The sequence below is a fragment of the Streptomyces sp. NBC_00005 genome (genome assembly GCF_045160215.1).
In the GTDB taxonomy this organism is placed as follows: domain Bacteria; phylum Actinomycetota; class Actinomycetes; order Streptomycetales; family Streptomycetaceae; genus Streptomyces.
In genome coordinates, this window is the sequence record NZ_CP108316.1 from 2,320,128 (window position 1) to 2,549,467 (window position 229,340).

A 229,340-nucleotide genomic window follows, 5' to 3' on the forward strand; every position below is an offset into this window, starting at 1 on the left:
GACGACCAGGAAGCCGTGGTGATGGGTCTGCGCCGCTCCGGCCGTGTGGTCACCTGCGCCGCTCTCCTCCTCGCCGTCGTCTTCGGCGCCTTCATGACGGGCGGCTTCTCCCCCATCCTGCAGATCGGCCTCGGCCTCACCCTCGCGGTGCTGATCGACGCGACGATCGTACGGATGCTGCTGGTCCCGGCGACGATGTCGCTGCTGGGCCGACGGGCGTGGTGGGCGCCGAAGCCGCTGCGGCGCGTGCACGACCGGTTCGGGGTGAGCGAAGAACCGCTAGAACAGGCGGAGTTGGCGAACCGCTGAGCAGGAACAGAGAACGGATACGGGACCGGCCGCGGTCGCCGATCACCTGTCCCGCCCCGCCGGCACGGCCCGCCCCCGCACCGCGGTGGGGACGGGCCGCGACGCGTGCCCTACGCGACCAGCCCCGCCCGCATCCGGCGGTCCCGCGGTGCCTCCTTGCGGTCCAGCCGGGCGTCCAGCAGCCGCCGGGCCGCGTCGCACCGGCCCGCCGACACCAGGGCGTAGAGCAACGTCTCCTCGACGACCTCCCGTTGGGCCGCGCTGCCGCCGACCCGGCGCAGTACCGGCAGCAGGGCGTCGAGGCCGCGGGCCGCCTCGTGGAAGCGTTCCTCGACGAGCGCGGCGAACGCCTCGCACAGCGGGACGATGACCTCTCGCTGCACCTCGTCGGCGCCCAGGGCGTGGTCGCGCAGCCGGTGCAGGGCGGGCAGGTCTCCCGCGGCGGCGAGGGCGACGGCGACATGCAGGGCGGTGAAGGCGGTCGCCGGACGCTCCAGGACATCCCGTGCGACCGTGTCCAGGACGTCCGAGGCGGGCAGTTCGCCCCGCCAGCTGTCGCTCAGCCGGGCCCGCCACAGCAGCGACCCCGAGTCGACCAGCGCGCGCACACCGGTCACCACCCGCCCCGGCGCGAGCTGCGCGAACCACCGCCTGCGCACCGCGGCCGGGTCGTCCAGGGCGAGTTCGTGCAGGGCGATGTGCCAGGAGAAGTGGGCCCGGTGCACGGCGCCCCGGCCCTGCCCGGACACCCAGCCGTCCAGCCAGTCGCGGCCCGCCTCGTGCGCCCCGGACTCGTAGTGGACGTGGGCGAGCGCGTGCACGGCGTGCCCGGAGGCCGGCTCCGACGCCAGTGCGCGGTGGGCGAGTTCGCCGGCCTCGTGCAGCCGCCCCTGTTCCTGCCGGAGGAAGGCGAGCAGCGAGGTGTGGAACCAGTGGCCGTCGTGGGCGGGGGACGTCCGCTCGACCAGCCGCAGCGCGTGGTCGCCGTCGAGGTCCGTGACACCGGAGAAGGCGATGGTGGGCACGGCGGCGGCGAGCGCGAGCGCGTCTGCGGGGTACGCGTCGAGGTGTCGTACGAGAGCGGTGTCCCCTTCGTCGCCGTGGACCCGGCGCGTGACCACGTCCACGAAGGAGCGCTCGCGGTCGTCGGCCCGTTCGCGGGCGCACCGCCCGGCCTCGGCGAGAGCCCTGGGTACGTCGACGGCGGCGCCGCACTCGTGGCCGAGCAGGGCGAGGGCCGCATGGCCGAGGGCGAACCCCGGGTCGAGGGCGACCGTCCGGGCGAAGGCGTCCTCCGCTCCGGCACGGACCTTGAGGACCCGTTCGAGGCCACCGCGGTAGGCGGCCGCCGCCTCGGCGTGGGTGGTCAGGGCCAGGCCGTGTCCGTCGACGGGACGGCGGGAGGGGCGGGGCGTGCGCGTCAGCGGGGTGAGCAACTCCCTTGCCAGAGCTGCGGCTTGGACCCGGATCTCGGGGATCGCGGTCGTCTCCCACAGCTCGCCGCGGCGCGGGGCGCCGAGCGTGAACAGCGGGCGGTCGGCGCGCCCTTCGGCATCCAGCAGCCGCCCCTCGCGGGTGGCCACGCCCATACCGAGCGGGCCGGGCACGACGGCACCGGACGCGAACAGGGAGCGCCACAGGGGATCGTCGAGGTGGCGCCCCGGTCCGGTGCAGTCGATGACCCAACCGACGTGCAGAGTACGGCCGTTGGAGAGGGTGACGAGGAGCGGGCCGTCCTGCTCGACCACGTCCGTCACCGTGCCCGTGTGGACGCCGAGCCGTCGTGCCGTTCGGGCCCGGGAGACCGACTCGGCGGTGGCGGGCGCCATGCGGTGGCGGTGGGTGTTCCACAGGGCGCCCTCGCGGGCGAGGAACTCGGCGCGGTCCTCGGGAGTGAGGCTGTGCCACAGCCGTGCGGTGTGCGGGCGCAGACTGTCGAGGGCGGGGCGCCAGTCGCCGTGGGTGCGTACGGAGCGGCTGATGTGGCGGTAGACGGCGCGGCGGAGGCGGCCGAGTGAGGTGTCGTCCAGGTCCGTGGGCGAGGCCATCGGGCCGGCGGGCGTGAGCGCGTGCGGCTGGGGCAGCAGACCGCTGCGGGAGAGGGCGTGCACCGTGCGGCCGGGGCGGTCGAGGGTGAGCGCGAGGTCCACGGCCGTCAGACCCGTGCCGACGAGGAGGACGTCGGCGGTGTCGGAACACGGGCCGTCCAGGGCGCCCGTGCGCCAGGGCTCGGCGACGAAGCGGTCCGAGGCGCGCAGGGCGGGCGGGGCCCAGCCGGCGGACGGGGCTGCCGGACCGGTGGCCAGGACCACGCTGTCGGCGGTCAGGTGTCCCCCGTCGGCGAGGTGGAGCTCCACCCGGCCGTCGGGGGTGTCGGTACAGGTCTCGGCACGGTTGCGCAGCCGTCGTACGGAGACCGTCCCCTGAGCCCGGACGATGGCCTGCGCGAGGGTGTCGGCGAGGTAGGCGCCGAAGCGGTAGCGGGTGGCGAAGTCGGCGCCGGTGACGGCCGGTTCGCCGTGCCGGCACAGCCAGCGGGTGAAGTGGCCCGGGTCGTCGGGGTAGCAACTCATGCCGCCCGCGGGCACATTGAGCCGATGGCGCGGGTCGCGCGTGGCGTACGCCGTGCCCCGTCCCGCCTCCGGGGCCGGATCGAGCAGGACCAGGTCGAGCGGTGTCCGGCGGCGCGTCGCCGTCTCGCAGAGCTGGACGGCGGTCAGTGTGCCCGCCGCGCCCGCTCCGACGACGGCCACGGTGTGCGGCTCGCGGACTTCGGTCACGTATACCTCCGGCGATGGTCGGTCGTTCTGTTTCCGAACTATTCCGACCGGGAAGGTGGGGAAGCCATGCCGTGACGGGGATCTCACCGGATACTCAGGGCCCCGGTCGGGCCGTTCATACTCTGTTCACAAACCCCGTGGGCCCGACAACCGTGGTTTCAGACCTTCTCAACGGGAGTCCTCACAGGAATCTCAGGAAGCGGCCCAGGGATTCAAAGGGGCAGCAAATCTACGCGGCGCAGGATGCACCCGGAAAAGGTGGACATCCCAGAAAGGCCTGCCGTGGGCGTCTCGCACATATCGAACCGGTCCGAGCAGCAGTCGCAGAGGTGGTCCCGGCGTGGGCTGCTCGCCGTGCTCGGCGCCGCACCGGCCGCCGCCGTACTGACCGGGTGCAGCGGCTCGGCCGACGCCTCGGAGGGGACGGCGAAGGCCGCCGCGTCCGCGAAGGCCGCGGCGAAGAAGCCCACCGTCTCGGTCACCCCCGCCGACGGCACCAAGAAGGCCGGCTTCGCCGACCCCGTCGAGGTCACCGTGGCCGACGGCACGCTCGCGTCGGTGAAGGTCACCGGCAACGACGGCTCCACGCTGGCCGGTTCGTTCAACGACGCCAAGACCAAGTGGACCTCGGCGAAGAACCCCTACTCGGGGACGAAGTACACCGTCACGGCCACCCCGGAGGGCTCGTCGGCGCAGACCGCGACCTTCACCACCAAGTCGCCCGGCGAGACCTTCGTCGGCTACTTCACGCCCGAGGCGAACTCCACCTCCGGCGTCGGCATGCCCGTGTCGATCAACTTCACGCACGCCGTGTCGGACCGGGCCGCCGTCCAGAAGGCGATCACCGTCACCGCCGAGCCCGCGGTCGAGGTGGTCGGCCACTGGTTCAGCGACACCCGGCTCGACTTCCGCCCGGAGACCTACTGGGCGGCCGGCACGAAGATCACCCTCAGTCTGCGTCTCAAGGACATCGAGGGCTCCGACGGCATCTACGGCACGCAGCAGAAGGACGTCACCTTCCACATCGGCCGCGAGCAGATCAGCACGGTCGACCTCTCCAGCAAGGAGATGGTGGTCAAGCGGGGCGGCGAGACGATCGCCACCTACCCCGTCTCCGGCGGCGACTCCAGCCACACCACCTGGTCCGGGATCATGGTGATCAGCGAGCGCTTCAAGCAGACCCGCATGGAGTCCTCCACGGTCGGACTCGGCGACGAGTACGACATCTCCGACGTCCCGCACGCCCAGCGCCTGACCACGTCCGGCACCTTCGTGCACGGCAACTACTGGGCGTCGACCTCGGTGTTCGGCAACCAGAACACCAGCCACGGCTGCGTCGGCCTGCACGACGCCAAGGGCGCGAACGACAGCTCGGTGGCGGGCTACAAGTTCTACAACAGCTCGATGCTCGGCGACGTCGTCATCGTCCGGAACTCGGGCGACAAGACCGTCGACCCGGCCAACGGCCTCAACGGCTGGAACCTGTCGTGGTCGCAGTGGAAGGCGGGGAGTGCGCTTTAGCACTTTTGAGCCCTTCACAGCCTGAACTTCCCCGCCCCGAAAGGACTTTCCTTGCTTTAACTCTTGACGACCCCGGTGACGGAGAGCACATTGGGCCCACTTTGAGAGCGCTCTCAAGGGCACCCCGCAGCCCATCACTCCGTACCCGAGAGGCACCCCCATGAGTGCAACCTCCGGCATACCCAGACGGCGACGCGCGCTCATCGCCGTACTCAGCACGCTCGGCCTGGCCGCCGCGGTCGCCATGGCGGCCACCCAGTCCGCCAACGCCTCGGCGCCCACGCCTCCGACGGGCTGGTCGCAGGTGTTCCTGGACGACTTCAACGGCTCGGCCGGGACCGGTGCCAACACCTCCAACTGGCAGTACGACACCGGGACTTCGTATCCGGGCGGCCCCGCCAACTGGGGCACCGGCGAGGTCGAGACGATGACAAACAGCACCAGCAACGTCGCGCTCGACGGCAGCGGCAACCTGAAGATCACTCCGATCCGCGACTCGGCCGGCAACTGGACCTCGGGCCGCATCGAGACCACCCGCACCGACTTCCAGCCCCCGGCGGGGGGCAAGTTGCGCGTCGAGGCCCGCATCCAGATGCCCAACGTCACCGGAGACGCGGCCGCAGGCTACTGGCCCGCCTTCTGGATGCTGGGCGCCCCCTACCGCGGCAACTACCAGAACTGGCCGAGCGTCGGCGAGCTGGACGTCATGGAGAACGTCAACGGCATCAACAAGGTCTGGGCGACCATGCACTGCGGCACCAGCTCGGGCGGCCCCTGCAACGAGACGACGGGCCTGGGCAATTCGACGGCGTGCCCCGGCACGACCTGCCAGTCGGGCTTCCACACGTACACCATGGAGTGGGACCGCTCTGTCAGCCCCGAGGCGATCCGCTTCTACGTCGACGGCGTCAACTACCAGACTGTGACGTCCAGTCAGGTGGACGCGACGACCTGGGCCAACGCCACCAACCACGGATTCTTCGTCATCCTGAACGTGGCGATGGGCGGCGCTTTCCCGGCCGCGTTCGGCGGCGGCCCGACCAGCGCCACGGAGTCCGGCCACCCGATGGTCGTCGACTACGTCCAGGTGCTCTCCGCGACCGGGAGCGGTTCAACGACCCCACCGACCGGCAACCGTGACGCCTACAGCGCCATCCAGGCGGAGTCGTACGACAGCCAGTCCGGCATCAGCACGGAGACCACCTCCGACACCGGCGGCGGCCAGGACATCGGCTACCTCGCCAACGGCGACTGGGCCCTCTACAAGGGCGTCAACTTCGGCTCCACCGCGGCCACACAGTTCAACGCACGCGTGGCCAGCGGCGCCGCCTCCGGCGTGAGCGGCCTGGTCCAGGTACGTCTGGACAGCGCCACCAGCACCCCCATCGGAAGCTTCTCCCTCGCCAACACGGGCGGCTGGCAGACCTGGAAGACGGTCCCGGCCAACATCAGCTCGGTGACCGGCACACACGACGTGTATCTCACCTTCAGCAGCGGCCAGTCGGCGGACTTCGTGAACGTGAACTGGTTCGCCTTCGGGCACTGACCCGGTGCCCGACGATGCCCCCGCGAGATCCGCCTCGCGGGGGCATCGTGCGCGGCGTCGCGGGGCGTCATGCCCGGCGGCGCAACTCCCGGACGATCTTGGGGAGCGAGCTGCCGGCGATGAGGACGACAACAGGGACGATCACATCGGTCCACGGATCCCGGATCGCTCTGTACGTCGCCCTGCTGTCCCGGATCTCGATGTAACCGAGCGGCTTGGCCTCGGCCTCCCCTCCGCCCGCCCCGCCCTCGCCGCGCGCCCCGCGGCCGAAGCGCCCGACTCCGGCGCCGATGCCGACCGCGACCTTGGCGACGGGAATCACGGTGACGCCGCCGACGGTGACGGGCTCCCCGTAGACGGCCGTCACGGAGGCACGGCCGCCGAGCTTCTCGGCGAGACGGTCGAGGAGGGTGACGGAGGCGTGGGCGGCCGTCAGCTGCGCATCGGTCGCGGACGCGGGCGCGGATTCGTGCTCGGGGACGGTCATGGAAGTCTCCCAGGTGCGCCCGCGCCGCGTGTCAAGAGCGGCCGCCCCTACCGCAGTTCCGCCCGGAACGCCGCCGGCGTCACCTCCGTGTGCTGCTGGAAGAACTTGGAGAAGTTCGCGGCGTCCGGGAAGCCGACCGCCGCGCCGACCCGGCCGATCGGCATGTCCGTGTGGGCCAGCAGGCGCTTGGCCTCCAGGACGACCCGCTTGTCGATGAAGCCCTTGGGGGTCTCACCGGTCGCGGCGCGGACCGCGCGGACCAGGGTGCGGCGGGAGTAGCCGAGCGCATCGGCGTAAGCGCTGACGCTGTGGTTAATGGCGAAGTCCTTCTCCACGGCGTCCCGGAAGAGGGTGAACGTCGTGTCCGACCGGCTGCGCGCGGCCTCCGCCGAACTGGCCGCCAAGTGCGCCAGCCGCAGCAGGAACGCCGTCAGGGAGTGCCGCAGCACCGCCGTGTGCAGGCTCAACGGCAGCGTCGCCGTGTCCTCGTACTCGCGTTGCAGCTGGGCGAGGGCGGACCGGAGGCCGGTCAGCTGTCGCCCGTCGGGGCGGAGCAGGGGCGGCAGGTCGTAGCGGTAGAGGCCGGTCGCCTCCACCGTGGCGCGGGGCAGGAAGCCGGGCTGCATGGTCAGGACGGTTCCGCGGTACTCGCTCGTGCGCGAGAAGCGGTGGACCTGGCCCGGGCGGATCCACAGCACATCGCCGGCCGACGCCTCGTACTCGGCGAAGTCGATCATGTGGCGGACGGGGCCGTCGTCGAAGAGCATCACGACGTGGAAGTCGATGCGGTGCACACGCTCCAGCGGCGCTTCGGCGTGCCAGGTGCGGCCGGTCCCCATCGGGCCGACCTGCATGCCGACTCCGCCCACACTCAGCTCGACCGGGAAAGGGAACGTTCGGATGCCGTCCATCCCGCCGTCACCGTCTCCACCTTGGATGGTTCTGCCCGCCATGTCCTACTCGTGCCGCCTAGGTCGCGCCGCCGGTGTCCCACTTTCACCACAGGCTGACACACGGCGACCTTCCCCCGTAAAAGTCAGACTTTTAAGTTTGAACGCATCAGAGCAGTTACGCAGAGTCGATCGAGGACTTCTTGAAGATGAGTACGCAGACACCGGACAGCTTCGAATGGACCGACCTCGACCGGCGTGCGGTGGATACGGCCCGGCTGCTCGCGGCCGATGCCGTGCAGAAGGTCGGCAACGGTCACCCGGGCACCGCGATGAGTCTCGCCCCGGCCGCGTACACGATCTTTCAGAAGGTGATGAGTCACGATCCCGCCGACCCCGAGTGGACCGGCCGGGATCGTTTCGTTCTGTCCCCCGGCCACACCTCGCTGACCCTCTACACCCAGCTCTTCCTCGCGGGCTATGAGGTCGAGCTCGACGATCTGAAGGCCTTCCGGACGCACGGCTCCAAGACGCCCGGCCACCCCGAGTACGGGCACACCGCCGGCGTCGAGACCACCACCGGGCCGCTCGGCCAGGGCGCTGCCAACGCCGTCGGCATGGCGATGGCCGCCCGCTACGAGCGCGGCCTCTTCGACCCCGAGGCCCCCGAGGGCACCTCCCCCTTCGACCACACCATCTGGGCGATCGTCTCCGACGGCGACCTGGAGGAGGGCGTCTCCGCCGAGGCCTCCTCCCTTGCCGGCCACCAGAAGCTCGGCAACCTGGTCTTCCTCTACGACGACAACCACATCTCCATCGAGGGCGACACCGCGACCGCGTTCTCCGAGGACGTGCTGAAGCGGTACGAGGCCTACGGCTGGCACGTCCAGCGCGTCGAGCCCTCGCTCGGCGGCGACATCGACGCTCCGGCGCTGTACGCGGCACTCAAGGCCGCGCAGGCCGAGACCGAGCGGCCGTCCATCATCGCCATGCGCACGATCATCGCCTGGCCCGCCCCGAACGCGCAGAACACCGAGGCCTCCCACGGCTCCGCGCTCGGCGCCGACGAGATCGCCGCCACCAAGCGCCTCCTCGGCTTCGACCCCGAGCAGTCCTTCCAGGTCGACGCCGACGTCCTCGCCCATGCCCGCGAGGCCCTCGACCGCGGTGCCGAGGCGCACGCAGCCTGGGACAAGCAGATCGACAAGTGGCGCGGTGCCAACCCCGAGCGCGCCGAGCTGTTCGACCGGATCGTGGCCGGTCAGCTGCCCGAGGGCTGGCAGGACGCCCTGCCCGTCTTCGACGAGGGCAAGGCGGTCGCCACCCGCGCCGCCTCCGGCAAGGTGCTGCAGGCGCTGGGCGCGGTCCTGCCCGAGCTGTGGGGCGGCTCCGCCGACCTGGCCGGCTCGAACAACACCACCATCGACAAGACGTCGTCCTTCCTCCCGAAGGGCAACCCGCTGCCCGAGGCCGACCCGTACGGCCGAACCGTCCACTTCGGCATCCGCGAGTTCTCGATGGCCGCCGAGATGAACGGCATCGCGCTGCACGGCAACACCCGCATCTACGGCGGCACCTTCCTGGTGTTCTCCGACTACATGCGCAACGCCGTACGGATGTCCGCTCTCATGCAGCTCCCGGTGACGTACGTCTGGACCCACGACTCCATCGGCCTCGGCGAGGACGGGCCGACCCACCAGCCGGTCGAGCACCTGGCCTCCCTGCGCGCCATCCCGGGCCTGAACATCGTCCGCCCCGCCGACGCCAACGAGACCTCGATCGCCTGGGCCGAGATCCTCAAGCGCCACGCCACCAACCCGGCCCCGCACGGCCTCGCGCTCACCCGCCAGGGCGTGCCGACCTACGCCCCCAACCCGGATGCGGCGAAGGGCGGTTACGTCCTCAAGGAGTCCTCGAAGCAGACCCCGGACGTCGTCCTGATCGCCACCGGTTCCGAGGTCCAGCTCGCCGTCGCCGCGCGCGAGCAGCTGGAGGCCGAGGGGATCGGCACGCGCGTGGTGTCGATGCCGTCCGTGGAGTGGTTCGAGGAGCAGCCGCGCGAGTACCGCGAGCAGGTCCTTCCGCCGTCCGTGCGGGCCCGCGTCGCAATCGAGGCCGGGATCGGTCTGACGTGGTACCGGTTCATTGGTGACGCAGGACGCATCGTCTCCCTCGAACACTTCGGCGCCTCCGCCGACGCCAAGACCCTGTTCGCCGAGTTCGGCTTCACCCCCGAGAACGTCGCCGCCGCAGCCAGGGCTGCATTTAATTCAACTACGGGCCTGGCCGCCGCGCGCGGTTGATCCGATCGCCAGAAAGAAGATGAGCACTGTGACCGAAGCATCCGCGACCGCGGGAGCCCTCAAGCGCCTCAGCGACGAAGGCGTCTCCATCTGGCTGGACGACCTGTCGCGCAGCCGGATCGAGTCCGGCAACCTCGCCGAACTCGTCGAGACCAAGCACGTGGTGGGCGTGACCACCAACCCGTCCATCTTCCAGGCCGCCATCGGCTCCGGCGAGGGCTACGAGGAGCAGCTCGCCGACCTGGCCGTCCGCGGCGTCACGGTCGACGAGGCCGTACGGATGATGACCACCGCCGACGTCCGCGCCGCCGCCGACGTCCTGCGGCCGGTGTACGACGCGACCGGCGGCCGCGACGGCCGGGTCTCCATCGAGGTCGACCCGCGCCTGGCCCACAACACGGCGGCCACCATCGCCGAGGCGAAGCAGCTCTTCTGGCTGGTCGACCGCCCCAACGTCATGATCAAGATCCCGGCGACGAAGGCGGGCCTCCCGGCCATCACCGAGGTCACCGGCCTCGGCATCAGCGTCAACGTCACGCTGATCTTCTCCCTGGAGCGCTACCGCGAGGTCATGGACGCCTACCTGGCCGGCCTGGAGAAGGCCGCCGCCAAGGGCCTCGACCTCTCCGTCATCCACTCCGTGGCCTCCTTCTTCGTCTCCCGCGTCGACTCCGAGATCGACAAGCGCCTGACGGTGCTGGGCACGGACGAGGCCCTCGCCCTCAAGGGCAGGGCCGCCCTCGCCAACGCGCGGCTCGCCTACGAGGCCTACGAGGAGGTCTTCAAGGGTGAGCGCTGGACCGCCCTCACCGGTGCCAGGGCCAACAAGCAGCGCCCGCTGTGGGCCTCCACCGGCGTGAAGGACCCGGCCTACAAGAGCACGCTGTACGTCGACGAGCTGGTCGCGCCCGGCACCGTCAACACGATGCCGGAGGCCACGCTCGACGCCACCGCCGACCACGGCGAGATCACCGGCGACACGGTCACCGGCGGCTACGCCCAGGCGCGCGCCGACCTGGCCGCCGTAGAAGGGCTCGGGATCTCGTACGACGAGGTCGTGGGACAGCTTGAGGACGAGGGCGTCGCCAAGTTCGAGGTGGCCTGGCAGGACCTGCTGAACGCCGTGACGAAGTCCTTGGACAGCAAGGGAGTTGACGCAGAATGACCGAGCAATTTGCGGTCGATTCGGCCCACGACTGGGCCAACCCCCTGCGCGACGAGCGCGACCGCCGTCTGCCCCGGATCGCCGGCCCGTCCGGACTCGTCCTCTTCGGCGTCACCGGCGACCTGTCCCGCAAGAAGCTGATGCCCGCCGTCTACGACCTCGCCAACCGCGGCATGCTGCCGCCGGGCTTCTCACTCGTCGGGTTCGCCCGCCGGGACTGGGAGGACCAGGACTTCGCACAGGTCGTGCACGACTCGGTCCGTGAGCACGCGCGCACCGAGTTCCGCGAGGAGGTCTGGCAGCAGCTCGCCGAGGGCATGCGGTTCATTCCGGGTGCCTTCGACGACGACACGGCCTTCGAGCAGCTGCGCAGCACCGTCGACGAGCTCGACAAGGCGCGCGGCACGAGCGGCAACTACGCCTTCTACCTCTCCGTACCGCCGAAGTTCTTCCCGAAGGTCGTCCAGCAGCTGAAGAAGCACGGTCTCGCGGACGCGCCCGAGGGCTCCTGGCGGCGCGCGGTCATCGAGAAGCCGTTCGGGCACGACCTGGGCAGCGCCCGTGAGCTGAACGCGCTCGTGCACGACGTGTTCGAGCCGGACCAGGTGTTCCGCATCGACCACTACCTCGGCAAGGAGACCGTCCAGAACATCCTGGCGCTCCGCTTCGCCAACCAGATGTACGAGCCCATCTGGAACCGGTCGTACGTCGACCACATCCAGATCACGATGGCCGAGGACATCGGCATCGGCGGCCGGGCCGGCTACTACGACGGCATCGGCGCCGCCCGTGACGTCATCCAGAACCACCTCCTCCAGCTGATGGCGCTCACCGCGATGGAGGAGCCGATCGCGTTCGACGCCGAGTCGCTGCTCACCGAGAAGCTCAAGGTCCTCAAGTCCGTGCGGCTGCCGGAGAAGCTGGGCGAGCACACGGTTCTGGCGCAGTACGCGGAGGGCTGGCAGGGCGGTGCGAAGGTGGCCGGCTACCTCCAGGAAGACGGCATCGACCCCCAGTCGAAGACCGACACCTACGCGGCCATCAAGCTGGAGGTGGACAACCGCCGCTGGGCGGGCATCCCCTTCTACCTGCGCACCGGCAAGCGCCTGGGCCGCCGCGTCACCGAGATCGCGGTCGTCTTCAAGCGGGCACCGCACTCCCCCTTCGACTCCTCCGCCACGGAGGAGCTCGGCCAGAACGCGATCGTCATCCGCGTCCAGCCCGACGAGGGCATGACCGTCCGGTTCGGCTCCAAGGTGCCGGGCACCTCGATGGAGATCCGGGACGTCTCGATGGACTTCGCCTACGGCGAGTCCTTCACCGAGTCCAGCCCGGAAGCGTACGAGCGCCTCATCCTGGACGTACTGCTCGGCGACGCCAACCTGTTCCCCCGTCACCAGGAAGTGGAAGAGTCCTGGAAGATCCTCGACCCGATCGAGGAGTACTGGGCGCGGAACGGCAAGCCCGCGCAGTACCCCTCGGGCAGCTGGGGACCCGAGGAAGCCGACGAGATGCTCGCACGAGACGGACGGAGCTGGCGCAGGCCATGAAGATCGACCTGACCGACACCACGGCAAGCAAGATCAACAAGGCGCTGGTGCAGGGCCGCCGCGCCATCGGCACCCCCGCCGTGGGCATGGTCCTGACGATGGTCATCGTCACGGACGAGGAGAACGCCTACGACGCGATCAAGGCGGCCGAGGAGGCCTCGCACGAGCACCCCTCGCGCACCCTGGTCGTCATCAAGCGGCACGCCCGCACCCCGCGCGACCGCATGGCGTCCAAGCTGGACGCCGAGGTCCGGGTGGGCGCCGACGCGGGCACCGGTGAGACGGTCGTGCTGCGCACCTACGGCGAGGTGTCCGACCACGCCGACTCCGTCGTCCTGCCGCTGCTGCTGCCGGACGCCCCGGTCGTCGTGTGGTGGCCGGTGGACGCGCCGGAGGTGCCGTCGAAGGACCCGCTGGGCGCCCTCGCGCAGCGCAGGATCACCGACCTGTACGCCGTCGAGAACCCCCTCGAGACGCTTCAGGCCCGCATCCGCTGCTACGCGCCCGGCGACACCGACCTGGCCTGGACCCGGCTGACCCCGTGGCGCTCGATGCTGGCGGCGGCCCTGGACCAGGCCCGGGCACAGATCATCTCGGGGGCCGTGGAGGCCGAGGCCGACAACCCGGCCGCCGAGCTGCTCGCGCGCTGGCTGGAGGCGCGGCTGAAGGTGACGATCGACCGCGTCGTCACGGCGGGACCGGTCGTCACCGCGGTACGCCTCGGCACCGCGGACGGCGAGGTCGTCATCGACCGCCCCGAGGGCCCCCTCGCGACGCTGTCCCTGCCCGGCCAGCCCTCGCGCACCCTCGCCCTCAAGGTCCGCACCACCTCCGAACTCATCGCCGAGGAGCTCCGCCGCCTCGACGCCGACGAGATGTACGCCGTCGCCCTGCGCGGCGAGGGCACCAAGGAGACCCCCTCACATGTCTGACTCCTCGTCCGACTCCCCCAGGCTCACCCGGCGCCCCCAGTGGACGGCCCTGGAGGACCACCGCGCGGACGTGCTGCAGCGCCCGCGGCTGCGTGAGCTGTTCGCGGCGGATCCCTCCCGCGCCGAGCGGTACGTCGTGCGCGTCGGTGACCTGCGCATCGACTACTCCAAGCACCTGATCAACGACGAGACGCTCGCCCTGCTGCAGGAACTGGCCGCCGCCACCGACGTGTTCGGACTGCGCGACGCCATGTTCCGCGGCGAGAAGATCAACGTCACCGAGGACCGGGCGGTCCTGCACACCGCGCTGCGCGCCCCGCGGGACGCCGTGATCGAGGTCGACGGCGAGAACGTCGTCCCCCAGGTGCACGCCGTGCTCGACAAGATGAGCGCCTTCGCCGAGCGGGTCCGCTCCGGCGCCTGGACGGGCCACACCGGAAAGCGCATCAAGAACGTCGTCAACATCGGCATCGGCGGCTCCGACCTCGGTCCGGCGATGGCGTACGAGGCACTGCGCACCTTCACGGCACGGGAGTTGACGTTCCGTTTCGTCTCGAACGTCGACGGCGCCGACCTCCACGAGGCGGTACGGGACCTGGACCCGGCTCAGACGCTGTTCATCGTCGCGTCCAAGACGTTCACCACGATCGAGACCATCACCAACGCCACGTCGGCCCGCTCCTGGCTGCTGAACGGCCCGGGCGGACTCGGCGAGGACAAGGCCGTCGCCAAGCACTTCGTCGCCCTGTCGACGAACGCCGGCAAGGTCACCGAGTTCGGCATCGACCCGGACAACATGTTCGAGTTCTGGGACTGGGTCGGCGGACGGTACTCCTTCGACTCGGCCATCGGCCTGTCCCTGATGATCGCGATCGGCCCGGACCACTTCCGCGAGCTGCTCGACGGCTTCCACATCGTCGACGAGCACTTCCGAAGCGCGCCCGCCGAGGCCAACGCCCCGCTGATCCTGGGCCTGTTGGGCGTCTGGTACGGCAACTTCTTCGACGCCGAGTCCCATGCGGTGCTGCCGTACAGCCACTACCTGTCGAAGTTCACCGCGTATCTGCAGCAGCTGGACATGGAGTCCAACGGCAAGTCGGTCGACCGCGACGGCCACGTGGTGGGCTGGGCGACCGGACCGGTGGTGTGGGGCACGCCCGGCACCAACGGGCAGCACGCCTACTACCAGTTGATCCATCAGGGCACCCGGCTCATCCCCGCGGACCTCATCGGCTTCGCGCGTCCGGCGGCCGAGCTGAGTGACGAACTCAAGGCGCAGCACGACCTGTTGATGGCCAACCTGTTCGCGCAGGGCCAGGCGCTCGCCTTCGGCAAGACCTCGGACGAGGTGCGTGCGGAGGGCGTGTCCGAGGCGCAGGTGCCGCACCGCACCTTCCAGGGCAACCACCCCACCACCACCATCCTGGCCAGGGAACTCACCCCCTCCGTCCTCGGCCAGCTGATCGCCCTCTACGAGCACAAGGTGTTCGTCCAGGGTGCCGTCTGGAACATCGACTCCTTCGACCAGTGGGGCGTCGAGCTCGGCAAGGTCCTCGCCAGGCGCGTCGAACCCGCCCTGACCGAGCCGTTCACATCAGCCGCTGCCGCGGCGGGCTCGGTGCCCGGTCTCGATCCCTCCACCACCGCTCTCGTGGCCGCGTACCGCGAGCTCAAGGAAGTGAACTGAACATGCAGCTCGGTCTCATCGGTCTCGGCAAGATGGGCGGCAACATGCGCGAGCGGATCCGCCGCGCCGGCCACACCGTCATCGGCTACGACCGCAACCCCGACCTCTCCGACGCGGCCAGCCTGGCCGAACTGGTCGACAAGCTCGAAGCCCCGCGCGTGGTCTGGGTGATGGTCCCGGCCGGCGTCGCGACCCAGTCCGTCGTCGACGAGCTGGGCGGGCTCCTCTCCGCCGGCGACACGGTCGTCGACGGCGGCAACTCCCGCTGGACGGACGACGAGAAGCACGCCGCGGAGCTGGCCGACAAGGGCATCGGCTTCGTCGACGCGGGCGTCTCCGGCGGTGTGTGGGGCCTGGAGAACGGCTACGCGCTGATGGTCGGCGGCGACAAGAAGGACGTCGAGCGGCTCCAGCCGATCTTCGAGGCGCTCAAGCCCGAGGGCCCGTACGGCTATGTCCACGCGGGCAAGGTCGGCGCCGGGCACTTCTCCAAGATGGTCCACAACGGCATCGAGTACGCCATGATGCAGGCCTACGCCGAGGGCTGGGAGCTGCTGGAGAAGATCGACTCCGTGGACAGCGTCCGCGAGGTCTTCCGGTCCTGGCAGGACGGCACCGTCATCCGCTCCTGGCTGCTGGACCTGGCGGTCAACGCGCTGGACGCCGATGAGCACCTCGACAAGCTCAAGGGCTTCGCGCAGGACTCCGGCGAGGGCCGCTGGACCGTCGAGGCGGCCATCGACAACGCGGTGCCGCTGCCCACGATCACCGCCTCCCTCTTCGCGCGGTTCGCGTCCCGCCAGGACGACTCGCCGCAGATGAAGATGATCGCCGCCCTGCGCAACCAGTTCGGCGGGCACGCCGTCGAGTCCAAGGAGTAGCGCGTCGTGGGGGACCTTCTCCTGGTCCGCCACGGCGAGACGGAGTGGAGCGTGTCGGGACAGCACACCAGCTGGACCGACCTGCCCCTCACCCAGCACGGTGAGGAGCAGGCCAAGTCCCTCGCTCCACTCCTCTGCCGGCGGACCTACGCACTCGCCCTGACCAGCCCGCTCGACCGCGCGATACGCACCGCCGAACTCGCGGGCATCCCCGCAGCCGTCGTCGAACCCGGCCTGCACGAGTGGGACTACGGCGCCTACGAGGGCATCACCACCGTCGAGATCCACCGCACCCGGCCCGACTGGGACCTGTGGACCGACGGGGTACCGCCCGACCCGGACGGGCACCCCGGCGAGTCGCCCGAGCAGATCGGCCTGCGCGCCGACCGCGTGCTGTCCCGGGCGGACGCGGCGCTCGCCGACGGCGACGTGATCCTCGTGGCCCACGCCCATTTCCTACGGGTCCTGACGGCCCGTCGGCTCGGTCTCGCACCGGCGGAGGGGCGGCTCTTCCAGCTGGCGACGGGCACCGTCAGCCGCCTGTCGACCGAGCACGACCGCCCGGTGATCGCCGAGTGGAACAGCAGGCCGTAGAACCACGGGACCGTACTCCGGCCCGGGCTACAGAACGTCTCCGAACTCGCTCAACACCCCTGGTGGAGCAAGCGCGTTGACGTAGTGGCCCGGGCCGTGGTCGTCGAAGGAGTACTTGAACGGGATCGTCCGGGTCAGTGCCAGCCGGGTCGCGAAGAACGCCAGCGGCGCCACGACGGCGAGACCCGCGAGGCTGTCCATCTGCGGGTAGTGCAGGCCCGGTTCCGTGACCTCGGTCCAGCCCTCCCCGCCGGCGCGCAGCAGGGGACGTACGGACCGCCGTACCCCTTCGGTGACACGGACCAGCAGGCCTCCCCAGTCCCGGTCGACGGCCGTGCGCAGGACGTCGCTCGGCAGGGTCAGGCCGTCGATCGCCGACTCGGCGGCGAAGGTGAGCGCGGCGTCGACGGGTCCGTGCCGCCTGCGGTAGTGGAACTCGCGGCCGAAGGGGGCGTAGGGGCCGACCGGCCGGGGCGGCAGGGAGGGGACGACGTCCCGGTCGAAGATGTAGCGGATCAGACGGTCGCGCAGCACGTACGTGTCGTGCGGGCCGGGTGTCTCCTCGCAGGCGCGGGCCAGGTCGGGGCCGCCGACCATGGGCTGGCCGAAGGTGTAGACGCCCTTGAGCTTCTCGGCGATGTGCCGGTAGCGGGGCTCGTGGACGAGGGTGACCGCCATGATCGCGGCCATGGCGGCGCCGAGGCTGTGCCCGGTGATGTAGAGGGCCTCCAGGCCGCCGCCGCGGGTGCCCTGCTCCTCGGGGTCGAGGGACTCGCCGCGCACGGCGCGTTCCAGGGCCTCGATGATCAGGTGGCGGGTGGCCCGGACGTTGCGGTAGAAGCCGGCGTGGACGTCGTACTTCCTGCCCTCCAGCTCGACGGCGAGCATCTCCGGTCGTACGTCGGCGTCGGTGAGGATGCTGATGATGTCCTCGGGCTGGGTGCCGCGGTAGCAGAGGATCGCGACCCTGCGGTCCTTGTCCTGGATCAGATAGGCGGCGGACGCGATGTACATGGCGTCGACGCGCTGCTCGAAGACCCGGCAGTCGTTCTCCTCCAGACCGAGCCGGGTCATGATCATGGAGAGGGTCTCCGGGTCGCTGTGCTGCTCGAATCCGGCGTACGAGTAGGCCGCACAGGTCGCCAGGACGTGCGGGACGACTCCGTCGGGGTCGGGCTGGTGCTTGTCCTCGACGAGCCGGTCGACCAGGTCGGGGTAGACCGGGAAGCTGCTCGGATCCGTGTCCGGCTTGCAGGGGCGCAACGCAGCGTAACTGGGCCCTTTGACGTAGGCGTCCCGCATGTGGGACCTCCCCCGGGTCGTCTGCGGGTGGTGAGCACACCACCGCGGCCGGGAGCCGTCAACCGGGAGGGAGTCGTTCCCCGGCCACCGCGGGGGCGGCGGACGGGGCTGCTGGGGAGCGGGCGCGCCCGTGGTACGGGCACAGCAGGTTACGGCTCCCTCACAGGCTCGACTGACGTGCCCAAATGCCGCTCGCCGCCCAATTGTTCGCATGAGGCGCAAGACGGAGCACATCGGCGCGAACCATCGCTGCGAGCGCCCTGGGGCGTAGGTAGCGTGCAGGGCCCTGTCCCGTACGTATCCGTACGTAAGGAAACGACCCATGGCCGAGACCGGGCGGCAAGAACCGCACTACGAGCGGTACGAAGGCGGTAGTCCCGAGGCGGAACGGCTGTTGTTCGAGCAGCTGGCCGGGGAACTGATGAAGGTGCAGGTCAAGAACCGGCGGGCGGGAGGCGGTGGGATCGCCCGGACCTTCCATGCCAAGGCGCCGGTGGCCGTGGAGAACGCGCGGCTGCGCTTCCACGACGATCTCCCCGCGGCGCTGCGCGTCGGGTTCGCCCGGCCGGGCGCCGAGTATCCGGCGGTGGTGCGGCTGTCCAACGCGAGCGGGATCCGGCAGGGCGACGGCTCGCCCGACCTGCGCGGGGCGGCCGTGCGGGTACAGGTGTCGGACGAGGAGAGCCACGACCTGCTGGCGACCAGTTATCCGGTCTCGCACGCCCGCAACGCACGGGAGTTCGTGGCCTTCGCGAAGGCCATGGCGGGCGCCCGCAGCCCCGTGCAAAAGGCGTTCGGGCTGCTGGTGAAGCTGCCGCTGGCCGTGGGACTCGGCACCGCGAACCGGATGCGCCGCAATGTGCGCGCGGCCACCCGGCACACCGTCGACTCCCTTGCCAACGAGACCTTCTGGAGCCGGGGCGCGATCCTGTGGGGTGAGGCGGGACCGGTGCGGTTCCTGCTGCGGCCCATACCGGGCAGCCCGCCCGCGTCCGCGACGGACCCCCGGGACCCCGACATTCTGCACCGGGAGTTCGCGCGCCGCCTGGCACAGCGGGACGTCAGCTACGACCTGTGCGTGCAGCGGTTCGTCGACGAACGGCGCACTCCGGTCGAGGACGCCTCGGTGGAGTGGCGGGACGGGGTGGCGCCCGCGATCGCGGTGGCCCGGCTCACGATCCCGCGCCAGGACCTGAACACGGCCGGGGCCCGTGAGACCGTACGCCGGATCGAGGACCTCGCCTTCAACCCCTGGTACACGACGGACGAGTTCCGTCCGCTGGGCAACCTCAACCGGGCCCGGAAGGCCGCGTACCAGGCGGCGAGCGCGCACCGGCTGGGGTTGAGGTTCGTCACCGAGGAGCCCTTGCGCAACCGTCTGATCGGCCGCCCGACGGAAGCGGCCTTCGTCCTGCTGAACCGGTATGTCCCCTGGCACCGGCTGCCGTTGCAGCTGAGCCTGCTGAACCTGGTGTTCCTGCGCAAGGTGCTGCGCCGCCGCAACCTGCTCGACACCGAGCCGCGCGAGGCGCCGCCGAAAGCCCAGCGGGTCCCGGCGCCGATCCCGGAGCGGCTGCGCGGCGAGCGGTCGTACGACGGGACGTACAACGATCTGTCGGCCCCGAAGATGGGCGCGGTCGGCGCGGCCTTCGGACGCAACCTGAAGCCGGACTACCGTCCCGACCTCTTCGACACCCCGAACCCGGTCACCGTCAGCCGCGAACTCCTGTACCGCGAGAGCTTCGTGCCCGCGACCTCGCTCAATGTCCTGGCCGCGGCCTGGATCCAGTTCCAGGTGCACGACTGGGTCAACCACCGCCGGTACAAGGCCGGTGAGCGCAGTGTCGAGGTGCCACTGCCGCCCGGCAGCGGGCCCTGGCACAACACGCCCGGCGGCCCCGGCGAGAACGTGATGAGGTTCGCGGAGAACGAGGGCATCGAGACACCGGGCGGCCCGCCCCTCCTCTTCGGCAACGTCGCCTCCCACTGGTGGGACGGCTCCGAGGTGTACGGCGAGAACGAGCAGACCGCCCGCTTCCTGCGCGAGGCCGACGGACGCGCCGAACTCCGCCTGGAGGACGGCCACTTGCCCTCCGGCACCAACGGCGGCGTACCGCTCACCGGCTTCAACGAGAGCTGGTGGATGGGCCTCAGCGCCATGCACACGCTGTTCGCCCGCGAGCACAACGCGGTGTGCGCCGCGCTGCGCGCCGAGTACCCCGCGATGAGCGAGGAGCGGATCTACCAGACCGGCCGGCTCGTCGTCTCGGCGCTGATCGCGAAGATCCACACGGTGGAGTGGACCCCGGCAATCCTCGCCACCGAGGCGATCGACATAGGGTTGAAGACCAACTGGCAGGGCCCGCCGAAGAACTGGCTCAACCAGCTGGGCCTGTGGCTGTTCGAGGCGCACTCGCTCACCGGCATCCCGAAGACCCTGCCCGACCACCACACGGCCCCGTACTCGCTCACCGAGGACTTCGTCACCGTCTACCGCATGCACCCGCTGGTCCCCGACGACTTCGAGCTGCGCGAGCACCACTTCGGGCAGCGTCTGGAGACGGTGGGCTTCCTGGACATCCAGGGCGGGGCGGCGGAGTCGCAGATCCGCAAGACGGGGCTGGCGAACAGCCTGTACTCCTTCGGCATCGCCCACCCGGGCGCGATCACCCTGCACAACTACCCGCGCTCGCTCCAGCACTTCGAGCGGGACGGCGAGATCATCGACCTGTCGGTGGTGGACCTCGTACGGACTCGGCGCCGTGGCGTGCCGCGCTACAACGACTTCCGCGAGGGCCTGCACAAGCCGCGCATCCGCTCCTTCGAGGAGCTCACGGAGAACGCGGAGACGCTCGCCCGGCTCAAGGAGGTCTACGGCTCGGTCGACGAGATCGACACGGTGGTAGGGCTGTTCGGGGAGAACCCGCCGACCGGCTTCGGCTTCAGCGACACGGCGTTCCGCATCTTCATCCTGATGGCGACCCGGCGCCTGCAGTCCGACCGCTTCCTCAACGTCGACTACCGGCCCGAGGTGTACACGCCGCTGGGCATCGACTGGGTGGAGCGGGGCGGCATGAACTCCGTGATCCTGCGGCACTGCCCGGAGCTGGCGGCGCTGCTGCCGCGCCGGGCGAGCGCGTTCGCGCCGTGGCGGACGGTGCGGCCCACGGGCGACGAAGGCGTCAACGGGGGCGTGAATGAGCACAGTTGACGGACACCCGGGGCTGGCCGACCTGTTCGGCCGGCCCCTGCTGGACACGGTCTGGCACCGGCGCACCCACCGCGTCAGCCGGGGCGCGTCGGTCCCGGCCGGTTCGATGAGCTACCGCTCCACGCACACCCGACAGCCGCTGTCGGAGCTGGAGGAGGCGGTGCTGATCGCGATCACCGGCTGCACGGGCCTCACCATGCCGGACCGCCCCTTCGAGGACCCCCGCGACGGCAAGCCCATCATGGCCAAGCCCAACCTGACCATGGCCGGCCGGACCGCGGGCAGCCCGGACAACGCGCAGGGCACGCACTTCTTCATGATCAACGACACGGGCACGTACTACCTGCGCAAGCTGTCGCCCGCGCCCCAAGAGCCGTTCGACGCCGAGACGTTGGTGTCGCGGGCAGCGCAGGCCAAGGTGAAGGTCCTCGACCACCGGCTCGACGTACCGCAGAACAAGCGGGACTTCCCGGCGTACCTCGACTCGAACCGCTTCCTGTCCAACCTGGCCGGAACGACGGTGTTCTTCCCGGTGGTGGACCTCTCCCACCAGTACATCAACGCGTTGATGTACCTGCTGACACAACCGGACGGCGCCCGCCCCACTCTCGTGGACGACCGCAACTTCTACCGCCCCGCCGGGGTGAAGAAGTGGGTCAGGAACGGTTTCCTGAACGGGGACCTGAAGCTCCCGCTCGGCGCGCTCGGCCCGATGCGCACGCAGATAGAGGCGGATCTGCTCCTCCAGAACCTGATGCTGACGACGGAGGCGATGGGACTCGGCGCCTGGATCCACGCGTCGATCAACCCCCAAATAGCCCTGGGCGACCCGAAGTTCTCGCGGGCGTACGGCAGGATGCTCGGCTTCACCTTCGTCACCCCGCGCTGGCGGCTCGCGGACGTGTGGCGCTGGCACGTCCCCCTCCCGACGTACGCGACCCTGCGCTCCCACCCGGTGGGGCTCACCTCGCGGGAGGGCGAATCCCTCATCGCGGCCGCGTGTCCGCCCGCGCACAAGTCGATGTCGGACGCGGTCGATTCGGTGATCGGCGCCAAGTTCGGCACCGGCGGGATCTACACCGACAAGGACGTCTTCACCCGCATCTACAAGGAGGACTACGGGCAGCGCTACGTCGCGGAGGCAAGCGAGTACGACGAGCGGGTCATCGACTGCGCGCGGGACATCTGCGAGTACGTCATCCGCACCCACCGCCGGTTCCCGGCGCACACGGACGCGATCCATGTGCCGGGCATCTGGTTGCAGGCCCATCACGTGGAACGGGAGTACTACGAGCGGTTCTTCGTGAACGGGCTGACGGACACGCACCGGCGGCATGCGGAGTTGTGGGATTAGAGTCCCGCTGTGTGGAGATCAATGATCTGACGCCGGCCGAGGAGCGGGTGTGGCGCGCCTTCGCGCGGGGCGAGCGGGTGGACTTCCGCACGACCCCGGACGAGGACGCGGCCGACGGGAACGGTTGGGGGCCCGAGCGCACACTGAGGGCGTCGGTGCTGAAGGCGCTCCTGGTCGGCGCGCCGCAGGAGGAGGGCGAGATCGCCGCCCTCAAGGTGGCGGGGGCCCGGATCACCGGGAAGCTGTCCCTGATGTACGCGGTGCTGGACCACGCCGTCAGCCTCACGCACTGCTCCTTCGACGACGAGCCCAATCTCTACGGCACACGACTGCGCCAGCTCAATCTGAGGGGTTCCGTACTGCCCGGCGTGAGCGTGGGCAGCACCCGGATCGACGGCGTGCTGCGCATGACGGAATGCCGGTTCCGGGGACCCGTGCGGCTCGGCGGGGCGCAGATCTCCGCGGCACTGTTCATGGACAGGGCCGAGTTCACGTCGCCGGACGCCGACGAGCCGGTCCTGCAGCTGAACCATGCCGAGATCGGCGACGACATGTGGGCGCCGGAGATGCGGGCATACGGCCAGACACGGTTCGACGGGGCTTCCGTGGCCGGCGCGGTGAATCTGGAGGGGGCAGAGTTCCACAACCCCGGAGCCACCGCGCTGAGTGCCCTGACCTTCGAAACGGGCGCCGACCTTCGCATGCGACACGTGCGGGCCCAAGGTCGCGTCGACTTCCGCGGCTCTCGCACACCGGGTCGCTTCGACCTGACCCGCGCGCACCTGTCGAACGCCGACGGCACGGCGTTGCGCGTGAGCAGTTGCACCGTCGGCGAGCTGTGGCTGCGCAAGGGCGGCGTCATCGAGGGGATCCTCAACCTGCGCCGCGCGCACATCGAAGTCCTGTATCTGGACCCGGAGATACTGCCGGACAAGGTCTTCCTCAGCGACCTCACCTACACCACGCTCACCCCGCACGAACCCGCCGAACGCCGGCTGCCGATGCTGGACCGGGACCTCGCCTACGAACCCCACGCCTATGAGCAGTTGACCGCGGCCTACCGCCGTATCGGCGACGACTACGCGGCCCGCCTGGTCCAACTTGCCAAGCAGCGCCGCCTGCGCTCCACCCGCGCCTGGTACGGCCGCGTCTGGGGCTACGTCCAGGACGCCACCGTCGGCTACGGCTTCCGCCCCCTGCGCGCCGCCGTCTGGCTGCTGTCGCTCCTGGCGATCGGCTCGATCTCGTACGCCCTGCACCACCCACGCCCGCTCAAGGCGGCCGAGGCTCCCCACTTCAGCCCGGTCTTCTACACCCTCGACCTGCTCCTCCCGGTGATCTCCTTCGGCCAGGAGGGCGCCTTCGCGCCGAAGGGCTGGTATCAGTACCTCTCCTACGCCCTGATCATCACCGGCTGGATCCTGGCCACGACGGTCGTCACCGGCGTGACCAGAACCGTCAGCCGCCAGTGAGCCGCCGCGCGGCGTGCTGCGCGGCCAGCCGCACGGGCGCGTTCTGGGCGCCGTAACCCCGGTATCCCCCATCACGCTGGACGAGTTCGAAGAACACCCGCCCGACGGTGTGCGTGTAGCAGTGCCGGAACTCCCCATGGGCGTCCCGGTCGTAGAGGATCCCGAGTTCGCGGTACGCCTCCAACTCGCCGTCGGCGAACTCGAATCGGGCGGCCAGGTCGTCGTAGTAGTTCGCGGGCATCGGCAACAGCAGGCCGCCCGCCTCACGGAAGCGACGCGCCACGGCCACCACGTCGTCCGTGGCGAGGGCGATGTGCTGGGCGTGGACCGTGTCGTCGGCCGGTGCCGCACCGACGGACAACGCGATACGGATGCCGCCGTCGGCGGAAGTGACGGCACGGCTGCGCAGCAGGCCGTACGGATCGGCGACGTCCACGCTCTCCTGGGCGGACAGGCCGAGGACGCTGCGGTGGAAGAGGGTGGCCTCGTCGAAGTGGTGCCAGGGCTGGACGAGAGCGAGATGATCGATGCGCCGCACGCCCGAGTCGTCCTCGGTGTGCTCGACGTCCTCGAAGTCTCCCCGCCAGTCGGGCAGTTCGGGTCGGCCCGTGGCGCAGAAGAACAGCTCCGTGCCGTCGGGAGCCGCCACGGCGTCCAGCGGGGCGTCGTCGGCCGCGCGGCGGCGTGGCAGAACGGGTGCCAACAGTGCCTCGGCACGGCGTGCGGCGCCCGTCGGGTCCGGTGACTCCAGGCCGATCGCGGCGAGCCCGGTGCCGTCGCGGCGGGCGGCCGGCCCGGTGTTGACCAGGACCCGGGCCTCTCCTGCCTGCCACAGTTCGACCGGCTTGGTGCGATGGCGTGCCGTACGGGCGAACCCCAGCGCGGACAGCACGGCCGAGACGGGCTCGGCATCGGGTGTGACCAACTCGGCGAAGGCGACGCCCGTGGGGACGACGGGGGCGGGCAGATCGGCCAGGCCCACCGTCTCCTGGAGGACCAGCAGGGAACGGTGCGCGTCGACCGCCGTGGGGCCTGCCTCGGCCTGCCGGAAGACGTCGTTGAAGACCTCGAGGGAGAGCGGGCCGGCGTATCCCGTACGCAGCACGTGCCGCACGAGCCCTGCGACGTCGAAGCCGCCCTGCCCCGGGAAGCAGCGGTAGTGGCGGCTCCACTGCAGGACGTCCATCGCGAGCAGCGGGGCGTCCGCGAGCTGCAGGAAGAAGATCTTCTCGCCGGGGATGTCCTCGATGCCCTTGGGATCCGAGCCGCGGGAAAGGATGTGGAAGCTGTCGAGACAGGTGCCGAGCGCCGGGTGGTCCGCACTCTCGACGATGCGCCAGGCGTGGTCGTACGTACTGACGTGCCGACCCCAGGCAAGCGCCTCATAGGCGATGCGGATGCCGAAGTCCTCTGCCAGATCGGCCAGTTGGCTCAACTGCTCGGCGGCGAGGGCGTCGTCGTCCACGGCGAGCGGCGAAACGCTGGAGCAGACGAGAACCGTGTCGGCTCCGAGCCGCCGCATGAGCTCGAACTTGTGCCGCGCCCGCCGCAGATTGCGCGCGAACTCCTCCTCGGGCACGGCCTCGATGTCCCGCATCGGCTGGTAGAGGTCGATGGTCAGACCGAGGTCGGCACAGCGGGCGCGGATCTCCTCCGGGGTGAGGGGACTCGCGAGCAGGTCGTTCTCGAAGATCTCGACCCCGTCGAACCCGGCCCGCGAGGCAGCCGCCAGCTTCTCGGTAAGAGAGCCACTGAGGGAGACGGTGGCGATGGACGTACGCATGGACCTGCTCCTTAGAACTGCCGTACTGCAACGCCCTCTGGCGGCGCGAGGAACTGCGTGAGCAACCACAGACAACCCGCAGCTTTCATACGGCCTTGCCCACCGGGCTCTCGACACCCCCGCCCAACTCCGCAAAGTCAGCCAGCATCCGACCACTGTCGGGCTCACACCCGGTGAACAGCCGAAAGGCGTCCGCCGCCTGGAACACAGCCATCCCACCCCCGTCCAGAGCGGCACACCCCAACGCCCGGGCGGCACGCACCAGTTCGGTCTCCAGAGGCCGATAGACGACCTCGGCGACCCACAGGCCGGGGTGGAGCAATTCCGCGGGGAAGGGCAGGCCCGGGTGGGCGGCCATGCCCGTCGGGGTGGCGTGCACGATGCCGTCGGCGGAGCCGAGCAGCCGGGCCAGCCGGTCAGGGCCGGCGGCAGCCGCGCGGCCCTCACCGAAGTGGCGGTTCAGGGAGGCGGCAAGATCCGCGGCCCGGTCCGCCAGCGCATCGACGACGGTGACCCGCCCGGCGCCAAGGGTGAGCGTCGCGTGAGCGACCGCCGCCCCCGCTCCGCCCGCACCCAACTGCACGACCCGCTCCAGCGGCACATCGGGCAGCCCGCGCGCGAACGAGGCGGCGAAACCGGTGACGTCGGTGTTGTGCCCGATCGCGCGTCCGCCCTCGAAGACGACGGTGTTGACCGCACCGAGCGCCTCGGCCTGCGGGGCGAGCGCGTCCAGGTGCTCGATGACGAGTTGCTTGCACGGGTGCGTGATGTTCAGCCCGTCGAAGCCCAGGTCGCGGGCGGCCCGCACCAGGTCGCCCACCGCCTCCGGGGGCACGCCGAGTGTGTCGATGTCGATGAGTCGGTACAGGTAGCGCAGGCCCTGCCGGTCCGCCTCCCGCTCGTGCAGCGCCGGGCTGAGGGACGGGCCGATGCCGGCGCCGATCAGTCCGACGAGAAACGAGTCCTTGGCCACGTGGACCTCCTGAGCTGAGCGCCAATGCCTGACTAATGTACGAACCAGTACGTTAGCTATACCAGCCCGTCGGCTCTCCGGGGAAGACCCCGACGGCGGCGCCCGGCCCGCCTTCTAGAATCTGCGGCACCGGCCGCACTCTCCTCGCACTCCCGAAGGAACCCGATGACCAGCGTCGACGAACCGGCACGACCGAACGGGCGGATCCGTGACGCCGCCCGCACCCAGGCCGAGATCCTCGACGTGGCCACGCAGGAGTTCGCACGGGCCGGCTACGACGGCGCCCGGGTCGACGAGATCGCCGCCCGCACCCGCACCACCAAGCGGATGATCTACTACTACTTCGGCGGCAAGGAGCAGCTGTTCACGGCCGTCCTCGAGCGCGCCTACGGCGTGATCCGCGAGGCCGAGCAGGATCTGGACGTCGAGCACCTGGACCCGGTCGCGGCGATCCGCCGGCTCGCCGAGGTGACCTTCGACCACCACGAGCAGCACCCCGACTTCATCCGCCTGGTCAGCATCGAGAACATCCACGGGGCCGAGCACATCGCCGGTTCCGAGAAGCTCGGGAAGATCGGTTCCCCCGCGCTCGACGTGATCCGTCGCATCCTGGCCTCCGGGCAGGAGTCCGGCCTGTTCACGGCCGATGTCGACGCCGTCGACCTGCACGCGATGATCAGCTCCTTCTGCTTCTTCCGGGTCGCCAACCGGCACACCTTCGGCGCCCTGTTCGGCCGCGACCTGGTGGACCCCGCCCAGCGCGAGCACTACCGCGCCATGCTCGGCGACATGGTGATCGCCTACCTGACGGCGGAGCGGACGGCCGGCTGAGGCCGCACGACGCCACCTCTTGACACCCGGGAAACCTGAGCGCAACATCCCTACCCACCGACACTAACTATCCAGTGGGTTAATTAGCCGAGACCCGGCAGGCACCTGCACCTCACCCCTCCGCTCACTCCACCTACGCTGGAGTTCCCCCGAAGGAGCACGCCTTGTCGCACTCCGTCGCACCCCGCGACCCTGCCGAAGCCGTCGGACAGCCGAAACAGGCGGCCGCCGCCGCCTGGATCGGCAGCGCCCTGGAGTACTACGACTTCTTCATCTACGGCAGCGCGGCCGCGCTGATCTTCCCGAAGGTCTTCTTCGACGATTCCGATCCGGCCACCGCGACCCTGCTGTCGCTGGCCACGTTCGGCGTCGCATACGCGGCCCGGCCCGTCGGCGCGCTGTTCCTCGGACACTTCGGCGACCGTGTCGGCCGTAAGAAGATCATGGTCTTCACGCTGATCCTGATGGGCCTGTCGACGTTCCTCATCGGCTGTCTGCCCACCCGCGACCAGGTCGGCACGCTCGCCCCGGTCCTGCTGGTCGCCTGCCGCGTCCTGCAGGGCATCTCGGCGGCGGGCGAGCAGGCCAGCGCCAACTCGATGACCCTGGAACACGCGCCACCGCACCGGCGCGGCTTCTTCACCAGCTTCACCCTGAGCGGCACCCAGGGCGGCCAGCTCATCGCCACCCTGGTCTTCATCCCGGTCGCCGCACTCCCCGAGGACCAGCTGCTGTCCTGGGGCTGGCGGGTCCCGTTCTGGGCGAGCGTCGCGGTCGCCGTCGTCGGCTACGTCATCCGCCGCAAGCTCCAGGAGACGCCGGCCTTCGCGAAGCAGGCGGCCACCGACGGCGTCGTGAAGCTGCCGCTGGCGGTACTGCTGCGCGAGCACTGGGTGGACGTGCTGCGGGTGATCGGCGGCGCGCTCATCGCCTCGGTCTCCACGATCTTCACGGTCTGGGCCCTCGCCTACGCCACCAGCGACTCGGTCGGCATGTCCCGCTCCTCCATGCTGTGGGTGGGCGCGCTCGCCAACCTCGTGGCGCTCGCCGCGATCCCCCTGTGGGCCTCCCTGTCGGACCGCATCGGCCGCCGCCCCGTGTTCCTGATCGGCGCCGTCGGCAGCGCGATCACGATGTTCCTGTACCTCTGGGCGATCTCCACCGGCAACTACGCGCTGACCCTGATCCTGGGCATCGTCACCTTCGGCATCGTCTACAGCGCCGCGAACGGCGTCTGGCCTTCCTTCTACGGCGAGATGTTCTCCACCCGAGTCCGCCTGTCCGGCATGGCGATCGGCACCCAGATCGGCTTCGCCGTGGCCGGCTTCGCGGTCACGTTCGCCGCGCAGATCGCGGGCCCCGACGGCGACGACTGGTCGTCGGTGGCCCTGTTCACCGCGGCCCTGTGCGTCCCACCGGTCATCGCCGCGCTCACGGCCCGCGAAACCCACAAGGTCCCGTCGGAGCACCTGGGCGAACGCGCACCGCAGGGAGCATCACAGCCGGAGACGGTGACGGCCTGACGGCCCGGCCCCGTATCAGGACTGCTATGTGACATACCACCTGTTACCACCTGCGCCATGTGACATGGCGCAGGTGGTAACAGGTGGTATGTCACATAGCACTGCCCCTAAGTCGCCCGCGGATGACGCGGCTCGTACAACCCGACCTCACCGCCCCCCGGCAGCCGGAAGCCGGTCACCCGACCCCAGCGCGCCTCCTCCAGCGGCCGCGTGAACTCCACGCCCTTCTCGGTGAGTTCGACGGTCGTGGCGTCGATGTCGTCGCACATCAGCATCAGTTCGTGCGACGGCTCGCCCTCGGCCGGATGGAAGGCGACCTCGGCGGGCGGCGCCTTGAAAATGAGCCAGCCGTGCCCGGCGTCGACGTGCGCCCAGCCGAGGACGTCCCGGAAGAAGGCGCGGTCCGCCTCGGCGTCGCGGGTGTAGATCACCACATGTGCCCCATTGATCACGCGCGGAGGCTATGCCCGTGACGAGGGGACGGCAAGCACCCGTGCGCTACGCGTTGGACCAGCCCCGCTCGCACAGCACCAGGCGGTAGTCGTCCGGATCCTCGATGGTGACGCCCCACCGGTTCCAGTACGGATTGGGCGACGGCACCCGCTTGCCGCCGTACTCCTCCAGCCGGGCCACCAGGTCCTCCGGTACCGGCCCGTCGACGTAGACGACCAGGAGGTCCTCCTCGGTGGGCCGGGGCTCGACGGGGCGGGCGGGTTCGTGGACGAGTTCCAGGTGCCAGCCGGCGTCCGGCCAACCGAGCATGAGCAGGTCGTGCTCGCCGGGTTCGGAGCCGCCCTCGGTCCGCCACACCACGCTCAGGCCGAGCCCCCGCACCCAGAACCGCTCGGCGGCGGCGAGGTCCCGGGACGGGCGGGCGATACGGATGTGGCTGCGGCCGTTGACGGGCATTGTGACCTCTTCCTGAGCTGCGGCGCCTCCCTCGCAGCCTAGGCAGTCCGTGATCGCCGGACCATCGGTCGTCCGCCCTGCGCCCAGGGTCCTAGGTCCTAGGTCCACGCCAACCCCGAGGCGAAGGCCTGGTACCAGGCCAACCTGAAGAAGCTGATGGACACCTACGACGTCGACGGCCTGAAGTTCGACACCCGCTTCTTCGACGACCACTGCGCCGGCCGCGACGGCAACACCCGTTCGCCGTTGAGGCATTGCACGCGCTGCGGTAATCATGGGGATCTCCGCGCACTCCGGCCGGTTTCAGGGACGGCCGGGGTGCGCGGACCGGCTGCCGGGAAGCCTGTTCCTGAAGTTCCCGAAAGCCGAGCGAGCGGCGCTCAGCCGCTGTTGGCCCCCTTGGGAATCCCGTACGCCCGCTCCACGTGCAGCCGCACCACCAGGCGCCGGTCGCGGACCATCGCGGCGCGGTAGTCGTCCCAGTCGGGGTGCTCGCCCAGGACCTCGCGGTACAGGCCGATCAGCTCCTCGACCGTGTCGTCGTGCGGGTCCTTCGCGACGGGCGAGAGGTCGGCGGTGCCCTCGGCGACGGTGTAGGCCCGGCGGTCGGGGGCGGACACGTGGTACGACGCCCGCGGGTCCCGGCGCAGGTTGCGGGTCTTGGCGCGGTCGTCCGTGACCGAGATCCGGATGACTCCCTCGTCCGGGTAGTAGTGGTGGCTGACGTTCGACAACTGGGGGCGGCCGTCCCGTTTGAGGGTGACCAGCACCCCGCCGCGGCCGTCGGAGAGCAACTCGAGCAGTGTGTCCTGAGTCATATCCGGAACAACTCGCCCGATGGACCCTCGCATTCCCGTGATCACGATTTCCGGTAGACACTGTCTACGCGCAGCTGGTAGACAGTGTCTATGTCTGAGTCGTCCACGCATGAATCGGCCACGCATGAATCGGAGACGCGCGAATCGGAGACAGGTCTGTGTGCCCGGCTGGTCGACGTCGGGGTGGAGCTGGTCGCCCGGGAAGGCGCGCAGGCGCTGACCCTGCGGGAGATCGCGCGCCGGGCCGGTGTCTCGCACGGGGCGCCCCGCCGCTACTTCCCCACCCACCTGGAGCTGCTGTCCGCCATCGCGCGCCGCGGGTTCGCCGAGCTGGCCCGGCGGGCGACGGCGGAGGTCGGCGACGATTCGGCGCCTGCGCGCGAGCAGCTGATGGCACTGGGCCGCGTCTATCTGGAGTTCGCTCTCGACAACCGCGGCATGTACGAGTTGATGTTCCGCCACGATCTGCTGGAGAGCGGCCACTTGGGTCTGCGCGACACCAGCCTTCCGTTGTTCGGGCGCCTGGTGGAGCTGGTCGGGCGGGCCCGGCCCGAAGCGGACGCCCGGCTCGTCGCGGGCGCGCTGTGGGCGAACCTGCACGGCATCGCCCAGCTGTGGGGCTGGGGCAGCCTCCAACTCGCCACGGGCGCCGACGACTTCGTACGCCTGCTGCGGTCGGCTCTCGACGCACACCTCGGGGACGAAGCATGAGCCCTCACCGCGCCCTGACGCTCGCGAGCAGTGTGGTCGGGGCCGTGATCGTCGCTCTGGACGGCACGGTCCTCACCGTCGCGCAGCCCACCCTGCAACGCGACCTGGGCGCGTCCTTCGCGCAGGTGCAGTGGACCAGCACCGGCTATCTGATCGCGGTGGCGGGCCTGTTGGTGTTCTCCGGGCGGCTCGGCGACCGGTACGGGCATCAACGGGTCTTCGCCTTGGGGATGTTGGGCTTCGGGGTGACGTCGGCGGGCATCGGCCTGGCGCCCGGCATCGGCTGGTTGATCGGTCTGCGGGTCGTGCAGGGCGTGTTCGGGGCTCTCTTGCAGCCGGCCACGCTCGGGATGCTGCGGGCCGCGTTCCCGCCCGACCGGCTGCGGATGCCGATCGCCGTGCGGACCAGTGCGATCGGACTGGCGGCCGCCGCGGGGCCCGTGCTGGGCGGGGCGCTGGTGTCCGGGCCGGGCTGGCGGGCGATGTTCTTCGTCAACGTCGTACCGGCGCTCGCCTTCGGCCTGCTCGCGCTCACGGTGCGCGGCCCTAGGGCGTGTTTCAGAAGTGGATCTTGATGTGGCAAGATCCACTTCATGGCGAGGCATGACCTGACGAGTGTGCAGTGGGCGAAACTGGAGCCGCTGCTCCCGCTCGGGAAGAAGCCTGGACGGCCACCGGTGCACACCAAGCGGCAGTTGATAGACGGCATACGCTGGCGCACTCGCGCTGGTGCTCCCTGGCGGGACGTGCCCGAGCGGTACGGCCCGTGGGAGACGGTCTACGGCCTCTTCCGGCGTTGGCAGCGCGACGGCACCTGGCACCGCATCTTCGAGCGACTGCAGGCCCGGGCCGACGCCGAGGGACTGATCACCTGGGACGTCTCGGTGGACTCGACCATCGCCCGCGCCCACCAGCACGCGGCCGGTGCCCGCAAAGGGGAGCTGCAGGTCGAGCCGCCAGGAGGCGTCTTCACCGAGCCCGACGACCACGGCCTCGGACGCTCCCGGGGCGGGCTGACGACCAAGCTCCATCTGGCGGTCGAGCAGGCCCAGAAGCCGATGTCGCTGGTCATCACGGCCGGGCAGCGCGGCGACTCCCCGCAGTTCCAGGTGGTCCTGGAGCGGATCCGGGTGCCCAGGCTCGGGCCGGGCCGCCCGCGCACCCGGCCGGCCAAGGTTCGCGCCGACAAGGCGTACGGCTCCCGCGCGAACCGCGCCTACCTGCGCAAGCGCGGTATCCGCTGCACGATCCCGGAGAAGCGCGACCAGATCGCCAACCGCAAGAAACGCGGTTCCCACGGTGGCCGGCCGCCGAAATTCGACACGGCCGACTACAAAGAGCGCCACGCGGTGGAGTGCGGCATCAATCGCCTGAAGCGCCACCGCGCAGTCGCCACGAGATACGACAAGCTCGCCGTCCGCTACGAAGCCACCGTGCTGGTCGCAGCCATCAACGAATGGTTGTGACGCACAGGTGACCGCCCGGCATCATGGATTCCATGGACACGCCGAGCGCAGACTGGATCACCATCGCAGCCTACGAAAACCTGCCCGGCTGCCTCCGGCCGATGGCGGCCGCGCGCGTTTGACTGCGCGACCGCAGTATCGACTGGATGCCCTTTGAACAGGACGAAATCCGCTGGGGACTTGCCTGCGGCATCGGTCCTGACGGCCACTGGCACGGCTGGTTCGACATCCGCACTCGGGCCGACGCACTACGGCGGCTCGGACTGCATCCCGACCAACCCACCGCCAAAGTCATCGGCCCATCCCCGCCCGGCTGGTGGCATGCCGCCGCCGAACGCAACACTCATTAGGACCTCAGAAGATCACTTCTGAAACGCACCCTAGGGCCGCGCCCTCCCCCGCCCGCCTCGACGTGCCCGGAGCGCTCCTGCTCGCGGTGACCCTGGCCTGTCTGGTCCAGAGCCTGGTCGCGCTGGCGGACAGCGGATGGACGGCGGCGAGTGCGGTCGGTCTGGCGCTGGTCGTGATCACGGGCGTCGCCTTCGTACGGCACGAGCGGCGGACCGCGAGCCCGCTGGTGCCGCGGGATGTCGTCGGCTCGGTGGCCGTCGGGTCCGCGCTCGGGATCCTGGTCGCCGCCTCGGCGGCCCTGAACGGCACGCTCTTCGTCGCGACCTTCCTGCTCCAGGACACGCTCGGTGTCGACCCGCTGCACATGGCCCTGCTCAGCCTGCCGCTCGCGGCGCTGATGATCCTCGCCGCGCCGGGGTGCGCGGTGCTGCTGCGCCGGGCCGGGGCCCGCCGTACGACCGTGACGGCGATGGCCGTCCTGGCCGCCGGGATCCTGGTGCTGGGCCGGGCCTCGGGCAGCGTCGCGTTCTGCACCGGATTCGCGCTGCTGGGGGCCGGTTTCGGCACGGTGATGGTGACGGCCACCCATGTCGTCGTACGACAGGCCGCCGCGGAGTCGGCGGGGGTGGCGGGCGGGTTGCAGCAGACGGCGATGAACGTCGGGCCGGTGCTGGGCGTGGCCGCCGCGACGACGCTCATGGGGCTGGGCCACGGGCACGGGCTGCCGCTGTTCGTCCTCGCCACCGTGGCCGTGGTCGGGGCGGTGGCGGGCCGTGCGTTGCCGAAACGTTCCTCCGCAACGATCAATCATGGTCAACAGGGGGACCGTGCCCGGATTCCTGCGCGACCATGAGTCTGAGGCCGTTCGGGCGGGGTATTTGCCGGAGCGCACCTCGACGAGCGCATTCGGAGGAGAGCGATGGCACAGCTGCGACAAGAGGTCGACCCGGGCGAGGCCGGGCTGGACGCGAAGGCGTTGGACCGCCTCGACCAGCACATCGCCCACTACGTCGACGAAGGACGCCTGCCCGGCTTTCTGGTCGCCGTGGCCCGCGGTGGACGCGTCGCCCACCTCACCACCCACGGCCGGCGGGACGTCGCGGCCGGGCTGCCCGTCGAGGCCGACACCCTGTGGCGGCTCTACTCCATGACCAAGCCGGTCACCTCGGTCGCCGCGCTGATACTCGTGGAGGAGGGCCGACTGTCGCTCGACGACCCGGTGGCCCGCCACCTTCCGGCCTTCGCCGAACCGCAGGTGTACGAGAGCGGTTCGGGCGCCGAGGTCAGGACCCGCCCTGCCGTCCAACCCCTGCTGATCCGGCACCTGTTGACCCACACCGCGGGCCTGACCTTCGCCTTCTACCACTCCCACCCCGTCGACGCCCTCTACCGCGCGGCCGGCCTCGAGTCGGCGGTGCTGCCGGGCTCGGACCTGGCCACGACCGTCGACGCGTACGCGCGCCTGCCGCTGCAGTTCGAGCCGGGCACGCAGTGGAACTACTCGGTCGCCACCAATGTGCTCGGCAGAGTGATCGAGGTCGCGTCCGGGCAGCCGCTCGACGCGTTCTTCGCCGAGCGCATCCTCGGCCCGCTCGGCATGACCGACGCCGGATTCTGCGTCCCGGACGAACAGGCGGTCAGGCTCTCGGAGTTGTACGGCGAGACGGCCGACGGCGGCATCGAGCCGATCGCCGGGCTGCCGCTGCGCGGGCGGCCCCGCTTCCTGTCCGGCAGCGGCGGAATGGTGGCCTCCGCGCACGACGTGCACCGCTTCATGGAGCTGCTGCGCCGCCGCGGCGAACTCGACGGCGTCCGCGTCCTCACCCCCGAGTCGGTGGACCTGATGTCCGCCAACCACCTTCCCGGCGGCGCCGACCTGCGCGCCTTCGGCAGCCGCCCGGCCCATGACGAGCCCGGCAACGACGGCGTCGGCTTCGGCCTCGGCGTCTCCGTCGTCATCGATCCCGAGCGCACCCTCGCGCCCTCGGGCCTTGGCTCGTACGGCTGGAGCGGCGTGGCGACGACGACCTTCTGGGTGGACCCGAGCCATGATCTGACCGTGCAGTTCATGACCCAGGTCCGCCCGAAGTCGTCGCTGAAGCTCTACCCGGACCTCAAGAGGCTCGTGTACGAGGCCGTCACCGGCTGAGCGGCGCCCCTGTGTCGACCGACCACCGGTCGGCTGTCGATCGACGACCGGTGTCGGCCGTCGGTCGGCCAACCGTCGGCCGCTGGTCGGCTATTGGTCGACGCGAAGGGTGAAGTCCACGCCCTCACCGGCCAGTTCACCCAACCACTCCTCGGACCGGGCCGCAGTCTCGGCGGCCCGGTTCAGGCCCGGTGGCAGGGAGCCGTCCAGGATGTGCCGGACGCCGAGGGCCAACGGCCGTGAGACGCAACGGGCCATCGCGCTTTCCTCCGCGTCGCCCACCAGGTCGAGGAGGTAGCTTCCCGACCACCGCCGGCCCGCCCCGCCCTGCACGTCCAGCGACACGGCGAGGACGACGCGGTCACGGTCGGCGTCCGTCGTCGGGTACCGGTCCGCCAACTCCCTTGCCAAGGCTGCGATTCGAGCATCGTCACCGGCCTTGAGCTCCTCGAACACGGCGTCCCAGGCCTGCAGCCAGCCCTCCAGGCGCAGGGTGCCGCGGACGAAGGACCGCGCCTGCCAGGCGGCCGGCAGCTCGTACTGCTCGACGAAGGGAACGCTGTCGCGGTTCGGGTAGACCTCGAAGGTCTCGCCGTCGAGGACGTGCGGCCTGGTGACCTCCCAGGGGCGGTCCGCCGTGGTCTCGGCGCCGTCCTCGACGTAACGGGCAGGCGAGCGCAGGGCGTTGAGCACACCGGCCGGCGCCCAGCTGAAGCGGTACTTGAAGTCGTTCGGGACGGCCGGAATGCCGCCGCAGTACGAGGTGAACCGGTACGAGGCCGCCGTACCGTCGCCGATCGCCTCCCTCGCGCGGGCGACGAGGCCGTGCGCGAAGAGGTGGTCGATGCCGGGGTCGAGCCCCGCCTCCGTGAGGACGACCAGCCCCGCCTTCGCGGCCTCGGGCACCTGCTCCAGTACGGCGTCCGACACATAGCTGGAGCAGGCGAAGTGGGCTCGCGCGCCCACGCAGGCGGCCAGGATCCCGGCGTGCTCCGGCGCGGGCAGCATCGATACGACGATGTCGCCGGGCGTCAGTTCGGCGGTGAGCGCGGGGAGCGTGTACGCGCGGGGCTCGGCGCGAGTGGTCAGGCCCAGGCTGTCGAGGGCGTCTGCGGCGCGCTCCTCGGTGCGGTGCCACAGCCGTACGCGCCCGGCCGCCTCGCACAACCGGGCAAGTCCGCTGCCCGTGGACAGTCCGGCGCCGATCCAGTGGACGGTGCCGCTCGCCGGAACGCCGTCAGACATGGCGGAACTCCCCTTCTGCGATGCCGAGTTCACGGCAGGCCTGGTGGAACCGGTCGAGGCAACGCCCCCACGGGCCGCCCACACCGAACTCCAGCAGCTGGAGCACGAGTGCCGCCGAGAAGTCGGTGCTGGACTCCTGCGGCAGCAGGGACGGCAGGTTGTCGATGGCGATCAGGTCCAGAGGGGGTTCCTTGCGCAGGCGGCGCACCGGATCCGTCCAGTCCGTCGTGCGGTCGTAGACCGGCAGGACGTTCAGCGGGGAGCCGACGTCGCAGGTGACGTCGCAGAGGGTGCGCAGGCGGCGGGCGGGGTCGGTCCCCTCCTGAACGTCCTGTTCCCGCAGGAAGGGCGGGACGGGGGTGGTGGCGAGGACCGCGTTCACCATGACGTCGTGACCGAGCAGGGCCGGGCGGTCCAGGGCGCGGGTCTCGGCAAGGTCCCAGCAGGTCGGCTCGATCCCGGCCGTGCGAAAGGCGACGCGCGCGCCCCGGCCGCTGCGGCCCAGGGCGCCGATCACCAGGGCGGTGAACTCCTCGTCCCCGTCGGCACGTTGGAGCGTCCTGTCCAGCTCTTCCTTCGACGTGGGCGTGAGGGGCGCGACGAGCCTGCCCCGCTGCTGGAGCACGGCCAGGGCGGCGCCCAGGTAACCGGCCCAGAATCCGAACGCGGCGAGCCGGCGGCCGTCGTCGTCCACCAGGTACTCCAGGTCGAGGAGCACCCCTCCCCCGGCGGCGAAGCGCCGCAGCAGGGCCTCGGCGCCCGGCTGCCGCTTGTAGGCGTGCCCGAAGAAGATGTGCCGGTGCGTCAGCTCACCTGGTCCGTCGGGGAGTTCCTTCAGTCCGATGACGACGGCGTCCTGCGGCGCCGACACCCACGAGCCCGCCGGCGCGACGCGGCAGCCCGCCGCCTCGTACTCCTCGATCGGGAAGATCCGCTGCGGGGACTCCTCCACGGTCAGCGTCACTCCGCCGTCGACGAGCCGCCGGGCGTCGGACGGCACGATCGGCGTGCGGCGTTCGGTGCTGCGGACCTCGTGGCGCAGCCACAGATGGAGCTCTGTCATACGAGGTGGGCCTCCGGGCGCGGGGCGTCGGCCGCGACCGGCCGGCGCTCAAGGGGCTGACGTCCACGAAGGGTACGCGGCCCGGGTGGAGGTCGCGGACCAGCGCGCCGACGGCCGTACCCCGCAGGACGCGGGCCGATGCCCGGGTGAACGGCGGCGGAGTGCTGGGCGCCGGTCTCGCCCACCACCGCGCCGCCGCCCGATCATGACAGGTGGGCCACCGCGTCCAGATGCGGCAGGACGTGGTCGAGCCGTTCCCGCTTGGTGCGCAGATAGGTGATGTTGCTCTCGCACGGCGGGATCAACAGCGGGACCGTCTCGGCCACTTGGATGCCGTGCCGCACCAACGCCTCGCGCTTGCGCGGGTTGTTGGACATCAGGCGCACCGAGTTCACACCCAGGTCCTGCAGGATATTGGCCGCGACGCCGTAGTCGCGGGAGTCAACCGGCAGGCCGAGCGCGAGGTTCGCCTCGACGGTGTCCAGGCCCTCCGCCTGCAGCGCCATCGCGCGCAGCTTGCCGAGTAGACCGATGCCGCGGCCCTCGTGGCCCCTCAAGTAGACGACGATGCCGCTGCCTTCGGCGACGACGGCCTTCAGCGCCGAGGCGAGCTGGTCGCCGCACTCGCAGTGCTGGGAGCCGAACGCGTCACCGGTCAGGCACTCGGAATGCAACCGCGTCAGGACGCCTTCGGCACCTATGTCACCGTGGACGAGGGCCACTTGCTCGTCGCCGCGATCGTGATCCATGTAGCCCACCGCCCGAAATTGCCCGTACACCGTGGGCAGCGGGGCATTCACGATTCGTTCCACGCCCGTGCGCTGTGGGGACTTCTTGCCGAGAACGCCAATTTTATCTGTCATGATCTGGTTCCTAAGCAGAGACGAAAGGCCGTGAAGAAATGAGTGTTTCGGGCGCGCGTACGGCGGCAGGCGGGCTGGTGCCGGCGGACACTACGGAAGAGGTACGGACCAGGGCGGCGGGTGTCTCAACGCAGGTCGCCGTCCTTCCGGTCGGAAGCTTCGAGCAGCACGGTCCGTACCTTCCGCTGGCGACCGACACCCTCGTCGCCTGTGCCGTGGCCCGCGAGATCGCCGCGGCATATCCCGTGCACCTCCTTCCCCCGGTGACGATCTCCTGCTCGCACGAGCACGCGGCCTGGCCGGGGACCGTCAGCATCTCGTCGGTGACCCTTCACGCGGTGGTACAGGACATCGCGGCTTCGCTCCGCCGCTCCGGCGTCGACGCCCTGGTGGTGGTCAACGGGCACGGCGGAAACTACGTACTGGGCAACGTCGTTCAGGAATCCTCCGCGCGCGGTGAGCGGATGGCACTGTTCCCTGCCGCGGAGGACTGGGAAGCGGCGCGGCAGCGGGCGGGGGTGACCACCTCGCTGCTGACCGACATGCACGCGGGGGAAATCGAGACCTCCATCCTTCTGCACGCTCATCCCGAATTGCTCCGACCCGGTTATGAGTCCTCCGATTTCGTCGCCGACGACCGACGTCATCTGCTCACCCTCGGTATGTCCGGCTATACCGATTCGGGCGTCATCGGGCGCCCTTCGCTGGGTTCCGCGGAAAAGGGGAAGGAACTCCTCGCGAGCTTCGCGGATTCCTTCGGCGCGTATTTCTCACTGCTCACCTCGGCAGACGATTCCGACCGGGAAACGGAGGACACGGAGGCAACGGAGGAAACGGGGAGCGCGCGAGGGTAGTCGCCGCCGGCGGGTTCCGGGGCCGGCTCGGCCGTCGGCCCGGAGCCCGCGCGCAGGCCCGTGTACCAGCGGGCGATGAGGACGACGACGCCCGGCAGCGCGGCCACGAAGCTGAGCACGCCGTAGACGACGGCGACGGCCACCCCGCTGCTCGCGCCGAGCCCCGCGGCTCCGAACGCCCAGGCGGCGACGCCCTCGCGGGGGCCGAAGCCGCCGACGTTCACCGGCAGTCCCATCGCGACGAGGGCGAGCACGGCGAGCGGCAGCAGCGCGGCGACGGAGGCGGCGGATCCCGCGACCCGCGCGGCGAGTACGAACATCGCGAGGTGACCGGCCAGGACGAGCACCGACGAGACGACGACGCCCGGCGCGTTGCGGCGCGAGAGCAGCCCCTCGCGGGCCTCGGCGAGCGTCGAGCGCAGCGCGCGGCCGCGGCGGGAGGGTGCCCGGTTCATCCGCAGGGCGAGGACGACGGCGAGCGCACCCACGGACGCCAGCGCGACCAGCGGTGTGAAGTGCCGGGTCTCGGCCAGCACCGGGGACGGCATCGTCAGCAGCACCGCACCGCCGATGACGGCCAGCGCGACCTGCCCGGCGACCCGTTCGAGGACGACCGAGCGGACACCGCGGCCCATGTCACCGGCGCTCTGCCCGTGCCGGACCGCCCGGTGCACGTCGCCGAGGACGCCGCCGGGCAGGGCAGCGTTCAGGAACAGCGCCCGGTAGTAGTCGGCGACGGCCGCGCCGAGCGGCAGCCGGATCCTGAGACCCCGGGCCACCAGCGCCCAGCGCCAGGCACTGAGCACGGTGGTGACCAGGCCGATGACGAGCGCCACCAGCAGCGTCGGCACGTCGATCCGCCGCAGCCCGTCCAGGAAGACGCCGGTGCCGAGGCGCCACAGCAGCACACCGAGGATGACGACGCCGGCGACGGTGCCGAAGTGGGTGCGTACGGCACGGGAGTTGAGGCGCGAGCCGACCCTGCGCCACCAGGACTTCCCCGCCGTGCTCGGCGCGGGCCTGGCCGAGGAGACGATCACGCCGATACGGGCCCGGGAGACGGCCGCACCGGTCGGCGCCGCGGAGGCCGGAGGGCCCGCCAACACGTCCACGGCCACGCCGGCCGAGGTCACGCTGTCGACCTGCGCCTCGACGGGCAGGCGCCGCTCAGTCCGGACCCCGCGTCCCCGCGGCTCGCGCCGCACCACGGGCGCCGTCACCGTCTCCACGCTCATGACGTCCCGCCCGTCGGACGCGACAGCGCCAGCAGGTCGCTGTGGTGGACGGTGACATGCAGCTCCCCGGCCTCGCACGCGGCCAGGCGCTCCTGCAGATACCGTTCTGCACGTGCCTTCAGCTCGGGGCGCTCCTCTACGGCCGCACCCACCCAGCCGCGCAGCCACTGGGCCGTCAGCGCAGCCTCGTCGGGGCCGAGCCGCCAGGGGCTCGGGTTGACCCGTACCGTCGCGCCCCGCTCCGAGAACTCCTCGCACGCCACCGTGATCGCGTCCGGGCCGAGCAGGCCGTCCCGGCGCTGGTGGGCGTTGAACGCCTCGGTGATCTCCTCGTCCATCGGGTCGGACGGGGTGAGGTCGACGCGTCCGGCCACCGACAGCGTCAGCAGGGCCGGGCAGCCGGCTCCGGTGCAGGCGTCGGCGAGGGTCGCGATCTCCTCGCGGGTGAGGACGTCGAGGAGCGCGGAGGCCGTCACCAGCGAGGCGCCGGCGAGGGCGTCCGGGGTGAGCCGGGCGACGTCACCGCGCCGCGTCTCCACGGTGACCCCGCTGCCGTCGGCGGCGGAGCGCGGGGAGGCGACCGCCGCGAAGTGCAGGAGGTAGGGGTCGCGGTCGTGCAGGATCCAGTGCTGGGCGCCGTCCAGGCGGGGCGCGAGCCAGCGGCCCATCGAGCCGGTGCCGCACCCGAGGTCGTGGATGGCGAGCCCGGCCTTGCCCGGCAGGTTGGCCAGCCGGATCCGCAGCGGGTCGAGCAGATCGTGTGCCCGCGCGGCGGCGTCGGCGGGTTCGCGCAGTTCGAGCCACTCGGGCGCGTAACGCGGCGGCTCCTCGGGCCCGGTGTCCCGCAGCCGTACGGTGGCGCGCTCGCCGGGGCGAGGGGCGGGGCCCGCGCCGGGAATCACGGAGTCCACGGGCACGGAGTCCTCCCTCGGCCCGGGCTGTGCCGGGATCTTCCCACCGATCTGTGCCGTCCTGTTCATGCCGCCCTCCTGGGCTCGATCGGGAGCCGGCCCAGTACTCCGGCAAGACTGCGGGCCGTGGTCGCCCAACCGTCCAGGGCGGCCCGTCGCCCCCGGGCGGCCGCCTTCAGGCGGCGTCGTACGTCGGCCTCGCCGAACCAGCCGCGCAGTTCCGCGGCGAGGGCGGCGGGGTCCTCCGGCGGGACGAGGATGCCGGGCACACCGCCGTCGGGGGCGCGTCCGACCGCCTCCGGGAGCCCTCCGACGTCCGTGGCCAGCACGGGGATGCCCCGCGCGAGGGCCTCGGTCACGGCCATGCCGTACGTCTCCGCGTAGGAGGTGAGGACCATGAGGTCGGCGGTGTTGTAGCTGGCGTCTAGCGCGGCGCCGGCCTGCGGGCCGGCCAGCTCGATGCGGTTCTCCAGACCGTGCTCCTCGATCAGCAGCCGCAGATGGGCGACGTACTCGGGGTCGTGACCGAGTCCGCCGACGCACACGCAGCTCCACCGCAGGTCGGCCGCCGCGGCCAGTGCCTGCACCAGCCGGTGCTGCCCCTTGCGCGGGGTCACCGCGGCCACGCACAGCAGCCGGGAGACGCCGTCGGTGCCGGAGGCGAGGGGCGCGATGTCGGCGCCGGGGGCGGCCACATGGACCCGCTCGGGGGCCAGGCCGTGGTGGGAGACGAGGCGGCGGACCGCCCAGTCGCTGGTGGCGATGACGGCGGGCACGGCCCGCAGTACGTCGCGCTCCTTGGCGTCCAACTCGGCGGCCACCGCGGGCTCGAGGCCCGTCTCGTCGCCGAGCGGGAGGTGCACGAGGACGGCGAGGCTCAGCCGCTCGGTCTCCGGGACGACGATCTCCGGGACCGCGCAGGCGACGATGCCGTCCAGCAGTACGGCCGTTCCGTCCGGGAACTCCCGCAGCGTACGGGCGAGTTCCGCACGGGCCGCCGTCCCCGGCCGGGGCCACTCGCCCGGCACGGCGTGCTTGTGGACCTGCCAGCCGAAGCCGGGCAGATCCAGGCTCACCCGCCGGTCGTAGGCGTTGCCGCCGCTCGGCGCGGTCGGGTCGTCGACGCCGCCCGGCATGACGAAGTGCACGGAGCGCAGGGACATGGGGATGATCTCGGCGTTCTTCAGGGCGGAGTGCTGGACCGGCACATAGCCGAGCGTCGCCTTCTCCACCTTCTCCAGGGTCACGTCGGTCACAGGGCACGCTCGTAACTCGCCCAGGCGACGTGCGACTCGTGCAGGGTCACGGAGAGTGCCGCGATGCCCTGGGCGCCCTCGCCCAGCGCGCCCTTGTGGATGCGCTCGGCGAGCCGGTCGGCGATGACCTTGGCCAGGAACTCCGTGGAGGTGTTGATTCCGGCGAAGTCGGGCTCGTTGTCGAGGTTTCTGTAGTTCAGCTCGCTGACCACAGCGCCCAGTTCCTGCGTGGCCAGACCGATGTCGACGACGATGTTGTCGTCGTCCAGCTGCTCGCGCCGGAAGGTGGCGTCCACCAGGAACGTCGCTCCGTGCAGGCGCTGCGCGGGTCCGAAGACCTCGCCGCGGAAGCTGTGGGCGATCATGATGTGATCGCGGACGGTGACACTGAACAACGGACGACCCTCCAGGTGCGGCGCCTCTGGTCCCCCGGCCGTTGGCCGCCGGGGGATGCCCTAGTAATACGGCTCTTGGCTCCTGCGCGTTCAGTCGAGTCTCACTCTTTTCTCAGGTCAGGCGCTCTTGCCCTCCCCGAAGTGGTCCCAAATTGAACGACTCCGTCAGTCTGTGTCCGCGTACCGGACCCGGTGGCACAGCGCCGGAATTTCCCCGGAGGCCAGTCGCGGCATGACGTCCGGCAGTTCCTCGAAGGCGCACTCTCCGGTGACGAGCGCGTCGAGCGCCGGGTCGGCGAGCAGATCGAGGGCGATGGCGAGCCGGTCGGCGTAGCTGCGGTTCGCGCGGGCCGGGGAGACGGTGCCGACCTGGCTGCTGCGGATCGTCAGCCGCCGGGAGTGGAAGGCCTCGCCGAGCGGGAGGCTCACCTTCCGGTCGCCGTACCAGCTCAGTTCCACCACGGTGCCCTCTGCGGCCAGGAGTTCCAGTGCGCGGGCGAGGCCCTGTTCGGTGGCGCTGGCGTGCACGACGAGGTCGCGTTCGCCGAGCGCGTCCTCGGGGAGCGCGAAGTCGACGCCGAGGGCCTCGGCGGTCTTGGCGCGTGCCGGGTCGGCGTCGACGAGTTGCACGTGTACGCCCGGGAAGCGGGCCAGCAGGGCGGCCACCGAGCAGCCGACCATGCCGCCGCCGACCACGGCGATCCGGTCGCCGACCAGCGGCGCCGCGTCCCACAGGGCGTTCACGGCGGTCTCCACGGTGCCGGCGAGGACGGCCCGCTCGGCGGGGATGTTCTCCGGTACGACCGTCACGGCGGCGGCCGGAACGACGTACCGCGTCTGGTGCGGATACAGGCAGAAGACGGTACGGCCGACCAGCTCGTCCGGCCCCTCCTCCACAAGGCCCACGTTGAGGTAGCCGTACTTCACGGGTGCCGGGAAGTCGCCCTCCTGGAACGGCGCCCGCATGGCCGCGTGCTGGCTCTGAGGGACGCCACCGCGGAAGACGAGCGTCTCCGTGCCACGGCTGACCCCGGAGAACAGCGAGCGCACCAGCACCTCGCCCTCCTTGGGTCCCGGCAGTTCGGTGCTCCGTATCTCGCCGAGACCGGGACGACCGAGCCAGAACGCGCGTGCGATGTAGTTCATCTGGCCTCCTCCTGAACCATCTGGAAGTTGTTCACGTACCGAGGTGTGCACAGGCCGCGCACAGAGCGCGCGGCGTTGATCGACTCTGTCATACGGCCGGAGGGTGTGCGGTGGCCCTGAACAACACTTACGACGCAAGGCTGGTCCAGCAGGAGACCGCTGTGGGAGCGGGCGTTCAGATCCTGTTGCTGGCCCTGCTCGGCACGGCGATCGGCATGGGGCCGGCGGGCTGGTTGACCGGCCTCGCCTTCGCCGTCGCCAGCTGGGCGGTGCTCTCCCGGGCACTGCACCGGTCCCGGCTGCGCTCCTTCGGCCCGGCCAACCGGGTCACCCTCGGCCGGGCGACCCTGGTCGGCGGTGTCACGGCGCTGGTCGCGGACTCCTTCGAGAGCTCCCCGCCGGTCACGCTCTTCGTCGGCCTGACGGCCGTGGCCCTGATACTCGACGGCGTCGACGGCAAGGTCGCCCGCCGCACCGGCACGTCGACCGCGCTGGGCGCCCGCTTCGACATGGAGGTCGACGCGTTCCTGATCCTGGTGCTCAGCGTGTACGTGTCGATGGAGCTCGGCCCGTGGGTCATGCTCATCGGCGGCATGCGCTACGCCTTCGTCGCCGCGGCCCGCGTCTGGCCGTGGCTGAACGCCTCGCTGCCGCCGAGCACGGCCCGCAAGACGGTCGCCGCGCTCCAGGGGATCTTCCTGCTGCTGGCCGCCTCGGGGCTGCTGCCCTACGCGGCGACGTTCGCGGTCGTCGCCACGGCACTGAGCACGCTGGTCTGGTCGTTCGGCCGGGACGTCCTGTGGCTGTGGCGGACCTCGCGGGTCCAGGAGGGCGAGGTCGAGGAGATGCTGGAGCTGGCGGCGGAACGGGAGACGGTGGCGTCCTGAACGCCCACCGCCCGGTAGTCACCCGCCCGTCGGCCGTCCGTCACGCGTCGAGCGGGAGCCGGTACACCGTGGACTCCCGCACCTGGAACCCGAGCCGTTCGTAGAGGCGGTTCGCCGCCTCCCGGTCCGGCCGGGAGGTGAGGTCGACGGTCCGCGCCCCGGCCTCCCGGGCGATGCGCAGGGCCTCCTGCATCAGCAGCCCGGCCACTCCGTGCCCCCGCGCCGCCCCGTCCACGACGACGTCCTCGACGCGGGCCCGCAGCCCGGACGGCACGGGAAACATGACGAGGGTCAGGGTGCCGACGATCACTCGGTCGGCCCGGGCGATCAGCACCGTGTTCGCGTCGCAGGTCAGGATGCGGTCGACGGCCTCGGCGTCGAGCGGCTCGGCGGACCGCGACAACTGCGGCAGCAGCCGGCCGAAGGCGTCGACGAGTTCCTGGTCCGCCTGCCCGGCGATCTCCACCTCGATCTTCATGGCGGCGACCCTATCGGCGCGGCAACAGCCCGATCGCCGCGGCTGGTACGGCGGCCAGCACCAGCCAGGGCACCGCGGGCGGCAGCCCGGTGTCGAGCAGCGTCCCCGTCGCCGAGCTGCCGGCCAGGACGATGAGCCCGGACACCGAGGACAAGGCCCCCGTGTACAGACCCAGCCGTCCTTCCTCCGCGAGGTCGGGCACCCAGGCGCGGGCGACCGGCGCGACGAGCATCTGACCGAGGGTGAGCAGGACGACGAATCCGGCGGCGGGCAGCAGTCCGGCCGTGCCGGTCGGGGCGGCGGGCCGGGCGGCGGCCACGACGGCGAAGCCGGCCGAGATCAGCAGCAGGCCGACGACCATGGAGCGGCGCAACGTGAGGCGGACTGCCGCCCAGCGGGTGACGGGCAGTTGGGCGGTGACGACCAGCAGCGACGACAGCGCGAACAGCCAGGCCAACGGCGCCTGTGAGCCCGCCGCGCGCTCCACCTCCGCGGGCAGCGCGAGGTAGAGCTGGTTGTAGGCGAGCAGGTAGGCGCCGTACGCGCAACACAGCGCCAGGAAGCGGCGGTTGCGCAGCAGTGCGCGCATCCCGCCCTTGCCCCGGGTGCGCGCCCGCCCGGGGATGTGCTGGGGCAGCAGCCAGGCGTGCCCGGCCAGGACGAGGACGAAGATGCCGGCGCCCGCCAGGCACACCGTGCGGAAGTCCATCGCCAGCAGCAGCGCGCCCAGCAGGGGTCCGACGAACGCGCCCGCCTGCCCGGCCACGGTGAACAGCGCGAGGACACGGGTGCGCGAACCGCCACCCGCCTCCTCCGACACGACCGCCTGCCGGGCGACTTCGGACTCCACGGCCAGCGAGAACAGGGCGGCGGCGAACCCGATCAGCAGCACCGCCCCGACGACCGTCCAGGTCTCACGGGCGTACCCGAGCCAGACGAACCCGGCGATGCGCAGCGCGCAACCGGCCAGCACGACGGGCCGGATGCCGTACCGGTCGGCCAGCGCCCCGCCCACCACGAACAGCCCCTGCTGGCTGAAGGTCCGCAGCCCCAGCACGAACCCGACGAGCCAGCCCGCCATCCCCATCGCCTGCCCCAGATGCTCGGACAGGAAGGGCAGCACGGCGAAGAAGCCGATGTTGAAGGCAAGTTGGGTGAGGATCAGCAGCCTCAACAGGGGCGTGAGCCGAGTACCGTCTTCCGCCTGCCGCGGACCGACCGCCAGTGAAGTCACCTGACGCCCACCAACTCCCTTGTACGCGAAGGCTGTTCGACGGCGGCGATCTCGGGGCTACGACGCCGGGGTCGCCGCACGAGGTAGGCGGCGGTCAGGGCGATGATGTCGCCGTGCCAACGGGGCACGTAGCCGCTGCCGAAGTCTCGGTAGACGGTGTCGAGCATCACGGCTCGCGCACCGTCGAGGTCGTCGGGGCTCGCCGCCCTGATGCATTAGTCATGCACTTGCACATCATATGCATTAGCTGATCCGCCTTGATCACCCGTCGGGCAACCCTTGATCACCTCACGATTTGACAGACCGTCGGAAGCTGCCTAAAACCTAGCGACATGACATTCATTTTCAAAATGAGGTCGGCCCGGTAATGCGGGTCGCGTTCGTCGGCAAGGGCGGCAGCGGCAAGACCACCCTGTCAGCGCTCTTCTCCCGTCACCTGGCCCGCTCCGGCGCGCCGGTACTCGCCATCGACGGCGACATCAACCAGCACCTGGCCGAGGCGCTGGGTCTCGACGAGGACCACCTGGACGCTCCACCGCTGGGCGCCCATCTGCCCGAGATCAAGGACTACCTGCGGGGCAGCAACCCGCGCATCGCCTCCCGCGAGGCGATGATCAAGACCACCCCACCGGGCCGCGGCTCCCGCCTCCTGCAACCGCTCGGCGACGACGAACTGCACGCACGCCACGTCCGGCGCGTGGGCGACGTCCCGCTGATGGTGACGGGAGAGTTCGACGAGAGCGACCTGGGGGTGGCCTGCTACCACTCCAAGCTCGGCGGGGTCGAGCTCTACCTGAACCACCTGGTGGACGGCCCCGGCGAGTACGTCGTGGTCGACATGACGGCGGGCGCGGACGCCTTCGCGTCGGGCCTGTTCACGCGGTTCGACCTCACGTTCCTGGTGGCGGAGCCCACGCGCAAGGGGGTTTCCGTCTACCGCCAGTACCGCGACCACGCCCGCGAGTTCGGGATCCGCATCGCGGTCATCGGCAACAAGGTGACGGGCGAGGACGACCTGCTGTTCCTGAAGGAACACGTCGGCGACGACCTCCTCACCCACCTGGTCCACTCCCCGTGGGTGCGGGCGGCCGAACAGGGCCGTACGGAGGGCGAGTTGGACACCCTGGAGCCGCACAACCGGCACGCCCTGAACGTCCTGCGCGAGACGGTCGACGCCCACCCCAAGGACTGGCCCACCCTCCACCGCCACGCCGTCGAGTTCCACCTGCGCAACGCCCGCGCATGGGCGGACGAGGCGACGGGCCTGGACCTGGCCGCGCAGGTGGACCCGGGGTTCGTACCCGGGCCGGCGTCACTCGACTGACCGACCACACCCCTCAACTCCATCCACCAACTCAACGCTCAGAACGGACACCCTTTCATGTCTCTCGACGTCTCCCCGAAGCTCCTCGCCGAAGCCGAGTCCGGTGCCGTCCGCGAGGAGGACTTCGTGGACACGGTCCGCACATCCCTCCCGTACGCCTACGACCTGATCGCCTCCCTCGCCGGGGAACTCAAGGACGGCACGGCCGAGTTCACCGACAACCAGACCCCTCCCCCGTCCGAGCAGGAACGCGGCCAGCTGCTGCGCGCCCTCGCCAGCGACGCCATCCGCGGCAGCCTGGAACGCCACTTCGACGTGGAACTGGCCTTCCAGAACTGCCACCGAGTGGCTACGTTCCGGCCCGGGGCACGGGGTGGTGAGACATATGGGCGGTTCACCTCGCTGCGGTCGCAGGTGCTGAACCAGTCGCCGGAGTTCAGGGACTGCTGACGGCCAAGGCGACCGTGGCCTGCACGGTCCCCTCACCTCCGTCCTCCTGATGACCACGAGCGTGCGCAGCGAGTACTGAGGGCGGCTGAAGGCCCTCAGTACTCGCCGCATGGCAGATCAGCGCTCATTCAGTGCTCGTCGGCTGCGCGCATGACTGTCCGGCGGAGCAGATCCTCCACGTGCGGTGGGCGCAAGCTCCCCTTGAATCCGCCCACCGCGGGCCCACGTCAGGCCGCCCGGCGTGCCCGGCTGCGGTGCGCGCGGACGATGTCCGCATACCGATGTCCACTGCCCTTGATCGTCCGCACCTGCGTCCCATAGTCCACATGCACCAACCCGAACCGCTTGTCATAGCCATACGCCCACTCGAAGTTGTCGAGCAGCGACCAGGCGAAGTAGCCGGCCAGCGGAGCCCCCTTGCGGGCCGCCGAGGCGCAGGCGGCGAGGTGGCGCTCCAGGTAGTCCTGGCGTTCCGGGTCGTCCACCGTCCCGTCCGGGCGTACGACGTCCGGGTAGGCGGAGCCGTTCTCGGTGACGTACAGCTTGCGGGCGCCGTACTCGTCGGTGAGGCGGAGCAGGAGTGTCTCGATGCCGCTCGCGTCGATCTCCCAGTCCATGCCGGTGCGCGGGACGCCGAGGCGGCGGACCGAGCGGACGTGGGGTGCGGGGGCGGACGGGTCGTCGGCGACGGTGGCCGGCATGTAGTAGTTCAGGCCGAGCCAGTCGAGCGGGGCGGCGATGGTCGCCAAGTCGCCTTCCCGCTCAGGGAGTTCGACGCCGTACACCTCGCGCATGTCGGCCGGGAAGCCGCGGCCGTGCACCGGGTCCAGCCACCAGCGGTTGACGTGCCCGTCCATCCGGAGCGCGGCCTGGATGTCCTCGTCGCGGTCGGTGGCCGCGTGCACCGTGGAGAGGTTGGTGACGAGGCCGACCTGTGCGGACGGGGCCGCGGCGCGGATCGCCCGGGCGGCGAGGCCGTGGCCCAGCAGCAGGTGGTACGAAGCGCGGACGGCGGCGGTCAGGTCGGTGAGGCCGGGTGCCATCCTGCCTTCCAGGTGGCCGATCCAGGCCGAGCAGAGGGGCTCGTTGAGGGTGGCCCAGTGGGCGACGCGGTCGCCGAGGCGTTCGGCCACGACCGAGGCGTACTCGGCGAACGCGAAGGCGGTCTCCCGCTCCGGCCAGCCGCCCCGGTCCTGCAGGGCCTGGGGGAGGTCCCAGTGGTAGAGGGTGACGGAGGGGGTGATGCCCGCCTCCAGCAGGCCGTCGATCAACTCGTCGTAGAAGGCCAGGCCCTTGGGGTTCACCGGTCCGTCGCCGCCCGGCACCACCCTCGGCCAGGCGATCGACAACCGGTAGGCGTTCGTGCCCAGTTGGCGCATGAGCCCGATGTCCTCGCTCCAGCGGTGGTAGTGGTCGCAGGCGACGTCGCCGTTGTCGTTGCCCGCGACCTTGCCGGGGGTGTGCGAGAAGGTGTCCCAGATCGACGGTGAACGGCCGTCCTCGGCGACCGCCCCCTCGATCTGGTACGCCGCTGTGGCCGTACCCCACAGGAAGTCGTGCGGGAAGGCGGCGAGGTCGATGCGGTCGGACACGTAAGTCCCTTCCGGATGGGGGGTGTTGTCGGGAGACTGATGGTGCGTCACTTCACGGCTCCCGCCGTCAGGCCGGCGACCAGGTAGCGCTGCAGCAGCAGGAAGCCGGCGACCACGGGCACGCTGACGACCAGCGAGGCGGCCATGATCTGGTTCCAGTAGACGTCGTTGAGCGTGGAGTAGCCCTGGAGGCCGACGGCGAGCGTGCGGGTGGTGTCGTTGGTCATGACGGAGGCGAAGAGAACCTCGCCCCAGGCGGTCATGAAGGCGTAGACGGCGACCGCGACGATGCCGGGGATCGCAGCCGGTACGACGATCCGGAACAGCGCGCCCAGCGGCCCGCAGCCGTCCACCAACGCCGCCTCGTCCAGGTCCCGCGGCACCGAGTCGAAGTACCCGATCAGCATCCAGATCGAGAACGGGAGGGAGAAGGTGAGGTAGGTGAGGATCAGACCGCCGCGCGAGCCGAACAGGGCGATGCCGGTGGCGTTGCCGATGTTGACGTAGATGAGGAACAGCGGCAGCAGGAACAGGATGCCCGGGAACATCTGCGTGGACAGGACGGTGACCGTGAAGACGCGCTTGCCGCGGAAGTCGTAGCGGCTGACGGCGTACGCGGCGAACACCGCGATCACCACCGAGCAGACGGTCGCCGCGCCCGCCACGATCAGCGAGTTCACGAAGTAGCGTGCCAGCGGGACCGTCGACCAGATGTCGATGTACGGGCGGAACGTCAGGCTGCTGGGCAGCCAGCGGAACTCACCCGTCACGTCGGCGAGGGGCTTCAGCGAGCTGGAGACCATGACGTACACCGGCACCAGCACGAAGCCGGTGAGCAGGGTGAGGAAGACCCGCCGGGACCAGAGGAACGAACTCGGCGGCGCCATGGGGGACTTGGAGATCGACGGGGACCTATGCATTCGCGGACCTCCGTCCACGCGAGGTGAGCACCAGGTACACGCCGGTCACGACCAGCAGGAACAGCAGCAGGAGCACGGACATCGCGGAGCCGGTGCCGAAGTTCCAGGTGACGAAGGACGCTTGGTAGATGTGGACCGAGATGAGATCCGCGGCCTCGGGCGCGGCCTTGCCGAACAGGACGTACGGCGTGTTGAAGTCGTTGAACGTCCACAGGAACAGCACCAGGACCAGGACTTGGTTGACCGGGCGCAGTGACGGCAGGGTGATGCGGCGGATCTGCTGCCACATGCCGGCGCCGTCCAGGGCGGCGGCCTCGTACAACTCCCTTGGAATGTTCTGGAGTCCGGCCATGACGATCAGGAAGGCGAACGGCCAGCCCTTCCACACGGACACGGTGAGCAGGGCGTAGAAGCTGTTGTCGCCGATCAGCCAGAAGGACCGCTTGTCGGTGAGGTGCAGTTGGTCGTGCAGGACGTGGTTCACCAGGCCGTTGTCGTGCTGGAACATGAACACCCAGGTGATGACGGCCGCGTAGACCGGCAGGGCGTACGGCACCAGGAACAGTGCCCGCAGCAGCCCGCGGCCGCGGAAGGTGTCCTGCATGTACATCGCCGCCGCCGTGCCGATCAACCAGCACAGGCCGACCGACAGCAGCGTGAAGCCGACGGTGACGAGGAACGAGTGCAGCAGTGCCTCGCCGACCGGGGCGTCGAAGTCCACCGACACCTTGTAGTTGTCGAGGCCCGACCAGGGCGCGGTGCCCCAGTCGCGGATGTAGAACTGCGTGAGTTCCTTGAAGCTCATCACGATGCCGATGACCATCGGCACCAGGTGGACCAGGAGTTCGAGGAGCAGGGCGGGCAGGAGGAGCAGGTACGGGAGCCCGATGCGGCGGATCCGCCCGGGGCGGCGGCGACGCGGTTCGCGTGCCGCCGCACCGGGGGAACTCCCCCTCAGTGGCTCCTTCAGAGCGGTGGTCGTCATCGGGCTCACTTCGCCGGCATCTGCTGCTGGGCCTTCTCCAGCTTCGCCTTCACCGATGCGGTGGTGACCGCGCGTCCGGCGGCCACGTCGGCGAACAGGTCCTTCACCGCCGTACCGACCGCGGTCTCGAACTGCGACTCGTCGGCGACCTGCGGCAGCGCGGCGGCGCTCGTGGCGAGGGTGGTCTTGAGTACGGCGTTGGAGGGGGAATTGAACGCGGCCTCCCCCTGCGCTGCCTTGACCGGCGGAATCGAGCTGTACGCCGTGTTGAGGATCTTCTGCTCCGCGTCGCCGGTCATGAACTTCACGAACTTCGTGGCGCCGTCGAGGTTGTGGGTGTTCTTGAACACGGCGAGGTTGATGCCGGCGACCATCGAGTTGACCTGGGTGCCGGTGCCGGGGGTGCCGGACTGCACGGGCACGGGCGCGATGCCGTACGAACTCTCGCTCATACCCTGCGACTTGAGGTTTGCGGACGCGGACTGCCACAGCAGCATCGCCTGCTTGCCCTTGGCGAAGTCGCTCACCGACTGGTTCTGCGCGTACTCGGCGTCGCCGGTCGGTATGACCTTGTCCTTGGCCATCAGGTCGACGTACTGCTTGACCGCCGTGACCACGCCGTCGCTGGTGAAGTCGGGCTTGCCGTCCGCGGTGAAGAAGTCGGCGCCGTGCTGCTTGGCGAAGACGAAGACGTGGTGGATGTTCTCCGACAGGTTCGAACCCTCGGCGCCCAGCGGCGACTTGCCCTTCGCCTTGATCTTCTTGCCGTCGGCGATCAGCTCGTCCCAGGTGGCCGGGGGCTTGCTGATGCCGGCGTCGGCGAAGATCTCCTTGTTGTAGTAGAGGGCGTAGGCCATCGAGTACAGCGGGACCGCGGCCGGGTCCTTGCCCTCGGCGCCGGTGGAACCGAGCGCCGAGTCGACGAAGCGGTCCTTGCCGCCGATCTTGGCGAGGTTCTTCGCGTCCCACGGCAGCAGCGCGCCCGTCGCCTGCAGGGAGGCGCTCCAGGTGTTGCCGATGTTGAGGACGTCGGGACCCTGGCCCGAGGTGGTCGCGGTGAGGATGCGGTTCAACAGGTCCGACCAGGGCACGACCTCCAGCTTCACCTTGATGCCGGTCTGCTTCTCGAACTTGTCGAGCTCGGGCTGCAGGACCTTCTTGTCCACGGCGATGCTCGCGCCCTGGTTGGAGGCCCAGTACGTGAGTGTCTTCGGCGAGTCGTTGGACCCGCCGCCCGTCGACGAACCGCCTCCGCAGGCCGAGGCGGCAAGGGCGAGTGACATGGTGACGGCGCCTACGGCCGCGGCTCGGATGCTGCGCATGGCTCCCGGTGTCCCTTCAGGGATTGCACTCATGGCTTAATTTAGGACGTGAGTTAAACCTCAAGGGATGGCCTCGTCAAGGGGTACGGCAACGCTTGTGGAACTCCGGTCGCACCCCTTGACGCGCGTGTTCGGGTAGTTGAAGCATTCACCGGCGAGAGAGCGCTCCCAGACCCCACCCGGTTCACTTCCTGAACAGGAGAGCCGCCCCATGCCCCTGCCTGACATCGGCCGCAGAACCGTCCTAGGTGCCGTGGCCGCCGCGGCCCCCGCCGCTCTCGGCCTGTCCGCCCCCGCCTCCGCGTCCCCCTCCGCGAAGAAGCCGCGCCGCCTTCCCGGCGGCGGCGACCTCGGCCCGAACGTCCTGGTCTTCGACCCGTCCGCGCCGGGCATCCAGGCCAAGCTGGACGAGGTGTTCCAGCAGCAGGAGTCCGCCCAGTTCGGCACCGGCCGCTACGCGCTGCTGTTCAAGCCGGGCACCTACAACGGCCTCAACGCCCAACTCGGCTTCTACACCTCGATCATGGGCCTGGGCCTCTCCCCCGACGACACGACCATCAACGGCGATGTCACGGTCGACGCGGGCTGGTTCAACGGCAACGCCACCCAGAACTTCTGGCGTTCCGCGGAGAACCTGGCCCTCGTCCCGGTGAACGGCACCAACCGCTGGGCGGTCGCGCAGGCGGCCCCCTTCCGCCGTATGCACGTCCGCGGCGGCCTCAACCTCTCGCCCACGGGCTACGGTTGGGCGAGCGGCGGCTACATCGCCGACAGCCGCATCGACGGCCAGGTCGGCCCGTACTCCCAGCAGCAGTGGTACACGCGGGACAGCACGATCGGCAGCTGGCTCAACGGCGTCTGGAACATGGTGTTCTCGGGCGTCGAGGGCGCCCCCGCGCAGAGCTTCCCGAACCCGCCGTACACCACGCTCGACACCACACCCGTCTCCCGCGAGAAGCCGTTCCTGTACGTCGGCGGCAGCGAGTTCCGCGTGTTCCTGCCGGAGAAGCGGACGAACGCCCGCGGGGTGACCTGGGGCAACGGCACCCCGCGCGGCACATCGTTGCCCCTCTCACAGTTCTACGTCGCCAAGCCGGGTGTCTCGGCGGCGACTCTCAACCAGGCGCTGGCACAAGGACTTCACCTGTTGCTGACGCCGGGGATCTACCACCTCGACCAGCCGATCCAGGTGAACCGCGCCAACACGGTCGTCCTGGGCCTGGGTTACGCAACTCTCGTACCCGACAACGGAGTTACCGCCCTGCGCGTGGCCGACGTCGACGGCGTGCGCCTGGCGGGATTCCTGATCGACGCCGGACCGGTCAACTCCCCCACGCTGCTGGAGATCGGCCCGTCCGGCGCCTCCCGGGACCACTCCGCCAACCCCACCACCGTCCAGGACGTGTTCGTCCGCATCGGCGGCGCGGGCGCCGGCAAGGCCACCACCAGCATCGTCGTCAACAGCCGTCACACCATCGTCGACCACACCTGGGTCTGGCGCGCCGACCACGGCACCGGCGTCGGCTGGGAGACCAACCGGGCCGACTACGGGGTGGTCGTCAACGGCGACGACGTCCTGTGCACCGGCCTGTTCGTGGAGCACTTCAACAAGTACGACGTGCAGTGGAACGGCCAGCGGGGCCGCACGATCTTCTTCCAGAACGAGAAGGCCTACGACGCCCCGAACCAGGCCGCGATCCAGAACGGGTCGGTCAAGGGCTACGCCGCCTACAAGGTCGGCGACGGCGTCACCGCGCACGAGGGCTGGGGACTGGGCAGTTACTGCTACTACAACGTGGACCCGACGATCGTGCAGCACAGTGGCTTCGCCGCCCCGAACCGATCCGGAGTGCGCTTCCACGACCTGCTGGTCGTCTCCCTGGGCGGCCAGGGCCAGTACGAACACGTCATCAACGAGACCGGCGCGCCGACCTCGGGGACGTCGACGGTGCCGTCCACCGTGGTGTCCTATCCCTGAGCCGGGAGCGGATGCGTGGGATCCCTGATCCGGGGGCGGCCCTGTCGTGTCCCTGAGCAGGGGGCGGCCCCGCCCGCGTACGGGTGGGGCCGCCCTGTCGGTCACCGGACCGGTGCCACCGCAGGTGCCGGTGCGTAGCCGGTGGGGCGGGCCGTGAACGTGCCGCGGCCCTGCGTCCGGCTGCGCAACCGGGTTGCGTAGCCGAAGAGTTCGGCCAGTGGCACGGTGGCCGTGACGACCGCCGCGCCGCCGCGCGTGGTCGAGCCCGAGACCCTGCCGCGCCGTGCGGCGAGGTCGCCGAGCACTCCGCCGACGGCGTCCTCGGGCACGGTGACCGTGACCTCGACGACCGGTTCCAGGAGGACCATCGCGCAGGCACGCAGGGCCTCCCGGAGCCCGAGCCTGCCCGCCGTGCGGAAGGCGGAGTCCGAGGAGTCCTTCACGTGCGTCGCCCCGTCGGTGAGCGTGACGCGCAGCCCGGTCACCGGGTGACCGCCGAGCGGCCCCTCGGTGAGGGCGTCCCGGCAGCCGGCCTCGACCGCGCGGACGTACTCCTGCGGCACCCGCCCGCCGACTACCGCCGAGCGGAACTCGAAGCCCGCCTCCAGCGGCTCGACATCGAGGACGACATGGGCGAACTGCCCTGCTCCGCCGTCCTGTTTGACGTGCCGGAAGACCAGCCCGGACACCCCGCGCCCGACCGTCTCGCGGTAACTCACCCTGGGGCGGCCGACGTTGACCTCGAGTCCGTGGGCGCGCCGGAGCTTCTCCGCCGCGACCTCGAGGTGCAGTTCACCCATCCCGGACAGCACCGTCTGGCCGGTCTCGGAGTCCGTGCGCACGACCAGCGAGGGGTCCTCCTCGGTCAGCCGCGCGAGTGCCGAGGCCAGCTTGTCGGCATCCGTGGACCTGCGGGCCTCGACCGCGACGGAGACCACCGGCTCGGTGACACCCGGCGGTTCGAGCACGAGCGGGGCGCCCGGTGCGCACAGGGTCGAGCCGGCGCGGGCGGACTTCAGCCCGACCACGGCGACGATGTCCCCGGCGACCGCCCGGTCCACCTGGGCATGCCGGTCGGCCTGGACCCGCAGGATCCGCCCGATCCGCTCGGTGCGGCGTGCGCCCGTGTCCCACACGGCGTCTCCCTTCTCGATGGTTCCCGAATACACCCGCAGGTACGTCAGCCGCCCCGTCGAGGTGGCGTTCACCTTGAACGCCAGCGCCGCGAACGGTGCCGCCGGATCGGCCGCCCGCTCCTGCTCCGTACCGTCGAACGTGCCGCGCACGGCGGGCACGTCGAGCGGCGAGGGCAGATAGGCGACCACGGCGTCGAGCAGCGGTTCGATCCCGCGGTTGCGGTAGGCCGAGCCGCACAGCACGACCACGCCGTCGCCGCTGCCGGTCAGGTCGCGCAGGGCGGCGACGAGTGTCGGCGGGGACACGGCGGACCGCATACAGAACTCCTCCAGTGCGCCGGTGTGCAGTTCGGCCAACGCCTCCTCCAGGAGCCGCCGACGCCGGTGCGCCTCCTCGCGCAGTTCCTCCGGCACCGGCCCCTCCACGACCGAGTCGTCGCCCTCGCCCCAGACCAGCGACCGCATGTGGACGAGGTCGACGACACCGCTGAACCCGTCCTCCGCACCGATCGGCAACTGCACGACCAGCGGCGCCGGATGCAGGCGTTCGCGGATCGACGCGACGGCCGCGTCGAGGTCGGCGCCCGCGCGGTCCAGCTTGTTGACGAACGCGATCCTCGGCACACCGTGCCGATCGGCCTGCCGCCACACGGACTCACTCTGCGGCTCGACCCCGGCGACGGCGTCGAACACCGCGACCGCGCCGTCGAGCACCCGCAAGGAGCGCTCCACCTCGTCGGCGAAGTCCACGTGCCCGGGGGTGTCGATGAGGTTGATCCGGTGACCGTCCCAGGCGCAGCTCACCGCCGCGGCGAAGATGGTGATCCCGCGATCGCGCTCCTGCGGGTCGAAGTCGGTGATGGTGGTGCCGTCGTGGACCTCGCCGCGCCGGTGCGTGGTGCCGGTGGCGTACAGGATCCGTTCGGTGACGGTGGTCTTGCCGGCGTCGACGTGGGCGAGGATGCCGAGGTTGCGGACGACGGCGAGGGTGCTGAGGTTGGTGCGCACGGCCCGTTGGCCTTTCTGGTGATGCCGGTCCGGTGATGCCGGTCCGGTGATTCCGGCGATCGGAACAGGGCAGCGCGATTCCCGGGCGAGGACTTGAGACGCACGCGGGACAATGGCCGCGAGCATGACCTGTCGGCACGTCAAAAGACGGGCGTACAACGGGTGTTGGCGTGCTCAGATGCTCGTCACGGGCATCCGGTGCCGGCCGCGCAGCGGGCACCGGGCGGACGAGGACACGAGGATCACCTCGTACTGCGAACGGGGAACGACGACAGCGGTGCGGTACTGCACGGCCGGTCTCCCCTCGTCACTCGTCCCGCACGCCAGGGCGACGCACGATGCGTGGCGAGTGTAGGGAACGCGGGAGCGCCGGGGCACCACATTTTTTTTCGCGCCGCCGCCGGGCGATCACGCGCAAGGCGTCCCGGCGGCCTGCGTGAACTTTCCGGGAACGGCCGGAACTTATCCGCCGGGCCGTGAGTTTCTACGTTGCTGTAGACACCGATGGGGCATCGGGCCGCCATTCCGGCGGACCGGGCCTCCGACCCGAAAGTGTGGAGTTCTCATGGCCCTGTGGGACCGCATCAAGGAATCCGCGTCGACGATGCAGACCCAGCTCGTGGCGAAGAAGAACGACCTGAAGAGCGGCGCCTTCCGCGATGCCAGCATGGCGATGTGCGCCCTGGTCGCCGCCGCCGACGGCACCATCGACCCGGCCGAGCGCCAGCGCGTGGCCCAGCTGATCGCCACCAACGAGGTCCTGCAGAACTTCGACGCCGACGACCTGCGCCGCCGCTTCGACGAGAACCTGAACAAGCTGACGGCCGACTTCGCGTTCGGCAAGGTCAGCGTCCTGCAGGAGATCGCCAAGGCGAAGAAGAAGCCCGCCGAGGCCCGTGCCGTCATCCAGATCGGCATCGTCATCGGCGGCGCCGACGGCGACTTCGACAAGACGGAACAGGCCATCGTGCGGGAGGCCTGCTTCACCCTCGACCTGCCGCCGCACGAGTTCGACCTCTGACCACCCCGGGGCGCCGGGGGTTTACGTCGTGGAGAACTGGTGAGGCGGCTGGGATGTCCCATCCCCACACCACAGCTGTGACTCCGGTAAGACGCGCACCCGAGAGCGAGGGTTCCCCACGCGCCACGCAACAAGGGCGGGCAAAACAGCGTGACGCCTACTTCGACAACGCGAAGTACCTGGCGATCGTGCTGGTGGCGATGGGCCACGCGTGGGAGCCCTTGCGAGACGGCAGCCGGACCGTCACCGCGCTCTACAACCTCGTCTACGCCTTCCACATGCCGGCGTTCATCGTCATCTCCGGCTATTTCTCGCGCGGCTTCGACGCGAGCCCCGCGAAGATCAGGCGGCTGGTGACCGGCGTCGCCGTTCCGTACGTCGTCTTCGAGACGGCGTACACGCTCTTCACACGCTGGACCGACGGCGTCCCGGACCGGCCGGTCACTGTCCTGGACCCCTTGTACCTGACGTGGTTCCTGGTCGCGCTGTTCGTCTGGCGGCTGACGACCCCGCTGTGGCGCGGCGTGCGGTGGCCGCTGCCGACTGCGCTGGTCGTCGCGATGCTGGCGACCGTCTCCCCGTCCATCGGCAACGACCTCGATCTGCAGCGTGTGCTGCAGTTCCTGCCGTACTTCGTGTTCGGCCTGTGCCTGCGGCCGGAGCACTTCCGGCTGGTGCGCCGCTGGAAGGTGCGGGTGCTGGCCGTGCCGGTGTTCGCCGGTGCGCTCGCCGTCTCCTACTGGGCGGCGCCGCGGATGACCGGCGCCTGGTTCTTCCACCGCGACAGCGCCGAGGAACTGGGCGCGCCCGCCTGGTACGGGCCTGTGATGACGCTGGCCGCCTTCGGCTGCTCGGTGATCCTGGTCGCCTGTTTCCTCGCCTGGGTACCGGGGCGCCGTATGTGGTTCACCGCTCTGGGCACGGGCACGCTGTACGGCTACCTGCTGCACGGGTTCGTCGCCCAGGGGTCCAAGTCCTGGGGTTGGTACACCCCCGACTGGATCCACGGGCCGCTCGGCGAGATCACCGTCACGATCGGCGCCGCTGCGATCGTGACCGTGCTGTGCACACCGCCCGTCCGGCGGATCTTCCGCTTCGCCGTCGAGCCGAAAATGGAGTGGGCGTTTCGACGAGACACACGCGGGGCGCCCGAAGCGGCCCGCGAGCAGGGAACTCGGATCGGGTCACGGGCGTTGTCCTGATACACCGAGCATGAGGAACCACCCCTTGTCCGCCAGATCGACGGACCCCTCGGGGCACAGTCCCCGACCGTCCCGCCACAGCGAGCCTGAGCGCGGCATCCGGCGGGATGCCCCTTCGCAGTCGACACGTCGTTGAGTACGACGAGTGCCCTCCTGGGCCTGCCGGCCGTGTTCGTACTGACCACGGGCACCGGCTACTTCGTCGCCCAGGAGTTCGCCCACGTCTCCGTCGACCTGGCCCGCCCGGAGCCCGAACTGGGCGAGGACACCACGGTCGCCGACGCGATCGACGTACTAACCCGACTCCGCACCTCCCTCGCCGGGTCCGACGGGACCCCTGCACACGAAACGCGAAAGACCCCTGATCAACAGGGGTCTCAGCCGGTGTCCGAGGGGGGACTTGAACCCCCACGCCCGATAAAGGGCACTAGCACCTCAAGCTAGCGCGTCTGCCATTCCGCCACCCGGACCAGGTGTCTGCCGCCTGGCCGGGGGTGTTCCCGGCGGCGACACGGACAACAATACCAAGCTTTCGGAGTGCCCTTCACCTGCATATCCGGGCCGTGGAAACAGGCCCTGGGCAGGGGGAACAGGCCGCGGAAGGCATCACCGGAGGTGATCGATCCACTACGGCCACGGGCCGCATCGCCGGTCACTTCGTGACGTCTTCGTCCGCCAGCAACATCTGCAGAGCCCTGACGAGCGTGGCCGCCGTTTCCTCGTCCAGCGGGGCGAGGAAACGGCGTTCGGCGGCCCGGCGCGCCTTCTCCGCCTGCCGCAGACAGTCCTCGCCGGCGGGCGTCAGCTCGACGATGTTCTTGCGCCGGTCCTGGGGGCTGCGCCGGCGCTGCACCAGGCCCTGGTCCTCGAGGCCGTCGATGAGCGACACCATCGTGGTGCGGTCGACGCCGAGTCGTCCTGCCGCCTCGACCTGGGACAACGGCTCGCCGCCGGACAACACGACCAGCACCGCCAGCAAATGGCCGTCCACGCCGTACGGCGCGAGCGCCTCGGCGGACGCCCTGGCCAGCCTGGCCTGCGCGTGCTTGAGGAGGTAGCCGAGCCGGGATTCGAGGGGCGCGGGTCTCGCGTCTGTCGCCATGACTCGACTGTAACCGCGCCTGATCGTCAGCCGAGCTGATGATTTAGTATGCTGACGAACATGACGAGCATGACGAAGGTGCGCTTCGGCATCAAGACCACTCCGATGCATGTGCCGTACGAGGACATCCGCCGCGTCTGGCTGGAGGCCGACGCGGTGCCGGAGATCGAGGACGCCTGGCTGTGGGACCACTTGCTGCCGGTCGCCGGGCCCGAGGCCGGGCAGATACACGAGGGCTGGACCCTGCTCAGTGCGCTCGCCGCGCAGACCGAGCGGCTGCGGCTCGGTCTGCTGGTGACGAGCAACCGGATCCGTCCGCCGGCCGTGCTCGGCAAGATCGCGTCCACGGTGGACGTGATCTCGGGCGGGCGGCTGGTGGTGGGGCTCGGGGTCGGGGGCACGCATCAACCACCGGGTGCGGGCGGGATTTCCGGTGCGAATCCGGCGATCGCCGAGTACGAGGCGTATGGGTTGACGCTGGTGCCGCCGGCCGAAGGCATCGCACGGCTGGCGGAGACCGTCGAGATCCTGAAGCTGATGTGGACGCAGGACGTCTTCGACTTCGAGGGCCGCCACTACCGGCTCAAGGGCACGCGGAACGAGCCCAAGCCCGTGCAGCGGCCGGGTCCCCCGCTGCTGGTCGGCGGCTGGGGCACGCGGCTGCTGCGGCTGGTCGCCGAGCACGCCGACGTGTGGAACGTCCCCGGTCCGCCGCACAACAGCGTGGAGTTCGTCGCCGAGCGCGCGCGGGTACTGGACGCGCACTGCGCCCAGTTGGGGCGCGACCCCGGCGAGATCACCCGGTCCGTACAGGTACTGGTGTCGTACGACGACCCGGCGGCAACGCGCGCCACGGTGCGCGCTCTTGTCGACGCCGGGGTGAATCACGTCGTACTCAGCCTGCCGCGCCCCTATCCGCAGGGCGTGGCACGGTGGTTGGCCGACGAGGTGATCGCCGGGTGGCATCCGTAGGCCGGGTGGCGCACATGGGGCGGAGCGCCACCCGACCGTCGGTCATGGCGCGAGGCCTGGCGCAGGCGTGGCGCGACGTCCCGTCACAGGGACCGGGCACCCGTCACGGCATGAGGTGGTAGTCCGGGAAGTTGCCGGGCAGCCGCTCCCCCGCCGGGCCCTGCGTCACGGCACGCACGAGCAGCTCGCCGCCGACGAACGCGCCGCGCCAGGACGCGCCGAAGCCGCCGAACAGTTCGTCGCGGTCGCCACGGGAGCGGGCCTTGCCGTGGCCGACCTTGAACGCGCGGATCTGCGGGGCCAGTCGGTCGAAGGTCGCCCTGTCGTCCGTGGACAGCGTGGCCACGAGCGCGCCGTTGGAGGCGTTCATCGCGGCCAGCAGCTCCGCCTCCGTGTCGACCAGGACGATGGTGTCGACCGGGCCGAACGGCTCCGCGTGGTGGAGGGGCGAGGACGGCGGCGGACCGAGGAGCGTGACCGGCTGGACATACGCCGAGGTGTCCTGGCCGGGCAGGAACCGGGCGTCGGCCTCACTGCTGCGGTGCAGCGGGACGGCACCCCGGTCGATGGCCTCGGCGACCTGGTCGTGCAGTTCCTTGGCCTTGGCCGCGTTGATCACCGGCCCGAAGTCCAGCTGCGGATACGGGTCGTCGTGGTCCTCGACCGCCAGCGGGTGGCCGACCCTGAGCGTGCGCACCGCCGGGAGGTACGCCGTCAGGAACTCGTCGAACAGCTGCCGTTGGACGACAAAGCGCGGGTACGCCGTGCAGCGCTGCTTGCCGTAGTCGAAGAGCTTGGGGATCACCGCCGTGAGCGCGTCCCAGTCCGAGTAGTTCCAGACGCCCCAGGTGTTGAGTCCTTCCTGTTCGAGTACATGGCGTTTGCCGAGGTCGGCGACGGCCGTGGCGACCGCCGCGCCGGTGTCGCGTCCGCCGACGAAGGAGACGCAGCCGATCTCCGGCGCCCGCACCAGCGCCTGGGACAGGTCGCCTCCGCTGCCGCTGACGAGGGTGACGGGAATCCCCTCACGGGCGGCCAGTGCGCAGGCCAGGGTCAGACATGCGACGCCGCCGTCGGTCGGGGTCTTGGCGATGACCGCGTTGCCGGCCAGGGCCTGTACCAGCATTGCGTGAACGAGCACGCTCATCGGATAGTTCCAGCTCGCGATGTTGGACACCGGGCCGTCCAGCGGGGCCCGGCCGTCGAGCATCGGATCGATTCCGTCGACGTACCAGCGCACGCCGTCGATCGCCCGGTCGACGTCCGCCTGCGCGAGCCTCCAGGGCTTGCCGATCTCCCAGACGAGCAACAGGGCCAGCAGTTCGCGGTGTTGGGTCAGGGCGTCGAGGGTGGCCGCGACGCGGGCGCGGCGCTCCTCGAGCGGGATGTGCCGCCAGGCGCGGTGCTGGTCCAGCGACGCGCGGACAGCCTGGTGCGCGGTGTCGCGGTCCAGGCGGGGCGGGCCGGCGATGGGGCTGCCGTCGACGGGGCTGGTGGCGGGCAGGGCCCGGCCGTCGGCCTGCCAGGCGGAGTTCCAGAGGTTGAGGACGCGGTCGTCCCGGAAGGCCTCCGGAGCGACGGCCAGGCAGCGCCGCCAGGCGTCTGCCCAGGACGTGCCTGATTTGAGGGTGAGGGTTGTTGCCATTGGGGTTTCTCCGCTCTCGGTGCACAGTCGGGGGCGGGGGTGCATGGCTCGTCGCGCGCGCGGACTCGCACTCCGATGCGCGGACGTCGTACAAAGGCACCTGGTGACGCACGGCTCGGCGCGGTCACCTCACGTCAACTATGGGTGCCGCCGCGCCCGTCTTCGAGACGGGCGAGCACAAGTTTCGCCGTCTCGGTCGGTGTGCTTCCCACACTCACCCCGGCCGCCTCCAGCGCCCCCTTCTTCGCCTGTGCGGTACCGGAGGAGCCGGACACGATCGCGCCCGCATGCCCCATCGTCCTGCCCTCGGGGGCGGTGAATCCGGCGATGTAACCGACCACGGGCTTGGTGACGTGGTCGCGCACGTACCCGGCCGCGCGTTCCTCGGCGTCGCCGCCGATCTCGCCGATGAGGACGATCAGTTCGGTGTCGGGGTCGTCCTGGAAGGCGGCCAGGCAGTCGATGTGCGTGGTGCCGACGACGGGGTCGCCGCCGATTCCGACGCAGGTCGAGAAGCCGATGTCGCGGAGTTCGTACATGAGTTGGTAGGTGAGCGTGCCGGACTTGGACACCAGGCCGATGCGGCCCGGCTTGGTGATGTCGGCCGGGATGATGCCCGCGTTGGACTGGCCGGGGGTGATCAGGCCCGGGCAGTTGGGGCCGATGACGCGCGTGCCCTTCGACTTCGCGTACGCGTGGAAGGCGACGGAGTCGTGTACGGGGATGCCCTCGGTGATGACGACCGCGAGGCCGATGCCGGCGTCGGCGGCCTCGACGACCGCCGACTTGGCGAAGGCGGGCGGGACGAACACGACGGTGACGTCGGCGCCGGTCGCCGCCATGCCCGCGGCGACCGACCCGAAGACGGGGACGGCCCGGTCGTCGAAGTCGACGGTGCGGCCCGCCTTGCGCGGGTTGACGCCGCCGACGACGTCGGTGCCGGCCGCGAGCATGCGCCGGGTGTGCTTCATGCCCTCGCCGCCCGTCATGCCCTGGACGAGAACCTTGCTCTCCTTGGTGAGATAGATGGCCATGTCGTCCCGTCTCCTCAGTTGGCGATGGCGAGTTGGGCGGCACGGCCGGCGGCGCCGTCCATGGTGGTGGCCTGCTGGATCAGGGGATGCGCGCGCTCGTCGAGGATGGCGCGGCCGCGGGCCGCGTTGTTGCCGTCGAGACGCACGACCAGCGGCCTGGTCAACTGGACGGCGTCCAGCGCCTGCACGATGCCGTCGGCGACCGCGTCGCATGCGGTGATCCCGCCGAAGACGTTGACGAAGACCGACTTCACGGCCGGGTCGGAGAGAATGACCGAAAGACCGTCGGCCATGATCCGGGCGGAGGCTCCGCCGCCGATGTCGAGGAAGTTGGCGGGGCGTGCGCCACAGCCCGCGACCACGTCGAGGGTCGACATGACCAGGCCCGCGCCGTTGCCGATGATGCCGACCTCGCCGTCCAGCTTCACGTAGTTGAGGCCCTTGGCTGCGGCCACCGCCTCCAGCGCATCGTCGTGCTCGACGTCCTCGGCTCCCCAACGTGCCTGCCGGAAGCGGGCGTTGTCGTCGAGGGTGACCTTGCCGTCGAGGGCGAGGATCTGGCCCTGTTTCGTCCGCACGAGCGGATTGACCTCGACGAGGACGGCGTCCTCGCGCACGAGCACCTCCCACAGGCGTACGAGGACGTCGACGGTCTGCGGGGGCAGGCCTGCCGCCTCGGCGATCTCGCCCGCCTTCGCGGAGGTGACGCCCTCTCCCGGATCGATGTGTATGCGCGCCACTGCCTCCGGTCGACTCGCGGCGACCTCCTCGATCTCCATGCCACCCTCGGCGGAGGCGATGGCGAGGAAGCGGCCCGCCGCGCGGTCGAGCACGTAGGAGACGTAGAACTCGGTCTCGATGTCCACCGGTTGGGCCAGCATCACCTTGCCGACCGTGTGGCCCTTGATGTCCATTCCGAGGATCTGACGTGCCGTGAGCTCCGCGGCGGCCGGGTCGGCAGCGAGCTTCACGCCGCCCGCCTTGCCGCGTCCACCTGTCTTCACCTGCGCTTTCACCACTACTCGCCCGCCGAGCCTGCGGGCGATCTCGCGTGCCTCCTTGGGCGAGTCGGTGACCTCGGCCCTCGGCACCACGATGCCGTGTTCCTCGAAGAGTTCCCTTGCCTGGTGTTCGTACAGGTCCATTCCGGCTCCTGACTCAAAAGTGCCGCACGCCCCCTGGACACCACCCACTGGATGCGGGATAACAAGGTTCATACAGTATTCGTCGACTGTATGCAATGTACCGCGAGAGCGTTCCAACCCCCTACGAAGGGACAGGACTTCGCCATGCCCGACGACACCCAGGACGTGATTTCCGGTGGTCATCTCGTTGCCAAGGCACTCAAGGCCGAGGGAGTCGACCGCATCTACACGTTGTGCGGCGGCCACATCATCGACATCTACGACGGCTGCGTCGACGAGGGCATAGAGGTCGTCGACGTCCGCCACGAGCAGGTCGCCGCCCATGCCGCCGACGGTTACGCCCGCCTCACCGGCAAACCCGGCTGCGCGGTCGTCACCGCGGGTCCGGGCACGACGGACGCCGTCACCGGTGTCGCCAACGCGTTCCGCGCGGAGTCCCCGATGCTGCTGATCGGCGGCCAGGGGGCCCTCACCCAGCACAAGATGGGGTCCCTGCAGGACCTGCCGCACGTCGACATGATGACGCCCATCACCAAGTTCGCGGCGGCCGTGCCGGACACGGCCCGCGCCGCCGACATGGTGTCCATGGCGTTCCGCGAGTGCTACCACGGCGCGCCCGGCCCCTCCTTCCTGGAGATCCCGCGCGACGTGCTGGACGCCAAGGTGCCCGTGAGCAAGGCGCGCGTTCCGAAGCAGGGCGCCTACCGGGCCTCGACCCGCTCGGCCGGCGACCCCGAGGCCGTCGAGAAGCTCGCCGACCTGCTCGTGCACGCCGAGAAGCCGGCCATCCTGCTCGGCAGCCAGGTGTGGACGACGCGCGGCACCGAGGCGGCCATCGACCTCGTACGGACCCTCAACATCCCCGCGTACATGAACGGCGCCGGCCGCGGCACCCTCCCACCGGGCGACCCGCACCACTTCCAACTGTCGCGCCGGTACGCCTTCTCCAACGCCGACGTCATCGTCATCGTCGGCACGCCCTTCGACTTCCGCATGGGCTACGGCAAGCGGCTGTCGCCGGACGCGACCGTCGTGCAGATCGACCTCGACTACCGCACCGTCGGCAAGAACCGCGACATCGACCTGGGGATCGTGGGTGACGCCGGCCTCGTCCTGAAGTCGGTGGCCGAGGCCGCGTCCGGGCGCATCAACGGCGGGGCGTCCAAGCGCAAGGAGTGGCTCGACGAGCTGCGCGCGGCCGAGCAGACCGCCCTCGAGAAGCGGCTGCCGAGCCTGCGGTCGGACGCCTCACCGATCCACCCGTACCGCCTGGTCAGCGAGATCAACGACTTCCTCACCGAGGACTCGATCTACATCGGCGACGGCGGCGACATCGTCACCTTCTCCGGACAGGTCGTCCAGCCCAAGTCGCCCGGGCACTGGATGGACCCGGGCCCGCTCGGCACCCTCGGCGTCGGCGTCCCCTTCGTGCTCGCGGCCAAGCAGGCACGGCCCGACAAGGAAGTGGTGGCCCTGTTCGGCGACGGCGCCTTCTCCCTCACCGGCTGGGACTTCGAGACCCTCGTCCGCTACGACCTCCCCTTCGTCGGCATCGTCGGCAACAACTCCTCCATGAACCAGATCCGTTACGGCCAGAAGGCCAAGTACGGCGAGGAACGCGAGCGGATCGGCAACACCCTCGGCGACGTCCACTACGACAAGTTCGCGCAGATGCTGGGCGGTTACGGCGAAGAGGTCCGCGACCCCGCCGACATCGGCCCGGCGCTGCAACGCGCCCGCGAGTCGGGCAAGCCGTCGCTGATCAACGTCTGGGTCGACCCGGACGCGTACGCCCCCGGAACCATGAACCAGACGATGTACAAGTGAGGTGAGCCGGCCATGACCAAGGCTCTCGAAGGCATCCGTGTCCTCGACATGACGCACGTCCAGTCCGGGCCCTCCGCCACCCAGCTGCTCGCCTGGCTCGGTGCGGACGTGGTCAAGCTGGAGGCGCCGACCGGTGACATCACGCGCAAGCAGCTGCGCGACCTCCCGGACGTCGACTCCCTCTACTTCACGATGCTCAACTGCAACAAGCGGAGCATCACCCTCAACACCAAGACCGAGCGCGGCAAGGAGATCCTCACCGAGCTGATCCGGCGCTCCGACGTGATGGTCGAGAACTTCGGACCGGGCGCGGTCGACCGCATGGGCTTCACCTGGGACCGCATCCAGGAGATCAATCCGCGAATCGTCTATGCCTCCATCAAGGGGTTCGGCGACGGGCCGTACACCAACTTCAAGGCGTACGAGGTCGTCGCGCAGGCCATGGGCGGGTCGATGTCGACCACCGGTTTCGAGGACGGGCCGCCGCTGGCGACGGGGGCCCAGATCGGGGACTCGGGGACGGGCGTCCACGCCGTGGCGGGGATACTCGCGGCGCTGTTCCAGCGGGAGCACACCGGGCGCGGTCAGCGGGTGAACGTGGCCATGCAGCACGCTGTGCTCAACCTCTGCCGGGTGAAGCTGCGCGATCAGCAGCGCCTGGCCCACGGCCCACTCGCTGAATATCCGAACGAGGACTTCGGCACCGAAGTTCCCAGGTCCGGAAACGCGTCCGGTGGCGGCCAGCCCGGCTGGGCGGTCAAGTGCGCGCCGGGCGGCCCGAACGACTACGTGTACGTCATCGTGCAGCCCGTCGGCTGGAAGCCGCTCAGCGAGCTCATCGGCCGGCCCGAACTGGCCGAGGACCCCGAGTGGGCGACGCCCGAGGCCCGGCTGCCCAAGCTCAACAAGATGTTCCAGCTGATCGAGGAGTGGTCCTCGACGCTCCCCAAGTGGGAGGTGCTGGAGAAGCTCAACGCCCACAACATCCCGTGCGGGCCGATCCTGTCCACCAGGGAGATCATCGAGGACCGGTCGCTGGTCAGCAACGAGATGGTCGTGACCGTGCCGCACCCCGAGCGGGGCGACTTCGTGACCGTGGGCAGTCCGCTGAAGCTCTCCGACTCCCCCGTGGACGTGACCAGTTCACCCCTGCTCGGCGAGCACAACGAAGAGGTCTACATCGGCGAACTCGGTCTCGGCGACGAGGAACTGCACCTGCTCAAGTCGAACGGAGTGATCTGACGTGATGGCCGAAGATCGGGAACTGCGGGTGCGGTCGCTCCTCGACGCTGTGCGGGCCGAGGGGCGGACCGCGCTCACCGCGCCCGAGGGCAAGGTGATCGCCGACGCGTACGGGATCGCCGTACCCGGCGAAGAACTGGCCACCGACGTCGACGAGGCCGTGTCGTACGCGGCGCGCTTCGGCGGGCCCGTCGTGATGAAGATCGTGTCCCCGGACATCCTGCACAAGACCGACGCCGGCGGTGTGATCGTCGGCGTCGAGGGTGCCACGGACGTGCGGGCCGCGTTCCACAAAATCATCGAGAACGCGCGCGCGTACAACGCGTCCGCGCGCATCGAGGGCGTCCAGGTCCAGGAGTTGCTGCCCAAGGGGCAGGAGGTCATCGTCGGCGCGGTGACGGACCCGACCTTCGGGAAGGTCGTCGCCTTCGGGCTCGGCGGGGTGCTCGTCGAGGTCCTCAAGGACGTCACGTTCCGGCTGGCGCCCGTGAGCGCCGACGAGGCGCTGTCGATGCTGGACTCGATCCGCGCGGCGGAGATCCTGCGCGGGGTGCGCGGCCAGGCGGCCGTGGACCGGTGGGCGATCGCCGAGCAGATCCGCCGGGTCTCCCAACTGGTCGCGGACTTCCCGGAGATCGCGGAGGTCGACCTCAACCCGGTGATCGCCACTGCGGAGGGCGCGGTCGCGGCGGACATCCGCGTGATCCTCGCGGACTCGGTGCCCAAGCCTCGCCGCACGTACACGCGCGAGGAGATCCTCACCTCGATGGGCCGCCTGATGCAGCCTTCGTCGGTCGCCGTCATCGGTGCCTCCAACGAGCAGGGCAAGATCGGCAATTCGGTAATGCGCAACCTCATCGACGGCGGCTTCGCCGGAGAGATCCATCCGGTGAACCCCAAGGCCGATGACATTCTGGGCCGCAAGGCGTACAAGAGTGTCACCGACGTTCCTGGTGAGGTGGATGTGGCGGTCTTCGCGATCCCCGCCAAGTTCGTGGCCTCGGCCCTTGAGGAGGTGGGACGCAAGAAGATCCCCAACGCCGTGCTGATCCCCTCCGGTTTCGCGGAGACCGGCGAGCACGAACTCCAGGAGGAGATCGTCGCGATCGCCGAGCGGCACGGCGTCCGCCTCCTCGGGCCGAACATCTACGGCTACTACTCGACGTGGCAGGACCTGTGCGCCACGTTCTGCACGCCGTACGACGTCAAGGGCGGCGTCGCGCTGACCTCGCAGTCCGGTGGGATCGGGATGGCCATCCTGGGGTTCGCGCGCACCACGAAGACGGGTGTGTCGGCGATCGTGGGCCTGGGCAACAAGTCGGACCTGGACGAGGACGACCTGCTGACCTGGTTCGGCGAGGACCCGCACACCGAGTGCATCGCGATGCACCTGGAGGACCTCAAGGACGGGCGCGCCTTCGTGGAGGCCGCGCGGGCGACCGTGCCGAAGAAGCCGGTCGTGGTGCTGAAGGCGGGCCGTACGGCGGCGGGCGCGAAGGCGGCCGGCTCGCACACCGGGGCGCTGGCGGGCGACGACGCCGTGTACGACGACATCCTGAAGCAGGCCGGTGTCATCCGGGCGCCAGGGCTGAACGAAATGCTCGAGTACGCGCGCGCGTTGCCGGTGCTTCCCGCCCCCCAGGGCGACAACGTCGTGATCATCACCGGGGCCGGCGGCAGCGGCGTACTCCTGTCCGACGCGGTGACCGACAACGGGCTGTCCCTGATGGAGATCCCGCCGGACCTGGACGAGGCCTTCCGGAAGTTCATCCCGCCCTTCGGGGCAGCGGGCAACCCCGTCGACATCACCGGGGGCGAGCCGCCGTCGACGTACGAGGCGACGATCCGGCTCGGCCTGGAGGACCCGCGCATCCATGCGCTCGTCCTCGGCTACTGGCACACCATCGTCACTCCCCCGATGGTCTTCGCGGAGCTCACCGCGCGCGTGGTGGCCGAGTTCCGGGAGCGCGGCATCGAGAAGCCCGTGGTGGCCTCCCTCGCGGGCGACGTCGAGGTCGAGGAGGCCTGCCAGTACCTCTACGAGCGCGGGGTCGTGGCGTACCCGTACACGACCGAGAAGCCGGTGGCCGTGCTCGGCGCGAAGTACCGCTGGGCGCGGGCAGCGAGGCTCCTGTGATGCCGGCGCGCGAGGCGGATCGGCCGGGAGTCCGGGGGTTGGCCCCCGGGCGTGACGCAGCCCGGTGGGCGCGGGCGGCGGGCCTGTTGGGGGGCGGTTCATGAGGTGAGTGAGCGCGGGGTCGGCCGACAGTGCGGTCGGTCGGCCCCCGGGACCCGTGCGCACGCGAAAGGCATTGGACAGGGGGCGCTGGCCAGAGCTTTCGATGCAAGGGGTGCTGAGCGATGACAACCACCGACTACTCGACGTCCGTCCCCTACCGGGAGGTGAAGGACCACAACGGCCGCGTGTACCGGATCGGCGAGTCCGATACCGACATCATGGGCCGGGCACGCAAGTGGATGGTCATCCTGCCCTGGGTGGGCATGATGGGCATCAGCTCCGCCGAGTACGCGTTCACGTCGGCGGAGGACACGCTTCACGAGGCTCATCTGTGGAGCAGCGGACACATCTTCTGGCTGATGGGCGTCTGGGTGTTCTTCCAGGCGGCCGTGGCCTTCCCCGCCGGCCAGTTGCGGGAGAGCGGCAAACTGCCCGCCCGTACGGCGATGATGATCGGCGCCGTCGGCACCATGATCGGCTATGTCTCGTTGGCGTACGCTCCGAGCGTCGCCGTGGCCTACTTCGGCTTCGGTATGTGCAGCGGCATCGGCGCCGGCCTCGTCTACGCGACCTGCGTGAACATGGTCGGCAAGTGGTATCCGGAGCGCAAGGGCGGCAAGACGGGCTTCGTCAACGGCGGTTTCGCCTACGGATCCGTGCCCTTCGTCTTCCTGTTCACCTCGTACATGGACCTGAGCAACTACCGGACCGTGCTCGCCTGTGTGGGCGTCGGCCTGTGCCTGGTGGTGGCCGCGGCAGGCTGGTTCTTCAAGGACCCGCCGAAGAACTGGTGGCCCGCGCACGTCGACCCGCTGAGGCTGACCGACGACCCGAAGATCCGCCGGGCACTGGAGAAGAACCCGCCGGCGGTCAAGCAGTACACCCCAAGGGAGGCCGCTCGTACCCCCGTCCTGTGGATGATGTGGTTCTGTCTGCTGTGCACGGCCGGCATCAACATCTTCGGCATCGCCTTCCAGGTGCCGTTCGGCAAGGACATGGGGTTCGCGGGCGGGATCGTCGCCACGGCGATGTCCCTGAAGGCCATCGTCAACGGCACCGGGCGCGGTGTCATCGGCTGGATCTCCGACCGCTACGGGCGGCGGAACACGCTGGTCATCGTCTGCATCGTGCTGGGCACTGCGCAGTTCGGCGTGCTGGTGTCCGGCCAGATGGGCAGCATGCCGTTCTTCCTGTTCTGCTCCATGGTCTCCGGTTTCGGCGGCGGGGCGATCTTCCCGCTGTTCGCGGCCATGACCGCGGACTACTTCGGCGAGAACAACAACGCCTCCAACTACGGAATGGTCTACAGCTCGAAGCTGATCTCCGGGCTCGTCGGCTCCGGCATGGGCGCGGTCGTCGTCGGCGTGTGGGACTACCACGGCGCGTTCGTGCTGGCCGGTTCCATCGGCCTGGCCTCCGCGGTTCTGGCGCTCTTCCTGAAGTCCCCGGGCAGGCCGAAGGCCCGGCGCATCGTCCCCAATCCGCAACCGCTCGGCGAGGAGATGGCCTGACATGACGGCGGACCCCATCGCAGCCGGCAGCTCGTCGGCAGACCCCGACGCCGCACACCGTCCCTACCGTGAAGTGACCGACTCCCGCGGCCGCGTCTACCGCATCGGCGAGACCGACCGGGACATCCTCGGCCACTCCCGCAAGATCATGGTGTACCTCCCGTGGATCGCCATGATGGCCATCAGCGTCTTCGAGTACGCGTACGGCTCCGCGGAGGACACCCTGTCCAGCGCGCACGGCTGGACGCAGAGCAACACCTTCTGGATCCTCAGCGTCTGGGTGTTCTTCCAGGCCGGTATCGCCTTCCCGGCGGGCTGGATGCGCGAGAAGGGCATCCTGACGGCTCGTAGGGCCATGTACGTCGGTTCCGGGATGTGCCTGGTCGGATTCCTCGCCCTGTCGCACCTGAGCAACGTGTGGCTGGCGATCCTGGGCTTCGGTGTCGTCGGCGGGCTCGGTGCCGGCCTGGTCTACGCGACCTGTATCAACATGGTCGGCAAGTGGTTCCCCGAGCGCCGCGGCGCCCGCACCGGCTTCGTCAACGGCGGCTTCGCGTACGGATCGCTGCCGTTCATCTTCATCTTCAACTACGCCTTCGACACCGGGAACTACCACCGCGTCCTGGACCTGATCGGCTGCTACATCGTGATCGTGGTGTTCGGGTGCGCGTTCTTCTTCAAGGACCCGCCGAAGAACTGGTGGCCCGCGGACATCGACCCGCTCACGTTCGCCGGCAGCCAGAAGAGTGCGCAGAGCCTCGCCAAGAACCCTCCGGCGACCAAGCAGTACACGCCCAAGGAGGCCATCAGGACGGGCATGCTGCCCCTGATGTGGATCTCCATCGTGATCACCGCCGGCGTGTCGATCTTCGGGATCTCCTTCCAGGTCGACTACGCCAAGGACGTCGGCTTCGGCCCGCTGGTGGCGGCGTCCTCGATGGGTGTCATGGCCGTCATCAACGGCATCGGCCGCGGTGTGGTGGGGTGGCTGTCCGACAAGTGGGGCCGCAAGTCGACTCTGGTGTTCGTCATCGTCGTCCTGGGGCTCGCCCAGTTCGGCGTGATCCTGGCGGGCGACATGAAGAGCGAGTGGCTGTTCCTCTTCTTCGCCTTCCTGTCCGGCTTCGGCGGCGGCGCGTTCTACCCGATGTTCGCCGCGCTCACCCCGGACTACTTCGGGGAGAACTACAACGCCACCAACTACGGGCTGGTGTACAGCGGCAAGCTGGTCAGCGGCCTGTTCGGCGGCGGCCTCGGCTCCATGGTGGTCGCGGCCTGGGGCTACAACGGGGCGTACGCGCTGGCCGGCGGCGTCTCGATGATCGCGGCGGCGATCACCCTGCTGCTTCGGCAGCCGGGGCGCGACAGCACGTCTACGCGAACTCCCGAGCCGCAGCCCGCGGGTTGACGGCACGCGCGTGTGTGTGAGGAGGCCCTCCCCGGGTGCGGGGAGGGCCTCCTCACGCGTGTGTCCCACGTGTCCCTATGCGGTCGTCAGCACTTCTCGCGCAGCGAGTGCAGGTACGCACTGGAGCGGCGCGCGAAGGTGAAGGACTCGGTGGGCTGGTCGTGTTCGGTCTGCCAGTGGTGAGCGAGACGCTCGCCGCGCAGTCGGGTCACGGCGGAGATGAAGCGCTGGTAGTCGATGTCGCCGTCGCCGACGTCGACCATGCGGTAGCCGAACTCGTTCGACGGGTCGCTCACTCCGTCCTTGACGTGGAAGAGCGGGTAACGGTGGGGCTGCTTGAGCACGTAGTCGAGGGGTTCGAAGGGGGCTGGGCTGCCGTCGGGCCGCTTCGAGAAGCGGAACTGGCCCGCGTACGCCCAGAAGATGTCCATCTCCAGGTACACGAGGCGGGGGTCGGTCTCGGCGAGCAGCACGTCGTAGAGACGGACCTTGGGGTTGTCGGTGGCGAACCCGAACTCGTCGGAGTGGTTGTGCTGGTAGAACTTCATGCCGCGCGCCTTCGCCGCCGCGCCGTACGTGTTGAACTCCTCGGCGGCCCGCTTCCAGGCGTCGACGGTGTTTCCGTAGCGGCTCGGGCCCGATGCGGTCCCGATGTGCTTGAGGCCGAGGGCCTGGGCGTCGTCGAGGACCTTGGTGAGGTTCTGGGCGAAGGTGTAGGCGCTCGGGTCGGTGGAGTAGTAGCCGACGTGGCTGCCGATCGGGTTCAGGCCGTGGTCCTTCGCCAGCCGCCTGAGCTGGGCGAGGGTGATGGGCCCCGCGGAGCCCTGGGTGTATCCGGCGAACTCGACCTCGTCGTATCCGTACTTCTCCAGTTCGGCGAAGACGGGTGCGAAGCCCAGCGTGGAGACCTTGTCGCGCAGGCTGTACAGCTGGATGCCGAGGCGCCCGGGCGGCAGGACGGGACGTCCGCGGCCGGCGGCCGAGGTTTCGGCCGCGGTGGCGGGGGCCGTTGCGGCGCCCAGCAGTGCGGCGGCGGTGGCGCCCGCGGCCACGCCGAGCATGCCTCGTCTGGTGAGGCGGTGGGTGAGTTCGGGATCCGTCTGGGAGGTGCGGCTCATGCCTGGAACTCCTCGGTGTCGGAGGGCGTTGTCAGTGGTGAGTGCTTCACTTGTGACCAGTCGGATCACCTGGATCGGACGGGCCGGTGGGGCCGGTCTGTCAGGTGAGACCGGCGAGTTGGAGCAGGAGTGACTTCACATCGGTGGCCGCGACGCGGTCGCCGACAGCGCGGGGGGTGGAGCAGATGAGGAGCGGACCGTCGTCGTCGCTCGCGGGAAGGCGCCCGTGGCTGCCTCGAATAGGTGACGGGTCGAGGGGCACGACCGCCATCCGGTAGCGCATGCCCAGCTTCTTGCGGGCAAGCGCAGACGCCGCCTTGACCTTGACGTAGGGGTCGAGCGGATCCATGAACAACTCGACCGGGTCGTAGCCGGGTTTGCGGTGGATCTCGACGAGCTGTGCGAAGTCGGGCGCGCGGGCGTCGTCGAGCCAGTAGTAGTACGTGAACCAGGCGTCCGGCTCCGCCACGGCGACCAGCTCGCCGGAGCGCGGATGGTCGAGATGGTGGGTCTTCTTGCCCTCGTCGTCGAGGAGTTGCTCGATACCGGGCAGGTCGGCCAGTGCCGCGCGGGTTGCGTCGAGGTCCTCCGGGCGCCGCACGTAGACGTGAGCGATCTGGTGGTCTGCGACGGCGAAGGCGCGCGACGCCATCGGGTCGAGGTACTCCATGCCGTCCTGCGTGTGCACTTCCAGCAGTCCGGCGCGGCGCAGGGCCCGGTTGATGTCGACGGGGCGGTCCGCGCGGGTGATGCCGTACTCGGACAGCACGACGACGGTACGGCCCTCGGCGCGGGCGTCGTCGAGCAGCGGGGCCATGGCGGCGTCCAGGTCGGCGGCCGCCTTCAGGGAGCGCGGGTCGTCGGGGCCGAAGCGCTGCAGGTCGTAGTCGAGGTGAGGGAGGTAGCAGAGCGTCAGGTCCGGGTGCCGGGTGCCCATGATGTGGCGGGTCGCGTCGATGATCCACTGGCTGGAGACCAGGTCCGCGCCGGGGCCCCAGAAGTGGAAGAGGGGGAAGGTGCCGAGTTTCTCGGTGAGTTCGTCGTGCAGGGCCGGGGGCCGGGTGTAGCAGTCGGGTTCCTTGCGGCCGTCGGCGTAGTAGACCGGACGGGGGGTGACGGTGATGTCGGTGTCGGCGCCCATGGCGTACCACCAGCAGATATTGGCGACCGTGTAGCCAGGGTGGGCGCGACGGGCGGCGTCCCAGAGTTTGTCCCCGGCGACCAGTCCGTTGTGCTGACGCCACAGGAGTACGTCGCCGAGCTCGCGGAAGTACCAGCCGTTGCCGACGATGCCGTGCTCGGAGGGATGGGTGCCGGTCAGGAAGGTGGACTGGGCGGCACAGGTGACGGCGGGCAGGACGGTGCCGAGCGCGGCCCGGGTGCCGGACTGGGCGAGCGTCTTGAGGTGGGGCATGTGGTCGAGGAGACGGGGGGTGAGGCCGACCACGTCCAGGACGAGGAGCGGGGTGGGGTCCGGGCCGGCCGGGTGGGTGCTCATGGGAGTTCCTTCAGGCCGAGGTCCGTCAACAGGTCGCGGGCGAGGGTGAGTTCGGCGGCGATGCCGTCGGCGAGCTGGGCGCGGCCGCGGGGGCGCAGATCGGGCGGCAGGGCCTGCCAGGTGTAGGTCTCGACCTCGAGGTGGCGGGTGAGCGGGTGCGGGCCGCCCACCAGGCGGGTCAGCGCCGCCTTGAGTACGGGGAGCGTGGAGGTGAGGGGCGCGGCGGGGGCCGCGTGCAGCGGGACGTGGAAGTGGGCGCGCCAGGGTGCCGCATCGGGCAGCGTGTCGGGTTCGAGGGCCTCGCCGAGGTCGTCGGTGCCACGGAGGCCGGCGGCGACGGCGGTGCGGGTCTGGTGCAGGAAGCGGGGTTCGTCGAAGGCGTCGAGGGCTGCGCGGACCTCGGGGAGATGGGGGTGTTCGGCGTGCAGGGCGGCTGAGAGCTGGGACTTGACGACAGGGACGCGGGCCGTGGTGAGCGCGTCCAGGGCGGTGTGCGGATCTTCGAAGGAGGTGGCGAGGTGGCAGGTGTCGACGCAGATGCCGATGCGGCGGTGGGCGATCGCGGCGAGTGGGGCGATCGCGTCACCGGTGGTCTCGACGACGCAGCCGGGCTCGGGCTCCAGGCCGACGCGGATGGATCGGCCGGTCAACTCGTCGAGGGCGTCCAGGCGTTCGGCGAGGGTGATCAGGGCTGCGTGGGCCTTGTCGGCACGCCCGTCGTCATAGGCGGTGCGCCAGGCGAGCGGCAGGGTGGAGATGGTGCCCTCGGTGACGTCGTCGGGGAGGAGTCCGGCGAGGACGCGGGCCAGGGCTGTGGTGTGCTCGAGACGTTCGGGATCGGCCCAGTCCGGCCTGTAGACGCGGTACTTGACCTCCTCGGCGCCGAAGCCCTCATAGGGGAAGCCGTTGAGGGTGACGACCTCGAGGCCGCGCCGGTCGAGTTCGGTGCGCAGGCCGCGCAGGGCGGACGGGTCGGTGACGAGGGCGTGCGCGGCGTCCTTGGCGAGCCACAGGCCGATGCCGAGACGGTCCCGGCCGAGTCGGCGGCGGACGGGTTCACAGTGGTCGCGGAGCTGCGCGAGGACGCCGTCGAGGGTTTCGGCCGGGTGGACGTTGGTGCAGTAGGCGAGGTGGACGGTGGAGCCGTCGGGGTGGCGGAAGCGCATGGCTCACGCCCCGCCGCGCAGGATGGAGTTGCCCTCGTGGGTGGCTTCCGTGGCGGTGACGTCGAGGTGCAGGCGGCCGCTGAGTCCGTAGAAGGCGACGGGGTTGCGCCACAACACCTGGTCGACGTCGTCCTGGGTGAAGCCTTCGGCCAGCATCAGGTCGCCGACCCTGCGGGTCTTGAGGGGATCGCTGCGGCCCCAGTCGGCGGCGGAGTTCACGAGCACCTGCTCGGGCCCGTACGCGCGCAGGATCGCGACCATCCGCTCCTCGTCCATCTTGGTGTCGGGATAGACGGAGAAGCCGAGCCAGCAGCCGCTGTCCTTGGCCTCCTTGACGGTGGTCTCGTTGAGGTGGTCGACGAGGACACGGTCCGGGGCGAGGGCGGACTCCTGGACGACGTCGAGGGTCCGGCGCAGGCCGGCGAGCTTGTCGCGGTGCGGGGTGTGGACGAGGGCGGGCAGTTCGTGGTCGGCGGCGAGTTGGAGCTGGGCGGCGATGGCGGTGTCCTCGGCGGGGGTCATCGAGTCGTAGCCGATCTCGCCCACGGCGACGACCTGGTCCTTGACGAGATAGCGGGGCAGTTCGTCGAGGACGGGCGCGCAGCGCGGGTCGTTCGCCTCCTTGGGGTTGAGAGCGAGCGTGCAGTGGTGGGCGATGCCGTACTGGGCGGCGCGGAAGGGTTCCCAGCCCAGGAGGGAGTCGAAGTAGTCGAAGAAGGAGGCGGGTGAGGTGCGGGGCTGGCCGAGCCAGAAGGCGGGTTCGACGACGGCGCGGACGCCTGCGGCGTGCATGGCCTGGTAGTCGTCGGTGGTCCGTGAGGTCATGTGGATGTGGGGGTCGAAGATGCGCATCAGGACTCCTTGCCGTCGGTGCCGCGCGCGCCGTGCTGGGCCGACTGCGCGGGTGGGGTGGCCGTGGGGTCGGTCAGGGTCAGGACGCGGTGCAGGTCTTCGGGCACGGGACGGCCCGCGGCGGTGCGTTCGGCGGCGTAGTCGCCGAGCATGCGGGCGAGTTCCGCGTCGGCGTGGGCGCGGCGCTCCAGGCCGGCGACCTCGTCGACGGGCACGCCGGTGAAAAGGCACTTCAGGACGGCGTGGCGCCAGTGGTGGGGCGCGAGGTGCCGGGCCGCGTACGGTCCGACGGCGGCGGCGAGGATCCGGGTGTCGTTGGTGCGCAGGGCGTCCTCGACGAGCGGAAGGGCGTCGGGTCCGTCGACCAGGTGGGGCAGGGCGTGCAGGACGGAGCGGCGTTCGGCTGCGGTGCCCTGGGAGTAGACGCGGGTGAGGGCGTCGGTGCCGGCGCGGGCGGCGTGCAGGATCAGCACGCGGACGGCGTCGGCGTGCTCGGGGCCGCACCGGCGTCCGGCCTCGGCGAGGCGCAACTCCCATACGGAGATGGGCCCGTGGATGCCGGGCTGGGCGGCCGCCTCGTCGAGGGCCTGGTCGAGCCAGGCGCGGGCGGCTCCGCCGAGGTGGGCCGTGAGGTGTCCGTGCAGGTCGGCCGGCGAGGTCAGGGCGGGGGTGGTGCCCTTGGGGTCTGCCGCGGGGGTGTCCCAGGCGGTGTGTTGGTGCGTCATGAGGCGCTGCTTCCTTCGGGGGCTGCGGAGCGTTCGCCGTGGGGTGGGGCGAGGTCCGACGGGGCGACGGCTGTTTCCGCCGCGCGGCGGAGGAACGGGAGGGAGTGCTCGGCGAAGTGGGGGCCCGCGTGGGAGTGGCGGGGCAGTTCGACGACGGTCAGGCCCTGGTAGCCGGTCGAGGCAAGGGCCGCGAGGACGGGTGGGAAGTCGATCTCCCCGTCTCCGAAAGGGAGGTGTTCGTGGATGCCGCGGCGCATGTCCTCGATCTGGACGTGCCGCAGCCATGGCGCGGCGGCGCGTACGCACTCGGCGGGAGAGAGGGGTTCGAGGCACTGGCAGTGGCCGATGTCGAGGGTCAGGCCGAGGTCCTCGGGGTCGCCGAGGATGTGACGCAGTCGGTGGAAGTCGGCGAGGGTGGCCAGGAGGTGGCCCGGCTCGGGCTCGACGGCGAGGGGGACGCCGGCGGTGGCGGCGACGTCCAGGACGGGGGTGAGTGCCTCCGCCAGGCGCTTCCAAGCCGTGTCGGTGTCCGTCCCTGCCGGTGTGATCCCGCTGAAGCAGTGCACGGCGTGGGCGCCGAGATCGGCGGCGACCTGGACCGCGCGGATCAGGAGGGCGACGCGTCGGGCCCGGTCGTCCGGATCCGGGTCCAGCAGCGAGGGGCCGTGTTTGCGGCGCGGGTCGAGCACATAGCGGGCACCCGTCTCGACGGTGACGTCCAGGCCGAGCGCGTCCAGGCGTCCGGCAAGCCGGTGGGTGCGAGCGGGGAGGTCGGGCGCCAGCGGGTCGAGGTGCATGTGGTCGAGGGTCAGCCCGAGGCCGTCGTAGCCGAGGTCGGCGAGAAGGGTGAGGGCGTCGTCGAGACGGAGGTCGGTGAGCCCGTTGGTGCCGTAGCCGAAGCGGAGGGGAGTGACGGGGCGGGTGCGTCGGGGTCGGTCCTTCGCCTCGCTGTTTCCCGGACGCCGGGTCTCTGGGCTCATGTGACGCTCACCTTCCTCCCGAACCTCCTGCCGAGCGGGGCGAGAGCCGCGACGAGCAGGGCGGTGGTGGCGGCGCCGGAGCGGGCGGTGAGCGCGGCCTGGAGGGGGATCGTGGCGCGGATGCCGCCGGTGACGGCTCGTTGGGTGAGTGGGGGTGAAGGGTTGAGGGTGGCGTGGAAGTAGGGACGGGCGGCGGTCGCTGCGTAGGCGGCGGCGAGGGCCCGGAGCAGGGCTGCTCCCGCAGCCGGTTGCGGGGTGGGGCCGCCGTACGCCGAGCGAATCCGTGAGCCGGTGCTCGAGGCGAGGCCGCTTGCGCGGCGCGTGGCTGGGGCGCCGGGCAAGCCCGGGGCGGCTTCGCTTGGTCCGACAGCTCCACGTGGCCACGCAGCCCCGCGTGGCCCGGCGGGTCCGCGCACGCTCCAACGGCGTCGTGCCGTGCCGGTTGCCGAGGTGTCCGCTCGGGTGCCCGGCAGGCCGTGGGTGGCTGCTTCCCGTCGGCCTGCCGGGAGTTGGGGAGGTCGGCGGGTGACCAAGCGGGTCAGTAAGCCGGTGGCGGCAAGCGCTGCCAAGGGGGCCAGGGGCGAGCCGCCCCGCGTCTCCTGCCGGGAGACGACCGTCACCGCGAGGGTGTGTGTGCCGAGTAGTGCTGCGGAACCCAGCGCTTCACGGGTGCGGCCCGTTGTCGCGGCGGCGCCGAGGAGGAGGTCCAGTCCGCGGGCCGCGGCCATGGCCACCGGTCCTGCCGGGGTGTGCTTCAGGCCGAGGTCGTATGCCCACACCGTGGCTGCGAGGGGTGCCGCAACCGCGAGGGCGGGGCGGCCCGCACAGCCGGCGAGGGCGAGTCCGGCCGCGGTGAGGGCGCAGGCCGTCGACAGGGCGGCGGCCGGGTGGATACGGCCGGAGGGGAGGGGCCGGTGGGGGCGTTCGGCGGCGTCCTCCTCTCGGTCCGCCCAGTCGTTGAGGGCCATTCCGGCTTCGTAGAGACAGAGGGAGGAACCGATGGCGAGGAGCGTGCGGGGGTTCGGGGCCGCGGCGGTCGCGGCCGCGCCGGCGAGGGCGTCACCCGGGACCGTGAACAGGGCCGGGAGGCGCAGCAGTTCGGCCCAGGCGAGCCTGCGGTTCGGGCGGTCGACGCGGCCCCGCTCCGGGCTCGGTGCGCTGCCCGCCACGGTCGAACCTGCCGCCGCGCTTGCCCCGTCTGCTTCGGAAGGCCGCGTCGTCAGGCCACTGCGGCTCACCACAACTCCCCCAGCCGAGCGGAGCGACTCGAACGGCCGGAACCGCCAGAACGACGAGACCTGCCGGAACGGCCGGAACCGTCAGCCCGCCCGCCCCGGTTCTCGGCAGGTTCGGCGCCCAGCCCCGTCCTGTCCGCCGCAGGCTTATCGCCCAACCGACCCCGGCCCTCCGCAGACTCGACGCCCCGCCCACCGCCCTCCCCCACGGACTCAACGCCCAGCCCAAACCCGTCCCCTGCAAGCTCGGCACCCAGCCCACCCCGGCCCCCCGCAGGCTCGTCCCCCCGCGTTCCCGCTCCCCCCAGCCGCCCCGCAAAGCCCATCAGCGCCGCGTACTGCTCGCCCAAGGCCGAAGGCCCTTCCCCCACCGGATCCTTGAAGTAGAAGCCGAGTTCACCGAGGGGGCCGGACAACCCCGTCTCCTGAGCCCGGGCGACCAGTCGCGCCAGGTCGAGTACGAGAGGGGCTGCCAGTGCCGAGTCGCAGCCCTGCCAGATGGTCTGGAGGATCATGCGGGTGCCGAGGAAGCCGTCGAAGGCGATGTGGTCCCAGGCGGTCTTCCAGTCGCCGAGCGCGGGAACGTCGTCGATGTGGACCTCGCCCTCGGGGGTCGCGGCGAGAGTGTCGGCGAGGACGCGTTCCTTGCCCGCGTTCTTGGCCGCGGCGGCGGCCGGGTCGGCCAGGGCGGCGCCGTCGCCGCCGCCGAGCAGGTTGGTGCCGGACCAGGCGCGGACCGCCAGGGCGCGCTGCGTGAACATCGGGCCGAGGACGGAGCGCAGAAGCGTCTGGCCCGTCTTGCCGTCACGGCCCGCGTGCGGAAGACCGCTCGATGCCGCGGCGGCCGCCAGCGCGGGGTGGTGCAGGCCCGTCGACGGGGTGAAGTTGACGTACGGGCAGCCCGCGCGCAGAGCCGCCGCCGCGTACAGCGAGCTGGGTGGGAGGGTCCGGCCCGTGGCCGGGGGCTCGGTGGAGGCGACGTTCACCACCACGGCACGGGACAGACCGCAGCGCCGTACGAAGTCGGTCATGTCCGCGGCGAAGGAGGCGATCAGCTCTTCCTCGGTGCGGGTGTCGCCGGTCGTCGGGCCGCCGGGGCGGATCTCCCGGTCGGCGGCTGCCAGTTCGGCCGCGACAGCCGTGGGGAGGCCGGGTGGCAGGACACCGCCGGCCGCGAGTGCCTCCGCGCGCTTCGGCAGGGGGCAGTCCAGCGTGTCGTGTCCGCCGAAGACGAGGGAAGCAAGGGGCGGCAGCCCGGCCTCGGCGAAGACGGGGGTCTCGGTGACCAGGCCGGTCGGCGCGTGCAGGCCGGCGGTCAGGGCGGCGCAGCCCGCCACGACGGTGGTCGCCACGGAGCCGCGCGCCCCGATCAGCCATACGCCGACGCTCGGCGGGGGAACGGATTCGGGGACGGAAACGGAAACAGACGCGGACATGGGCAGCCTCCTTGTCGAGCGCGTCGTACCTCTTACGCCTCATGCACCTCGTACATCTCGTGCACCGCGCGCACCTCGTACGTCTCGTGCACCTCATACGTCTCGTGCACCGCGCGCGGTGCACAGCGCGCTGTGTGCCGCGCACACCTCGTGCGCCGCGCACTTGTGCACCGCACACACCTCGTACGCAAGCCCCGAAACGCAGGGCCGGAAGACGGCGGGCGAAGGTCCGGCGTCCCTCGCCCGCCGCCGCTCAGTTGCCCTTTCCGGGCAGTTCCTTGATCCGGACGTCGCGGAAGGACATCTGGTCGTCGGCTCCGTGGTTCTGGATGCCGATGTGTCCGTCGCCGAGGCTCCGGGCCGGATCGGTGTTGGTGAAATCGTTGATCTTCACGCCGTTGAGCCAGATGCGGAGGTGTTCGCCCTCCACCCGGATCTCGTACGTGTTCCACTCGCCCGGCGGGTTCAGCACACGGTCGCGCTTCTTCAGGTCGGCGGACTGGAAGCCGTAGACGGAACCCGTCGTCTTCTCGGGTACGTCGGTGGCGTCGATCTGGATCTCGTAGCCGTTGTCCACGGCCGACCACGGGTCGTCCGAGGGCGGGAAGCCCACGAACACACCGGAGTTGTCGTCACCGTCGGCGCCGGCCATCTTCCAGTCGAGCTTCAATGAGTAGGAGGAGAAGCCCGACCCCGAGTACCAGAGCAGGCCCATGCCGCCCGACGACGTCAGCGTGCCGTCGTCGCTCAGCGCGAACGCGCCCGGACCTGCCTGCTTCCAGCCGTCCAGCGAGGCGGCCGTGCCGTCGAAGAGCGGGCGGTATCCGTTCTCCGGCCGGCAGTCGGCCTGCGCATCGCCGACCGCGTACTGGATCCCGCCCAGCAGGTGCCGGCGGAATGCGGGATCCGCGTACGACTCCTTCGTATGGCCTCCGCCCGTGTAGAAGGCGCGGCCGCCCCGGTAGTTCTGGCACCAGGCGATCGGATGGTCGCCGTTCATGGTGCCGCCGGTGTACGAGGACTCGTCGAGCGAGGCCAGCACATGGGCCCGGTCCCGGGGATTGGAGCGGTAGTTGTACCACTCGTCCGTACGGTCCCACGTCTGCCCCAGCCCCGAAGTGGCGGCGTGGGCGCGGTCCTCGACGTTCACCGTCGCGGGCTGGATCGCCGGGTGCGACTGGAAGTAGGCGCCGACGAGGCCGCCGTAGAACGCCCAGTCGTACTCGGTGTCGGCGGCGGCATGGATGCCGACGTAGCCGCCGCCATGCCGTATGTAGCCCTCGAAGGCGCTCTGTTGGGTCTCGTCGAGCACGTCTCCCGTCGTCGACAGGAACACGACCGCGTCGTACCGGCGCAGGTTCTTCGCGGTGAACGCCCCCGCGTCCTCGGTCGCATCGACGGTGAAGCCGCCGGTCGCACCGAGCTGCTGCACCGCCTCGACGCCGTCGGGGATGGAGTCGTGCCGGAAGCCGGCCGTCCTGGAGAAGACCAGCACCCGCTTCCCGGCCTCGGCAGAATGCCCGCCGGAATGCCCACCGGATTGCCCTCCGGTGTGCGAGGAGGCAGGTCCCGAGACACAGCCGAGGAGTAGCCCGGCACCCACAACAGCAGTTGCCAGTCGGCTGGTTGAGCGCATCACGTCCCCTCCTCTCAGCCGGTGGTGAAGGTGAAGTCGTCCACGTCGTAGAGCGCGCCCGTTCCACCCTTGAAGACCAGGTAGAGCGTGGTCGTGCCCTTCGGTGCGCGGGACAGGTCGGCGCTGACGTCCTGGAAGGTCTCCCAGCCGCCGGTCACCGGGACGGTCGCCTTGCCGAGCAGGGTGCCCGTGGACGAGCCCGCGCGGACCTCGAGGGTGCCGCCCGCGCCGCCGGACGAGATGCGCGCGGTGATCTTCTTGGCGTTGCTCAGCACGTACGGCGTGAAGGAGATCCAGTCGCCGTTGTCGATGTCGCCGACCGTCTTGCCGCCGTGCGCGGTGTCCTTGGTGATGACGGAGATGCCGGAGCCGTTGCCGAAGTGCTCGGCCTGGCGGTGCCTGGGCTCGAGGACGCTCTGGTCGTGCGAGGTGAGCGGGGCCTGGCCGCCGCCTCCGCCGTCGGTGTACTCGGCGTCGAGGACCCCGAAGATGTTGGCGTCCTCGTCGTGGCCGCCGTCGGCGCTGGTCTGGATGGTGCCGGTGCAGCCGCCGGCCGAGGTCTGCGGGTGGCCGTGGGTGTCATGGCCGAGGATGAAGTTGACCTTGACCTTGGAGCAGTCGACGGCCGCGCCGTCCTCGGGGTCGGTGACCTTCACCTTGAACGGGACGGCGTCACCAAAGCTGAACAGCTGTCCGTCCTGCGGGAGTTGGAGCGTCACCTTGGGTGCGGTGTTGCCGACCACGATCTGCACGCTCGCACTGCCGGTGCGTCCGGAGGGGTCCTTGGCGGTCAGCGTCGCGGTGTAGGTGCCGTTCTTCTTGTACCTGTACGACGGGTTCGCCGCCGTCGACTTGCCGCCGTCACCGAAGTCCCAGCTGTACGTGAGGGCGTCGCCGTCCTGGTCGGTCGAACCCTCTGAGGAGAACCGCACCTTCAGCGGTGCCTGCCCGGACGTCTTGCTCGCGGCCGCCTGCGGAACCGGCGAGTGGCCGTCGGTGGCGTTCTCGATGCGGTACAGGCCGGAGTTCTCGTCGCCGCCGAACCAGGCGGTGCCGTAGTCGAGGACGTACAGCGCGCCGTCGGGGCCGAACGCCATGTCCATCACCTGGGTGCCGGTCCACGGAAAGGCGTTGATCGACTGAACGGTTCCGCCGTCGTCGCTGACGATCCGCTTGATCCAGCGGCGGCCGAACTCCCCGGCGAAGAAGTTCCCGTCGTACGCCTCGGGGAACTTCACGGGAGAGTCGAGCGAGGCGTCGTAGTGGTAGACCGGGCCGCCCATCGGGGACTCGGAGCCGTCGCCGAACTCGGGCACGGACGGGCCGTTGTAGGGCATCCAGGCGGGCTGGGCCGCGGGCAGGTCCGTCAGGCCGGTGTTGTGCGGGGAGTTGTTCTTCGGCGCGCTGCAGTCGAAGGACGCGCCGGACGCCTTGGTCGCGAAGTCGTAGTCCACGTAAGGGTCGTTGGCGCCGGTGCAGTACGGCCAGCCGAAGTTGCCGGGGCCGGTCACCCGCGCGAACTCGACCTGGCCGGCGGGTCCGCGGGCCGGGTCGGCGGCGCCCGCGTCGGGGCCGTAGTCGCCGACGTAGAGGATGCCGGTCTTCTTGTCGACGCTGAAGCGGAACGGGTTGCGGAAGCCCATCGCGTAGATCTCAGGGCGCGTCTTGTCGGTGCCGGGCGCGAAGAGGTTGCCGTTGGGGACGGCGTACGAGCCGTCGGCGTTCACCTTGATGCGCAGGATCTTGCCGCGCAGGTCGTTGGTGTTGCCGGCCGAACGCTGGGCGTCGAAGGCGGGGTTGCGGTCGGCGCGCTCGTCGAGCGGGCTGTAACCGTCCGACTGGAAGGGGTTGGTGTCATCGCCCGTCGACAGGTACAGGTTGCCCGCCGCGTCGAAGTCGATGTCACCGCCGACATGGCAGCACAGGCCTCGGGACGCCGGGATGTCGATGACCTTCTTCTCGCTCGCGGTGTCCAGCGTGCCGTCCGCGTTCAGGACGAAGCGGGAGAGGCGGTTGACGCCGTCGAAGGGCGCGAAGTCGGCCGCCGTGCCGGTCTCCGGGGCATCACCCGCGGGAGTGTCCAACGGGGGCGCGTAGTAGAGGTAGATGGCGCGGTTGTTCGCGAAGTCCGGGTCGACGCCCACGCCTTGGAGGCCTTCCTCGTCGTGGGAGTAGACGTCGAGCTTGCCGATCAGCCTCGTGTTGCCCGCGGCGTCCGTCAGCCGGAGTTCGCCGTCACGCGAGGTGTGCAGGACCGAGCGGTCGGGGAGGACGGCGAGCGACATGGGCTCGCCGACCTCCGGTTCGCCCTTGGCGAGGGTGACCTGCTGGAAGTCCTCGGCGGCCGCGGCGGACGGAGCAGCCGGGGCGGCTCCCGGGTCGGCGACGGCTGCGCCGGCCTGTGGAGCCGTGAGTGTGAGGGACGCGCCCGCGAGCAGCACGCCGCCGAGCAGGGCGGCCGCCTTGCGGAAGGACGGGCGTCGTCTGTGGGTCTCGATTCTGTCGGTGCTGGTGGTGCTGTCGTTCCCGTGCACGAATGCCTCCAGAGTGGGGCTGGTTGTACGGGGCGGTGCGGTGCGCCGGGATGCGCCGTCATCCCGGAACTCGCGAAAACGCGAAAAGCTCTGAACTCACGGACCAAAGACCGGAGTTGGCCGGTCTACTCGTTGCCGCCGAACGCCGCGTCGAAGGAGGCCGACGGCGGCTCGAAGTCGTATGCCTTCAGGCGGGTGAGGGCTTCGGGTGCGCCCTGGAGCCGGTCCATGCCGGCGTCCTCCCACTCGACGGAGATGGGGCCCTGGTAGTCGATGGAGCGCAGCATCCGGAAGACGTCCTCCCAGGGGACGTCGCCGTGGCCGGCCGACACGAAGTCCCAGCCGCGGCGCGGGTCGCCCCAGGGCAGATGGGAGCCGAGGCGGCCGTTGCGGCCGTCGAGGCGCTTGCGGGCCTCCTTGCAGTCGACGTGGTAGATCCGGTCGCGGAAGTCCCACAGGAAGCCGACCGGATCGAGGTCCTGCCACACGAAGTGCGACGGGTCGAAGTTCAGACCGAACGCCGGGCGGCCGCCAACGGCCTCCAGAGCGCGCCAGGTTGTCCAGTAGTCGTAGGCGATCTCGCTCGGGTGGACCTCGTGCGCGAACCGCACGCCCTCCTCGTCGAAGACGTCCAGGATCGGGTTCCAGCGCTCGCCGAAGTCCTCGTAGCCGCGCTCGATCATCGATTCCGGCGCGGGCGGGAACATGGCGACCAGGTGCCAGATGGCGGAGCCGGTGAAGCCGATGACGGTGTCGACGCCGAAGGCGGCCGCGGCGCGTGCGGTGTCGGCGATCTCGGCGGCGGCCCGCTGCCGTACGCCCTCCGCCTCGCCGTCGCCCCAGATGCGGGCGGGCAGGATGGCCCGGTGGCGTTCGTCGATGATGGCGTCGCAGACGGCCTGGCCGACCAGGTGGTTGGAGATCGCCCAGCACTTGAGGCCGTACTTCTCCAGCAATTGGTGCCTCGACTTGACGTACGTCGGATCCCCCAGCGCCTTGTCGACCTCGAAGTGGTCGCCCCAGCAGGCGAGTTCGAGCCCGTCGTAGCCGAAGTCGCGGGCGAGACGGCAGACCTCCTCGAGCGGGAGGTCGGCCCATTGTCCGGTGAAGAGCGTGAACTGACGCGGCATGCGCAAGGGCCTCCTCAGACCGCTATGGGGGTGTAGACGGAGTTCTTCTCGGCGCTCTCCTCGACCGCCGCCAGCACGCGCTGCACCTGCAGCCCGTCGGCGAAGGAGGGTTCGGGTCGCCGGCCCTCGGCGATCGCGTGGACGAGGTCGCGGGCCTGGTGGACGAAGGTGTGCTCGTAGCCGAGGCCGTGGCCCGGCGGCCACCAGGCCTCCAGGTAGGGGTGGTCGGGTTCGGTGACGAGGATGCGGCGGAAGCCGGCGTGTGCTCCGGGTTCCGTACCGTCGTGGTACGACAGCTCGTTGAGGCGCTCCAGGTCGAAAGCCAACGAGCCCTGCTCGCCGTTGAGTTCGATGCGCAGGGCGTTCTTGCGGCCCGTCGCGTACCGGGTGGCCTCGAAGGAGGCGAGGGCGCCGGAGGTGAAGCGGCCGGTGAACAGGGCGGCGTCGTCGACGGTGACCTGTCCGGTGCCGGCGGACGAGACGACGGACAGGCCGCTGCTCGCGCCCACGGGCAACGGCCGTTCCCGTACGAACGTTTCGGTGAGCGCGGACACACCCGCCAGTCGTTCTCCCGCCAGGTACTGCGCGAGGTCGACGATGTGCGCGCCCAGGTCGCCGAGTGCGCCCGAGCCGGCCATCTCCTTGCTCAGCCGCCAGGTGAGCGGGAACTCCGGGTCCACGAGCCAGTCCTGAAGGTACGTCACCCGGACGTGCCGCAAAGTGCCGAGCCTGCCTTCGGCGACCATGCTCCGGGCGAGCGCGGTGGCGGGCACACGGCGGTAGTTGAAGCCGACCATCGCCAACTGGCCGAGCCCGTAGGCCGCTTCGGCCGCCGCCGCCATCGTCTCGGCCTCCTCCACCGTGTTCGCGAGGGGCTTCTCGCACAGCACGTGCTTGCCGGCGGCGAGGGCGGCGAGGGCGATCTCGGCATGGCTGTCGCCGGGGGTGCAGATGTCGACGAGGTCGACGTCGTCCCTCTCGATCAGGGCCCGCCAGTCGGTCTCGGCCGCCGCCCAGCCGTGCCGGTCGGCCGCCTTCTGGACGGCTTCCGCGTCACGCCCGCAGATCGCGGCCAGGACCGGGCTCAGCGGCAGGTCGAAGACGCGGCCCACGGTGCGCCAGCCCTGGGAGTGGGCGGCGCCCATGAAGGCGTAGCCGACCATGCCTACGCGCAGCGGCGGCTTCGCGCCCTCCGATCCGTCCGACTGCTGGGGCTGTCCCATACGGATGTCCTCCTCGTCCTCGTCGTGATGGCGCCGTGGGGGGTGCGGGGCGGGATCTGTCAGCGGAAGCCCGTGGACATGTACTGGTCGACGTTGTCCTTGTCGACGACGGCCGAGTAGAGCGTCAGCGAGGCCGGGATCTCGAACTCGGCGAGACCGCTGACCCCCTTGCCCTGGCCCAGCGCACGGGCGAGGTCGATCGCGGACGCGGCCATCGTCGGCGGGTACAGGACAGTCGCCTTCAGGACGCCGTTGTCCTGCTTGATGGCCTGGAAGGCGGAGAGCGCGCCCGCGCCGCCGACCATCAGGAACTCGTCCCGGCCGGCCTGTTCGATGGCGCGCAGCGCGCCCACTCCCTGGTCGTCGTCGTGGTTCCACAGGGCGTCGAACTTGGGCTGGGCCTGCAGGAGTTGGGCCATCTTGGCCTGCCCGGACTCGACCGTGAACTCGGCGGCCTGCCGGGCCACCTTCTTGATGTTGGGGTAGTTCTTCAGCGCGTCGTCGAAGCCCTGGGTGCGCTGCTTGGTCAGCTCCAGGTTGTCCAGGCCGGCCAGTTCGACGACCTTGGCGCCCTTCTTGTCCTTGAGCTTCTCGCCGATGTACGTACCGGCGTTGAGACCCATGCCGTAGTTGTCGCCGCCGATCCAACAGCGGTACGCCTGCGGGGAGTTGAAGATGCGGTCGAGGTTGACGACGGGGATGCCGGCACGCATCGCCTTGAGCCCGACCTGGGTGAGCGCCTTGCCGTCGGCGGGCAGTACGACCAGGACGTCGACCTTCTTGTTGATGAGGGTCTCGATCTGGCCGATCTGCGCCGCCGTGTCGTTCGAGCCCTCGGTGATCTCCAGTGTGACGTCGGAGTACTTCTTGGCGCGGCTCTTGGCGTTGTCGTTGATCGCGTTGAGCCAGCCGTGGTCGGCCTGCGGGCCGGCGAAGCCGATGGTGACGTGTTTGCCGGGCTTGTCGTCGGCGGCCGACTGGTCGTTCGCGGCCGGCTTCTCGTCCTTGGAGTCGTTACTCGTGCAACCTACGAGGAGGGTGCCGGTGGAGAGGGCGGCCGCGCCGAAGAGCAGGCCTCTGCGGCTGGTTGTGGTATGTGACATAGCACTAGCGGTATGTGACACAGTACTGACCCTTCATCAGGTCGTGCTCGCGGTACGGCGCTGCACCAGCACGGCGGCAACGATGATCGCGCCCTTGGCGATCTGCTGAACGTCGCTCTGCAGGTTGTTCAGGGCGAAGATGTTGGTGATCGTGGTGAAGATCAGGACGCCGAGCACGGAGCCGGTGATGGTGCCGCGGCCCCCGCTCAGCAGCGTGCCGCCGATGATCGCGGCCGCGATGGCGTCGAGCTCGTAGAGGTTGCCGTTGGTGTTCTGGCCCGAGCCGGACAGGATGATCAGCAGGAATGCGGCGACGCCGCAGCACAGTCCGGACAGCAGATAGAGGTAGAGGCGCTGGCGGCGCACGTCGATGCCGGCGAGCCGGGCCGCCTCCGCGTTGCCGCCGACGGCGACCGTGCGCCGCCCGAACGTGGTGCGGTTCAGGATCAGCCAGCCGATGATCGTCACGACCGCGAAGACCATGACGAGCGGCGGAATCCCGAGCACGTACGCGTCCCGCTCGCCCAGGTCGAGGATGTTGCTGATGGTGACGATCTGCGTCTTGCCGTCGGTGATCTGCAGTGCGAGGCCGCGCGCCGAGGCCAGCATGGCGAGCGTGGCGATGAACGGGACCATTCCGCCGTAGGCGATGAGCAGCCCGTTGACCAGGCCGCAGCCGACGCCGACGAGCACCGCGGTGAAGAGGATGCCCGCGAAGCCGTACTCCTGGGTGGCCACCGTCGTCGCCCACACGGAGGAGAGGGCGACGATCGCGCCGACCGACAGGTCGATGCCGCCGGAGGTGATGACGAAGGTCATGCCGACGGTGACGACACCGATCACCGAGGCCTGGGTGAGGACGAGTTGGAGGTTGCGGGTGTCGAGGAACTCGTCCGGTTTGGTGATCCCGCCGATGAGGACCAGCGCGGCGAGCACGCCCAGAAGCGACAGGGTTCGGACGTCGGCGCGGGCGAACAGACCGCGCCAGGAGGGGGGTTGGCCGACCGACGGCACCTTGTCGGTGTTGTCCCGTGGCGGAGAGGCATGCTGCGTCATGACGCCGGGCTTCCTTCCAGGACCAGGTCCAGTACACGGTGTTCGTCGAGTTCGCGGGCGGGCGCCGTGTGCACGACGCGGCCCTCGCGGAGCACCAGCACGCGGTCGGCGAGGCCGAGCACCTCGGGGACCTCGCTGGAGACCAGCAGGACGGCGAGGCCTTCGTCGGCCAGTCGGCGGACGACCGCATACAGTTCGCTGCGCGCCCCGACGTCCACGCCCCGCGTCGGCTCGTCCAGCAGCAGCACCCGGCAGCCGCGCAGCAGCCAGCGCGCCAGGACGGCCTTCTGCTGGTTGCCGCCGGACAGGGTGCGTACCGGCACGGACGGGTTGTCGGGCCGCAGCGACAGCTCGCGTGTCGCCGCCCGCGCCGCTCCCAGCTCGGCCCGCCGGTCCATCCAACCCCCGCGCGAGAAGCGGGACATGGAGGACACCGAGACGTTGCGGGTGACGGACTCCAGCATCAGCAGGGCCTGCGCCTTGCGTTCCTCGGGGGCGAGTCCGAGTCCGGCACGGACGGCCGCGCGCACGCTTCCGGGCCGCAACGCCCTACCGTCGACGCGGACTTGACCGGCGGTGGGCTTGCGGGCGCCGTAGATCGTCTCCAGGATCTCGGAGCGCCCGGAGCCGACCAGCCCGGCGAGTCCGACGATCTCGCCGGGGTGGATGTCCAGGTCGAGGGGTTCGAACTCGCCCTGCCGGGCCAGCCCTTGGACCTGCAGCACCGGCGCATCGTTCGCAGTCGACGCAGGCCGCTCCGGAAAGACGTACTCGACGTTGCGGCCCGTCATCAGCGCGACGACCTCGCGGGTCGGCGTCGATTTGGCGGGCAGTCCGCCCGCCACCGCGCGTCCGTCCTTCAACACCGTCACGCGGTCGCCGATCCGCCTGATCTCCTCCAGCCGGTGGGAGATGTAGACGACGGCGACGCCCTCGGCGGTCAGGTCGCCGACGATGCGGAAGAGGTTGTCGACCTCGTCCGGGTCGAGGGCGGCGGACGGCTCGTCCATCACGATGAGCCGTACGTCGTGGGAGAGCGCCCGGGCCATGGAGACGATCTGCTGCTGGGCCGCCGACAACTCCCCCACGAGCCGCGCGGGGTCGATCTCCGGGTGCCCAAGGCGCTTGAGCAGAGCAGCAGTTGACGCGCGCGCGGTCTTTCCTCGTACGACGAAACCGGCGGCCGTGGGTTCATGGCCGAGGTGGACGTTCTCGGCCACCGACAGGTGCTCCACCAGGTCGAGTTCCTGGTAGATGGTGGCGATGCCGAGGCGCATGGCGGCGATGGGCGAGCGGAGCGTGACGGGTTCGCCGCGCCATTCGATGGTGCCGTCGTCGGGCTGGTGGGCACCGGACAGCACCTTGATGAGGGTGGACTTGCCGGCTCCGTTCTGGCCGAGCAGGCAGTGCACTTCGCCGGCCTGGACGTCGAGGTCGACGCCGTCGAGGGCCCGGACTCCGGGGAACGACTTGGTGATGCCGGACATGCTGAGCAGCGGTGGTTCTGGTGCCATGAGGTCCCCTTGGCGGGCGTGCGGGCCGGTTTCAGGGCAGGGCGAGGCAGGGCGCCGTACTGGTGTGATCGGTTCTGAAGACTGTGATCCGTGCTGAAGTCGGTGCTTAGGCGGGCGAGAACAGGTGGTCGCTGATGAGGCGGGCCGCGCCGATGACGCCGGCGGTCGGGCCCAACTCCCCCAGCACGATGGGCAGGTTGCCCGTCGCGAGAGGCAGCGACTGACGGTAGACCTGGGTGCGGATCGCGGCGAGCAGGGTGTGGCCGAGGCCGGTCACCCCGCCGCCGATCACCACCAGCCCCGGGTTGAAGAAGGAGACCAGTCCGGCGATGACCTGGCCCGTGCGGTTGCCGCCCTCACGGATCAGGTCGAGGGAGGTGGCGTCGCCCGCGGCGGCAGCGGCGGCGACGTCGACGGCACTCAGTCCGCCGTTCGCCTCGAGCCGGCTCGCGAGTTCCTCCGACAGCCCCTGCTGGGCCGCCTCCACGGCGTCCTTGGCGAGGGCTGCCCCGCTGAAGTGGGCTTCCAGACAGCCCCGGTTGCCGCAGGCGCACGGCCGTCCGTCGGGCACGGCCTGGATGTGCCCGATGTCGCCCGCGCTGCCGGTCACCCCGCGGTGGACCTCGCCGCCGGCGACGATGCCGCAGCCGATGCCGGTACCGATCTTGACGCAGAGGAAGTCGCCCACGGAGCGTGCGACGCCCGCGTGCATCTCCCCCATCGCCATCAGGTTCACGTCGTTGTCGACCATGACCGGACAGCCGAGTTCCTGGCTGAGCGCCTCCCGTACGGGGAAACCGTCCCAGCCCGGCATGATCGGCGGAGCCACCGGTACGCCCTCGGGGAAGCGGACCGGTCCCGGGACGCCGATGCCGGCGCCGTCGAAACCCTCCGCGAGTCCCGAGGCCTTCAACTTCGCGGCCATGGACAGGACTTGCTCGAAGACCGCGACCGGCCCCTCGCGTACGTCCATGGGCTGGTTGAGGTGGCCGAGGATCTCCAGCTCGGCGTTGGTGACGGCGACGTCGACCGAGGTCGCGCCGATGTCGACGCCGAGGAAACGCAGGGCGGGGGCGAGCCTGATGTTGTGGGAGCGGCGGCCACCGCGCGAGGCGGCGAGTCCGTCGGCCACGACCAGGCCCGTCTCCAGCAGCCGGTCCACCTCCACGGCCAGCTTGGACCGCGACAGGTCGATCTGATCACCCAGCTGCGCACGGGAGTTGGGACCCCCGTCGCGCAACAGCTTGAGCAGCCGGGCCTGATGAGCGTTCGCGGGTCGCGCCGTCATGCGTCTCACGAGCCCCTCCCCGCCTCAATCGGCCACCTGTCTTCGGGCTTTCGAGGGGAACGTAGCAGCGGGACCCGAACCTGGGAAGAAGCTGTGCACGAATTACTGCCGACTTTCTCCACTGACAGGACAAAGGACGGCGCGCGCCGCGCCTCGCGTGTGACCGCGGTCTTCGAAGGATCAGGACTTCGAAGGATCAGCACGTCGACGCTTCGACGGATCAGGACTTCGCCCGTGCGTGGTACGACGTCCGCGTATGTTCCGTGTGTTCGCGCATGAGCTCGGTGGCGCGCTGCTCGTCGCGGTCCACGATCGCGGCGATCAGATCGCGGTGTTCGATCCAGGACTGGTTGCCACGCTGCCGGGCGACCGGCGTGTAGTACCAGCGCACCCGGCGGTCCACCTGTGCGGCCAGCTCGGACAGGACCGCGTTGCCCGCCAGCTCCATGACCTTCGCGTGGAAGCGGGCGTTCAGCGCGACCGCGGCGTCCACGTCGTCGGCGGCGACGGCCTTCGAGCCCTCCGCCAGGATCTCGTTCAGGACGGCGATACCGGCCTTGTCCGCGTTGGCCGCGGCGAGCCGGGCGGCCTCGGCCTCCAGGAGCGTACGGACGGTGAGGAGTTGGTCGGCCTCCGCCTCCGTCGGTTCGTGCACGAACGCGCCCTGGGCGGGCCGCAGATCGACCCAGCCCTCGGTGTTCAGCCGCTGCAGCGCCTCCCGCACCGGCTGCCGGGACACGCCCAGATGGCCTGCGAGTTCGCTCTCGACGAGGTGCTGGCCGGGCTGCAGGGCGCGCGTGGTGATGAGTTCGAGCAGCGCCTCGTAGACGCGGTCGCGCAGCGGGCCGGGCCGTTCGAGCTTGGGTACCGCACCCTGCGGCAGTCCTGTCGACAACATCGGTCGGTCCCCCTCCTGAGCAGCGCGGAGCAACTGCAGCCGGAAAGCCAGTATGGATTGTCTTTCGTCTACAGTCTACGGCGCACAGTGGCCAGTGGTTCGGGGAGTCGGCTGCGTCACATCGCCCCGTACGCGCAGGTCACGGGCAGCGGACGACCTGCCCGGCGTACGACAGGTTCCCGCCGAAGCCGAACAGCAGCACCGGGTCCCCCGTGGCGATGGCGCCCTGTTCGACCAGCTTGGAGAACGCGAGCGGAATGCTGGCGGCCGAGGTGTTGCCCGACTCGGCGACGTCCCGCGCGACGACGGCGTTGACGGCACCGATCTTCTCGGCGAGGGGCTCGATGATGCGCAGGTTCGCCTGGTGCAGCACCACTCCGGCGAGGTCCTCGGGCGCGAGCCCGGCGCGCTCGCAGGCCTTGCGCGCGATGGGAGGCAGCCGGGTGGTCGCCCAGCGGTAGACGCTCTGGCCCTCCTGCGCGAACCGCGCGGGCGTGCCCTCGATCCGCACGGCGTGCCCCATCTCGGGCACCGAGCCCCACAGCACAGGTCCGATGCCGGGCTCGTCCGACGCCTCCACGACGGCGGCCCCCGCCCCGTCGCCGACGAGCACACAGGTGGTGCGGTCGCTCCAGTCGGTCACGTCGGACATCTTGTCGGCGCCGATGACCAGCGCGCGGGTCGAGGCGCCCGCCCGCACCGCGTGGTCGGCGGTGGCCAGGGCGTGGGTGAACCCGGCGCAGACGACGTTGACGTCCATCGCGGCGGGCGAGGGGATGCCGAGCCGGGCGGCGACCCGGGCGGCCATGTTGGGCGAGCGGTCGACGGCGGTGGAGGTGGCGACCAGCACCAGGTCGATGTCGCCGGGGGCGAGGCCCGCCGCCGCGAGCGCCTTGGCGGCGGCGTGCGCGGCCAGCTCGTCGACCGGCTCGTCGGGCCCGGCGATGTGGCGCGTGCGGATGCCCACCCGGGACGTGATCCACTCGTCACTGGTGTCGACCAGGCCCGCCAGGTCCTCGTTGGTGAGCACCTTGGCGGGCTGGTAGTGGCCGACGGCGGCGATGCGCGAGCCGTTCATTGGGTGGTCCCCTCGTTGCCTTGGGTTGCGGGATCCACCAGTCTGATCAGTGACTCACCGGTACGGCGGCAGGTAAGGCGACAGGAAACGGGCGCCCGGGTTGTCGGCTTCTGTCATCCGACGGGGCGAGAAAGGGGACGCCCGAACATTTCCCGAACAGTCACCCGGTGAAAGGAACGCTCACCCGGTGAACAGCTGCGTCGCCTTCTGTACGAGCTCGTAGAGCCCGTAGACGAGAGGTGCCCCCACCCACAGCCAGGCGAAGGCGATCAGCGGGCGGCGGTCAGGCGGACTCTGACTGCTGTCGTTCGACATCGGCGGCCTCCCTCGGGGCGGGGATGTGGTGGCGGGTGTGGACGGGGCGGACGAGTTCGTTGGCGACGAAGCCGACGACGAGCAGCCCGATCATGATGACGAAGGACAGGCCGTACAGGGCGGAGCCGTGCTTGCCTGCGTCCTCCTGCCGGTCGGCGATCCAGTTCACGATCAGCGGCCCGAGGACGCCGGCCGTGGACCAGGCGGTGAGCAGCCGACCGTGGATCGCGCCGACCTGGTAGGTGCCGAAGAGGTCCTTCAGATAGGCGGGGATCGTGGCGAAGCCACCGCCGTAGAAGGAGAGGATCACCAGCGCGCACAGGACGAACAGCGGCTTGGAGGAGTCGCCGAACATCGCGATCAGCGCGTACATCACCGCACCGACGCCGAGGTAGACGCGGTAGATGTTCCTGCGGCCGATCAGGTCGGAGGTCGAGGACCAGCCGATGCGGCCCGCCATGTTGGCGGCGGACAGCAGCGCGACGAAGCCCGCGGAGGCCGAGACCGACACGGGGGTCGAGGTGTCCTTGAAGAAGTCCGTGATCATCGGGGCGGCCTTCTCCAGGATGCCGATGCCCGCGGTCACGTTCATGCACAGCACGATCCACAGACACCAGAACTGCGGCGTCCGTACGGCGCTGTTGGCGGAGACCTGCGGTCCCTGGACGGCGCTCGGCGCGCCCTCGACCGGCTTCTCGGTGCGCGGGACCCGGACCAGCAGCACGCCCAGCGACATGAACACCGCGTAGGACAGGCCGTGTACGAGGAAGGCGAGCGCGATCCCCGAGTGGTCGGAGCCGAACGACTCCAGCATCTGGGCCGACCAGGGCGAGGCGATGAGCGCGCCGCCGCCGAAGCCCATGATGGCGATGCCGGTGGCCATGCCGGGCCTGTCCGGGAACCACTTGATCAGCGTGGAGACGGGCGAGATGTAGCCGATGCCGAGGCCGATGCCGCCGACGAAGCCGTAGCCGAGGACGATCAGCCAGTACTGCTCGGTGGCCGCGCCGAGCGCGGATATCAGGAAGCCGGACGAGAAGCAGATCAGGGCGACGGTCATCGCCCAGCGCGGCCCGTTGCGCTCGACCAGCGTGCCGCCGAACGCGGCCGACAGCCCGAGCATGACGATGGCGAGCTGGAAGGGAAGCGCGCTCTGTGTGCCGCTGAGGCCCAGCGCGGACTCCAGGGGCGGCTTGAACACGCTCCAGGCGTAGGCCTGGCCGATGGAGAGATGGACGGAGAGGGCGGCGGGGGGAACGAGCCAGCGGCTCCAGCCGGCCGGTGCGACAGGGGGACTCATGATCCCGAACGGTAGGCAGTCGCAAGGTAGTTGAAAAGGCGGCACGTCGACCGTATGCGATGAGCGGTATGCGAGGCGCGCCGAGCGGTCGTACCGACCGGTTTTCCGAACCCTGCGCGAACCCTTGCTGCCCCCATCACCATACTGTAGACAATATTCAGTCGACAGAGTTCGACTGTGTGGCCATCTCCGCGGTATCCCTCGACCGAACGGAGCTCCCTCGTCATGAAAGTCGCAGTTCTCGGCGCCGGTGCGATCGGCGCCTACGTCGGTGCCGCGCTCCATCGCGCCGGCGCCGACGTACATCTCGTCGCCCGTGGACCGCACTTGGCGGCCATGAGGCAGCACGGAGTTCGCGTCCTCAGCGCGCGCGGTGACTTCACCGCGCGCGCTCATGCCACCGACGACCCGGCCGAGATCGGCCCGGTCGACTTCGTCTTCCTGGGCCTGAAGGCCAACTCGTATGCGGCGTGCGGGCCGCTGATCGAGCCTCTTCTGCACGACGGCACGGCGGTTGTGGCCGCCCAGAACGGTATTCCCTGGTGGTACTTCCACCGGCACGGCGGCCCGTACGACGGCCACCGCGTCGAGAGCGTGGACCAAAACGGCGCGGTCAGTGCGGTGCTCGCGCCCGAACGGGCCGTCGGCTGCGTCGTCTACGCGGCCACCGAGCTCGAAGGACCAGGAGTCGTACGGCACTTGGAGGGCACCCGGTTCTCCGTCGGCGAGCCCGACCGCAGTGTGTCCAAGCGCTGCCTGGACCTCAGCGAGGCCATGCAGGCCGGCGGGCTCAAGTGCCCCGTCGAGCCCGACCTGCGCAACGACATCTGGCTCAAGCTGCTCGGCAACATCTCGTTCAACCCGATCAGCGCGCTGGCCCGCGCCACCATGCGGCAGATGTGTCTGCACGGCGGCACCCGCAAGGTCATCGAGACCATGATGGCCGAGACGCTCTCCGTCGCCGAGGCGCTCGGCTGCGAGGTCGGCGTCTCCATCGAACGCCGCCTCGCCGGGGCCGAGCGCGTCGGCGACCACCGCACCTCCACGCTCCAGGACCTGGAGCGTGGCAAGCCGCTGGAACTCGACGTACTCCTGGCCGCCGTCGTCGAGTTGGCGGAGATCACCGGCGTCGACGTGCCGACCCTGCGCACCGTGCACGCCATCTCGGACCTGCTCGCACTGAGGAGCGCCGCATGAACTCTGGGGACCTCTCATGAGGAAACGGCAACCGAAGACCTACACCCGGCTGACCCATCCGCTGGTGCGGGACTCGCGCGACGGGCCGCTCCGGACGGCGAGTTGGGAGGAGGCCCTGGACCGCGCGGCCCGGGGGCTCGAGCGCAACCGCGACGCGTTCGGCATGTTCTCCTGCGCCCGCGCGACCAACGAAATGAACTACGTGGCGCAGAAGTTCGCGCGGGTCGTCATGGGCACCAACAACGTGGACTCCTGCAACCGGACGTGTCACGCGCCGAGCGTCGCGGGCCTGTCGGCCGCGTTCGGCTCGGGCGGCGGAACCTCGTCGTACGAGGAGATCGAGCACACCGACGTCATCGTGATGTGGGGCTCCAACGCCCGCTTCGCGCACCCGATCTTCTTCCAGCACGTACTGAAGGGGATCCGGGGCGGCGCCCGGATGTACGCCGTCGACCCGCGCCGCACCTCGACCGCCGAGTGGGCGGAGAGCTGGCTCGGTCTCAACGTCGGCACCGACATCCCGATGGCGCACGCGATCGGCCGGGAGATCATCCACGCGGGCCTGGCCAACCGGGCGTTCATCGAGCGGGCCACCTCCGGCTTCGAGGAGTACAGGGCGCTGGTCGAGCCGTGGACGCTGTCGCTTGCCGAGAAGGTGACGGGCGTACCGGCGCGCGCCATAAGGGAGTTGGCGCACGCCTACGCCCGCGCCGAGCGCGCCCAGCTGTGCTGGACCCTCGGCATCACCGAGCACCACAACGGCACGGACAACGTCCGCGCGCTGATCAACCTGTCGCTGCTGACCGGCCAAGTGGGCCGGTACGGCGCCGGGTTGCAGCCCCTGCGCGGCCAGAACAACGTGCAGGGCGGCGGCGACATGGGCGCCATCCCCAACCGCCTGCCCGGTTTCCAGGACATCCTCGACCCCGACACCCGCCTGAAGTTCGAGTCGGCCTGGGACACCGTCATCCAGCCCCACTACGGGCTGAACCTGACGGAGATGTTCGAGGCGATGCAGGAGGGCTCGCTCGGGGCGGTCTACTGCATCGGCGAGAACCCGGCGCAGTCGGAGGCCGACAGCGAGCAGGCCGTACGCCGGATGCGGCAGCTCGACTTCCTCGTCGTCCAGGACATCTTCCTCACCAAGACGGCCGAGCTCGCCGACGTGGTCCTGCCCGCGACCGCCGGCTGGGCGGAGACCGAGGGCACAACCACCAACAGTGAGCGGCGAGTTCAGCGCGTGCGCAGGGCGGTCACCCCGCCCGGCGAGGCCCGCGAGGACATCGACATCATCTGCGACCTCGCGGCACGCCTCGGCCACGACTGGAAGTACGCCGACTCCGAAGCCGTCTGGAACGAGCTCAGGTCCGTCTCCCCGGACCACTACGGCATGACGTACGAACGCCTGGAGGAACACCAGGGCATCCAGTGGCCGTGCCCGAGCACCGAGGAGCTCGAACCGACGTATCTGCACGGCCGGTTGTGGGAGAAGGACCCCGCCACGCGTGGAATGCCCGCACCGTTCGGGATCGTGCAGCACGACCCGCCGGTCGACCTCACCGACGAGGAGTTCCCGATCCGGCTGACGACCGGACGGCGCCTCGACTCCTACAACACCGGTGTGCAGAGCGGCGGTTTCGCCTCCCCGCTGCGGCGCGGCGAATACATCGAGCTGTGCCCGGAGGACGCCGAGCGCTACGGGGTCGTCGTCGGCGAGGAGGTCCAGGTGTCCTCGCGGCGGGGCGCGGTCGTGGCACCCGTCTGGATCGACACGGCGCTGCGGCCCGGGCTCGCCTTCATGACCATGCACTTTCCCGACGAGGTGGACACCAACCAGCTGACGATCGAGGCCAATTGCCCGATCGCGGGGACAGCGGAGTTCAAGGCGTCGGCGATCCGGATCCGGAAACTCCCCGTCGCGACCATCGTGAGGTGACCTGGTGGACCTGCACTTCGGCGACAGCAAGCCGACGGACGACGAACGGGCCGCCGTGGACGCCCTGTTGGGCCCCCCGGAGTCCTCGTGGGAGGGGGCGGACCGTTCCGACGCCGATCTGAGGTGGGCGCGCGGCGGCCGCGAGGCCCGGGAGAGGCGCGAGCTGCTGTTGCCGGGGCTGCACGCGATCAACGACCGGATCGGCTGGATCAGCGAGGGCGCCCTCGACTACCTGTGCCGGCGGCTGACCGTGCCGCCGGCGGAGGCGTACGGCGTCGCCACCTTCTACGCGATGTTCTCGGTCAGCCCGCGCCCGGCGACCGTGCTCCACGTCTGCACGGATCTCGCGTGCGCGGCGGCCGGGGCGTCCGAGCTGTGCGCCGGGGTCGAGGCTCGGCTCGGGCTCGGCAGCGGTGTGCAGGTGGAGCGCAGCCCCTGCCTCGGCCTGTGCGAGCGGGCTCCGGCCGCGCTCGCGATCAAGGCGGGCGATCCGGTGCGTACGGCGGTGTCGGCGCCCGCGACGGCCGAGGCGGCCGTCCTCGCCGCGAGCGCGCCCGACTCGGCGCCCCAGGAACCGCCGGCGGCGATGGCGGTGCCCCAGGCCGGGGACCCCTCGCTGACCCTGTTGCGCCGCGTGGGCGTCGTGGATCCCTCGTCCCTCGACGACTACCGCGCCCACGGCGGCTACACCGCACTGCGCCGGGCCTTCGAACTCGGTCCCGCCGGAGTGATCCGCGAGGTCACCGACTCCGGCCTGGTCGGGCGCGGCGGCGCCGCCTTCCCCACCGGCCGCAAATGGCAGGCCACGGCGTCGCAGCCCGACCACCCCCACTACCTGGTGTGCAACGCCGACGAGTCCGAGCCGGGCACCTTCAAGGACCGCGTGATCATGGAAGGCGACCCGTACGCGCTGGTCGAGGCGATGACGATCGCGGCGTACGCGACCGGTGCGCACCAGGGACACGTGTATCTGCGCGGCGAGTATCCGCGCGCGACACACCGTTTGCAGCATGCCGTCGACCAGGCGCGCGCCCGCGGTCTGCTCGGCGACGACGTCCTCGGCCAGGGCTACTCCTTCGACATCGAGATCCGGCGCGGCGCCGGCGCCTACATCTGCGGCGAGGAGACGGCCCTGTTCAACTCCATCGAGGGCTACCGGGGCGAGCCGCGCTCGAAGCCGCCGTTCCCCGTGGAGAAGGGCCTGTTCGGCAAGCCCACGGTCGAGAACAACGTCGAGACGCTGATCAACGTGCTGCCCGTCCTGACCATGGGTGCCCCGGCGTACGCGGAGATCGGCACGCAGCGGTCCACCGGGCCCAAGCTGTTCTGCGTGTCCGGGAGCGTGGAGCGGCCGGGCATCTACGAGCTGCCGTTCGGCGCCACGCTCGGCGATCTCCTGGAGCAGGCGGGCGTACGCGACCGCCTACGGGCGGTGCTCCTCGGCGGCGCGGCGGGCGGCTTCGTACGGCCGGACGAACTGGACATCCCGCTCACCTTCGAAGGCACCCGCGAGGCGGGCACGACGCTCGGCTCCGGAGTCGTCATGGCCTTCGACGACACGGTCCCGCTGCCCCGACTCCTGCTCCGTATCGCCGAGTTCTTCCGCGACGAGTCGTGCGGCCAGTGCGTGCCGTGCCGGGTCGGGACCGTGCGCCAGGAGGAGGCGCTGCACCGGATCGTGGAGCGCACGGGCGCGGCCGCGGCCGACGACATCGCCCTGCTCAGGGACGTCGGCCGCGCGATGCGGGACGCCTCGATCTGCGGTCTCGGGCAGACCGCGTGGAACGCCGTGGAATCCGCCATCGACCGTCTGGGGGCGTACGAATGACCGTGACACCGCTGGGGATCCCGCGCCGGCTGCTGGAATTCACGATCGACGGCGAGGCGGTCCGGGCTCCCGAGGGCTCGACGATTCTCGACGCCTGCCGGGCAGCCGGAAAGGGCGTACCGACCCTCTGCGAGGGCGACACGCTCACCCCGAAGAACGCCTGCCGGGTGTGCGTCGTCGAGGTCGAGGGTTCCCGCACCCTGGTCCCGGCCTGTTCCCGCAGGGCCGAGCCCGGCATGGAGGTCCGTACCGACACGGAACGGGCCCGCCACAGCCGCAGGATCGTTCTCGAACTCCTCGCGTCCTCGGTCGACTTGTCGACGACTCCACAAGTCGCCGAATGGATCAAGGAGTACGAGGCGAAGCCGGACCGCTTCGGCCCCGACGCGGCCCGCCTGGGCGAGGAACCCAAGGTCGACAACGATCTGTATGTGCGCGACTACGACAAGTGCATCCTCTGCTACAAGTGCGTGGACGCCTGTGGCGACCAGTGGCAGAACACCTTCGCCATCTCGGTCTCCGGCCGCGGCTTCGACGCCCGGATAGCGGTCGAGCACGACGCCGCGCTCACCGACTCGGCGTGCGTGTACTGCGGCAACTGCATCGAGGTCTGCCCCACGGGAGCGCTGTCGTTCAAGTCGGAGTTCGACATGCGCGCGGCGGGTACGTGGGACGAGTCGGCACAGAGGGAGACGACGACCGTGTGCGCGTACTGCGGAGTGGGCTGCAACCTCACTCTCCACGTGCAGGACAATGAAATCGTGAAGGTCACCTCACCGCACGACAACCCGGTGACCCACGGCAACCTCTGCATCAAGGGCCGCTTCGGCTACCAGCACGTACAGAACCGGGACTGAGACACGCTATGGGACGAGTCACGGAACGACGCAAGGTGATCCGCATCCGGGACGGGGCCATCTCCACCCGCCCGGACACGCTCGTCGCCGAGGAACCGCTGGAGATCCGGCTGAACGGCAAGCCGCTCGCGATCACCATGCGCACCCCGGGCGACGACTTCGCGCTGGCCGCCGGTTTCCTGGTGAGCGAGGGTGTGCTGGCGGCCGCATCCGACCTGCAGAACATCGTCTACTGCGCGGGCGCGACCGTGGACGGCTCGAACACGTACAACGTGGTGGACGTGCGGACCTCGCCGGGAGTCGTGATCCCCGACATCACGCTCGAGCGGAACGTCTACACCACCTCGTCCTGCGGCCTGTGCGGCAAGGCGAGCCTCGACGCGGTCCGGACGACGGCCCGCTGGCCGATAGCCGACACTCCCCCGGTCCGCGTCGAACCCGAACTGCTCGCGAGCCTCCCCGACCGTCTCCGCGCGGCCCAGCGGGTCTTCGACCGGACCGGGGGTCTGCACGCGGCGGCCCTGTTCACGGAGGACGGCGAGCTGGTCGACATCCGGGAGGACGTGGGCCGGCACAACGCGGTCGACAAGCTGGTGGGCCGCGCCCTGCAGAACGGCGACCTGCCCCTGTCGCGCACGCTCCTCCTGGTCTCGGGCCGGGCCTCCTTCGAGCTGGCACAGAAGGCCGTCATGGCCGGGCTCCCGGTCCTGGCGGCGGTCTCGGCCCCGTCCTCGCTGGCCGTGGACCTGGCCGCGGAGACGGGCCTGACCCTGGTGGGCTTCCTGCGGGGCAGCTCCATGAACGTGTACGCGGGCGAGGACCGCATCGCTCTGCGGACCGCGGCCGCCCAGGGGTGACCGGCTCTCCGCGACACGGCGGCGGGGCCCCGACCGGCGGGGAGCGCCCCCTGCGCCGCAGGGGCCCCGCCTCAACCTCGTGCTCAGCCTTGTGCGGCTGCCACGAAGGCCGTGATCAGCGGTGAGCGGCGGCTCGCGTCCCAGGCGAGGAGAACCTCGTCGGGCTCCGCGTCCACGACGGGTACGTAGGTGATGTCCGGGCGGGAGTACTGCTCGGCGATCGACACCGGGACGAGCGTGATGCCGGTGCCGGCTGCCACGCGCTCGAACTTCTCCTCGATCGTGCGGATCGGTACGTCGTCGGGCCGCGGATCGACGTAGCGCAGCCAGGTCTCGCCGTCCAGGTCGGTGAGGACGAGTTCCTGCTTGCCCGACAGCCGGTGCTCGGCGGGGAGCATCGCCACCCTGGCCTCGGTACACACAGGGGACAGCGTCAGACCCTGCTCGCGGATCGGCCGCCGTACATAGGCGAGGTCGACCGTCCCGTCGAGGATCAGCTGTTCCTGGTCGTCCCATTCGACGCGGCGGGCCTGGACGTCGACGTCGGGGTGGGCGGCGCCGAAGGCACGCACGGCGTGGGTGACGACGACACCCGCCCGGAAGCCGACGACGAACCGGCGCGTGCCGCGGGCGGCCCGGTGCGCCCGGCGGCGGACGGCATCCGCCGAGGCGAGCAACGGGCGTGCGTCGTCCAGGAGTTGGCGTCCGACGGCAGTCAAGGCGACACCGTGACTGTCACGTTCGAAGAGGGCGGCGCCCAAGTCCTTCTCCAGGGAACGGATCTGACGGCTCAGCACCGGCTGTGCGATGTGCAGCTGCTCCGCCGCCCGCCCGAAGTGCAGCAGCTCCGCCACCGCCACGAAATAGCGCACCTTCCGCAGGTCGAGGTCCATGGCCGCCCCTTCCTTCGGCGATGCCTTCAGGGTATCGCCACCGCCGAAAGAGGTCTTGGACGGCGGAACGGGAGCGACCGCAGGCTGGATGGCGTCGGACCACTTCGGGCCGGGCAACCACGGAAGGAACACGGCATGAGCCTGCGAGGACAGCGGATCGTCGTCATCGGCGGTACGGCGGGAATCGGACTGGCGGTCGCGGAGGCCGCGGCGCGGGAGGGTGCGGAGGTGGTGGTCGCCTCGCGTCGGCAGGAGAGCGTGGACGCCGCGCTGAAGCGGCTGCCGGAGAGTGCCGAGGGGCACGTCCTGGACGCGACCGACGAGGAGACCGTACGCGGCTTCTTCGGGCGGATCGGCGGCTTCGACCACCTCGTCTACACGGCCGGTGAGTCGCTGCTGCTGGGGAGCCTCGCCGAGTCGGACCTCGGGCGGGCCCGGCGCTTCCTGGACACGCGGCTGTGGGGCGCGTACTCGGCCGTCAGGCACGGTGCCCCGTCGATCCGGCCCGGCGGCTCCGTCGTCCTGACGACGGGTACCGCCGCCCGGCGCCCGATGCCGGGCACGACCGTCGCGGCGAGCCTGTGCGGGGCGATGGAGTCACTCACCCGCGCGCTGGCCCTGGAGCTCGCCCCGGTCCGCGTCAACGTCGTCTCACCCGGAGTGATCCGCACCGAGCTGTGGCGCGACCTGCCCCAGGCGGAGCGCGACGGTCTGTACGCGTCCGCCGCCGGCTCGCTCCCCGTCGGCCGGGTCGGCGAGCCGGCCGACGTCGCCGAGGCGTACCTGTACCTGATGCGCGGCGGCTACAGCACCGGCTCGGTCGTCACGGTCGACGGCGGCGGAACGCTCGTCTGAGGCCACGACGGGAGCTGGTCCGGGGCTCAGGCCACGAACCGCACCTCGGCCGCCGTCACCACCGTCCCCAGCCGCGGGAAGTCCAGCCGCACCGACGCCTCGTGCTCGGCGGCCGTGAACGCGGCCATGGCGTCCTGGACGAAGACCAGGTCGTAGCCGAGATCCCCGGCGGCGCGGGCGGTGGACTCGACGCCGAGGTTGGTGGCGATGCCGCCGAACACGAGCGTGCCGACGCCGCGTTCACGCAGGAGGTCGTCGAGGCCGGTGCCCTGGAAGCCGCCGATCGTGCGCTTCACCACCTCCAGGTCGCCGTCCCGGGCGAGTCCCGCCACCAGCCCGCTGCCGGGCGGCTGTTCGGCGACGCCTTGGCGTTCGACGCGGACGAGGACGACGGTCGCGCCCGCCGAGCGGAAGGCGGTCGCCAACTCCTGGGCGGCGGACAGGACTTCGGTGCCCTTGCGGGGCTCCAGGGGCAGCGCGACGATCCGGTCCATCAGATCGACCAGGACGAGGGCGCTGCGCGCGGGATCGAGGGCGAGGGGTGCGGTCATGACGGAACGTTATCGGCCGTCAGCCGTCCGTACCGGAAATCCGGATCAACAGGCTCATGAACTGGTCGCGTTCGGCCGTCGAGAGCGGTGCGAGCAGTTCGTCGTTGGCCGTGCGGGCCGCCCGCTCGCAGCGCTTCAGCAGCCGTGCGCCCTGCTCGGTGAGTGACACCGCGTTCTTGCGCCGGTCCCCGGGGTCCGGCTCGCGGACGGCGAGACCCGCGGACTGCAGGTCATTGAGGATCCCGACCAGGTCCTTGGGGTCGAGCCGAACGCTGCGGCCGAGATCCGCCTGGGCGACGGGGGCGAGATCGCGGACGGCGGAGAGCACCACGTGGTGCCACATCTTCAGGCCCTCCGCGGCCAGCGCCTCGGCCACCAGGGCCCGGCCGCGGGCGGCGGCACGGCCGAGCAGCCAGCTGGGGAGGGAACGGATCGCTGCGAGCGGAGCTTCGGGCATGCCGACAGCCTAGCGAAAAGTCATTGGACTTCCCAACGAATCTTGACATACCGTTGGGGCTCCCAACGAATTTGGCGGGAGCCCCGACGCCTCATGAACACTCGCGCAGGGTCACGGAGAGTCGCGGATCCCCACACCCGTGGAGGTGCCATGCGCCGAGTCCGCTACGAATCCGCCGGCGGCCCCCTGTTCATGGAGGAGACCCCGGTCCCCGAGCCCGGTCCCGGCGAACTGCTCGTCCGCTGCGAGGCGGTCGGTGTCACGCTCCCCGTCGTCCGCAAGGTCACCGAGGCCGCCGAGCCGATCCCCTTGGGCGGCGAGATCGCGGGCGAGGTCGTGGCCGTCGGCGACGGCGTCACCCGCTTCCGCACCGGCGACCGCGTGACCGGGCTGTGCTTCGGGCACGGTTACGCCGACTTCGCGCTCCTGCACGACGCCATGGCCTCTCCGGTACCGGACGGCGCCTCGGCCGTGGACGCGGTCGCCCTCGTCCGCAGCGGCCTCGTCGCCCTCGGCGCTTTGGAGGCCGCCCGCCCCGAGCCGGGCGAGACGGCGTTGGTCACGGCCGCCGCGAGCGGAGTCGGCCATCTGGCCCTGCAGTTGGCCGGGTTGCGGGGCGCGGCCCGGGTGGTCGGGGCCGTGTCCGATCCGGCCAAGGCCGACTTCGTGCGCTCTCTCGGCGCCGACGACGTGGTCGTGTACGACGACGACAGTTGGGGAGATCCCGTCGATTACGTACTGGATGCGGTCGGCGGCGAACTGCTCACCCCGGCCGTCGCCGCACTCGCTCCCGGCGGGCGGTTGGTGGCGTACAGCTCGGGCGGCGGGACGATCCAGGCGTACGACCTGCTCGTCGGCGCCAAGTCCGTGATCGGCTTCCAGATGGCGCGGATCGCCCGCGGCGAGCCGGAGTTGTACGAGCTCTGGCGTCGTGAGCTGTGGCTACTGTTCGCGCAGGGTGCGCTGAAGCCCGCCGTGCACGGGGAGTTCGGGCTCGGGGACTCGGCGAAGGCACACACGGTGATCGAGTCGCGGAGCAACCTGGGAAAGGTGGTCCTGCGCCCCTGAAGTCCCGCCTCCGCACCCCGCGAATCCGCCTCCGCTCGGCCGAAATCTGCATCTATGCGTCAGCGCTGACGCTGCGTCACCACCCGTCCGGCGTAGTCGCCCGTCACCGCACACCCCGCTGGGGAGTGGCTCGTTACGTGGGGTGAGTTCTACGGGTCGCGGCCAGTGCGGCCCGTCGTCCAAGTAGGAGGCAGTCACTTGGATGCCGGCACCACCTTGCTCGGCTCGTTAATGGCAGCCGCGGGCGTTCTGGGGGCAGCCGCCGTGGCGTACCTGGGCAAGCGCGGGGAGACCGCGTTGAGCGGCTACTCCAGCCTGACCGACAAACTGCAGACCGAGCGCGACCGTCTGGAACGACAGGTCGCCGAACGGGACAGCCGCATCAGCGAGTTGTCCACGCTGCACACCGCCGATCAGTCGGAGATCGCGCGGCTCAGGCTAGACATCCACCGACTGGGAGGTGCGCCGTGAGGGCCCGTTTCGAGCGGCTGCTCGCCCCGCGCTGGCGCAGCGTCTTCCTCGTCTGCGTGCTGATCGCGCTCTCCGGTATCGCTGTGATCCTTTGGGCGCGCATCGACGCCGGGGACCGCCGCGCCGACCAGATGCAGGACGAGGCCGACCGCCGCGGCCAGGCCGTGTCCACGCTCGCCGGGGACGTCCGCGCCCTGCGCGCCCAGGTCCGGGCGGGCGGCGGCACCCCGGCCGCACCCGACCCGTCCGAGGCGGTCGACGACCTGCTCGACCGGATCCGGGTGCCGGCGGCCCTGCCCGGCGCCCGCGGTGAGAAGGGCGAGCGCGGCGCCACGGGCGCCGGCGGCGAGCCCGGAGCCACCGGTGCCAGCGGCACGAGCGGGCCGCGCGGCGAGCCGGGCCCGTCGGGGCCACCGGGACCCGAGGGACCGGAAGGGCAGGAAGGCTCCCCGGGCCCGTCCGGACCGCCCGGGGACCCCGGCCCCCGGGGGACCGACGGAGCCACCGGTGCCGAGGGCCGCTCGGGCGTCGACGGCACCCAGGGTTCCCAGGGTTCCCAGGGCCTCCAGGGCCCCAAGGGCGAGAAGGGGGACCCCGGTCCCAAGGGCGACCCGGGCCCCGCCTGCCCCGACGGCTACACGCTCCAGATCCCCGCCACCGACCCGGACGCACTGGTCTGCCGCAAGGCGGGCGCGGGCGCTCCGGCGCCGAGTCCCAATCCCGCGGCCGTACTTCCGATCCTCCCGGTCCTGCGGCGCCGCGATCCTGTCGAGTAGCTGCACGCTTCTTGTGAGGCTCCAGGCACCCCAACTAACCTCTGTGACGCGCACGTTGGACGTTGGATGTCCTGATGTCCAGACGCTGAAGGGCAGGTTCGCACCATGCCGTCAAGTCTTCGCGCACGTCTGAGAGCCGTCGTGACGGCGGTCGTCGTCACCGCGGCACTGGCCGCAATGCCGAATCCCGCACACGCCCAACCCCCCACCCAGACCAGTGACTTCGAGCAGCAGGTCATCTTCAAGGCCTCCCAGGACCCCGGCTACGCGTGCTTCCGCATACCGGCCGTCGTGAAGACCGCCGACGGCACGCTGCTGGCGTTCGCCGAGGGCCGGGTCCTCAACTGCGGGGACGCCGGCGACATCGACATCGTCCTCAAGCGCTCCACGGACGGCGGCCGCACCTGGGGCCCGCTCCAGGTCGTCAACCACGGTGGCGGCGACACGCACGGCAACCCGGCGCCGATCGTGGACCGCGAGACGGGCCGCATCCTGCTGGCCGAGACGTACAACACGGGCCGTGCGGACGGCGCCAGTTGCGCGGTGCCCTGCGACCGCACCCCGCACCTGCAGTACAGCGACGACGACGGACGCACCTGGTCCCAGCCGCGGGACCTGAGCTCCGAGATCCTGCCCGCGAACTGGAACTCCTGGTACGCCACCGGCCCCGTGCACGGCATCCAGCTCACCCGCGGCAGGCAGGCCGGCCGGCTGGTCTTCGGCGTCAACACCGAGACCTGGAACGGGAGTCGGGTCACCGCCAACCACGCGGCGCTGATCGTCAGCGACGACGGCGGCGACCACTGGCGGATCGGCGCCACGGACTCCTGGCCGATCGCCGACGACGGCACCTTCCGGCAGAAGCCCTCCGAGGTCACGCTCACCGAGCGCACCGACGGCTCCGTCCTTGTCAGCGGCCGCGAGCAGGACGGCACGGATCTCGGCCACCGCACCCAGGCGGTCAGCCGCGACGGCGGGGACAGTTTCGCCGCGCCCTTCCGCGACCTCCCGGACCTCTACGCGCCCCAGGTGCAGGGCTCGATGCTCCGCCTGGGCGACCGCATCCTGCTGGCCTGTCCCGGCGACCCCGACCGCCGCCGGACCATGATGATCCGCTCCTCCTACGACGGCGGACGCACCTGGGACAGCGTGGACCGCGGCACAGTCGTCACCACGGACTGGTCGGGCTACTCCGACATGGTGCGCGTGGACGACGACACCGTGGGGCTGATGTACGAGGGCGGAGCCGTGGACGCGCGCGACGAGATCCGCTTCGCCCGCTTCACACAGGACTGGCTGCAACCGCGTCGCGGCCCCGATCCGACCACGGTCGACCGCGCCCGGCACGCCTCACCGGCGGCCGTGCTCGGCGGCGCCCGCAGGACGGACGGCGTGTTCGGCGGGGCGCTGGAGTTCGACGGCGCCGACGACGCCGTACGCCTGCCGTATCGGGACCAACTGCCGCTCGGGGCAAAGGACTTCACGGCGTCGCTGTGGTTCCGGTACACGGCCACGAGCGGTGAGCAGCCGCTGTTGTGGATGGGCGGGATCGGCACCACTCAGCCGCAGGTCTGGCTGCGCGGCGATCCCGCGAACCATCGCATCCAGGGTCTGATCACCGTGCGCGACGGCGCGGCGGCCCCGCGGTCGGCGTCCGTCAGCACGGCCGGTGCGTACAACGACGGCGAGTGGCACCATCTGGCGCTGCGGCGCGGCGGTGGACAGTTGACGATCTCCGTCGACGGTGTGCGGTCCGCCGTCGCCGACGTACCGGGTTCGGTCAGCCGCAACTCGCCGTTCGGCGTGCACATCGGGCAGCGCATGGACAGCCGGGCCTTCTTCACCGGCGCGATCGACGACGTCCATGTGTGGGACCGGGCGCTGGGCGACGAGGAACTCGCCACCCGCGACACCTCGTTGAAGGACACCGTCCTGTGGCTGCCCATGGACCGTGTGAGCGGCAGCCACTAACGTCCCGTGGGTGCCCGACGACGTACGAGCACGACAGCGGACGGGAACCGGCCTCGGCCTGCTGCTGACCCTGGTTCTCGGCGCCGTGCTGCTCACCGCCCTCCCGGACGACGGCGAACGGGAGGGCGGCGGCTGCGGCCCGCACAAGGTCGCCTCGTGGTCGGCCGACGACCGTCTCACCGGCGAGTTCTCCCGCTACGGCGACGACGCGACCCGCACCGACGACTGGACCGGCGGCGACGGCACCCACTCCGTGCGGCTGCCGGACGGGCGGCTGCTGTGGCTGTTCTCCGACACCTACCTCGGCCAGGTGCACGGCCCGCCCAACCCGGTCGGCGAGTCGTCCGCCTGGCGGGACACGACGGCCCCGCTGGTGCGCAACTCCGCCGTGGTGATGGACGCAAAGGGCCGGCTGCGGAGCACGCTTGCCGCCCCTCTCTTCCCCGACCCCGCCCCGAACCAGTGGCGTTGGCCCGTCGCCGCCCGGGTCGAGCCCCGTTCCCCCGGCTCCTCCGAGCAGGTCGTCCGGGTGCTGTTGTGGGTGCGCACGGCCGGGCAGTCGCCGTGGATCTACGGGGTGCCCACCGCCACCGAGGTCGCCACCCTCTCCCTGCCCGAGCTGCGGGTCGAGTCGGTCGTGAAGGTGCTCGACCAGAGCCTGGTGCCCGATCCCTCCCGGCGGGTCCTGTTCGGCACGACGCTGGCCGAGAAGGGCGGGTGGACCTACGTGTTCGGCGGCGACGACGGGCAGGCCGCGTCCCGGCCGGCCTCGTCGGCGTATGTCGCGCGGGTGCCGCAGGGACGGCTCGGGGAGCCGGGCGCCTGGCAGTACTGGAACGGATCCGCCTGGGCGGCCGGTGCGCGCCCGCGCGCGGTGCTCGGCGACGGGCAGCGCACCGGAGTGGGCAGCGCGTTCTCGGTCGTCCGCGAGGGCGGCACGTACGTGCTGTTCACGATGGCCGCGGGCACCGAGGGGCTGACGACGGTGACGTCGTACTGGGCCTGCTCCCCCACCGGGCCGTGGCACGGGCCGACGAAGAACTTCAGCCCCTCGCTGCCGCGCGCCGGGGTCGCCGCGTACAACCCGCAGGTGCATCCCGAACTGAGCGGCGACGGACGGCTGGTGCTGAGCTACGACGTCAACTGGCTGGAGACGACCGGTGCTTCGGCGAGCATCAACGCGAATGTGACCCTGTACCGACCGCGGTTCGTGACGGTGCGGCTGGCGCGGACACGCTGACTTCCCCCGCGTCCTCACGAGGGTCGTGGGAGCGGTGCTTGGCGATCACCGCGCACACCATCAGCTGCATCTGGTGGAAGAGCATCAGCGGCAGCACGGCCAGCGAGGCGTGCGCGCCGAACAGGACGCTCGCCATGGGCAGTCCGGCGGCCAGGGACTTCTTGGAGCCTGCGAACTGGATGGCGATCCGGTCCTCGCGGTTGAACCGCAGCGCCCGGCCGCCGTACCAGGTCAGGACCAGCATCACCGCGAGCAGCACGGCCTCGACGACCAGCAGGCCGCCCAGCTGGGTCGGGCTCACCTGGTGCCAGATGCCCTGGACCATGCCCTCGCTGAACGCCGTGTAGACGACGAGGAGTATCGACCCGCGGTCGACCAGACCGAGGACCTTCTTGTGCCGGGCGACGAACCCTCCGATCCACCGGCGCAGCACCTGCCCGGCCAGGAACGGCACGAGCAGCTGCAGCACGATCTGGACGAGCGAGTCGACCGAGAACCCGCCGGCGCTGTTGCCCAGCACGGCGGCCGCGAGGAGCGGCGTGACGACGATGCCGACCAGGGACGAGAAGGAGCCCGCGCAGATCGCTGCAGGCACGTTTCCGCGGGCGATCGACGTGAAGGCGATCGAGGACTGGATGGTCGACGGGACGAGCGTGAGGAAGAGCAGGCCCTGATAGAGCGGGTGGGTCAGGAGGGCCGGGACGAGGCCGCGGGCGGCCAGACCCAGCAGCGGGAAGACGAGGAACGTACAGGCAAGGACCGTGGCGTGGAGCCGCCAGTGCTTGAGCCCGTCCATCGCCTCACGGGTGGACAGCCGGGCACCGTACAGGAAGAAGAGGAAGGCGATCGCAGCCGTGGAGGCACCGGAGGACACGTCGGCCGCGACCCCGCGCGCCGGGAGGAGCGCCGCGAGACCCACCGTCCCCAGCAGTAGCAGGATGTACGGGTCGATCGGCATCCAACTCGGCCATTGCAGGCGTTTCACGGTGCTCCACGTGCTGATTGCTGTCGGCGGTCCGGTATCTGTGCGGGCCCGGAGGACCCCCGCTCATCGTCCTCCTCCGGGAACTGATCGGGAATCCGTCATACCCCTCTGACTGTCATCACGATCCGCGATAACCCGCTACCGTTGCCCGTATGTACGACCCCTCCCACCTGCGCACCTTTCTGGCGGTCGCCCAGACCCTCAGCTTCACGCAGGCCGCGCGGCGGCTCGGGCTGCGTCAGTCGACGGTCAGCCAGCACGTGCGGCGGCTCGAGGACGCCACCGGGCGCCAGCTGTTCACGCGGGACACCCACTCCGTGGAGCTGACGGAGGACGGCGAGGCGATGCTCGGCTTCGCGCGGCGGATCCTGGAGGTGCAGGAGCAGGCGTCGGCGTTCTTCACGGGCACGCGGCTGCGCGGCCGGTTGCGCTTCGGCGCCTCCGAGGACTTCGTGCTGACCCGCCTGCCGGAGATCCTGGAGGGCTTCCGGTACGACCATCCCGAGGTGGACCTGGAGCTGACGGTCGAGCTGTCCGGCACGCTGCACGAACAGCTGGAGTCCGGGCAGCTGGACCTGGTGCTGGCCAAGCGGCGCCCCGAGGACCGGCGGGGCGAGCTGGTCTGGCACGACGAACTGGTGTGGATCGGGGCGGAACGACTGCGTCTGGACGCCGACCGCCCGGTGCCGCTCATCGTGTATCCGCCGCCGGGCATCACCCGTGCGCTCGCTCTGGAGGCGTTGGAGCGGCAGGGGCGCAACTGGCGCATCGCGTGCACGAGCGGCAGCCTCAACGGCCTGATCGCCGCCGCCCGCGCGGGCCTGGGCGTGATGGCGCACTCACGCGGCCTCGTCCCGCCGGGCCTGGTCCGCGTCCCCGACCGGTTCGGACTCCCCGAACTCGGCCGCGTCGACTTCGTCCTCGTCCACGGCCACCGCCGCGCCTCGGCACAGGACGCGGCGGACGCGCTCGCGGGCGCGATCCTGACGGGCGGGGAGCGACTGCAGCGGCGTTAGGGCCTGTTGCGAGAGTCCCGCCTGCCCCGCGACGCCTGCACGCACTCTCGCCGCAGGGCCCGCCCCACGGGCGGACGACGGGACTCTCGCAACAGGCCCTAGCGGGTGGGCAAGGGGTAGGTCAGCTGCTTCACCCGCCGCAGAAACGGCGTCGCCTCCACCTGCTGGACGCCCTCCAGCCGGCCCAGCGGCCCGCTCAGGTAGGCATAGAGGTCCGCCGTGCGCCGGGCCAGCACGCTCACGACGATGTTCGTCGCGCCCGCTGTCGCGGAGGCATGGGCGACCTCGTCGTGGTCGGCGATGGCCTCGCCGACGGAGTGCAGAGCGGCGGGCGAGGTGGTGATCCACAGGAGGGCCGCCACCCGCTGGTCGAAGATCCTCGGGTCGTACTCCACGTCGATGTACACGGCGCCCGAGGCAAGCAGGGCGGCCAAACGGCGTTTGGCCGCGGACTCGGAACAGCCGGTGGCGCGCTGCAGTTCGGGGTAGGTGGCGCGCCCGTCCCGCTCCAGGACGGTCAGCAGCGGCTCGTCCTCCGGGTCGATGCGGGCCGGCCCCCGCTCGGGTGCCGGCGCGGGGCTCAGGGCGGCGACCTGCTCGTCGGTCAGGGCACGGAACTTGCTGACCCACCCGTTGACCCCGCCGTAGAACCGGTGCAACAGCTGGTGGGCGCGGATCTCCATCACCCTCGGGGTACGCGGCAGTTTGCCGAGCAGCAGGTCGTCCTGGTCGCCGGGGCTGCGCGGCTTGGTCAGGCAGAGAACCTCGGTGCCGCCGGAGGCAAGCCCGACCCAGTACGTGTCGGGGCGCTTGGCGAGCGCGTCACCGATGGCCAGGGCGCTGTCGGGCGCGCACCGCACCCGCAGCATCCACTGGTCCTGGCCGAGGGCGTAGGCGTCCCGTTGCGCGACGACCCTCAGCCCTCCCTCGGCGCACAGCCTGCGGTAGCGGCGCGCGACAGTCTGGTCCGAGACGCCGAGCACCGCCCCGATCCGGCTGAAGGAGGCCCGGCCGTCGACCTCGAGCGCCGACAGCACCTGCAGGTCGAGCTGGTCGAAGGTGTGGGATTCCATCTCCATCGCGGCACTCCTGTCGGATTCCGTCGCCGAGCCGCCGGTTTCCGCCGCGATCAGCCGCGGCTCACCCATCGTACGGAGACATACGGAGGCATGCGCATCCGACGCAGAAGAAGCAAGCGGAAGAAGCAGGAAGCAGAGGGAGTCGAGGACATGCGTACATGGGGGCCGCTGACGGCCATATGCATGGGCACGTTCATGTTGTTGCTGGACGTGACGATCGCGGTGGTCGCGTTGCCGGACATGGCCCGGTCGCTGCACGCGTCGCTGAGCGATCTGCAGTGGGTGATGGACGGGTACGCGCTGGCGCTGGCCGCGCTGCTGCTGGGGATCGGTGCCGCGGCCGACATCCTGGGGCGGCGCCGGGTGCACGTCGCGGGCGTGGTGGTGTTCGCGTCGGCGTCGCTGCTGTGCGGCGTCGCGAGCGGGCCGGGGATGCTGGTCGCCGCGCGCGGGCTGCAGGGTCTCGGCGCGGCAGCGATGTTCGCGACGACGCTGCCGCTGCTCGGCTCCATCTACCAGGGCAAGCAGCGCTCGGTGGCGCTCGGCGTGTGGGGCGCGGTCAGCGGCGCGGCGGCCGCGGTCGGCCCGGTGGTCGGCGGACTGCTGACGGACGGGCCCGGCTGGCGGTGGATCTTCTACGTCAACCTGCCGGTGAGCGTGATCGCGGTGTGGCTCACGCTGCGAGTGGTCCCGGAGTCGCACGGTTCGCGGGCACGGCGGATCGACTGGGCGGGCACGGTCACGTTCGCGGCCTTCGCCGCCGCGCTGACGTACGGCGCCGTGCGCGCCGGACAGCACGGCTGGGGCGAGACGGGCACCCTCGTCACCTTCGCGGCCGGTGTCGTGGCACTGGGCTGCTTCCTCGCCGTCGAGCGGCGCGGCGCCGACCCGCTGCTGGATCCGCGGCTGCTCCTGAAGCCGGCGTTCTCGGGCGTCATGGTGGGCGCGCTCGCCTTCAACGGGGCGGCGTTCAGCCTCATGGCGTACGACTCGATCTGGCTGCAGACGCTGCTCGGGATGAGTCCCGTGCGCGGTGGGCTGGTCTTCCTGTGGATGTCGCTGTCGGCGTTCGTGGTGGCGGCGGCCGGCGGGCGGCTGCTGCACGGGGTGCCGGCCCGGATCACCATCGGCGGCGGGCTGCTGCTGATCGGTTCGGGGCAGTTCTGCATGACCGGCCTGGACGCGGGCTCGACGGCGACCGCGCTGGTGCCGGGCCTTGTGCTCGTCGGTGTCGGTACGGGTCTGGTCTCGCCCGGCCTCGCGGGCGCCGCGCTGGCCGCCGTACCGCCGGAGCGGGCCGGTATGGCGGGCGGCGCGGTCAACACCTTCCGCCAGCTCGGCTACGCGCTCGGCATCGCCGTCTACGGCACCGTGCTGACCTCTCGCATGCAGGACACGCTGCCGCACGACGCGGCCCACGCACTCGCGGGCGGCGCGGCCGGGGCCCTGCGCGGCGCCTTCCCCGAACACGTGCTGCGGGCCGCGTTCGCGTCGGGGCTCAACACCGCGGCGGTGGTGGCGGGTTTGACCGCGACGGTCGCCGGAGCGCTGGTGATCGCCCTGGTCAGGACGGGTCGGCCGGCTCGGACGGGAGCGACGGAATCGGCCGCTCCGACGCTGGAGAAGGAGGGAGCCGAACCCCGCTGACGAGGCCGCTGACATGGGCTCGGAGGGCCGTAGCCAGGTCGTACAGATTCAGTGGAGATTACGGGACCGAAACTTACTCAACCGTCAGGTTTCTGTCCGACCCTTCCGGATGTGAGCGTATTTTCCGGCCGTGACCAGCGTGTACCTGAGCCCTGCTCGGTTTCGACCCCCCTCCCGCCCTGTCCCCGTGTGGGGTAGCTTTCACGGCGCTGTGGGGAGAGTCACCCAAAGAGAAAGCGCTGAGGAGCGGGGAGCGGGGTTTGCGCGAGTTCACCAACCCTCCGTTGGCGTTGTCACCGCCCGTGGGCGGCATGGCCGACGTCGTCTTCGAGCGTGCCGAGGCAGACCCGCTGCACATCGCCCTGGGCCGCAAGGACGACGACGGGCAGTGGCGCGACGTCACGTCGGCCGAGTTCCGGGACGAGGTGCTGGCCCTCGCCAAGGGGCTGCTCGCCCGGGGCATCCGGTTCGGCGACCGCGTCGCGATCATGTCCCGTACCCGCTACGAGTGGACGCTCTTCGACTTCGCCCTGTGGTCGATCGGCGCCCAGGTGGTGCCGATCTACCCCACCTCCTCGGCCGAGCAGTGTTTCTGGATGCTCTACGACGCCGAGTGCTCCGCGGCGATCGTGGAGCACGAGGACCACGCGATGACGATCGCCACCGTCATCGACCGGCTGCCGCAGCTGCACCAGCTGTGGCAGCTGGACAACAACGCCGTGCAGGAGCTCTACGACGCCGGCGCGCACCTCGACGACGACCTGGTGCACCGGCACCGGCAGGCGGTCACCCCCGATTCGACGGCGACGATCATCTACACCTCGGGCACCACGGGCCGGCCCAAGGGCTGCGTCATCACCCACAGCAACTTCATGAGCGAGGCGGACATAGTCGCCGAGCACATGGAGCCGGTGTTCCACTCCAAGAAGGGCGACGAGGCGTCGACCCTGCTGTTCCTGCCGCTCGCCCACGTCTTCGGGCGGATGGTGCAGGTCACCGCGATCCGCCACGGGATCCGCTTCGGCCACCAGCCGCAGCTGAACGCGGCCGCGCTGCTGCCGGACCTCCAGGTGTTCAAGCCGACGTTCATCCTCGCGGTGCCGTACATCTTCGAGAAGGTCTTCAACGCCTCCCGCCGCAAGGCGGAGAAGGACGGCAAGGCCGGGCCGTTCGAGAAGGCCGTCGAGATCGCCGTGAAGTACGCGGACGCCGTCGAGGCGAAGGCCTGGGGCATCGGGCCGGGCCCGTCGGCGGGTCTGCGCATGCAGCACCAGCTCTTCGACAAGCTCGTCTACTCCAAGGTGCGCGCCGCGATGGGCGGCCGCCTCCGCAACGCCATTTCGGGCGGCTCGGCGATGGACCGCAGGCTCGGCCTGTTCTTCGCGGGCGCGGGCGTGCAGATCTACGAGGGCTACGGCCTCACGGAGTCGACGGCGGCCGCCACCGCCAACCCGCCCGAGCGCACCCGCTACGGCACCGTCGGACAGCCCATCCCGGGCGTCACCGTGCACATCGCGGACGACGGCGAGATCTGGCTGCACGGCCCCCAGATCTTCGAGGGCTACCTCAACAACCAGAAGGCCACGGACGAGACCCTGCACGACGGCTGGCTCGCCACCGGCGACCTGGGCGCCCTCGACGAGGACGGCTTCCTGACGATCACCGGCCGCAAGAAGGAGATCCTGGTGACCTCCGGCGGCAAGAGCGTCTCCCCCGGTGTACTGGAGGAGCGGGTGCGCGACCATCCGCTGGTCAACCAGTGCATCGTCGTCGGCAACGACCGCCCCTACATCGCGGGCCTCGTCACCCTCGACCAGGAGGCCGTCGAGCACTGGCTGACCATGCGGGGCAAGCCGCAGATGCCCGCGGCCCAGCTGGTGCGCGACGCCGACCTGGAGACGGAGGTGCGGCGCGCGGTGGTGGCCGCCAACACCCTTGTCTCGCAGGCCGAGTCGATCCGCACGTTCCGGATACTGGCGCAGCCGTTCACCGAGGAACACGGGCTGCTGACGCCGTCGCTGAAGCTGAAGCGCAAGGCGATCGAGAACGCCTACGCGAACGAGGTGGAGGCCCTCTACCGGGCCTGAGCCCGGCAGCGGACCTCCCACCGGGTCAGCTGATGTTCACGCGGAAGATCTGGTCCGAACCGTCCGCCTGGTTTCCGTTGTTGTCGCAGTTGGTGGTGGACAGCCACAGCTGGTCGGCGCCCGGCACCTTGGTGACCGTACGCAGCCGGCCGTAGGTGCCGACGTAGTACGCCGTCGGCGTGCCGACGCTCTCGTTGTCCCCGTTGATCGGGATGCGCCACAGGCGTTCGCCGCGCAGGGACGCCATGTAGACCACGTTGCGGACGATGGCGATGCCGCTGGGCGAGGCCTCGTTGACGTTCCAGGTGGCCTTGGGGTTGGTCATCCCGGAGACGTTGCAGTTGCCCTCGCAGGTGGGCCAGCCGTAGTTGGCGCCCGGCTTGATGAGGTTGAGTTCGTCCTTGGAGCTGTTGCCGAACTCCGCTTCCCACAGGCGGCCGTTGCGGTCGAAGGCGAGGCCCTGCGGGTTGCGGTGCCCGAGGCTGTAGACGTAGTTGCCGAACGGGTTGCCGGGGGCCGGCTTGCCGTCGGTGGTCATGCGCAGGATCTTGCCGTTGAGGGAGTTCTTGTCCTGCGCGAGGTCGGGTGTCTGGGCCTCGCCGGTGGAGACGTAGAGGTAGCCGTCGGGGCCGAAGGCGAGGCGGCCGCCGTTGTGGTAGCGGTTCTTCTTGATGCCCTGGAGCAGCACCTTGTAGTCGCTGAGCTTGGTGCCGTCGTACGTCATGCGGACCACACGGTTGCCCTCGGACGCGGTGTGCATGAAGTAGACGTAGTGGTTGGTCTCCCACTTGGGGTCGACGGCGACGCCGAGGAGGCCGCCCTCGCCGTTCGTGGTGACCGCGTTGGGTACCGTGCCGACCTGGGTCTTCGCGCCGTTCTTCGTCACCTTCCAGACGCGGAAGTCGTCCCGCTCGGTGACCAGCGCGGTCTGGCCGTCGGGCATCCAGTAGGTGCCCCAGGGGATCGTCCAGCCGGTGGACAGCGTGCCGATGGAGGAGGGGACGCCGCCGTCGGTCGCGCAGGCCTTGGTCGTGAAGGTGACGGTGTTGCTCGGCTCGGAGACGTTGCCGGCCGCGTCACGTGCCACGACGTTCAGCGCGTACGGGCTGTTGCAGGCGAGCCCGGTCAGCGAGGTCGACGTACCGCTCGTGACCGTCTTGTAGACCGTGGTGTCACTGCGCACGTCGTACGCGACGACCGCCTTGTCGTCCGTCGAGGCGCCCCAGGTCAGTTGGGCGCTGTTCGCGGTGACGTCGGCGGCGGAGAGGGTGCCCGGCTTCGTCGGCGCGGTGGTGTCGGAGCTGGGCTTGGTGGTGCAGTCGACGACCGGGCTGGCCGAGGAGGTGTTGCCGGCCGCGTCGCGGGCGATGACGGTCAGGTTGTAGGTGGTGTTGGGGGTCAGGCCGGTCAGTGCCTTGCTGGTCGAACTGCCCGTCGCCTCACTGATCTTGTTGCCGTGTTCGTAGATGTCGTACGCCGTGACACCCACGTCGTCGGTCGAGGCGCCCCAGTTCAGCGTGAGGCCGTCCTCGCCGATGTCCGAGCAGCTGGGCTGGCCGGGACGGGTCGGGGCCTGGGTGTCGCTCGCCGTACCGATGCTGATGCGGTCGAGGTTGGGGCCGCCGTTCGCGGTGGTGGCCGTGGCGCGGATCTTGTTGGAGCCCGCGGTCAGCGGGACGTCGACCGCTTTGGTCACCCAGGTGTTCCAGTCGGCGGTGGCCGGGAAGGAGACGGCTGCGGCCACCACCTTGCCGCCCACGGAGATGTCCATCGGGCGGTCCACGGCGGTCCCGTTGGCGTACCGCAGGGTGACCGAGGCGGTGCCCGCGGCGGCCGCGCTCACCGTGAACTCCACCGAGGAGCCCTTGACGTTGGTGTAGTCGACGAAGCCGGTGCCCGTGTATCCGGTGTGGTTGGTGGCCACCGTGCCCTGCGAGATGGCCGCGTCCTCGGCCTGGTAGTCGGTGGCCGCGTGGGCCGCGCCGCCGCTGAGACCGGCGAGCGGGACGGCCAGGGCCAGGGCCAGGCCGTAGCTGAGAGCTCTGTCGCGTTTCATGATTGCCCCCTGAGTTGGCCGTTGACCGGGTTCACTCGGATCAGCCGTGTTTCGCCCGGCCGCAGCGTCGCGCTGTACGAGTCCGCGATCACACCCTTGTGGGAGCCGGACCAGAGGTCGGTGACGTCGCCGGAGCCGGCGAAACCCACCTGCGACCAGTTCACCGTGACCGTCGAGCTGCCGGACGTACCGGTGTTGAACAGCGCGACGACGTAGGCACCGCTGTTTTCGCGTTTGCTCCAGACCTGCTTGACACCGCTGTTCACCACCCGTTTCGCGGCGACCCCGTCCTGGTCGACGCCGATCAGCCGGTCGTTGGTGAGCATCGCCTTGTCGACGGAGTCGAGGTGGGTGAGGTCGGTACCGAGCAGCAGCGGCGAGGCTGCCATCGCCCAGAGGGTGAAGTGCGAGCGCCGCTGGTCGGCCGTCAGGCCCACCTGGTCGCCGTTGCCGAGTTCCAGCGAGTCGAGGTCGTTCCAGCCGCCCGGACCTGCGTACGGCTGCCAGGACGCGGCCGTGTTGAAGCGGGCAAAGACGTGGGACCAGTCGGTCAGCGGATAGCCGCTGCCGTTGGAGCCGGGGCCGCAGTAGCACTCCACGTCGCCCTGGGTGCGCCAACTGTTCGCGAGTTTACGCCAGGTGGGGGCGTCGGCGAGGGAAAGGTTGTTGGACAGCGCGAAGTTGATGGGCCGTCCGGTGGCGCGCAGGGCCTTGTCCCAGGCCTGGACGTCGGGGATGTCCTGGCTGCCGACGCCGTCGATCTTCAGGTAGTCGACACCCCAGGAGGCGAACTGCCGCGCCCACGAGTTCACGAACTCCTGCGCGCCCGGCTTCCCGTAGTCGATGTAGTACATGTTCTTGCAGTTGTAGTTCTTCTCCGTCTTCGACGTGTCCGCGATGTCCTTCGCGTGGTACGAGGTCCCCTCGATCGGCGTGTTCTTGGTGACGGCGTTCTTGGCGATGCCGGGCGTGACGTAGAAGCCGAACTTCAGGCCCTTGGCGTGGATGTAGTCGGCCAACGCCTTGATGCCGGAGGGGAACTTGGCCGGGTCGACGGCCCAGCGGCCGTAGGAGTCGACGACGAAGCCGTTGCTGTCGCACTTCTGCCAGAAGTCGTCGAGATTGATGTAGACGAAGCCGTGGTCCTTGAGGCCGGTCGATGCCAGGGCGTCGGCCTGCGCCTTGATCTTCGCCTCGGTCGGCTGGCGGCGGACGAAACTCCAGCTGCTCCAGCCCATTGCGGGCCGGACGGACTGCCCGTTGTCCGAGGCCGGTGCGAAGGCCGCCGGGGCTGCGGTGCAGTTCTCCGTGGACCCGCTGCCCGACACCCGCAGTGCCCCGCCGGAGGAGTTGTGGCTGTCCGCCAGGCAGTACCCGGTGACGTTCTGGAAGCCCGCGTCGAAGGGCGAGTCGCTGCCGCGCTGGGCCGTGAAGCGCGTGAACCGGATGCCGCTCGCCGCGTTGGCGAGGACGGCGGGCCGGCCGTCGTTCGCGGCGAACCTGACCGAGCTGTCGGTGAATTGGACGTTGTCGGCGTTGTGGAGGTACCAGCCGTAGGCCGGGCGGGTGCCGATGGCCTTGGGGTTGTAGTCGTTCGGGTCGTTGCTCGGCACCGCGGTGGACATGGTGCCATTGCCGCCGGGAACGGTGATGTGGACGTTGTTGAAGGTGACCCCGTTGATGCGGTGGCCGGTCTCGCCCCACAGAGTCGGGCTGAACGAGGGGCTGTTGCCGGTCGCCGTGATGTTGTCGTACGTGACATCGCTGATCGATCCGATGCCGGGACTGTTGCCGCACCGCTTGCGGGTGCCGATCTTCTGCATGATCGGCGAGTGGACGCCGGTCATGGTGATGTCCCGGTAGTGGACGTCGGAGATCTTCGCGCCGTCCATCGACACCATGCCGAGCCCGGACTTGTCGGCGCCCTCGATGCGGATCTTCTCGAACTGGTAGTCCGAGAAGTCGCCGCAGGTCTCGGAGCCGAACATCAGGGCGTTGCAGCACTTCGCCGAGAGATACGAACTGCTCACCCGCACATGGCCGTTGGCGAGCTTGGCGCCGAGGGCGTAGTCGCTCTTGAAGACGAGTGCGTCGTCGTTGGCCTTGATGTTCGCGTTAGTGATCGTGACGTCGGTCGTGGAGATGACGTTCCAGCCGTCGCGGTCGCTCGCGGTGTCGATGTTGAGATGGTCGGAGGTGACGTTCTTGCAGCCGTTGATGAGGGCGGCGAAGTGGCCGCCGCGGCGGAGCGTGAGACCGTCGCCGATCCTGAGCCCGTCGCACCGAGTCAGCGAGATGATCTTGTCGGCCTCGCCGGAGCCGGGGTTGCCGGTGATCAGGTTGCCCATTCCGTCGATGACACCCTGGCCGACGAAGCCGATGTCGGTCAGCCGGTCGCCGTAGATCATCGCGTCGTGGAAGTGGCTGTGCCCGTAGTCCTGGTAGGCGTCGTTCGGGTTGGGCTCGGCCTTGTCGTACGTGTCGGCGCTGGAGCCCTGGATCGTGGCGCCCTTGTCGACCTGGAGCGTCACATGGCTCTTCATGTGGATGGTGTTCTTGGACTTGTAGGCGCCGGCCGGGAAGCGGACGGTGCCGCCGCCCGCCGAGCCGGCGGCCGTGATCGCCTTGTCGATGGCGGGGGTGTCGTTGGCGGATCCGTCGCCCTTGGCGCCGTAGGCCCGCACGTCGAAGACGGGGACGGCCGGGTGCGGTGCGGGCGGTTGGGCCGCGAGGGCCGAGGGGTGGGTGAGTCCGAGGACGACGGCGAGGACGCAGAGGACGATCGCCGCCGCACCCTTCCGTCGAGCGGTGGGGGGTTGCATGTGACGGCTCCTCAGACGAGTTGGTAGCCGCGGAGGTTGGTGAGCAGCAGGTAGGTGTTCTGCAGCGAGCCCGAGGTGTCGCCCAGGGAGCGGTAGATGCCCCACTTCGGGCGGACCCGGTCGGCGAGGAAGGTGTCGACGCCGGTCTTCGACTTGTCGATGACGGTCGTGGAGCCGGACTTGAGGATCCAGCGGACCGAACCCGCCGAGCCGTTGCCGACCTTGATCTGGAAGTCGACGTCGGTCCATTTGTCGTGCAGCGGGTCGAGGTTCGTACGGCCGATCAGGATGTCGTCGATGGCGAGCTTCAGCTCGATGGTCTGCACGCCGTTCACGCGGCGCAGCGACTGCACGACGATCGGGGAGGTGCCGCTGCCGGGCTGCTTCATCTGCATGATGTGCGTGAAGGTGGTGGTCGCCTTGAGCGAGCTCGGGATGTACATCGAGTACGTGAGCCGCCAGGTCTGGCCCTCGTTCCACTTCAGGTAGTTGCTGCCGCTGCCGTTGCGCAGGCCGGTGACCTCCTGGCGCTGGCGGTCGGTCGACGTGTCGCGGTCGACCGTGTGCATGTTGAAGCGCCAGTTGTCGCCGGTGGCGAAGATGTGCGGATGCCCGGCGGGGTGCGAGTCGGCGCGGTCGTCCTCGACGGTCTCGAAGGCGCCGAGCCCGTCACTGCTCGCCGACGGTGCCCACTTCTGCTGCCAGGAGGCGGCGTGGGCCGTGCCCGGCAGACCGACGGCGGCTCCGGCCGCGCCGCTCAGCGCGGCACCGAGCAGCGCTCTTCTGGATGTGCCCATGACATCAATCTCCTCGCAGCTGTTCGTTCATGATCAGGAAGGCGCCCAGTCCGTGGAAGTCGTTGGTGGCCCTGGTGCGGTCGACGTAGTACGCGTAGTCGCCGACGTTCGTGCCGATGGTGATGTCGGCGAGATCGGTGCGGCCGTCCGCTCCGACCGAGAGTTTCGCCAGAACACCCTGGTAGCCGCGCCGGGCGACCGCCGCGTAGTGCGGGTCGAGGTATTTCTGCTGGGCGCCGCGCGAGAGGGCGTAGGTGAACATGCTGGAGCAGGAGGTCTCGGTCCAGTTGTCGCTGCGGTCGCCCTTGTCCATCACCTGGAACCAGCGCCCGGTCGCGGGGTCCTGGTACTTCTCCAGGCCTGCCGCCAACTTCCGGAAGATGCCCAGGAGTTGGGCCCGGCGTGGATGGTTCGCCGGGATGGCGTCCAGCACGTTCACGATCGCCATCGAGTACCAGCCGACCGCGCGGCACCAGTGCTCGGGCGCCAGACCGGTCTGCGGGTCGGCCCAACTCGCGGTCCTGGACTCGTCGTAGGCGTGCTTGAGCAGTCCGCTGCCGACCTGCAGATGGCTTCCGTAGACGTAGAGCTGCTTCGCGGCCTCGTCGTTCGTGTACGCGCTGTCGCCGAACTCCTTGCCGTACTCGACGAGGAACGGGTTCACCATGTAGACGCCGTCCGCCCACAGTTGGTGGGCCCGGCTGGCGGTGTCGGCATGCCAGAAGCCGCCGTCGCTCGTGCGCGGGTAGGTGTTGAGGCGGTCGCGGATCTTCTTCGCCGCCTTGCGGTAGCGGTCCTGGCCCGTCTCGTGGTGCAGGATCACCAGGAGCCGGCCGGCCTGCATGCTGTCCAGACTGTTGAAGGACTGGTCGATCGAGCCGTCGCTCTTCACGAAGCGGTCGACGTAGGACTTGATGTAGGCGAGGTAGCGGGCGTCGTGGGTGCGCCGGTAGGTGAGGTACTGACCGTAGAGATACAGGCCGACCGGGTACGACCAGCCGCCGATGGTGCTCGGCGTGTAGCGGGCCATCGTGGAGTCGATGACGGCCTTGGACCAGTCGGGGGCGGCCGCCGGACGACGTGCGGCGGTGGCTGCTAAGGCCGTTGGCGGGGATGCGGCCGCGGGCAGGGCGACCAGGGTTGCGGTGGCGAGCACGAGGCTCGTCAGTGCCGTTCGCAGACGACGGCGTCTCATGTTCCTCCCTCTCGACAAGTCGGGGAGACACGGAAACATCGGAGGAAAACCGAACCAAATGTTCACACTCGTGTTTTGAGTTCAGTGACTCGTTCAAGTGCGGATCCAGGGTTGCCCCAGGACGTTCCGTGGTCAATGGTCCGGACCGCAGAGGTCGGATGCATTTCCGGCCAATCTCGGGGCGCAGCAACTGACTCATCGGTCAGTTCGGACGGATTCTCCCGTCAGGAATGCATTACGGCCCGTGATCGTTGACGATGGGGGTACCACATGACGACAACCGTAAGGATCAAGAGCTCGTGAGCAGCAAGGTCCCCCCGATCATCCTCAACAACGGCGTCGAGATGCCCCAGCTGGGCTTCGGCGTCTGGCAGGTGCCGGACGACGAGGCGGAGCGGGCGGTCGCCACCGCGTTGGAGGCCGGGTACCGCAGCATCGACACAGCGGCGATCTACGGCAATGAAGAGGGCACCGGCAAGGCGATCGCGACCGCCGGCATCCCCCGCAAGGACATCTTCGTCACCACCAAGCTCTGGAACGGCGACCAGGGCTACGACTCCACACTGCGCGCCTTCGACACCTCACTGGACAAGCTCGGCCTGGAGTACGTCGACCTGTACCTGATCCACTGGCCGACGCCGGAGCGGGACAAGTACGTCGACTCCTACAAGGCGTTCGAGAAGCTGCACGCCGACGGCCGTATCCGTGCCATCGGCGTCTCCAACTTCGAGCCGGAGCACCTGGAGCGGCTGATCGGCGAGACCTCGGTCATCCCGGCGGTCGACCAGATCGAGCTGCACCCGCATCTGCAGCAGCACGCGGCCCGTGAGTACCACGCGGAGCAGGGCATCGCCACCGAGGCCTGGTCGCCGCTCGGCTCGGGCAAGGGCCTCCTGGAGGTCCCGGCGATCGTCGCCATCGCCCAGAAGCACGGCCGCACCCCGGCCCAGGTCGTGCTGCGCTGGCACCTCCAGCTGGGCAACGTCGTGATCCCCAAGTCCGTGACGCCGTCCCGGATCAAGGAGAACATCGAGGTCTTCGACTTCAGCCTGGACACCGAGGACCTGGCGGCGATCAGCGCACTGAACGAGGACCGCCGGCTCGGCCCCGACCCGGTCACCTTCAACGCGGGCTGACACCCGCCCCGGACGAGCGTCCGCCCCGCCGTGCGACTCCCGCACGGCGGGGCGGACGTGTGCGGAGCCCGGCTGGTCGCCCAACTCCCGTGCCGGACGCGTCAGTCGCCCCGCACGTCCGTGAAGACGATCTCGAACTCTTCCAGTGACGTGACGGTCACATGCGCCTTGGCCGCGCCCTCGTGCCGGGCGGCCGCCTGGACTCCGCGGGACGCGACGAGGGACTGACGGTCCGTGAACAGGGCACCGACCAGGCCGCGTCCGCGCTCCCGGTCGACGAGCAGGGACGTCCTGGCCAGCCCCGGCAGGGTTTCGAGCCTGGGGACCACCGACGCCCGGAAGGTCTCGGCGAGCAGATCCACGTCCGCGGGGTCGAACTCCAGCCGGGTGATGCGCAGTCCGCCGCGCGCCTCCGGCTGCCGGACCTGGTGGAAGACCACGGCCTCGTAGTTCTCGACCGAGGTCGTCGCCGCGAACGGCTCCAGCATCGCTCCACGCCGCTCACGCATGATCTCGTCGCTGTTGCGCCGGGCCTTCTCGGACTCCCACCAACTCACCCCCAGCACCTTGCCGAGCTCCCGGTCCACGAAGATGCCTGCCCCGCGATAGCCCGGACGCTCCTCCAGCAGTTCCCGCCCCTGCGAGTTCAACGCCCTGATGGCCGTGTCGATCTTCGCCGGATCGCCGGTCGTGTACACCGTGCGTACGAACATGACGCCTCGCCTCCCAGGAAATCGGGCACAGATCCGGAATGTTCGATATCGCCAGTCTTCCTCTGTGGGCAATCCGTCGCAATCAGGGCGGGATGTAGAAGTCCAGACCAAGGGTCTTGACGGGGCCACGCAAACGGGGCCACCTTGTACGGCACCCGAGTAAGGAAACTTTCCTAACAGAAGGGTCCCCCACAGTGCGCATACGAACACTGACCCTCGCCGCGGCCTCCGGGGCCGCCCTGCTCGCCGCCGGAGTGCTCCCCGCCAGCGCTTCCGGCGCATCAGGACCGTCGTCCACCAAGGAGGGCTCGGTCAGCGCGGCCGACCTGCTCGCCAAGGTGAAATCCTGTTCCCAGATCTCGAACGGCAAGTACAAGACCGACGACGAGACGTCGGCCACGATCCCCGTGTGCGGCAAGAACGGCGCCGTGTTCTGGAAGGCCGACATGGACGTCGACTGCGACGGCCAGCGCACCTCGAAGTGCAGCGAGGACACCGACCCCTGGTACCAGGACGACACGGCGTTCCACCAGTCCAACGGCAAGCCGTTGAAGGCCGATTCACTGCCGTACGTGGTCGTGCCGAGCTCCAGCAGCATCTGGAACTACTCCAGCGCCGGTATCAAGGGCGGCGGAGTGGTCGCCGTGATCTACAACAACAAGGTCGAGTACGCCGTCGTCGGCGACACCGGCCCCACGAAGATCATCGGCGAGGCCTCCTACGCCACCGCCAACTCCCTCGGTATCGACCCCGACCCGGAGAACGGCGGCACCGACTCCGGCGTGACCTACATCCTGTTCAAGAACTCGAAGGTCTCCCCCATCGAGAGCCACAGCGCGGCGGTCTCGCTGGGGGATCAGCTCGCGAAGCAGTTCCTGCAGAACAACTAAAGGATCCCGCAGGTCAGTTGGGCTGTCCCATCGGCCGTACGACGACGGTGTTGATGTCGACGCCGTCGGGCTGCCGGACGGCCCACACGACCGAGTCGGCGATCTGGTCGGCGGTGAGCAGCCGGCCCGGCGGCAGGCTGCCGAGGCCGTCCCAGAACGGGGTCTCCACGCGGCCCGGGGCGATCAGGGTCACCCCCACGCCCCACTCGGTGACCTGACGGCGGGTGTTCTCGGCGAGACCGGTCACCGCCCACTTCGTCGCCCCGTAGATGTTGCCCGGCCCGTTCACGAACCCGGCGACGCTGCCGACCAGCACGATCCGGCCCCGCGTCTCCTTGAGGGCGTCGATCGACGCCCTGATGAGGAGCGCGGGGCCGAGCACGTTGGTCAGCACCATCTCGCTCCAGCCGGCGGGGTCGCCCTCCGCGACGGAGTCGTGGGTGGCCACGCCGGCGTTGGCGACGACCGTGTCCAGTCGGCCGTAGGCCTCGAGCGTACGGTCGACCGCCGACTGGATGTCGTCGTACTCGGCCGCGTTGCCGACGATCGTCAACAGACCGTCCGGGTCGCCGAGTTCCTTCGCGAAGCGCCGCAGCCGTTCCTCTCCGCGACCGGTGACGGCCACCCGGTGCCCCGCGTCGAGCAGTTGCCGCGCGACGGCGGCGCCGATGCCGCTGCCGCCGCCGGTGATGAGTGCGACGGGAGAATCGGTACTGGTGGTCATGGTTACCCCCTGGTTCGGCATAAGGGGGAGTCCATCATTTGGAGCGCTCTCGAAGTCAAGGGCTGCAGGTGTCGCGGTACGGCACGGACGGCAGGTATTGCTGCCACTCGGCCGCGGTGGCACCGCCCCCGGCCCGCGCGCACACCTCGGCCGCGGCCGCACTCGGCCTCAACGGGCTTGTCCGGTCCGGGAGATGAGGCGTGGCGATGTGCAACTCCCGCGCGCCGGAGCCGAATCCGACGGCGAGGACGGGGCCGTCGCCCGCCGGTATCGTCGCCGCGGGCAGCCTGGTCCGGGCCGTCTCCCACACCTGTACCGAGCCGTCGGCGGAACTTGCCGCGAAGAGGGAGCCGTCGGCGGAGAACGCCAGGGCCGAGTCCACCAGGGTGGAGCCGTTCGGCCGGAGGACCGCGATCCTGCGCCAGGTGCGCGCATCCCACAGCGTGAGGCGGCCCGAGGCGTCCTCTGCGGCGAGGTAGCGCGCGTCGGGGCTGAAGGTGCCCGCGCTCAGGAAATCCTCGCCCTCGACTCCTCCCGTACGCCTTCTGCCGGTCGCGACGTCGACGAGCGTCCCCTCGGAGGTCAGCGCGGTGCGGCCGGTGGGGTCGACGGCGGTGGTGACCTCCTTGTTGACGACCGGAGGTTCGTGGGCCTTCACCGGTCGGCCGCGCGTGTCGAACGCGACGTGGGCCGCCGCCTTCCCGCGCCAGGCCGGGCCCATCAGCCCGTGCAGCGACAGTGTGTGCACGATGCTGGTCCGCCCGCCCTCGCGGTAGCTCAGCACTCCCGCCTCCGGATCCAGCCGGAAGTCGCCGATCGTCAGGGCGGCCGCCGGGTAGGTGAGCAGCGGCGTACGCCCGCTGTCGTCCGCGGGGGCCGGGAGGTCCGTGCGCCACAGGGAGAAGGAACCCGGGGTCCACGCAAGGGCGTAGGCGCCGGGGGCGTTCACGGCCGGTGACGAAGTCCCAGGTCACGATGCCCGCGGAGGTGGCGGCCGCGACGGCACGGCCGTCGGGGGTGAAGACGAGCTCCTCCCCCTCGCACAGCAGCCGCTCGGTCGAGCGGGGCGGGTGGGTGGCGAGCAGCCGGCCCTTCGCGAAGTCGAGGACGCGCAGCCGGGTGTCGCCGTGCCCGCACCAGGCGAGACGGCGCTCGTCCGGGCTCGGCTCGGGCAACGGGCCGTCGTCCTCCCCGTGTTCGTAGCGGTACCGCACACGCTGCTGGTCCAGGTCCCACAGCTCCAGGATCATGCGGTCGCTGCCGGGGTCGCGGGCGAGGCGGCTGGCCAGGAAGGTGTGTCCGCCCGGCCCGAACCGGCCGCCCGTGTCCGCCCGTTGACCGGTCGCCAGCCGCCGGGTGCTTCCGTCGGCGAGCCCCCGGATGACCGTGTCCTTGCCGCCGGGTGCGTGCTGGGCGATGAACCGGCCGTCCCCGCTGACGCCGATCACACCTTCCGACAGGCCCGCGTGGTGCACGGAGCGGATGCGCCGGTGCGTGCGCACGTCCCACTGCACGGCTCGGTCGTGCGCCACCGTCGTCAGCACCCGGCCGTCGTCGCTGAGCCAGGCGGGTGCGTCGAGAGCGCGGCCGCCCTGCTCGGGCTGGGTGAACACGTCCTGGTCGCTCTGCGCCGCGACCGTGCGCAGGGCCGCCCGGGTCTCCGGCAGGTCGGCGATGTGCCAGGCGGCGAGGGCGAGTCGCATCGCGGTGCGCGGCTCGGACTCGCGCAGCGTGTCCACCAGCGCGGCGATCCTGCGCGCCTCGGCCTCGTCGCGCTGGTGGGCGCTGACCCCGCTCTGCCGCCAGGCGGCCACACCCGCGACGACGGCCAGACACAGCAGGAGGGCGAGCGCACCGGTGAGCGCCCGCAGTCGACGCGTCGCCCGGGCCGCGATCCGTCGGCCCTGCTCGTACGCGGCGACGCTCGCGGCCAGGAAGTCGCGCTCGAAACGGTTCAACTCACCCGAGTTCTCCCGCACTTCGCTCCCGAAGGCCTCCCGCGCCTCGGTCAGCCGTATGCCCCGGTACAGCGCGCCGGCGTCCCGCCCCAACTCCGCCCAGGCCACCGCCGCTTCAGTGAGGCGCCGGTGCAGCCGGAGCCGCTCGCGGTCCTCGTCGATCCAGCCGCGCAGTCGGGGCCAGGCTCCGATGAGGGCCTCGTGGGCGAGGTCGACCGTGTCGCCGTCGACCGTCAACAGGCGGACCCGGACGAGCCGTTCGAGGATGCGCGCGGTGGTGTCGTCGGCGTCGAGCTCCGCGCGGTCGGCGGGGCGGCGGGTGTCCTCGGTGCCGTCGCCGGGGTTCACCAGGCGCAGCAGCAGGGCGCGGACCGCGGCGGCCTCGGCGGGCTTGCACTGCGCGTAGGCCGCCTCCGCCGTGTGCGCGACCGCGCCCTGGATACCACCGACGGCCTCGTACGCGGCGAGGGTGAGGGTCTTGCCGGTACGCCGCCGCCAGACCTCGCGCAGGGCGTGGGCCATCAGCGGCAGCCCACCCGGTTCGTCGGCGACGTCCGCGACGATGCGGGAGGTCAGCGTACGTTCGACGACGAGCCGCCGCGCCGCGGCCGGACGCACCACCGCCTCCCGCAGTCCCCGCGCCGGCATCGGGCCGACCAGCAGCGTGGCGTCCCGCAACGCCTCAGCGAGGGGGCCGTGTTCGGCACAGCGGCCGTAGAAGTCGGCACGGACGGCGATCAGGACGCGCAGCCGGGAGGCGGGGCTTGTCGCGGCCAGCAACTGCCCCAGGAACCGGGCGCGTTCGGCGGGGTCGGCACACAGGGTGAAGACCTCCTCGAACTGGTCGACGACGAGCAGTGTGTCGCCGGGCGCGGCGTGGGGTGTGAAGAGGGCTTCGTGGGTGCGGGCCGGGTGCGGGCCCGGGGTGAGGAGGCGGATGGCTGCGGGGCGACGGGCCGGGTCGGGTGCCTGTCTCAGTGCCGGTATCAACCCCGCCCGCAACAACGACGACTTGCCGCTCCCGGAGGCGCCCACCGTCGCCGCGAATCTCGCGCGCTCCGTCAGCCGGACCAGTTCGGCGGTCAGGTCGTCGCGCCCGTGGAAGTGCTCTCCGTCGCCGGACTCGAAGCGGGCGAGCCCCGGATAGGGGCTCTGCTCCTCGCCGGTGTCGTCGGACACCCGGGCCTCGGCGGCCTCGGCGACGGCTTCCCGCAGGCGCTCCGCCCAGTCCTTGGGGTCGCCGCCGCAAGCGGTGACGTAGGCGGTGAGGACCGGCGGGCTGGGCAGCCGTTCGCCGCCCGCCGCGGAGGCCAGGGTGGGCGGCGAGTAACCGGCGCGGAGTGCCATCTCGCGGTAGGTCGGCGTGCCCGCCTCGTCCCGCAGCTTGCGCAGTTCGTACGCGAACCGCTGTACGGCTCCGTCGCCCGGATCCAGCGGCTTCTCCCGGCGTCCCATGCGCGTCTCCCCCGTCGCTGTGGCCGACCCACACGCTAACAAGCACCCCGCGAGATTGTTCGGACGCCGAATCGGCGCTGCCCAACAATGCGTTGGCCTCTGGACTCGTGGTGCACGCACGCCCCCGCGCCCACCACGACGCACCGGAGCCGACCATCGCCACCACACACTCGCCGGGCCCTCTCCTGCAGTCCACGCGGCCGCCACGCACCCCCGAAGTCCCCACCGCGGCCCGTTCCGGACGCACCCCCGCAGCCGTCGTCCTCGTTCCCGTCGCGCTTGCCCTCGTTCTCGGACTGTGGGGCATCCGGCGCGGCGGCAGCATGTGGCGGGACGAGGCAGTGACATGTGACATAGCACAGCGGACACTGCCCGACCTCTGGGCGACCCTGAGCCACGCGGACGCCGTACACGGCCTCTACTACCTGCTGCTGCACGGCCTGTTCAGAGCCTCGGCAGTGTCCGGCGGGGCGGACCCGCTGCTCGTGCTCCGTCTGCCCTCCCTGCTGGCGACCGTGGCGGCGACCGGGACGCTGGCGCTGCTGGGCCACCGCCTCGCGGGACCGCGGGCCGGGCTGCTGTCCGGAGTCGTCTTCGCGCTCCTGCCGCCCGTGCAGCGCTATGCGCAGGAAGGACGCTCGTACGCGCTCGTGTGCGCCCTGGTCGTCTGGGCGTCGTACCTGCTCGTCCGTGCGATCCACACCCGTACCGGCCGGGCCTGGCTCGCCTACGGCGCCGTCGCGTCGGGCGCGTGCCTGCTCCACGAGTTCGCGGTCCTCGCCCTGGCCGCCCACCTCGTGGCGTTGCCGGCATCGGCACGCCGCGCGGGAGTGCGCGCGATGGCCGCTGTCTGTGTGTGCCTCGCCCCGCTGGTCGTACTGAGCATGCGCCAGAGCGACCAGGTGGCGTGGATCGGCGGGGTCGGGGCCGGGGCACTCGTCGGGTTCGCCGGGGTGACGGTGCTCGGGGTGGCGTGTGCGGCCCTCCTCGGGCGCACCCGGCTCACCGCACTGGCCCTCCCGCTCCTCGTCCTTCCCCCGCTCCTGCTCCTGCTGCTCTCCCTCGTCAAGCCGCTGTACGTGGACCGTTACGTCCTCTACGCCCACGCCGGGACGGCCCTGCTGGTCGGCGCAGCGCTCGACCGGCTGCTGCGCGCGGGCGGGCGGATCCGTACGGTCGCCGTACTGGCCGCCGGGGTGGCGGTGCTCTCCCTCCTGCCGATGACACTGGACCTGCGCACACCGCACAGCCGTACCGACGACGTCGCCGCAGTCGCCGACGCCGTCCGCTCGGCGGGCTCTGGCGCGGACGGGGTCCTCTTCATGCCGTCACGGCGCCGGGTGTGGTCGCTGCCCGACCCGGCGCCCTTCCACGGACTGCGCGACCTGGCCCTGGACCGCACCCCGTCCGCCTCGCACACGCTCTACGGCACGGAGGTGTCCCCGTCCGTGATCCGCGCCCGCATGCTCGCCTCGCCGCGCATCGTCGCCCTGCGCGACCCCGCCGGGCAGCCCGTGGACCGGACCGCCCAGGAGGACGTGAAGCGACGGGTGTTGGCGAGGTACTTCGTGGCGTGCCACACGCGGCGGGTGCAGGGGGCGCGGGTCTCGGTGTACGCACGCCCGGGGCGGTGCTGACGTGGGCTGCCCTCACATGGCGTGGACGGCAGTGTGCACCGTGTGCGCCGCCAGCACGAACACGTCCGGGCGGTGGTGGACGCTCGCCTTGTCGTCGGGGTCGAGGAGCCGGTCGAGGGTGGCGCGGTCGGTGGCGTCGAGGTGGTCGCCGAGGCCGTCGCTCAGACGCGAGAGGGACGCGGCGACATAGGCGCGCGCACGGTCCTTGGCCGGTGCGGGCAGGTCGAGCATGAAGGTGCGGGTGCCGGTGGGCCGCAGACCCACGGCGGTCATCAGCGCCGGCCAGTCCTCGGCCTCGGCGACCGCGCCGGGCAGGTTGGCCCGCATCTCGGTGAACCACTCCTCCTCCAACGCGTCGAGGCGGGCCTGCAGGCCGGGGCGGCCGATCCCGATGTCGCGCGGCAGGAAGCGCGCCGGCAGGCCGCCCTCCATGATCGCCAGGGTGCCGCCGGGCGCGAGCCGCGCGGCGAAGGCGGCGAGACCGGCCCGCTGGTCGCCGAGGTGGTGCAGACTGCGGCTGGCCCACAGCAGATCGGCGGGGTACTCCAACTGGTCGAGTACGCCCGGCAGTTCACCGGCGAGAGTGCCGAAGCGGTCCCCGACGCCGAGCCGGTCCGCCCGCGCACGGGCCCGCTCCAGGAGCGGCTCGGATCCGTCGACCGCGACGACCCGCGCCCCCGGGAACGCCTCGGCGAGCAGACAGGCGAGGACGCCGGGCCCGCTGCCCGCGTCGACGATCAGCCCCGGCTCGGTCTGCTTGTCGGTCAGCCAGGTCATGGCCCGCTCGTACAGGGACGTGAACAGCTCCGCCTGCGATTCCAGGAGCGGGGCCATCTCGGCCCAGTCGATGTCGGTGTGGTCGTGGTCGTGCCCGCGATGTCCGTCGTGGTGTCCGTGCGCCATGGTGGTCAGCCTCTCGTCCGGGTGCGGACCAGAGTGCTCCGACGCACCGCGCGACGGCAATCGGTGTTGCCGTCACGGCAAAAAGTGGCGGCAGAAAATGAGGTGCAAGCGGCCGGACGGGTCACCGACGATGGCCCGATGGATGACGAGCTGGTGGAGAACTTCCTCGAGGACGGGTTCGTGAGGATCGAGGGGGCGTTCCCGCCGCGCGTCGCGGAGAGCTGCGCCCGGCTGCTCTGGCAGGAGACGGGGTACGACCCCGACGACCCCGCCACCTGGAAGGACCCGGTGGTATGGGTGGCCGGGATGGCGCAGGGCCCGTTCGCGGCCGCCGCCAACTCCCCTGTCCTGCATGGGGCGTTCGACCTGTTGGTGGGCGAGCGCCGCTGGGCGCCGCGCTACTCCCTCGGCAGCTTCCCGCTCCGGTTTCCGCACGAGGAGGAACCGGACGACGCGGGCTGGCACATCGAAGGCAGCTACCTCCCCGAGGGCGCCACGCTGTGGCACACCAACCTGCACTCCAGGGAACGTGCCCTGCTGATGCTGTTCCTGTTCAGCGAGGTCACCGAGGCCGACGCGCCGACCCGCATCCGGGTCGGCTCCCACCTCGACGTGCCCTCGGTGCTGGAGCCGTACGGCGAGGAAGGAGCTTCCTTCCTGGAGCTCGGCCCGAAGGTCGCGGCGGCCTCGGCCGACCGACCGCTCGCGTACGCCACCGGCCGCCCCGGCGACGTCTATCTCTGCCATCCGTTCCTGGTCCACGCAGCCCAGCCGCACCACGGGGTCCGCCCCCGCTTCATGGCGCAGCCGCCGCTGCACCTGGACGCACCGCTGGAGCTTGACCGCCCCGACGGCGACTACTCGGCGGTGGAGTTCGCGATCCGCCGGGGCCTGGCCCGGGAGGGCTGACCTCGGCGGATCACGTCGGCGGGCCGGCGATGCCATGTCACACATCACCCGCAGTGCCATGTCACGCACCACACGGTGCTATGTCACATGCCACACCCCGATGTGTGACATGGCACCCGGTGCTATGTCACACAGCACGCCCCCTACAGCGGCGGATACGCATTCGTCATCAACTGCTGGAACTGCGCCGAGAACCAGTGTCCGGACAGCGGAGCGTTCGGCAGAGCCCCCGACAGGTTGTTGCCGTTGCGGGCGTTGCCCGTGTACGTCGGGTCGCACATCCGGTCGAAGCCCTTGCCCTCGTCGTTCGGGATGGCGCTGCTGGATCCGTCGGACTCACCCGGCGGCTTCATCCACACGTACGCGTCGATCCCGGTCGCCGGGCTGGCCTGCGGGCGCTCGCCGAGGCCGGCGCCGGACTGGTTGCACCAGTTGCCGACGTGGATGCGGCGGTCGTAGCGGCCACCGTCGACATAGGTGTCCACGCTGGTCGTGGCGCCCGGACCGGTGGGCCGTGCGGTGCCGCCCCAGCCGTTCCTGGAGGTGTCGATCAGCATGCCGATGTTCGAGTTGAAGCCGACGGAGACCAACTGGCTGCGGAAGGCCTGCGCGTACGACTGCTCGTCGACGTACCGGTTCCAGTCGACCCACTTGGACTGGCGCACGGACACACCGTTCACCGAGTCGTTGATGGTGAAGTTGTTCTCCTTCAGGGCGCTGTAGTTGGCCGTGTTGGTGATGAAGCCCTGTACGTCGTCGACGGTCGCGCCCTCGCTGGTCGCCGCCTGCTTGAACAGGGTGGCGGAGGGAGCGAAGTTGTCGTCCCAGCCGAGCCAGCCGTGGTGGCCGGCGTCGATGTAGTTGTAGACGTTGGGGATCGCGCCGAGCTTGGCCAGCGCGTAGCCGACGCCCTTCACGTAGTTGCCGTTGGCGAGCATGGTGTCGCACGCGGCCGTGGCGGTGGCGCGGCTTCCGGTGTTGGTGACCAGGTTGGGCAGCGAGTCGATCTCGATGGTGGTGACGATCCGCAGCGAGCTGTACTTGCTGTCCGCGAGGATCGCCGCGATCGGGTCGATGAACTGCGTCTTGTACTTGTCGATCTCCGTCGGGCCGAGCTCGCCGTTGGAGGCCAGGGCCGCGCAGTCACGTCCGGGCAGGTCGTAGACGACCAGCTGGACGACTTCCTCGCCACTGCCCTTCTGTTCCAGGGCCGCGTCGAGGTGGTCGCGCAGGCCCATGCCGCCGTTGACTCCGTCGATGGCGGCGATGCGGTCGAGCCAGACACCGGTGGGCTGGCTGGAGACGCGGCTGCCGCCCGGTTCGGCGGCGGCCTTCGCGGACCACTCGGGGTTCACGTACACCTTGGCGCCGCTGTACGGGTTGTCGACCTTGGCGTCCGGACCGGTCGGGTCGGTGGGATCGGTCGGATCCGTCGGGTCGCCGGAGTCGACGTTGCAGGTCACGCCGTCGAGCGTGAAGGAGGTCGGGAGCGCGTTGGTGCCGCTGTAGCTGCCCTGGAAGCCGAAGCTGACCGAACCGCCCGCCGACAGGGCCGCGTTGTAGGTCTCGTTGGCCGCGGTGACATCGGCACCGCTCTGGGTGATCTTCGCGTTCCAGCCGCTGGTGACCTTCTGGTTTCCGGCGTACGACCACTTCACCGCCCAACTGCTCTTGGCCGAGGCGTTGTTGGTGACCGTCACGGCGGCGGTGAAGCCGGTGTCCCACTGGTTCTGCACCTGGTAGTCCACCGTGCAGGGGACGGCGGCGGCACCGACGTCCCCCGGGACGACGGCTGTCGCGGTCCCGGCGGTCCCGGCGACCAGCGCCAGGGCGGCGAGTATCGCTGTTCTGGTACGACTCATGAGTGCGGGTTTCCTTGTCCGTTGCGGAAGTTGACCGTTGCGGAGGTGTCGGAAGTCATCCGTTCAGGGCGCGCAGATGGTCACGCAACCCGATGCCGTACGACGTGGGAGTCCCGTCGTAGTTCGAGATGAGCGAGGGACCGGAGGAGCAGTCCCAGGTGTTCCAGGTCCAGCCGAGGTACGACAGGCCCCGGTCGTCGAACCACTTCATGACCTGGTCGACGAAGGAGTGCGAGCAGGTGTTCTCGCCGATCTCCCCGGCCACCAGCGGCACTTGGGCCGCAACCGGCGCGAGGGTGGAGTTCCAGCAGCTCTCGTTCGCGCAGGTGTTGAAGTTGTAGACGTGATAGGCGGCGACGAGATTGCCCGCCGGGTCGGTGGGCCGGTAACTCAGCCACTGGCTCAGGTCGTTCGAGTAGGCGAGCCCGCCGGCCAGGATGATGTTCTTCGCGCCCGTTGCGCGTACGGAGTCGACGAGGTCCTGCATGCCGGCGACCTCGTATCCGATGCCGGGGCAGGTGCCGCCGTCCCGCCAGCACTGCCACGCCTGGGTGGTCGTGGAGGTGGCGCGGTCCGGGTAGGGCTCGTTGAACAGGTCGAAGGCGACGGCCGGGTCGTCCTTGAAGGTGCCGGCCACCGACGACCAGAACGACGGGGTGTACTGCATGTCGGGCATCGGCTTCTGGCAGGTGGCGTGCACGTCGGAGCAGCCCGCCGAGTTGCCGGTGTACTGGCCGTAGGTCCAGTGCAGTTCGACGATCGGCGTCATGCCGTGCGCCTCCACCCTGGCCACCAGGTCCTTGACCGCGGCCATGTAGGTGGCGCCGCCGTACTCGGGCTTGATGTTGGAAAGGCCCAGCCAGCACTCCTCGTTGAGGGGGATGCGGACGGCGTTCACCTTCCAGTCGGCGATCGCCTGGATCGCGGCGTCGTCGACCGGCCCGTCGAAGATGCCGTAGCCCTGCACGCACATGAACTCGCCGCCGGAGCGGTTGACTCCGAGCAGCCTGCGGGTGCTGCCGTCGGCGTCCACGAGTTTGTTGCCCGAGACGTGCAGGGCGGGTGTCGTTGCGTCGCCCGAGTCCGGTGGATCGACCGGCGTCGGCGACGGCGTCGGCTCCGTATCGACGTTGCACGTCGTCCCGTTGAGTTCGAACGACGTCGGTACGGCGTTGCTCCCCGACCAGGAGGCGAGGAATCCGGCACTGATGCTCGCGCCGGTGGCCAGCGAGCCGTTGTAGCCCTCGTTGGCGGCGGTCACGGTCGTACCGGACTGGGACCACTTGGCGTTCCAGCCCTGGCTGACCTTCTGGCCGCCCGCGAAGTCGAAGCTGACGCTCCAACTGCTCATGGCTGACGTGTTGTTGGTGATCTTCACGGCGCCCTGGAAGCCGGTGTCCCACTGGCTGGTGACGGAGTACTCCACCGAGCAGGCGGGCGTGGCTCCCTGTGCCGTGACGACCGGCATGGTCATGCCCCCGACAAGGGCGACCGCGCCGGCAACGACTAAAAGTACTGAACGCGGGGGGTGTCGCATGAGCGACTCCTTGCAGATCAGGCGCGTCGTGACGGACGCGTCGACTGATGGAATCGCTCCCACTGGTGCCATTGAAGCTAGCGCCAAGTGACGGTAAAGGACAGAGGGGTTGCTGACTTTCCCTCAACCGAACGCATCGAATCTTTTCGACTCTTCAAGCACCTTGACCCCTTGCACCCCCATCCCCACTATGGGAGCGCTCCCACTGGTTCAAGGCTTGTTGCTCCTCCCCTCCCCCACGTCTTCCCGAGCCGCAAGGAGGAACCAGCACATGCACCCCAGAAGGAGACGCCGCGGAACGCGGCGGTTATGGACTGCTGTCGTGGCGGCCCTCGCCCTTCCGTTCACCATGCTGGGTACGGGTACGACTCCCGCCCAGGCAGCGGCACTTCAGTGCAGCGTCGACTACAAGACGAACGACTGGGGCTCCGGCTTCACCGCGGACCTCACCATCACCAACCGCGGTACGGACGCCGTCGACGGCTGGACCCTGACGTACGCCTACAGCGGCAACCAGAAGCTCACGAACGGCTGGAGCGGTACCTGGTCCCAGTCCGGCCAGACGATCAGCGTGAAGGACGCCGGGTACAACGCGAAGATCGCCGCGGGCGCCGCCGTCTCCACCGGCGCGCAGTTCACCTACAGCGGCACCAACACCTCCCCCACGAGCTTCGCGATCAACGGCACCACCTGCGCCGGCGCACACCAGCCGCCGGTCACCGTGCTGACCAGCCCCACCGCGGGCGCGGTCTACACGCAGGGGGACGCGGTCCCGCTCGCGGCCACCGCCGCCGCGGCCGACGACGCCACGATCAGCAAGATCGAGTTCTACGACGACACGACCCTGCTGGGCACGGACACCAGCTCGCCCTACACGCTCTCGGCCTCTGGTTTGACCGTGGGCAGTCATTCGCTGGTGGCGAAGGCGTACGACAGCCTGGGCGCGTCCGCGGAGTCGACACCCGTCGGCATCACGGTCGCCTCGGGTCCCGCCGTGGTCGCCTCACCGACCCAACTGGGCGTCCAGCAGGGCAAGACGGGCACGTACGACGTGAAGCTGTCGACGCAGCCGAGCGCCAACGTGACCGTCACGACGGCCCGCGCGAGCGGCGCCTCGGGCCTCACGGTCACCGGCGGCGCGACGCTCACCTTCACGCCCTCCAACTGGAGCACCGCGCAGAAGGTGACCGTCACCGCCGATGCCTCCGGCACCGGTTCGGCGTCCTTCGAGTCGACGGCGACGGGCCACGCCAAGGCCACGGTCACGGTGACGGAACTGACGGCCACCAAGGCCTACGACGCCCGTTTCCTGGACCTCTACGGCAAGATCACCAACCCGGCGAACGGCTACTTCTCACCCGAGGGCATCCCCTACCACTCGGTCGAGACGCTGATCGTCGAGGCCCCGGACCAGGGCCACGAGACCACGTCGGAGGCCTACAGCTACCTTCTCTGGCTGCAGGCGATGTACGGCAAGGTCACGGGTGACTGGACCAAGTTCAACGGCGCCTGGGATCTCATGGAGAAGTACATGATCCCGACCCACGCCGACCAGCCCACCAACTCCTTCTACAACGCCTCGAAGCCGGCGACCTACGCGCCCGAGCTGGACACCCCGAACGAGTATCCGGCGAAGCTCGACCCGTCGGTGCCGGTCGGCTCGGACCCCATCGCCGGTGAACTGAAGTCCGCGTACGGCACGGACGACGTCTACGGCATGCACTGGCTCCAGGACGTCGACAACGTCTACGGCTACGGCGACACCCCCGGCGGCACCTGCGAGGGCGGACCGGCCGAGACCGGACCGTCGTACATCAACACCTTCCAGCGCGGAGCGCAGGAGTCGGTGTGGGAGACGGTGCCGCAGCCGACCTGCGACGCCTTCAAGTACGGCGGTACGAACGGGTACTTGGACCTGTTCACCGGCGACTCGTCGTACGCCAGGCAGTGGAAGTACACGGACGCCCCGGACGCCGACGCGCGTGCGGTGCAGGCCGCGTACTGGGCCGACGTGTGGGCCAAGGGGCAGGGCAAGGGCAGTGACGTCTCCGCGACCGTCGGCAAGGCCGCGAAGATGGGCGACTACCTGCGCTACGCCATGTACGACAAGTACTTCAAGAAAATCGGCAACTGCGTCGGCCCTTCCACCTGTGCGGCCGGGACCGGCAAGGACGCCTCGGACTACCTGCTGTCCTGGTACTACGCCTGGGGCGGCGCCACGGACACCAGCGCCGGCTGGGCCTGGCGCATCGGCTCCAGCCACGTCCACGGCGGATACCAGAACCCCCTGGCGGCCTACGCGCTCAGCTCGTACGCCGATCTGAAGCCCAAGTCCTCGACAGGGGCGGCGGATTGGGGCACCTCGCTCACCCGGCAGCTGGAGTTCTACCGCTGGCTGCAGTCCGATGAGGGCGCCATCGCGGGCGGTGCGACGAACAGCTGGGCCGGCCGTTACGCGACCCCGCCGTCCGGTACGTCGACCTTCTACGGCATGTACTACGACCAGCAGCCCGTCTATCACGACCCGCCGTCCAACCAGTGGTTCGGCTTCCAGGCGTGGTCGATGGAGCGGGTCGCCGAGTACTACCAGCAGACGGGGAACGCCAATGCCAAGGCGGTCCTCGACAAGTGGGTCGACTGGGCGCTGTCCAAGACCACGATCAACCCGGACGGGACGTACCAGATCCCGTCCACGCTCCAGTGGTCCGGCCGGCCCGACACCTGGAACGCGTCAAGTCCCGGCTCCAACAGCGGACTTCACGTCACCGTCGCCGACTACACCAATGACGTCGGCGTGGCGGCCGCGTACGCCAAGACCCTGACGTACTACGCCGCCAAGTCCGGTGACACGGAGGCGAAGACGACGGCGAAGGCACTGCTCGACGGCATGTGGGACAACTACCAGGACGGCCTGGGCATCGCCGTCCCGGAGACCCGCGCCGACTACAACCGCTTCGACGACACGGTCTACGTCCCGAGCGGCTGGAGCGGCAGGATGCCGAACGGCGACGTCGTGAACTCCTCGTCCACCTTCGCCTCGCTCAGGTCCTTCTACAAGAACGACCCGGCCTGGTCGAAGATCGAGGCGTATCTGGCGGGCGGGGCCGCGCCCTCCTTCACGTACCACCGCTTCTGGGCCCAGGCGGACATCGCCCTGGCCATGGGTTCGTACTCGGAGCTTCTCGAATAGTCCCCGCCGAGCGCTCCGCGGGTTGGGCCGTGACGTGAGTGCGCGTCCGTTGTGGCTGGTCGCGCAGTTCCCCGCACCCCTCACCACGAGGGCGCCTCACTTCACGGGCGTTTCCGCGGTACCGCTCGAACGCTCCGTGTGCGTGGTCTCGTCACCTGACGGCGAGGCCGATCCGCCGGGCGACCCCCTCCCGCACTGGGGGTCGCCCGGCAACTCTCGCGCCTTGCGGAAAGCGCTTACCCCCCACCTCCCCCTTCCGGAAAGGACCCCCCGTGCGAAGAACCCGCATCCTCACGGCGGTGCTGGCACTGGCGGCCGGACTGCTCGCGGGCACCCCGCCCGCACTCGCCGCGAGCACCCCGAAAGCGACCCTGGCCGCGGACACGTACACCTGGAAGAACGCCCGGATCGACGGCGGCGGCTTCGTCCCCGGCATCGTCTTCAACCGGAGCGAGAAGAACCTGGCCTACGCCCGCACCGACATCGGCGGCGCCTACCGCTGGCAGGAGTCGACGAAGACCTGGACCCCGCTGCTGGACTCGGTCGGCTGGGACGACTGGGGTCACACCGGCGTGGTCAGCCTGGCCTCCGACTCCGTGGACCCGAACAAGGTGTACGCGGCCGTCGGGACGTACACCAACAGCTGGGACCCGGGCAACGGCGCCGTCTTGCGGTCGTCCGACCGGGGCGCCAGCTGGCAGAAGGCCGACCTGCCCTTCAAGCTCGGCGGCAACATGCCCGGCCGGGGCATGGGCGAGCGCCTGGCGATCGACCCGAACAAGGACAACGTGCTGTACCTGGGCGCGCCGAGCGGCAAGGGCCTGTGGCGGTCGACGGACTCCGGCGCGACCTGGTCGCAGGTGACGAACTTCCCCAACGTCGGCAACTACGTGCAGGATCCGAGCGACACCAGCGGATACGCCTCCGACAACCAGGGCATCGTCTGGGTCACCTTCGACGAGTCGACGGGTACGTCCGGGTCGGCGACGAAGACCCTCTACGTCGGGGTCGCCGACAAGGACAACTCGGTGTACCGCTCGACGGACGCGGGCGCGAGCTGGACCCGGTTGGCCGGCCAGCCGACGGGCTACCTGGCGCACAAGGGTGTGCTGGATGCGAAGAGCGGCTATCTGTACCTCGCCTACAGCGACAAGGGCGGCCCCTACGACGGCGGCAAGGGCCGGCTGTGGCGGTACGCGACCGCGACCGGAGCCTGGACCGACATCAGCCCCGTCGCGGAGGCCGACACCTACTACGGCTTCAGCGGCCTGACCGTCGACCGCGAGCATCCCGGCACGGTCATGACCACCGCCTACAGCTCCTGGTGGCCGGACACGCAGATCTTCCGCTCCACCGACAGCGGCGGCACCTGGACGAAGGCGTGGGACTACACGTCGTACCCCAACCGCGCGAACCGCTACACGATGGACGTCTCCTCGTCCCCCTGGCTGACCTTCGGCGCGAACCCCTCACCCCCCGAACAGGCCCCGAAACTGGGCTGGATGACGGAGTCGCTGGAGATCGACCCGTTCAACTCGGACCGGATGATGTACGGGACGGGCGCGACGCTCTACGGCACGGACGACCTCACCAAGTGGGACAGCGGGGGCCAGTTCACCGTGAAGCCCATGGTGCAGGGGCTGGAGGAGACGGCCGTCAACGACCTCGCCGCTCCCCCGTCGGGCGGCGCCCAACTGTTCAGCGCACTCGGTGACATCGGCGGGTTCCGCCACACGGACCTGACCAAGGTCCCGTCGATGATGTACACCTCGCCGAACTTCACCTCGACCACCAGCCTCGACTTCGCCGAGACGAACCCGAACACGGTCGTGCGCGGCGGCAACCTGGACTCCGGTCCGCACATCGCGTTCTCGACGGACAACGGCGCCAACTGGTTTGCCGGTACGGACCCTTCGGGCGTCAGCGGCGGCGGGACGGTCGCGGCCGCGTCCGACGGCAGCGGCTTCGTGTGGAGCCCGGCGGGCACCGGGGTGCAGCACACGACCGGCTTCGGTTCGTCGTGGTCGGCGTCCAGCGGCATACCTGCCGGTGCGACCGTCGAGTCCGACCGGGTCGACCCGAAGACCTTCTACGGCTTCAAGTCCGGGACGTTCTACGTGAGTTCGGACGGCGGGGCGACCTTCACGGCCTCCACCGCGAGTGGGCTCCCGAGCGGCGACAGCGTGCGGTTCAAGGCGCTGCCCGGCACGAAGGGCGATGTCTGGCTCGCGGGTGGCGCTTCCGACGGCGCGTACGGACTGTGGCACTCGACGGACGGCGGGGCGAGCTTCACCAAGCTGGCGGGCGTCGACCAGGCCGACACGATCGGCTTCGGCAAGGCGGCGACGGGAGCGTCGTACCAGACGCTGTACACCAGCGCGAAGATCGGCGGCGTACGCGGCATCTTCCGCTCCACCGACAAGGGCGCGACCTGGACCCGCGTCAACGACGATGCCCACCAGTGGGGTTGGACGGGCGGGGCGCTCACCGGTGACCCGCGGGTCTACGGGCGGGTGTACGTGTCGACGAACGGGCGCGGTGTCATCTACGGCGACACCTCCGACCCGAGCGGAGGCGGGGGCGACGACGGCGGTGGGGGCACCGATCCGACGCCGACGCCCACCGGCGCGTGCACGGTGACGTACAAGATCACGAACCAGTGGTCGGGCGGTTTCCAGGCCGACGTCCAGCTGAGCAACACGGGTTCAACCGCCTGGAACGGCTGGGCACTCGACTGGTCCTTCGCGGACGGGCAGAAGATCACGCAGCTGTGGAACGCCGACTACACCCAGTCGGGCACGGCGGTGACCGCGAAGAACGTGGGCTGGAACGGCAGTGTGGCGGCGGGCTCGTCCGTGGGCTTCGGGTTCACGGGGAGCTGGTCGGGGTCGAACACGAAACCGGCGTCGTTCGAGCTGGGCGACCAGAGCTGCACGGTCGCCTGACCGGGCCGTCGCGGCGGGCGTGCGGTCACTGTGGGTGACGTTCGAGTTGCGGAGTGCAAAGTAGCGCGTGAGCCTGATCAAGGAAGATTCCATACCTGTCGAAAGGACAGTGATGTCGCAGCGCACCCGCAAGCCGACCCGCGCCCGCATCGCGGCGGTCCTCGCCGCTCCCGTACTCGCTCTGACCCTTATGGCGCCGAGCGCCTCTGCGGCTACGACGACCGACACCACCGCCACCTGCGCCGGAACGACCCACGTGTCCCTCCTGGGCCACGAGGCGTGCCTCACGCCCTCGGACGAGGACGCCGGCTCGAGCGACCTCCTCGGAGGCCTGCTGGGCACCGTGACCGGTCTCCTGGGGGGCCTGTTGGGTGGCCTCCTGGGCTAGCCGACCCCGTGAGGCGGTCGCCCGCAGGCTGCGGGCGACCGCCTCCGCGTCACGGGGTGTAGACCGTCGGCCGCGGTGCCGTCGCCATCCCGTCGCCGATGAAGAAGCTGGGGTGCGGCGGCTGGTTGTAGGCGGTGTTCTGCCAGGCCAGGGCCGTGCGGTACTGCGTGTCGTGCAGCAGCGTCGTGATCCTGGTGCTGGTCTCGTACGGCGTGGAGTAGATCCTCAGTGCCGTGTTGCCGCTGGTCGGCCAGACGGCCTCCTCGCGCCAGTCGCCGAGGATGTCCCCGGACAGGGACGGCGTCGCCTTGGTGCTGTTGTTGGAGTGGACCCCGGAGCCGGTCAGCAGACGGGTGTCGGCCGAGGTGCCGTACTTGTCGATGTGCGTGCCGTCGAGGAGCTCGCGGACGGTGTCGCCGTCCCACCACGACAGGAAGTTGGTGCTGGAGGGCTTGCGGCTCGCCACCACCGTCCCCTTCGGGTTGCGGACGCCACTCTCGGCCGCCGACCACGACTCGGCGCCCGCGCTGCCGGCCCAGATGTCCCCGGCGACGCCCCGGCCGTTGTCCCCGTTGGCGGGCGTGGACCAGATGACCTGGCCGGTCTTCGCGTCCGCCATCCAGGACGAGGGCTTCGAGGAGTCCTCGTCGACCTTGAACTCCTCCAGGCCCGCACGCGACGGGTCCAGATCGCCCACGTGCATGGCGTCGCCGTGGCCGTTCTTGGTGGTCCACAGCGTGTTGCCGTTGTCGTCGACGGCCATCGAGCCGTACACGATCTCGTCCTTGCCGTCGCCGTCGACATCGGCCACCGACAGCTGGTGGTTGCCCTGACCGTCGTACCCCTTGCCGGAGTTGGTCGAGGAGTTGGTGTCGAAGGTCCAGCGGCGGGTGAAGGAGCCGCCTCGCCAGTCCCAGGCCGCGATCACGGTGCGCGTGTAGTAGCCGCGCGCCATGACGAGCGACGGCCGGGAACCGTCCAGGTACGCCGTCCCCGCGAGGAAGCGGTCGACGCGGTTGCCGTAGGAGTCTCCCCAGGACGAGACCGTGCCGCGGGCCGGGACGTAGTCGACGGTCTGCATCGCCTTGCCGGTCTGGCCGTTGAACATGGTCAGGTACTCGGGTCCGGACAGCACATAGCCGCTGGAGTTGCGGTGGTCGGCGGACGAGCTGCCGATCACCGCGCCGGTGCCGTCGACCGAGCCGTCGGCGGTCTTCATCGCGATCTCGGCCTTGCCGTCGCCGTCGTAGTCGTACGCCTGGAACTGCGTGTAGTGCGCGCCGGAGCGGATGTTGCGGCCCAGGTCGATGCGCCACAGGCGGGTGCCGTCGAGCTTGATCCCGTCGAGGATCGTGTTGCCGGTGTAGCCGGACTGGGAGTTGTCCTTGGCGTTCGTCGGCTGCCACTTGAGAACGAAGTCCAGCGCCCCGTCGCCGTCGAGGTCGGCCACGGAGGCGTCGTTGGCCTCATAGGTGTACGCGACTGAGTCCGGGGTCGTGCCGCCGGCGGGCGGGGTGATGGGCACGTCCTTGTAGCCGGTGCGGAGTTGCACCGCGTGCACGGAGTCGGCCTGCTCCACGCCGCCGACGATCGCGCGGACCGTGTAGTCGGCCTGGGCGGGCGCGCCGGAGTGGAAGTAGTTGGTGGAGCCGGTGATCGGGGTCGCGTTGACCAACGCACCGGCCCGGTAGACGTTGAAGGAGACGTCGTTCGGGTCGGTGCCGAGCCAGCGCCAGCTGACCAGGTTGCCGCTGTCGGTGTGGACGCTGACGACTCCGCGGTCCAGCTTCTCGACCTGGCGGGCGGTGGCGGCCTCGGCGGTGTCGGCGTCGAACGCGGTGAGTCCGGCGGCGACCAGCGCCGCGGTGGCGGTGACCGCCGAGAGGAGTACGCGGCGTCTGCGGTGCCTGTGCGGGTGCTGCACGTGACGAACCTCCAGAGAGGACGGACGGGTTCCGCACTGTCAGTCGCCGCCGCACTCCGGCACGTTGCCCTCTCTTTCCGCCACCTTGACGTATCTTTTGGCCAGCTCGGCCACCGTCCGTGCGATGGCCTCGCGCAGTTCGGGCGGCTGGAGCACCTCGATGTCCGCGCCGAGGCGCAGAAACTCGCCGTGGGCGTGCTCGACGGACTCGACGGAAACCCTGGCGAGGGTCCAACCGCCGTCTTCCGTACGGATGTTGACCGACCTCGGCAGCTTCACACCCGGGCCAAGACGGACCAACGCCTCGCCCCGGTACAGCCGGTCGTGGAAGTCGCGCTGGTACGCCGTCCAGTACGCGGCCAGGTCGAAGTCGTCCGGTCGGCTGAACTCCTCCTCAGTGGCGGCGAGTTGGAGGATCTGGTCGACGCGGAAGGTACGGGGACCCGGGCCCGCGACGACGTACCAGCGGCCCGCCTTCAGCACCAGTCCGTACGGCTCCAGGCGGCGCTCCACGTCGGTGGGTTCGGCCCAGCGGCGGTACAGGACATGGAGCACGCGGCTGTTCCACACCGCGTCGGCGACCGCCGGCAGATACGGCGCCTCCTCGGCGTCCGCGTACCAGCCGGGCGCGTCCAGGTGGAAGCGGCCGCTGATCCGGTCGGCATGCGGGCGCAGCTCCGGCGGCAGGGCGGCGCGGACCTTGAGCTGGGCGGCGGCCAGGACCGAACCGAGGCCGAGTTCGGCGGCCGGACCGGGGGCGCCGGCCAGGAAGAGGGCCTCGGCCTCGTCGGCGGTGAGGCCGGTCAGGCGGGTGCGGTAGCCGTCGAGCACGCGGTAGCCACCGGCGTGGCCCGCGTCGCCGTACAGCGGGACGCCGGCCGAGCTCAGGGCCTCGACGTCCCGGTAGACCGTGCGGACCGAGACCTCCAGCTCCTCGGCGAGCTGGGCAGCGGTCATCCGGCCCCGGGTCTGGAGCAGCAGCAGGATCGAGACGAGTCGGCCGGCCTTCACTGACACAGGATGTCAGTGAAGCGGGCCTAGCGTCCCGTCCATGGCCTTCACGGAGAAACAGCCCGTCACGGGGAAACAACGCTTCAAGGAGAAACTCCTGACCGTGCCGCCGCCGATCGAGGTGGCCGGGCGGCGGATCAAGCGCTACCACGTCACGGCCGACCCGGCCGGCATCGCGCCCGACGTCGAGAAGGCGGCGTACGCGATCCTGCCGGAGCTGCTGCCGGAGCCGGACGGCACACCGCCGGTGACCTTCGTCGTGCTGCACCGCGGAGGCGACGACGGCGCCTACCTGAACACCTACAGCTGGGTCTGGGACAACGTCCTGCACTACGCGAACGCGGCGGCGGGCCAGCCTGTCGTCGGCTGCCCCGACCACGACCCCACCCACTTCATCACGCCCGAACTGCCCTGGATCGGCTGTGTCTTCGAGCTGCCGCCGATCCTGCACGAACGGGACGCCTGGGTACGGCACATGCTCGCACCCGAAGTCCCGGACCTGGAAGCCTACTTGGCCGATTCCCTGCCCGCAGGAACCACTGGAGACCGCTCATGAGCAGCCCGCACGACTTCGACTTCTTCCACGGCGAGTGGGCGGTCGTCAACCGCCGCCGCACCGACTTCCTCGACCCGGACAGCGACTGGGAGGAGTTCCCCGCCACCCACTGGTGCCGGCCGCTGTTCGACGGTGCCGCGAACATCGACGAGATCGACATGCCGCGCCTGGGCTCGAAGGGGCTGACGCTGCGGCTCTTCGACGTGGAGCGGAAGGAGTGGTCACTGACCTGGTCCTCGAGCCGCAGCGGAAAGCTGTTCCCGCCGGTGATCGGGCGCTTCGACGGCGACCGCGGCGAGTTCCACGGCGACGACACCCACGACGGGAAGGACGTGCGGGTGCGGTTCGTGTGGGCGGGCGTGTCCCCCGCCTCCGCACGCTGGGAGCAGGCGTTCTCCGTGGACGGCGGGCAGACCTGGCTGACCAACTGGACGATGGACTTCAGCCGGCCGGCGGCTTCCTGAAGGCCCGTAACGTGAACTCCGGGTCGGCGCGCGGCCGTTCCTGGTCGGGCAGCGCCTCCACCTGCGCGGCGAACCGCTCGGTGACCGGGTCGCCGGGCGGCAGCACGGTGAACCAGCCGCGGCGCAGGTCGGCCACGGTCCGGCGGGGGCTGCGGCCCTGACCGCGCCCCGGGAAGCAGGCCTGCCCGGCCGGGAGCAGCCGGTGCGCGGCCGCGTACGACTCCACGAGCGGCCCGGCGTCCGGGGCCGGCCGGCGCGGCCGCGGCGCGAGGACGGTGTCGATGTCGCTGCCGACGTCGTGCGCGGAGGCCTTGTCGACGGTGGTGACGTAGACGCCGCCGGGCCGCAGCACGCGGGCGCACTCGGCGACCACGGCCCGGACGTCCGCGGGCTCGTCGAGCAGGTGCAGCAGCCACACGCTGGTGACCGCGTCGAACGTCCCGTCCGGGAAGGGCAGCCGGCGGCTGTCGGCCAGCAGCACCGAGCCGGGCAGGCGGGCGGCGGCCATCCGGGCCATGCCGTACGTCAGGTCGGCGCCCGTCACCCGGGTCGCGGGCCGCGCGGCCGCGAGCCGCATGGTCACGATCCCGGTGCCGCAGGCCACGTCGAGGAGCCGGCCCGCGTCGGTCGGGATCAGGCCCAGTACGGCGTCCGCGGCGGCCGCGGCCCTGGGCTCGCCGCCGCGCGTGGCGTCGTAGGCGACGGCTTCCTTGTCGTAGTCGAGCACGCGGGTCAGTGTGCTCCGTGTCCCTGTGCGAGATCCTCGACCCGGCGCGCGAGTGCGAAGTCGAGCTCGCTGACCTTGCCACCCACGCTGTGCGTGTTCACGGACAGTGACACGGTGTGGTAGCCGAGGGTGAGGTCGGAGTGGTGGTCGAGCTCCTCCTGGACCTGGGCGATGTGCACGACCATCGCCGTCGCCGCGAAGTGCGAGCCCAGCCGGTAGGAACGGGTGATGCGGTCCCCGTCGAGCGACCAGCCCGGCAGCTCGGCCAGCCGTTCCTCGATCTCTTTCTGCGACAGCGGTTCCACGGGCATGGCTCGCTCCTTCCAAAGGGGCCGGGGTTCTCCTTCAGCGTGCCACAGCTGTGCTGCCGAGGCCCTGGTCAGAAGGGTTCCCGATGGTCGGCCGCGGACACATCCGGCCGTGGGGCCGTCCGCCGCAGCGGTGGTCCGCGAGGCCGCCTCCGACGCCCGGTCCACGCGTCGAGCTCCTCGGCTACGGTCGTACGCATGGCCACTGCCGCGACCGGACACCCCGCATCCGCCGCCACACCCTCCGCCAAGGGCGTCGGCCCGCTGCTGCGGGCCTGGCGGGAGCGGCGGCGGGTCAGCCAGCTGGAGCTGGCGCTGCGCGCCGACTCCTCGGCCCGGCACATCAGCTTCGTCGAGACGGGCCGTTCCCGGCCGAGCGAGGAGATGATCCTGCGGCTGGCCGAGCATCTGGACGTCCCGGTGCGCGAGCGCAACTCCCTGCTGCTGGCGGCCGGTTATGCCCCGCACTACCCGGAGACCCCGCTCGACTCGCCCGCGCTGGACGCTCTCCGCCAGGGCGTGGAACGCCTCATCCAGGGCTACGAGCCCTATCCCGCACTGGTGTTGGACGCGACGTACGACGTCGTCGCGGCCAACCGGGGCATCATGATGCTCCTGGAGGGCGTCCCGGAGTCCCTGCTCCAACCCCCGCTGAACGCCATGCGGTTGACGCTGCACCCCGAGGGCCTGGCGCCCCGCATCCGCAACCTCCGCGAGTGGCGCGGCCATCTGCTCGCGCAGATGGAACGGCAGATCGCCCTCTACCGCTCCGCACCGCTGCGGGCCCTGTACGAGGAGGTGGCCGCCTACCCGGTGCCGGAGCCGAGCCACGAGCACGAACCGGCGGAACGGGTCCCCCACTTCGCCCTGCCGATGCAGGTCGAGCACGAGGGGCGGACGCTGTCGTTCGTCTCGTCCATCTCCACCTTCAACACCCCCATGGACGTGACCGTCGCCGAGCTGGCCATCGAGACGTTCCTCCCGGCCGATCCGGCGACGGTGAAGTACCTTCAGTCACAGATGCCCTGACGGACGGCACACGTGGCAAGGCCCGCACCGCCGATCCCGTGAGACCGGCGGCGGAACATGACACACTGCTTCGCGCATACTTCGGCGCGTAGGGGAGGCGTGACGTGAGTGAGCGGCGTCCCGCGCCCACCGTGGGTCAGGTGGTGCTCGGAAAGCGCCTGCAGGAGTTGCGGGAAGCGGCCCGGCTCAGACGCGAGGAGGCGGCAGCCGTCCTTCGGGTGGCCCCCGCGACCGTGCGGCGGATGGAAATGGCCGAGGTCGCCCTGAAGATCCCGTACGTCCAGGTGCTGCTGGAGACGTACGGCGTCCCGGACGACGAGGCGGCGGCCTTCATCGCCCTCGCCGAGGAGGCGAACCAGCCGGGCTGGTGGCAGCGGTTCCACGACGTGCTGCCGGACTGGTTCAGCCTGTACGTGAGCCTCGAGGGCGCCGCCGACATCATCCGCTCCTACGAGCCGCACTTCGTGCCCGGGCTGCTGCAGACCGAGGCGTACGCGCATGCCGTGATGGATGCAGGAACGATCGGGCAGACCGGACCGGAGACCATCGAGCGGCACGTGTCGCTGCGGATGGCCAGGCAGCAGCTCCTGGAGCGCGAGGATCCGCCCCACCTGTGGGTGATCATGGATGAAACGGTCCTACGGCGCCCGGTGAGCATCCATGGCGAGGTGATGCGCGACCAGCTGGACAAGCTGCTGGAGTTCGCCGAGCGCGACCGGGTCACGCTGCAGATCGCCGAGTTCAAGAGCGGCCCGCACCCGGGGACGTACGCGCCCTTCACGCTGTTCCGCTTCGGCGAGCCCGAGCTGCCCGACATGGTCTTCACCGAGTACCTGACCGGGGCCCTGTACCTCGACTCGCGCAAGGAGGTCTCCGCGCACCTGGAGGTCCTCGACCACATGACCGCGCGGGCCGCGTCGGCCCAGCGCACGAAGAAGATCCTGCGGGAGTACCGCGAGGACTTCTGAGTCGGCACGTCTCAGTCAGTACTTCTCAGTCACGCACAGCACCTTTCCCACATCGACATCGAGGAGAAGACACCGCATGACCGGATCCGACGCCGCACCGCAGATCGACACCAGCCGGCCGCACCCTGCCCGTGTGTACGACTGGTGGCTGGGCGGCAAGGACAACTACCCGGTGGACGAGGAGCTGGCCCGCAGGATCCTGGCCGCGGACGGCACGGTGGTACGCGGGGCGCGCGCCAACCGCCGGTTCATGCAACGGGCCGTCCGCACGGCCGCCGAGGCCGGGATACGCCAGTTCCTGGACATCGGCACCGGCATCCCCACCGAGCCCAACCTGCACCAGGTGGCGCAGCAGTCCGCGCCGGAGTCCAAGGTCGTGTACGCGGACAACGACCCGATCGTGCTCCGCCACGCAGAGGCGCTGCTGCACGGCTCCGCCGAGGGCAGCACGGACTACATCCACGCCGACGTCCGGGACCCCGAGGCCATCCTGCGCCTGGCCGGTGAGTCCCTGGACTTCGCGCAGCCCGTCGCCCTGTCCCTGGTGGCGCTCACCCACTACCTGGGCGACGAGGAGGACGACGTGTTCGGCCTGGTCAAGGGGTACGTCGAGGTGCTCGCACCCGGGAGCTTCCTGATCCTCTCGCAGGTCAGCCCGGACCTCGCCCCGGAGGGCGTGGCCAAGGCCACGGAGCTGTTCCGCAGGAGCGGCACGCCCTTCTACCCGCGCACCCTTCCCGAGTTCTCCCGCTTCTTCGAGGGTCTGGAACTGCTCGGCCCCGGTGTGATCCCGGTGTACGGCTGGCGTCCGGAGCCGGTGGACGTGGAGGCCCAGGCGGAGGGCGTCGTCCCGGTGTACGCGGGGGTCGCCCGCAAGAACTGACGCTCCCTGACCCGTACGGGCGCCGTGAACAGGTGCGCTCCCCGGCTCGCCCCTAGCGTCGAAGCACGGGGTGAGCAAGGGAGCGCACGTGACGGACACGCGGATACCGCCCACCGAGCCGGGAGCGGTGCTGCTGCGTGCCGGAAGGTTCTTCCGTCCGGGCACCCCGGCACCCGATCTGCACAGCATCGGGCTGACCGGCGGGCGTGAGGCCGACGCGTTCTACCGGGACCGCTGGAGCCACGACAAGGTCGTGAACCCCACGCACGGCGTGAACTGCACGGTCTCGTGCCGGTGGAAGGTGTACGTCAAGGACGGTCGGCATGACGTCCGCCGAGGTCGAGGCGATGTACCGGCTGCTGGCGATCGCCAAGTACGAGGACCGGTACGTGATTCCGACCGCCGCCGTCGGGGACGCGCGCCGGCTGGAGGAGTCCGCGCTGCCGGACGAGTGCAGCCTCGACTACGACGGCGGGCCGGGGATGGGCGGCGACGGCCTCGTCGGTCAGGACTCGGGACGCAGGCACCTGCCGCTGGTGTCGGTGGAGAACTTCCACGCGCTGCGCAGCCGCCAGACCACGGACAGCCCGGCCGACCCGGCCGACTCGAAGGAGGCCTGATGCCCTCGGACGCCGTGCTCCACCAAGCGGCAGCGCTCTGCCTGACGTACCCCGACGAGGACTTCCGCGCCCGGCTGCCGCTGCTGCGTGAAGCGGCCCCGCAGCTGCGGGAGTTCGTGGACCACGCGGCGGTCACTCCGGCCCATGAACTGGCCGCGCACTACGTCCAGGTCTTCGACTTCAAGAACCGCCACAGCCTCTACCTGAGCTGGTGGCAGGACGGGGACACCCGGCGGCGCGGCATGTCGCTGGTCCGCTTCAAGGAGGTCTACCGCGCCGCGGGCCTCGAGTTCACCGGCGAGGAACTGCCCGACTTCCTGCCCGCGGTCCTGGAGTTCGCGGCCCGCACCGGGGACACGGGCCTCCTCACCGAACACCGGGCCGGCCTGGAACAACTCCGTTCCCGGCTCACCGACTTCGGCACACCGTACGCATCCGTCCTGGACGCCGTGTGCGCCACACTGCCGATCGCACACCCAGGGGCGCGCCCATGACCACGCTGCTGTGGGGCGTCCTGCCGTACGTCGTCCTCGCCCTGCTCGTCGCCGGCCTGATCTGGCGCTACCGCTACGACAAGTACGGCTGGACCACGCGGTGGTCGGCATGGCGCTGATCGCCCTGGTGCCGTACACCCGCCTGGTCCACATGTTCAGCGCGCCGGTGCAGTACCTGTTCCGGCCGTATCTGGTGTACCGCAGCCGCGACCCCGAACAGCTGGGGCCGCGGCCGGAGCGGCGGGGTTGGGAGCGGATGGGCTCCCAGGTTTCGTGATGCTTAAGCGGCGCCGCCCTTCGTGTCCCGGTCCTCGTCCACGATCTCCGCGTCGACCACGCCCTCCTCTTCCTGCGGTGAGGTGTGCTGTTCGGTGCCGGTGCCGGTGCCGGTGTCGGTCGGGGGCTGGTCGGCCTGGGCGTACATCGCCTGGCCCATCTTCTGACTGACGGTGGCGAGTTTCTCGACGCCGGTGCGCAGCTCGTTGGTTTCCGCGTTCCGTTCCAAGAGGCCCTTCAGCTCTGTCGCCGCAGCCTCCACCTCCGACCTGGTCTCGGCGGGGATCCGCTCCTCGTTGTCCCGTATGAACTTCTCGGTCTGGTAGACGAGTTGTTCGGCCTGGTTCCGGGTCTCGGCGGACTCGCGGCGCTGGCGGTCCTCCTCGGCGTACTGCTCGGCCTCGCGCATCATGCGGTCGATGTCGTCCTTGGGGAGCGCCGAGCCGCCGGTCACCGTCATCTTCTGCTCGCGGCCGGTGGCCAGGTCCTTGGCCGACACGTGCATGATGCCGTTCGCGTCGATGTCGAAGGCGACCTCGATCTGCGGGATCCCGCGCGGGGCGGGCGGCAGCCCCGTCAGGTCGAAGACGCCCAACTTCTTGTTGTACGCGGCGATTTCACGCTCGCCCTGGTAGACCTGGATGCCCACCGAGGGCTGGTTGTCGGTGGCCGTCGTGAAGATCTCCGCACGCCGGGTCGGGATGGTCGTGTTGCGCTCGATCAGCTTCGTCATGATGCCGCCCTTGGTCTCGATGCCCAGGGACAGCGGGGTGACGTCGAGCAGGAGGACGTCCTTCACGTCGCCCCGGATGACGCCGGCCTGGAGGGCCGCACCGACGGCCACGACCTCATCGGGGTTGACGCCCTTGTGCGGGTCCTTGCCGGTGAGCTCCTTGACCAGTTCGGTGACCGCGGGCATCCGCGTCGAGCCGCCGACGAGGATGACGTGGTCGACCGCGGACAGCTTGATGCCGGCGTCCTTGACCGCCTGGTGGAAGGGGGTCTTGCAGCGGTCGAGGAGGTCGGCTGTGAGCTCCTGGAACTGGGCGCGGGTCATCTTCTCGTCGAGGTGCAGGGGCCCCTCGGCGGAGGCGGTGATGTAGGGCAGGTTGATCGTCGTCTCGGACGAGCTGGACAGCTCGATCTTGGCCTTCTCGGCACCCTCGCGCAGGCGCTGAACCGCCATCTTGTCGTTGCCGAGGTCGATGCCGTACTGCCCCTTGAACGTCTTGACCAGGTGCTCGACGATCCGCTGGTCCCAGTCGTCGCCGCCGAGGTGGGTGTCGCCGTTGGTCGCCTTGACCTCGATGACGCCGTCGCCGATCTCCAGGAGCGACACGTCGAAGGTGCCGCCGCCGAGGTCGAAGACCAGCACGGTCTGCTCCTCGCCCCGGTCCAGGCCGTAGGCGAGGGCGGCGGCCGTCGGCTCGTTGATGATTCGCAGGACCTTCAGCCCCGCGATCTCCCCGGCCTCCTTGGTCGCCTGCCGCTGCGAGTCGTCGAAGTACGCCGGTACGGTGATCACCGCGTCCGTGACGTCCTCGCCGAGGTAGGACTCCGCGTCCCGCTTCAGCTTCTGCAGGACCCGCGCGGACAGCTCCTGCGCCCGGTAGCGCGTCCCGTCCACGGAGCCCTGATCGGGGAAGCGCCACTGCGCTTCGCCCATGTGCCGCTTCACCGAGCGGGCGGTCCGCTCCACGTTCGTCACGGCCTGCCGCTTGGCCACCTCTCCGACCAGCACCTCCCCGTTCTTGGCGAAGGCCACGACCGAGGGTGTGGTCCTGGCCCCCTCCGCGTTGGCGACGACCGTGGGTTCGCCGCCCTCCAGGACGGCGACCACCGAGTTCGTGGTCCCGAGATCGATCCCGACCGCACGTGCCATCTCCGTCCCCTTCCGCCAGGGCACTCTTCACCCACCAGCACAAAACTTGAGTGCGCCGTTGTCAATGCCGCGTACCCCGGGTACCCGGAAAAGAACGGTGCCGCGCCCCCTCGGCGGGAGGCGCGGCACCGGCGGACGTCCGCGTACGGGTGTCAGGCGAGCTTGGCCGACAGCGTGATGGTGGTGCCGGTGAGGGCCTGGCTGACCGGGCAGTTGGCCTTGGCGTCCTCGGCGGCGACGACGAACGCGTCGTTGTCGATGCCGGGGACCGTGCCCTCGACGGTCAGATGGATGCCCGTGATGCCCTCACCCGGCTGAAAATTCACGTCGGCCGAGGTGATGAGCTTGGTGGGCGGGGTGCCGGCGCCCGCCAGAGCGTGCGACAGCGCCATGGAGAAGCAGCTGGAGTGGGCGGCGGCGATCAGCTCCTCGGGGCTGGTCTTGCCGTTCGCGTCCTGGGCGCGCGAGGCCCACGTGACCGGCTGCTGGGCGATGGCGCCGGAGGAGTCGAAGGAGACGACCCCGTTGCCCTCGATCAGGTTGCCTTCCCAGACGGTGTGTGCGGAGCGCGTGGTTGCCACGGTGAATCCTTCCGAATTCTGGGTGTTCCTTGGGATCCCATCCGATCACATTCCGGCTCACCGCACGCGCTCACTGCACGCGGAAGACCGGTCCACGGGCACTGAACGGCAGCCGCGCCCCCTGCGGGATGAGATATGCGTGCTCGCGCCGCACCCGCAGCACGTCGCACCAGCCGTCCGTGATGACGAGGACCGGCGCGGACCGCGGGAAGTCGTCGGCCCGATGGAGGAGGTCGATGCCGGGCTGCAGGACCGTGCCGCCGCGGCCGTGGACCCGGACGCGGCCGGCGATCTCCGTGACCGGGAGATAGCCGGCGTCGTGCGGGGCCGCGTCGCAGAAGACCACGCGGGCGGCCGGTACGTCGCGGGCCTCGGCGTACGAGGCGATGGCGCCCAGGGCCTTGCCGAGGAGGGTGCGGTCCATGGAGCCGGAGGTGTCGAGGACCACGCCGAAGGTGCAGCGGGCGACCTCCTCGGGCGGGAAGTAGCGGCCCGCACGCGGGATGTCCGGGGTGGAGGACTGGCGGCGCGAGGGGCGGGCGTACGACCGTACAGGCTCCGGGCGGGGCACGAACTCGTCGAACCAGCGGGCGAGTCGGGCGTCCCAGGGCAGGGGCGGGTGGCTGAGTGTGCGGATCTCCTCGACCAGGCCGCCGGGGAGGTAACCGCGTTCCTGCTGCTGGTGCAGGTCCAGGCCGTGGCACAGGCCGCGGCGGTAGAACTCGTCGAGGTCGACGTAGTCGCGCGGGCTGCCGAGCGGACCGCCGAGGATGTCGCCCGTGCCCTTGCCGCGCAACGTGGCCAGGCGGCGCGTCCGGCGCAGGTCGCCGGCCATGCGGTCGTAGACCTCCTCGGCGGACAGGTCCTTCAACTCCGGGTCGTACAGCAGCCCTTCGGGCATCGTGCCGACCTGCATCTCGCTGAGCCAGCCGTTGATGACGTAGTCGCAGGCGATGTTGAAGAGGTAGGGGTCGCGGGTACCGCAGCGGTCGCCGTGGCGCAGGGCGGCGTGCAGCATCTCGTGGCCGAGGATGAACCGCCATTCCTCGTCGTCGAAGGTCCGCAGCGGATTGACGTAGATCTCGCCGGCCTCCGGGTTCACCGCCGCCACGGAGATACCGTGTGCGCGGGTGAGTTCGGCGTCGGCGACGAGGGTGATGCCGGCCGCGATGCCGCCGAGCAGCGGGTAGGAGGAGATGAACCAGCTCAGGGCCTTCTGCCAGGGGCGCTGCGGTACCACCGCGCCGTCGAGGGAGTCACGGCGGCCGCCCGCCAGGTCCATCGCCGCGGACACGGTCCGGGTCAGTGCGGTGGCGAACGCCAGCTGCCAGTCGGGGGGTTGGGCCCAGCCCACCCACCGCAGGAGCAGCTGGTCGGGCTGGTCGCCCGCCGTGCCGCAGCGCTCGTACGCGGCCGGGAGCCCGTTCCGCCGCCAGCGCGCGGCGAGTTGCTCCTCGTCCCCGTCCGGATAGGAGGCGGGCAGCTCCTCCGGGGTCGTACCGATGGTGAAGTTCAGCAGGAAGCGGTTGACGACGACGCAGCGCGCGGCGAGGTCGAACCGGTCGGGCTGGGTGCGCTCGCCCTTCGCCGCCGGGACGTGCCCGAAGCCCAGATGCAGGACGGCGTGCGCGAGCGCCCAGGCCCAGGCGGCCGGTTCGGCCAGGCGCCTCGGGTGGACGTGCAGGTCGCCGTCCGAGTCGACGGCCACGAGCCCGTCGCGGGGCGCGAACCTGCACTCCTCCTGCCGGCAGACGCCGAACTCGACGGCCGCCAGCGCCGGGTTGGCCTTCACCAGCCGCATCCCCTCGGCGAACGCCTCGGCAGCGGGGTCCCGCTTCTTCTGCGCCTTGCCCCGGGTACGGCTCACCGGCGCGCCTCCACCAGGCGGGGCATGTCCCGGGCGGCCTCGATGAGGAACCACGAGGGCAGCACGGGGTTGCCGTCCGTGTCGGAGGCGATGACGGTCTGGGCGACCTCCACGGAGATCTCCGCGAGCTGCACGAGCAGCGACTTGGCGCGGTACGCGGTCTGCCGGCCGTTCGCCGACATGTGCTCCTTGCTGACCGGGAGTTCCTTCATCAGGCGCCCGCGGAAGGACTCGGCGAGGTAGTAGAGCAGGTCGCGGTCCTCGAGGCGGTTCGGCCAGCGGGCGTCACCCTTGATGACGGCCTCGATGCCGAACTGGCTGCGCACGATCTTGACGTAGCCACAGAAGGCGGTCGCGTGCACGGGCGTCAGCGTGCCGTGCGCGAGGACCTTCAGCGTCTCCTCGTCGAGGCCCTGCCCGAAGGAGTGCAGCGCGTCGGAGAGCATGTGCCAGGAGCGGGGCGTGGAGAAGGGCTCCTCGGTCTTCGGCGGCTTGGACCACAGGTGGTCGGGCCGGTCGGTGAGGTGGTCGAGGATCCAGGGGTGGATGCCGTTGTTCGCGGCCCAGGTCAGCCAGTCCTTGGCGGACGCCTCCAGGTGCACATGGGTGAGGCGGTTGACCAGGGCGGAGGCGATGGGGCGGGCGAGCGCGTTGTCCGTGGCCCGGTTGCCGGCGCCTATGACGATCGAGCCCTTCGGCAGTTCGTAGTTGCCGATGCGGCGGTCGAGGATCAGCGAGTAGAACGCCTTCTGGACATCCGGTGTGGCCGCGTTCAGCTCGTCCAGGAACAGGCAGTACGGCTCGTCACGGGCGATGGCCTCCGGCGGGCAGAAGACGGACCGCCCGTCGCGGATCTGCGGGACGCCGATCAGGTCCTCGGGCGCGAGCTGCGTGCCGAGCAGGCTCACGCACTCCAGTCCCAGCGACTCGGCGAAGTCCCTGACGAGGGACGACTTTCCGATGCCGGGGGCACCCCAGATGAAGACCGGCCGCACGGTGGCGAGACCGAGCAGCAGTTCCGGGATACGGGTGGGAGTGACGGTGACGGCTGCCTGCACGCAGCGGCTCCAGGGTGTTCGAGAGGGGCGCGCAGGTGCGCGATGTCCGATACGGACAGTGTGTGCCCACGGATCTGCGGGCGCAGCCGATTTTCCGGGCACCGGCTCTCAGGCGGCCCGCTCCTCCGGCTCCGTCTCCAAGGGCACCTGGGGGCCGTTCGTCTCGCGCAGCCAGCGGCGCAGGACGCGGTGGACGTGCTCGGCGCCGACGAGGTCGCCGTCGTCGTCGACCGGCTCGGAGAACGCGAGCGGCGAGAGCAGGAAGGGGCTGCCCTGGGCGCCGCCGAGCCCGCCGTGCGAGCCGATCTGCTCCTCGAACGCGAGGACCTCGCCGTCGGCCGGGTCGTGGAAGGAGTTGACCATGATGTCGGCGGTGTGCGGGAAGGAGTGCGTGCGGCGCACGGCGTCGGCGGCACCCGGTCCGAACACCGCCAACGGGCCCGGATTCTCGTCGAGTCGACCGAGCGGGATCTCCGCGCCGTACGCCCCGAGCACGACCCCGCCGTGCTGCTCGCTGCGCACGAGCAGGAAGCCGATGCCGGGGTGGTTGGCGAGCGTCGTCAGCAGGGCCGGGTGGCGGGCGTCGATCTCCTCCTTGCTCATCCGGTGCGGCACGTCCGGGAAGGAGACCAGGCCGAGGTTCCCGGAGGCCAGCACGAGCGGCTCGGAATGGCGGCGCGAGGGGCGGTACTCCTCGCCGCCCTCCTCGACAGGCCGGCGGAGCGCCGCACGCACGGCGGCGCGGGCCTCGGCCCCGCTGTGGGTGCGCTGCGCCTTGCGCGGCACGGGCAGCCCGCACCCGGCCCGCACCAGGTCGCCGAGGCCGAGGCCGTAGCGGGCACGGAAGGTCTCGCCGGGGCTCTGGCCATGGTCGGACAGGACGACGATGCGGTACGGCCGTGGGGCGTGCTCGGCGACGTTCGCGATCAGCGCCAGGGAGCGGTCGAGGCGTTCGAGGACCTTCTCGGCGTCGCGGCTGGTCGGCCCGGAGTGGTGCGCCACTTCGTCGTACGCCACCAGGTCGGCGTAGACGGCGGTGCGCCCGGCGAGCATGTCGCCCATCACCGCGGCGACGACGACGTCCCGTTCGACGACCGTCGCGAAGGCGCGGACGAAGGGGTAGAGGCCGCCGCGGGCGACGCGGGGGCGCTCCTTCCTGATCCGGGCCCGGGTGGACTGGCCGATCTCGCGGCCGACTTCGGCGACGAAGGACATGGCGGTGCGCACCGCGTTGGCCGGGTCGGAGAAGTACGCGAAGTAGCCCGCCCGGGACCGGTTCTCGCGGCCGCGGCGGCGGGTGGCGATGGACAGCACCAGGGCCTGCTCGTCGGCGCCGCCGCTGAAGAGGTTGCCGCGGCTCGCGCCGTCGACGGTGAGGAGGCCGCCGTCGCCGGTGTGCTCGACGGCCCGGCGCTGGAGTTCGGCGGCGCTGGTCGGCCGGTTGCAGACCATCACCTCGCGGCTGTCCTTCTCGTACCAGCGGAACGCCGGGATGTCGTGGTTGCTGCCGTGCAGGATGCCGAGCTGGCTGGCGCCGGTCTGGCTGGACCAGTCGGTGCGCCAGGGGGTGAGCCGATGGCTGCTCTCCAGCCACCGGGCGACGGTGGGCATCAGGCCCTTGCCGACCGCTGCCAGGAGGACGTCGTGCCCGACGCCGTCGAGTTGCAGGAAGACCGTGCCCTGCGCGGACGGGCCCGGTGGCCGGCTTCGACGGCGGCGGTCGGACAGGCGGTAGAGGCGGCGCCGGTAGGCGTCGTCGTCCCGCACGGCGAGGGCGGCGCCGGTGGCGGAGGCGACGGCGGACATCACGGCCGCGACGATGACGGCGGTCTCGGGGGCGGCCTCGCTGTCGCCGGAGGGGTTGATGCGCAGCGCGAGGAGCAGCAGCGAGCCGTTGAGGAAGAACACCAGCAGCCCGAGGACCAGCGCGGGCACGAGCAGCAGCAGCCGGACCAGCAGCGGCCACACCAGAGCCGACAGCAGACCGAAGGCGCCGGCGCCGAACGCCGCCGTGACGGCGATGCGGGTGGCGCTGTCGCCGTCCGCGGACTGGAGCTGGAAGTCGGGGAGGATCCCGGCGAGCACGAGCAGCGTGACCGTGGAGACCGCCCACACCGCGACGCTCCGCCCCATCTGACTGGCGACCCGCCGCCAACGCCCGCCACGCACGCCCAGCCCACCTCACGTCCTGGCCCGTCGTCGGTGCGGGCCTCTACTCAGACTGTCACAAGGGTCGGACAACCAGTTCTGTCACCGAAAGGGGGGTGCCTCAGCGGCCGTCGTATCCGGCTGTCGGCATCGACAGGCGCCGATGCACCCGTGCCTTCATCTGCGCGTCGTAGCAGGGCTCCGCGGAGCCCACCGTCTCCACCCGCACCCCGCGCCGGGCGCACTCCGCGGTGAACTCCTCGACGGACGACAGCGCGCTCTCCAGCACCCGGCGGCTGGGCGCCACGAACAGATCGGTCCCCGGCCGGACGCCGTCCCACAGCACGCAGTGGTCGGCCCGCAGACCCCGCACCAGGAGTTCCCGGCTGACGATGTAGCCCCGCTCGGCGGCCCAGCGCGCGCACATCGCGTGCTGGCTGCGGGAGTCCACCAGGAAAGGATCGGCGTCCAGTTCCTCCAGCGGCGTCAGACTCGCGATCGCCGTCACGCGCACCGGTCCCATGGCGTCCCCCTCACCTCTGGGTTTCGGCGCCGACCCTACTCCTGCCCGTAGGCTTCGGGGGAGTCGCGCGAAGGAGGCAAAGAGGTGCCGGTGGAGATCACCTGGTGGGGCCACGCGACCTGCACGGTCGCGGACTCGGACGTGCGCCTGCTCACCGACCCTCTGTTCGCCAGCCGCCTCGCCCATCTCCGCCGCCGTCGCGGGGAACTGCCGCCGCCCGCGGCCTGGCGCGCGGACGTGGCGCTCGTGTCGCATCTGCACGCCGACCACCTGCATGTTCCCTCGCTGGAGCGGCTCGCCGAGGGCACGCTCCTGCTGGTGCCCCGGGGCGCACCCCGGGCGGTACCGGGGCTGCGGCGGCTCAGCCACCTCACCGTGAGCGAAGTGACGCCCGGGGACGAGGTGACGGTCGGCGAAGTGGTCGTACGGGCCGTGCCCGCGCGGCACGACGGGCGGCGGCTGCCGCTCGGGCCGCATCGCTCCCCCGCGCTCGGCTACGTCATCGAGGGCGAGGCGCGGACGTACTTCGCCGGGGACACCGGGCTGTTCGACGGGATGGCGCAGGAGGTCGGGCCGGTCGACGTGGCGCTGCTGCCGGTGGGCGGCTGGGGTCCCTACCTCGGGGAAGGGCACCTGGACGCCGGGCGAGCCGCTCAGGCGCTGGCCCGGCTGTCGCCGCGCAGTGCGGTGCCGGTGCACTACGGCACGTACTGGCCGATCGGGATGGACGCCGTGCGCCCGCACGAATTCCACGCGCCCGGCGACGAGTTCGTGCGCCTCGCGGCCGAGAGCGCACCCGAGGTGGCGGTGCACCGCCTCGGGCACGGGGAGAGTGTGCGGCTGGAGGTCGCACGGTGATACTGCTCGCCGTCACCGCGACGACGACCGTGCCACCCGAGTCGACCCAGCAGGCGCTCGGGTATCCGTCGCTGTTCCTGCTGGTGCTGTTCGGGGCATTGGTGCCGGTGATTCCCACGGGGGCGCTGGTGAGTTCGGCGGCCGTGGTGGCCTTTCACCAGACGGCGCCGTTCGCGCTGGCGCTGGTGTTCGTGACGGCTTCGCTGGCGGCGTTCCTCGGCGACGCGACGCTGTACTGGCTCGGGCGGCGCGGCATGCGGTCGAAGAACGGGTCGCGGTGGCTGGAGGCGATTCGGGCGCGGGCGCCGGAGGAGCGGCTCGCGCAGGCGCAGTCGAAACTCGCGGAGCACGGCGTGGCTGTGCTGGTGCTGTCTCGGCTCGTGCCGGCGGGTCGCATCCCGGTGATGCTGGCGTGCCTCATGGCTCGGTGGCCGTTGCGGCGGTTTGCCCGCGGGAATCTGCCGGCGTGCCTGGCCTGGGCTGTGACATATCAGTTGATCGGGATTCTGGGCGGTTCGCTGTTCGACGAGCCCTGGGAGGGCGTGGTGGCGGCGGTTGGGCTGACCCTGGTCATCAGTGTGGTGCCGGGTGTCTGGCGACGCCTGCGGAAGGGTGCCCAAGGGGCGGGGGTCTGATGTCGTTTGGCGACTGCGGGACGGTGGGGGCTTGTCGCGCAGTTCCCCGCGCCCCTTATGGGGCGTCCGACCAGCCGTGGCTAGTTCAGCACCCGAGAGCCTCCCACCGGTAGATCCCACAGGTCCCCTCGGTCCAGGCCCGCCTTTTCCCAGGCCCTACGAACGCGTGTGAGCGGTTCCAGGACCGGCTCGGCCGACAACACGAACGTGCCCCAGTGCATCGGCGCCATCCTTCGTGCGCCGATGTCCTGGGCCGCGCGTACCGCCTCCTCCGGGTCGCAGTGGACGTCGCTGAGCCACCAGCGGGGGTCGTAGGCGCCGATGGGGAGGATGGCCAGGTCGATGCCGGGGTAGCGCTCGCCGATGCGGGTGAACCAGTGGCCGTAGCCCGTGTCGCCCGCGAAGTGGACGCGCTGTCCGTCGGGGGCGGTGAGGACCCAACCGCCCCACAGGGAGCGGCAGGTGTCGGTGAGGGTGCGCTTGGACCAGTGGTGGGCGGGGACGAAGTCGAAGCGGACGCCGTCCAGTTCGGCCGCCTCCCACCAGTCCAGTTCCGTGATGGCGGTGAAGCGGCGGCGGCGGAACCAGGGGCCGAGGCCCGCCGGCACGAACACCGGGGTGTCGCGCGGGAGTCGGCGCAGCGTGGGGGCGTCCAGGTGGTCGTAGTGGTTGTGGCTGATGACGACCGCGTCGACGCGCGGCAGGGCGTTCCAGTCGATGCCGACCGGGGTGATGCGGGCGGGGGTGCCGAGGATGCGGCGGGACCAGACCGGGTCGGTGAGGACGGTCAGCCCGCCGATCTGCACCACCCAACTGGCGTGTCCCGCCCAGGAGACGGCGACGGTGCGGGCGTCGACGCGGGGCAGCGGTGCGGGTTCGAACGGGAGCCGGGGGATGTCGGCGAGGCCCTCGCGCCCCGGCCGTACGGAGCCCTCGCGGGCAAACCGGGCCATGGCCTTGAGATCGGGCAGCGGGGCGGTCAGACGGTCGTGGAAGGTTCGCGGCCACACCCGGCGCTCGCCCAGCGGGCGGGGTTCGACGAGCGGCGGGAACGGAGGCGCGAACGGGGCTGTGGACGCCGGATCGTCGGCCTCCCTGGTGGTCGCACTCGTGCTCTTGGTGGTGGTCGACTCGGACTGCTGCGTCATCGAGGAGGCTCCCATCGCTGAGCGTCGTCGCGGAGATCGTCGAAGACCGACTTCACATGGATCAACGCGCGTTGCACGTGTGGCAGTTCCAACGGCGTGGGTGAGGCGAGACATTCCGCGCGTTCCTCGTCCGTACGGCCCAGCAGCGGGCCGGTGGACAGCCGGACGCGCAGCGCGCCGAGTTCGTCGCCGAACCGGTGGCCACCGGGCGCGGGCATGCCGAGCCGGACGGCGAGGAAGTCCTCCAGTTCCTGCGCGTCGCCCACGCCGTGCGCGGTGAGCGCGGCGCGCAGCGGGCCGAGGTCGGCGTAGAGGTGGCGGCCGGCCTGCGGAGGCCGGGAGAGGGTGCCCGTCGCGACGACGGCGGCGTGCACGGCGGCGGCCACGCGCGCGTGCAGTCCCACGGCGGCGGCCACGCGCGCGGTGACCGGTCCGGGCTCCTCCAGCGCGTACGCGGCCGCGGCGGCGACCGGGCCGGCGATACGGGCGCCCATCGCGGTGAGCACGTCGAGCACGCGCGCGTGGAGGTCGCGGCCCGCCTCGACCACCGGGAAGCGGGCCACGGCGGCCGGCCAGCCGGTCGGCAGCAGGGCGCCCGCCAGGTCGGTGACGACGGTGACCCGGTCGGGCAGCATCTCGGCGGGGCTGAGCAGCACCGTGTCGTGCGGGGCGTGCACGGTGTCGCGCCAGGTCTCGTCGCTCACCAGGTGCAGGCCCTCCCCCGCGGCGGCCTCGGCGCACTCGTGCAGCATCTCGGGCGGGGCGACGGTGGCGGTGGGGTCGTCGGCGACCGACAGCACGAGCAGCCGCGGGTCACCGCCCTCGGCGCGCACCCTGCGCACGGTCTCCAGGAGGGCATACGGATCCGGGACGCCACCGCACTCGGCCGGCGTCGGGACATGGAAGACGGGTCTTCCCAACAGGCGTGCGTACGGCGCCCACCAGGCCGCGCAGGGCCTCGGCACCAGGACGTCGCCGCCGACCGCGGCGGTCAGCGCGAGCAGCAGGGCGGGGGCGCCGGGGCCGGCGGCCACCCGGGCGGGCTCGACGGCCAGGCCGCGCCGCTCCCAGTAGCCGCACGCGGCCTCGATCAGCTCGGGTCCGCCACCGATCGGCTCCGCGTCGGCCCGTGTCGCGGCCGCGGCGAGCACCTCGGTGAGTTCGGGCGGTACGGGCAGGCCGTCCTCGGGCAGCGGCGGCCCGTATCGGACGGGGCCGTGGCCTTCCGGGTCCGTCCGCCGCATGCGTACCTCCACGCAGTCCCTGTGCCGTGTCCGTCGCCGTCGGCTCTGTTCTTCGCTCTCGCGTCGACCCCGTGTTCAGTTTCCCGCGCTTCGTGCGGGTTCGTACGAGGCGGGACGTGCCCTCGGGCTCTGAGTACCCAGGGTGGCGCCGCACCATGGGCGTGTGCTCGGGTCGCGCCGGTCACACGGCGGGTCAGCGGCCGAGGACGGAGCCCCTGAGCCACAGCCGGTACCCGGCCGCGCCCATCGCGCCCGCGATCAGGATGCCGCCGATGACCAGGGCGGGCACGGAGTCCGTGAAGGTGCCGCCCTCACCGGCCTGCACCCCGTGCTGGACCGGGGCGCTGCCGCAGGAGTCGGCGTTCGGCTCGGCGCACGGCCGGCTTTCGCCACCGCCGCCGACACCACTGCCGACACCACTCCCGACACCGCTGCCGAGGCCGTCGCCTCCGCCACCACCGCCGTGGTTCGCCTGGAACTTGGCGCTCCACGCCTTGCCCTTTCCGCCGGGCGCGGCCGGGCAGGTGCCGTCGACGGTCCACCCGCCCGAGTCCTGGCCCGTCGCGTCCGGGGCGTCGGCCTCGACGTCGTCGGCGGGCGAGATACGGGCGGTGCCCCGGTAGGCGGTGCCGGAACCCTCTTCCTCGCTGCCGGGGACTTGTTGCAGCTGGACGATGCCCTCGTCGAAGGCCTCGGAGGTGGCGTCGATGGTGGCGGGTGCCTGGCCGCCGGTGGATTCGCAGGAGACGGAGACGGTGACGCTGCCGCCCGGGGAGACGGTGCTCGGACTGACCTCCGCGGCCGGGTCCGCATAGGCGGCCGAGGCGGCGAAGCCGAGCGTGGCACTGGCCAGGGCCGCGACGGACAGGACACGGGCGGTGCGACGCATGGGGAGGGCTCCTTCGACGGGCGACTTCTCAGGAGCACGGAGTCGTGCCCCATAGCCCATGACAGCCCGCCCGGCGGCAAGGCGCGCGCGGCCGAGCCCCATTCGCGCGACGGGCACGGCCGAGCGGGTGACGCCTGTGCTCCTCGACCGGGCGTCAGTTCATCAGCGCGGCCAAGTCCCTCTCCAGCCCCCGCCCCCGCCGCTCGACCACCGCCGACGCCACGTCGGACAGCTTGCGGTTGCTGCCCTGCGAGATGCGGCGCAGCACTCCGAAGGCGCCGTCCGCGTCGCAGCCGAGCACGTGCATGACGATGCCGCAGGCCTGGTCGACGAGGGGACGGGAGCGCAGGGCGGTGCCGAGCTGGTCGAGCTCGGTGAGCGCGGCCCGGTAGGAACGGTCGCGGACGAGGCACGTCATGGCGAAGTCGCCGAGCGCCCGGGCGGGCCCGTGCGGGACGTCCTCGAGGGCACCGGGCCGGAAGCTGTAGAGGCTGAGGGTGACCGTGAGGCCAAAGCGACGGAAGGGCAGCGTGACGCTGGAGCGCACCCCCGAGTCGAGCGCCAGGGCACGGTAGTCCGGCCAGCGCTCCTCGCTCAGCAGGTCGGAGGAGCGGGCGGGCTCCCCGTGTTCCAGGGCGGCCGGGATGGGTCCGTCCCCGGAGCGGAGCTGCACGGCGACGAGCGGGGCGAGGTCGGGATGGGTGACGGCGGCGGGCCGCTCGCTGCCGCCCTGCGCCACCATGCCGCTCGCTCCGCAGCACTCGGTGGTGCAGCGCACGGCCTCCTCGACCAGCTCCGACAGACGCCGCCCCGGAAGGGCGGGCTCGGCAGGCTCGGTACCCCAACTGCGGGGGTGATGCCCGGTGTTCGGCATGGTGAACACCTCCTCTTCCGCGCGCCTTCCCCCTCCCCCGGTCCGAAAACGGCGGACGGCACAGGGAGCAGCGCTAGGTTCGTCGTATGACGCAGACGGACGGGTTCAGTGAAGAACTCGCGGATTTCGTGCGCCGCGTGGCGGAGTTGAAGGCGGCGAGAACCGTGTCCGGCGGGGACCTGCCCACGGTGCTGGACGCGGCGCTCTTCGAACTCGACCATGTCGTCGGCCAGTTGTGGCCGTGGTACGAGCGGCTGTCGGCGGCCGGCGCGTCCCGCTCGGGCGCCTCCGCGGACCGTCAGGAACAGCGACTGCTGCGCACCGTGTTCCAGAGCCTCCCGCTCCCGGTCGCGCTGATCGACAAGGAGACGGTGGTGCGGCGGCTGAACGGCGCGGCGACCGCGTTCACCGGTGTGCGGGCCGGCTATACGACGGGCCGCCCGCTGACCGGTCTGCTCGCCCACGCCGACCGGGCCGCGTTCCGCTCCCAGGCCGCGGCGGTGGCCCGCGGCGAGGGCGACCGCAGTCTCAGCGTCCGCCTCCAGCAACGGCCGTCGGTCCCGGTGCACGCCACGCTGGCGGCCGTGCACCCGAGCGGCGAGCCCCGCACTACGGTCCTGGTCGTCCTCCAGCCCGGCGGGCTCGCCGACCCCGCCACGCCGACGGACCCACCGACGGGCCAGATACCCAACCTCACCGAGGTCACCCGGCACGCGTCCGTGATGGACCTCCTGGACGCGATGACCACGGCCCTGCTGACCACGGAACGGGAGGCCGCCCTGGAGGGTGCGGCGCGGGTGCTGCACGGCAGGTTCGCCGACTGGGTGATCGCCGACGCGGGCACGGGCGGCCTGTCGCGTACGGCCGTACTGGCCCCGTCGGACGGGGACGCGGCCGCGCTCACGGCGCAGGATCCGGCCGCCTGCCCGCTCGTCGTCGAGACGGCCAGGACCGGGTCACCTGCGGTGCAGATCCGTCCGCCGGATCCGGACGCCTTCGGCCTGACCGCGACGGGCGCCCCCGTCCTCGTACAGGCGAACGTCACGTCACTGCTGTGCGTGCCGCTGAAGGCCGAGGGTGCCGTGCGTGGGGTGCTCACGTTGTTCCGGTGCGGGCCCCGTCAGGCGTTCTCGATGGCGGAGGCGCAGGCGATGGACATGATGTCCCGCCATCTGGGACTGGCTATGCCGCCTCGCCCATGATCTGGTCCCGCATGCGCAGGCAGCAGCGGCTGATCAGCCGCGACACGTGCATCTGGGAGATCCCGAGCTGTTCGGCGATCCGGCTCTGCGTCATGTCGCCGAAGAACCGCATGTACAGGATGGCCCGTTCACGCTCGGGCAGCGCGGCCAGCCGGGGCTTGACGGACTCGCGGTCCACCACGGTGTCCAGCGCGGGGTCGGGCGAGCCGAGGGTGTCGCTCAGAGAGTAGCCGTCCTCGCTGCCGGGCAGTTCGGCGTCGAGGGAGAGTGCCGTGAAGCTCTCCAGCGCCTCCAGGCCTACCCGGACGTCCTCCTCGCTCATGCTCGCGTGCTCGGCGATCTCCGCGACGGTGGGCCTGCGGCCGGAGATGGTCTGGGAGAGGTCCTGGGTGGCGAACCGGACGCGGTTGCGCAGGTCCTGGACCCGGCGCGGTACGTGCAGGGTCCACATGTGGTCGCGGAAATGCCGTTTGATCTCGCCGGTGATGGTGGGTACGGCATAGCTCTCGAAGGCGTTGCCGAGTGCGGGGTCGTACCGGTCGACGGCCTTGACCAGGCCGAGGGCCGCGACCTGTCGAAGGTCGTCGAAGCTCTCGCCACGGCTGCGGAACCGTCCCGCGAGCCGATCGGCCATCGGCAGCCAGGCCTCGACGACCTGCTCGCGCAGGGTGTCGCGCTGCCGGCCCGCGGGAAGCGTGGCGAGCATGCGGAACGCCTCGGCCGTGTCGGGGGCGTCGTTGTGCGGGTGGTGCTTCGCGCTCACTTTGGTGGGCATGTGCGTCGCAACTCCCTTGAAGGTGCTCTGGGTTGGACGGTCACCGTGGGAGTGCGGCCGCGCGTTCGGGACAGGCGCGGCCGGGGCGGCTCGGAGCCGCTCCCACGGACGTGCCTCCTGTCCGAAGCACTGAAATTCCGCCTGCCCCCGACCCGTTGCCGCAAACACCGGCGCACGTTTCCGGCAGCCCGCCGGTGATCGAGTTCCTCACCGGCCCGGCCCTCACGCCGTTGATCGCCATGTGATCGGCACGTAGGTTCCGGGACATGACGAACGTACGGATCGGTGTGATGTACGACCGCGACTGGGCGCCGGAAGGGCTGCCCGGGTTCGCGCGGCAGGCCGAGGCCCTCGGGGTGGACGACCTGTGGGTGGTCGAGGACCTCGGATGGAGCGGCGGGGTGTCGGCGGCGGCCGTGGCACTGGGAGCGACGGAACGCGTCCGGGTGGGCATCGGCATCGCCCCCGCACCGCTGCGCAGCCCGGCGCTGCTGGCGATGGAACTGGCCACGCTGGCACGGGTGTTCCCCGGGCGGCTGGTGGCCGGGATCGGGCACGGCGTGCCGGAGTGGATGGCCCAGGTGGGCGCCGCGGCACGCTCCCCGCTCGCCCTGCTGGAGGAGACGATCACCTCGGTGCGCGCGCTGCTGCACGGGGACCGGGTGGAGCTGGCGGGACGTGAAGTGCGCCTGGACGGCGTCCGGTTGGTGCATCCGCCGGCCGAGGTCCCGCCGGTGGTCGCGGGCGTCGTACGCCCCCGCTCCCTCGCGCTGTCCGCCCGGGTCGCGGACGGCACCGTGATCACCGAGGGGCACGGGCCGGTCGACGTGGAGAACACACGCGCGCTGACCGCCAAGGGCGGCGGCGCGTCCGACCACACGCTGACCGTCTTCGCCTTCGCCTGTGTCGGTGACGACCCCGACGAGGTGGCCCGCGCCCTGCACCCGCACACCGAGGCACACGGCGCCTGGCTCGGCCGCCCGCAGGACGAGGTGTTCACCGTCTCGGGGACCGCCGCGCAGGCCGCCGAACGCATCGGCGCGCTTGCGGCGGCCGGCGCGGACACGGTCGTCCTGCGGATCTCCGGCGCCGAGCCGCTCGGGCAGTTGCGGGCCGTACTCGGGGCGGTCGGGCAGCGGAGGGGGCCGGAGGGTCAGTGAGGACCGGGCGGCCCGGTCGGGGGCGTTCCGGAAGCAACGGTTGTGGCCGACTTCGGGACCCCGAGGACCGGGAGTGGCACCGTCGCGCCGAGTGGGCCGGCCGGGGCCGGGCCGTCCTCGCTCGGATCGGCCTTCCTCATCGGCAGCAGCAGCTCCTCGTACCGGCCCAGTGCCAGCACCATGCCGAGCATGAGAAGCGGGATGATCGCGGCGAGCAGTGCCATGGCCGTTTCCTCTCCAGGAATGCGCGTGGAGGGCGTGTGCCGGGTTCCCGGATTTCGGAGCGCAAACCCCTGTGTCGGCCTCCGGTCTTCGGGTACGCGGTGCCCACACGAAGATCTGGAGGGCGTCATGCAGCGAGGCAGTGACCGGCTGAGCGTCCATCGCGACGAGGAGATGAAGCACGAACTACAGGGTCTGCTCCGGTCCGGGCACCCCACGCGGACCGAGGAATGGCACGACCCGGAGCCCACCGCCGACGACGACCCGGAGGTCGCGGGCGGCCCCGTCACACCCGGACGCTCCCGGGCGTCCCTGACGGCGGTCCGTACGGAGCTGGCCCGGCACCTGAGCCGGCACACGTTCCCCGCGGGCCCCCGCGAACTCGTCCGCGCGCTGCGCCGGGCGTACGCGTCCGACGCCCTGATCGAACCGGTGGAGCGCCTGCCCCGCGCGGCGCGCTACACCACGGTCCAGGAACTGGCCGAGGCACTGGTCGGCGCCGGGCAGGAGCGGCGGACATAGCCGGCCCGGTTCGGCCCGGGCGCGGGCGCCTCGTCCGTCCTGGCCGTCCTGGAGTGGGATTCGTACGTACGTTCGTAGCAGTGCCCCGGCAGTGAGCCCGGTCACCGGCACCTCACTGGCCGGGAGCCGTCATGCCTTCGGGGTTCAGGTGCGGGGCGTCGTCGACTCCCCGCACCGGCGGTCCCGGGCGCCCTCGCGGGTGCGGCCCGCGGCCACCATGCGCCGCGGGTTGCGGCGCAGGAACTCGCCCTCCAGCTGGGCCATGCGATCGTTGTGGGCCCGCAGCGCGTCGATCGAGCCGTACAGCAGCGTGTCGTGGCGCGTGCGGTGGATCGTCTCCAGCTCCTTCATGAGCTGCTGGTCGTCCAGCCGGCTGGGGTCGACTCCGGTCATGGTGGTACCCCGCTCGTCCGGGAGGGAGCCACGGATCTCGCCTCTCTGCCTCCACTCTACGAACATCTCGGCGCCCGGGCCTCTGCCGGGCGCCACCTCACAGGGCCGGTGCGGGTCTTTCAGCCCGTCCGGCGTTCGAGGAGGAGGCCTGTTCAGGCCGATGCGGGGGTCCGGGGGCGCCAGCCCCCGGCCACCACGGCTACCGCACCCGCTCCACGCGCCGCTCGTCCCACACCGGCTCGGCGGTCTCCCGGACACGGCCGTCGCTGCCGAAGACCAGGTAGCGGTCGAAGGAGCGGGCGAACCAGCGGTCGTGCGTGACCGCGAGCACCGTGCCGTCGAAGGCCTCCAGGCCCTCCTGGAGTGCCTCGGCGGACTCCAGGTCGAGGTTGTCGGTCGGCTCGTCGAGGAGCAGGGCCGTGACACCCTCCAGCTCGAGCAGCAGGATCTGGAAACGGGCCTGCTGGCCGCCGGAGAGGCGGTCGAAGGTCTGCTCGGCCTGGTTGGTGAGCTCGTAGCGGCGCAGCCGGGACATGGCCGCGCCCCGGTCCTGGGAGTGTTCCTGCCACAGGATGTCCAGGAGCTTGCGTCCCTGGAGCTCGGGGTGCGCGTGGGTCTGGGCGAAGTGCCCGGGCACGACCCGCGCGCCGAGCTTCCACTCCCCCGTGTGCGCCACCTCGTCGCCGGCCAGCAGCCGCAGGAAGTGCGACTTGCCCGAGCCGTTGGAACCGAGGACGGCGACGCGTTCGCCGTAGAAGACCTCCAGGTCGAACGGCTTCATCAGACCGGTGAGCTCAAGTCCCTTGCAGGTGACGGCCCTTACGCCGGTGCGGCCGCCCTTGAGGCGCATCTTGATGTCCTGCTCGCGCGGCGGCTCGGGCGGCGGGCCGGCCTCCTCGAACTTGCGCAGGCGGGTCTGCGCGGCCTGGTAGCGGGACGCCAACTCATGGCTGATGGAGGCGGCCTGACGAAGGTTCAGGACCAGCTTCTTCAGCTGGGCGTGCTTCTCGTCCCAGCGCCTGCGCAACTCCTCGAAGCGGGCGAAGCGTTCGCGCCGGGCGTCGTGGTACGTGGCGAAGCCACCGCCGTGCACCCAGGCGTCGGCACCGGCGGGCGAGGGCTCCACGGAGACGATCTTCTCGGCGGAGCGGGCGAGGAGTTCACGGTCGTGGGAGACGAAGAGGACCGTCTTGCGGGTCTCCTTCAGCCGCTCCTCCAGCCAGCGCTTGCCGGGCACGTCGAGGTAGTTGTCGGGCTCGTCCAGGAGCAGCACCTCGTCGGTGCCGCGCAGCAGCGCCTCCAGCACGAGCCGCTTCTGCTCGCCGCCGGAAAGGGTGCGCACCTCACGGAACTGCGCCTTGTCGTACGGCACGCCCAGCGCGGCCGTGGTGCACATGTCCCACAGCGTCTCCGCCTCGTACCCGTGTGCCTCGGCCCAGTCGGAGAGGGCCTGCGCGTACTGCATCTGCGCGGCCTCGTCGTCGACGGTCATGATGCCGTGCTCGGCCTTGTCGACGGCCTGCGCGGCCTCCCGGATGCGGGGCGGCGCGACCGACACCAGCAGGTCCCGTACGGTCGTCTCGTCCCGTACGGACCCCACGAACTGCCGCATCACGCCGAGGCCGCCACTGACGGTGACGGTTCCGGCGTGCGGTTTCAGCTCGCCGGAGATCAGCCGCAGCAGGGTCGTCTTGCCGGCGCCGTTGGGCCCGACCAGGGCCACGACGGCCCCTTCACCCACCCGGAAGGACACATCGCCGAGCAGCGCCCTCCCGTCGGGGAGGTAGTACTCGAGGTGTGCGGCTTCCAGATGTCCCATGAAGAGGCATTCTGCGGGCCACGCCGGGGGTCCGGCAAACGCTTATGCGGTCCCTTCGAGGGGGCGCCCCGCAGGACCGCCCTCGCCCGTCGGCTCCACCACCGCGCCCGCCCACGACACGGCCTTCCAGCCGTCCGTCGGCGAGCCCTCCAGGATCACCACACCGGTGTTGTCCAGGGGGCGCGCGGCGGCGAAGGGGATGTCGACGTTGTCGGCGCGGGCCGCGGTCCACATGCGGATCGCCGCGCCGTGGCTGACCATGGCGACCGTGCCGGCGCCGCCGGCGGCGGCCTCCGCGACCACGGCGTCGTAGCGGGCGAGCGCCTCGACGCCCGTCTCGCCGCCCGGCATCCGCAGCCCCGTGTCCCCGGCCGCCCACGCGAACACCGTCTTCATGTAGAGCGCGCCCTGCTCGGTGTTGCCGGGCAGCATCTCCAGGTCGCCCGCGACGAGCTCGCGGATGCCGTCCCGGACCAGGACGTCGAGGCCGCGCGCGGCGGCCAGCGGGGCGGCGGTGAGCTGGGTGCGGATCAGAGTGGAGGCGTAGAGCGCCTCGATGTCCTCGTCGGCCAGGGCCTCGGGCAGCGCGGCGGCCTGCTGCTCGCCGAGGGCGGTCAGGCCTGGTCCCGGGACGGCCGTGTCCAGCAGGAACTCGACGTTCGAGGGGGTCTGACCATGGCGTATGAGGAGCAGACGCATACAGGGGCCCTCCGGGCGTCGGTCACTACCCGCCGGACAGGAAACGGGCACTTCAGGGTAACCGGCAGCACATGAGCCCCGACGTCGACCTCACCCTGCCGAAACCCGGCCTCCACCCCCTGCGCGACGCGCTGCTCGCGCTCGACTCCCGTCTCTTCGAGTTCGCCGCCGATCCCGCCTCTTCGAGTTCGCCGCCGAGCCGAACTGGCCAGTGACGCTGGAGAAGCTCCCCCGAGGCACTGACGGTCCACCGGCCGCTGCCGGGCAGCCGACCTGCCGGTGCCTGACTCACCGTCAGTCCATATGCCAAAACGCGGGTCTCATCATTCGACATGCGGGCGTACGGTGATGCGTACCGACAAGCCGTCGAACAGGGGAGTTCCGCCATGTCGAAGCCGCAGGAGACCGCCGTCTACACGCACGGGCACCACGAGTCGGTGCTGCGCTCCCACACCTGGCGGACCGCCGCCAACTCCGCGGCCTATCTGCTCGACTCCCTGAAGCCCCACATGAAGATCCTGGACATCGGCTGCGGCCCGGGCACCATCACCGCCGACCTGGCGGCCCTGGTCCCCGGCGGACACGTCACGGGTGTCGACCAGGCGCCCGGGATCCTGGAGCAGGCCCGGGCCACGGCCGCCGAACGGGGCCTGACGAACGTCGACTTCGCGGTCGCGGACGTCCACGCCCTGGACTACCCGGACGACACGTTCTGCGTCGTCCACGCGCACCAGGTGCTCCAGCACGTCGGCGATCCGGTGCAGGCGCTGCGCGAGATGAAGCGGGTCACGAAGCCGACCGGGTTCATCGCCGTACGCGACTCGGACTACGCGGCCATGGCCTGGTACCCGGCGTCTCAGGGGATGGACCGCTGGCTGGACCTGTACCGGAGGGTGGCCCGCGCCAACGGCGGCGAACCGGACGCCGGACGGCGGCTGAAGTCCTGGGCGCTGCGCGCGGGGCTCACCGACATCACCGCCACGTCCGGCACCTGGACCTACTCGACGCCCGAGGAGCGGGCGTGGTGGAGCGGGCTGTGGGCGGACCGGACGCTGGCGTCGGCGTACGCGGACCGGGCCACCGAGGGCGGCCACGCCACGACCGAGCAACTGCGGGCCGTGTCGGAGGCCTGGCGGGACTGGGGCGCACAGGAGGACGGCTGGTTCAGTGTTCTGCACGGAGAGATTCTGTGCCGCAAGGAATGAACTCGGCGACGGTCACGTCGCTACGCCCGTGTCCCCCGCGTCCCCCGCAAAGGAATAGGCGGCCCACGGGCCGGTGAGTTCGACTCGCATTCCGGGGCTGACCGCCTGCGTTTCTTCCTTCGTCCGGTCGATCAGTTCGACGAATTCCGCGGAATCGCCGCGGGGCACGAGATAGGCGGCGTTGAGCAGATTCCGGCCGGTGGCTCCGGACAGCGCGGGATTCTGTGGTGCGTGCAGCCGGGAATCGTCGGCGTACGCGGAAAGCGCGGCGTGCAGCAGGTTCGCGAACTCCTCCGTCTGCTGCCACATGTGCGCGGGTGCACCGGATTCCTCCGGCTCGGTTTCGGCGTACACCTTGACGCCCCATTCCACTCGCCCCTCCAGCCGTTCGAGGGTGCGCCGGAATTCGTCCTCGCGCGCCTCCAGCATCACGCGGACACCGCTGTCGTCCCGGAAGACGGTGGCAAGCCGCAGCGGCAGCGGAGTGGTGACGACGGTGAGCGCGTCGATCACGCTCTCGTGGGCCCGCGCGGTCCCGGTGAGCCAGTCCAGGTCCTCCAGACGCCTGCGGAGCGGTTCCTCCGCGAAGTCCCGCTCCGGCACATGGCTGACCACGGCGATCAGACCGTGATGGGTCAGCACTCTGGGCGGGTCGCCCGCCACGCCCGTCAACTGGGCCTGCAGGGGCGCGCCGAAGGGGTGGCAGACGGCGTAGACGTACCGCAATCCGGTCATGGGACCTCCTCTTCGCGCTGTGCGCGGCGTTCTGCCGGGCGAGTTCGTTGCGGCGGGTGCGGGAGGACAACGTGGGGTCGTCCTCCCACCAGTCGATGCCCATCTCCTTGGCCTTGTCGACGGAGGCGACGATCAACCGCAGCTCGACCGTGAGGAGTTCGATGTCGAGCACGTTGATGCGGATGTCACCGGCGATCACGATGCCCTGGTCGAGCACGCGCTCCAGGATGTCGGCAAGGTTTGCGCCCGGACCCGGCCGAGACCGTGGCGGCCTTCTTGGCTGTCTTCTTCGCGGCGCTCGCCCGGCCGCCTCAGCCGCGGGCGCCTCCTCGGGTCTCCGGCCCCTCGCCCTCGTACTCCTCTCGGGCTCGTCCTTCCGAGTCTCCTCCACCTCGGGCTCCTCGTCCTCCTCGAAGCCCAGGTCCACGGCCCGCTCCGCCATCGCGCCCGAGGTCTCCTTGCCGACGCCGCGCAGGTCCGCGAGCGCCCGCGGGCTCGGATGCATCCGCCCGCCGCGCCGCTCCGGTCTCTCCTGCGTTCGTTCGCCATGGCCTCCTCGGGCTGCTTTCGCCATGCCCCCTCGGGCTGCTGGTGACCCTGCAGGGTCCGACCAAACCTCCGGGGTCCGTTCTCAGCCACGCAGCGCGTCGAGCCTGCGCCGGGCCGGTCCCAGGGCGCGCGCCCTGCTCAGGACACCGGCCCACGGGTCGGTGCGGGCCTGTTCCACGGCGTCGGCGATGGTCCAGCGGCGGGCATGCAGGGCGGGATCGTCCAACTGGGCCCAGGTGATCGGGGTGGCCACGGGGGCGCCGGGGCGGGCGCGGACGCTGAGGGGCGCGACCGCGGTCTGTGCGTACGCGTTGCGGCCCACGTCGAGGTAGAGCCGGTCGCCGCGCTCCTTCTTGCGGGCGGCGGTGGTGAGCCGGTCGGGGTGGGCCTCGGCGAGGGTGTCGCAGACGTCGCGGGCGAAGGCGCGGACCTCGTCGAAGTCGTGGTGTGCGTCGAGCGGCACGATCACGTGCAGTCCGCGCGAGCCGGTGGTCATCAGCGCCGAGGGGAGCTTCAGCTCGTCGAGCAACTCCCCGAGCAGCACGGCCGCCTCGCGCACCGCCGCGAAGTCGTCCCGGGAAGGGTCGAGGTCGAAGACCATCCGGTCGGGCCGGTCCTCGCGTCCGACCCGGGACAGCCAGCGGTGCAGGGTGATGGAGGCCTGGTCGGCCAGGTGGACCAGGGTGGCGGTGTCGTCGCACACGGTGTGGCAGACGGTGCCGCCCTCCTTGGCCACCTCGACGCGGGTGATCCACTCCGGGTAGCTCTCCGGGGTGTTCTTCTGCATGAAGCGCGGGCCGTCGACACCGTCCGGATGCCGTTCCAGCATCAGCGGGCGGCCGCGCAGGTGGGGCAGTAGGAACGGGGCGGCGGAGCGGTAGTAGTCGACGAGGTCGCCCTTGGTGTACTCCTTCGCATCGCCGTCGCCGGGGAACAGCACCTTGTCCGAGCGGTGGACCTGCACCGTGCGGCGCCCTGCCCGCACGGTGCGTACGTCGTCGTCGCTCACCGCACGACCGCCTCCTCCACCAGCAGCTTCCCGGCCGCGGCGATCGACTCGGCGTCGATGCCCGCGGCGTGCAGCTGCTCGTCCGGGGAGGCCGAGCCCGGCATGCCGCGGACGGCGAGACGCACCAGCCGCGGCACGGGCCGGCCGTCGACGAACGCGTCGAGTACGGCGTCGCCGAGGCCGCCCTCCTCGTGGTGGTCCTCCACGGTGACGATGCAGCCGGTGTCCTCGGCGGCCCGGCGCAGGGTGTGCCGGTCGACGGGCTTGACCGAGTAGAGGTCGATGACGCGGACCTGGATGCCGTCCCGGTCCAGCGCGTCGGCGGCGGCCAGCGCCTCGGGCACGGTGACGCCCGCCACGACGAGGGTCAGCCGGTCGTGTCCGGAGGCGCGCAGCACCTTGCTGCCGCCGATGGGGAACTCCTCGTCGGGACCGTAGATCACCTTGCTCTCACCGCGTGAGGTGCGCAGATACCGGACGCCGTCCAAGCCCGCCATCTCGGCGACGAGTTGCGCGGTCTGGTTGGCGTCGCACGGGTACAGCACGGTCGAGCCGTACACCGCCCGCATCATCGCCAGGTCCTCCAGGCCCATCTGGGACGGCCCGTCCTGGCCGATGGCGACGCCGGCGTGCGAGCCGACGAGGTTGATTCCGGCGCCGCTGACGGAGGCCATGCGCACGAAGTCGTAGGCCCGCGTCAGGAACGCCGCGAACGTGGCGGCGTACGGCACCCAGCCGCGCGCCGCGAGCCCCACGGCCGCCGCGACCATCTGCTGCTCGGCGATGTAGCACTCGAAGTACCGGTCGGGGTGCGCCTTGGCGAAGAACTCGGCCCGTGTGGAGTCGCCGACCTCTCCGTCGAGGGCGACGACGTCGCCGCGACCGGTGCCGAGCGCGGCCAGCGCCTGCCCGTACGCGTTCCGTGTCGCGACCTCATCTCCCTTGTCCCAACGGGGCAGTTCGAGGTGCCCCGCACGTACGGCGTGCAGTATGCGGGCCGCGGCCGGCTCGTGGACCTGGACGCGGAGGTCACGGGTGCCGCCGAGTTCGGCGATCGCCTCGTCGGCGTCCGGCAGGGGCTTGCCGTGCAGCCCCTCACGGTCCTGGACGGATGCGACTCCCTTGCCCTTGAGGGTGCGGGCGAGGATCACGGCCGGCTGCCCGGTGGTCGAGATCGCTTCCCCGTACGCACGGTCAATGGCATCCACGTCGTGCCCGTCCACCTCGACGGTGTGCCAGCCGAACGCCTGGAAGCGCCGGGCGTAGGCGTCGAGGTCGTGCCCGTGCCGGGTCGGTCCGCGCTGCCCGAGCCGGTTGACGTCGACGATCGCGGTGAGGTTGTCCAGATGCTCGTACGAGGCATGCTCGGCGGCCTCCCAGACGGACCCCTCGGCCAACTCGCTGTCCCCGCACAGCACCCACACCCGGTAGCCGGTGCGGTCCAGCCGCTTGCCGGCCAGCGCGATGCCGACGCCGACGGGCAGCCCCTGGCCGAGCGAGCCGGTGGCCGTCTCGACCCACGGCAGCCGGCGCGGTGTCGGATGCCCTTCGAGGCGGCTGCCCAGCTCGCGGAAGGTGAGCAGCTCAGCGTCGTCGATGGCGCCGGCCGCCTTGTAGGCGGAGTAGAGGAGGGGCGAGGCGTGCCCCTTGGACAGGACGAAGCGGTCGTTGCCGGGGTGGGCGGGCCGGTCGAAGTCGTAGCGGAGACGATGCGCGAGGAGTACGGCCATCAGATCGGCGGCGGACATCGAGGACGTCGGATGCCCGGACCCCGCCGCGTCCGACGCACGCACGCTGTCCACGCGCAGCTGCTGGGCGAGTTCGACGAGTTCGGCGGTGTTCATGAGTCTCCCTCCACGGGGGTGTCGGAACGCTCGACGGGGCCGGGGGGTCGGGTCGGCTCCGCGTCGGCGGTGAACTCCTGGCCCTGTTCGGCCTGTTGGGACCTGGCCGGCCTCCCCGGCACCCGCGCCAGTTCCGGTGACACGGTGTCCAGGGGGACCGACCACGACCGCACGAGGCCCAACTGGACGGCCTGGCGCGGTAGTACGGAATCGAGGAGCCAGTCCGCGGCGACCCGGACGCGGTTGCCGGGCATCGCCGCGAGGTGGTAGCCGCGGGTGACCGCTCCCGCCAGGGGCCGGGCAGGTGGACGCCGAGCGGGTTGGCGGCGGCCTTCGCGCCGCCCAGGTCGACGACGAAGCCCAGGTCGCGGTGGCGGTAGGTGCGCCGTTCGCCGACGCCGACGGACGCGGCGACGTTGTGGGCCACGACCTTGCCGTGCCGCCAGGCGTGCTGCGCGGTCATCGGCGTGTATGTCCCGGGGTTGTCCAGATCCGGCACGGCGGCCGCGTCACCGCACGCGAACACCTCGGGGCGGCCCGGCACTTGGAGGTGCGGGTCGACGAGCAACCGGCCGCGCTCCAGCGGCTGCCCGGTGCTCTCGACGAGCGGATCCGGCCGTACGCCGACGCACCACACCAGGGTGCGTGACTCGACGAACTCGCCGTCGCTCAGCAGGACTCCGTCGTGCGTGGCCTCCTGCACGGAGGTCCCCGTGCGCACCTCGACGCCCCTCTGCCGCAGCACCCGGTCCGCCGTGCGCGAGAGCCGTTCGTCCAGCTCGGGCAGGACGCGCGGCGCGATATCGAGCAGCAGCCGGCGCGGCAACGCCTCCGGCAGCCCCCGGAAACCGTGCGCGTGCTCGGCGACCCCGGGGATGGGCAGCAGCTTGTTGACGCTGCCCACGGCGAGCACCAGCCGGTCGTGGGCCGGCGTGCCGCTGCCGCCCTCCGGGTCGGTGTACCGCACGGTCCGCCCGTCGAGGTCGATGGCGTCGGCCTCGCCGAGCACCAGCCGTACGTGCGGCAGGGTGTCGGACAGGGAGACGGTCACCCGGCGGGGTTCCAGGATCCCGGCGGCGACCTGGGGCAGCAGGGGCAGCAGGGGCAGATACAGAAAGTAGTCGGTCGGGTTCAGCAGGGTGACGTCGGCCCGGTGCCGCACCAGCCGGGACAGGGTGCGGGCGGCCTGGTACCCGGCGAAGCCCGCACCGACGATCACGATGCGTGGTCGACTCACGTTTCGCCTCCGGCGCTGTCGCGTACCTCGTACCGAAGCCTTCCGCGTCCCCCTGGTCAGGCCCCCCAAACGTGCACCGGTCGCCGCCCGGATCCCGGAATCCCGCCGGATACCCGTACGCACGTACGGACAACGCATACGGCCAACGCCGTCGCACCGTCGGTCACGACGAGACCTGCACCGGTCGCGACGGGATCTGCGCCGAAACGATCTCCTCGCCCGGCCACCCCAACTAGGCTCGTCCCCATGGACATTCTGGGAGCCACGCTGCGCGTATGCGTCGACGACCTGGAGACCGCGGTCCCCTTCTACGAACGCCTCACGGGCGCGAGCGCCCTCCGCTTCGAACGCGGTGGCGTGCAGGTGGCCGCCGTCGGTTTCTTTCTGCTGATGAGCGGGCCCGAGGCCGAGTTGGAGGTGCTGCGCAAGGTCACCGCGACGATCGCCGTCAAGGACGTCGACGAGGCCCACCGGCTGCTCTCGGAACTCGGCGCCCGCATCATCGCGGGCCCGGTGCCGACGCCGGTGGGCCGCAACCTGATCGCGATGCACCCGGACGGGACGGTGTACGAGTACGTGGACCGCAACGGGTAGTGCCTGCCCCGCGTCTCAGGACTCCGGCGGCCGCATGCGGAAGTCGTGGTGCGCCGGGAGCGGCTCGTCGCTGATCCGGCCCCACAGCCGGCCGATGGCCTCCGCCCCTTCCCGCAGATCGGCGACCTCGAAGCCCGCACGGAAGACATCTCCTGCCTCCTCGGGCCGCCCCTCCGCGAGCAGCAGCCCGGCCTCGATCAGACGGAAACGGCCGCGCTCCCGGGTCGCGGGGTGCAGCCGCTCCCAGACGCCGCGCGCCTGAGCGGTGCGCCGTACGGCGAGCAGGGCCTCGATCGCCTCGCGGCCCAGCGCGGCCGTGGCCGCCGTCCACCGTTCCCCGCCGTCGCGCCGCTCGTGGCACAGGTCGTCGAAGGCGTCGGCGTACCGGTCCGCGGCCCGCTCGTGATGGCCGGTGTCCTGGTCGGCGACGGCGAGGCAGCGCAGTAACGGCCAGAGCGACGGGGCGAGTTCGAGGGCCCGCTCCCAACTTCGCACCGCCTGCGCCCGGTCGCCGGCATGCCACTGGGCGACGCCCAGGTGGTATTCGGTCAGCGGGGTCGCGGGCGCGGTCTCCAGCATGTCCCGCCAGTGCGGGGCGACCAGGGTCTCGCCGGGCGGCCGCACGCGGCGCGGCTCGGGGAAGGTACCGGCGCGCAGCAGCTGCAGCCAGGGCTCCTGGGCGTCGCCGAGCGTGCCCTCGTCGAAGGGGGTGCCGGGCAACTTCCAGTCGGTGCGCGCCACTTCGAGCGCGCCCCAGCCGGAGCCGACGGCGAGGATCTCGCCGGGTTCGGTGTCGGCGCTCGGCTTCCAGGCGGCGTGGGCGGCGTCGACGTCGGCGCGCGGGAGTGCGGCTTCGAGTCGGGTCTCGGTCTCGTGCAGGACGGTGTTCCACTCCCCCGCCGGGGGTGATTCCAGCGGCCCGTACGCCTCCAGCCAGCTCACCTCGCTCTCCGCGTCCAGCAGCACGTGCTCCAACTGCGTGCGCGCGAGCCCTGCTTGGATCTCGCAGTAGCCGCCGGTGCCCGGTTCGGTGAGCCATTCCTGCCAGCGGCGCCCGCCGTCGCCGGTGCCCCACACGAACAGCTTGCGGCCGCGCAGCTCGTCGGTGGAGGTCTGCACGAGCCCGTGGCCGTCGGCATCGAGGGCGGCGATCCAACGGCGCCGGGCGTCCGGCAGCTCGTAGAAGTAGTCCGCGGCATAAGGGCTGTTGAGCGGGTACGTACGGTCGATTCCCTCGTACGACGGCACAGGCACCCGACGCAGCCGCCGCTCGTACCCGAAGTGCCAGGCCTCTTCCGCCGGTGCCAGCACCCGGCGTTCCTCGGGTACGGCGATGTTGGACCACCAGTAGGTCGGCACGGGCCGCTCGTGCGGATTGCGGATACGGACGCCGACGTACAGGAAGTCGGAGTGTTCCGGCAGCCAGAGGTCGACCTGGAAGGGCAGGTCGCGCAGGCGTTCCCACTCCCACAGCCGGAGCATCTCGCCGCCGTCGGGGGCGGGGACCCGGGCGGCATGCAGCGGGGAGCAGGCGAGGGTGGTGTGGCCGGTGGCGCCGATGTTCCATTCGATGCCGCCGGAGTACCAGGCGCCGTTGAGGGCGAAGTTGGCGGGCTGGAACACCGGGTTGCGGTAGAGGAGTTCGCGGTCGGTCGGCTTGTGGAAGAGGGAGACGACCCGGCCGCCCAGACCGGGCAGTACGGTGGCGCGCAACCGGTCGTTCTCGATCACCAGGGCGTCGATCTCTTGAGGTTCACGCGCCCGGCCGTAGCCGTCTCTCACCCGCACCGGCAGCAGACTGCGCAGTGGCGCGAGGCCGGCCTGACGTGCCATGTCCCTCGGCAGGTCGTACCGGTCGCGGTCCTCGATGCGGTGCATCTCGTGGAGCAGCCGCAGCGGAGGGAGCGGGTTGTCCGGACCCAACTCCGCTGCGGGCAACGTCAGTACCTCACGTCGGATCGTCGTCACGATCACCATGGAAGCCGCTCACCGGTGAGCTGGCCAGGGGACCTACCGGTCAGGATTCCGCAAAACCGGAACAGCCCGAGGTCGCGGTTCGCCGGCGCCCCGAAGGGGCGCGGGAAACTGCGCGACCAGCCACGATGTCGCGGCAGACGACCGACGGCGTACGGCGGCACTCACAGCGGAGCGCTCAGCGCCGAAGACCGCACTCCGGAGCCTCGGCTACGGCTTCCGCGGCCTGAAATCGACCGTCACCGGGGACGACACGATGAAGATCAACGCCGAGCCCGCATCTCGGTGGTGATCGCCCAGCGCTCGTGATCCCGCCAGGCCCCGTCGATGAAGATCATGTTCGGCGAGAAGCCTTCGAGGTGGAAGCCGCAGGAGCGGGCCAGCGCGATCGACGCGGCGTTCTGGGGCTGCACGTTGATCTCCAGGCGGTGCAGCCGCATCGGGCCGAACGCGTACCCCACGACGAGGTCGAGGCCTTCCCGCATCAGCCCGCGCCCGGCGGCGTGCGCGAAGGCGCCGTAACCGAGCGCGCCGCACTGGAAGCCGCCCTCGACGATGTTGTTGATGTTGATGAACCCGGCGATGGCTCCGGCGTCCACGCCGTCCCCGCCGTCCTTCTCGCAGACCAGGAACCCGGCCTTGGTCGGGTCCTCGATCAGCCGGCCCGCGTACGCGGTGTACGCGTTCGCGGTGTTCGGCGGGAACAGCCAGGGCTGGTGCAGGTCCTTGCTCTCACGCGCACGGGCGGAGAACTCGGCACCGTCCTCGTAGCTGAAGTGACGTATGCCCACGCGGGGGCCCTCGGCGAGGTAGCGGGATGCGATGTGCGGCATCCCGCCACCCTACGGCGGACCGGCTGCGCCGCCGCGCGAATTACGCCCGTGCGGCACTCCGGCGCCCGACGACGACTCAGCCGCCGAGCACGGGCAGCTCCAGCACCCCGGTGTCGCGGGGCGCGCTGACCACGGTCACCGGCTTGATCCCCCGGTTCCCGAAGTACGCGTCGTCGCTCGCCGCGATCACGAACCGCAGCCGGTGCCCCTTCTCGTACCGGTGCACGATGGCCGGCAGGGTCACGGTGAAGCTCTTGGTCACGTCCGGCACCCGGACCGGCGCGATCAGCCGACGCACCAGCGTCTTGGTGCCGTCGGGCGCGACGTCGTACAGCTTGGCGAAGAGGACGAGCTTGTCGGCCGCGTTGCCGGAGTTCTGCGCCGCCTTGGCCTTCGGGGAGACGACCTTCAGCGTGGCCCGGGGCGCGCCGACGACATCCGTGGTGCGGGCGAGCGGTTCGCTGGTCCAGCCGAGATAGGTGCCCGCGGTGTCGTACGGCCCCGGGTCCGGGATCTTGGCGATTCCGGCCAGCGAGCTCTCCGAATGGCTCGTGGGAATCAGCTGGTTGGTGTACGTACGGCTGCCGCGGGCCACCTTCTTGCGGTTGTCGACGAGCTTGCCGTCGCCGGAGAGGTAGTACCTCCGGCTGAGCGCGGGGAGCCGGTCGGCCGTGGCGTAGGTGCCGTTGGGGTCGGTGATCCAGTCGCGGTAGTAGGCGAAGGCCGGTCCGGTGTCGGTACTCGTCTGCTTGCCAAGGTAGCGGTCGAACCAGGAGAGGATCCGTCGGCCGACGTAACTGGTCTCCAAGTTGCCCTGGCTGAGGTTGAGTTCACCACCCGCCGGGTCGGTAATGCCGCCGCTGTGTCCCCAGGACTGCCAGATCATCTTGGCGGTCGTGCCCTGCGCCTTGAGCGTCTTGTACGTCGCTGTCGCCTCGTTGAGGTTGAAGAGGCTGTCGGCCTGCCCCTGGATCAGCAGGGTGGGCGCCTTGACCCGGCTCAGGTACGAGATCGGGGAGACGCTGTGGGAGTAGGCGAGCAACTCGGCGGTCTTGGCGGCCGGATAGGTTCCGGAGTTGAGCGTGCTGATGGTGTTGCACGCCCTGGTGACGAAGTGCAGACAGGTGAGGGCGTTGATCCGGGACGGGTCGAGGTTCGGCTGCGTCAGCGGCTGGCTCTCGCCGATGAGGTAGAACCCGTTGGCCCACTGCCACTTGAACGCGCCGGGGACGCTGCCGGAGGCGTTGTTCGGGTCCAGCGCGTAGGCGAGGTTGTTCCAGGTGATGAGAGGGACGAGCGCGTCGACACGGTGGTCGACCGCGGCCGTCGCCATCTGGATGGCCCCGCCGTACGAGCCGCCGATCATGCCGACCCGCGGGTCACCGGTGCCGTCGAGGGTGACGAAGTCGGCCCTGGTGCCGTCGTCCGCGGCGCGCTTGCCGCCCAGGAAGTCGATCAGCCGTGCGGCGGCCGTGCCGTCGATGCCCGGGTCGTCGAGCGAGATCAGACAGCCGGACCCGCCGAAGCCGAGCCCGGAGTAGATCAGGGACACATAGCCGCGCTCCGCGAAGGCCTTGCCGATGGCGTCGGTCGAACCGTCGGACTTGCTGCCGCCGAAGCCGTTCGTGGCGACCACGGCCGGAGCCGGGTGGGCTCTGTCGACACCCGCCGGGCGGTACAGGTCGGCGTCGACCGTGCAGGTGCGGCCGCCCGCCTGGACGGTGAACTTCAGCGCGGTGACGGTGTATTGACCGGCCGCGGCCGCGGGAGCGGTCAGCGCCAGGGGCACGGTGAGGGCCGCGCCCAGGGCGACGGCGAGGGGAGCTCGGGATCTGGGCACGCGTCGGGACACTGAGACCTCCACACTCAGGGCAGCCCTGCTTACCGACCAGTAAGTACTGGCCGGTTGTCATGGTGTGACACGTGTCAGAGGAGGTCAATCGCCCAGACGAGTGTTCTTGACGGATATTCAGTGAAGCCTGGTCGGTGCGGGCAGGTCGGGGAAGGACAGGTTGTCCGGTCGACGAAGGACAGACCCGCGAAGACAGGTCGGGCAGGCCGCTCAGCGCAGGGCGGGCTGATCGAGCGTCAGGGTGCGGGCGTCGGAGTCGAGTTCGGCCGTCACGCCGAACGGGACGGTCAACGCACCCGCGCAGTGCCCGAATCCGAACTCCTCCACGACGGGCACGCCCAGACCGGCGAGCCGGTCGACCAGGACCGCGCGCACTTTCTCGTACGGACCGCACTGCGCCCACGACCCGAGCGCGATCCCGGTGACGCCGTCGAGCCATCCGCCGCGCAGCAGCTGGGTGAGCATCCGGTCGATGCGGTACGGCTGTTCACCGACGTCCTCGATCAGCAGCAGCCCGCCACGGGCGCCGTCGCGGGCGTGCGGCGTCCCGAGGTCGGAGGCGAGCATGCTCAGACACCCGCCCAGCGTGACGCCCCGGGCCCGCCCCGCGACCAGGGTGGCGCCGTCGGAGGCGGCGATGGTGCGGACCGTCTCCGGAGCCAGCAGCGTGGCCTTCAGGTGCTCCTGCGCCCGGGCGTTCTTGATGAAGTCGACACCGGCGGCCGCCGGTCCGTGCAGGGTGACCAGGCCCAGCCGGGTGGCGAACGCCTGGTGCAGCACCGTGATGTCGCTGAAGCCCACGAACACCTTGGGCCCCGCGGCCCGCATCGCCTCCCAGTCGAGCAGGTCGACCATCCGCTGCGCTCCGTACCCGCCCCGCGCGCACAGCACCGCGTCCACCGAAGGGTCGCACCAGGCGCTCTGCAGGTCGGCGGCCCGGTCCGCGTCCGTGCCCGCCAGGTAGTCGAACCCGGCGTGCTGGTCCAGTACATGGGGAGCCACCACCGGGTCGAGGTCCCAGCCGCGCAGCACGTCGAGCCCCGCCTGCAGCCGCTCCTCGGGCACGGGCCCGCTGGGCGCGACGACGGCGACGCGGGCGCCGGGCGCGAGCCGGGACGGTCGTAGGAGTTCTCTCGCCTGATCGCTCACTTGCTCTCTCACGTGCTCGCTCACTTGGACAGTTCCAGGGTCGGGACGCCGTGCGTGTTCAGCCCGAACACCTGGGCGTACAGGGAGAGTTCGGACTCCAGGACGCGGATCATGGTGTCGGCCCGCCGGAAGCCGTGCCCCTCCCCCTCGAAGGCGATGTACGCGTGCGGGACCCGCCGTCCCGCCAGCCGCTCCAGGAACCGTTCGCACTGCGCGGGCGGGCAGATCACGTCGTCCAGGCCCTGCAGCAGCAGGAAGGGCGCGGTGATGCGGTCGGCGTGCTCGGCGGGCGACCGCTCCGCGTACCGGCCGGGCACCTCGGCGAGCGGCCCGACCAGGGTCTCCAGGTACCGCGACTCGAAGTCGTGGGTCTCCCCCTCGCCCCAGCCCGCGAGATCGAGGATCGGGTAGAGGATCGTGCCGCAGGCGTACACATCGGTCTGGGTGAGCGAGGCGGCCGTGGTCCAGCCGCCCGCGCTGCCGCCGCGGATCGCGAGCCGGCGGCGGTCGGCGGTGCCCTCGTCGGCGAGGGCGAGGGCGACGGCCGCGCAGTCCTCGACGTCCACCACGCCCCACTGCTCGCGCAGCCGGTCCCGGTACGAGCGCCCGTGCCCGGTCGAGCCCCCGTAGTTGACCTCGGCGACGCCGATGCCACGGGAGGTGAAGTAGGCGATCTCCAGGTCCAGCACGAGCGGTGCCCGGCTGGTGGGGCCGCCGTGCGCCCGGACGACGTACGGCGGCAGCTCGTCGCCGGGCGAGACGCAGCCGGGGTTGTGGGGCGGGTAGATGTGCGCGTGGATGTCGCGTCCGGCGGGGCCGGTGAACGTGCGGATCTGGGGCTCGGGATAGTGGGCGGGGTCCACGGCGTCGTCGTGCTCGGCGCCGATCACCCGGGCCCGGCCCGTACGGGTGTCGAACTCCACCACCTCGTACGCGCTGCGCGGGCTGGCCCCCACGGCGACGACGCGCTCGCCGTGCACCGCGAGCGTGGGCCCGAACTCGGTCCAGGGGCCGGCCGCGTCGACGACCTCGCCGGTCTCGGGGTCCAGTATCCCGAGCGCGCTGGCGCCGCGGCCGTGCACGACGGCGATCAGGCCGCTGTCCAGCGGGGCGAACCAGCGCTGGCCGAGCTTCCACAGCGGCCCGCCGAACTCCTCCTCGCGCGGGCAGATCGGGGCGCCGTCGCGGTAGAGGTTCCACCAGCCGGTGCGGTCGCTCGCGTGCAGGAGCGAGCCGTCCGGGGCCCAGTCCGCCTGGGCGATCGACTCGTCCGGGCCTCCGGCGACCGTCCGCGCCTGTCGGAGCGTGCCGTCGTCGCCGACCTCGGCGACGATCAGTTCCGTGCCGTCCCACGGCATGCGGGGATGGTCCCAGGCCAGCCAGGCCGCGCGCCGCCCGTCGGGCGAGACGCGGGGACCGGTGACGAACCGGTGCCGGTCGTCGGTGAGTTCGCGTACGGCGTCCCGGTCCTGGGCCGCCGAGCCGTCCAGCGGCACCGCGGCCAGGACGCGGCGCACGTCGGTGGGTCCGTCGCCGGTGAACTCCTCGAGCACGCACCACACTTCACCGCGCTCGGGGCGCAACTGCGGCTCCGCCCAGCGCAGTCCGCCGCCCACGAGGGACACGGGGGTGAGGGGGCGCGGGTCGCTTCCGGGCTCGTACCGATAGAGCCGCTGGTCGGCGAAGTTCACGAACACCAGGAGCGGTCGGCCGTCCAGCAGAGTGCCGGCCCAGGGGTGTCCGCCGTACTCGATGACGCGGCTGCGGACGTTCCACGGTGCGGGCAGGACCGGCTCCTCCCGGCCGTCGGCGCGCCGCCGCACCAGGGTGCGACGGCCGCCCTCGGCGGGCCGTGGCTCGGTCCACCACGCCTCGTCGCCGACGAAGCCGACGTATTCGGGGTGCCCGTCGTGCGCGGCGGCGAGCGCCGCGTCGATGGGCGAGGGCCAGGATCCGTACGCCAGGGTCTGCACGTTCTCCCCCAACTCGCCTAGGCGTCGCGCAGGAAGCGGTCGAGGACGCGGACACCGAAGTGCAGCGCCTCGACCGGGACCCGCTCGTCGACCCCGTGGAACATGGCCTGGTAGTCGTAGCCCTCCGGGAGCTTCAGCGGTGTGAAGCCGTACCCGGTGATGCCGAGCCGCGAGAACTGCTTGGCGTCCGTGCCGCCCGACATGCAGTACGGCACCACATGCCCCTCGGGCGCGAACTCCTCGACGGCGGCACGCATCCTCGCGTACGTCGGCGAGTCCAGCGGCGCCTGGAGTGCCACCTCACGGTGGTGGAACTCCCAGTCCACGTCGGGCCCGGTGAGCCGGTCGAGGGTGGCGCGGAACTCGTCCTCGCCGTCCGGCAGATACCGTCCGTCGACGTGCGCCACGGCTTCCCCCGGGATCACGTTGATCTTGTAACCGGCGTCCAGCATGGTCGGGTTGGCGCTGTTGCGTACGGTCGACTCGACGAGCTTGGCGGCCGGACCGAGCTTGTCGAGCAGCCCGTCCACGTCGCGCAGGTCGGTCTCGATGCCGTACAGCGCGGCGAGTTCGGTCAGGGCCGCGCGCACGGTCTCAGTCAGCCGCAGCGGCCACTCGTGCTCACCGATCCGCGTGATCGCTGCCGCGAGGCGGGTGACGGCGTTCTCCTTGTTGACCTTGGATCCGTGCCCGGCGCGCCCGCGCGCGGTGAGCTTGAGCCAGCCCGTGCCGCGCTCACCGGCCGCGATGGGATAGATCTGCCGCCCGCTGCCGTCGTGGAAGGTGAAGGCCCCCGACTCGCTGACGCCCTCGGTGCAGCCCTCGAACAGGTCCGCGTGCTGATCGGCGAGGAACCCGGAGCCGTCCTCGGCGCTGGCCTCCTCGTCCGCGGTGAACGCGATCACGACGTCGCGCCGGGGCCGCACACCCTCCCGCGCCCAGCCCCGTACGACGGCGAGGATCATCGCGTCCATGTTCTTCATGTCGACCGCGCCACGCCCCCAGACGACCCCGTCCCGGATCTCCCCGGAGAAGGGGTGCACGCTCCAGTCGTCGGCCTGGGCCGGTACGACGTCCAGGTGACCGTGCAGCAGCAGTGCGTCGGCGGACGGGTCGGTGCCCTCGATACGGGCGACCACGTTGGCACGGCCCTTGGTGCGCTCCAGGAGCGTGGGCTCCAGGCCCGCCCCGGCCAGCTGCTCGGCGGCGTACTCGGCGGCGGGCCGTTCCTGGCAGTCGCCGCCGCCGCGGTTGGTGGTGTCGATGCGGATGAGGTCGGAGGTGAACCGGACGACCTCGTCCAGAGCCTGCTGGTCAGCCATACTGCTCCTCCACGGCGGCCGAGACGATCGTGGTGACCGCCTTGAAGGTACGAATCCCCTCGTACATGGTCCCGCTGGTGTACGCCACCTTCCGCTCCCCGATCCGGTGGACGCCCGGCACGACCGTGGCGGCCATGGCGAGGTGTTCGGCGTCGAACTCGAGGGCGACGGTGAACGGCCCTGCCTGGACCGGTTCCTGACGGACCGCCAGCTGTGCGGCCTCCTTGGCGGCGGCGCGGATGTCGCCCGCGGTCCTGGCCGGCGTGCGGCACACCGCCGCGTACCGCGAGACATGGTCCTTGACGGCGACCTTCAGCGCCTCGGGCGCGTACCCGAGGGCGTCCTCGCAGGCCACGTCGTCGCCGGTGACGAGGACGACGGGCACCCCGTACTCGGCGACGACGTGCGCGTTGAGCAGACCCTCACTCGCCCGTACGTCGTTCAGCCAGACCCCGGTGATGGAGTTGGCGAGGTAGGTGTGGGCGAGGACGCCCTCCATGCCCGCGCCGGCGTGATAGCCGACGAACGCGATGCCGTCCACGTCCCCGTGCTGCACGCCCTCCACCATGGAGAGGGACTTGTGGCGGCCGGTGAGCATCTCGGTCCGCTCGTCCAACTGCTCCAGCAGCAGGTTGCGCATGGTCCAGTGGGCCTCGTTGACGAGGACCTCGTCGGCGCCGCCGTCGAAGAATCCCAGCACGGCGGCGTTGACGTCCGAGGTGAACATCGAGCGGCACCGTTCCCACTGCGGTGTCCCGGGCAGCACATCGGCCGGCCAGGTCACCCCCGTCGCGCCCTCCATGTCTGCGCTGATCAGGATCTTCATGTTGCGTCACGTTACGCGCCACGGGAGGAACCGGCCAGGAAGGGCCCTTTCCGCGTCAGAGCGACACGGCAACGGCGTTGAACGTCGTCTCCGGCGTCTGCGGGCTGGTGAAGCGGGCGTTGACGAGGTACAGGCGGTCGCCGAAGCGGGCGGCGGTCGTGGGGACGTCGAAGCGGGGGTCGGTGATCGTGCGGCGCAGGGTGGCGGTGGTGGCCCTGGCGTCGAGGGCGAACACACTGATCAGGTTCAGCCGGTTCTGTACGACGTACAGCGTGCGGCCTATGCGCCACAGGCCGTCGCCGTTGGCCACGTTCTCCGCGCCGACCAGGGCGATCTCGGTGGCGGACCCCGACTTGAGGCTGACGTTGTACAGCTTGCCGGGCGTGCTGCTGACGACGATCAGGCCGCGGTCGTCGGGGGTGCCCACGATCCCGTTGGCGTTGTTGACGTCCGGCGTCTGCACCCAGTCGCCGCTCAGCGGCAGGGCGCGCACGGCGCCCTTGCGGCCACGCGGTACGCCGTACAGGACGGCGTCGCGCGAGTCGGTGAACCAGGCGCGGTCGCCGAGCAGGGTGACGTCGTTGATGAAGTGCCCGGTCGCGTCGGTCAGTTGGACCGTGGTCACGATCTCGCCGGTGCGGGAGTCGTGGATGCGGGCGACTCCGGTACTGCCCGCGACGTACAGCAGGCCGTCGCGGTCCAGCTTCAGCCCGACGGCCACCTGGCCGGTCGCGCCCGCGTGGAGGACCCCGCCCTCGCCCGTGCGCAGGTCGGTGCGGTAGATGCCGCCGTTGGCGCGCGAGCCCATGTAGGCATACGGCCTGCTGCCGATCGCGATGCCCTCGGGAAGCCAGCCGTCGGGGAGCGGGAACTCCGTCGGCCAGGTGGCTCTGCCCGTGGAAGGCGTGGCGCTCGCGGTGCCCGTGCCGGTCGCCACCGCGAGCGTGGTCAGGGCGGCTCCGCCGAGCACGGCGCGCCGGGATGGGCGGGAGTGGTTCGAGGTCATGGTTCGGGCCTCCGTGACGTGGGGTGGGACTCGGCGAACTCGCGAACTTTGCGAACCTTGGGAACTCGATGACCCGACCTTGGTCGAGATTTCGAATTCTGTTCGTTTAAAACGAACTGCCCTCCGCGGGAGTTCCCCGGCGGCCCCACCCTCACCTCAAGGCGTCGGCCTCAGCTCGTCCGCCCCGCCACCACCCACTTCGACGGCAGCTCGATCCGGCTGCCGTCGGGGCCGAACTCGGTGGTGATCAGCGGGAGTTCACCGCCGGCCAGGATCGAGAGGCCGGCCGTTCTCAGATACTCGGGCACGGCTTCGTCGGCCACTTCACCGGGAGCGATGCCGTGCTGGAAGATCGGCGCGAGCTTGGGCGGCGGTCCCGCGGGGTTCTGCGCCAGACCCACCAGGACGGGCTTGGCGGCCTCGGAGAGTTCCACGAGGAAGAGCCGGCCGCGCTCGCCGACGAGCGCGGCGAGCCCGTCCACCATGGGCTGCCGGTCGTCGGGTTCGGCCTGGTGCAGGACACCGCGCATATAGACGTTGGCGTCGCCGAGTTCCGCGTGCAGCGTCTCCGTCTCGCTCTTCTCGACGGCGTCGAGCACGCGGTACGTCGCCTGCCCGGCGGGGTCGGCGTGCCGGGCGTGGTCGAGCGCGGCGGCGGACAGATCGGCGCCGACGACGTGCGGGAAGCGGTCGGCGAGGAAACGGGTCTGGGTGCCGTTTCCGCAGCCGAGGTCGACCATCGCCAGGCCGGGGGCGGTGAGGTGCGGCTCGAACAACGCCAGGTGTACGCCGACGGTCAGGGCCGGCTCCGCGTCCCAGAACACGGCCCCCCGTTCCTCGGGGGCCTCACGCCAGAAGCCCTCCCAGGCCTCCCGGTACCGACTCGTCACGCTCATGCCGAACTCCCCAGGGTGCGACGCCGACCCGTCTCAAGTGACGGGCCAGTACGGTCTATCGCGCCCTGGTCACGGCTTCAAGCGCGTGGCGCATACCTTCACGCCGCATTCGAGCGGCACGCGCCCCCGTACGCCTCTCACGCCTCTTGGCGCGGCGTCGGCGCCGGTGCCGTGCGGTCAGCGCCGCGGCAGGGTCAGCTCGAACCAGACGGTCTTGCCCGCCTTCGTACGGCTGGTGCCCCACTCGCGGGCGAGGGTGCTGACGACACGCAGCCCGCGCCCGAACTCGTCCTCCGGGCCGGCGCTCCGCAGCGTCGGCAGGTCGTGGTCGTCGTCGTCCACCTCGCACAGCAGGGTGTCGCCGCGGACGAGCCGCAGTTCGACGGGGCGGCTGTGGGAGTGCCGTACGGCGTTGGTGACGAGCTCGCTGACCAACAGCTCCGCGGTGGGGGCGAGTTTCGCGAGCCCCCAGTCGTGGAGCTGTTCACGGACGACGGCACGCGCGCGGCCGACCTCGATCGGGTCGAGGGCGAGGCGCCACTCGGCGACGTCGTCCGGCTCGACGCCGTTGAGCCGGACCAGCAGCAGGGCGACATCGTCCTTGCGGCCGCCACACGTGTTGAGGGCGCGGATGATCGTGTCGCAGGCGTCGTCCATGGAGGCGGCCGGGTGGGCCGCGGACTCGCACAGCGTCGCCAGGCCCACGCCGATGTCCTCGCCGCGCACCTCGACGAGCCCGTCGGTGCACATCACGAGCCGGTCGCCGGGCTGCACGCGCACGCGTACCGCCTCGAAGGGCACCCCGCCGACGCCGATCGGCGCGCCCGTCGGCAGGTCGAGCAGCTCGCTGCGGCCGTCCCCGGCGCGGACCAGTACGGGCGGGATGTGCCCGGCGTTGGCGATGTGCAGCTCGTTCACGATCGGGTCGTAGACGGCGTACAGACACGTCGCGAGGTAGTTGTCGCCGAGGCGCTGGGCGAGGTCGTCGAGGTTGCGCAGGAGCTGGGCGGGCGGCAGGTCGAGGGCCGCCATGGTCTGCACGGCCGTACGCAACTGGCCCATCATGGCGGCCGAGTTGAGGCCATGACCCATGACGTCGCCGACGACGAGGGCGGTGCGGGCGCCGGGGAGCTTCACCGAGTCGAACCAGTCGCCGCCGACGCGTCCGAGGAGCGTGCCCGGCAGATAGCGGGTGGCGATGTCGCAGCCCGCCATGCGCGGCGGGATGTGCGGCAGCATGCTGTCCTGGAGGGTCTCGGCGACGCTCTCCTGGTACGTGTACATGCGCGCGTTGTCGAGCACGAGGCCCGCGCGGGCGGCGAGTTCGGCGCCGGTGACGCGGTCCATGTCGTTGAACTCGACGCGCTCCGGGTGGCGCAGCAGGATCATGAAGCCGAGTACCACGTTGCGTGCCTTCAGGGGCACGATCAGCATGGAGCGGTGGGTGATCAGCGGCCGGATGTCCCGCTTCTCGAACTGCGAGGCGATGGCGTGGCCCATCTCCTCGCTGATGCGCGGCACGAGGACGGGCTCGCCGCTGGTCATGCACTGGAAGAACGGTGTGTGCGCCGGGAACGGCATGGCCTCGCCGACGGGCACGACGTCGTCCCAGCGGCCGGGTTCGTCGGTGTGCTCGAGGGCGACCCGGTGCCACATGGTGGTCGTGTCCGGAACGCCGTCGGGGAACCCCTCGCCGGCGACGACCTGTTCGCGCAGATAGGTGCCGGCCACGTCCGTGAAGCGCGGGACGACGGCCCTGCTGACCTCGATGATGGTGCGGGACAGGTCGAGTGAGGTGCCGATCCTCCCGCTGACCTCGTTGAGGAACTCCAGGTGTTCGCGTACGGCGGCGTACTCCAGGTCCTCGGCCTCGTCGGCCGCTTCCTTTGCCACCGGCAGGCCTTCGGCCGCCGCCTTCGCGGCCCGCTCGCGGCGCGCCTTGCGCTCGGCGCGCCGGGGCACGCCCCAGTCCGGCGTGACGGGCACCCGGTCGTTCTGGCTGAACTCCAGGACCGGATAGCCCAGTTCGAGGACCTGGGAGACGATGCGGGCGCCTTCGTCGACGCTCATGCTGGGCAGGATCTCGGGCAGCCGGCGGGCCAGTTCCTCGGCGCCGGGGAAGTCCGTGTGCAGGGCGAAGCCGGGCGCGATCCGCTCGAACGCCATGTCCGCGTCGTTGTCGTCGAATTCGTCCTGCCGGAGTCCGCCGGCGTCGGCGGCGAGGACGAGCAGCCGCTCCTGCCCCGGGCCGACGAGGGGGTACGCCCACCACAACACGTCGACGCGGTCTTCGTGTTCGGGGACGGTGAGGCGGGCGCGGCCCGCGGCCGGGTAGGAGAACCTGCCGTCGAGGGACGATTCGAGGCCGGGGCCGAGTCCGTCGTACGCCGCGTACGCCCCGTAGGGGCTGACGTCCTCCTCCTCGGGCAGCGCACCGGCGACGGGCAGCAGGTCGACCGCCGAGTGCCCGATCGCGTCGTCCTTGGGGACTCCGAAGAGCAGACCGGCACCCCTGCTCCAGTGGGAGACGAGGCCGTCGCGGTCCACCACGACCACGGCCAGGGGGACGCGGCCTGCCGCGGCGGGCTCCGGCGCCACGCTGTTCCCAGCTCCGCGGCTGGGAGGTGCATCCCTCTCGGTGCCACGGTCGGTGCCACTTTCCATGGCCCAGGCCCTCTCTCCCCACGGCTCCGCAAGATCTGTGCCGCCTCGTCCACCGTACGGCTCCGGCCGTTGGTGATGTGCGGCAATGCGGGAATTGGTGCGGCGCGACGGACTCCGCGCGCGGGGGCGCGCGCCGGGCGTGTGAGGCCGCGTCAGTCTTCGTGCCCCAACTGCAGGTCCCGCTCGGTCCGTCCGCCTCCCGCGACCTGGAGCACGGTGGCCACCGGCGGGTAACCGGCGGCGATGACGGTGTACTCGCCGGAGGACAGGTCGACGAACCGGAACGTTCCGTCGGGGCCGGTGGTGAGCGTGTCCACGACGTTGCCCGCCGCGTCGAGCAGCGTCACGCGCGCGTCCTCGACGGGCCGTCCGCCGCCCGCCCGTACGGTGCCGCGCAGCACGGCGCCGCCCGCGAGTTCGACGTCCTGGCGGGTCTCCCGGGAGGCCTGGACACTCACGGGGAGGGCGGCCGGGCGGTACGCGGGCGCACTGGCGGCGAGGGTGTACTCGCCGGCCACCAGCTCGGTGATGACGTAGCCGCCCTCGCGTCCGCTGCGGGTGGTGGCGACGACCTCGCCGTGAACGTTGGTGAGCGTGACGGCGGCGTCCCGCACGGGGGTGCCGTCGGCGGTCAGCACATGGCCGGCGAGGCGTCCGGCGCCGCCGAGGACGACGTCCAGCTCGACGGGGCGCTCGCCGACGGTGACGGAGACGGCCTGCGGCTGGTGGCCGCCCGCGGCGGCGATGAGGACGTAGGACCCCGAGCCGGGCGTGGACAGCGCGTATCGCCCGTCCTCGCCGCTCGCGCCCCGTCCGATCTGCTGTCCGGACACGTCGATGAGCGTGAGCGCCGCGCGGGGGACGACGGTCCCGTCGGGGTGCTGCACCGTGCCGCAGACGGGAATTCCGGCGGCGTACTGCGAACGAGCCTGCGGGATGGGGGCGTTCACGGGCACGGGCTCCGTTTCGGCGGCGTGGGGGGACGCTGCGCTGTTCAAGAGGGGGATCTCCTTGAGGAAGAAGGCGATGACCAGGCCGAGGGCGAGCACCGGCACCAGGTAGAGGAAGATCCGGGGCATGGCGTCGGCGTACGCCCGGATGTAGTCGTCGCGCAGCGGCGCGGGCAGCGCGTGGACGAGCTGCGGGGTGATGGAGTCCGGGTCGGGAAGCTGTGCACCCGCGCGCGTGGGGAGGCGTTTCGCCAGGGCGTCCGCGAGCCGGTCGGCGAACAGGGTCCCGAAGATCGCGGCGCCCACGCTGCCGCCGATCTGCCGGAAGTAGTTGTTGGCGCTGGTGGCTGTACCGAGGTCGGCGGGGCGCACGGAGTTCTGCACGGCGAGGATCAGGACCGGCATCACCATGCCGATGCCGGCGCCGAGGACCGCCATCCAGATGCTGTAGTGCAGCCGGGGCGTGTCGACCTCGAGCCGGGACAGCAGCCACATGCCGAGGACGGACACGGCACTGCCGAGGACCGGGTAGATCTTGTAGCGCCCGGTGTGGCTGATGAGTTGCCCGGAGACGATCGAGGCGCCGACGATCCCACCCATCATGGGCAGCATCAGCAGGCCCGACTCGGTGGCGGAGGCCCCGTCGACCATCTGCAGGAAGGTCGGCAGATAGCTGGCGGCGCCGAACAGCGCGACGCCGATCACCAGGCCCACCAGGCCGGTGACGTTGAAGACCGAGTCCCTGAACAGCCGCAGCGGGATGAGGGGTTCGGCGGCGAAGTGCTCGGCGAGGAGGAAGAGGACGGTGGCGGCCACCGCTCCCGCACCGAGGCCGAGGATCACCCGCGAGCCCCACGCGTACTCGGTGCCGCCCCAACTGGTCAGCAGGACGAGGCAGGTGGAGGCGGCCGCGAGCAGCAGCGCGCCCAACACGTCGAACCGCGGCTTGACTTGGGGCTTCGGGAGCTTCAGTACGACGGTGACGACGGCCAGGGTGAGGACGCCGAAGGGGACGTTGAAGTAGAAGCACCAGCGCCAGGAGAGGTGGTCCGTGAAGTAGCCGCCGAGCAGGGGTCCGGCGACGGACGCGAGGCCGAACGCGGCGCCGATCAGGCCCATGAAGCGGCCGCGCTGCCGGGGCGGCACGATGTCCGCGATGATCGCCTGCACGCCGATCATGAGTCCGCCGGCGCCGATGCCCTGAACCGCGCGGAAGGCGATCAACTGGTCCATGCTCTGCGCCCGGCCCGCGAGCGCCGAGCCGATCACGAAGACGACGATGGCGAACTGGAAGACACCCTTGCGGCCGAGCAGGTCGCCGAGCTTGCCGTAGACCGGCAGTCCGACGGTGGCCGTGAGCAGGTAGGCGGTGATCGCCCAGGACATCTTGTCCAGACCGTGCAGCTCGCCGACGATCTTCGGGAGCGCGGTGGCGACGATCATCTGCTCCAGGGCGGCGAGGAGCAGCGCCAACATCAGCCCCAGGAAGACCAACCGCACTTGGCGCGGGCCCAGTTCGGCCGTCGCGGCCGGAGCAGCGGCAGGGGCCTGCGGGGGCGCCACGGCCGCTTCGCCCCGCAGTTCGCCCTGCACCAGAGTGGTCCCGCCCACGTACCGCTCCCCTCGTCGCGCTGCCGCACAATTCCCGCTTTGGGCGACAACTACGAGCAAGCGCGACGAGTTACGGCATACCGGCGTGCGGAACGGAGATCCACTCGAACCGGTGAGGGAGGTCAACGACCCCCGAACGCCGGGGACTTACTTCTCGACCTCGGTGGCGAGCTTTTCGAGCACCAGGTCGTAGATCCGGCCGAGGCCCTTGGGCGCGAAGGTCTTCTCGAAGAAGCCGCCGATCCCGCCGGCGCCGTTCCAGACGGTGGTCACGACGACGCGGGACTTGCCCTCGCCGGCCGGGGTGACCCGCCAGGTGGTGACCATCGAGGAGTTGCGGTCCTTCTCGACCAGCTCGCCGTCGGTGGGCTCACCGACCTCCAGGAGGCAGTCGCGGACCCGCTTGCTGGTGGCCTGGAGCTTCCAGTGGACGAGGGTGCCCTCGCCGTCGCCGCCCTCGCGCACTTCGTACTCGCTGAAGTGCTCGGGCAGCAGCTTCGCGCGCGTGCCGCTGTAGTCGGCGAGGGCATCGAACACCTTCTCCGCGTCTGCCGCGACGACCCGCTCGGTAGTGGCCTCGACCTGCGCCATTGGGTTCCTCCAGGACTTGCTCGCTCGGGGGTTGGGGCAAGCCAACCACCCCCGCCCACGGCCACCCAAATCGGGGTGCCCTCGGGCGCCGGAAGCGATCAGGAATGGCCCTTGCGCAGTAATTCGAACAAGTGTTTCACTCTGGGGGCAGTGCTACCGAGGAGGCGTCATGCGCTGGGAGAACCTCACAGTGGAGTCCGGCGGTCACAGCCGGGCGGCCGACGCCGCGCTGTTCGGCGCGGACGCCGTGGTCAGCCGTACCTTCGACACGCCCGAGTTCCGTGGAATCACCTTCCACGAGGTGCGGGCCCGCTCGATCATCAACCGGGTGCCCGGGGCCTCGCGCATGCCCTTCGAGTGGACGGTCAACCCCTATCGCGGCTGCTCGCACGCGTGCGTGTACTGCTTCGCCCGCAAGTCACACAGCTATCTGGACCTCGACACGGGGATCGACTTCGACTCCCAGATCGTGGTCAAGGTGAACGCCCCGGAGCTGCTGCGCCGCCAGCTCGGCTCGCGCCGCTGGCTGGGCGAGCACATCGCGATGGGCACGAACGTCGACTGCTATCAGCGCGCAGAGGGCCGCTACCGCCTGATGCCGGGCATCCTCGCCGCGCTGCGCGACCACGCCAACCCCTTCTCGATCCTGACCAAAGGCACGCTGATCCTGCGCGACCTCGATCTGCTGGTGCAGTCGGCACAGGTGACGGACGTCGGCATCTCCGTGTCGGTCGGCTTCACCGACCCCGAACTGTGGCACACGGTGGAACCGGGCACGCCCGCCCCGGAGCGCCGCCTCGACGTCGTCCGCACGCTCTCCGAGCACGGCCTCGGGTGCGGTGTCCTCATGGCCCCGGTGCTCCCGTTCCTCAGCGACCAGCCGGCCCAACTGCGCGCCACCGTACGGGCGATCGCGGCCGCCGGGGCCACCTCCGTCACGCCCCTGGTGCTGCATCTGCGCCCCGGCGCGCGCGAGTGGTTCATGGCCTGGCTGGGCCACCACCACCCGCACCTGGTGCGCCGCTACGAGCGCCTGTACGCGGACGGCGCCTACGCCCCGAAGTGGTACCAGCGCCGGATCACCCGTCAGGTCCACGACCTGGCCCAGGAGTACGGGATCGGCCCCACGCGCGCGGGGATGCCACGGCGCATCCGGGAGCCCGAGCCGGTCGAACCGGCGATGTCCGAACCAACCCAACTTTCGCTCATTTGAGGGCATACGAGCGCATCCCGCGACCCGATTGGGTCAAGTCTTGCCAGAACGAGTTCCTCCGGGGCCGCTTTCCGGGACGATGCGGCGAGGACCGTGAGACTCGCGGTCCCGAAACCCTCCGTCCTGGGAGGACTTCATGAGAAAACGCGCAGCCGTGCTGTGCGGCGCCGCCGTCGTCGTGGCCGGGTCCTTCACGGCCCTCCCCGCCGACGCGAGCGCCTCGCAGACCGCGCAAACCGCTCCCGCCGCGAAACTCACCTGGAAGAACTGCGCCACCACCGACTACCCGACGCTGCAGTGCGCGTCGCTCAAGGTGCCGCTCGACCACCGCAACCCGCACGGGAAGCAGATCACCCTCGCGCTCTCGCGCGTGAAGCACACCGCGAAGAAGAGCCAGGGCCCACTGCTGGTCAACCCCGGCGGTCCCGGCGGCAGCGGCCTCTCGCTCGCCGGATTCGTCGCGTCCTCGCTGCCCAAGGCGGTCGCGGCGCAGTACGACGTCATCGGCTTCGACCCGCGCGGGGTGGGCAAGAGCAAGCCCGCCCTCGACTGCAAGCCGGGCCAGTTCAACCCGGTGCGCCCGGACTCCGTGCCGAGCACGCCGGCCATCGAGAAGGCCAACCTCGACCGCGCCAAGTCCTTCGCCGCCGCCTGCGGCAAGAAGTACGCGAGCGTGCTGCCGTACATCAACACGATCAGCGCCGTCCAGGACATGGACTCGATCCGCCAGGCACTCGGCGCCAAGAAGATCAACTACTTCGGCTACTCGTACGGCACCTACCTGGGCCAGGTCTACGCCAAGCTCTTCCCGGAGCGCGTACGGCGCCTGGTCCTGGACTCGATCGTCGACCCCACGGGCGTGTGGTACGACGACAACATCGGGCAGGACTACGCCTTCGACGCCCGCCAGAAGGCCCTGATGGCCTGGATCGCCAAGTACGACTCGACGTACAAGCTGGGCACCGACCCGGCCAAGATCGAGGCCAAGTGGTACGCGATGCGCAAGGCGCTCGCGAAGAAGCCGGCCGACGGCAAGGTGGGGGCCTCCGAGCTGGAGGACACCTTCATCCCGGGTGGCTACTACAACGGCTACTGGCCCTACCTGGCCGAGGCGTTCGCGGCGTACGTGAACGGCAAGAACGCCGACCCGCTGGTCGAGGCGTACGAGAACTTCGCCGCCGTCGACGCGTCCGGGGACAACGGCTACAGCATCTACACCGCGGTGCAGTGCCGTGACACCTCCTGGCCGCGCGACTGGAACCAGTGGCGCAAGGACAACTGGGCGGTGTACGACAAGGCGCCGTTCATGGCATGGAGCAACGCCTGGTACAACGCGCCGTGCGCGTTCTGGCCGACGAGTTCGCTGAAGCCGGTGCACGTCGCCAACGACAAGCTGCCGCCGACGCTGCTGTTCCAGGCGACCGACGACGCGGCCACTCCGTACGAGGGCGGCGTGACAGTCCACCGGCTGCTGGCCCGTTCGAGCTTCGTGGTCGAGCAGGGCGGCGGGAACCACGGCATCACACTGAGCGGGAACGCCTGCCTGGACAAGTACCTCGCGAACTACCTGTCCAACGGCACGGTTCCGCGCAGCGGCGGCCAGGTCGACGCGGTCTGCGCCAAGACGCCCGATCCCACTCCGCTCAGCACGAAGGCAGCGTCGACCTCGACGTCTTCCGGCGGCTCGGAGCTGCACGGGCTGGTGGGTTTCCGCAACTGAGCACGGCCCGGATGTTCTGCGTATGAGGTCCCGTCGGGGGCGTTGTCAGACCCATGGTCCACGATGGACGCATGAGTGAGCTGACCAGGATTCCCGCCCCCGACGGGGTCTTCCCCGCCGCGCAGTACAGCCACGTCGTGATGGGCACCGGCCGTTTCGTCGCGATCGCCGGCCAGCTCGCGATCGACGCGGACGGCAAGCTCGTCGGCGAGGGCGACCCCGAGGCCCAGGCCCGCCAGGTCTTCGAGAACCTCCGCCGCTGCCTGTCCGCCGCCGGAGCGGCCTTCGACGACGTCGTCAAACTCACCTTCTTCGTCACGGACATGGCACACATGCCCGCGATCCGCGCGGCCCGCTCCGCGCACATACCCGACGACCGCCTCCCTGCCGCCTCCGCGGTGCAGGTCGCCGCGCTGGTCCGGCCCGAGTTCCTGATGGAGATCGAGGCGTTCGCGGTGGTGGGCGCGTGAGCGGTGTCCGGATCCGGGAGATGACGCTCGGCGACTGCGAGCGCGTGGCCGAGATCCGCGTCCAGGGCTGGCGGAGCGCGTACCGCGGGATGATCCCGCAGTCGTACCTCGACGGGCTCGGCGTGGCCGAGGACACCGAGCGGCGCCGCACCCGCTTCCTGGAGAGCCAGGAGAGCGGCGGCACCGTCCTGAACCTGATCGCCGTGCGGGACGGCGAGGTCATCGGCTGGGCCTGCCACGGGCCGTACCGGGAGGGTGAAGTACGCACGGGGGACGCCGAGTTGTACGCGATCTACGTGGATCCGGATCGGTTCGGCGCGGGAGCCGGGCGGGCACTGCTCGAGGAGTCGATACGACGCTGCGGGGCCGCCGGACACGAGCGCATGTATCTGTGGGTCCTCGAGGAGAACGCGCGCGCCCGGCGTTTCTACGAGCGGTCGGGGTTCCGCGCCGACGGCGTGAAGGAGCCCTTCGAAGTGGACGGCGTCCCGGTGCCCGAGGTGCGGTACGTCAGGGAACTGACGGACTGACACCCGCCCCAGGAGGTGCGCCTCACCGCTGCTTCGGGATCCGCGACAGCGCCCGCGCCGCCGCCTGAGCGAGTGCCGGGTGCGCGAGCGCCTCGTTGAGTACGGGTCTGGCGCGGGCGTCCTCCAGGCTGCCGAGCCCCTCCACACAGGCGAGCGCCACCCGCCGGTAGGGGTCGTGCGGGCGCAGCCTGCGCTCCAGCGTGGTGATCAGCGCGGGCACGGACTCGGGTGCGCGCAGCTCCGCGAGGAGCCGGACGGGGTGCAGGGCGTAGGCGACGCGCAGTTCGTTGGTGGCGAGGGTGGCGGCCGCGCGGGCGGTGCGCGGGTCGTCGAGGCGCGCGAGCGCGTGGGCGGCGGAGGCGCAGCGCTGCGGATCACGGTGGTTCAGGAACAGGACGAGGGACTCGAAGGCCCGCCGGTCGCCCGCGACTCCCAGCCGGAACGCCGTCAGCTCCCTGGCCCACAGCGGCTGACCGGGCTCGGTGAGCACACGCGCCAGCTCGTCGGGGTCCTCGGTCGCCACGAGACGGTCGTACACGGCGGACGCTCCCGACTCGGCCCGTAAACGCTCCGTGAGTGATCGCAACTCTTCGTCCATGGCACCGAGATTAGAGGGGCCGTCGATCTCTCGGGACGTACATCACAAACACTCACAAGGACGAGGACTAGCGCGCTCGTTACTGGCGGGTTAAGCTCAGACGAGCGAGTTACCCACTCGCACACCTGCTTACGACGGCCTGGTGACGCAGCCGTTGTGAGAGCAGTCGGTTCGGTACATCAGGTACCGCAGCACGACCCGGCCACGGGACAGGGCCGGTCGGATTTCTCACCGTTCGCCCCAGGCGTGTGCACGCCCAAGGCGACGGCACCGGGCGTGTGCGCTTGCAGCCCGGCAACACCCGCGCTTCTTCACGCACCCGGTGCGCCATGGTCCGGCTCAGGCCGGTCCTCCCTCGGCGCACCCGGGCGCGCTCCCAGTCGTCACCCCTCATTCCTGGAGTCCCGCGATGGCCACTCCCCTGTCCCACTCTTCTTCGTCTCCGCTCACGACCGTTGCCGTCGTCGGCCTCGGCACCATGGGCACCGGTATCACCGAGGTCCTGGCCAAGGCCGGCCGCGAGGTCGTCGGCATCGACATCAGCGAGGCGGCGACCGCCAAGGCCGTCGCCGCCCTGGAGGCCGCCACCGCCCGCGCCGTGGAACGAGGCCGGCTGACCGAGCAGGAGCGCACGGACCTCCTCGCCCGCGTCCGCACCTCCACCGACCTGCGCGCCGCCGCCGACGCCGACCTCGTCATCGAGGTGGCCCCGGAGTCGTACGAGATCAAGCACCAGATCTTCCGCGAACTCGACGGCATCGTGCGCCCGGAGACCATCCTGGCGACCGGCACCAACGCCCTGTCCGTCACGCGTCTTGCCGCCGACTCGGCCCGCCCGGAGCGCGTGCTCGGCCTGCACTTCTTCAACCCGGCGCCGGCCATGAAGCTCGTCGAGGTCGTCTCCTCGGTGCTGACCGCGCCCGCCGCCGTCACCGCCGTCACGAACCTCGCCCTCGACCTCGGCAAGGAGCCCGTCGCGGTCGGCGACCGGCCCGGATTCGTCGCCGACGGCCTGCTGTTCGGCTACCTCAACCAGGCCGCCGCGATGTACGAGGCGAAGTACGCCTCCCGCGAGGACATCGACGCCGCGATGCGGCTCGGCTGCGGGCTGCCGATGGGCCCGCTCGCCCTGCTCGACCTGATCGGCGTCGACACCGCCCGTACGGTCCTGGAGGCCATGTACGCCGAGTCCCACGACCGGCTGCACGCCCCCGCACCGATCCTCAAGCAGCTCAGCGAGGCGGGCCTGACCGGCCGCAAGTCGGGGCGCGGCTTCTACACGTACGTGGCTCCGGGCAGCGCCACCGTCGTGCGGGACGCGCTGACGCCGCTGGACGGCGCCGCCCTCACCCCGGGCCGCGAGGTCCGCTCCGTCGGCGTCGCGGGCTCCGGCACCATGGCGTCCGGCATCGCCGAGGTCTTCGCCAAGGCCGGGTACGAGGTCGTGCTCGCCGCCCGCAGCGAGGAGAAGGCGCAGACCGCCAAGGCCCGTATCGGCAAGTCGCTTTCGCGCTCCGTCGACAAGGGGCGGATGACCGCCGAGGCCGCCGCGCAGACCCTGGACCGGATCACCGCGGCGGGTTCCTACGAGTCCTTCGCCGACGTCGATCTGGCCGTCGAGGCCGTCGCCGAGGACCTGGAGATCAAGCAGCAGCTGTTCGCGACGCTGGACAAGGTCTGCAAGCCGGGCGCGGTCCTGGCCACCACGACCTCCTCGCTGCCCGTCGTCGCCTGCGCCCGCGCCACCTCGCGTCCGCAGGACGTGATCGGCATGCACTTCTTCAACCCGGCGCCGGCGATGAAGCTGGTCGAGGTCGTCCGTACGGTGCTGACGGCCGAGGACGTCCACGCGACGGTCCGCGAGGTCTGCGGCAGGATCAAGAAGCACGCCGTGGACTGCGGCGACCGGGCCGGTTTCATCGTGAACGCCCTGCTGTTCCCCTACCTCAACAACGCGATCAAGATGGTGCAGGAGCACTACGCGTCGCTCGACGACATCGACGCGGCGATGAAGCTGGGCGGCGGCTACCCGATGGGCCCCTTCGAGCTTCTGGACGTGGTCGGGCTCGACGTCTCGCTGGCGATCGAGAAGGTCCTGCACCGCGAGTTCCGCGACCCGGGCCTGGCCCCCGCCCCGCTCCTGGAGCACCTGGTGGCCGCGGGCTGCCTCGGCCGGAAGACGGGCCGTGGCTTCCGCGAATATGCCCGGCGCTGAGCGTCCCGGCGACTGGTTCAGCGGCGAAACGGACTGGGGCGGACTGCTCGACCCGGGCAGTCACCCCGCGACGGCCGGACCCGGCGTTCCCCCGCCCGCCCAGGGCGGGGGAACCCCCGTACCTGCGCAGCAAGCTGCGCACATGCAGTACGTTCGGGTCATGTCCTCGCCCGCCAAGTCCTCACGTACACCAGCTACGCCCGACGCGCCGGAAAGTGCCGCAGGCAGTCGCGCGGCCGCCCAGCGGCTCAAGATGCGCCGCGAACTGGCGGCCGCGGCGATGGAGCTGTTCGCGACCAAGGGCTACGAGGCGACCACCGTCGACGAGATCGCGGCCGCGGCCGGGGTCGCGCGCCGCACCTTCTTCCGCCACTTCCGCTCCAAGGAAGAGGCGATCTTCCCCGACCACGACGACACCTTGATCCGTGCGGAGGCCGTACTCAACGCGGCTCCCCCGCATGAGCACCCGCTCGACACGGTGTGCCGCGGCATCAAGGAAGTCATGCGGATGTACGCGGCCCGGCCGGAGATCTCGGTCGCCCGCTACAAGCTGACCCGTGAGGTGCCCACGCTGCGCGAGGCGGAGATCGCGTCGGTGGCGCGCTACGAGCGCCTCTTCACCCGCTACCTCCTCGGCCACTTCGACGAGCACGCGCACGACGACGACGCCAACGACGACCCGCTGCTGGCCGAGGTCGCCGCGTCCGCCGTCGTCACCGCCCACAACCACGTCCTGCGGCGCTGGCTGCGGGCCGGCGGGCAGGGTGACGTCGAAGCCCAGCTGGACCACGCCTTCGCGATCGTGCGCAAGACGTTCGGGACGGGCATCGGCGCGGGGCGCTCCACGGCATCCAAGCCGCCGGCCCCCGCGACGGTCTCCACCCAGGGCGAGGTCCTGGTCACCGTCGCCCGCACCGACGCCCCGCTGGACGAGGTCATGCGGACCATCGAGCAGGCACTCAAGGACCGCTGACCGCCTTCTCGGAAGTGCCTTGAGACACTCCGCGCCTGTAATGACGGCCACCCCTCGGGGTGGCCGTTTTGGCATGTCAGAGGCCCTTTTCCCATATCTTTCAGACCCCGTTCGATCGATCATCGCTCATTTGTTACGTAAAGATTTCATCTGAGGCCAATCTCTGGCACTCAGTGCCTTGCCAGGTGACACGCGGTGTCATACGTTGGATGAAGTCCGGGCGGCCGGCGTGCAGCGACCATTCGTACGCCGGCTGTCCCCTCAAGCCAATGGCTTGGGCGCCCGGACGCCTGCGTCACAGGCAACCTCCCGCGCCACAAAGCGCTGCCGAACAGCACCACCGCCGAACCGACGGCACTTCCCCAAACCCTCAGCAGCACCGACGTAACCCTCAGCGTCTCCCCTCAAGACGCCATTCGCCGGAGGCAACACCGTGACCGTTAAGGACATCCTGGAGGCGATCCAGTCGCCGGACTCGACGTCGGCCGACTTCGCCGCTCTGCCGCTCCCCGACTCGTACCGCGCGATCACCGTGCACAAGGACGAGACGGAGATGTTCGCGGGTCTGGAGACCCGCGACAAGGACCCGCGCAAGTCGACCCACCTCGACGAGGTGGCGCTGCCCGAGCTCGGCCCGGGCGAGGCCCTGGTGGCTGTGATGGCCTCCTCGGTCAACTACAACTCGGTCTGGACCTCGATCTTCGAGCCGATGGCGACCTTCGGGTTTCTGGAGCGCTACGGCAAGCTCAGCGAACTCACCAAGCGGCACGACCTGCCGTACCACATCATCGGCTCCGACCTCGCGGGCGTCGTCCTGCGCACCGGCCCGGGCGTCAACGCCTGGACGCCCGGTGACGAGGTCGTCGCACACTGCCTGTCCGTCGAGCTCGAGTCGTCCGACGGACACAACGACACGATGCTCGACCCCGAGCAGCGCATCTGGGGCTTCGAGACCAACTTCGGCGGCCTCGCCGAGATCGCGCTCGTCAAGTCCAACCAGCTGATGCCGAAGCCGGGCCACCTCAGCTGGGAGGAGGCCGCCGCTCCCGGTCTGGTCAACTCGACCGCGTACCGCCAGTTGGTCTCCCGCAACGGCGCCGGCATGAAGCAGGGCGACAACGTCCTCATCTGGGGCGCGAGCGGTGGACTCGGCTCGTACGCCACGCAGTTCGCGCTGGCCGGTGGCGCCAACCCGATCTGCGTCGTCTCCTCGCCGGAGAAGGCGGACATCTGCCGGGCGATGGGCGCCGATGCGGTCATCGACCGCAACGCCGAGGGCTACAAGTTCTGGAAGGACGAGCACAACCAGGACCCGCGCGAGTGGAAGCGCTTCGGCAAGCGCATCCGCGAACTCACCGGCGGCGAGGACGTCGACATCGTCTTCGAGCACCCCGGCCGCGAGACCTTCGGCGCCTCCGTCTACGTCACACGCAAGGGCGGCACGATCGTCACCTGCGCCTCGACCTCGGGCTACAACCACGAGTACGACAACCGCTACCTGTGGATGTCCCTGAAGCGGATCATCGGCTCGCACTTCGCCAACTACCGCGAGGCCTGGGAGGCCAACCGGCTCATCGCGAAGGGCAAGATCCACCCGACGCTGTCGAAGGTCTACTCGCTCGAGGAGACCGGCCAGGCGGCCTACGACGTGCACCGCAACCTCCACCAGGGCAAGGTCGGCGTGCTGTGCCTGGCCCCCGAGGAGGGCCTCGGCGTGCGCGACGAGGAGATGCGCGCCAAGCACATCGACGCCATCAACCGCTTCCGCAACATCTGAGACACCCGGGGTCATAGATGACTGAGCGTCAGCCCGCCGAAGGCAAGCGGGAGAAGGACCGGCCGTGGCTCATGCGCACGTACGCCGGTCACTCCACGGCCGAGGCGTCCAACGAGCTGTACCGGCGCAATCTCGCCAAGGGTCAGACCGGCCTGTCGGTCGCGTTCGACCTGCCGACGCAGACCGGCTACGACTCCGACCACGTCCTCGCCCGTGGCGAGGTCGGCCGGGTCGGTGTGCCGATCGCGCACCTCGGTGACATGCGCCGGCTGTTCCAGGACATCCCCCTGGAGCAGATGAACACCTCGATGACGATCAACGCCACCGCCATGTGGCTGCTGGCGCTCTACCAGGTCGTCGCCGAGGAGCAGGGTGCGGACATCACCCAGCTCCAGGGCACGACCCAGAACGACATCGTCAAGGAGTACCTGTCCCGCGGCACTCACGTGTTCCCGCCGGGGCCGAGCCTCCGTCTGACGACGGACATGATCTGCTACACGGTCAACAACATCCCCAAGTGGAACCCGATCAACATCTGCAGCTACCACCTGCAGGAGGCCGGGGCCACTCCGGTCCAGGAGATCGCCTACGCGATGTCCACCGCGATCGCCGTGCTGGACGCGGTGTTCGCCTCGGGCCAGATCCCCGAGGACCGCAAGGGCGATGTCGTCGCCCGCATCTCGTTCTTCGTGAATGCCGGCGTCCGCTTCGTCGAGGAGATGTGCAAGATGCGCGCCTTCGGCCGCATCTGGGACAAGGTCACGCGTGAGCGCTACGGCATCGAGAACGCCAAGCAGCGTCGTTTCCGCTACGGCGTCCAGGTCAACTCCCTCGGGCTGACCGAGGCGCAGCCGGAGAACAACGTCCAGCGGATCGTGCTCGAGATGCTGGCCGTGACCCTCTCGAAGGACGCACGCGCGCGTGCCGTCCAACTCCCGGCCTGGAACGAGGCGTTGGGCCTGCCCCGGCCCTGGGACCAGCAGTGGTCGCTGCGCATCCAGCAGGTGCTCGCCCACGAGAGCGACCTGCTGGAGTACGAGGACATCTTCGAGGGCTCGCACGTCATCGAGGCGAAGGTGTCGGCCCTCGTCGAGGAGTCGCTCGCCGAGATCGAGCGGATCCAGGAGATGGGCGGCGCGATGGCCGCCGTCGAGTCCGGCTACCTCAAGTCGCAGCTCGTCTCCTCGCACGCCGAGCGCCGGGCTCGTATCGAGTCCGGGCAGGAGAAGATCATCGGCGTCAACATCTTCGAGACGACCGAGCCCAATCCGCTCACCGCCGACCTCGACACCGCCATCCAGACGGTCGATCCGGCCGTCGAGGCCCGCGTCATCGGCGGGCTCCAGCACTGGCGCGACACGCGCTACCAGCCGCCCTTCAACCACCCGCGCCCGTGCAAGGCGCTGGAGAAGCTGAAGGAGGCGGCCAAGGGCACCGGCAACCTCATGGAGGCCACCCTGGAGTGCGCCCGTGCGGGGGCCACCACCGGTGAGTGGGCCGGTGCCCTGCGCGAGGTGTTCGGCGAGTTCCGGGCGCCGACCGGTGTCTCGTCCGCGCCGGTGGCGGTCCCCGCCGAGGAGGGCTCGGCCATGGCCGACGTCCGCCGCAAGGTCGACCTGACGGCGAAGGAGCTGGACGTCGGCAAGCTGCGCTTCCTGGTCGGCAAGCCGGGCCTGGACGGCCACTCCAACGGCGCCGAGCAGATCGCCGTGCGGGCACGTGACGCCGGGTTCGAGGTGGTCTACCAGGGCATCCGGCTGACGCCCGAGCAGATCGTGGACGCGGCGCTGGCCGAGGACGTGCACGCGGTCGGCCTCTCGATCCTGTCCGGCTCGCACGCCCAGCTGGTCCCTGACGTGCTGGAACGGCTTCGTGTGGCCGGTGCCACAGATATACCTGTCATCGCCGGTGGGATCATCCCCAATGGCGATGCCGAACAGCTGAGGGCTGCGGGCGTGGCCGCGGTCTTCACCCCGAAGGACTTCGACATCACCGGAATCATCGGCCGCATCGTCGACGAGATCCGGAAAGCGAACAAGCTCGACCCCCTGGAGGTCCCCGCATGACCACGCCCGTCAACCGTCTGCGTCCGCGACGCTCCTGCCTCGCGGTGCCCGGAAGCAACCCCCGCTTCCTGGAGAAGGCACAGGGCCTCCCCGCCGACCAGGTCTTCCTCGACCTCGAGGACGCGTGCGCCCCGCTCGCCAAGCCCGAGGCGCGGCACACCATCGTCAAGTTCCTCAACGAGGGCGACTGGACGGGCAAGACGAGGGTCGTGCGCGTCAACGACTGGACGACCGAGTGGACGTACCGCGACGTCGTGACCGTCGTCGAGGGCGCCGGCCAGAACCTCGACTGCATCATGCTGCCGAAGGTGCAGACTGCTCAGCAGGTCGTCGCCCTCGACCTCCTGCTGACCCAGATCGAGAAGACGATGGGCTTCGAGGTCGGCAAGATCGGCATCGAGGCGCAGATCGAGAACGCGCAGGGCCTCAACAACGTCAACGAGATCGCGACGGCCTCCCCGCGCGTCGAGACGATCATCTTCGGCCCGGCCGACTTCATGGCGTCGATCAACATGAAGTCGCTGGTCGTGGGCGAGCAGCCGCCCGGCTACCCGGCGGACGCCTACCACTACATCCTGATGAAGATCCTGATGGCCGCCCGCGCCAACAACCTCCAGGCGATCGACGGCCCCTACCTGCAGATCCGCAACATCGACGGCTACCGCGAGGTCGCCCAGCGTGCCGCGGCCCTCGGTTTCGACGGCAAGTGGGTGCTGCACCCGGGCCAGGTCGAGGCGTCCAACGAGATCTTCTCGCCCTCGCAGGAGGACTACGACCACGCCGAGCTGATCCTGGACGCGTACGACTACTACACGTCCGAGGCGGGCGGCAAGAAGGGCTCGGCGATGCTCGGCGACGAGATGATCGACGAGGCCAGCCGCAAGATGGCCCTGGTCGTCTCCGGCAAGGGGCGCGCCGCCGGCATGCAGCGCACCAGCAAGTTCGAGATTCCGGAGGCGTGAGCATGCAGTTCGGGCGCACCTACGAGGAGTTCGAGGTCGGGGCGGTCTACAAGCACTGGCCCGGGAAGACGGTCACGGAGTACGACGACCACCTCTTCTGTCTCCTCACCATGAACCACCACCCGCTCCACATGGACGTCAACTACGCCGAGAAGACAACGGACTTCGGCAAGAACGTCGTGGTCGGGAACTACATCTACTCGCTGCTGCTCGGCATGTCCGTGCCGGACGTCTCCGGCAAGGCGATCGCCAACCTGGAGATCGAGTCGCTCAAGCACGTGGCGCCGACCTTCCACGGCGACACGATCTACGGCCAGACGACCGTGCTCGACAAGTGGCCGTCGAAGTCGAAGAACGACCGCGGCATCGTCTACGTCGAGACCAAGGGCTACAAGCAGGACGGCACGCTGGTCTGCGTGTTCCGCCGCAAGGTCATGGTGCCGACCGAGACGTACATCAAGGAGCGCGGCGGCGAGCAGCCCGGCCGCCCCGAGCTCAAGGAGCAGGAGAAGTAGTCATGGCGCGACTCGCCCAGACCGCAGGTCTGACCGACGTCCAGCAGGAGATCCTGTCCACCGTCCGCGACTTCGTGGACAAGGAGATCATCCCGGTCGCGACCGAGCTGGAGCACCGCGACGAGTACCCGCAGCAGATCGTCGACGGCCTCAAGGAGTTGGGCCTGTTCGGCCTGATGATCCCCGAGGAGTACGGGGGTCTGGGCGAGTCGCTCCTCACCTACGCCCTCTGCGTCGAGGAGATCGCCCGCGGCTGGATGTCGGTCTCCGGCATCATCAACACCCACTTCATCGTGGCGTACATGCTCAAGCAGCACGGCACGCAGGAGCAGAAGGACTACTTCCTGCCGCGCATGGCGCTGGGCGAGACGCGCGGCGCGTTCTCGATGTCGGAGCCGGCGCTCGGCTCGGACGTGTCCGCCATCACGTCCAAGGCGGTCAAGGACGGCGACGAGTACGTCCTCAACGGCCAGAAGATGTGGCTGACGAACGGCGGAACGTCCTCTTTGGTCGCCGTTCTGGTCCGAAGTGACGAAGGACACCCGGAGGGCACCGCCCGCCACAAGTCGATGACGACCTTCCTCGTCGAGAAGGAGCCCGGCTTCGGAGAGGTCCGCCCCGGCCTCACCATCCCCGGGAAGATCGACAAGATGGGCTACAAGGGCGTCGACACCACCGAGCTGATCATGGATGGCCTGCGAGTTCCGGCCAACCGCGTGCTCGGCGGCGAAACCGGCCGAGGTTTTTACCAAATGATGGACGGCGTGGAAGTCGGCCGTGTGAACGTGGCGGCGCGTGGCTGCGGTGTCGCCCAGCGTGCGTTCGAACTCGGCATCCAGTACGCCCAGCAACGGCACACTTTCGGCAAGGCGATCGCCCAGCACCAGGCCATCCAGTTCAAGCTGGCCGAGATGGCTACCAAGGTCGAGGCCGCCCATGCCATGATGGTCAACGCGGCACGCAAAAAGGACTCCGGGGAACGAAACGACCTGGAGGCCGGTATGGCGAAGTACCTCGCCTCCGAGTACTGCAAGGAGGTCGTGGAGGACGCCTTCCGGATCCACGGCGGCTACGGCTTCTCCAAGGAGTACGAGATCGAGCGCCTCTACCGCGAGGCCCCGATGCTGCTGATCGGTGAAGGTACCGCCGAAATCCAGAAAATGATCATCGGTCGCAGGCTGCTCGAAGAGTATCGATTCCAGGGCTAGATGTCCGGATACGGGGTGTTTTCTTGGAGAAGAAGGTCACACCCCGTCAACACTCCTCGGCCGCCGACTCGGCTTCCTGGCTTGCCCAGTTGTGGCCCGCGACCGGTACGATCCCGGGAAAGCCGCCGTCCCCCGTTACAGCGCGGCATCATCCGCTACGAAGGTCATCCATGCCCCACAGCCAAACCTCTGCACCACGCGACAGCCTGGCAGGCGTACGCCTCGCGCGCGGAGCATCGCCGTGGCTTCTCCCGACCGTCGCCACCGCAGCCCTCAGCCTGGTCCGCGCGCGCCGCTCCGGCGCCGCCAAGGCCGTGGCCGTGCCCGCCACCGCGCTCGCGGCGGGCATGCTGTGGTTCTTCCGCGACCCCGAGCGCGAGATCGCCCAGGGCCGGGTCATCTCGCCCGCCGACGGTGTGGTGCAGAGCATCATGCCGTGGAAGGACGGCCGCACCCGCGTCGCGATCTTCATGAGCCCGCTCAACGTCCACGTCAACCGCGCGCCCCTCTCCGGCGAGGTGACGTCGGTCGAGCACATCCCCGGCGGGTTCGTTCCGGCGTTCAACAAGGAGAGCGAGAACAACGAGCGCGTAGTCTGGCATTTCGACACCGAACTCGGCGACATCGAAATGATCCAGATCGCCGGCGCTGTGGCCCGTCGCATCGTCCCCTACATCCCGCAGGGCACGAAGGTCGAGCAGGGTGACCGCATCGGGCTGATCCGCTTCGGCTCGCGCGTCGACATCTACCTGCCCGAGGGCGTGGAGGTCGCGGTCGAGGTCGGTCAGAAGACCGTGGCTGGGGTGACTCGCATTGACCGTGATTGATCCTGAGACCCAGGCGGGCTGGGTGCCGGAGGCCGACGAGGTGGACGACGACGAGGAGATGCCCCTCTCTCTTCGCCTCTCAATAGCGGACACCCTCACCCTCGGCAACGCCACGTGCGGCTTCATGGCGGTGTACTTCACCACCACCGGCATCCTGATCCCGCACCTCACCGGCGACCAGGAAACCGGCATGGCCCGCCACAGCGCGGCCACCGCGGTGATCCTGATGCTGTGCGCGGCGGTCTTCGACCTGTTCGACGGCCTGGTGGCGCGCAAGCTCCGCTCCTCCCCCATGGGCGCGGAGCTGGACAACCTCTCGGACCTGATCAGCTTCGGCCTGGCGCCGGCGTACTTCGTCCTCGTGTACGGCATGGTCGCCGACGACGCGCATCAGCGGGTGGCGGCGGTGGGGGCAATCGTGGTGCTCCTCGCCGTGGTGCTACGGCTGGCGCGGTTCTCGTGCGTGACGGTCCCGAACGGGATGTTCCAAGGCATGCCGTCGCCGTTCGGGGCGCTGACGGTGGTCTCGATCGTGCTCCTCGAGCTGCCCTTCGTGGCGACGCTCCTGGCGATCCTGGGCACGGCCTGGCTGATGGTGAGCCGGGTCGAGTACCCGAAGCCGCGGGGCCGTCTCGCGGTGGCGATGCTGTCCTGGATCGTCGTGTCGATGGGCCTGTTGGCGGCCTGGGCCTTCGACGCCCCGAGCGGTCAGCTGCTCCTTCAGACGGGCTGCGCGCTGCAGCTGGTCACCGGAGCGGTGATCCCCCTGTTCGCCACGGCCCGCCGGGTGAACAACTTCCGGGACAACCGACGCGAGGCCCGGGCGGCACAGCTGCCGTAGCGGTTCTACGACAGCGGTTCCACAACAGGCTGTTCCACAACGGTGAAGGGCCCCGAGCCACTCGGCTCGGGGCCCTTCACCGTTTCGTCGTTCCGTGCGGCGGCCGCCTCAGCTCAGGAAATCCCGTGCGATCTGCTCCGCCACCCGCTCCAGGATCGGCCCGGCATCCTCGATGCACTTGGCGACGTCCGGCTCGACCTCCGTCAGGGGGTACGCCCGGCGGATGCCCGCCCGGCCCAGTGCGTCCGGCGGCAGCGCGAGGCGTCCGCACACGGCGACAACCTCCTTGTCCTCGGCGCGCGCGGCGGCGGCGACGCCCGCGGGGGCCTTGCCGTGCAGGGTCTGCTCGTCCAGCGAGCCCTCGCCCGTGATCACCAGGTCCGCCCACTCCAGCGCCGGCGCGAAGCCGAGCACCTCGAGCATCACCTCGATGCCGGGGCGGAAGTGGGCGCCGAGGAGGAGCGCGCCGTAGCCGATGCCGCCCGCCGCGCCCGCGCCCGGGGACGCCGCGTGTTCGGCCGCCTTCGCGCCGACCGCTTCCTCCAGCACCTTCGCGTAGTGGGCGAGGGACGCGTCCAGGATCTCCACGTCGTCCGGGGAGGCGCCCTTCTGCGGGCCGTAGACGGCGGGTGCGCCCTTCGGGCCGGTCAGCGGGTTGTCGACGTCGCTCGCCAGCACCAGGTCGACGGAGCCGAGGCGCGGGTCCAGGTCCGACAGGTCGGCGGAGGCGAGTTCGCCGAGGCCGCCGCCGCCCGGGGTGACCGGCTCCCCCTCCACGTCCAGGAACCGCGCGCCCAGCGCGGACAGCATTCCGGCGCCGCCGTCGGTGGTCGCACTGCCGCCGACACCGAACACGATCGTCCGCGCGCCCGCGTCCAGCGCGGCCCGCAGCAGCTCCCCGGAGCCGTACGTGGACGCCGTGAGCGGTGCGAAGACACCGGCCGGCAGCCTCTGCAGGCCGCTCGCCTCCGCCATCTCCACCACCGCGGTGCCGCCGCGCAGCGCGAACGCCGCCGTCACCTCGTGTCCGAGCGGCCCCGCGACGCGCACCTCGCGCCGCTCGAAACCGGCCGCGACCGCCGCGTCCACGGTCCCGTCGCCGCCGTCCGCCACGGGCAGGGCCTCCACCTGGAGTTCCGGTACGACCCGGCGCAGCCCGGCCGTCACCCGCTCGGCGACCTGCACGGCCGTCAGCGACCCCTTGAACTTGTCCGCGGCGATGAGCACCCTCTGGGCACCGATGCCTGCAGCGTCCGCCACCTTGTCTTCCCCTTGCTCTCCGGGCCTCGCGCATATGTCAAGGCCAGTCGCGCCGCTGCGACCTTAACCGGAGGACGCCCCCGGCGTCATGCCCCGACCGGACCCTGGGACGTTCCTCGGAGCCGGCTGTGCGGTAGTTCCCGAACCGCGGGCAGCGGCGTCCGGAATTGGGTAAACCTTCAGTTATGACCCCTGTCGGCACCGAGCCAGAGCTCGCCGACCGCATCCTCGGGGGCTGGCTGGGCCGGATCGCGGGCAACATGCTCGGCAAACCGGTCGAGCAGGGCGACCTGTGGACGCGGGACCGCATCGACCGCTACCTGCGGCAGGCCGCCGCCCTCCCCCTCACCGACTACCTCCCCGAGCCCGCCGACGAGAGCGACGGCTTCGAGCTGCGCCCGGAGTGGCGCCAGTGCGTGCGCGGCCGTATCCACGGCAGCTGCCGCGACGACGACGTCGACTACGCGATCCTCGGCCTGGACCTCCTGGAGACCCACGGCTTCGGCTTCAGCACCGAGCAGGTCGGCGACCTGTGGCTGCTGCGGCTGCCGTATCTGCAGACCTTCACGGCGGAGCGGGCCACGTACCGCAACCTCGCCAACGGGCTCAAACCGCCGCTGACGGCCACCTACGACAATCCGTACCAGGAGTGGATCGGCGCCCTGATCCGCGCCGACATCTACGGCTGGACCTGCCCGGGCGTCCCGCGCCGCGCCGCCTCCCTGGCCCGCCGGGACGCGGTGCTCTCGCACACCGGCAACGGCGTGTACGGCGCGATGTGGGCGGCGGCGCTGATCGCGGCGGCGTTCACGGCGCCCACGGTGCGGCACGCGGTGGACCAGGCGCTGACCGTCATCCCGGCGAGCAGCCGGCTCGCCCGCACCGTGCGCCGGGTCGTTTCGCTGCACGACACCCGGATGACCTGGGAGGACACGCTCACCACGGTCGCCGAGGAGACCGCGGGGCTCGGCTGGATCCACACCATCCCGAACGCGGCGGTGCTCACCGCGGGGCTCCTGTACGGCGACGGCGACTTCACCCGCACCATCACGCTCACCGTCCGCGGCGGCCTGGACACCGACTCCAACGGGGCGACCGCGGGCTCGGTGGCCGGCGTACTGACCGGGGCGGACGCGATTCCGGCGCAGTGGAAGGAGCCGCTGGAGGACACCGTCCGCAGCGCGGTGTTCGGCTTCGACGGGGTGCGGATCAGCGAGCTGGCGGAGCGGACGGTGCGGTTGACGGAGGCGGAGGCGGAGGCCTGACGGCGGCCCCCATGCACGACCCTGATGCCCGAGTGGGAGGCGGAGGCGCGCATGGCGCTGGAGGAAGCGCCCTGGCTCAGCCTGATCTGCCACTTCCCCCAGCCGGGCAGCGAGGACGGGAGGCGGCTGCGCGAGCTGGTTACCCTTCCTGAATGACCACCACGCCAGACTTCGCCACCTACATCGCCGGCCTCCCCCGCATCCTCGCCGGGGCCGCCGCCCTCTTCCGCGACGCCGCGGGCCGGGTGCTGCTCGTCGAGCCCAACTACCGTGAGGGCTGGGCCCTTCCGGGCGGCACGATCGAGTCCGACGACGGCGAGACCCCGCGCCAGGGCGCGCGCCGCGAGACGCTCGAGGAGATCGGGCTCGACTGCGAACTGGGCCGGCTGCTCGCCGTGGACTGGGTGTACAAGCCGAGTTGGCCGCCGCTGGTGGCGTACCTGTACGACGGCGGGGTCCTCGACGAGGCCGACTTCAAGGCGATCCGCCTCCAGGAGGAGGAACTGCTCTCCTGGCGCCTCGTCCCCCGCGAGGAACTCACCGAACACCTGCACGACTCCCTCGGCCATCGTGTGCTGGCGGCGCTGGACGTCCTGGACGAGGGCTCGGGAACCGCGGAACTGGAGAACGGCCGCAGGGTGGGCTGAGCCCGCACCATGTACGGCGTGGCCGTGCCCTGCATGTGCCGCAGCGAAACGGCGCCCGCCGGCGTCGCGCCGATCGGGCAGAACGGGATGTTGTCCGGCGCCTCGAAACACAACTTGCGCGCTATCGCCCCGGGATCGGCGTATCCCCACACGACGAGACACGCCGCGGTGAGACTCGTGACGAGGAACGATGTGAGCAGGATGTCCGAGTGTCCGCCTCACCCTCTTGATCGCAACCGCAGCCCCGGATATCCCTTCGCCCGGCTCGCGCCGCCGCCCTACCCTCGAAGCCATGACCAAGCCCCTCGTCGCCCTCCTGAGCGGCGCCGGTGTCTCGACCGACTCCGGCATCCCCGACTACCGCGGCCCCAACGGGCTGTGGCGGCGCGATCCCGAGGCCGAGAAGCTCGTGACGTACGAGTACTACATGGGCGATCCGGAGATCCGACGGCGGTCATGGCAGATGCGGCGCAAGAACCGGACACTGCAGGCGCAACCCAACGCCGCGCACCGCGCCGTAGCCGAGCTGGAGAAGTCCGGCGTGCCGGTGCGGGTCATCACGCAGAACGTCGACGGACTGCACCAGCTCGCCGGGATGCCCGCCCGCAAGGTGCTCGAACTGCACGGCAGCGCACGGAGTTTCACGTGCACGGGGTGTCATGCGCGGGGACCGATGGAGGACGCGCTCGCTCGGGTCGAGGCCGGCGAGGAGGATCCGCCGTGCCTGGAATGCGGCGGGATCCTCAAGTCGGCGACCGTGATGTTCGGCGAACGGCTCGATCCCGCGATCCTCGGCGAGGCCGTCGCCATCACCCAGGCCTGTCAGGTGTTCATCGCCGTCGGCAGCAGCCTCCAGGTGCAGCCGGCGGCCGGGCTCGCCGGTGTCGCTGCGGATCATGGGGCGCAGCTCGTCATCGTCAACGCCGAGCCGACGCCCTACGACGACCGGGCCGACGAAGTCATCCGCGAACCCATCGGCACCGCGCTGCCGAAGCTGCTGCGCCAGCTCGGCATGGCGCACCCCTAATGACGGATCCCGTCGCAAGAGATGAGCAGATGCCGCGGCCCGCCCAGCACGGCGTTGTGCCGGTACGGCGGCGGGTCCTCCAGCAGACGTGGGTTTTCCAGCCTCCGGGCCAGTTCCGACAGGGCGCGCTGGGCCTCCAGCCGGGCGAGTGGTGCGCCGAAGCAGCTGTGGATGCCGCTGCCCAGGCCGAGGTGCTGGATGTCCCGGCGGTCCGGGTCGAAGCGGTCCGGGTCCTCGAAGCGCTGGGGGTCGCGGTTTCCGGACGCCAGAACCAGCCAGAGGGAGGCGCCCTTGGGGATGGTGACGCCGTGGACCTCGATGTCGGCGAGGGTGGTGCGCTGTGGTACCAGTTGCACCGGCGGCTCGAAGCGCAGCAGTTCCTCGACGATGGGCACGGCCAGCTGCGGATCCGAGCGCAGCCGCTGCAGGACGTCGGGATGGCGCAGCAGGGTCAGCATTCCGTTGGTGATGAGATTGACGGTGGTCTCGTGGCCCGCGATCAACAGCAGTGCCGCGGTGCTGAGCAGCTCCATCGTCGTCATCGCGCCGTCCTCGCCCTTGGCCGTCGCCAGCTGGGAGAGCATGTCGTCGCCGGGATTCTTGCGGCGTTCCTCGATCAGGCCAGCCAGGTACATGCCCAACTGCATACGGGCGTCGTGCGCGCCCTTGCCCCGCTCGGTGGGGTCCGCGTCCGGGTCGGGGTCCAGGCTCGCGGCGAGCGTGTCCGCCCAGGTGTGGAAGCGCGCCTCGTCCTCGCGCGGCACCCCGAGCAGCCTGCAGATCACGGTCACCGGGAAGGGGTAGGAGAACTGCTCCACAAGGTCGATCCGGCCCGGGTCGCCGATGCCGTCGATGAGGCCGGAGACGATGTCGTGGAGCTCTCCGCGCATACCGTCGACACGCTGCGGGGAGTGCGGCGGGCCGAAGGGCCGGTTTGTCATACGTCGCAGCCGGTCGTGTTCCGGCGGGTCCAGCCGCAGGAACGCGGGCGGCAGGGCGCTCTCCTCGCGGGCCGGCTCGGCCAGCGGGTCGCGGGCGGTCGAGGCCAGATTGCGGGCGTCGGAGCTGATCCGGGGATCGTGCAGGAGGCTGCGGATCTCGTGGTACGTGCTGATGACGTACGGCCCGCCGGCTTCGTGGTGTACCGGCGTCTTCCGCAGCTGTTCGTAGATCGGGTACGGGTTGGCGCGGTTGGCGTAGTCCAGGATCTGGTGCAGCAAGGATTGCGTCATGGCGAGTCCTCGTGGCCGTACGGGTCAGTGCGCGGGGGTGAACGTCATCCGGCGGTCGGCCGGCGAGTATCCGCCGAGGGTCACGGTGGGGCCGTGGGTGGGCACCGAAGGGTCGGGGAAGTCGGCGTCGACCGGCCGCTGTCCGTCCGAGCTCCGGTCGACGGTGGAGAACGGCGGCGGGAACGGCGCGGTGGTCTCGATCAGCTCCTGGTAGAACGGCAGCCAGCGGCCGTGGTCGAAGGTCACCGCGCCGATGACGCGCCCCTGGTACCCGTAGACGCCGACGAACCGGTGATCCTTGAGCGATCCCTGCGAGATGAGGATCTCCGTCCCCAGTGACGGCACCCCGACCGACTTGATGTTGACTCCGAACTGCGCGGACCAGAAGGCCGGCACCTCCATGTGCGGGATGCGGTCGGAGCTCTCGCTGATCATGTTGTGCGCCGCGATCCGGGCCTGGGAGACGGCGTTGCCCCAGTGCTCCAGAGACAGGAACTGGTAGCCGAACAGGGGGTGCGGGCAGCGTGCGACGTCGCCCGCCGCATAGATGTCGTCGGTGACGATTCCGCGGATGTCGAAGGCGCGGCAGCCGGCGTCGCAGGCGATGCCGCGGGGACCTGCCCCGAGTCCGGATCCGGCGAGCCATTCGGTGTTGCGGGTGGCGCCGAGCGAGACGATCACCACGTCGGTCTCCACGGTGGAGCCGTCGGACAGATGCGCGGCGCGTACCCGTCCCGAGGCATCGCCCTCCAGAGCGGTCACCATGACGCCGCACCGCAGGTCCACACCGTGCTCGCGCTGCATCTCGTCGGCGACCGCACCGATCACTCCGCCGAGCGCGCCGACGAGGGGTGTCGAGCCGCGCTCGGCGACGGTGACGGCAAGGCCGCGTTCGCGGCAGGCGGAGGCGATCTCCGAGCCGGTGAACCCGGCCCCGATGACGAGGACCCGCTTGGGTCCCGCCTCGAGCCGCCGCGCGAGCGCGGCGCTGTCGTCGCGGGTCCTCAGGACGAAGACGCCGTCGAGTTCCGCCTCGGGCTCGCGCGGCCACGGTCGCGCCCGGACCCCGGTGGCGATCAGCAGCCGGTCGTACGGCACCTCGTCGCCGTCGGCCAGCCGCACCCGCCGTGCGGCCATGTCCAGGCCGGTGGCCGGGACACCGAGTCGCCAGGTCGCGTCGACCGAGCTGAGCCTGGGCAGCGCGGTGTGGTCGGCGGCCGCCCTGCCCAGCAGCACCTGCTTGGAGAGCGGGGGCCGATCGTACGGCTCGTGGGGCTCGTCGCCGATCATGGTCAGGGAGCCCGCGAACCCCTCGGCCCGCAGGGTTTCGGCGGCGCGCAGGCCGGCCAGCGAGGCGCCTACGACGACGATGCGGCCCTCGCGTTTGAGCCGTTCCAGGGATCCGTCACCGAGCACCGGACACCGCCTCGGCCGGTACGTCCACCGCATCGACGAGGATGGCCTGGACCGGGCAGGCCGCGGCGGCCTGGGCCAGCTTCGCGCGCTGTGCTTCGTCGGCCTCCGGGTCGTACAGCAGCGCCTCCTCGCCGTGCATGGCGAAGATCTCGGGCGCGAGGAACGCGCACTGCGCATACCCCTGGCAGCGGTTCAGGTCGACGGCAATCCTCACCACGGGATCGGTCCTCTCCAAGGGCCCGGTCAGCCCCTGCGACCACCCTCGGTGGCCGGACGGGATACGGCGACGAGAAGGAGACCGTTCGAGTGAGCGGTGCGGTCGGCTCAGGTCGATGGGGCCGGCCGTGGCCGGGCGGGACGCCGACCCCGCAGGATGTTCAGGCTGAGGAGCAACGCCCAGGCCGGAAAGACCAGTTCGGACCAGGGCACGTTCGCTCCCACCACGAGCAGCGTAAGGCCCGCCAGGTAGCCGAGGGCGACGAGCGGGCGCGGGAGGGCTGCGTGTCGGCGGCCGATGGTCGAGGTCGTGATGATGAACACCGCCGCCATCCGCATGGCGTACGTCGTCAGCAGGGTGTAGGCGAAGTCCCGGCCGAAAGGAGGGTGCTGCTGACTCTCGTCGAGCACGGTTCCGGCCGCCGCGGCAACGCCGAACAGGGTGGCGACGAAGACCAGGCCGCTGCCCAGGAACACGGTGGAGAAGAACTGGTCCTCGGCCTCGCCGGCCTGCTCGCGCAGGGCGCCCATGAACCACAGGAAGGCGATCCCGGCGAACGGGATCAGCGCCAGCGCCGTCCGAACGGCGCCGCGCTGTCCGGCATCGACGGTTGCGTCGTCCCCGCCGGCGGGCAGAGCGATGCGCATCAGGACGATCGCCGCGGCCATCAGGACCGCGAACACCACCCCGGCCACCCCGGCGGCCCAGGGTGTCGCGAGGCGCTCGTGCCTTCGCTCCATGGTCTCTCGCTTTCTGCCGGGTCCTCCTTCGTACAGACACCAGCGATCCAGGGACTCGCGCCACCGGGGTCACTCGGGAGGAAGACCGCGGTGCGCCATACGGGCTATGGCCACTCGTCGGATTCGGGCCGCCGCTGACGATGAGCCGGCTGTACATGTCCGTGCCTCTTGTTCCGCTCCGGCGCTCCAGCGACGTCAGCCGGCGTCACATCCACCGATGCCTTGCGACAGGAGCATTCCGCCGGCGCGCCTCCACACCCACGTCGTGCGGAGCGAAGCGTAAGAGACATTCCCCCGGAGTTGGGGAGGCAGACCGCCGCGAAGTGCGGTCTGCCCCCATCCCCCGGCAACGCTCCCGGCCGCGGTTAGGCAGTCGGATGGCTCAAGGCGGGCGTCTCGGCTGCGAGTTGCGCGGACCCCCGGACCGTGCTTGCACGAACGCCGGCCACGGTGAAGGCGATTCCGATGACGACCTCGAAGGCAGGCCCATCGACCGGCAGAGGAACCACGGTGCACGCACCGGCGACGATCAGTGCGATGCCGCAGACCTTGGGAAGCACCCGTGCCCTCATGGTCGCGATGCCCAGGAGCACGAAGGTGGAGTTGGCGAACCACGCGACCATGGCCGCCGCGGCCAGGCGCCCGGGAGAGTCACCGTCGAGGATCTGTGAAGCGTCCTTTGCGAAGGTCGGCGCGACGAAGAGGTCTGCGAACATCCATCCCCCTTGAAGGGCCATGTTGGCCAGGCACGCGACGACGGCGACGAGTCCGAGCCGACCCGCCCGGTCGGCCTGGCGCGCGTAGATCGCGACCAGTCCCCACGTCATGAGGATCGCCCCCGTGAAGCGGAGCGCCGAGGAGACTGCGAACGCGCCGGTGACGACCTCGTCGGAGAAGTGCTCGTAGTGCGGCGGCAGAAGCTGGAGGAAAGCCCCGACCGCCAGCAGCAGACCTCCCAGGACAGCGGCAATGGTCCCTGCGCGAATGAATCGGTCCATCATCGTGCTCCCTTGCCCTCGGTCGGTTTCGGCACCGGCAACCCGCTCGGGCCACTGGTAAGGACGGTAGGAACGCGGGGCCGGACCTGTCGTCAGTCCGCGGTCAGAGGCAGTTGGACCGCACGGGTGACGCCGGATCCCTCTCAGGACAGACGCCGCGCCGACGGGCCAGGACTATGGTTCGCTCATGCAGGCCCAAGGGCTCGGTTCCGCTGTGCGGGGCGTGGCGAAATCGCCGTTGCTCGACGTCGTGTTGGCGCTTCTGCTGGCCGCCTACGTCGGTCTCGACGCGCTCCACACCTCGGACTGGCCCGAGCCGCGGTGGGCGTCGGCGGCGCTGGCCATGACGTCCGCCGCGTTCCTGGCGGTACGACGCATCTGTCCGCTCATCTCGTTCACCGGTGCCCTCGGGGCACTGGCGGCCGTGTATATGGCCCTCGGGCACTACGAGACAGGCTCATCGGTGCTGGTCGCCCTCGTGGCCGCGTATTCCGCAGGTGCCTACGGCCGCAACCTGCCCTTCGCGGTGGCCCTGCTCGCGGGGTTCGCCGCAACCACGGGGCTCGGACAGCCCGCGCAGGAGGCGGTTCCCGACCTGTTGTGGACCTTCACGGCCCTGTCCCTCCCGCTCGTCGTCGGCCTGACCGCGCGACGGCTACGAAGCCGGGTCCGGACCGCGGAGCGCCGCGCCGACCTGTTGAAGCGGAATCAGCAGGCGCTGGCCGAGGCCGTCGCCGACGAGGAACGACGCCGCATCGCGCGCGAACTGCACGACGTCATCAGCCATGGACTCGGGGTGGTCGTCCTCCATGCCGGCGCGGCTGAACAGGTCCTCGACATTGATCCGGGCAAGGCACGCGAGGCTCTCCAACTGATCCGCGCGACGGGGCAAGAGGCGATCGCAGAGCTGGGCACACTGGTCGGACTGATACGCGACGAGGCGAAGCCTGAACGCCACCCTCAGCCGACCCTGAGCGACATCGAGCGGTTGGTCGCCACGACGAGCTCGGCAGGGCTCGCGGTGCGGCTCCGGACCGAGGGGATGGAACGTGACCTACCGGCGAGCGTCGAGCTCAACGCGTACCGCGTGGTCCAAGAGGGACTCACCAACGCGCTCAAACACGCCGGCCGGGCCGAGGTACGGGTCGTCCTGCGCTACCGCAACGACGCCGTAGAGGTGGAGATCGCCGACGACGGCACCGGCACCAGTCCGGGCCCCGGCGCCCACAGGGGCCTGATCGGACTGCGAGAGCGCGTCGCGGTGTTCGGCGGCCGGTTCGACGCCGGGCCCGATCCACGGGGAGGCTGGAAGGTCAGCGCCTCCTTCCCCACCACGTCATGATCCGGGTCCTCCTCGCCGACGATCAGGCCGTCGTACGTGCGGGCCTGCGCACCATCCTGGGGGCCCGAGCGGATGTGGAGGTCATCGCCGAGGCAGCCGATGGTGCCGAAGCGGTAACGCTTGCCACGGCGTTGAAGCCCGACGTCGTCATGATGGACATCCGCATGCCTGTAGTCGACGGCATTGAGGCGACCCGTCGGCTTGCCGCACTGACCACCCCCACCCGGGTACTCGTGCTGACCACCTACGGCATCGACGAGTACGTCTATGAGGCACTGCGGGCCGGCGCAGCAGGGTTTCTCCTCAAGACCGATCCGCCGGAACGCATCGTGGACGCGGTCCGCGTCGTCGCCGCCGGAGACGCCCTCCTCGGGCCCGACACCACCCGTCGGCTCATTGAACGCTTCCTCGCAAGCCCCCCGCCCCACGCCTCCCGGTCGGCGGAGCTGAACACCCTCACCGCTCGCGAACTCGACGTACTGCGCCATGTGGCACGCGGACTGTCCAACCAGGAGATCGCCACCGGCCTGTTCATCGGAGAGGGCACCGTCAAGACGCACGTCGCGCGCATCCTCTCCAAACTCGGCCTCCGCGACCGGGTACAAGTCGTCGTGTACGCCTATGAACACGCCCTCGTCCACCCCGGGGAGGCAGGCCACCCACAACCGGACCAGTAGTCAGCCGACAACCGGCACGCGGCACGTGCGGGCAGGCGCCGTTCAAACAGCGGACGCTTCGGCACAGTTGGACGCCGATCGGCGCAGGCCTTGGACCATCGTGACGGGGTTGACCTTCACCGCCCGGGTACATCCACCAATGCCTTGCGACTCCGGCATCCCCGACTACTGCGGCCCCAACGGGCTGTGGCGGCGCGATCCCGAGGCCGAGAAGCTCGTGACGTACGAGTACTACATGGGCGATCCGGAGATCCGACGGCGGTCATGGCAGATGCGGCGCAAGAACCGGGCACTGCAGGCGCAACCCAACGCCGCGCACCGCGCCGTAGCCGAGCTGGAGAAGTCCGGCGTGCCGGTGCGGGTCATCACGCAGAACGTCGACGGACTGCACCAGCTCGCCGGGATGCCCGTTCGCAAGGTGCTCGAACTGCACGGCAGCGCACGGAGTTTCACGTGCACGGGGTGTCATGCGCGGGGACCGATGGAGGACGCGCTCGCTCGGGTCGAGGCCAGCGAGGAGGATCCGCCGTGCCTGGAATGCGGCGGGATCCTCAAGTCGGCGACCGTGATGTTCGGCGAACGGCCCGATCCCGCGATCCTCGGCGAGGCCGTCGCCATCACCCAGGCCTGTCAGGTGTTCATCGCCGTCGGCAGCAGCCTCCAGGTGCAGCCTGCCGCCGGGCTCGCCGGCATCGCCGCCGACCACGGGGCACGGCTCGTCATCGTCAATGCCGAGCCGACGCCGTACGACGACCGGGCCGACGAAGTGGTACGAGAGCCGATCGGGACGGCACTGCCCGCCCTTCTGCGCGGGCTGCGGGAGCCCGGTTCGTAGGGGTCACGCCGGGTCGGGGGTCGTGCGGCGGGTCCAGTGGGCGCGGACCGTCTTCAGCCAGTCGTCGGCCGCTGCACCCGGGGCATCCC

At 70.6% G+C, this 229,340-nt stretch carries 191 protein-coding genes, 1 tRNA gene and 11 pseudogenes (2 of these 203 cut by a window edge); 92 read left to right on the top strand and 111 right to left on the bottom strand.

The window, feature by feature from the left end; genetic code table 11:
- On the top strand, positions 1-309 hold the 3' portion of the coding sequence (locus OG303_RS11110) for an MMPL family transporter (RefSeq protein WP_405867364.1). The gene continues 1,791 nt to the left of window position 1, outside the view; the window shows 309 of its 2,100 coding nt (coding positions 1,792-2,100); its start codon lies off the left edge, out of view; its stop codon occupies positions 307-309.
- Between the two features lie 110 nt (positions 310-419).
- Here the strand turns inward: OG303_RS11110 and OG303_RS11115 are convergent, their stop codons facing one another.
- Positions 420-3,089, bottom strand: a complete 2,670-nt coding sequence (locus tag OG303_RS11115; protein ID WP_405867366.1) for an FAD/NAD(P)-binding protein — start codon at positions 3,087-3,089, stop codon at positions 420-422.
- A gap of 282 nt (positions 3,090-3,371) precedes the next feature.
- Here OG303_RS11115 and OG303_RS11120 point away from each other — a divergent pair, with 282 nt between their 5' ends.
- Both OG303_RS11120 and OG303_RS11125 read left to right on the top strand, forming a co-directional pair.
- Entirely contained in the window at positions 3,372-4,610 is a 1,239-nt protein-coding gene (locus OG303_RS11120; protein WP_405877193.1) for an Ig-like domain-containing protein, read from the top strand.
- A 160-nt stretch (positions 4,611-4,770) separates the two neighbouring features.
- Positions 4,771-6,156: a glycoside hydrolase family 16 protein gene (locus tag OG303_RS11125; protein WP_405867368.1), complete on the top strand. Its 1,386-nt coding sequence runs from the start codon at positions 4,771-4,773 to the stop codon at positions 6,154-6,156.
- 67 nt (positions 6,157-6,223) lie between these two features.
- Here the strand turns inward: OG303_RS11125 and OG303_RS11130 are convergent, their stop codons facing one another.
- Complete coding sequence (locus OG303_RS11130) at positions 6,224-6,643, bottom strand: GerW family sporulation protein (protein ID WP_405867370.1); 420 nt, start codon at positions 6,641-6,643, stop codon at positions 6,224-6,226.
- A 47-nt stretch (positions 6,644-6,690) separates the two neighbouring features.
- On the bottom strand, positions 6,691-7,596 hold the full coding sequence (locus tag OG303_RS11135; protein ID WP_405867372.1) for an AraC family transcriptional regulator: 906 nt from the start codon (positions 7,594-7,596) through the stop codon (positions 6,691-6,693).
- 146 nt (positions 7,597-7,742) lie between these two features.
- Between OG303_RS11135 and tkt the strand changes: the two genes are divergently transcribed.
- From tkt to OG303_RS11170, 7 genes are read left to right on the top strand one after another with little or no spacing between them, the layout of a single operon-like run.
- Complete coding sequence (gene tkt, locus OG303_RS11140; protein WP_405867374.1) at positions 7,743-9,836, top strand: transketolase; 2,094 nt, start codon at positions 7,743-7,745, stop codon at positions 9,834-9,836.
- A 19-nt stretch (positions 9,837-9,855) separates the two neighbouring features.
- On the top strand, positions 9,856-11,001 hold the full coding sequence (gene tal / locus OG303_RS11145) for a transaldolase (RefSeq protein ID WP_405867376.1): 1,146 nt from the start codon (positions 9,856-9,858) through the stop codon (positions 10,999-11,001).
- Positions 10,998-12,551 (top strand): glucose-6-phosphate dehydrogenase, encoded by a 1,554-nt coding sequence (zwf, locus tag OG303_RS11150; protein ID WP_405867378.1) that lies wholly within the window; start codon positions 10,998-11,000, stop codon positions 12,549-12,551. Before tal ends, zwf begins: the two co-directional genes overlap by 4 nt.
- Complete coding sequence (gene opcA / locus OG303_RS11155) at positions 12,548-13,483, top strand: glucose-6-phosphate dehydrogenase assembly protein OpcA (protein ID WP_405867380.1); 936 nt, start codon at positions 12,548-12,550, stop codon at positions 13,481-13,483. The genes zwf and opcA overlap by 4 nt, the downstream gene beginning before the upstream one ends.
- The gene (gene pgi, locus OG303_RS11160; RefSeq protein ID WP_405867382.1) at positions 13,476-15,170 is read left to right on the top strand and encodes a glucose-6-phosphate isomerase; all 1,695 of its coding nucleotides are present in this window, start codon (positions 13,476-13,478) and stop codon (positions 15,168-15,170) included. Before opcA ends, pgi begins: the two co-directional genes overlap by 8 nt.
- 2 nt (positions 15,171-15,172) lie before the next feature.
- Complete coding sequence (gnd, locus tag OG303_RS11165) at positions 15,173-16,051, top strand: phosphogluconate dehydrogenase (NAD(+)-dependent, decarboxylating) (RefSeq protein ID WP_405867384.1); 879 nt, start codon at positions 15,173-15,175, stop codon at positions 16,049-16,051.
- Positions 16,052-16,057: 6 nt separating this feature from the next.
- Entirely contained in the window at positions 16,058-16,645 is a 588-nt protein-coding gene (locus tag OG303_RS11170; protein WP_405867386.1) for a histidine phosphatase family protein, read from the top strand.
- A 27-nt stretch (positions 16,646-16,672) separates the two neighbouring features.
- Here the strand turns inward: OG303_RS11170 and OG303_RS11175 are convergent, their stop codons facing one another.
- Entirely contained in the window at positions 16,673-17,947 is a 1,275-nt protein-coding gene (locus OG303_RS11175) for a lipase family protein (RefSeq protein ID WP_405867388.1), read from the bottom strand.
- Positions 17,948-18,269: 322 nt separating this feature from the next.
- On the opposite strand from OG303_RS11175, the gene OG303_RS11180 reads away from it, so the two are divergent.
- The 3 genes from OG303_RS11180 to OG303_RS11190 are packed head-to-tail and all read left to right on the top strand — an operon-like array spanning position 18,270 to position 23,984.
- Positions 18,270-21,158 (top strand): peroxidase family protein, encoded by a 2,889-nt coding sequence (locus OG303_RS11180; RefSeq protein WP_405867390.1) that lies wholly within the window; start codon positions 18,270-18,272, stop codon positions 21,156-21,158.
- Positions 21,145-22,512, top strand: coding sequence for a hypothetical protein (locus OG303_RS11185; RefSeq protein WP_405867392.1), 1,368 nt, complete (start codon positions 21,145-21,147; stop codon positions 22,510-22,512). Before OG303_RS11180 ends, OG303_RS11185 begins: the two co-directional genes overlap by 14 nt.
- A gap of 11 nt (positions 22,513-22,523) precedes the next feature.
- On the top strand, positions 22,524-23,984 hold the full coding sequence (locus OG303_RS11190; RefSeq protein ID WP_405867394.1) for a membrane-associated oxidoreductase: 1,461 nt from the start codon (positions 22,524-22,526) through the stop codon (positions 23,982-23,984).
- Here the strand turns inward: OG303_RS11190 and OG303_RS11195 are convergent.
- Together OG303_RS11195 and OG303_RS11200 are read right to left on the bottom strand one after the other, a co-directional pair.
- A complete protein-coding gene (locus OG303_RS11195; RefSeq protein WP_405867396.1) occupies positions 23,971-25,767 on the bottom strand; it encodes a bifunctional sugar phosphate isomerase/epimerase/4-hydroxyphenylpyruvate dioxygenase family protein in 1,797 nt (598 codons plus the stop codon). The genes OG303_RS11190 and OG303_RS11195 overlap by 14 nt on opposite strands.
- 85 nt (positions 25,768-25,852) lie before the next feature.
- A complete protein-coding gene (locus tag OG303_RS11200) occupies positions 25,853-26,740 on the bottom strand; it encodes a shikimate dehydrogenase (RefSeq protein ID WP_405867398.1) in 888 nt (295 codons plus the stop codon).
- A 165-nt stretch (positions 26,741-26,905) separates the two neighbouring features.
- Here OG303_RS11200 and OG303_RS11205 point away from each other — a divergent pair, with 165 nt between their 5' ends.
- Positions 26,906-27,571 (top strand): TetR/AcrR family transcriptional regulator, encoded by a 666-nt coding sequence (locus OG303_RS11205; RefSeq protein WP_405867400.1) that lies wholly within the window; start codon positions 26,906-26,908, stop codon positions 27,569-27,571.
- A 164-nt stretch (positions 27,572-27,735) separates the two neighbouring features.
- Entirely contained in the window at positions 27,736-29,094 is a 1,359-nt protein-coding gene (locus tag OG303_RS11210) for an MFS transporter (protein ID WP_405867402.1), read from the top strand.
- A 107-nt stretch (positions 29,095-29,201) separates the two neighbouring features.
- On the opposite strand, the gene OG303_RS11215 is transcribed toward OG303_RS11210, so the two are convergent.
- The 3 genes from OG303_RS11215 to OG303_RS11225 form a co-directional block, all read right to left on the bottom strand.
- Positions 29,202-29,546 carry a VOC family protein gene (locus tag OG303_RS11215; protein WP_405867403.1) on the bottom strand — a complete coding sequence of 115 codons (345 nt, stop codon included), beginning with the start codon at positions 29,544-29,546 and terminating at the stop codon, positions 29,202-29,204.
- A 46-nt stretch (positions 29,547-29,592) separates the two neighbouring features.
- Positions 29,593-30,003 carry a VOC family protein gene (locus OG303_RS11220; protein WP_405867405.1) on the bottom strand — a complete coding sequence of 137 codons (411 nt, stop codon included), beginning with the start codon at positions 30,001-30,003 and terminating at the stop codon, positions 29,593-29,595.
- A 380-nt stretch (positions 30,004-30,383) separates the two neighbouring features.
- On the bottom strand, positions 30,384-30,821 hold the full coding sequence (locus OG303_RS11225; RefSeq protein WP_405867407.1) for a PPOX class F420-dependent oxidoreductase: 438 nt from the start codon (positions 30,819-30,821) through the stop codon (positions 30,384-30,386).
- Between the two features lie 90 nt (positions 30,822-30,911).
- Between OG303_RS11225 and OG303_RS11230 the strand changes: the two genes are divergently transcribed.
- The 6 genes and pseudogenes from OG303_RS11230 (at position 30,912) to OG303_RS11255 (ending at position 35,498) form a co-directional block, all read left to right on the top strand.
- The gene (locus OG303_RS11230) at positions 30,912-31,532 is read left to right on the top strand and encodes a TetR/AcrR family transcriptional regulator (RefSeq protein WP_405867409.1); all 621 of its coding nucleotides are present in this window, start codon (positions 30,912-30,914) and stop codon (positions 31,530-31,532) included.
- Positions 31,529-32,083, top strand: a pseudogene (locus tag OG303_RS11235) (MFS transporter); the annotation flags it as partial. The gene OG303_RS11230 and the pseudogene OG303_RS11235, both read left to right, overlap by 4 nt.
- 42 nt (positions 32,084-32,125) lie before the next feature.
- Positions 32,126-32,998 carry an IS5 family transposase gene (locus OG303_RS11240; RefSeq protein ID WP_405867411.1) on the top strand — a complete coding sequence of 291 codons (873 nt, stop codon included), beginning with the start codon at positions 32,126-32,128 and terminating at the stop codon, positions 32,996-32,998.
- Positions 32,999-33,144: 146 nt separating this feature from the next.
- On the top strand, positions 33,145-33,348 hold the full coding sequence (locus tag OG303_RS11245) for a hypothetical protein (protein WP_405863562.1): 204 nt from the start codon (positions 33,145-33,147) through the stop codon (positions 33,346-33,348).
- 29 nt (positions 33,349-33,377) lie between these two features.
- Positions 33,378-34,202, top strand: a pseudogene (locus OG303_RS11250) (MFS transporter); the annotation flags it as partial.
- A 66-nt stretch (positions 34,203-34,268) separates the two neighbouring features.
- On the top strand, positions 34,269-35,498 hold the full coding sequence (locus OG303_RS11255) for a serine hydrolase domain-containing protein (RefSeq protein WP_405867413.1): 1,230 nt from the start codon (positions 34,269-34,271) through the stop codon (positions 35,496-35,498).
- Between the two features lie 90 nt (positions 35,499-35,588).
- On the opposite strand, the gene OG303_RS11260 is transcribed toward OG303_RS11255, so the two are convergent.
- The 4 genes and pseudogenes from OG303_RS11260 to ribA form a co-directional block, all read right to left on the bottom strand.
- On the bottom strand, positions 35,589-36,743 hold the full coding sequence (locus OG303_RS11260; RefSeq protein ID WP_405867415.1) for a saccharopine dehydrogenase family protein: 1,155 nt from the start codon (positions 36,741-36,743) through the stop codon (positions 35,589-35,591).
- Positions 36,736-37,806 (bottom strand): saccharopine dehydrogenase, encoded by a 1,071-nt coding sequence (locus OG303_RS11265; protein ID WP_405867417.1) that lies wholly within the window; start codon positions 37,804-37,806, stop codon positions 36,736-36,738. Before OG303_RS11265 ends, OG303_RS11260 begins: the two co-directional genes overlap by 8 nt.
- Positions 37,803-37,933, bottom strand: a pseudogene (locus OG303_RS11270) (sarcosine oxidase subunit beta); the annotation flags it as partial. The gene OG303_RS11265 and the pseudogene OG303_RS11270, both read right to left, overlap by 4 nt.
- A gap of 76 nt (positions 37,934-38,009) precedes the next feature.
- Entirely contained in the window at positions 38,010-38,669 is a 660-nt protein-coding gene (gene ribA, locus OG303_RS11275) for a GTP cyclohydrolase II (RefSeq protein WP_405867419.1), read from the bottom strand.
- Between the two features lie 38 nt (positions 38,670-38,707).
- Here ribA and OG303_RS11280 point away from each other — a divergent pair, with 38 nt between their 5' ends.
- Positions 38,708-39,523: a creatininase family protein gene (locus OG303_RS11280; protein ID WP_405867421.1), complete on the top strand. Its 816-nt coding sequence runs from the start codon at positions 38,708-38,710 to the stop codon at positions 39,521-39,523.
- Positions 39,524-39,624: 101 nt separating this feature from the next.
- Here OG303_RS11280 and OG303_RS11285 read toward each other — a convergent pair.
- The 5 genes and pseudogenes from OG303_RS11285 to OG303_RS11305 all read right to left on the bottom strand — a co-directional run.
- A pseudogene (locus tag OG303_RS11285) lies at positions 39,625-40,758 on the bottom strand (lysylphosphatidylglycerol synthase transmembrane domain-containing protein); the annotation flags it as partial.
- Entirely contained in the window at positions 40,755-41,738 is a 984-nt protein-coding gene (locus tag OG303_RS11290) for a class I SAM-dependent methyltransferase (RefSeq protein ID WP_405867423.1), read from the bottom strand. The pseudogene OG303_RS11285 and the gene OG303_RS11290, both read right to left, overlap by 4 nt.
- Entirely contained in the window at positions 41,735-42,925 is a 1,191-nt protein-coding gene (locus OG303_RS11295) for a glycosyltransferase family 4 protein (RefSeq protein WP_405867425.1), read from the bottom strand. Before OG303_RS11295 ends, OG303_RS11290 begins: the two co-directional genes overlap by 4 nt.
- Positions 42,922-43,320, bottom strand: coding sequence for a 6-pyruvoyl trahydropterin synthase family protein (locus tag OG303_RS11300; protein ID WP_405867427.1), 399 nt, complete (start codon positions 43,318-43,320; stop codon positions 42,922-42,924). Before OG303_RS11300 ends, OG303_RS11295 begins: the two co-directional genes overlap by 4 nt.
- A gap of 165 nt (positions 43,321-43,485) precedes the next feature.
- The gene (locus OG303_RS11305; protein ID WP_405867429.1) at positions 43,486-44,466 is read right to left on the bottom strand and encodes a zinc-binding alcohol dehydrogenase; all 981 of its coding nucleotides are present in this window, start codon (positions 44,464-44,466) and stop codon (positions 43,486-43,488) included.
- A 110-nt stretch (positions 44,467-44,576) separates the two neighbouring features.
- Between OG303_RS11305 and OG303_RS11310 the strand changes: the two genes are divergently transcribed.
- Positions 44,577-45,353: a CDP-alcohol phosphatidyltransferase family protein gene (locus tag OG303_RS11310; protein ID WP_405867431.1), complete on the top strand. Its 777-nt coding sequence runs from the start codon at positions 44,577-44,579 to the stop codon at positions 45,351-45,353.
- Between the two features lie 40 nt (positions 45,354-45,393).
- Here the strand turns inward: OG303_RS11310 and OG303_RS11315 are convergent, their stop codons facing one another.
- The 3 genes and pseudogenes from OG303_RS11315 to OG303_RS11325 all read right to left on the bottom strand — a co-directional run.
- Positions 45,394-45,831 carry a GNAT family N-acetyltransferase gene (locus OG303_RS11315; protein WP_405867433.1) on the bottom strand — a complete coding sequence of 146 codons (438 nt, stop codon included), beginning with the start codon at positions 45,829-45,831 and terminating at the stop codon, positions 45,394-45,396.
- A 10-nt stretch (positions 45,832-45,841) separates the two neighbouring features.
- Positions 45,842-47,065 (bottom strand): MDR family MFS transporter, encoded by a 1,224-nt coding sequence (locus OG303_RS11320; protein ID WP_405867435.1) that lies wholly within the window; start codon positions 47,063-47,065, stop codon positions 45,842-45,844.
- Positions 47,066-47,145: 80 nt separating this feature from the next.
- A pseudogene (locus OG303_RS11325) lies at positions 47,146-47,232 on the bottom strand (GNAT family N-acetyltransferase); the annotation flags it as partial.
- Between the two features lie 200 nt (positions 47,233-47,432).
- On the opposite strand from OG303_RS11325, the gene OG303_RS11330 reads away from it, so the two are divergent.
- Together OG303_RS11330 and OG303_RS11335 are read left to right on the top strand one after the other, a co-directional pair.
- Positions 47,433-48,389, top strand: coding sequence for an AAA family ATPase (locus OG303_RS11330; RefSeq protein ID WP_405867437.1), 957 nt, complete (start codon positions 47,433-47,435; stop codon positions 48,387-48,389).
- 57 nt (positions 48,390-48,446) lie between these two features.
- The gene (locus tag OG303_RS11335; RefSeq protein WP_405867439.1) at positions 48,447-48,839 is read left to right on the top strand and encodes an SCO5389 family protein; all 393 of its coding nucleotides are present in this window, start codon (positions 48,447-48,449) and stop codon (positions 48,837-48,839) included.
- Between the two features lie 227 nt (positions 48,840-49,066).
- On the opposite strand, the gene OG303_RS11340 is transcribed toward OG303_RS11335, so the two are convergent.
- Genes OG303_RS11340 through OG303_RS11355 form a run of 4 tightly spaced genes read right to left on the bottom strand, consistent with a single transcriptional unit; the run spans position 49,067 to position 53,658 of the window.
- The gene (locus OG303_RS11340; protein WP_405867441.1) at positions 49,067-50,431 is read right to left on the bottom strand and encodes a GH1 family beta-glucosidase; all 1,365 of its coding nucleotides are present in this window, start codon (positions 50,429-50,431) and stop codon (positions 49,067-49,069) included.
- A 47-nt stretch (positions 50,432-50,478) separates the two neighbouring features.
- Complete coding sequence (locus OG303_RS11345; RefSeq protein WP_405877195.1) at positions 50,479-51,318, bottom strand: carbohydrate ABC transporter permease; 840 nt, start codon at positions 51,316-51,318, stop codon at positions 50,479-50,481.
- A 25-nt stretch (positions 51,319-51,343) separates the two neighbouring features.
- Positions 51,344-52,336 (bottom strand): carbohydrate ABC transporter permease, encoded by a 993-nt coding sequence (locus OG303_RS11350; RefSeq protein WP_405867443.1) that lies wholly within the window; start codon positions 52,334-52,336, stop codon positions 51,344-51,346.
- 5 nt (positions 52,337-52,341) lie between these two features.
- Positions 52,342-53,658 (bottom strand): ABC transporter substrate-binding protein, encoded by a 1,317-nt coding sequence (locus tag OG303_RS11355; RefSeq protein ID WP_405867445.1) that lies wholly within the window; start codon positions 53,656-53,658, stop codon positions 52,342-52,344.
- A gap of 211 nt (positions 53,659-53,869) precedes the next feature.
- Here OG303_RS11355 and OG303_RS11360 point away from each other — a divergent pair, with 211 nt between their 5' ends.
- On the top strand, positions 53,870-55,636 hold the full coding sequence (locus OG303_RS11360; RefSeq protein WP_405867447.1) for a coagulation factor 5/8 type domain-containing protein: 1,767 nt from the start codon (positions 53,870-53,872) through the stop codon (positions 55,634-55,636).
- 101 nt (positions 55,637-55,737) lie between these two features.
- Here the strand turns inward: OG303_RS11360 and fusA are convergent, their stop codons facing one another.
- Entirely contained in the window at positions 55,738-57,780 is a 2,043-nt protein-coding gene (gene fusA, locus OG303_RS11365; protein WP_405867449.1) for an elongation factor G, read from the bottom strand.
- A gap of 565 nt (positions 57,781-58,345) precedes the next feature.
- Between fusA and OG303_RS11370 the strand changes: the two genes are divergently transcribed.
- Positions 58,346-58,801 carry a tellurite resistance TerB family protein gene (locus tag OG303_RS11370; RefSeq protein WP_405867451.1) on the top strand — a complete coding sequence of 152 codons (456 nt, stop codon included), beginning with the start codon at positions 58,346-58,348 and terminating at the stop codon, positions 58,799-58,801.
- A 53-nt stretch (positions 58,802-58,854) separates the two neighbouring features.
- On the top strand, positions 58,855-60,003 hold the full coding sequence (locus OG303_RS11375) for an acyltransferase family protein (protein WP_405867453.1): 1,149 nt from the start codon (positions 58,855-58,857) through the stop codon (positions 60,001-60,003).
- 385 nt (positions 60,004-60,388) lie between these two features.
- On the opposite strand, the gene OG303_RS11380 is transcribed toward OG303_RS11375, so the two are convergent.
- Both OG303_RS11380 and OG303_RS11385 read right to left on the bottom strand, forming a co-directional pair.
- A tRNA-Leu gene (locus OG303_RS11380) sits at positions 60,389-60,473 on the bottom strand.
- Positions 60,474-60,655: 182 nt separating this feature from the next.
- Entirely contained in the window at positions 60,656-61,105 is a 450-nt protein-coding gene (locus tag OG303_RS11385; RefSeq protein WP_405867455.1) for a MarR family winged helix-turn-helix transcriptional regulator, read from the bottom strand.
- 60 nt (positions 61,106-61,165) lie between these two features.
- Between OG303_RS11385 and OG303_RS11390 the strand changes: the two genes are divergently transcribed.
- Positions 61,166-62,077, top strand: a complete 912-nt coding sequence (locus tag OG303_RS11390; RefSeq protein WP_405867456.1) for an LLM class flavin-dependent oxidoreductase — start codon at positions 61,166-61,168, stop codon at positions 62,075-62,077.
- Between the two features lie 103 nt (positions 62,078-62,180).
- On the opposite strand, the gene OG303_RS11395 is transcribed toward OG303_RS11390, so the two are convergent.
- The 3 genes from OG303_RS11395 to sucC all read right to left on the bottom strand — a co-directional run bounded on the left by OG303_RS11395 (position 62,181) and on the right by sucC (position 65,901).
- On the bottom strand, positions 62,181-63,722 hold the full coding sequence (locus tag OG303_RS11395; protein ID WP_405867458.1) for an aldehyde dehydrogenase family protein: 1,542 nt from the start codon (positions 63,720-63,722) through the stop codon (positions 62,181-62,183).
- Positions 63,723-63,856: 134 nt separating this feature from the next.
- A complete protein-coding gene (gene sucD, locus OG303_RS11400; protein WP_405867459.1) occupies positions 63,857-64,756 on the bottom strand; it encodes a succinate--CoA ligase subunit alpha in 900 nt (299 codons plus the stop codon).
- Between the two features lie 14 nt (positions 64,757-64,770).
- Positions 64,771-65,901, bottom strand: coding sequence for an ADP-forming succinate--CoA ligase subunit beta (sucC, locus tag OG303_RS11405; RefSeq protein WP_405867461.1), 1,131 nt, complete (start codon positions 65,899-65,901; stop codon positions 64,771-64,773).
- 144 nt (positions 65,902-66,045) lie between these two features.
- Between sucC and OG303_RS11410 the strand changes: the two genes are divergently transcribed.
- The 5 genes from OG303_RS11410 (at position 66,046) to OG303_RS11430 (ending at position 74,128) form a co-directional block, all read left to right on the top strand.
- Positions 66,046-67,728: a thiamine pyrophosphate-binding protein gene (locus tag OG303_RS11410; RefSeq protein ID WP_405867463.1), complete on the top strand. Its 1,683-nt coding sequence runs from the start codon at positions 66,046-66,048 to the stop codon at positions 67,726-67,728.
- A 12-nt stretch (positions 67,729-67,740) separates the two neighbouring features.
- On the top strand, positions 67,741-68,970 hold the full coding sequence (gene frc, locus OG303_RS11415; RefSeq protein ID WP_405867465.1) for a formyl-CoA transferase: 1,230 nt from the start codon (positions 67,741-67,743) through the stop codon (positions 68,968-68,970).
- A gap of 4 nt (positions 68,971-68,974) precedes the next feature.
- On the top strand, positions 68,975-71,107 hold the full coding sequence (locus OG303_RS11420) for an acetate--CoA ligase family protein (RefSeq protein WP_405867467.1): 2,133 nt from the start codon (positions 68,975-68,977) through the stop codon (positions 71,105-71,107).
- A gap of 224 nt (positions 71,108-71,331) precedes the next feature.
- Entirely contained in the window at positions 71,332-72,720 is a 1,389-nt protein-coding gene (locus OG303_RS11425) for an OFA family MFS transporter (RefSeq protein WP_405867469.1), read from the top strand.
- A gap of 1 nt (position 72,721) precedes the next feature.
- The gene (locus OG303_RS11430; RefSeq protein WP_405867471.1) at positions 72,722-74,128 is read left to right on the top strand and encodes an OFA family MFS transporter; all 1,407 of its coding nucleotides are present in this window, start codon (positions 72,722-72,724) and stop codon (positions 74,126-74,128) included.
- 86 nt (positions 74,129-74,214) lie between these two features.
- Here OG303_RS11430 and OG303_RS11435 read toward each other — a convergent pair whose 3' ends face one another.
- From OG303_RS11435 to OG303_RS11530, 20 genes are all read right to left on the bottom strand, one after another.
- The gene (locus tag OG303_RS11435) at positions 74,215-75,246 is read right to left on the bottom strand and encodes a sugar phosphate isomerase/epimerase family protein (protein ID WP_405867473.1); all 1,032 of its coding nucleotides are present in this window, start codon (positions 75,244-75,246) and stop codon (positions 74,215-74,217) included.
- Positions 75,247-75,346: 100 nt separating this feature from the next.
- Positions 75,347-76,744 carry a nucleotide pyrophosphatase/phosphodiesterase family protein gene (locus tag OG303_RS11440; protein ID WP_405867475.1) on the bottom strand — a complete coding sequence of 466 codons (1,398 nt, stop codon included), beginning with the start codon at positions 76,742-76,744 and terminating at the stop codon, positions 75,347-75,349.
- Positions 76,741-77,910 carry a metabolite traffic protein EboE gene (gene eboE / locus OG303_RS11445; RefSeq protein WP_405867477.1) on the bottom strand — a complete coding sequence of 390 codons (1,170 nt, stop codon included), beginning with the start codon at positions 77,908-77,910 and terminating at the stop codon, positions 76,741-76,743. Before eboE ends, OG303_RS11440 begins: the two co-directional genes overlap by 4 nt.
- A gap of 3 nt (positions 77,911-77,913) precedes the next feature.
- Positions 77,914-78,762, bottom strand: a complete 849-nt coding sequence (locus OG303_RS11450; RefSeq protein WP_405867479.1) for a TatD family hydrolase — start codon at positions 78,760-78,762, stop codon at positions 77,914-77,916.
- The gene (locus OG303_RS11455; RefSeq protein WP_405867481.1) at positions 78,762-79,487 is read right to left on the bottom strand and encodes an EboA domain-containing protein; all 726 of its coding nucleotides are present in this window, start codon (positions 79,485-79,487) and stop codon (positions 78,762-78,764) included. The genes OG303_RS11450 and OG303_RS11455 overlap by 1 nt, the downstream gene beginning before the upstream one ends.
- Positions 79,484-80,467, bottom strand: coding sequence for a sugar phosphate isomerase/epimerase family protein (locus OG303_RS11460; protein ID WP_405867483.1), 984 nt, complete (start codon positions 80,465-80,467; stop codon positions 79,484-79,486). Before OG303_RS11460 ends, OG303_RS11455 begins: the two co-directional genes overlap by 4 nt.
- Positions 80,464-81,636: an SCO3242 family prenyltransferase gene (locus OG303_RS11465; RefSeq protein WP_405867485.1), complete on the bottom strand. Its 1,173-nt coding sequence runs from the start codon at positions 81,634-81,636 to the stop codon at positions 80,464-80,466. The genes OG303_RS11460 and OG303_RS11465 overlap by 4 nt, the downstream gene beginning before the upstream one ends.
- Positions 81,637-81,701: 65 nt before the next feature.
- Positions 81,702-83,138 carry an inositol-3-phosphate synthase gene (locus OG303_RS11470; RefSeq protein ID WP_405867487.1) on the bottom strand — a complete coding sequence of 479 codons (1,437 nt, stop codon included), beginning with the start codon at positions 83,136-83,138 and terminating at the stop codon, positions 81,702-81,704.
- 253 nt (positions 83,139-83,391) lie between these two features.
- Complete coding sequence (locus OG303_RS11475) at positions 83,392-84,774, bottom strand: ThuA domain-containing protein (protein ID WP_405867489.1); 1,383 nt, start codon at positions 84,772-84,774, stop codon at positions 83,392-83,394.
- Positions 84,775-84,788: 14 nt separating this feature from the next.
- Positions 84,789-87,308: a PQQ-dependent sugar dehydrogenase gene (locus OG303_RS11480; protein WP_405867491.1), complete on the bottom strand. Its 2,520-nt coding sequence runs from the start codon at positions 87,306-87,308 to the stop codon at positions 84,789-84,791.
- A 125-nt stretch (positions 87,309-87,433) separates the two neighbouring features.
- A complete protein-coding gene (locus tag OG303_RS11485; protein ID WP_405867493.1) occupies positions 87,434-88,438 on the bottom strand; it encodes a sugar phosphate isomerase/epimerase family protein in 1,005 nt (334 codons plus the stop codon).
- A gap of 14 nt (positions 88,439-88,452) precedes the next feature.
- Positions 88,453-89,661 carry a Gfo/Idh/MocA family protein gene (locus OG303_RS11490; RefSeq protein ID WP_405867495.1) on the bottom strand — a complete coding sequence of 403 codons (1,209 nt, stop codon included), beginning with the start codon at positions 89,659-89,661 and terminating at the stop codon, positions 88,453-88,455.
- A gap of 59 nt (positions 89,662-89,720) precedes the next feature.
- Positions 89,721-90,764: a substrate-binding domain-containing protein gene (locus OG303_RS11495; protein WP_405867497.1), complete on the bottom strand. Its 1,044-nt coding sequence runs from the start codon at positions 90,762-90,764 to the stop codon at positions 89,721-89,723.
- Positions 90,765-90,800: 36 nt separating this feature from the next.
- On the bottom strand, positions 90,801-91,820 hold the full coding sequence (locus OG303_RS11500; protein ID WP_405867499.1) for an ABC transporter permease: 1,020 nt from the start codon (positions 91,818-91,820) through the stop codon (positions 90,801-90,803).
- Positions 91,817-93,334 carry a sugar ABC transporter ATP-binding protein gene (locus OG303_RS11505; protein ID WP_405867501.1) on the bottom strand — a complete coding sequence of 506 codons (1,518 nt, stop codon included), beginning with the start codon at positions 93,332-93,334 and terminating at the stop codon, positions 91,817-91,819. Before OG303_RS11505 ends, OG303_RS11500 begins: the two co-directional genes overlap by 4 nt.
- 106 nt (positions 93,335-93,440) lie before the next feature.
- Positions 93,441-94,622: an ROK family protein gene (locus OG303_RS11510; protein WP_405877197.1), complete on the bottom strand. Its 1,182-nt coding sequence runs from the start codon at positions 94,620-94,622 to the stop codon at positions 93,441-93,443.
- Positions 94,623-94,842: 220 nt separating this feature from the next.
- Positions 94,843-95,520 (bottom strand): GntR family transcriptional regulator, encoded by a 678-nt coding sequence (locus OG303_RS11515; RefSeq protein WP_405867503.1) that lies wholly within the window; start codon positions 95,518-95,520, stop codon positions 94,843-94,845.
- 139 nt (positions 95,521-95,659) lie between these two features.
- Positions 95,660-96,598, bottom strand: a complete 939-nt coding sequence (locus tag OG303_RS11520; RefSeq protein ID WP_405867505.1) for a beta-ketoacyl-ACP synthase III — start codon at positions 96,596-96,598, stop codon at positions 95,660-95,662.
- 180 nt (positions 96,599-96,778) lie between these two features.
- Positions 96,779-96,913: a hypothetical protein gene (locus OG303_RS11525; RefSeq protein ID WP_280874245.1), complete on the bottom strand. Its 135-nt coding sequence runs from the start codon at positions 96,911-96,913 to the stop codon at positions 96,779-96,781.
- Positions 96,882-98,213 carry an OFA family MFS transporter gene (locus OG303_RS11530; protein WP_405867507.1) on the bottom strand — a complete coding sequence of 444 codons (1,332 nt, stop codon included), beginning with the start codon at positions 98,211-98,213 and terminating at the stop codon, positions 96,882-96,884. Before OG303_RS11530 ends, OG303_RS11525 begins: the two co-directional genes overlap by 32 nt.
- A 225-nt stretch (positions 98,214-98,438) precedes the next feature.
- On the opposite strand from OG303_RS11530, the gene OG303_RS11535 reads away from it, so the two are divergent.
- From OG303_RS11535 to fdhD, 5 genes are read left to right on the top strand one after another with little or no spacing between them, the layout of a single operon-like run.
- Entirely contained in the window at positions 98,439-99,410 is a 972-nt protein-coding gene (locus OG303_RS11535; RefSeq protein WP_405867509.1) for a 2-dehydropantoate 2-reductase, read from the top strand.
- Positions 99,411-99,426: 16 nt separating this feature from the next.
- Positions 99,427-101,346 carry a molybdopterin oxidoreductase family protein gene (locus OG303_RS11540; RefSeq protein WP_405867511.1) on the top strand — a complete coding sequence of 640 codons (1,920 nt, stop codon included), beginning with the start codon at positions 99,427-99,429 and terminating at the stop codon, positions 101,344-101,346.
- A 4-nt stretch (positions 101,347-101,350) separates the two neighbouring features.
- Positions 101,351-103,174, top strand: coding sequence for an NAD(P)H-dependent oxidoreductase subunit E (locus OG303_RS11545; RefSeq protein WP_405867513.1), 1,824 nt, complete (start codon positions 101,351-101,353; stop codon positions 103,172-103,174).
- Positions 103,171-104,031: a 2Fe-2S iron-sulfur cluster-binding protein gene (locus tag OG303_RS11550; protein ID WP_405867515.1), complete on the top strand. Its 861-nt coding sequence runs from the start codon at positions 103,171-103,173 to the stop codon at positions 104,029-104,031. Before OG303_RS11545 ends, OG303_RS11550 begins: the two co-directional genes overlap by 4 nt.
- 8 nt (positions 104,032-104,039) lie before the next feature.
- Positions 104,040-104,888: a formate dehydrogenase accessory sulfurtransferase FdhD gene (gene fdhD / locus OG303_RS11555; protein ID WP_405867517.1), complete on the top strand. Its 849-nt coding sequence runs from the start codon at positions 104,040-104,042 to the stop codon at positions 104,886-104,888.
- 83 nt (positions 104,889-104,971) lie between these two features.
- Here the strand turns inward: fdhD and OG303_RS11560 are convergent, their stop codons facing one another.
- Positions 104,972-105,781 carry a LysR family transcriptional regulator gene (locus OG303_RS11560; RefSeq protein WP_405867519.1) on the bottom strand — a complete coding sequence of 270 codons (810 nt, stop codon included), beginning with the start codon at positions 105,779-105,781 and terminating at the stop codon, positions 104,972-104,974.
- Positions 105,782-105,916: 135 nt separating this feature from the next.
- On the opposite strand from OG303_RS11560, the gene OG303_RS11565 reads away from it, so the two are divergent.
- Complete coding sequence (locus OG303_RS11565) at positions 105,917-106,636, top strand: SDR family oxidoreductase (protein ID WP_405867521.1); 720 nt, start codon at positions 105,917-105,919, stop codon at positions 106,634-106,636.
- 26 nt (positions 106,637-106,662) lie between these two features.
- Here OG303_RS11565 and OG303_RS11570 read toward each other — a convergent pair whose 3' ends face one another.
- Together OG303_RS11570 and OG303_RS11575 are read right to left on the bottom strand one after the other, a co-directional pair.
- Positions 106,663-107,187, bottom strand: coding sequence for an isochorismatase family protein (locus OG303_RS11570; RefSeq protein WP_405867523.1), 525 nt, complete (start codon positions 107,185-107,187; stop codon positions 106,663-106,665).
- A gap of 19 nt (positions 107,188-107,206) precedes the next feature.
- On the bottom strand, positions 107,207-107,644 hold the full coding sequence (locus OG303_RS11575; RefSeq protein WP_405867525.1) for a MarR family winged helix-turn-helix transcriptional regulator: 438 nt from the start codon (positions 107,642-107,644) through the stop codon (positions 107,207-107,209).
- Between the two features lie 150 nt (positions 107,645-107,794).
- Here OG303_RS11575 and OG303_RS11580 point away from each other — a divergent pair, with 150 nt between their 5' ends.
- From OG303_RS11580 to OG303_RS11600, 5 genes are all read left to right on the top strand, one after another.
- The gene (locus OG303_RS11580; RefSeq protein ID WP_405867527.1) at positions 107,795-108,712 is read left to right on the top strand and encodes a zinc-binding alcohol dehydrogenase family protein; all 918 of its coding nucleotides are present in this window, start codon (positions 107,795-107,797) and stop codon (positions 108,710-108,712) included.
- A 198-nt stretch (positions 108,713-108,910) separates the two neighbouring features.
- Positions 108,911-109,183 carry a hypothetical protein gene (locus OG303_RS11585; protein WP_405867529.1) on the top strand — a complete coding sequence of 91 codons (273 nt, stop codon included), beginning with the start codon at positions 108,911-108,913 and terminating at the stop codon, positions 109,181-109,183.
- Positions 109,180-109,959, top strand: a complete 780-nt coding sequence (locus OG303_RS11590) for a collagen-like protein (RefSeq protein WP_405867531.1) — start codon at positions 109,180-109,182, stop codon at positions 109,957-109,959. The genes OG303_RS11585 and OG303_RS11590 overlap by 4 nt, the downstream gene beginning before the upstream one ends.
- A gap of 105 nt (positions 109,960-110,064) precedes the next feature.
- Positions 110,065-111,930 (top strand): exo-alpha-sialidase, encoded by a 1,866-nt coding sequence (locus OG303_RS11595; RefSeq protein ID WP_405867533.1) that lies wholly within the window; start codon positions 110,065-110,067, stop codon positions 111,928-111,930.
- 10 nt (positions 111,931-111,940) lie between these two features.
- Complete coding sequence (locus tag OG303_RS11600) at positions 111,941-113,170, top strand: DUF4185 domain-containing protein (protein WP_405867535.1); 1,230 nt, start codon at positions 111,941-111,943, stop codon at positions 113,168-113,170.
- On the opposite strand, the gene OG303_RS11605 is transcribed toward OG303_RS11600, so the two are convergent.
- Positions 113,106-114,128 carry a bile acid:sodium symporter family protein gene (locus OG303_RS11605; protein ID WP_405877199.1) on the bottom strand — a complete coding sequence of 341 codons (1,023 nt, stop codon included), beginning with the start codon at positions 114,126-114,128 and terminating at the stop codon, positions 113,106-113,108. The genes OG303_RS11600 and OG303_RS11605 overlap by 65 nt on opposite strands.
- Positions 114,129-114,307: 179 nt before the next feature.
- Between OG303_RS11605 and OG303_RS11610 the strand changes: the two genes are divergently transcribed.
- Entirely contained in the window at positions 114,308-115,171 is an 864-nt protein-coding gene (locus OG303_RS11610) for a LysR substrate-binding domain-containing protein (protein ID WP_405867537.1), read from the top strand.
- Between the two features lie 98 nt (positions 115,172-115,269).
- On the opposite strand, the gene OG303_RS11615 is transcribed toward OG303_RS11610, so the two are convergent.
- On the bottom strand, positions 115,270-116,250 hold the full coding sequence (locus OG303_RS11615; protein ID WP_405867539.1) for an Lrp/AsnC family transcriptional regulator: 981 nt from the start codon (positions 116,248-116,250) through the stop codon (positions 115,270-115,272).
- Between the two features lie 150 nt (positions 116,251-116,400).
- Between OG303_RS11615 and OG303_RS11620 the strand changes: the two genes are divergently transcribed.
- Together OG303_RS11620 and OG303_RS11625 are read left to right on the top strand one after the other, a co-directional pair.
- On the top strand, positions 116,401-117,897 hold the full coding sequence (locus OG303_RS11620; RefSeq protein WP_405867541.1) for an MFS transporter: 1,497 nt from the start codon (positions 116,401-116,403) through the stop codon (positions 117,895-117,897).
- 260 nt (positions 117,898-118,157) lie between these two features.
- Positions 118,158-119,984: an AMP-dependent synthetase/ligase gene (locus OG303_RS11625; protein WP_405867543.1), complete on the top strand. Its 1,827-nt coding sequence runs from the start codon at positions 118,158-118,160 to the stop codon at positions 119,982-119,984.
- Between the two features lie 25 nt (positions 119,985-120,009).
- Here OG303_RS11625 and OG303_RS11630 read toward each other — a convergent pair whose 3' ends face one another.
- From OG303_RS11630 to OG303_RS11645, 4 genes are read right to left on the bottom strand one after another with little or no spacing between them, the layout of a single operon-like run.
- A complete protein-coding gene (locus tag OG303_RS11630; protein ID WP_405867545.1) occupies positions 120,010-122,040 on the bottom strand; it encodes a PQQ-dependent sugar dehydrogenase in 2,031 nt (676 codons plus the stop codon).
- On the bottom strand, positions 122,037-124,862 hold the full coding sequence (locus OG303_RS11635) for a glycosyl hydrolase family 28 protein (protein WP_405867547.1): 2,826 nt from the start codon (positions 124,860-124,862) through the stop codon (positions 122,037-122,039). Before OG303_RS11635 ends, OG303_RS11630 begins: the two co-directional genes overlap by 4 nt.
- Positions 124,863-124,873: 11 nt before the next feature.
- The gene (locus tag OG303_RS11640) at positions 124,874-125,659 is read right to left on the bottom strand and encodes a Tat pathway signal sequence domain protein (RefSeq protein WP_405867549.1); all 786 of its coding nucleotides are present in this window, start codon (positions 125,657-125,659) and stop codon (positions 124,874-124,876) included.
- Between the two features lie 4 nt (positions 125,660-125,663).
- The gene (locus tag OG303_RS11645) at positions 125,664-126,854 is read right to left on the bottom strand and encodes a glycoside hydrolase family 105 protein (protein ID WP_405867551.1); all 1,191 of its coding nucleotides are present in this window, start codon (positions 126,852-126,854) and stop codon (positions 125,664-125,666) included.
- Between the two features lie 299 nt (positions 126,855-127,153).
- Here OG303_RS11645 and OG303_RS11650 point away from each other — a divergent pair, with 299 nt between their 5' ends.
- On the top strand, positions 127,154-127,990 hold the full coding sequence (locus OG303_RS11650) for an aldo/keto reductase (RefSeq protein WP_405867553.1): 837 nt from the start codon (positions 127,154-127,156) through the stop codon (positions 127,988-127,990).
- A 101-nt stretch (positions 127,991-128,091) separates the two neighbouring features.
- Here OG303_RS11650 and OG303_RS11655 read toward each other — a convergent pair whose 3' ends face one another.
- A complete protein-coding gene (locus tag OG303_RS11655) occupies positions 128,092-128,703 on the bottom strand; it encodes a hypothetical protein (protein ID WP_405867555.1) in 612 nt (203 codons plus the stop codon).
- A 194-nt stretch (positions 128,704-128,897) separates the two neighbouring features.
- Here OG303_RS11655 and OG303_RS11660 point away from each other — a divergent pair, with 194 nt between their 5' ends.
- Entirely contained in the window at positions 128,898-129,593 is a 696-nt protein-coding gene (locus OG303_RS11660; protein WP_405867557.1) for a glycoside hydrolase family 75 protein, read from the top strand.
- Between the two features lie 13 nt (positions 129,594-129,606).
- Here the strand turns inward: OG303_RS11660 and OG303_RS11665 are convergent, their stop codons facing one another.
- The 3 genes and pseudogenes from OG303_RS11665 to OG303_RS11675 all read right to left on the bottom strand — a co-directional run.
- The gene (locus OG303_RS11665; protein WP_405867559.1) at positions 129,607-130,317 is read right to left on the bottom strand and encodes an SDR family oxidoreductase; all 711 of its coding nucleotides are present in this window, start codon (positions 130,315-130,317) and stop codon (positions 129,607-129,609) included.
- A 55-nt stretch (positions 130,318-130,372) separates the two neighbouring features.
- Complete coding sequence (locus OG303_RS11670) at positions 130,373-131,038, bottom strand: WD40 repeat domain-containing protein (RefSeq protein ID WP_405877201.1); 666 nt, start codon at positions 131,036-131,038, stop codon at positions 130,373-130,375.
- 1,327 nt (positions 131,039-132,365) lie between these two features.
- Positions 132,366-133,730, bottom strand: a pseudogene (locus tag OG303_RS11675) (helix-turn-helix domain-containing protein); the annotation flags it as partial.
- Between the two features lie 107 nt (positions 133,731-133,837).
- Between OG303_RS11675 and OG303_RS11680 the strand changes: the two are divergent.
- Positions 133,838-135,367: a glycosyltransferase family 39 protein gene (locus tag OG303_RS11680; protein ID WP_405867561.1), complete on the top strand. Its 1,530-nt coding sequence runs from the start codon at positions 133,838-133,840 to the stop codon at positions 135,365-135,367.
- A gap of 12 nt (positions 135,368-135,379) precedes the next feature.
- On the opposite strand, the gene OG303_RS11685 is transcribed toward OG303_RS11680, so the two are convergent.
- On the bottom strand, positions 135,380-136,270 hold the full coding sequence (locus tag OG303_RS11685; protein WP_405867563.1) for a class I SAM-dependent methyltransferase: 891 nt from the start codon (positions 136,268-136,270) through the stop codon (positions 135,380-135,382).
- Positions 136,271-136,408: 138 nt separating this feature from the next.
- On the opposite strand from OG303_RS11685, the gene OG303_RS11690 reads away from it, so the two are divergent.
- On the top strand, positions 136,409-137,179 hold the full coding sequence (locus OG303_RS11690; RefSeq protein ID WP_405867565.1) for a phytanoyl-CoA dioxygenase family protein: 771 nt from the start codon (positions 136,409-136,411) through the stop codon (positions 137,177-137,179).
- Between the two features lie 143 nt (positions 137,180-137,322).
- On the opposite strand, the gene OG303_RS11695 is transcribed toward OG303_RS11690, so the two are convergent.
- Positions 137,323-139,041: a glycoside hydrolase family 6 protein gene (locus OG303_RS11695; protein WP_405867567.1), complete on the bottom strand. Its 1,719-nt coding sequence runs from the start codon at positions 139,039-139,041 to the stop codon at positions 137,323-137,325.
- A 55-nt stretch (positions 139,042-139,096) separates the two neighbouring features.
- Positions 139,097-140,578, bottom strand: a complete 1,482-nt coding sequence (locus tag OG303_RS11700) for a cellulase family glycosylhydrolase (protein ID WP_405867569.1) — start codon at positions 140,576-140,578, stop codon at positions 139,097-139,099.
- A gap of 271 nt (positions 140,579-140,849) precedes the next feature.
- Between OG303_RS11700 and OG303_RS11705 the strand changes: the two genes are divergently transcribed.
- From OG303_RS11705 to OG303_RS11715, 3 genes are all read left to right on the top strand, one after another.
- On the top strand, positions 140,850-143,768 hold the full coding sequence (locus tag OG303_RS11705; RefSeq protein WP_405867571.1) for a glycoside hydrolase family 48 protein: 2,919 nt from the start codon (positions 140,850-140,852) through the stop codon (positions 143,766-143,768).
- Between the two features lie 272 nt (positions 143,769-144,040).
- Positions 144,041-146,713 carry a cellulose binding domain-containing protein gene (locus tag OG303_RS11710; RefSeq protein WP_405867573.1) on the top strand — a complete coding sequence of 891 codons (2,673 nt, stop codon included), beginning with the start codon at positions 144,041-144,043 and terminating at the stop codon, positions 146,711-146,713.
- A 112-nt stretch (positions 146,714-146,825) separates the two neighbouring features.
- Entirely contained in the window at positions 146,826-147,101 is a 276-nt protein-coding gene (locus OG303_RS11715) for a hypothetical protein (protein WP_405867575.1), read from the top strand.
- A 49-nt stretch (positions 147,102-147,150) separates the two neighbouring features.
- Here the strand turns inward: OG303_RS11715 and OG303_RS11720 are convergent, their stop codons facing one another.
- Entirely contained in the window at positions 147,151-149,025 is a 1,875-nt protein-coding gene (locus tag OG303_RS11720) for a rhamnogalacturonan lyase (protein ID WP_405867577.1), read from the bottom strand.
- A gap of 39 nt (positions 149,026-149,064) precedes the next feature.
- Complete coding sequence (locus OG303_RS11725; RefSeq protein ID WP_405867579.1) at positions 149,065-150,036, bottom strand: helix-turn-helix transcriptional regulator; 972 nt, start codon at positions 150,034-150,036, stop codon at positions 149,065-149,067.
- A 40-nt stretch (positions 150,037-150,076) separates the two neighbouring features.
- On the opposite strand from OG303_RS11725, the gene OG303_RS11730 reads away from it, so the two are divergent.
- Both OG303_RS11730 and OG303_RS11735 read left to right on the top strand, forming a co-directional pair.
- A complete protein-coding gene (locus OG303_RS11730) occupies positions 150,077-150,592 on the top strand; it encodes a hypothetical protein (RefSeq protein WP_405867581.1) in 516 nt (171 codons plus the stop codon).
- Positions 150,589-151,056 (top strand): hypothetical protein, encoded by a 468-nt coding sequence (locus OG303_RS11735; RefSeq protein WP_405867583.1) that lies wholly within the window; start codon positions 150,589-150,591, stop codon positions 151,054-151,056. The genes OG303_RS11730 and OG303_RS11735 overlap by 4 nt, the downstream gene beginning before the upstream one ends.
- Here the strand turns inward: OG303_RS11735 and OG303_RS11740 are convergent.
- Together OG303_RS11740 and OG303_RS11745 are read right to left on the bottom strand one after the other, a co-directional pair.
- On the bottom strand, positions 151,034-151,783 hold the full coding sequence (locus OG303_RS11740) for a class I SAM-dependent methyltransferase (protein ID WP_405867585.1): 750 nt from the start codon (positions 151,781-151,783) through the stop codon (positions 151,034-151,036). The genes OG303_RS11735 and OG303_RS11740 overlap by 23 nt on opposite strands.
- Before the next feature lie 5 nt (positions 151,784-151,788).
- Positions 151,789-152,094: a 4a-hydroxytetrahydrobiopterin dehydratase gene (locus tag OG303_RS11745; RefSeq protein WP_405867587.1), complete on the bottom strand. Its 306-nt coding sequence runs from the start codon at positions 152,092-152,094 to the stop codon at positions 151,789-151,791.
- 195 nt (positions 152,095-152,289) lie between these two features.
- Between OG303_RS11745 and OG303_RS11750 the strand changes: the two genes are divergently transcribed.
- From OG303_RS11750 to OG303_RS11785, 8 genes and pseudogenes are all read left to right on the top strand, one after another.
- Positions 152,290-153,120 carry a helix-turn-helix domain-containing protein gene (locus tag OG303_RS11750; protein WP_405867589.1) on the top strand — a complete coding sequence of 277 codons (831 nt, stop codon included), beginning with the start codon at positions 152,290-152,292 and terminating at the stop codon, positions 153,118-153,120.
- A gap of 104 nt (positions 153,121-153,224) precedes the next feature.
- Positions 153,225-154,088: a helix-turn-helix domain-containing protein gene (locus tag OG303_RS11755; RefSeq protein WP_405867591.1), complete on the top strand. Its 864-nt coding sequence runs from the start codon at positions 153,225-153,227 to the stop codon at positions 154,086-154,088.
- A 76-nt stretch (positions 154,089-154,164) separates the two neighbouring features.
- Positions 154,165-154,971 (top strand): SAM-dependent methyltransferase, encoded by an 807-nt coding sequence (locus tag OG303_RS11760; protein WP_405867593.1) that lies wholly within the window; start codon positions 154,165-154,167, stop codon positions 154,969-154,971.
- Positions 154,972-155,059: 88 nt separating this feature from the next.
- Positions 155,060-155,335 (top strand): annotated as a pseudogene (locus OG303_RS11765) (hypothetical protein); the annotation flags it as partial.
- Positions 155,289-155,591, top strand: a pseudogene (narY, locus tag OG303_RS11770) (nitrate reductase subunit beta); the annotation flags it as partial. The pseudogenes OG303_RS11765 and narY, both read left to right, overlap by 47 nt.
- Positions 155,591-156,085: a nitrate reductase molybdenum cofactor assembly chaperone gene (narJ, locus tag OG303_RS11775; protein WP_405877203.1), complete on the top strand. Its 495-nt coding sequence runs from the start codon at positions 155,591-155,593 to the stop codon at positions 156,083-156,085. The pseudogene narY and the gene narJ, both read left to right, overlap by 1 nt.
- Complete coding sequence (locus tag OG303_RS11780; protein WP_405867595.1) at positions 156,082-156,204, top strand: respiratory nitrate reductase subunit gamma; 123 nt, start codon at positions 156,082-156,084, stop codon at positions 156,202-156,204. The genes narJ and OG303_RS11780 overlap by 4 nt, the downstream gene beginning before the upstream one ends.
- Positions 156,180-156,362: pseudogene (locus OG303_RS11785) on the top strand (respiratory nitrate reductase subunit gamma); the annotation flags it as partial. The gene OG303_RS11780 and the pseudogene OG303_RS11785, both read left to right, overlap by 25 nt.
- Before the next feature lie 3 nt (positions 156,363-156,365).
- Here the strand turns inward: OG303_RS11785 and dnaK are convergent.
- From dnaK to OG303_RS11815, 6 genes are all read right to left on the bottom strand, one after another.
- Positions 156,366-158,243 carry a molecular chaperone DnaK gene (dnaK, locus tag OG303_RS11790; RefSeq protein WP_405867597.1) on the bottom strand — a complete coding sequence of 626 codons (1,878 nt, stop codon included), beginning with the start codon at positions 158,241-158,243 and terminating at the stop codon, positions 156,366-156,368.
- Positions 158,244-158,395: 152 nt separating this feature from the next.
- Positions 158,396-158,824, bottom strand: coding sequence for an OsmC family protein (locus OG303_RS11795; RefSeq protein ID WP_405867599.1), 429 nt, complete (start codon positions 158,822-158,824; stop codon positions 158,396-158,398).
- 70 nt (positions 158,825-158,894) lie between these two features.
- Positions 158,895-160,691, bottom strand: a complete 1,797-nt coding sequence (locus tag OG303_RS11800; protein WP_405867601.1) for a DUF2201 family putative metallopeptidase — start codon at positions 160,689-160,691, stop codon at positions 158,895-158,897.
- Positions 160,688-161,749, bottom strand: coding sequence for an ATP-binding protein (locus tag OG303_RS11805; RefSeq protein ID WP_405867603.1), 1,062 nt, complete (start codon positions 161,747-161,749; stop codon positions 160,688-160,690). Before OG303_RS11805 ends, OG303_RS11800 begins: the two co-directional genes overlap by 4 nt.
- A gap of 108 nt (positions 161,750-161,857) precedes the next feature.
- Complete coding sequence (locus tag OG303_RS11810) at positions 161,858-163,882, bottom strand: alkaline phosphatase family protein (RefSeq protein ID WP_405877205.1); 2,025 nt, start codon at positions 163,880-163,882, stop codon at positions 161,858-161,860.
- Between the two features lie 136 nt (positions 163,883-164,018).
- Positions 164,019-164,420 (bottom strand): hypothetical protein, encoded by a 402-nt coding sequence (locus tag OG303_RS11815; protein WP_405867605.1) that lies wholly within the window; start codon positions 164,418-164,420, stop codon positions 164,019-164,021.
- 84 nt (positions 164,421-164,504) lie between these two features.
- Between OG303_RS11815 and OG303_RS11820 the strand changes: the two genes are divergently transcribed.
- Together OG303_RS11820 and OG303_RS11825 are read left to right on the top strand one after the other, a co-directional pair.
- On the top strand, positions 164,505-165,278 hold the full coding sequence (locus OG303_RS11820; protein ID WP_405867607.1) for an MBL fold metallo-hydrolase: 774 nt from the start codon (positions 164,505-164,507) through the stop codon (positions 165,276-165,278).
- Positions 165,275-165,913 (top strand): DedA family protein, encoded by a 639-nt coding sequence (locus OG303_RS11825; RefSeq protein WP_405867609.1) that lies wholly within the window; start codon positions 165,275-165,277, stop codon positions 165,911-165,913. Before OG303_RS11820 ends, OG303_RS11825 begins: the two co-directional genes overlap by 4 nt.
- A gap of 80 nt (positions 165,914-165,993) precedes the next feature.
- Here the strand turns inward: OG303_RS11825 and OG303_RS11830 are convergent, their stop codons facing one another.
- The 4 genes from OG303_RS11830 to OG303_RS11845 form a co-directional block, all read right to left on the bottom strand.
- Positions 165,994-167,061: an MBL fold metallo-hydrolase gene (locus OG303_RS11830; protein ID WP_405867611.1), complete on the bottom strand. Its 1,068-nt coding sequence runs from the start codon at positions 167,059-167,061 to the stop codon at positions 165,994-165,996.
- The gene (locus OG303_RS11835) at positions 167,058-168,305 is read right to left on the bottom strand and encodes an aminotransferase class I/II-fold pyridoxal phosphate-dependent enzyme (protein ID WP_405867613.1); all 1,248 of its coding nucleotides are present in this window, start codon (positions 168,303-168,305) and stop codon (positions 167,058-167,060) included. Before OG303_RS11835 ends, OG303_RS11830 begins: the two co-directional genes overlap by 4 nt.
- 193 nt (positions 168,306-168,498) lie before the next feature.
- Positions 168,499-169,194 (bottom strand): hypothetical protein, encoded by a 696-nt coding sequence (locus tag OG303_RS11840; RefSeq protein ID WP_405867615.1) that lies wholly within the window; start codon positions 169,192-169,194, stop codon positions 168,499-168,501.
- A gap of 154 nt (positions 169,195-169,348) precedes the next feature.
- On the bottom strand, positions 169,349-170,068 hold the full coding sequence (locus OG303_RS11845) for an ANTAR domain-containing response regulator (RefSeq protein WP_405867617.1): 720 nt from the start codon (positions 170,066-170,068) through the stop codon (positions 169,349-169,351).
- Between the two features lie 86 nt (positions 170,069-170,154).
- On the opposite strand from OG303_RS11845, the gene OG303_RS11850 reads away from it, so the two are divergent.
- Entirely contained in the window at positions 170,155-171,270 is a 1,116-nt protein-coding gene (locus OG303_RS11850; RefSeq protein WP_405867619.1) for a GAF domain-containing protein, read from the top strand.
- Here the strand turns inward: OG303_RS11850 and OG303_RS11855 are convergent.
- The gene (locus OG303_RS11855; protein ID WP_405867621.1) at positions 171,251-172,045 is read right to left on the bottom strand and encodes an RNA polymerase sigma factor SigF; all 795 of its coding nucleotides are present in this window, start codon (positions 172,043-172,045) and stop codon (positions 171,251-171,253) included. The genes OG303_RS11850 and OG303_RS11855 overlap by 20 nt on opposite strands.
- Before the next feature lie 266 nt (positions 172,046-172,311).
- Here OG303_RS11855 and OG303_RS11860 point away from each other — a divergent pair, with 266 nt between their 5' ends.
- Positions 172,312-173,205, top strand: a complete 894-nt coding sequence (locus tag OG303_RS11860; protein ID WP_405867623.1) for an LLM class flavin-dependent oxidoreductase — start codon at positions 172,312-172,314, stop codon at positions 173,203-173,205.
- Here OG303_RS11860 and OG303_RS11865 read toward each other — a convergent pair.
- Positions 173,199-173,429 (bottom strand): hypothetical protein, encoded by a 231-nt coding sequence (locus OG303_RS11865; protein WP_405867625.1) that lies wholly within the window; start codon positions 173,427-173,429, stop codon positions 173,199-173,201. The genes OG303_RS11860 and OG303_RS11865 overlap by 7 nt on opposite strands.
- Positions 173,430-173,556: 127 nt before the next feature.
- Here OG303_RS11865 and OG303_RS11870 point away from each other — a divergent pair, with 127 nt between their 5' ends.
- The gene (locus tag OG303_RS11870; protein WP_405867627.1) at positions 173,557-173,949 is read left to right on the top strand and encodes a DUF2795 domain-containing protein; all 393 of its coding nucleotides are present in this window, start codon (positions 173,557-173,559) and stop codon (positions 173,947-173,949) included.
- A 144-nt stretch (positions 173,950-174,093) separates the two neighbouring features.
- Here the strand turns inward: OG303_RS11870 and OG303_RS11875 are convergent, their stop codons facing one another.
- The 3 genes from OG303_RS11875 to OG303_RS11885 all read right to left on the bottom strand — a co-directional run bounded on the left by OG303_RS11875 (position 174,094) and on the right by OG303_RS11885 (position 176,860).
- Positions 174,094-174,408 (bottom strand): DUF6158 family protein, encoded by a 315-nt coding sequence (locus OG303_RS11875; RefSeq protein ID WP_405867629.1) that lies wholly within the window; start codon positions 174,406-174,408, stop codon positions 174,094-174,096.
- A 133-nt stretch (positions 174,409-174,541) separates the two neighbouring features.
- Positions 174,542-176,161, bottom strand: a complete 1,620-nt coding sequence (locus OG303_RS11880) for an ABC-F family ATP-binding cassette domain-containing protein (RefSeq protein ID WP_405867631.1) — start codon at positions 176,159-176,161, stop codon at positions 174,542-174,544.
- Between the two features lie 42 nt (positions 176,162-176,203).
- Positions 176,204-176,860, bottom strand: a complete 657-nt coding sequence (locus OG303_RS11885) for a histidine phosphatase family protein (protein ID WP_405867633.1) — start codon at positions 176,858-176,860, stop codon at positions 176,204-176,206.
- A 71-nt stretch (positions 176,861-176,931) separates the two neighbouring features.
- Between OG303_RS11885 and OG303_RS11890 the strand changes: the two genes are divergently transcribed.
- Together OG303_RS11890 and OG303_RS11895 are read left to right on the top strand one after the other, a co-directional pair.
- On the top strand, positions 176,932-177,075 hold the full coding sequence (locus tag OG303_RS11890) for a hypothetical protein (RefSeq protein ID WP_405867635.1): 144 nt from the start codon (positions 176,932-176,934) through the stop codon (positions 177,073-177,075).
- Positions 177,076-177,246: 171 nt separating this feature from the next.
- A complete protein-coding gene (locus OG303_RS11895; RefSeq protein WP_405867637.1) occupies positions 177,247-178,065 on the top strand; it encodes a class I SAM-dependent methyltransferase in 819 nt (272 codons plus the stop codon).
- A 12-nt stretch (positions 178,066-178,077) separates the two neighbouring features.
- Here OG303_RS11895 and OG303_RS11900 read toward each other — a convergent pair whose 3' ends face one another.
- The 5 genes and pseudogenes from OG303_RS11900 to OG303_RS11920 form a co-directional block, all read right to left on the bottom strand.
- Positions 178,078-178,800, bottom strand: a complete 723-nt coding sequence (locus OG303_RS11900) for a GvpL/GvpF family gas vesicle protein (protein ID WP_405867639.1) — start codon at positions 178,798-178,800, stop codon at positions 178,078-178,080.
- Positions 178,739-179,068: pseudogene (locus tag OG303_RS11905) on the bottom strand (gas vesicle protein); the annotation flags it as partial. The gene OG303_RS11900 and the pseudogene OG303_RS11905, both read right to left, overlap by 62 nt.
- Before the next feature lie 363 nt (positions 179,069-179,431).
- A complete protein-coding gene (ligD, locus tag OG303_RS11910; RefSeq protein WP_405867641.1) occupies positions 179,432-180,358 on the bottom strand; it encodes a non-homologous end-joining DNA ligase in 927 nt (308 codons plus the stop codon).
- Positions 180,355-182,202 (bottom strand): transketolase, encoded by a 1,848-nt coding sequence (locus tag OG303_RS11915; protein ID WP_405867643.1) that lies wholly within the window; start codon positions 182,200-182,202, stop codon positions 180,355-180,357. The genes ligD and OG303_RS11915 overlap by 4 nt, the downstream gene beginning before the upstream one ends.
- A pseudogene (locus tag OG303_RS11920) lies at positions 182,199-183,439 on the bottom strand (NAD(P)/FAD-dependent oxidoreductase). The gene OG303_RS11915 and the pseudogene OG303_RS11920 overlap by 4 nt, the downstream one beginning before the upstream one ends.
- 246 nt (positions 183,440-183,685) lie before the next feature.
- Between OG303_RS11920 and OG303_RS11925 the strand changes: the two are divergent.
- Positions 183,686-184,033: a VOC family protein gene (locus OG303_RS11925; RefSeq protein WP_405867645.1), complete on the top strand. Its 348-nt coding sequence runs from the start codon at positions 183,686-183,688 to the stop codon at positions 184,031-184,033.
- A gap of 15 nt (positions 184,034-184,048) precedes the next feature.
- Here OG303_RS11925 and OG303_RS11930 read toward each other — a convergent pair whose 3' ends face one another.
- The 12 genes from OG303_RS11930 to OG303_RS11985 form a co-directional block, all read right to left on the bottom strand.
- Entirely contained in the window at positions 184,049-186,010 is a 1,962-nt protein-coding gene (locus tag OG303_RS11930) for a DUF5107 domain-containing protein (protein ID WP_405867647.1), read from the bottom strand.
- 260 nt (positions 186,011-186,270) lie between these two features.
- Entirely contained in the window at positions 186,271-186,840 is a 570-nt protein-coding gene (locus OG303_RS11935) for a GNAT family N-acetyltransferase (protein WP_405867649.1), read from the bottom strand.
- A 76-nt stretch (positions 186,841-186,916) separates the two neighbouring features.
- Positions 186,917-188,692 carry a CocE/NonD family hydrolase gene (locus OG303_RS11940; protein ID WP_405867651.1) on the bottom strand — a complete coding sequence of 592 codons (1,776 nt, stop codon included), beginning with the start codon at positions 188,690-188,692 and terminating at the stop codon, positions 186,917-186,919.
- A gap of 210 nt (positions 188,693-188,902) precedes the next feature.
- Positions 188,903-189,853: an LD-carboxypeptidase gene (locus OG303_RS11945; RefSeq protein WP_405867653.1), complete on the bottom strand. Its 951-nt coding sequence runs from the start codon at positions 189,851-189,853 to the stop codon at positions 188,903-188,905.
- Positions 189,854-189,861: 8 nt separating this feature from the next.
- Positions 189,862-191,814, bottom strand: a complete 1,953-nt coding sequence (locus OG303_RS11950; protein ID WP_405867655.1) for a prolyl oligopeptidase family serine peptidase — start codon at positions 191,812-191,814, stop codon at positions 189,862-189,864.
- A gap of 17 nt (positions 191,815-191,831) precedes the next feature.
- Positions 191,832-193,136 carry a M20/M25/M40 family metallo-hydrolase gene (locus tag OG303_RS11955; protein ID WP_405867657.1) on the bottom strand — a complete coding sequence of 435 codons (1,305 nt, stop codon included), beginning with the start codon at positions 193,134-193,136 and terminating at the stop codon, positions 191,832-191,834.
- On the bottom strand, positions 193,129-193,962 hold the full coding sequence (locus tag OG303_RS11960) for a M55 family metallopeptidase (protein WP_405867659.1): 834 nt from the start codon (positions 193,960-193,962) through the stop codon (positions 193,129-193,131). Before OG303_RS11960 ends, OG303_RS11955 begins: the two co-directional genes overlap by 8 nt.
- Before the next feature lie 55 nt (positions 193,963-194,017).
- Positions 194,018-194,968, bottom strand: coding sequence for an SMP-30/gluconolactonase/LRE family protein (locus OG303_RS11965; protein ID WP_405867661.1), 951 nt, complete (start codon positions 194,966-194,968; stop codon positions 194,018-194,020).
- Positions 194,969-195,138: 170 nt separating this feature from the next.
- The gene (locus tag OG303_RS11970; RefSeq protein WP_405867663.1) at positions 195,139-195,864 is read right to left on the bottom strand and encodes a class I SAM-dependent methyltransferase; all 726 of its coding nucleotides are present in this window, start codon (positions 195,862-195,864) and stop codon (positions 195,139-195,141) included.
- A 177-nt stretch (positions 195,865-196,041) separates the two neighbouring features.
- Complete coding sequence (locus OG303_RS11975; protein ID WP_405867665.1) at positions 196,042-198,528, bottom strand: SpoIIE family protein phosphatase; 2,487 nt, start codon at positions 198,526-198,528, stop codon at positions 196,042-196,044.
- 152 nt (positions 198,529-198,680) lie between these two features.
- Positions 198,681-201,089 carry an MFS transporter gene (locus OG303_RS11980; RefSeq protein WP_405867667.1) on the bottom strand — a complete coding sequence of 803 codons (2,409 nt, stop codon included), beginning with the start codon at positions 201,087-201,089 and terminating at the stop codon, positions 198,681-198,683.
- A 147-nt stretch (positions 201,090-201,236) separates the two neighbouring features.
- Positions 201,237-201,680, bottom strand: a complete 444-nt coding sequence (locus OG303_RS11985; RefSeq protein WP_405867669.1) for an SRPBCC family protein — start codon at positions 201,678-201,680, stop codon at positions 201,237-201,239.
- A 169-nt stretch (positions 201,681-201,849) separates the two neighbouring features.
- Between OG303_RS11985 and OG303_RS11990 the strand changes: the two genes are divergently transcribed.
- The 4 genes from OG303_RS11990 (at position 201,850) to OG303_RS12005 (ending at position 205,613) form a co-directional block, all read left to right on the top strand.
- Positions 201,850-202,893: an Rv2578c family radical SAM protein gene (locus OG303_RS11990; RefSeq protein ID WP_405867671.1), complete on the top strand. Its 1,044-nt coding sequence runs from the start codon at positions 201,850-201,852 to the stop codon at positions 202,891-202,893.
- A gap of 136 nt (positions 202,894-203,029) precedes the next feature.
- Positions 203,030-204,613 (top strand): alpha/beta hydrolase, encoded by a 1,584-nt coding sequence (locus tag OG303_RS11995; RefSeq protein WP_405867673.1) that lies wholly within the window; start codon positions 203,030-203,032, stop codon positions 204,611-204,613.
- Between the two features lie 71 nt (positions 204,614-204,684).
- Positions 204,685-205,083: a RidA family protein gene (locus OG303_RS12000; protein WP_405867675.1), complete on the top strand. Its 399-nt coding sequence runs from the start codon at positions 204,685-204,687 to the stop codon at positions 205,081-205,083.
- 20 nt (positions 205,084-205,103) lie between these two features.
- Positions 205,104-205,613 carry a GNAT family N-acetyltransferase gene (locus tag OG303_RS12005; protein WP_405877207.1) on the top strand — a complete coding sequence of 170 codons (510 nt, stop codon included), beginning with the start codon at positions 205,104-205,106 and terminating at the stop codon, positions 205,611-205,613.
- A gap of 22 nt (positions 205,614-205,635) precedes the next feature.
- On the opposite strand, the gene OG303_RS12010 is transcribed toward OG303_RS12005, so the two are convergent.
- On the bottom strand, positions 205,636-206,211 hold the full coding sequence (locus OG303_RS12010) for an adenylosuccinate lyase (protein ID WP_405867677.1): 576 nt from the start codon (positions 206,209-206,211) through the stop codon (positions 205,636-205,638).
- 409 nt (positions 206,212-206,620) lie between these two features.
- Between OG303_RS12010 and OG303_RS12015 the strand changes: the two genes are divergently transcribed.
- The 9 genes from OG303_RS12015 (at position 206,621) to pssA (ending at position 217,595) form a co-directional block, all read left to right on the top strand.
- The gene (locus OG303_RS12015; RefSeq protein WP_405867679.1) at positions 206,621-208,426 is read left to right on the top strand and encodes a 3-hydroxyacyl-CoA dehydrogenase family protein; all 1,806 of its coding nucleotides are present in this window, start codon (positions 206,621-206,623) and stop codon (positions 208,424-208,426) included.
- Between the two features lie 142 nt (positions 208,427-208,568).
- The gene (locus OG303_RS12020; protein ID WP_405867681.1) at positions 208,569-209,399 is read left to right on the top strand and encodes a TetR family transcriptional regulator; all 831 of its coding nucleotides are present in this window, start codon (positions 208,569-208,571) and stop codon (positions 209,397-209,399) included.
- A 433-nt stretch (positions 209,400-209,832) separates the two neighbouring features.
- Positions 209,833-211,176: a crotonyl-CoA carboxylase/reductase gene (ccrA, locus tag OG303_RS12025; RefSeq protein ID WP_405867683.1), complete on the top strand. Its 1,344-nt coding sequence runs from the start codon at positions 209,833-209,835 to the stop codon at positions 211,174-211,176.
- A gap of 17 nt (positions 211,177-211,193) precedes the next feature.
- Positions 211,194-213,242, top strand: a complete 2,049-nt coding sequence (locus tag OG303_RS12030; RefSeq protein ID WP_405867685.1) for a protein meaA — start codon at positions 211,194-211,196, stop codon at positions 213,240-213,242.
- The gene (locus tag OG303_RS12035; protein WP_405867687.1) at positions 213,239-214,204 is read left to right on the top strand and encodes an HpcH/HpaI aldolase/citrate lyase family protein; all 966 of its coding nucleotides are present in this window, start codon (positions 213,239-213,241) and stop codon (positions 214,202-214,204) included. Before OG303_RS12030 ends, OG303_RS12035 begins: the two co-directional genes overlap by 4 nt.
- A 2-nt stretch (positions 214,205-214,206) precedes the next feature.
- On the top strand, positions 214,207-214,719 hold the full coding sequence (locus OG303_RS12040; RefSeq protein WP_405877209.1) for a MaoC family dehydratase: 513 nt from the start codon (positions 214,207-214,209) through the stop codon (positions 214,717-214,719).
- 2 nt (positions 214,720-214,721) lie between these two features.
- On the top strand, positions 214,722-215,927 hold the full coding sequence (locus OG303_RS12045) for an acyl-CoA dehydrogenase family protein (protein WP_405867689.1): 1,206 nt from the start codon (positions 214,722-214,724) through the stop codon (positions 215,925-215,927).
- Positions 215,928-216,097: 170 nt separating this feature from the next.
- Positions 216,098-216,754 carry a phosphatidylserine decarboxylase gene (locus OG303_RS12050; RefSeq protein ID WP_405877211.1) on the top strand — a complete coding sequence of 219 codons (657 nt, stop codon included), beginning with the start codon at positions 216,098-216,100 and terminating at the stop codon, positions 216,752-216,754.
- A gap of 22 nt (positions 216,755-216,776) precedes the next feature.
- Positions 216,777-217,595: a CDP-diacylglycerol--serine O-phosphatidyltransferase gene (pssA, locus tag OG303_RS12055; protein WP_405877213.1), complete on the top strand. Its 819-nt coding sequence runs from the start codon at positions 216,777-216,779 to the stop codon at positions 217,593-217,595.
- Between the two features lie 108 nt (positions 217,596-217,703).
- Here the strand turns inward: pssA and OG303_RS12060 are convergent, their stop codons facing one another.
- On the bottom strand, positions 217,704-218,822 hold the full coding sequence (locus tag OG303_RS12060; RefSeq protein WP_405877215.1) for a glycerate kinase: 1,119 nt from the start codon (positions 218,820-218,822) through the stop codon (positions 217,704-217,706).
- 218 nt (positions 218,823-219,040) lie between these two features.
- On the opposite strand from OG303_RS12060, the gene OG303_RS12065 reads away from it, so the two are divergent.
- From OG303_RS12065 to OG303_RS12075, 3 genes are all read left to right on the top strand, one after another.
- Positions 219,041-220,120: an ADP-ribosylglycohydrolase family protein gene (locus OG303_RS12065; RefSeq protein ID WP_405867691.1), complete on the top strand. Its 1,080-nt coding sequence runs from the start codon at positions 219,041-219,043 to the stop codon at positions 220,118-220,120.
- A 152-nt stretch (positions 220,121-220,272) separates the two neighbouring features.
- Complete coding sequence (locus tag OG303_RS12070) at positions 220,273-220,767, top strand: NUDIX domain-containing protein (protein WP_405867693.1); 495 nt, start codon at positions 220,273-220,275, stop codon at positions 220,765-220,767.
- A 292-nt stretch (positions 220,768-221,059) separates the two neighbouring features.
- Positions 221,060-221,794: an SIR2 family NAD-dependent protein deacylase gene (locus OG303_RS12075; protein ID WP_405867695.1), complete on the top strand. Its 735-nt coding sequence runs from the start codon at positions 221,060-221,062 to the stop codon at positions 221,792-221,794.
- Here OG303_RS12075 and OG303_RS12080 read toward each other — a convergent pair.
- The 5 genes from OG303_RS12080 to OG303_RS12100 all read right to left on the bottom strand — a co-directional run bounded on the left by OG303_RS12080 (position 221,791) and on the right by OG303_RS12100 (position 226,397).
- Positions 221,791-223,026, bottom strand: coding sequence for a cytochrome P450 (locus tag OG303_RS12080; protein WP_405867697.1), 1,236 nt, complete (start codon positions 223,024-223,026; stop codon positions 221,791-221,793). The two genes, OG303_RS12075 and OG303_RS12080, sit on opposite strands and share 4 nt — an antisense overlap.
- A gap of 24 nt (positions 223,027-223,050) precedes the next feature.
- On the bottom strand, positions 223,051-224,475 hold the full coding sequence (locus OG303_RS12085) for an NAD(P)/FAD-dependent oxidoreductase (RefSeq protein ID WP_405867699.1): 1,425 nt from the start codon (positions 224,473-224,475) through the stop codon (positions 223,051-223,053).
- Positions 224,432-224,656 carry a ferredoxin gene (locus tag OG303_RS12090; protein WP_053747430.1) on the bottom strand — a complete coding sequence of 75 codons (225 nt, stop codon included), beginning with the start codon at positions 224,654-224,656 and terminating at the stop codon, positions 224,432-224,434. Before OG303_RS12090 ends, OG303_RS12085 begins: the two co-directional genes overlap by 44 nt.
- A 110-nt stretch (positions 224,657-224,766) precedes the next feature.
- Positions 224,767-225,399, bottom strand: coding sequence for a hypothetical protein (locus tag OG303_RS12095; RefSeq protein ID WP_405867701.1), 633 nt, complete (start codon positions 225,397-225,399; stop codon positions 224,767-224,769).
- A gap of 365 nt (positions 225,400-225,764) precedes the next feature.
- The gene (locus OG303_RS12100) at positions 225,765-226,397 is read right to left on the bottom strand and encodes a hypothetical protein (protein ID WP_405867703.1); all 633 of its coding nucleotides are present in this window, start codon (positions 226,395-226,397) and stop codon (positions 225,765-225,767) included.
- Between the two features lie 187 nt (positions 226,398-226,584).
- Here OG303_RS12100 and OG303_RS12105 point away from each other — a divergent pair, with 187 nt between their 5' ends.
- The 3 genes from OG303_RS12105 (at position 226,585) to OG303_RS12115 (ending at position 229,251) form a co-directional block, all read left to right on the top strand.
- Positions 226,585-227,739 carry a sensor histidine kinase gene (locus OG303_RS12105; RefSeq protein WP_405867705.1) on the top strand — a complete coding sequence of 385 codons (1,155 nt, stop codon included), beginning with the start codon at positions 226,585-226,587 and terminating at the stop codon, positions 227,737-227,739.
- On the top strand, positions 227,736-228,416 hold the full coding sequence (locus OG303_RS12110) for a response regulator (RefSeq protein WP_405867707.1): 681 nt from the start codon (positions 227,736-227,738) through the stop codon (positions 228,414-228,416). The genes OG303_RS12105 and OG303_RS12110 overlap by 4 nt, the downstream gene beginning before the upstream one ends.
- 139 nt (positions 228,417-228,555) lie before the next feature.
- Positions 228,556-229,251: an SIR2 family NAD-dependent protein deacylase gene (locus tag OG303_RS12115; RefSeq protein WP_405867709.1), complete on the top strand. Its 696-nt coding sequence runs from the start codon at positions 228,556-228,558 to the stop codon at positions 229,249-229,251.
- A gap of 3 nt (positions 229,252-229,254) precedes the next feature.
- Here the strand turns inward: OG303_RS12115 and OG303_RS12120 are convergent, their stop codons facing one another.
- Positions 229,255-229,340 carry the 3' portion of a hypothetical protein gene (locus OG303_RS12120; protein WP_405867711.1) on the bottom strand. Its footprint extends 421 nt past the window's final position, so only the last 86 of its 507 coding nucleotides appear in the window; its start codon lies beyond the right edge, outside the window; its stop codon occupies positions 229,255-229,257.

What these genes read in the sequence shown, in the direction of transcription:
- OG303_RS11125 (WP_405867368.1), top strand. Translation starts at nt 4,771, where the DNA reads ATGAGTGCAACCTCCGGCATACCCAGACGGCGACGCGCGCTCATCGCC.
- OG303_RS11130 (WP_405867370.1), bottom strand. Translation starts at nt 6,643, where the DNA reads ATGACCGTCCCCGAGCACGAATCCGCGCCCGCGTCCGCGACCGATGCG.
- OG303_RS11135 (WP_405867372.1), bottom strand. Translation starts at nt 7,596, where the DNA reads ATGGCGGGCAGAACCATCCAAGGTGGAGACGGTGACGGCGGGATGGAC.
- tkt (WP_405867374.1), top strand. Translation starts at nt 7,743, where the DNA reads ATGAGTACGCAGACACCGGACAGCTTCGAATGGACCGACCTCGACCGG.
- tal (WP_405867376.1), top strand. Translation starts at nt 9,856, where the DNA reads ATGAGCACTGTGACCGAAGCATCCGCGACCGCGGGAGCCCTCAAGCGC.
- zwf (WP_405867378.1), top strand. Translation starts at nt 10,998, where the DNA reads ATGACCGAGCAATTTGCGGTCGATTCGGCCCACGACTGGGCCAACCCC.
- opcA (WP_405867380.1), top strand. Translation starts at nt 12,548, where the DNA reads ATGAAGATCGACCTGACCGACACCACGGCAAGCAAGATCAACAAGGCG.
- pgi (WP_405867382.1), top strand. Translation starts at nt 13,476, where the DNA reads ATGTCTGACTCCTCGTCCGACTCCCCCAGGCTCACCCGGCGCCCCCAG.
- gnd (WP_405867384.1), top strand. Translation starts at nt 15,173, where the DNA reads ATGCAGCTCGGTCTCATCGGTCTCGGCAAGATGGGCGGCAACATGCGC.
- OG303_RS11175 (WP_405867388.1), bottom strand. Translation starts at nt 17,947, where the DNA reads ATGCGGGACGCCTACGTCAAAGGGCCCAGTTACGCTGCGTTGCGCCCC.
- OG303_RS11180 (WP_405867390.1), top strand. Translation starts at nt 18,270, where the DNA reads ATGGCCGAGACCGGGCGGCAAGAACCGCACTACGAGCGGTACGAAGGC.
- OG303_RS11185 (WP_405867392.1), top strand. Translation starts at nt 21,145, where the DNA reads ATGAGCACAGTTGACGGACACCCGGGGCTGGCCGACCTGTTCGGCCGG.
- OG303_RS11195 (WP_405867396.1), bottom strand. Translation starts at nt 25,767, where the DNA reads ATGCGTACGTCCATCGCCACCGTCTCCCTCAGTGGCTCTCTTACCGAG.
- OG303_RS11205 (WP_405867400.1), top strand. Translation starts at nt 26,906, where the DNA reads ATGACCAGCGTCGACGAACCGGCACGACCGAACGGGCGGATCCGTGAC.
- OG303_RS11220 (WP_405867405.1), bottom strand. Translation starts at nt 30,003, where the DNA reads ATGCCCGTCAACGGCCGCAGCCACATCCGTATCGCCCGCCCGTCCCGG.
- OG303_RS11225 (WP_405867407.1), bottom strand. Translation starts at nt 30,821, where the DNA reads ATGACTCAGGACACACTGCTCGAGTTGCTCTCCGACGGCCGCGGCGGG.
- OG303_RS11230 (WP_405867409.1), top strand. Translation starts at nt 30,912, where the DNA reads ATGTCTGAGTCGTCCACGCATGAATCGGCCACGCATGAATCGGAGACG.
- OG303_RS11240 (WP_405867411.1), top strand. Translation starts at nt 32,126, where the DNA reads ATGGCGAGGCATGACCTGACGAGTGTGCAGTGGGCGAAACTGGAGCCG.
- OG303_RS11245 (WP_405863562.1), top strand. Translation starts at nt 33,145, where the DNA reads ATGCCCTTTGAACAGGACGAAATCCGCTGGGGACTTGCCTGCGGCATC.
- OG303_RS11255 (WP_405867413.1), top strand. Translation starts at nt 34,269, where the DNA reads ATGGCACAGCTGCGACAAGAGGTCGACCCGGGCGAGGCCGGGCTGGAC.
- OG303_RS11260 (WP_405867415.1), bottom strand. Translation starts at nt 36,743, where the DNA reads ATGTCTGACGGCGTTCCGGCGAGCGGCACCGTCCACTGGATCGGCGCC.
- OG303_RS11265 (WP_405867417.1), bottom strand. Translation starts at nt 37,806, where the DNA reads ATGACAGAGCTCCATCTGTGGCTGCGCCACGAGGTCCGCAGCACCGAA.
- ribA (WP_405867419.1), bottom strand. Translation starts at nt 38,669, where the DNA reads ATGACAGATAAAATTGGCGTTCTCGGCAAGAAGTCCCCACAGCGCACG.
- OG303_RS11280 (WP_405867421.1), top strand. Translation starts at nt 38,708, where the DNA reads ATGAGTGTTTCGGGCGCGCGTACGGCGGCAGGCGGGCTGGTGCCGGCG.
- OG303_RS11290 (WP_405867423.1), bottom strand. Translation starts at nt 41,738, where the DNA reads ATGAACAGGACGGCACAGATCGGTGGGAAGATCCCGGCACAGCCCGGG.
- OG303_RS11305 (WP_405867429.1), bottom strand. Translation starts at nt 44,466, where the DNA reads ATGAACTACATCGCACGCGCGTTCTGGCTCGGTCGTCCCGGTCTCGGC.
- OG303_RS11315 (WP_405867433.1), bottom strand. Translation starts at nt 45,831, where the DNA reads ATGAAGATCGAGGTGGAGATCGCCGGGCAGGCGGACCAGGAACTCGTC.
- OG303_RS11330 (WP_405867437.1), top strand. Translation starts at nt 47,433, where the DNA reads ATGCGGGTCGCGTTCGTCGGCAAGGGCGGCAGCGGCAAGACCACCCTG.
- OG303_RS11335 (WP_405867439.1), top strand. Translation starts at nt 48,447, where the DNA reads ATGTCTCTCGACGTCTCCCCGAAGCTCCTCGCCGAAGCCGAGTCCGGT.
- OG303_RS11345 (WP_405877195.1), bottom strand. Translation starts at nt 51,318, where the DNA reads ATGGCGCCGCCGAGTTCGTTCCTCTGGTCCCGGCGGGTCTTCCTCACC.
- OG303_RS11350 (WP_405867443.1), bottom strand. Translation starts at nt 52,336, where the DNA reads ATGACGACCACCGCTCTGAAGGAGCCACTGAGGGGGAGTTCCCCCGGT.
- OG303_RS11355 (WP_405867445.1), bottom strand. Translation starts at nt 53,658, where the DNA reads ATGCGCAGCATCCGAGCCGCGGCCGTAGGCGCCGTCACCATGTCACTC.
- OG303_RS11360 (WP_405867447.1), top strand. Translation starts at nt 53,870, where the DNA reads ATGCCCCTGCCTGACATCGGCCGCAGAACCGTCCTAGGTGCCGTGGCC.
- OG303_RS11370 (WP_405867451.1), top strand. Translation starts at nt 58,346, where the DNA reads ATGGCCCTGTGGGACCGCATCAAGGAATCCGCGTCGACGATGCAGACC.
- OG303_RS11375 (WP_405867453.1), top strand. Translation starts at nt 58,855, where the DNA reads ATGTCCCATCCCCACACCACAGCTGTGACTCCGGTAAGACGCGCACCC.
- OG303_RS11385 (WP_405867455.1), bottom strand. Translation starts at nt 61,105, where the DNA reads ATGGCGACAGACGCGAGACCCGCGCCCCTCGAATCCCGGCTCGGCTAC.
- OG303_RS11390 (WP_405867456.1), top strand. Translation starts at nt 61,166, where the DNA reads ATGACGAGCATGACGAAGGTGCGCTTCGGCATCAAGACCACTCCGATG.
- OG303_RS11395 (WP_405867458.1), bottom strand. Translation starts at nt 63,722, where the DNA reads ATGGCAACAACCCTCACCCTCAAATCAGGCACGTCCTGGGCAGACGCC.
- sucD (WP_405867459.1), bottom strand. Translation starts at nt 64,756, where the DNA reads ATGGCCATCTATCTCACCAAGGAGAGCAAGGTTCTCGTCCAGGGCATG.
- sucC (WP_405867461.1), bottom strand. Translation starts at nt 65,901, where the DNA reads ATGGACCTGTACGAACACCAGGCAAGGGAACTCTTCGAGGAACACGGC.
- OG303_RS11410 (WP_405867463.1), top strand. Translation starts at nt 66,046, where the DNA reads ATGCCCGACGACACCCAGGACGTGATTTCCGGTGGTCATCTCGTTGCC.
- frc (WP_405867465.1), top strand. Translation starts at nt 67,741, where the DNA reads ATGACCAAGGCTCTCGAAGGCATCCGTGTCCTCGACATGACGCACGTC.
- OG303_RS11420 (WP_405867467.1), top strand. Translation starts at nt 68,975, where the DNA reads ATGGCCGAAGATCGGGAACTGCGGGTGCGGTCGCTCCTCGACGCTGTG.
- OG303_RS11425 (WP_405867469.1), top strand. Translation starts at nt 71,332, where the DNA reads ATGACAACCACCGACTACTCGACGTCCGTCCCCTACCGGGAGGTGAAG.
- OG303_RS11430 (WP_405867471.1), top strand. Translation starts at nt 72,722, where the DNA reads ATGACGGCGGACCCCATCGCAGCCGGCAGCTCGTCGGCAGACCCCGAC.
- OG303_RS11435 (WP_405867473.1), bottom strand. Translation starts at nt 75,246, where the DNA reads ATGAGCCGCACCTCCCAGACGGATCCCGAACTCACCCACCGCCTCACC.
- OG303_RS11440 (WP_405867475.1), bottom strand. Translation starts at nt 76,744, where the DNA reads ATGAGCACCCACCCGGCCGGCCCGGACCCCACCCCGCTCCTCGTCCTG.
- eboE (WP_405867477.1), bottom strand. Translation starts at nt 77,910, where the DNA reads ATGCGCTTCCGCCACCCCGACGGCTCCACCGTCCACCTCGCCTACTGC.
- OG303_RS11450 (WP_405867479.1), bottom strand. Translation starts at nt 78,762, where the DNA reads ATGCGCATCTTCGACCCCCACATCCACATGACCTCACGGACCACCGAC.
- OG303_RS11455 (WP_405867481.1), bottom strand. Translation starts at nt 79,487, where the DNA reads ATGACGCACCAACACACCGCCTGGGACACCCCCGCGGCAGACCCCAAG.
- OG303_RS11460 (WP_405867483.1), bottom strand. Translation starts at nt 80,467, where the DNA reads ATGAGCCCAGAGACCCGGCGTCCGGGAAACAGCGAGGCGAAGGACCGA.
- OG303_RS11470 (WP_405867487.1), bottom strand. Translation starts at nt 83,138, where the DNA reads ATGTCCGCGTCTGTTTCCGTTTCCGTCCCCGAATCCGTTCCCCCGCCG.
- OG303_RS11475 (WP_405867489.1), bottom strand. Translation starts at nt 84,774, where the DNA reads ATGCGCTCAACCAGCCGACTGGCAACTGCTGTTGTGGGTGCCGGGCTA.
- OG303_RS11485 (WP_405867493.1), bottom strand. Translation starts at nt 88,438, where the DNA reads ATGCCGCGTCAGTTCACGCTCTTCACCGGACAATGGGCCGACCTCCCG.
- OG303_RS11490 (WP_405867495.1), bottom strand. Translation starts at nt 89,661, where the DNA reads ATGGGACAGCCCCAGCAGTCGGACGGATCGGAGGGCGCGAAGCCGCCG.
- OG303_RS11495 (WP_405867497.1), bottom strand. Translation starts at nt 90,764, where the DNA reads ATGTCACATACCACAACCAGCCGCAGAGGCCTGCTCTTCGGCGCGGCC.
- OG303_RS11500 (WP_405867499.1), bottom strand. Translation starts at nt 91,820, where the DNA reads ATGACGCAGCATGCCTCTCCGCCACGGGACAACACCGACAAGGTGCCG.
- OG303_RS11505 (WP_405867501.1), bottom strand. Translation starts at nt 93,334, where the DNA reads ATGGCACCAGAACCACCGCTGCTCAGCATGTCCGGCATCACCAAGTCG.
- OG303_RS11510 (WP_405877197.1), bottom strand. Translation starts at nt 94,622, where the DNA reads ATGACGGCGCGACCCGCGAACGCTCATCAGGCCCGGCTGCTCAAGCTG.
- OG303_RS11515 (WP_405867503.1), bottom strand. Translation starts at nt 95,520, where the DNA reads ATGTTGTCGACAGGACTGCCGCAGGGTGCGGTACCCAAGCTCGAACGG.
- OG303_RS11520 (WP_405867505.1), bottom strand. Translation starts at nt 96,598, where the DNA reads ATGAACGGCTCGCGCATCGCCGCCGTCGGCCACTACCAGCCCGCCAAG.
- OG303_RS11525 (WP_280874245.1), bottom strand. Translation starts at nt 96,913, where the DNA reads ATGTCGAACGACAGCAGTCAGAGTCCGCCTGACCGCCGCCCGCTGATC.
- OG303_RS11530 (WP_405867507.1), bottom strand. Translation starts at nt 98,213, where the DNA reads ATGAGTCCCCCTGTCGCACCGGCCGGCTGGAGCCGCTGGCTCGTTCCC.
- OG303_RS11535 (WP_405867509.1), top strand. Translation starts at nt 98,439, where the DNA reads ATGAAAGTCGCAGTTCTCGGCGCCGGTGCGATCGGCGCCTACGTCGGT.
- OG303_RS11540 (WP_405867511.1), top strand. Translation starts at nt 99,427, where the DNA reads ATGAGGAAACGGCAACCGAAGACCTACACCCGGCTGACCCATCCGCTG.
- OG303_RS11550 (WP_405867515.1), top strand. Translation starts at nt 103,171, where the DNA reads ATGACCGTGACACCGCTGGGGATCCCGCGCCGGCTGCTGGAATTCACG.
- fdhD (WP_405867517.1), top strand. Translation starts at nt 104,040, where the DNA reads ATGGGACGAGTCACGGAACGACGCAAGGTGATCCGCATCCGGGACGGG.
- OG303_RS11560 (WP_405867519.1), bottom strand. Translation starts at nt 105,781, where the DNA reads ATGGACCTCGACCTGCGGAAGGTGCGCTATTTCGTGGCGGTGGCGGAG.
- OG303_RS11565 (WP_405867521.1), top strand. Translation starts at nt 105,917, where the DNA reads ATGAGCCTGCGAGGACAGCGGATCGTCGTCATCGGCGGTACGGCGGGA.
- OG303_RS11570 (WP_405867523.1), bottom strand. Translation starts at nt 107,187, where the DNA reads ATGACCGCACCCCTCGCCCTCGATCCCGCGCGCAGCGCCCTCGTCCTG.
- OG303_RS11575 (WP_405867525.1), bottom strand. Translation starts at nt 107,644, where the DNA reads ATGCCCGAAGCTCCGCTCGCAGCGATCCGTTCCCTCCCCAGCTGGCTG.
- OG303_RS11580 (WP_405867527.1), top strand. Translation starts at nt 107,795, where the DNA reads ATGCGCCGAGTCCGCTACGAATCCGCCGGCGGCCCCCTGTTCATGGAG.
- OG303_RS11595 (WP_405867533.1), top strand. Translation starts at nt 110,065, where the DNA reads ATGCCGTCAAGTCTTCGCGCACGTCTGAGAGCCGTCGTGACGGCGGTC.
- OG303_RS11605 (WP_405877199.1), bottom strand. Translation starts at nt 114,128, where the DNA reads ATGCCGATCGACCCGTACATCCTGCTACTGCTGGGGACGGTGGGTCTC.
- OG303_RS11610 (WP_405867537.1), top strand. Translation starts at nt 114,308, where the DNA reads ATGTACGACCCCTCCCACCTGCGCACCTTTCTGGCGGTCGCCCAGACC.
- OG303_RS11615 (WP_405867539.1), bottom strand. Translation starts at nt 116,250, where the DNA reads ATGGAGATGGAATCCCACACCTTCGACCAGCTCGACCTGCAGGTGCTG.
- OG303_RS11620 (WP_405867541.1), top strand. Translation starts at nt 116,401, where the DNA reads ATGCGTACATGGGGGCCGCTGACGGCCATATGCATGGGCACGTTCATG.
- OG303_RS11630 (WP_405867545.1), bottom strand. Translation starts at nt 122,040, where the DNA reads ATGAAACGCGACAGAGCTCTCAGCTACGGCCTGGCCCTGGCCCTGGCC.
- OG303_RS11635 (WP_405867547.1), bottom strand. Translation starts at nt 124,862, where the DNA reads ATGCAACCCCCCACCGCTCGACGGAAGGGTGCGGCGGCGATCGTCCTC.
- OG303_RS11640 (WP_405867549.1), bottom strand. Translation starts at nt 125,659, where the DNA reads ATGGGCACATCCAGAAGAGCGCTGCTCGGTGCCGCGCTGAGCGGCGCG.
- OG303_RS11645 (WP_405867551.1), bottom strand. Translation starts at nt 126,854, where the DNA reads ATGAGACGCCGTCGTCTGCGAACGGCACTGACGAGCCTCGTGCTCGCC.
- OG303_RS11655 (WP_405867555.1), bottom strand. Translation starts at nt 128,703, where the DNA reads ATGTTCGTACGCACGGTGTACACGACCGGCGATCCGGCGAAGATCGAC.
- OG303_RS11665 (WP_405867559.1), bottom strand. Translation starts at nt 130,317, where the DNA reads ATGACCACCAGTACCGATTCTCCCGTCGCACTCATCACCGGCGGCGGC.
- OG303_RS11670 (WP_405877201.1), bottom strand. Translation starts at nt 131,038, where the DNA reads ATGGGCCCGGCCTGGCGCGGGAAGGCGGCGGCCCACGTCGCGTTCGAC.
- OG303_RS11685 (WP_405867563.1), bottom strand. Translation starts at nt 136,270, where the DNA reads ATGGCGCACGGACACCACGACGGACATCGCGGGCACGACCACGACCAC.
- OG303_RS11690 (WP_405867565.1), top strand. Translation starts at nt 136,409, where the DNA reads ATGGATGACGAGCTGGTGGAGAACTTCCTCGAGGACGGGTTCGTGAGG.
- OG303_RS11695 (WP_405867567.1), bottom strand. Translation starts at nt 139,041, where the DNA reads ATGAGTCGTACCAGAACAGCGATACTCGCCGCCCTGGCGCTGGTCGCC.
- OG303_RS11700 (WP_405867569.1), bottom strand. Translation starts at nt 140,578, where the DNA reads ATGCGACACCCCCCGCGTTCAGTACTTTTAGTCGTTGCCGGCGCGGTC.
- OG303_RS11705 (WP_405867571.1), top strand. Translation starts at nt 140,850, where the DNA reads ATGCACCCCAGAAGGAGACGCCGCGGAACGCGGCGGTTATGGACTGCT.
- OG303_RS11715 (WP_405867575.1), top strand. Translation starts at nt 146,826, where the DNA reads ATGTCGCAGCGCACCCGCAAGCCGACCCGCGCCCGCATCGCGGCGGTC.
- OG303_RS11730 (WP_405867581.1), top strand. Translation starts at nt 150,077, where the DNA reads ATGGCCTTCACGGAGAAACAGCCCGTCACGGGGAAACAACGCTTCAAG.
- OG303_RS11735 (WP_405867583.1), top strand. Translation starts at nt 150,589, where the DNA reads ATGAGCAGCCCGCACGACTTCGACTTCTTCCACGGCGAGTGGGCGGTC.
- OG303_RS11745 (WP_405867587.1), bottom strand. Translation starts at nt 152,094, where the DNA reads ATGCCCGTGGAACCGCTGTCGCAGAAAGAGATCGAGGAACGGCTGGCC.
- OG303_RS11750 (WP_405867589.1), top strand. Translation starts at nt 152,290, where the DNA reads ATGGCCACTGCCGCGACCGGACACCCCGCATCCGCCGCCACACCCTCC.
- OG303_RS11760 (WP_405867593.1), top strand. Translation starts at nt 154,165, where the DNA reads ATGACCGGATCCGACGCCGCACCGCAGATCGACACCAGCCGGCCGCAC.
- narJ (WP_405877203.1), top strand. Translation starts at nt 155,591, where the DNA reads ATGCCCTCGGACGCCGTGCTCCACCAAGCGGCAGCGCTCTGCCTGACG.
- OG303_RS11780 (WP_405867595.1), top strand. Translation starts at nt 156,082, where the DNA reads ATGACCACGCTGCTGTGGGGCGTCCTGCCGTACGTCGTCCTCGCCCTG.
- dnaK (WP_405867597.1), bottom strand. Translation starts at nt 158,243, where the DNA reads ATGGCACGTGCGGTCGGGATCGATCTCGGGACCACGAACTCGGTGGTC.
- OG303_RS11810 (WP_405877205.1), bottom strand. Translation starts at nt 163,882, where the DNA reads ATGGGGCGGAGCGTCGCGGTGTGGGCGGTCTCCACGGTCACGCTGCTC.
- OG303_RS11815 (WP_405867605.1), bottom strand. Translation starts at nt 164,420, where the DNA reads ATGGGACCGGTGCGCGTGACGGCGATCGCGAGTCTGACGCCGCTGGAG.
- OG303_RS11830 (WP_405867611.1), bottom strand. Translation starts at nt 167,061, where the DNA reads ATGACGCAGCAGTCCGAGTCGACCACCACCAAGAGCACGAGTGCGACC.
- OG303_RS11835 (WP_405867613.1), bottom strand. Translation starts at nt 168,305, where the DNA reads ATGCGGCGGACGGACCCGGAAGGCCACGGCCCCGTCCGATACGGGCCG.
- OG303_RS11840 (WP_405867615.1), bottom strand. Translation starts at nt 169,194, where the DNA reads ATGCGTCGCACCGCCCGTGTCCTGTCCGTCGCGGCCCTGGCCAGTGCC.
- OG303_RS11845 (WP_405867617.1), bottom strand. Translation starts at nt 170,068, where the DNA reads ATGCCGAACACCGGGCATCACCCCCGCAGTTGGGGTACCGAGCCTGCC.
- OG303_RS11850 (WP_405867619.1), top strand. Translation starts at nt 170,155, where the DNA reads ATGACGCAGACGGACGGGTTCAGTGAAGAACTCGCGGATTTCGTGCGC.
- OG303_RS11855 (WP_405867621.1), bottom strand. Translation starts at nt 172,045, where the DNA reads ATGCCCACCAAAGTGAGCGCGAAGCACCACCCGCACAACGACGCCCCC.
- OG303_RS11860 (WP_405867623.1), top strand. Translation starts at nt 172,312, where the DNA reads ATGACGAACGTACGGATCGGTGTGATGTACGACCGCGACTGGGCGCCG.
- OG303_RS11865 (WP_405867625.1), bottom strand. Translation starts at nt 173,429, where the DNA reads ATGGCACTGCTCGCCGCGATCATCCCGCTTCTCATGCTCGGCATGGTG.
- OG303_RS11870 (WP_405867627.1), top strand. Translation starts at nt 173,557, where the DNA reads ATGCAGCGAGGCAGTGACCGGCTGAGCGTCCATCGCGACGAGGAGATG.
- OG303_RS11875 (WP_405867629.1), bottom strand. Translation starts at nt 174,408, where the DNA reads ATGTTCGTAGAGTGGAGGCAGAGAGGCGAGATCCGTGGCTCCCTCCCG.
- OG303_RS11880 (WP_405867631.1), bottom strand. Translation starts at nt 176,161, where the DNA reads ATGGGACATCTGGAAGCCGCACACCTCGAGTACTACCTCCCCGACGGG.
- OG303_RS11885 (WP_405867633.1), bottom strand. Translation starts at nt 176,860, where the DNA reads ATGCGTCTGCTCCTCATACGCCATGGTCAGACCCCCTCGAACGTCGAG.
- OG303_RS11890 (WP_405867635.1), top strand. Translation starts at nt 176,932, where the DNA reads ATGAGCCCCGACGTCGACCTCACCCTGCCGAAACCCGGCCTCCACCCC.
- OG303_RS11895 (WP_405867637.1), top strand. Translation starts at nt 177,247, where the DNA reads ATGTCGAAGCCGCAGGAGACCGCCGTCTACACGCACGGGCACCACGAG.
- OG303_RS11900 (WP_405867639.1), bottom strand. Translation starts at nt 178,800, where the DNA reads ATGACCGGATTGCGGTACGTCTACGCCGTCTGCCACCCCTTCGGCGCG.
- OG303_RS11915 (WP_405867643.1), bottom strand. Translation starts at nt 182,202, where the DNA reads ATGAACACCGCCGAACTCGTCGAACTCGCCCAGCAGCTGCGCGTGGAC.
- OG303_RS11925 (WP_405867645.1), top strand. Translation starts at nt 183,686, where the DNA reads ATGGACATTCTGGGAGCCACGCTGCGCGTATGCGTCGACGACCTGGAG.
- OG303_RS11930 (WP_405867647.1), bottom strand. Translation starts at nt 186,010, where the DNA reads ATGGTGATCGTGACGACGATCCGACGTGAGGTACTGACGTTGCCCGCA.
- OG303_RS11935 (WP_405867649.1), bottom strand. Translation starts at nt 186,840, where the DNA reads ATGCCGCACATCGCATCCCGCTACCTCGCCGAGGGCCCCCGCGTGGGC.
- OG303_RS11955 (WP_405867657.1), bottom strand. Translation starts at nt 193,136, where the DNA reads ATGGCTGACCAGCAGGCTCTGGACGAGGTCGTCCGGTTCACCTCCGAC.
- OG303_RS11960 (WP_405867659.1), bottom strand. Translation starts at nt 193,962, where the DNA reads ATGAAGATCCTGATCAGCGCAGACATGGAGGGCGCGACGGGGGTGACC.
- OG303_RS11965 (WP_405867661.1), bottom strand. Translation starts at nt 194,968, where the DNA reads ATGACCTCGAACCACTCCCGCCCATCCCGGCGCGCCGTGCTCGGCGGA.
- OG303_RS11970 (WP_405867663.1), bottom strand. Translation starts at nt 195,864, where the DNA reads ATGAGCGTGACGAGTCGGTACCGGGAGGCCTGGGAGGGCTTCTGGCGT.
- OG303_RS11975 (WP_405867665.1), bottom strand. Translation starts at nt 198,528, where the DNA reads ATGGAAAGTGGCACCGACCGTGGCACCGAGAGGGATGCACCTCCCAGC.
- OG303_RS11985 (WP_405867669.1), bottom strand. Translation starts at nt 201,680, where the DNA reads ATGGCGCAGGTCGAGGCCACTACCGAGCGGGTCGTCGCGGCAGACGCG.
- OG303_RS11990 (WP_405867671.1), top strand. Translation starts at nt 201,850, where the DNA reads ATGCGCTGGGAGAACCTCACAGTGGAGTCCGGCGGTCACAGCCGGGCG.
- OG303_RS11995 (WP_405867673.1), top strand. Translation starts at nt 203,030, where the DNA reads ATGAGAAAACGCGCAGCCGTGCTGTGCGGCGCCGCCGTCGTCGTGGCC.
- OG303_RS12000 (WP_405867675.1), top strand. Translation starts at nt 204,685, where the DNA reads ATGAGTGAGCTGACCAGGATTCCCGCCCCCGACGGGGTCTTCCCCGCC.
- OG303_RS12005 (WP_405877207.1), top strand. Translation starts at nt 205,104, where the DNA reads ATGACGCTCGGCGACTGCGAGCGCGTGGCCGAGATCCGCGTCCAGGGC.
- OG303_RS12010 (WP_405867677.1), bottom strand. Translation starts at nt 206,211, where the DNA reads ATGGACGAAGAGTTGCGATCACTCACGGAGCGTTTACGGGCCGAGTCG.
- OG303_RS12015 (WP_405867679.1), top strand. Translation starts at nt 206,621, where the DNA reads ATGGCCACTCCCCTGTCCCACTCTTCTTCGTCTCCGCTCACGACCGTT.
- OG303_RS12020 (WP_405867681.1), top strand. Translation starts at nt 208,569, where the DNA reads ATGCAGTACGTTCGGGTCATGTCCTCGCCCGCCAAGTCCTCACGTACA.
- OG303_RS12030 (WP_405867685.1), top strand. Translation starts at nt 211,194, where the DNA reads ATGACTGAGCGTCAGCCCGCCGAAGGCAAGCGGGAGAAGGACCGGCCG.
- OG303_RS12035 (WP_405867687.1), top strand. Translation starts at nt 213,239, where the DNA reads ATGACCACGCCCGTCAACCGTCTGCGTCCGCGACGCTCCTGCCTCGCG.
- OG303_RS12040 (WP_405877209.1), top strand. Translation starts at nt 214,207, where the DNA reads ATGCAGTTCGGGCGCACCTACGAGGAGTTCGAGGTCGGGGCGGTCTAC.
- OG303_RS12045 (WP_405867689.1), top strand. Translation starts at nt 214,722, where the DNA reads ATGGCGCGACTCGCCCAGACCGCAGGTCTGACCGACGTCCAGCAGGAG.
- OG303_RS12050 (WP_405877211.1), top strand. Translation starts at nt 216,098, where the DNA reads ATGCCCCACAGCCAAACCTCTGCACCACGCGACAGCCTGGCAGGCGTA.
- OG303_RS12065 (WP_405867691.1), top strand. Translation starts at nt 219,041, where the DNA reads ATGACCCCTGTCGGCACCGAGCCAGAGCTCGCCGACCGCATCCTCGGG.
- OG303_RS12070 (WP_405867693.1), top strand. Translation starts at nt 220,273, where the DNA reads ATGACCACCACGCCAGACTTCGCCACCTACATCGCCGGCCTCCCCCGC.
- OG303_RS12075 (WP_405867695.1), top strand. Translation starts at nt 221,060, where the DNA reads ATGACCAAGCCCCTCGTCGCCCTCCTGAGCGGCGCCGGTGTCTCGACC.
- OG303_RS12080 (WP_405867697.1), bottom strand. Translation starts at nt 223,026, where the DNA reads ATGACGCAATCCTTGCTGCACCAGATCCTGGACTACGCCAACCGCGCC.
- OG303_RS12085 (WP_405867699.1), bottom strand. Translation starts at nt 224,475, where the DNA reads ATGCGGTGGACGTACCGGCCGAGGCGGTGTCCGGTGCTCGGTGACGGA.
- OG303_RS12095 (WP_405867701.1), bottom strand. Translation starts at nt 225,399, where the DNA reads ATGGAGCGAAGGCACGAGCGCCTCGCGACACCCTGGGCCGCCGGGGTG.
- OG303_RS12100 (WP_405867703.1), bottom strand. Translation starts at nt 226,397, where the DNA reads ATGGACCGATTCATTCGCGCAGGGACCATTGCCGCTGTCCTGGGAGGT.
- OG303_RS12105 (WP_405867705.1), top strand. Translation starts at nt 226,585, where the DNA reads ATGCAGGCCCAAGGGCTCGGTTCCGCTGTGCGGGGCGTGGCGAAATCG.
- OG303_RS12110 (WP_405867707.1), top strand. Translation starts at nt 227,736, where the DNA reads ATGATCCGGGTCCTCCTCGCCGACGATCAGGCCGTCGTACGTGCGGGC.
- OG303_RS12115 (WP_405867709.1), top strand. Translation starts at nt 228,556, where the DNA reads ATGCCTTGCGACTCCGGCATCCCCGACTACTGCGGCCCCAACGGGCTG.